At 67.3% G+C, this 226163-nt stretch carries 226 protein-coding genes, 2 tRNA genes and 2 pseudogenes (2 of these 230 running past the window's edge); 131 read left to right on the plus strand and 99 right to left on the minus strand.

Annotated elements, in window-relative coordinates; all coding sequences use genetic code 11:
* A protein-coding gene (rsmA, locus tag G6N34_RS02935) for a 16S rRNA (adenine(1518)-N(6)/adenine(1519)-N(6))-dimethyltransferase RsmA (protein ID WP_085155059.1) crosses the window boundary here: on the plus strand, positions 1-77 show its final stretch. 799 nt of this gene lie to the left of the window's left edge; the window shows 77 of its 876 coding nt (coding positions 800-876); its start codon lies beyond the left edge, outside the window; the stop codon is at positions 75-77.
* On the opposite strand, the gene G6N34_RS02940 is transcribed toward rsmA, so the two are convergent.
* Positions 74-922 (minus strand): serine/threonine-protein kinase, encoded by an 849-nt coding sequence (locus G6N34_RS02940; protein ID WP_085155057.1) that lies wholly within the window; start codon positions 920-922, stop codon positions 74-76. The two genes, rsmA and G6N34_RS02940, sit on opposite strands and share 4 nt — an antisense overlap.
* A 59-nt stretch (positions 923-981) precedes the next feature.
* Between G6N34_RS02940 and G6N34_RS02945 the strand changes: the two genes are divergently transcribed.
* From G6N34_RS02945 to fabG, 4 genes are all read left to right on the plus strand, one after another.
* Positions 982-1926, plus strand: coding sequence for a 4-(cytidine 5'-diphospho)-2-C-methyl-D-erythritol kinase (locus G6N34_RS02945; RefSeq protein ID WP_085155055.1), 945 nt, complete (start codon positions 982-984; stop codon positions 1924-1926).
* A gap of 415 nt (positions 1927-2341) precedes the next feature.
* A complete protein-coding gene (locus tag G6N34_RS02950; RefSeq protein ID WP_085155053.1) occupies positions 2342-3976 on the plus strand; it encodes a fatty acyl-AMP ligase in 1635 nt (544 codons plus the stop codon).
* 273 nt (positions 3977-4249) lie between these two features.
* Entirely contained in the window at positions 4250-5779 is a 1530-nt protein-coding gene (locus tag G6N34_RS02955) for an APC family permease (protein ID WP_085155051.1), read from the plus strand.
* Positions 5780-5879: 100 nt separating this feature from the next.
* A complete protein-coding gene (fabG, locus tag G6N34_RS02960; RefSeq protein ID WP_085155049.1) occupies positions 5880-6647 on the plus strand; it encodes a 3-oxoacyl-ACP reductase FabG in 768 nt (255 codons plus the stop codon).
* Positions 6648-6666: 19 nt separating this feature from the next.
* On the opposite strand, the gene G6N34_RS02965 is transcribed toward fabG, so the two are convergent.
* Positions 6667-7404, minus strand: a complete 738-nt coding sequence (locus G6N34_RS02965; protein WP_085155047.1) for a FadR/GntR family transcriptional regulator — start codon at positions 7402-7404, stop codon at positions 6667-6669.
* Between the two features lie 203 nt (positions 7405-7607).
* Here G6N34_RS02965 and G6N34_RS02970 point away from each other — a divergent pair, with 203 nt between their 5' ends.
* The 12 genes from G6N34_RS02970 (at position 7608) to G6N34_RS03025 (ending at position 19032) form a co-directional block, all read left to right on the plus strand.
* Positions 7608-8339 (plus strand): SDR family NAD(P)-dependent oxidoreductase, encoded by a 732-nt coding sequence (locus tag G6N34_RS02970; RefSeq protein WP_179965719.1) that lies wholly within the window; start codon positions 7608-7610, stop codon positions 8337-8339.
* Positions 8336-9601, plus strand: coding sequence for a YlbE family protein (locus G6N34_RS02975; protein WP_234813057.1), 1266 nt, complete (start codon positions 8336-8338; stop codon positions 9599-9601). Before G6N34_RS02970 ends, G6N34_RS02975 begins: the two co-directional genes overlap by 4 nt.
* Positions 9598-10377 carry an SDR family NAD(P)-dependent oxidoreductase gene (locus G6N34_RS02980; protein ID WP_085155042.1) on the plus strand — a complete coding sequence of 260 codons (780 nt, stop codon included), beginning with the start codon at positions 9598-9600 and terminating at the stop codon, positions 10375-10377. Before G6N34_RS02975 ends, G6N34_RS02980 begins: the two co-directional genes overlap by 4 nt.
* Positions 10374-11438, plus strand: a complete 1065-nt coding sequence (locus G6N34_RS02985) for a hypothetical protein (RefSeq protein WP_085155040.1) — start codon at positions 10374-10376, stop codon at positions 11436-11438. The genes G6N34_RS02980 and G6N34_RS02985 overlap by 4 nt, the downstream gene beginning before the upstream one ends.
* Positions 11431-12732, plus strand: coding sequence for a type I glutamate--ammonia ligase (locus G6N34_RS02990; RefSeq protein ID WP_085155038.1), 1302 nt, complete (start codon positions 11431-11433; stop codon positions 12730-12732). Before G6N34_RS02985 ends, G6N34_RS02990 begins: the two co-directional genes overlap by 8 nt.
* The gene (locus tag G6N34_RS02995; RefSeq protein WP_085155036.1) at positions 12729-14114 is read left to right on the plus strand and encodes a glutamine synthetase family protein; all 1386 of its coding nucleotides are present in this window, start codon (positions 12729-12731) and stop codon (positions 14112-14114) included. Before G6N34_RS02990 ends, G6N34_RS02995 begins: the two co-directional genes overlap by 4 nt.
* A gap of 36 nt (positions 14115-14150) precedes the next feature.
* Positions 14151-15083 carry an alpha/beta hydrolase gene (locus G6N34_RS03000; RefSeq protein ID WP_085155034.1) on the plus strand — a complete coding sequence of 311 codons (933 nt, stop codon included), beginning with the start codon at positions 14151-14153 and terminating at the stop codon, positions 15081-15083.
* Positions 15080-15808, plus strand: a complete 729-nt coding sequence (locus G6N34_RS03005; RefSeq protein ID WP_085155032.1) for an SDR family NAD(P)-dependent oxidoreductase — start codon at positions 15080-15082, stop codon at positions 15806-15808. The genes G6N34_RS03000 and G6N34_RS03005 overlap by 4 nt, the downstream gene beginning before the upstream one ends.
* A 145-nt stretch (positions 15809-15953) precedes the next feature.
* Complete coding sequence (locus tag G6N34_RS03010; protein ID WP_085155030.1) at positions 15954-17426, plus strand: flavin-containing monooxygenase; 1473 nt, start codon at positions 15954-15956, stop codon at positions 17424-17426.
* Between the two features lie 12 nt (positions 17427-17438).
* Positions 17439-18176: a gamma-glutamyl-gamma-aminobutyrate hydrolase family protein gene (locus G6N34_RS03015; RefSeq protein WP_085155028.1), complete on the plus strand. Its 738-nt coding sequence runs from the start codon at positions 17439-17441 to the stop codon at positions 18174-18176.
* Between the two features lie 144 nt (positions 18177-18320).
* On the plus strand, positions 18321-18755 hold the full coding sequence (locus tag G6N34_RS03020; protein WP_085155026.1) for a hypothetical protein: 435 nt from the start codon (positions 18321-18323) through the stop codon (positions 18753-18755).
* Positions 18756-18801: 46 nt separating this feature from the next.
* The gene (locus G6N34_RS03025) at positions 18802-19032 is read left to right on the plus strand and encodes a hypothetical protein (RefSeq protein ID WP_085155025.1); all 231 of its coding nucleotides are present in this window, start codon (positions 18802-18804) and stop codon (positions 19030-19032) included.
* Positions 19033-19200: 168 nt separating this feature from the next.
* On the opposite strand, the gene G6N34_RS03030 is transcribed toward G6N34_RS03025, so the two are convergent.
* The 5 genes from G6N34_RS03030 to G6N34_RS03050 form a co-directional block, all read right to left on the minus strand.
* The gene (locus G6N34_RS03030; RefSeq protein WP_085155021.1) at positions 19201-20799 is read right to left on the minus strand and encodes an AMP-binding protein; all 1599 of its coding nucleotides are present in this window, start codon (positions 20797-20799) and stop codon (positions 19201-19203) included.
* Between the two features lie 83 nt (positions 20800-20882).
* On the minus strand, positions 20883-21119 hold the full coding sequence (locus tag G6N34_RS03035) for a hypothetical protein (protein ID WP_085155019.1): 237 nt from the start codon (positions 21117-21119) through the stop codon (positions 20883-20885).
* Between the two features lie 2 nt (positions 21120-21121).
* Entirely contained in the window at positions 21122-22228 is a 1107-nt protein-coding gene (locus G6N34_RS03040; RefSeq protein WP_085155017.1) for an NDMA-dependent alcohol dehydrogenase, read from the minus strand.
* Positions 22229-22250: 22 nt separating this feature from the next.
* Positions 22251-23525, minus strand: coding sequence for a cytochrome P450 (locus G6N34_RS03045; RefSeq protein ID WP_085155015.1), 1275 nt, complete (start codon positions 23523-23525; stop codon positions 22251-22253).
* Between the two features lie 148 nt (positions 23526-23673).
* On the minus strand, positions 23674-24975 hold the full coding sequence (locus G6N34_RS03050) for a sensor histidine kinase (RefSeq protein WP_109788637.1): 1302 nt from the start codon (positions 24973-24975) through the stop codon (positions 23674-23676).
* Between the two features lie 105 nt (positions 24976-25080).
* On the opposite strand from G6N34_RS03050, the gene G6N34_RS03055 reads away from it, so the two are divergent.
* Positions 25081-25719 (plus strand): response regulator, encoded by a 639-nt coding sequence (locus G6N34_RS03055; protein ID WP_085155415.1) that lies wholly within the window; start codon positions 25081-25083, stop codon positions 25717-25719.
* A gap of 2 nt (positions 25720-25721) precedes the next feature.
* Here the strand turns inward: G6N34_RS03055 and G6N34_RS03060 are convergent, their stop codons facing one another.
* The 9 genes from G6N34_RS03060 to G6N34_RS03100 form a co-directional block, all read right to left on the minus strand.
* Positions 25722-25916, minus strand: a complete 195-nt coding sequence (locus G6N34_RS03060; protein WP_085155013.1) for a ferredoxin — start codon at positions 25914-25916, stop codon at positions 25722-25724.
* Positions 25917-26148: 232 nt separating this feature from the next.
* The gene (gene pth, locus G6N34_RS03065; protein WP_085155413.1) at positions 26149-26727 is read right to left on the minus strand and encodes an aminoacyl-tRNA hydrolase; all 579 of its coding nucleotides are present in this window, start codon (positions 26725-26727) and stop codon (positions 26149-26151) included.
* A 24-nt stretch (positions 26728-26751) separates the two neighbouring features.
* Complete coding sequence (locus tag G6N34_RS03070) at positions 26752-27408, minus strand: 50S ribosomal protein L25/general stress protein Ctc (protein ID WP_085155011.1); 657 nt, start codon at positions 27406-27408, stop codon at positions 26752-26754.
* A 141-nt stretch (positions 27409-27549) separates the two neighbouring features.
* Positions 27550-28419: an oxidoreductase gene (locus G6N34_RS03075; RefSeq protein ID WP_085155009.1), complete on the minus strand. Its 870-nt coding sequence runs from the start codon at positions 28417-28419 to the stop codon at positions 27550-27552.
* Positions 28420-28531: 112 nt separating this feature from the next.
* The gene (locus G6N34_RS03080; protein WP_407663203.1) at positions 28532-29182 is read right to left on the minus strand and encodes an LpqN/LpqT family lipoprotein; all 651 of its coding nucleotides are present in this window, start codon (positions 29180-29182) and stop codon (positions 28532-28534) included.
* A complete protein-coding gene (gene arsC / locus G6N34_RS03085; protein WP_085155008.1) occupies positions 29179-29523 on the minus strand; it encodes an arsenate reductase (glutaredoxin) in 345 nt (114 codons plus the stop codon). The genes G6N34_RS03080 and arsC overlap by 4 nt, the downstream gene beginning before the upstream one ends.
* Before the next feature lie 6 nt (positions 29524-29529).
* Positions 29530-30510, minus strand: a complete 981-nt coding sequence (locus tag G6N34_RS03090) for a ribose-phosphate diphosphokinase (protein WP_085155006.1) — start codon at positions 30508-30510, stop codon at positions 29530-29532.
* 96 nt (positions 30511-30606) lie between these two features.
* Positions 30607-32058 (minus strand): bifunctional UDP-N-acetylglucosamine diphosphorylase/glucosamine-1-phosphate N-acetyltransferase GlmU, encoded by a 1452-nt coding sequence (gene glmU, locus G6N34_RS03095; protein ID WP_085155004.1) that lies wholly within the window; start codon positions 32056-32058, stop codon positions 30607-30609.
* A gap of 143 nt (positions 32059-32201) precedes the next feature.
* Positions 32202-32273 (minus strand) — tRNA-Gln (locus G6N34_RS03100).
* 97 nt (positions 32274-32370) lie between these two features.
* Between G6N34_RS03100 and G6N34_RS03105 the strand changes: the two genes are divergently transcribed.
* The 6 genes from G6N34_RS03105 (at position 32371) to G6N34_RS03130 (ending at position 48134) form a co-directional block, all read left to right on the plus strand.
* Complete coding sequence (locus tag G6N34_RS03105; protein WP_085155409.1) at positions 32371-32964, plus strand: TetR/AcrR family transcriptional regulator; 594 nt, start codon at positions 32371-32373, stop codon at positions 32962-32964.
* Positions 32965-33116: 152 nt separating this feature from the next.
* On the plus strand, positions 33117-36776 hold the full coding sequence (gene mfd / locus G6N34_RS03110; RefSeq protein ID WP_085155407.1) for a transcription-repair coupling factor: 3660 nt from the start codon (positions 33117-33119) through the stop codon (positions 36774-36776).
* A gap of 141 nt (positions 36777-36917) precedes the next feature.
* On the plus strand, positions 36918-41576 hold the full coding sequence (locus G6N34_RS28230; RefSeq protein WP_268948679.1) for a hypothetical protein: 4659 nt from the start codon (positions 36918-36920) through the stop codon (positions 41574-41576).
* A gap of 95 nt (positions 41577-41671) precedes the next feature.
* On the plus strand, positions 41672-44323 hold the full coding sequence (locus G6N34_RS03120; protein WP_085155002.1) for a LuxR family transcriptional regulator: 2652 nt from the start codon (positions 41672-41674) through the stop codon (positions 44321-44323).
* 28 nt (positions 44324-44351) lie between these two features.
* Complete coding sequence (locus G6N34_RS03125) at positions 44352-46985, plus strand: helix-turn-helix transcriptional regulator (RefSeq protein ID WP_133057812.1); 2634 nt, start codon at positions 44352-44354, stop codon at positions 46983-46985.
* Between the two features lie 90 nt (positions 46986-47075).
* Entirely contained in the window at positions 47076-48134 is a 1059-nt protein-coding gene (locus G6N34_RS03130) for a nucleoside triphosphate pyrophosphohydrolase (protein ID WP_085154998.1), read from the plus strand.
* On the opposite strand, the gene efeB is transcribed toward G6N34_RS03130, so the two are convergent.
* From efeB to efeU, 3 genes are read right to left on the minus strand one after another with little or no spacing between them, the layout of a single operon-like run.
* Positions 48107-49414 (minus strand): iron uptake transporter deferrochelatase/peroxidase subunit, encoded by a 1308-nt coding sequence (gene efeB, locus G6N34_RS03135; RefSeq protein ID WP_234813056.1) that lies wholly within the window; start codon positions 49412-49414, stop codon positions 48107-48109. The genes G6N34_RS03130 and efeB overlap by 28 nt on opposite strands.
* Positions 49395-50549, minus strand: a complete 1155-nt coding sequence (efeO, locus tag G6N34_RS03140) for an iron uptake system protein EfeO (protein ID WP_085154996.1) — start codon at positions 50547-50549, stop codon at positions 49395-49397. The genes efeB and efeO overlap by 20 nt, the downstream gene beginning before the upstream one ends.
* A 14-nt stretch (positions 50550-50563) precedes the next feature.
* Positions 50564-51484, minus strand: a complete 921-nt coding sequence (gene efeU / locus G6N34_RS03145; RefSeq protein WP_085154994.1) for an iron uptake transporter permease EfeU — start codon at positions 51482-51484, stop codon at positions 50564-50566.
* A 147-nt stretch (positions 51485-51631) separates the two neighbouring features.
* Between efeU and G6N34_RS03150 the strand changes: the two genes are divergently transcribed.
* Complete coding sequence (locus G6N34_RS03150) at positions 51632-52393, plus strand: lytic transglycosylase domain-containing protein (RefSeq protein ID WP_085154992.1); 762 nt, start codon at positions 51632-51634, stop codon at positions 52391-52393.
* Between the two features lie 3 nt (positions 52394-52396).
* On the opposite strand, the gene G6N34_RS03155 is transcribed toward G6N34_RS03150, so the two are convergent.
* On the minus strand, positions 52397-53716 hold the full coding sequence (locus G6N34_RS03155; protein WP_085154990.1) for an aminotransferase-like domain-containing protein: 1320 nt from the start codon (positions 53714-53716) through the stop codon (positions 52397-52399).
* Positions 53717-53892: 176 nt separating this feature from the next.
* Between G6N34_RS03155 and G6N34_RS03160 the strand changes: the two genes are divergently transcribed.
* The 6 genes from G6N34_RS03160 (at position 53893) to G6N34_RS03185 (ending at position 58366) form a co-directional block, all read left to right on the plus strand.
* Positions 53893-54291, plus strand: coding sequence for a PaaI family thioesterase (locus G6N34_RS03160; RefSeq protein WP_085155403.1), 399 nt, complete (start codon positions 53893-53895; stop codon positions 54289-54291).
* Between the two features lie 100 nt (positions 54292-54391).
* Complete coding sequence (eno, locus tag G6N34_RS03165; RefSeq protein ID WP_085154988.1) at positions 54392-55675, plus strand: phosphopyruvate hydratase; 1284 nt, start codon at positions 54392-54394, stop codon at positions 55673-55675.
* A gap of 19 nt (positions 55676-55694) precedes the next feature.
* Complete coding sequence (locus G6N34_RS03170; protein ID WP_085154986.1) at positions 55695-56417, plus strand: FtsB family cell division protein; 723 nt, start codon at positions 55695-55697, stop codon at positions 56415-56417.
* Positions 56410-56901 (plus strand): DUF501 domain-containing protein, encoded by a 492-nt coding sequence (locus G6N34_RS03175; protein WP_085154984.1) that lies wholly within the window; start codon positions 56410-56412, stop codon positions 56899-56901. Before G6N34_RS03170 ends, G6N34_RS03175 begins: the two co-directional genes overlap by 8 nt.
* The gene (locus tag G6N34_RS03180; RefSeq protein ID WP_085155399.1) at positions 56898-57845 is read left to right on the plus strand and encodes a Ppx/GppA phosphatase family protein; all 948 of its coding nucleotides are present in this window, start codon (positions 56898-56900) and stop codon (positions 57843-57845) included. Before G6N34_RS03175 ends, G6N34_RS03180 begins: the two co-directional genes overlap by 4 nt.
* Positions 57845-58366 carry a YdcF family protein gene (locus tag G6N34_RS03185; RefSeq protein WP_109788636.1) on the plus strand — a complete coding sequence of 174 codons (522 nt, stop codon included), beginning with the start codon at positions 57845-57847 and terminating at the stop codon, positions 58364-58366. Before G6N34_RS03180 ends, G6N34_RS03185 begins: the two co-directional genes overlap by 1 nt.
* A gap of 33 nt (positions 58367-58399) precedes the next feature.
* Here the strand turns inward: G6N34_RS03185 and G6N34_RS03190 are convergent, their stop codons facing one another.
* On the minus strand, positions 58400-59212 hold the full coding sequence (locus tag G6N34_RS03190; protein ID WP_234813055.1) for a DeoR/GlpR family DNA-binding transcription regulator: 813 nt from the start codon (positions 59210-59212) through the stop codon (positions 58400-58402).
* A 99-nt stretch (positions 59213-59311) separates the two neighbouring features.
* Between G6N34_RS03190 and G6N34_RS03195 the strand changes: the two genes are divergently transcribed.
* The 4 genes from G6N34_RS03195 to G6N34_RS03210 are packed head-to-tail and all read left to right on the plus strand — an operon-like array spanning position 59312 to position 63319.
* Positions 59312-60874 carry an FGGY family carbohydrate kinase gene (locus G6N34_RS03195; protein ID WP_085154982.1) on the plus strand — a complete coding sequence of 521 codons (1563 nt, stop codon included), beginning with the start codon at positions 59312-59314 and terminating at the stop codon, positions 60872-60874.
* Positions 60871-62328 carry an NAD(P)/FAD-dependent oxidoreductase gene (locus tag G6N34_RS03200; RefSeq protein ID WP_085154980.1) on the plus strand — a complete coding sequence of 486 codons (1458 nt, stop codon included), beginning with the start codon at positions 60871-60873 and terminating at the stop codon, positions 62326-62328. The genes G6N34_RS03195 and G6N34_RS03200 overlap by 4 nt, the downstream gene beginning before the upstream one ends.
* Entirely contained in the window at positions 62325-63110 is a 786-nt protein-coding gene (locus G6N34_RS03205; RefSeq protein ID WP_085154978.1) for an FAD-dependent oxidoreductase, read from the plus strand. The genes G6N34_RS03200 and G6N34_RS03205 overlap by 4 nt, the downstream gene beginning before the upstream one ends.
* Positions 63107-63319, plus strand: a complete 213-nt coding sequence (locus G6N34_RS03210) for a hypothetical protein (RefSeq protein ID WP_085154976.1) — start codon at positions 63107-63109, stop codon at positions 63317-63319. Before G6N34_RS03205 ends, G6N34_RS03210 begins: the two co-directional genes overlap by 4 nt.
* 17 nt (positions 63320-63336) lie before the next feature.
* On the opposite strand, the gene G6N34_RS03215 is transcribed toward G6N34_RS03210, so the two are convergent.
* The 9 genes from G6N34_RS03215 to G6N34_RS03255 form a co-directional block, all read right to left on the minus strand.
* Positions 63337-63741 carry a DUF4383 domain-containing protein gene (locus G6N34_RS03215; protein ID WP_085154974.1) on the minus strand — a complete coding sequence of 135 codons (405 nt, stop codon included), beginning with the start codon at positions 63739-63741 and terminating at the stop codon, positions 63337-63339.
* 130 nt (positions 63742-63871) lie between these two features.
* Complete coding sequence (locus G6N34_RS03220) at positions 63872-64552, minus strand: response regulator (RefSeq protein WP_085154972.1); 681 nt, start codon at positions 64550-64552, stop codon at positions 63872-63874.
* Positions 64549-67074, minus strand: a complete 2526-nt coding sequence (locus tag G6N34_RS03225) for a DUF4118 domain-containing protein (protein WP_407663204.1) — start codon at positions 67072-67074, stop codon at positions 64549-64551. The genes G6N34_RS03220 and G6N34_RS03225 overlap by 4 nt, the downstream gene beginning before the upstream one ends.
* A gap of 28 nt (positions 67075-67102) precedes the next feature.
* A complete protein-coding gene (locus tag G6N34_RS03230; RefSeq protein ID WP_085154968.1) occupies positions 67103-67933 on the minus strand; it encodes a potassium-transporting ATPase subunit C in 831 nt (276 codons plus the stop codon).
* Between the two features lies 1 nt (position 67934).
* Positions 67935-70064: a potassium-transporting ATPase subunit KdpB gene (gene kdpB, locus G6N34_RS03235; RefSeq protein ID WP_085154966.1), complete on the minus strand. Its 2130-nt coding sequence runs from the start codon at positions 70062-70064 to the stop codon at positions 67935-67937.
* The gene (kdpA, locus tag G6N34_RS03240; protein WP_085154964.1) at positions 70064-71734 is read right to left on the minus strand and encodes a potassium-transporting ATPase subunit KdpA; all 1671 of its coding nucleotides are present in this window, start codon (positions 71732-71734) and stop codon (positions 70064-70066) included. The genes kdpB and kdpA overlap by 1 nt, the downstream gene beginning before the upstream one ends.
* A gap of 1 nt (position 71735) precedes the next feature.
* Positions 71736-71825, minus strand: coding sequence for a potassium-transporting ATPase subunit F (locus tag G6N34_RS27865; protein WP_109788635.1), 90 nt, complete (start codon positions 71823-71825; stop codon positions 71736-71738).
* A gap of 206 nt (positions 71826-72031) precedes the next feature.
* Positions 72032-73417, minus strand: coding sequence for a diaminopimelate decarboxylase (gene lysA / locus G6N34_RS03250; RefSeq protein WP_085154961.1), 1386 nt, complete (start codon positions 73415-73417; stop codon positions 72032-72034).
* 67 nt (positions 73418-73484) lie between these two features.
* The gene (locus tag G6N34_RS03255) at positions 73485-74045 is read right to left on the minus strand and encodes a DUF6611 family protein (RefSeq protein WP_085154959.1); all 561 of its coding nucleotides are present in this window, start codon (positions 74043-74045) and stop codon (positions 73485-73487) included.
* A 153-nt stretch (positions 74046-74198) separates the two neighbouring features.
* On the opposite strand from G6N34_RS03255, the gene G6N34_RS03260 reads away from it, so the two are divergent.
* The 3 genes from G6N34_RS03260 (at position 74199) to G6N34_RS03270 (ending at position 76509) form a co-directional block, all read left to right on the plus strand.
* A tRNA-Leu gene (locus tag G6N34_RS03260) sits at positions 74199-74275 on the plus strand.
* 142 nt (positions 74276-74417) lie between these two features.
* Positions 74418-74819, plus strand: a complete 402-nt coding sequence (locus G6N34_RS03265; protein ID WP_085154957.1) for a hypothetical protein — start codon at positions 74418-74420, stop codon at positions 74817-74819.
* A gap of 148 nt (positions 74820-74967) precedes the next feature.
* On the plus strand, positions 74968-76509 hold the full coding sequence (locus G6N34_RS03270) for a serine/threonine-protein kinase (RefSeq protein WP_085154955.1): 1542 nt from the start codon (positions 74968-74970) through the stop codon (positions 76507-76509).
* Between the two features lie 49 nt (positions 76510-76558).
* Here G6N34_RS03270 and G6N34_RS03275 read toward each other — a convergent pair whose 3' ends face one another.
* Positions 76559-77248, minus strand: a complete 690-nt coding sequence (locus G6N34_RS03275; RefSeq protein ID WP_133057811.1) for an 8-oxoguanine DNA glycosylase OGG fold protein — start codon at positions 77246-77248, stop codon at positions 76559-76561.
* A gap of 84 nt (positions 77249-77332) precedes the next feature.
* Between G6N34_RS03275 and G6N34_RS28235 the strand changes: the two genes are divergently transcribed.
* On the plus strand, positions 77333-77461 hold the full coding sequence (locus tag G6N34_RS28235) for a hypothetical protein (RefSeq protein WP_264016565.1): 129 nt from the start codon (positions 77333-77335) through the stop codon (positions 77459-77461).
* A 39-nt stretch (positions 77462-77500) separates the two neighbouring features.
* Here G6N34_RS28235 and G6N34_RS03280 read toward each other — a convergent pair.
* Positions 77501-78644, minus strand: a pseudogene (locus tag G6N34_RS03280) (IS3 family transposase).
* Between the two features lie 300 nt (positions 78645-78944).
* Between G6N34_RS03280 and G6N34_RS03285 the strand changes: the two are divergent.
* Positions 78945-79151, plus strand: coding sequence for a hypothetical protein (locus G6N34_RS03285; protein WP_133057807.1), 207 nt, complete (start codon positions 78945-78947; stop codon positions 79149-79151).
* Between the two features lie 298 nt (positions 79152-79449).
* Here the strand turns inward: G6N34_RS03285 and G6N34_RS03290 are convergent, their stop codons facing one another.
* From G6N34_RS03290 to G6N34_RS03315, 6 genes are all read right to left on the minus strand, one after another.
* Positions 79450-80139, minus strand: coding sequence for a hypothetical protein (locus G6N34_RS03290; RefSeq protein ID WP_133057808.1), 690 nt, complete (start codon positions 80137-80139; stop codon positions 79450-79452).
* A gap of 85 nt (positions 80140-80224) precedes the next feature.
* Positions 80225-81367, minus strand: coding sequence for an IS3 family transposase (locus G6N34_RS03295; protein WP_163645306.1), 1143 nt, complete (start codon positions 81365-81367; stop codon positions 80225-80227).
* Between the two features lie 477 nt (positions 81368-81844).
* Entirely contained in the window at positions 81845-82987 is a 1143-nt protein-coding gene (locus tag G6N34_RS03300) for an SNIPE associated domain-containing protein (RefSeq protein ID WP_085151490.1), read from the minus strand.
* Positions 82984-84249 carry a hypothetical protein gene (locus G6N34_RS03305; RefSeq protein ID WP_085151489.1) on the minus strand — a complete coding sequence of 422 codons (1266 nt, stop codon included), beginning with the start codon at positions 84247-84249 and terminating at the stop codon, positions 82984-82986. Before G6N34_RS03305 ends, G6N34_RS03300 begins: the two co-directional genes overlap by 4 nt.
* 146 nt (positions 84250-84395) lie before the next feature.
* Positions 84396-84581, minus strand: coding sequence for a hypothetical protein (locus G6N34_RS03310; RefSeq protein ID WP_163645308.1), 186 nt, complete (start codon positions 84579-84581; stop codon positions 84396-84398).
* Between the two features lie 403 nt (positions 84582-84984).
* On the minus strand, positions 84985-85797 hold the full coding sequence (locus G6N34_RS03315) for a M15 family metallopeptidase (RefSeq protein ID WP_085151487.1): 813 nt from the start codon (positions 85795-85797) through the stop codon (positions 84985-84987).
* 562 nt (positions 85798-86359) lie between these two features.
* Between G6N34_RS03315 and G6N34_RS03320 the strand changes: the two genes are divergently transcribed.
* On the plus strand, positions 86360-86755 hold the full coding sequence (locus G6N34_RS03320; protein WP_234812860.1) for a cupin domain-containing protein: 396 nt from the start codon (positions 86360-86362) through the stop codon (positions 86753-86755).
* Positions 86756-86886: 131 nt separating this feature from the next.
* Here the strand turns inward: G6N34_RS03320 and G6N34_RS27870 are convergent, their stop codons facing one another.
* Positions 86887-87039, minus strand: coding sequence for a hypothetical protein (locus G6N34_RS27870; protein WP_234812859.1), 153 nt, complete (start codon positions 87037-87039; stop codon positions 86887-86889).
* Between the two features lie 144 nt (positions 87040-87183).
* On the opposite strand from G6N34_RS27870, the gene G6N34_RS27875 reads away from it, so the two are divergent.
* Positions 87184-87363: a response regulator transcription factor gene (locus G6N34_RS27875; RefSeq protein WP_234812858.1), complete on the plus strand. Its 180-nt coding sequence runs from the start codon at positions 87184-87186 to the stop codon at positions 87361-87363.
* Positions 87364-87438: 75 nt separating this feature from the next.
* Here G6N34_RS27875 and G6N34_RS03330 read toward each other — a convergent pair whose 3' ends face one another.
* The 4 genes from G6N34_RS03330 to G6N34_RS03345 all read right to left on the minus strand — a co-directional run bounded on the left by G6N34_RS03330 (position 87439) and on the right by G6N34_RS03345 (position 92577).
* Positions 87439-88917 carry a glycosyltransferase family 39 protein gene (locus G6N34_RS03330; RefSeq protein ID WP_085151484.1) on the minus strand — a complete coding sequence of 493 codons (1479 nt, stop codon included), beginning with the start codon at positions 88915-88917 and terminating at the stop codon, positions 87439-87441.
* Between the two features lie 248 nt (positions 88918-89165).
* A complete protein-coding gene (locus G6N34_RS03335) occupies positions 89166-89903 on the minus strand; it encodes a carbonic anhydrase (protein ID WP_085151483.1) in 738 nt (245 codons plus the stop codon).
* A 517-nt stretch (positions 89904-90420) separates the two neighbouring features.
* Positions 90421-91215 carry a M15 family metallopeptidase gene (locus tag G6N34_RS03340; protein WP_085151482.1) on the minus strand — a complete coding sequence of 265 codons (795 nt, stop codon included), beginning with the start codon at positions 91213-91215 and terminating at the stop codon, positions 90421-90423.
* 372 nt (positions 91216-91587) lie between these two features.
* Positions 91588-92577, minus strand: a complete 990-nt coding sequence (locus G6N34_RS03345) for a GlxA family transcriptional regulator (protein WP_085151481.1) — start codon at positions 92575-92577, stop codon at positions 91588-91590.
* Positions 92578-92667: 90 nt separating this feature from the next.
* Here G6N34_RS03345 and G6N34_RS03350 point away from each other — a divergent pair, with 90 nt between their 5' ends.
* From G6N34_RS03350 to G6N34_RS03365, 4 genes are all read left to right on the plus strand, one after another.
* Positions 92668-93318: an HD domain-containing protein gene (locus G6N34_RS03350; protein ID WP_085151480.1), complete on the plus strand. Its 651-nt coding sequence runs from the start codon at positions 92668-92670 to the stop codon at positions 93316-93318.
* 11 nt (positions 93319-93329) lie between these two features.
* Positions 93330-94070 (plus strand): nitroreductase family protein, encoded by a 741-nt coding sequence (locus G6N34_RS03355; protein ID WP_085151479.1) that lies wholly within the window; start codon positions 93330-93332, stop codon positions 94068-94070.
* 204 nt (positions 94071-94274) lie between these two features.
* Positions 94275-95363, plus strand: coding sequence for a methyltransferase (locus tag G6N34_RS03360; RefSeq protein ID WP_234812856.1), 1089 nt, complete (start codon positions 94275-94277; stop codon positions 95361-95363).
* Positions 95364-95573: 210 nt separating this feature from the next.
* Positions 95574-96140, plus strand: coding sequence for a dihydrofolate reductase family protein (locus tag G6N34_RS03365; RefSeq protein ID WP_085151478.1), 567 nt, complete (start codon positions 95574-95576; stop codon positions 96138-96140).
* A gap of 7 nt (positions 96141-96147) precedes the next feature.
* Here the strand turns inward: G6N34_RS03365 and G6N34_RS03370 are convergent, their stop codons facing one another.
* Positions 96148-97320 carry an alpha/beta hydrolase family protein gene (locus G6N34_RS03370; protein ID WP_085151477.1) on the minus strand — a complete coding sequence of 391 codons (1173 nt, stop codon included), beginning with the start codon at positions 97318-97320 and terminating at the stop codon, positions 96148-96150.
* Positions 97313-98107: an SDR family NAD(P)-dependent oxidoreductase gene (locus tag G6N34_RS03375; protein ID WP_085151476.1), complete on the minus strand. Its 795-nt coding sequence runs from the start codon at positions 98105-98107 to the stop codon at positions 97313-97315. Before G6N34_RS03375 ends, G6N34_RS03370 begins: the two co-directional genes overlap by 8 nt.
* A gap of 183 nt (positions 98108-98290) precedes the next feature.
* Between G6N34_RS03375 and G6N34_RS03380 the strand changes: the two genes are divergently transcribed.
* From G6N34_RS03380 to G6N34_RS03405, 6 genes are all read left to right on the plus strand, one after another.
* Positions 98291-100114 carry an amino acid permease gene (locus G6N34_RS03380; RefSeq protein WP_163645310.1) on the plus strand — a complete coding sequence of 608 codons (1824 nt, stop codon included), beginning with the start codon at positions 98291-98293 and terminating at the stop codon, positions 100112-100114.
* On the plus strand, positions 100111-100998 hold the full coding sequence (locus G6N34_RS03385; protein ID WP_085150523.1) for a universal stress protein: 888 nt from the start codon (positions 100111-100113) through the stop codon (positions 100996-100998). Before G6N34_RS03380 ends, G6N34_RS03385 begins: the two co-directional genes overlap by 4 nt.
* A gap of 75 nt (positions 100999-101073) precedes the next feature.
* Positions 101074-101274, plus strand: a complete 201-nt coding sequence (locus G6N34_RS03390) for a hypothetical protein (protein WP_133057722.1) — start codon at positions 101074-101076, stop codon at positions 101272-101274.
* A 177-nt stretch (positions 101275-101451) separates the two neighbouring features.
* Complete coding sequence (locus G6N34_RS03395) at positions 101452-103287, plus strand: acyl-CoA dehydrogenase (protein ID WP_085150412.1); 1836 nt, start codon at positions 101452-101454, stop codon at positions 103285-103287.
* Between the two features lie 305 nt (positions 103288-103592).
* Entirely contained in the window at positions 103593-104804 is a 1212-nt protein-coding gene (locus G6N34_RS03400; RefSeq protein ID WP_085150414.1) for an osmoprotectant NAGGN system M42 family peptidase, read from the plus strand.
* A gap of 103 nt (positions 104805-104907) precedes the next feature.
* Entirely contained in the window at positions 104908-105336 is a 429-nt protein-coding gene (locus tag G6N34_RS03405) for a hypothetical protein (RefSeq protein WP_085150416.1), read from the plus strand.
* A gap of 42 nt (positions 105337-105378) precedes the next feature.
* Here the strand turns inward: G6N34_RS03405 and G6N34_RS03410 are convergent, their stop codons facing one another.
* Both G6N34_RS03410 and G6N34_RS03415 read right to left on the minus strand, forming a co-directional pair.
* Entirely contained in the window at positions 105379-106236 is an 858-nt protein-coding gene (locus G6N34_RS03410; protein ID WP_085150418.1) for a class II glutamine amidotransferase, read from the minus strand.
* Positions 106237-106648: 412 nt separating this feature from the next.
* The gene (locus G6N34_RS03415) at positions 106649-108025 is read right to left on the minus strand and encodes an HNH endonuclease signature motif containing protein (RefSeq protein ID WP_085150420.1); all 1377 of its coding nucleotides are present in this window, start codon (positions 108023-108025) and stop codon (positions 106649-106651) included.
* A 143-nt stretch (positions 108026-108168) separates the two neighbouring features.
* On the opposite strand from G6N34_RS03415, the gene G6N34_RS03420 reads away from it, so the two are divergent.
* From G6N34_RS03420 to G6N34_RS28245, 5 genes are all read left to right on the plus strand, one after another.
* Positions 108169-108390, plus strand: coding sequence for a hypothetical protein (locus G6N34_RS03420; RefSeq protein WP_133057723.1), 222 nt, complete (start codon positions 108169-108171; stop codon positions 108388-108390).
* A gap of 270 nt (positions 108391-108660) precedes the next feature.
* Positions 108661-109902: a cytochrome P450 family protein gene (locus tag G6N34_RS03425; RefSeq protein WP_085150422.1), complete on the plus strand. Its 1242-nt coding sequence runs from the start codon at positions 108661-108663 to the stop codon at positions 109900-109902.
* A 181-nt stretch (positions 109903-110083) separates the two neighbouring features.
* On the plus strand, positions 110084-110257 hold the full coding sequence (locus G6N34_RS03430) for a hypothetical protein (protein ID WP_163645262.1): 174 nt from the start codon (positions 110084-110086) through the stop codon (positions 110255-110257).
* The gene (locus G6N34_RS28240; RefSeq protein ID WP_268948685.1) at positions 110190-110369 is read left to right on the plus strand and encodes a methyltransferase; all 180 of its coding nucleotides are present in this window, start codon (positions 110190-110192) and stop codon (positions 110367-110369) included. The genes G6N34_RS03430 and G6N34_RS28240 overlap by 68 nt, the downstream gene beginning before the upstream one ends.
* Entirely contained in the window at positions 110317-110550 is a 234-nt protein-coding gene (locus tag G6N34_RS28245) for a methyltransferase (protein ID WP_268948846.1), read from the plus strand. Before G6N34_RS28240 ends, G6N34_RS28245 begins: the two co-directional genes overlap by 53 nt.
* A gap of 281 nt (positions 110551-110831) precedes the next feature.
* Here the strand turns inward: G6N34_RS28245 and G6N34_RS03440 are convergent, their stop codons facing one another.
* Positions 110832-111173, minus strand: coding sequence for an MmyB family transcriptional regulator (locus G6N34_RS03440; RefSeq protein ID WP_085150426.1), 342 nt, complete (start codon positions 111171-111173; stop codon positions 110832-110834).
* A 25-nt stretch (positions 111174-111198) separates the two neighbouring features.
* On the opposite strand from G6N34_RS03440, the gene G6N34_RS03445 reads away from it, so the two are divergent.
* On the plus strand, positions 111199-111666 hold the full coding sequence (locus G6N34_RS03445; protein WP_234812803.1) for a hypothetical protein: 468 nt from the start codon (positions 111199-111201) through the stop codon (positions 111664-111666).
* 95 nt (positions 111667-111761) lie between these two features.
* The gene (locus G6N34_RS03450) at positions 111762-112046 is read left to right on the plus strand and encodes an excalibur domain-containing protein (protein ID WP_085150527.1); all 285 of its coding nucleotides are present in this window, start codon (positions 111762-111764) and stop codon (positions 112044-112046) included.
* Positions 112047-112082: 36 nt separating this feature from the next.
* Here the strand turns inward: G6N34_RS03450 and G6N34_RS03455 are convergent, their stop codons facing one another.
* Both G6N34_RS03455 and G6N34_RS03460 read right to left on the minus strand, forming a co-directional pair.
* Positions 112083-112457 (minus strand): hypothetical protein, encoded by a 375-nt coding sequence (locus tag G6N34_RS03455; protein ID WP_085150428.1) that lies wholly within the window; start codon positions 112455-112457, stop codon positions 112083-112085.
* Positions 112454-113017, minus strand: coding sequence for a hypothetical protein (locus G6N34_RS03460; RefSeq protein WP_234812804.1), 564 nt, complete (start codon positions 113015-113017; stop codon positions 112454-112456). Before G6N34_RS03460 ends, G6N34_RS03455 begins: the two co-directional genes overlap by 4 nt.
* Positions 113018-113519: 502 nt before the next feature.
* Here G6N34_RS03460 and G6N34_RS03465 point away from each other — a divergent pair.
* Complete coding sequence (locus G6N34_RS03465; protein ID WP_085150433.1) at positions 113520-113717, plus strand: hypothetical protein; 198 nt, start codon at positions 113520-113522, stop codon at positions 113715-113717.
* Between the two features lie 1275 nt (positions 113718-114992).
* Here G6N34_RS03465 and G6N34_RS03470 read toward each other — a convergent pair.
* The gene (locus G6N34_RS03470) at positions 114993-115508 is read right to left on the minus strand and encodes an AMIN-like domain-containing (lipo)protein (protein ID WP_085150435.1); all 516 of its coding nucleotides are present in this window, start codon (positions 115506-115508) and stop codon (positions 114993-114995) included.
* A gap of 80 nt (positions 115509-115588) precedes the next feature.
* On the opposite strand from G6N34_RS03470, the gene G6N34_RS03475 reads away from it, so the two are divergent.
* Genes G6N34_RS03475 through G6N34_RS03485 form a run of 3 tightly spaced genes read left to right on the plus strand, consistent with a single transcriptional unit; the run spans position 115589 to position 118204 of the window.
* Positions 115589-116614, plus strand: coding sequence for an NADP-dependent oxidoreductase (locus G6N34_RS03475; protein ID WP_085150437.1), 1026 nt, complete (start codon positions 115589-115591; stop codon positions 116612-116614).
* A gap of 27 nt (positions 116615-116641) precedes the next feature.
* On the plus strand, positions 116642-117373 hold the full coding sequence (locus G6N34_RS03480) for a potassium channel family protein (protein ID WP_085150439.1): 732 nt from the start codon (positions 116642-116644) through the stop codon (positions 117371-117373).
* A gap of 42 nt (positions 117374-117415) precedes the next feature.
* On the plus strand, positions 117416-118204 hold the full coding sequence (locus tag G6N34_RS03485; protein ID WP_133057726.1) for a hypothetical protein: 789 nt from the start codon (positions 117416-117418) through the stop codon (positions 118202-118204).
* Between the two features lie 9 nt (positions 118205-118213).
* Here G6N34_RS03485 and G6N34_RS03490 read toward each other — a convergent pair whose 3' ends face one another.
* Positions 118214-118498 carry a sigma factor-like helix-turn-helix DNA-binding protein gene (locus G6N34_RS03490; protein ID WP_085150444.1) on the minus strand — a complete coding sequence of 95 codons (285 nt, stop codon included), beginning with the start codon at positions 118496-118498 and terminating at the stop codon, positions 118214-118216.
* Between the two features lie 276 nt (positions 118499-118774).
* Here G6N34_RS03490 and G6N34_RS03495 point away from each other — a divergent pair, with 276 nt between their 5' ends.
* A complete protein-coding gene (locus G6N34_RS03495) occupies positions 118775-119581 on the plus strand; it encodes a GntR family transcriptional regulator (protein WP_085150446.1) in 807 nt (268 codons plus the stop codon).
* A gap of 139 nt (positions 119582-119720) precedes the next feature.
* Here the strand turns inward: G6N34_RS03495 and G6N34_RS03500 are convergent, their stop codons facing one another.
* Positions 119721-120509 carry a DUF427 domain-containing protein gene (locus G6N34_RS03500; protein WP_085150448.1) on the minus strand — a complete coding sequence of 263 codons (789 nt, stop codon included), beginning with the start codon at positions 120507-120509 and terminating at the stop codon, positions 119721-119723.
* 132 nt (positions 120510-120641) lie between these two features.
* Between G6N34_RS03500 and G6N34_RS03505 the strand changes: the two genes are divergently transcribed.
* Positions 120642-120953, plus strand: a complete 312-nt coding sequence (locus G6N34_RS03505; RefSeq protein ID WP_133057727.1) for a hypothetical protein — start codon at positions 120642-120644, stop codon at positions 120951-120953.
* 4 nt (positions 120954-120957) lie between these two features.
* On the opposite strand, the gene G6N34_RS03510 is transcribed toward G6N34_RS03505, so the two are convergent.
* Positions 120958-121311, minus strand: coding sequence for a VOC family protein (locus G6N34_RS03510; RefSeq protein ID WP_085150452.1), 354 nt, complete (start codon positions 121309-121311; stop codon positions 120958-120960).
* A 333-nt stretch (positions 121312-121644) separates the two neighbouring features.
* Here G6N34_RS03510 and G6N34_RS03515 point away from each other — a divergent pair, with 333 nt between their 5' ends.
* The 6 genes from G6N34_RS03515 to G6N34_RS03540 all read left to right on the plus strand — a co-directional run bounded on the left by G6N34_RS03515 (position 121645) and on the right by G6N34_RS03540 (position 128305).
* Complete coding sequence (locus G6N34_RS03515; RefSeq protein ID WP_085150454.1) at positions 121645-122541, plus strand: ABC transporter permease; 897 nt, start codon at positions 121645-121647, stop codon at positions 122539-122541.
* On the plus strand, positions 122538-123251 hold the full coding sequence (locus G6N34_RS03520) for an ABC transporter ATP-binding protein (RefSeq protein ID WP_109788364.1): 714 nt from the start codon (positions 122538-122540) through the stop codon (positions 123249-123251). Before G6N34_RS03515 ends, G6N34_RS03520 begins: the two co-directional genes overlap by 4 nt.
* Positions 123252-123294: 43 nt before the next feature.
* Positions 123295-124266, plus strand: a complete 972-nt coding sequence (locus tag G6N34_RS03525) for an aliphatic sulfonate ABC transporter substrate-binding protein (RefSeq protein WP_085150456.1) — start codon at positions 123295-123297, stop codon at positions 124264-124266.
* Complete coding sequence (locus G6N34_RS03530; protein ID WP_264016867.1) at positions 124263-125600, plus strand: LLM class flavin-dependent oxidoreductase; 1338 nt, start codon at positions 124263-124265, stop codon at positions 125598-125600. Before G6N34_RS03525 ends, G6N34_RS03530 begins: the two co-directional genes overlap by 4 nt.
* Positions 125601-125662: 62 nt before the next feature.
* A complete protein-coding gene (locus G6N34_RS03535) occupies positions 125663-126964 on the plus strand; it encodes an MFS transporter (RefSeq protein ID WP_264016869.1) in 1302 nt (433 codons plus the stop codon).
* A 63-nt stretch (positions 126965-127027) separates the two neighbouring features.
* Positions 127028-128305 carry a cytochrome P450 gene (locus G6N34_RS03540; protein ID WP_085150460.1) on the plus strand — a complete coding sequence of 426 codons (1278 nt, stop codon included), beginning with the start codon at positions 127028-127030 and terminating at the stop codon, positions 128303-128305.
* Between the two features lie 2 nt (positions 128306-128307).
* Here G6N34_RS03540 and G6N34_RS03545 read toward each other — a convergent pair whose 3' ends face one another.
* The 7 genes from G6N34_RS03545 to G6N34_RS03575 all read right to left on the minus strand — a co-directional run bounded on the left by G6N34_RS03545 (position 128308) and on the right by G6N34_RS03575 (position 133818).
* A complete protein-coding gene (locus G6N34_RS03545; protein WP_085150462.1) occupies positions 128308-128715 on the minus strand; it encodes a 4Fe-4S dicluster domain-containing protein in 408 nt (135 codons plus the stop codon).
* Complete coding sequence (locus G6N34_RS03550; RefSeq protein ID WP_085150464.1) at positions 128712-130310, minus strand: FAD-binding protein; 1599 nt, start codon at positions 130308-130310, stop codon at positions 128712-128714. Before G6N34_RS03550 ends, G6N34_RS03545 begins: the two co-directional genes overlap by 4 nt.
* Positions 130294-131031 carry an ABC transporter ATP-binding protein gene (locus tag G6N34_RS03555; protein WP_085150466.1) on the minus strand — a complete coding sequence of 246 codons (738 nt, stop codon included), beginning with the start codon at positions 131029-131031 and terminating at the stop codon, positions 130294-130296. The genes G6N34_RS03550 and G6N34_RS03555 overlap by 17 nt, the downstream gene beginning before the upstream one ends.
* Positions 131028-131903, minus strand: coding sequence for an ABC transporter permease (locus G6N34_RS03560; protein WP_085150533.1), 876 nt, complete (start codon positions 131901-131903; stop codon positions 131028-131030). The genes G6N34_RS03555 and G6N34_RS03560 overlap by 4 nt, the downstream gene beginning before the upstream one ends.
* On the minus strand, positions 131900-132859 hold the full coding sequence (locus G6N34_RS03565) for an ABC transporter substrate-binding protein (RefSeq protein ID WP_085150468.1): 960 nt from the start codon (positions 132857-132859) through the stop codon (positions 131900-131902). Before G6N34_RS03565 ends, G6N34_RS03560 begins: the two co-directional genes overlap by 4 nt.
* Before the next feature lie 128 nt (positions 132860-132987).
* Entirely contained in the window at positions 132988-133284 is a 297-nt protein-coding gene (locus tag G6N34_RS03570; RefSeq protein ID WP_085150535.1) for a DUF4193 domain-containing protein, read from the minus strand.
* A 99-nt stretch (positions 133285-133383) separates the two neighbouring features.
* Complete coding sequence (locus G6N34_RS03575; protein WP_085150470.1) at positions 133384-133818, minus strand: SRPBCC family protein; 435 nt, start codon at positions 133816-133818, stop codon at positions 133384-133386.
* Positions 133819-133946: 128 nt separating this feature from the next.
* Between G6N34_RS03575 and G6N34_RS03580 the strand changes: the two genes are divergently transcribed.
* Together G6N34_RS03580 and G6N34_RS03585 are read left to right on the plus strand one after the other, a co-directional pair.
* Complete coding sequence (locus G6N34_RS03580) at positions 133947-134783, plus strand: GNAT family N-acetyltransferase (protein ID WP_085150472.1); 837 nt, start codon at positions 133947-133949, stop codon at positions 134781-134783.
* A 256-nt stretch (positions 134784-135039) separates the two neighbouring features.
* Positions 135040-135258 (plus strand): hypothetical protein, encoded by a 219-nt coding sequence (locus G6N34_RS03585; RefSeq protein WP_085150474.1) that lies wholly within the window; start codon positions 135040-135042, stop codon positions 135256-135258.
* Positions 135259-135315: 57 nt separating this feature from the next.
* On the opposite strand, the gene G6N34_RS03590 is transcribed toward G6N34_RS03585, so the two are convergent.
* The 4 genes from G6N34_RS03590 to G6N34_RS03605 all read right to left on the minus strand — a co-directional run bounded on the left by G6N34_RS03590 (position 135316) and on the right by G6N34_RS03605 (position 138221).
* Complete coding sequence (locus G6N34_RS03590) at positions 135316-136503, minus strand: sensor histidine kinase (RefSeq protein WP_085150476.1); 1188 nt, start codon at positions 136501-136503, stop codon at positions 135316-135318.
* The gene (locus G6N34_RS03595) at positions 136500-137138 is read right to left on the minus strand and encodes a response regulator (RefSeq protein WP_085150537.1); all 639 of its coding nucleotides are present in this window, start codon (positions 137136-137138) and stop codon (positions 136500-136502) included. The genes G6N34_RS03590 and G6N34_RS03595 overlap by 4 nt, the downstream gene beginning before the upstream one ends.
* 107 nt (positions 137139-137245) lie before the next feature.
* The gene (locus G6N34_RS03600) at positions 137246-137890 is read right to left on the minus strand and encodes a DUF3060 domain-containing protein (RefSeq protein ID WP_179965721.1); all 645 of its coding nucleotides are present in this window, start codon (positions 137888-137890) and stop codon (positions 137246-137248) included.
* Positions 137891-137915: 25 nt separating this feature from the next.
* Complete coding sequence (locus G6N34_RS03605; RefSeq protein WP_085150478.1) at positions 137916-138221, minus strand: hypothetical protein; 306 nt, start codon at positions 138219-138221, stop codon at positions 137916-137918.
* A gap of 161 nt (positions 138222-138382) precedes the next feature.
* Between G6N34_RS03605 and G6N34_RS03610 the strand changes: the two genes are divergently transcribed.
* From G6N34_RS03610 to G6N34_RS03620, 3 genes are all read left to right on the plus strand, one after another.
* A complete protein-coding gene (locus G6N34_RS03610; protein ID WP_085150480.1) occupies positions 138383-139858 on the plus strand; it encodes an amino acid ABC transporter substrate-binding protein/permease in 1476 nt (491 codons plus the stop codon).
* Positions 139855-140628 carry an amino acid ABC transporter ATP-binding protein gene (locus G6N34_RS03615; protein ID WP_085150482.1) on the plus strand — a complete coding sequence of 258 codons (774 nt, stop codon included), beginning with the start codon at positions 139855-139857 and terminating at the stop codon, positions 140626-140628. The genes G6N34_RS03610 and G6N34_RS03615 overlap by 4 nt, the downstream gene beginning before the upstream one ends.
* A gap of 692 nt (positions 140629-141320) precedes the next feature.
* Complete coding sequence (locus tag G6N34_RS03620; RefSeq protein WP_133057728.1) at positions 141321-142466, plus strand: beta-propeller fold lactonase family protein; 1146 nt, start codon at positions 141321-141323, stop codon at positions 142464-142466.
* Positions 142467-142476: 10 nt separating this feature from the next.
* On the opposite strand, the gene G6N34_RS03625 is transcribed toward G6N34_RS03620, so the two are convergent.
* Both G6N34_RS03625 and G6N34_RS03630 read right to left on the minus strand, forming a co-directional pair.
* On the minus strand, positions 142477-142773 hold the full coding sequence (locus G6N34_RS03625; protein WP_085150486.1) for a hypothetical protein: 297 nt from the start codon (positions 142771-142773) through the stop codon (positions 142477-142479).
* A gap of 69 nt (positions 142774-142842) precedes the next feature.
* The gene (locus G6N34_RS03630; RefSeq protein WP_085150488.1) at positions 142843-143178 is read right to left on the minus strand and encodes a YnfA family protein; all 336 of its coding nucleotides are present in this window, start codon (positions 143176-143178) and stop codon (positions 142843-142845) included.
* A 52-nt stretch (positions 143179-143230) separates the two neighbouring features.
* Here G6N34_RS03630 and G6N34_RS03635 point away from each other — a divergent pair, with 52 nt between their 5' ends.
* The 4 genes from G6N34_RS03635 to G6N34_RS03650 all read left to right on the plus strand — a co-directional run bounded on the left by G6N34_RS03635 (position 143231) and on the right by G6N34_RS03650 (position 147326).
* Positions 143231-144859: a long-chain fatty acid--CoA ligase gene (locus tag G6N34_RS03635; RefSeq protein ID WP_085150490.1), complete on the plus strand. Its 1629-nt coding sequence runs from the start codon at positions 143231-143233 to the stop codon at positions 144857-144859.
* A 71-nt stretch (positions 144860-144930) separates the two neighbouring features.
* On the plus strand, positions 144931-145989 hold the full coding sequence (locus G6N34_RS03640) for an NAD(P)H-dependent amine dehydrogenase family protein (protein ID WP_085150492.1): 1059 nt from the start codon (positions 144931-144933) through the stop codon (positions 145987-145989).
* A gap of 9 nt (positions 145990-145998) precedes the next feature.
* Positions 145999-146472 (plus strand): SRPBCC family protein, encoded by a 474-nt coding sequence (locus tag G6N34_RS03645; RefSeq protein ID WP_085150495.1) that lies wholly within the window; start codon positions 145999-146001, stop codon positions 146470-146472.
* Positions 146469-147326 (plus strand): patatin-like phospholipase family protein, encoded by an 858-nt coding sequence (locus G6N34_RS03650; RefSeq protein ID WP_085150497.1) that lies wholly within the window; start codon positions 146469-146471, stop codon positions 147324-147326. Before G6N34_RS03645 ends, G6N34_RS03650 begins: the two co-directional genes overlap by 4 nt.
* Here G6N34_RS03650 and G6N34_RS03655 read toward each other — a convergent pair.
* The gene (locus tag G6N34_RS03655; RefSeq protein WP_085150499.1) at positions 147315-148286 is read right to left on the minus strand and encodes a patatin-like phospholipase family protein; all 972 of its coding nucleotides are present in this window, start codon (positions 148284-148286) and stop codon (positions 147315-147317) included. The genes G6N34_RS03650 and G6N34_RS03655 overlap by 12 nt on opposite strands.
* A 40-nt stretch (positions 148287-148326) precedes the next feature.
* Positions 148327-148764 (minus strand): lipoprotein LpqV, encoded by a 438-nt coding sequence (locus G6N34_RS03660; RefSeq protein ID WP_085150501.1) that lies wholly within the window; start codon positions 148762-148764, stop codon positions 148327-148329.
* 208 nt (positions 148765-148972) lie between these two features.
* Between G6N34_RS03660 and G6N34_RS03665 the strand changes: the two genes are divergently transcribed.
* Both G6N34_RS03665 and G6N34_RS03670 read left to right on the plus strand, forming a co-directional pair.
* A complete protein-coding gene (locus tag G6N34_RS03665; RefSeq protein WP_085150503.1) occupies positions 148973-149539 on the plus strand; it encodes a cysteine dioxygenase in 567 nt (188 codons plus the stop codon).
* Positions 149536-149937, plus strand: coding sequence for a rhodanese-like domain-containing protein (locus G6N34_RS03670; RefSeq protein WP_085150505.1), 402 nt, complete (start codon positions 149536-149538; stop codon positions 149935-149937). Before G6N34_RS03665 ends, G6N34_RS03670 begins: the two co-directional genes overlap by 4 nt.
* On the opposite strand, the gene G6N34_RS03675 is transcribed toward G6N34_RS03670, so the two are convergent.
* The 3 genes from G6N34_RS03675 to G6N34_RS03685 are packed head-to-tail and all read right to left on the minus strand — an operon-like array spanning position 149908 to position 153496.
* Positions 149908-151653: an alpha/beta hydrolase gene (locus tag G6N34_RS03675; protein ID WP_085150541.1), complete on the minus strand. Its 1746-nt coding sequence runs from the start codon at positions 151651-151653 to the stop codon at positions 149908-149910. The genes G6N34_RS03670 and G6N34_RS03675 overlap by 30 nt on opposite strands.
* Before the next feature lie 9 nt (positions 151654-151662).
* Positions 151663-152439, minus strand: coding sequence for an enoyl-CoA hydratase (locus G6N34_RS03680; protein ID WP_085150507.1), 777 nt, complete (start codon positions 152437-152439; stop codon positions 151663-151665).
* A gap of 13 nt (positions 152440-152452) precedes the next feature.
* Positions 152453-153496, minus strand: coding sequence for an enoyl-CoA hydratase/isomerase family protein (locus G6N34_RS03685; RefSeq protein WP_085150509.1), 1044 nt, complete (start codon positions 153494-153496; stop codon positions 152453-152455).
* A 194-nt stretch (positions 153497-153690) separates the two neighbouring features.
* Between G6N34_RS03685 and G6N34_RS03690 the strand changes: the two genes are divergently transcribed.
* Both G6N34_RS03690 and G6N34_RS03695 read left to right on the plus strand, forming a co-directional pair.
* The gene (locus G6N34_RS03690; RefSeq protein ID WP_085150543.1) at positions 153691-154524 is read left to right on the plus strand and encodes a Bax inhibitor-1/YccA family protein; all 834 of its coding nucleotides are present in this window, start codon (positions 153691-153693) and stop codon (positions 154522-154524) included.
* Positions 154525-154674: 150 nt separating this feature from the next.
* Positions 154675-155544 carry an endonuclease domain-containing protein gene (locus G6N34_RS03695; protein WP_085150511.1) on the plus strand — a complete coding sequence of 290 codons (870 nt, stop codon included), beginning with the start codon at positions 154675-154677 and terminating at the stop codon, positions 155542-155544.
* A gap of 35 nt (positions 155545-155579) precedes the next feature.
* On the opposite strand, the gene G6N34_RS03700 is transcribed toward G6N34_RS03695, so the two are convergent.
* Together G6N34_RS03700 and G6N34_RS03705 are read right to left on the minus strand one after the other, a co-directional pair.
* Positions 155580-156797: an acetyl-CoA C-acetyltransferase gene (locus G6N34_RS03700; protein ID WP_085150513.1), complete on the minus strand. Its 1218-nt coding sequence runs from the start codon at positions 156795-156797 to the stop codon at positions 155580-155582.
* A 50-nt stretch (positions 156798-156847) separates the two neighbouring features.
* Positions 156848-157795, minus strand: a complete 948-nt coding sequence (locus tag G6N34_RS03705; RefSeq protein ID WP_085150515.1) for an SGNH/GDSL hydrolase family protein — start codon at positions 157793-157795, stop codon at positions 156848-156850.
* Positions 157796-158020: 225 nt separating this feature from the next.
* Here G6N34_RS03705 and G6N34_RS03710 point away from each other — a divergent pair, with 225 nt between their 5' ends.
* From G6N34_RS03710 to G6N34_RS03730, 5 genes are all read left to right on the plus strand, one after another.
* A complete protein-coding gene (locus G6N34_RS03710) occupies positions 158021-159073 on the plus strand; it encodes an alpha/beta hydrolase (protein ID WP_085150517.1) in 1053 nt (350 codons plus the stop codon).
* 59 nt (positions 159074-159132) lie between these two features.
* The gene (locus G6N34_RS03715; RefSeq protein WP_085150519.1) at positions 159133-160527 is read left to right on the plus strand and encodes a cystathionine beta-synthase; all 1395 of its coding nucleotides are present in this window, start codon (positions 159133-159135) and stop codon (positions 160525-160527) included.
* Positions 160528-160634: 107 nt separating this feature from the next.
* Positions 160635-161666: a DUF2189 domain-containing protein gene (locus G6N34_RS03720; protein ID WP_163645311.1), complete on the plus strand. Its 1032-nt coding sequence runs from the start codon at positions 160635-160637 to the stop codon at positions 161664-161666.
* 233 nt (positions 161667-161899) lie between these two features.
* Positions 161900-162544, plus strand: a complete 645-nt coding sequence (locus G6N34_RS03725; RefSeq protein WP_163645312.1) for an RDD family protein — start codon at positions 161900-161902, stop codon at positions 162542-162544.
* A gap of 10 nt (positions 162545-162554) precedes the next feature.
* A complete protein-coding gene (locus tag G6N34_RS03730; RefSeq protein WP_085154066.1) occupies positions 162555-163730 on the plus strand; it encodes a cystathionine gamma-synthase in 1176 nt (391 codons plus the stop codon).
* Positions 163731-163797: 67 nt separating this feature from the next.
* Here the strand turns inward: G6N34_RS03730 and greA are convergent, their stop codons facing one another.
* Positions 163798-164292, minus strand: coding sequence for a transcription elongation factor GreA (gene greA, locus G6N34_RS03735; protein WP_085153769.1), 495 nt, complete (start codon positions 164290-164292; stop codon positions 163798-163800).
* Positions 164293-164524: 232 nt separating this feature from the next.
* Positions 164525-164977: a DUF4307 domain-containing protein gene (locus tag G6N34_RS03740; RefSeq protein ID WP_085153771.1), complete on the minus strand. Its 453-nt coding sequence runs from the start codon at positions 164975-164977 to the stop codon at positions 164525-164527.
* Between the two features lie 137 nt (positions 164978-165114).
* Here G6N34_RS03740 and mca point away from each other — a divergent pair, with 137 nt between their 5' ends.
* From mca to G6N34_RS03760, 4 genes are read left to right on the plus strand one after another with little or no spacing between them, the layout of a single operon-like run.
* On the plus strand, positions 165115-165981 hold the full coding sequence (gene mca, locus G6N34_RS03745) for a mycothiol conjugate amidase Mca (protein ID WP_085154068.1): 867 nt from the start codon (positions 165115-165117) through the stop codon (positions 165979-165981).
* Positions 165978-166271, plus strand: coding sequence for a hypothetical protein (locus G6N34_RS03750; RefSeq protein WP_085153773.1), 294 nt, complete (start codon positions 165978-165980; stop codon positions 166269-166271). The genes mca and G6N34_RS03750 overlap by 4 nt, the downstream gene beginning before the upstream one ends.
* Positions 166192-168243 (plus strand): thioredoxin domain-containing protein, encoded by a 2052-nt coding sequence (locus G6N34_RS03755; protein ID WP_085153775.1) that lies wholly within the window; start codon positions 166192-166194, stop codon positions 168241-168243. Before G6N34_RS03750 ends, G6N34_RS03755 begins: the two co-directional genes overlap by 80 nt.
* Before the next feature lie 10 nt (positions 168244-168253).
* Complete coding sequence (locus G6N34_RS03760; protein ID WP_085153777.1) at positions 168254-168622, plus strand: nuclear transport factor 2 family protein; 369 nt, start codon at positions 168254-168256, stop codon at positions 168620-168622.
* Between the two features lie 48 nt (positions 168623-168670).
* Here the strand turns inward: G6N34_RS03760 and trhA are convergent, their stop codons facing one another.
* Positions 168671-169402, minus strand: a complete 732-nt coding sequence (gene trhA, locus G6N34_RS03765) for a PAQR family membrane homeostasis protein TrhA (RefSeq protein WP_085153779.1) — start codon at positions 169400-169402, stop codon at positions 168671-168673.
* A 76-nt stretch (positions 169403-169478) separates the two neighbouring features.
* Here trhA and G6N34_RS03770 point away from each other — a divergent pair, with 76 nt between their 5' ends.
* From G6N34_RS03770 to G6N34_RS03780, 3 genes are all read left to right on the plus strand, one after another.
* Positions 169479-170276 carry a (2Z,6E)-farnesyl diphosphate synthase gene (locus G6N34_RS03770; RefSeq protein ID WP_085153781.1) on the plus strand — a complete coding sequence of 266 codons (798 nt, stop codon included), beginning with the start codon at positions 169479-169481 and terminating at the stop codon, positions 170274-170276.
* Between the two features lie 4 nt (positions 170277-170280).
* Positions 170281-171645 carry a hypothetical protein gene (locus G6N34_RS03775; protein WP_085153783.1) on the plus strand — a complete coding sequence of 455 codons (1365 nt, stop codon included), beginning with the start codon at positions 170281-170283 and terminating at the stop codon, positions 171643-171645.
* Positions 171646-171738: 93 nt separating this feature from the next.
* Positions 171739-172146, plus strand: coding sequence for a hypothetical protein (locus G6N34_RS03780; protein ID WP_085153785.1), 408 nt, complete (start codon positions 171739-171741; stop codon positions 172144-172146).
* Between the two features lie 315 nt (positions 172147-172461).
* Here the strand turns inward: G6N34_RS03780 and coaA are convergent, their stop codons facing one another.
* Entirely contained in the window at positions 172462-173400 is a 939-nt protein-coding gene (gene coaA, locus G6N34_RS03785; RefSeq protein ID WP_085153787.1) for a type I pantothenate kinase, read from the minus strand.
* Between the two features lie 57 nt (positions 173401-173457).
* Here coaA and G6N34_RS03790 point away from each other — a divergent pair, with 57 nt between their 5' ends.
* From G6N34_RS03790 to G6N34_RS03805, 4 genes are all read left to right on the plus strand, one after another.
* The gene (locus G6N34_RS03790; protein ID WP_085153789.1) at positions 173458-174672 is read left to right on the plus strand and encodes a DUF885 domain-containing protein; all 1215 of its coding nucleotides are present in this window, start codon (positions 173458-173460) and stop codon (positions 174670-174672) included.
* 54 nt (positions 174673-174726) lie between these two features.
* Entirely contained in the window at positions 174727-176211 is a 1485-nt protein-coding gene (locus G6N34_RS03795) for a glycine hydroxymethyltransferase (RefSeq protein WP_085153791.1), read from the plus strand.
* A gap of 100 nt (positions 176212-176311) precedes the next feature.
* Positions 176312-177142 (plus strand): acyl-ACP desaturase, encoded by an 831-nt coding sequence (locus tag G6N34_RS03800; protein WP_085153793.1) that lies wholly within the window; start codon positions 176312-176314, stop codon positions 177140-177142.
* A gap of 223 nt (positions 177143-177365) precedes the next feature.
* Entirely contained in the window at positions 177366-178688 is a 1323-nt protein-coding gene (locus tag G6N34_RS03805) for an RNA 5'-3' helicase PhoH2 (RefSeq protein WP_407663257.1), read from the plus strand.
* 82 nt (positions 178689-178770) lie between these two features.
* On the opposite strand, the gene G6N34_RS03810 is transcribed toward G6N34_RS03805, so the two are convergent.
* Positions 178771-179004, minus strand: a complete 234-nt coding sequence (locus G6N34_RS03810; protein ID WP_133057796.1) for a hypothetical protein — start codon at positions 179002-179004, stop codon at positions 178771-178773.
* 176 nt (positions 179005-179180) lie between these two features.
* Between G6N34_RS03810 and G6N34_RS03815 the strand changes: the two genes are divergently transcribed.
* From G6N34_RS03815 to G6N34_RS03825, 3 genes are read left to right on the plus strand one after another with little or no spacing between them, the layout of a single operon-like run.
* Positions 179181-180071, plus strand: a complete 891-nt coding sequence (locus G6N34_RS03815) for a polysaccharide deacetylase family protein (RefSeq protein WP_085153799.1) — start codon at positions 179181-179183, stop codon at positions 180069-180071.
* A 3-nt stretch (positions 180072-180074) separates the two neighbouring features.
* The gene (locus tag G6N34_RS03820; protein WP_085153801.1) at positions 180075-181322 is read left to right on the plus strand and encodes a cation:proton antiporter domain-containing protein; all 1248 of its coding nucleotides are present in this window, start codon (positions 180075-180077) and stop codon (positions 181320-181322) included.
* Between the two features lie 16 nt (positions 181323-181338).
* Positions 181339-181692, plus strand: coding sequence for a DUF732 domain-containing protein (locus G6N34_RS03825; RefSeq protein WP_085153803.1), 354 nt, complete (start codon positions 181339-181341; stop codon positions 181690-181692).
* On the opposite strand, the gene G6N34_RS03830 is transcribed toward G6N34_RS03825, so the two are convergent.
* The 3 genes from G6N34_RS03830 to glpX all read right to left on the minus strand — a co-directional run bounded on the left by G6N34_RS03830 (position 181610) and on the right by glpX (position 185735).
* Positions 181610-182935, minus strand: a complete 1326-nt coding sequence (locus G6N34_RS03830) for an MFS transporter (protein ID WP_234812993.1) — start codon at positions 182933-182935, stop codon at positions 181610-181612. The two genes, G6N34_RS03825 and G6N34_RS03830, sit on opposite strands and share 83 nt — an antisense overlap.
* A 303-nt stretch (positions 182936-183238) precedes the next feature.
* Positions 183239-184648 carry a class II fumarate hydratase gene (locus G6N34_RS03835; RefSeq protein ID WP_085153807.1) on the minus strand — a complete coding sequence of 470 codons (1410 nt, stop codon included), beginning with the start codon at positions 184646-184648 and terminating at the stop codon, positions 183239-183241.
* Between the two features lie 34 nt (positions 184649-184682).
* A complete protein-coding gene (gene glpX / locus G6N34_RS03840; RefSeq protein ID WP_085153809.1) occupies positions 184683-185735 on the minus strand; it encodes a class II fructose-bisphosphatase in 1053 nt (350 codons plus the stop codon).
* A 54-nt stretch (positions 185736-185789) separates the two neighbouring features.
* Here glpX and G6N34_RS03845 point away from each other — a divergent pair, with 54 nt between their 5' ends.
* A complete protein-coding gene (locus G6N34_RS03845) occupies positions 185790-186461 on the plus strand; it encodes a DUF4245 domain-containing protein (protein ID WP_234812994.1) in 672 nt (223 codons plus the stop codon).
* Positions 186462-186478: 17 nt separating this feature from the next.
* Positions 186479-187291, plus strand: a complete 813-nt coding sequence (locus G6N34_RS03850) for a dienelactone hydrolase family protein (protein ID WP_085153813.1) — start codon at positions 186479-186481, stop codon at positions 187289-187291.
* On the opposite strand, the gene G6N34_RS03855 is transcribed toward G6N34_RS03850, so the two are convergent.
* From G6N34_RS03855 to G6N34_RS03885, 7 genes are all read right to left on the minus strand, one after another.
* Entirely contained in the window at positions 187266-188459 is a 1194-nt protein-coding gene (locus tag G6N34_RS03855; protein WP_085153815.1) for an AI-2E family transporter, read from the minus strand. The genes G6N34_RS03850 and G6N34_RS03855 overlap by 26 nt on opposite strands.
* Before the next feature lie 22 nt (positions 188460-188481).
* Complete coding sequence (locus tag G6N34_RS03860; protein WP_085153817.1) at positions 188482-189249, minus strand: SDR family NAD(P)-dependent oxidoreductase; 768 nt, start codon at positions 189247-189249, stop codon at positions 188482-188484.
* Positions 189246-190307 carry an NAD-dependent epimerase/dehydratase family protein gene (locus tag G6N34_RS03865; RefSeq protein ID WP_085153819.1) on the minus strand — a complete coding sequence of 354 codons (1062 nt, stop codon included), beginning with the start codon at positions 190305-190307 and terminating at the stop codon, positions 189246-189248. Before G6N34_RS03865 ends, G6N34_RS03860 begins: the two co-directional genes overlap by 4 nt.
* A gap of 412 nt (positions 190308-190719) precedes the next feature.
* On the minus strand, positions 190720-191790 hold the full coding sequence (locus G6N34_RS03870) for a 3-beta-hydroxysteroid dehydrogenase (RefSeq protein ID WP_085153821.1): 1071 nt from the start codon (positions 191788-191790) through the stop codon (positions 190720-190722).
* Between the two features lie 72 nt (positions 191791-191862).
* Positions 191863-192084 (minus strand): exodeoxyribonuclease VII small subunit, encoded by a 222-nt coding sequence (locus tag G6N34_RS03875; RefSeq protein ID WP_085153823.1) that lies wholly within the window; start codon positions 192082-192084, stop codon positions 191863-191865.
* Positions 192077-193312 carry an exodeoxyribonuclease VII large subunit gene (gene xseA / locus G6N34_RS03880; RefSeq protein ID WP_085153825.1) on the minus strand — a complete coding sequence of 412 codons (1236 nt, stop codon included), beginning with the start codon at positions 193310-193312 and terminating at the stop codon, positions 192077-192079. Before xseA ends, G6N34_RS03875 begins: the two co-directional genes overlap by 8 nt.
* Complete coding sequence (locus G6N34_RS03885) at positions 193309-193881, minus strand: lipid droplet-associated protein (RefSeq protein ID WP_085153827.1); 573 nt, start codon at positions 193879-193881, stop codon at positions 193309-193311. The genes xseA and G6N34_RS03885 overlap by 4 nt, the downstream gene beginning before the upstream one ends.
* Positions 193882-193945: 64 nt before the next feature.
* Here G6N34_RS03885 and G6N34_RS03890 point away from each other — a divergent pair, with 64 nt between their 5' ends.
* Together G6N34_RS03890 and G6N34_RS03895 are read left to right on the plus strand one after the other, a co-directional pair.
* Positions 193946-194947, plus strand: a complete 1002-nt coding sequence (locus tag G6N34_RS03890; RefSeq protein WP_085153829.1) for a 4-hydroxy-3-methylbut-2-enyl diphosphate reductase — start codon at positions 193946-193948, stop codon at positions 194945-194947.
* Positions 194948-195072: 125 nt separating this feature from the next.
* The gene (locus tag G6N34_RS03895) at positions 195073-195948 is read left to right on the plus strand and encodes a glycoside hydrolase family 16 protein (RefSeq protein ID WP_179965809.1); all 876 of its coding nucleotides are present in this window, start codon (positions 195073-195075) and stop codon (positions 195946-195948) included.
* A 39-nt stretch (positions 195949-195987) separates the two neighbouring features.
* Here G6N34_RS03895 and G6N34_RS03900 read toward each other — a convergent pair whose 3' ends face one another.
* Positions 195988-197076 (minus strand): DUF6542 domain-containing protein, encoded by a 1089-nt coding sequence (locus G6N34_RS03900; protein ID WP_085153831.1) that lies wholly within the window; start codon positions 197074-197076, stop codon positions 195988-195990.
* A 187-nt stretch (positions 197077-197263) separates the two neighbouring features.
* Between G6N34_RS03900 and ychF the strand changes: the two genes are divergently transcribed.
* The 4 genes from ychF (at position 197264) to G6N34_RS03920 (ending at position 200247) form a co-directional block, all read left to right on the plus strand.
* Positions 197264-198346 (plus strand): redox-regulated ATPase YchF, encoded by a 1083-nt coding sequence (gene ychF, locus G6N34_RS03905; protein WP_085153833.1) that lies wholly within the window; start codon positions 197264-197266, stop codon positions 198344-198346.
* Positions 198339-198695, plus strand: coding sequence for a zinc ribbon domain-containing protein YjdM (locus G6N34_RS03910; protein ID WP_085153835.1), 357 nt, complete (start codon positions 198339-198341; stop codon positions 198693-198695). Before ychF ends, G6N34_RS03910 begins: the two co-directional genes overlap by 8 nt.
* Before the next feature lie 117 nt (positions 198696-198812).
* On the plus strand, positions 198813-199211 hold the full coding sequence (locus tag G6N34_RS03915) for a VOC family protein (protein ID WP_085153837.1): 399 nt from the start codon (positions 198813-198815) through the stop codon (positions 199209-199211).
* A gap of 184 nt (positions 199212-199395) precedes the next feature.
* Positions 199396-200247 carry a GNAT family N-acetyltransferase gene (locus G6N34_RS03920; RefSeq protein ID WP_234812995.1) on the plus strand — a complete coding sequence of 284 codons (852 nt, stop codon included), beginning with the start codon at positions 199396-199398 and terminating at the stop codon, positions 200245-200247.
* Between the two features lie 86 nt (positions 200248-200333).
* Here G6N34_RS03920 and G6N34_RS28250 read toward each other — a convergent pair whose 3' ends face one another.
* The 3 genes from G6N34_RS28250 to G6N34_RS03935 form a co-directional block, all read right to left on the minus strand.
* Positions 200334-200534: a class I SAM-dependent methyltransferase gene (locus G6N34_RS28250; RefSeq protein ID WP_085153839.1), complete on the minus strand. Its 201-nt coding sequence runs from the start codon at positions 200532-200534 to the stop codon at positions 200334-200336.
* A 1-nt stretch (position 200535) separates the two neighbouring features.
* On the minus strand, positions 200536-201450 hold the full coding sequence (locus tag G6N34_RS03930) for a Vgb family protein (RefSeq protein WP_085153841.1): 915 nt from the start codon (positions 201448-201450) through the stop codon (positions 200536-200538).
* Positions 201451-201595: 145 nt separating this feature from the next.
* Positions 201596-202297 (minus strand): guanylate cyclase, encoded by a 702-nt coding sequence (locus G6N34_RS03935; RefSeq protein WP_085153843.1) that lies wholly within the window; start codon positions 202295-202297, stop codon positions 201596-201598.
* A 29-nt stretch (positions 202298-202326) separates the two neighbouring features.
* On the opposite strand from G6N34_RS03935, the gene G6N34_RS27580 reads away from it, so the two are divergent.
* Positions 202327-202494 (plus strand): hypothetical protein, encoded by a 168-nt coding sequence (locus tag G6N34_RS27580; RefSeq protein WP_109788582.1) that lies wholly within the window; start codon positions 202327-202329, stop codon positions 202492-202494.
* An 8-nt stretch (positions 202495-202502) separates the two neighbouring features.
* On the opposite strand, the gene G6N34_RS03940 is transcribed toward G6N34_RS27580, so the two are convergent.
* Both G6N34_RS03940 and G6N34_RS03945 read right to left on the minus strand, forming a co-directional pair.
* A complete protein-coding gene (locus G6N34_RS03940) occupies positions 202503-203123 on the minus strand; it encodes a TetR/AcrR family transcriptional regulator (protein ID WP_085153845.1) in 621 nt (206 codons plus the stop codon).
* Positions 203124-203269: 146 nt separating this feature from the next.
* Positions 203270-204109, minus strand: a complete 840-nt coding sequence (locus G6N34_RS03945) for an alpha/beta fold hydrolase (RefSeq protein WP_085153847.1) — start codon at positions 204107-204109, stop codon at positions 203270-203272.
* Between the two features lie 73 nt (positions 204110-204182).
* Between G6N34_RS03945 and G6N34_RS03950 the strand changes: the two genes are divergently transcribed.
* From G6N34_RS03950 to G6N34_RS04000, 11 genes are all read left to right on the plus strand, one after another.
* Complete coding sequence (locus tag G6N34_RS03950) at positions 204183-204806, plus strand: TetR/AcrR family transcriptional regulator (protein WP_234812996.1); 624 nt, start codon at positions 204183-204185, stop codon at positions 204804-204806.
* 322 nt (positions 204807-205128) lie between these two features.
* Positions 205129-205896, plus strand: coding sequence for an MlaE family ABC transporter permease (locus G6N34_RS03955; protein WP_085154076.1), 768 nt, complete (start codon positions 205129-205131; stop codon positions 205894-205896).
* Positions 205893-206744, plus strand: coding sequence for an ABC transporter permease (locus tag G6N34_RS03960; protein WP_085153849.1), 852 nt, complete (start codon positions 205893-205895; stop codon positions 206742-206744). The genes G6N34_RS03955 and G6N34_RS03960 overlap by 4 nt, the downstream gene beginning before the upstream one ends.
* Positions 206745-206755: 11 nt before the next feature.
* Positions 206756-208228, plus strand: coding sequence for an MCE family protein (locus G6N34_RS03965; protein WP_085153851.1), 1473 nt, complete (start codon positions 206756-206758; stop codon positions 208226-208228).
* Between the two features lie 46 nt (positions 208229-208274).
* A complete protein-coding gene (locus G6N34_RS03970; RefSeq protein ID WP_085153853.1) occupies positions 208275-209303 on the plus strand; it encodes an MCE family protein in 1029 nt (342 codons plus the stop codon).
* Positions 209300-210706, plus strand: a complete 1407-nt coding sequence (locus G6N34_RS03975) for an MCE family protein (RefSeq protein ID WP_085154078.1) — start codon at positions 209300-209302, stop codon at positions 210704-210706. Before G6N34_RS03970 ends, G6N34_RS03975 begins: the two co-directional genes overlap by 4 nt.
* Positions 210703-212043 carry an MCE family protein gene (locus tag G6N34_RS03980; RefSeq protein ID WP_085153855.1) on the plus strand — a complete coding sequence of 447 codons (1341 nt, stop codon included), beginning with the start codon at positions 210703-210705 and terminating at the stop codon, positions 212041-212043. Before G6N34_RS03975 ends, G6N34_RS03980 begins: the two co-directional genes overlap by 4 nt.
* Positions 212044-212051: 8 nt before the next feature.
* On the plus strand, positions 212052-213185 hold the full coding sequence (locus G6N34_RS03985; protein WP_085154080.1) for a virulence factor Mce family protein: 1134 nt from the start codon (positions 212052-212054) through the stop codon (positions 213183-213185).
* Between the two features lie 2 nt (positions 213186-213187).
* Positions 213188-214651 carry an MCE family protein gene (locus G6N34_RS03990; RefSeq protein ID WP_085153857.1) on the plus strand — a complete coding sequence of 488 codons (1464 nt, stop codon included), beginning with the start codon at positions 213188-213190 and terminating at the stop codon, positions 214649-214651.
* Positions 214615-215343: an Rv1363c family protein gene (locus G6N34_RS03995; protein ID WP_085153859.1), complete on the plus strand. Its 729-nt coding sequence runs from the start codon at positions 214615-214617 to the stop codon at positions 215341-215343. Before G6N34_RS03990 ends, G6N34_RS03995 begins: the two co-directional genes overlap by 37 nt.
* Positions 215340-216083 (plus strand): hypothetical protein, encoded by a 744-nt coding sequence (locus tag G6N34_RS04000; protein ID WP_234812997.1) that lies wholly within the window; start codon positions 215340-215342, stop codon positions 216081-216083. The genes G6N34_RS03995 and G6N34_RS04000 overlap by 4 nt, the downstream gene beginning before the upstream one ends.
* Positions 216084-216098: 15 nt before the next feature.
* Here G6N34_RS04000 and G6N34_RS04005 read toward each other — a convergent pair whose 3' ends face one another.
* Positions 216099-216899 (minus strand): SDR family NAD(P)-dependent oxidoreductase, encoded by an 801-nt coding sequence (locus tag G6N34_RS04005; RefSeq protein WP_085153861.1) that lies wholly within the window; start codon positions 216897-216899, stop codon positions 216099-216101.
* 71 nt (positions 216900-216970) lie between these two features.
* On the opposite strand from G6N34_RS04005, the gene G6N34_RS04010 reads away from it, so the two are divergent.
* Genes G6N34_RS04010 through G6N34_RS04020 form a run of 3 tightly spaced genes read left to right on the plus strand, consistent with a single transcriptional unit; the run spans position 216971 to position 220600 of the window.
* Positions 216971-218239 (plus strand): hypothetical protein, encoded by a 1269-nt coding sequence (locus tag G6N34_RS04010; RefSeq protein WP_085153863.1) that lies wholly within the window; start codon positions 216971-216973, stop codon positions 218237-218239.
* A gap of 34 nt (positions 218240-218273) precedes the next feature.
* On the plus strand, positions 218274-218801 hold the full coding sequence (locus G6N34_RS04015) for a DoxX family protein (protein WP_085153865.1): 528 nt from the start codon (positions 218274-218276) through the stop codon (positions 218799-218801).
* A gap of 59 nt (positions 218802-218860) precedes the next feature.
* Positions 218861-220600, plus strand: a complete 1740-nt coding sequence (locus G6N34_RS04020; RefSeq protein WP_085153867.1) for a DUF3556 domain-containing protein — start codon at positions 218861-218863, stop codon at positions 220598-220600.
* A gap of 2 nt (positions 220601-220602) precedes the next feature.
* Here the strand turns inward: G6N34_RS04020 and G6N34_RS04025 are convergent.
* Positions 220603-221294: pseudogene (locus G6N34_RS04025) on the minus strand (alcohol dehydrogenase catalytic domain-containing protein); the annotation flags it as partial.
* On the opposite strand from G6N34_RS04025, the gene G6N34_RS27885 reads away from it, so the two are divergent.
* Positions 221230-221406 carry a hypothetical protein gene (locus G6N34_RS27885; RefSeq protein ID WP_234813005.1) on the plus strand — a complete coding sequence of 59 codons (177 nt, stop codon included), beginning with the start codon at positions 221230-221232 and terminating at the stop codon, positions 221404-221406. The pseudogene G6N34_RS04025 and the gene G6N34_RS27885 sit on opposite strands and share 65 nt — an antisense overlap.
* Here the strand turns inward: G6N34_RS27885 and G6N34_RS04035 are convergent.
* On the minus strand, positions 221403-222050 hold the full coding sequence (locus G6N34_RS04035; protein ID WP_085153869.1) for an NAD(P)H-binding protein: 648 nt from the start codon (positions 222048-222050) through the stop codon (positions 221403-221405). The genes G6N34_RS27885 and G6N34_RS04035 overlap by 4 nt on opposite strands.
* Positions 222051-222181: 131 nt before the next feature.
* Here G6N34_RS04035 and G6N34_RS04040 point away from each other — a divergent pair, with 131 nt between their 5' ends.
* Together G6N34_RS04040 and G6N34_RS04045 are read left to right on the plus strand one after the other, a co-directional pair.
* Positions 222182-223342: a thiolase family protein gene (locus G6N34_RS04040; protein WP_085153871.1), complete on the plus strand. Its 1161-nt coding sequence runs from the start codon at positions 222182-222184 to the stop codon at positions 223340-223342.
* Positions 223339-224142 (plus strand): crotonase/enoyl-CoA hydratase family protein, encoded by an 804-nt coding sequence (locus G6N34_RS04045; RefSeq protein ID WP_085153873.1) that lies wholly within the window; start codon positions 223339-223341, stop codon positions 224140-224142. Before G6N34_RS04040 ends, G6N34_RS04045 begins: the two co-directional genes overlap by 4 nt.
* Positions 224143-224214: 72 nt before the next feature.
* Here the strand turns inward: G6N34_RS04045 and G6N34_RS04050 are convergent, their stop codons facing one another.
* Positions 224215-224985: a fasciclin domain-containing protein gene (locus G6N34_RS04050; protein WP_085153875.1), complete on the minus strand. Its 771-nt coding sequence runs from the start codon at positions 224983-224985 to the stop codon at positions 224215-224217.
* A gap of 387 nt (positions 224986-225372) precedes the next feature.
* Here G6N34_RS04050 and G6N34_RS04055 point away from each other — a divergent pair, with 387 nt between their 5' ends.
* Positions 225373-225897 (plus strand): gamma carbonic anhydrase family protein, encoded by a 525-nt coding sequence (locus G6N34_RS04055; RefSeq protein ID WP_085153877.1) that lies wholly within the window; start codon positions 225373-225375, stop codon positions 225895-225897.
* A 9-nt stretch (positions 225898-225906) separates the two neighbouring features.
* Positions 225907-226163: the 5' portion of an NAD(P)H-binding protein gene (locus tag G6N34_RS04060; RefSeq protein WP_085153879.1), read on the plus strand. Its footprint extends 901 nt past the window's final position; only the first 257 of its 1158 coding nucleotides appear in the window; it begins with the start codon at positions 225907-225909; its stop codon lies off the right edge, out of view.

Genomic DNA, 226163 nt, shown 5'->3' on the forward strand with positions numbered 1-226163 from the left:
TGTCCATCGCGGACTTCGTCCGGCTCTACCAGCGCTCCGGTGAGTCCGACCAGCGCAGCGACGTCCCCGTCCTCTAGCTGCAGCGCAGCGCGCGGACCAGCGCGTCGACGAATTCGAGGCATGTGTCGAAGCGTGCCTCGAGGTCTTTGGCCATCGCCTTCGCGATCACCGAGTCGACTCCACGCCCCAATCCGGTCGGCGGCGGCACCTGTTCCAGATGAGCTTCGATGAGCCCGTTCACGCTGGGGGCCGGGAACGGCGGCGCACCCGTGAGCAGTTCGACGGCCGTGCACGCCAGGGCGTAGAGATCGGTGCTGCCCGCGGGCATTCGCCCCAGCAGCAGTTCGGGCGCCGCGTAGGGCAGCGACGCGTGCACCAGCAGTTCGCGGTGCTCGGGGTGCCGGGTGATGCGGCGGGCAGGATCCAACGACAGCCGCGACATCGCGTCGTGCGACAGCCGAATCGTCATGTCCTGGGCCAATGAATGCGCCACCCCGAAATCGATCAGCACGGCGCCACTGGCCGCGAAGTCACTGTGCACCAGGATGTTGGTCGGTTTGACGTCGCAGTGCACGATCCCCACGCGGTGGGTGCGGTCGAGACCGTCGGCGATCTGGGCCAGCGCCGGCATCCGTGCGGCCGGCTGGAGATCGCTGACGGAGCCGCCGTCGACGTACTGCATGGCCAGCCAGTCCGGGCCGTGCTCGTACATCGTGACGACGTGGGGATGTTCGACCCGTCTGGCGAAGGCGAATTCGCGTTCGAGTCGCAGCCGGGCGTCGGCCTGCTCGGTGTCGAGGACCTTCAACGCCACCGGGGTGGCGTCGCCCTCGCGACGGGCCAGATACACAGTGGCGCTGCCGCCACGGCCCAGCACCTTCTCGGGCACGTAACCACACTGTTCTGGACCGGCGGGCGGCACGTCCTCAGCGTATTGCGGGCTCGGCCTCCTCGGGGCGGTTCCTCGCGTACCCTCGTCCGGTGACCGCGTCAGATGGCAACACCGCCGCCGATTGGGTGCCCACGGGTTCGGTGACAGTGCGCGTGCCCGGCAAGGTCAATCTGTTCCTGGCGGTCGGTGACCTGCGCGACGACGGCTATCACGAGCTCACGACGGTGTTCCATGCCGTGTCGTTGTTCGACGAGGTGACTGTGCGGACTGCGGACGTGATGTCGCTCGACATCCTCGGCGAGGGCGCCGATCACCTGCCGGTCGATGCGCGCAATCTGGCCTGGCGGGCCGCCGAACTCCTGGCCGAGCACGTCGGCCGCACCCCGGACGTCGCGATCACCATCCGCAAGGCCATTCCGGTGGCGGGCGGGATGGCCGGCGGCAGTGCCGACGCCGCTGCCGTCCTGGTGGCCGCCAATGCCCTATGGGAGCAGGGGGTTCCGCGCCGGGATCTGCATGCGCTGGCGGCCCAGTTGGGCAGCGACGTGCCATTCGCGCTGCACGGCGGGACTGCGCTGGGCACTGGCCGGGGCGAAGAGTTGGCGACGGTGCTCGCGCGCAACACCTTCCACTGGGTTCTCGCATTCGGGCGCAACGGGCTCTCGACGCCCAAGGTGTTCGCCGAGATCGACCGACTGCGCGAGGCCGGTTCGCCGCCGCGCCTCGAGGATCCCGAACCCGTGTTGGCGGCCCTGGCCTCCGGTGACGCCAAGGCCCTGGCCCCGTTGTTGGGCAATGATCTGCAGCCTGCCGCCCTGAGCCTGGATCCGGGGTTGCGTCGCACCCTGCGGGCGGGCAAGGAGGCGGGCGCATTGGCCGGCATCGTCTCCGGGTCGGGCCCCACCTGTGCGTTCCTGTGCGCCTCGGAGTCCGCGGCCGTCGACGTCAGCACCGAGTTGGCCGGCGCCGGGGTGTGCCGCACCGTGCGGGTGGCCAGCGGACCGGTGCACGGCGCACGCATCGTGAGCAGTTGACCGGCGCCTATCTTGGCCGTTGGCCTGAGGCCAGAAGGGCTGCTTGAGCCGCCGAATGTGCAGCTTATTGGTGCCGACGGCCACGTTCGTCACCCGTAGGCTGCACACTCGGAGATCCCGATCGCAACAGGTCGCGCCCGTTTCGGGGGGAGGGTGATCAGTGGGATATGTCTCACCGAACTGCAAAGTTTGGCCGGTTACTTAAGAGTTGTTTAAGATGATCGGCGGTGATGGGTACCGCTCGATCTGTAGCCGCTGAGGTTTCGCCTGCCGGGGCCACCGGTGGTGTTCAGCGTGCCCGCCGTACTCCACCGTTTCGAGATTTAACTGCCGCCCAATTGTGTGGGTGTGCCTCCTTCGTGGCGCCCGTCGACGGGCGGACCATGGAATTGCTCCCGCAGCCGAGGAGGTCCTCGTGAGCAGATTCACCGACAAGATGTACTACAACGCCAAGACCAGCACTAAAGGCATGGTCACCGGCGAACCCCACGAGCCGGTTCGGCACACCTGGGGTGAAGTGCACGAGCGCGCCCGCCGTATCGCCGGAGGCCTGGCGGCCGCCGGTGTCGGACACGGCGACGCGGTCGGTGTGCTCGCGGGTGCGCCCGTCGAGATCGCCCCCACTGCGCAGGGCCTGTGGATGCGCGGGGCGAGCCTGACCATGCTTCATCAGCCGACGCCGCGCACCGATCTGGTGATGTGGGCCGAGGACACCATGAACGTCGTCGACATGGTCGAGGCCAAGGCCGTGGTCATCTCCGATCCGTTCATGGCCGCCGCGCCCGTGCTCGAGGAGAAGGGCCTCACGGTCCTCACGGTCGCCGATCTGCTGTCCTCCGACCCCGTCGACCCCGTCGAGACCGACGAGGACGATCTGGCGCTCATGCAGCTGACCTCCGGTTCGACCGGGTCGCCCAAGGCCGTCCACATCACGCACCGCAACCTGCACTCCAACGCCGAGGCGATGTTCATCGGCGCCGAGTACAACGTCGACAACGACGTCATGGTCAGCTGGCTGCCCTGCTTCCACGACATGGGCATGATCGGCTTCCTGACCGTTCCGATGTACTTCGGTGCGGAGCTGGTCAAGGTCACGCCGATGGACTTCCTGCGCGACACCCTGCTGTGGGCCAAGCTGATCGACAAGTACAAGGGCACCATGACGGCGGCCCCGAACTTCGCGTACGCGCTGTTCGCCAAGCGTCTGCGCAAGCAGGCCGAGCCCGGGCAGTTCGACCTCTCGACGCTCCGGTTCGCGCTGTCTGGCGCTGAGCCCGTCGAACCGGCCGACGTCGAGGACCTCATCGACGCCGGCAAGCCGTTCGGACTCAAGCCGTCGGCCATCCTGCCCGCCTACGGCATGGCCGAGGCCACGCTGGCGGTGTCGTTCTCGGAGTGCAACGCGGGCTTGGTGGTCGACGAGGTCGATGCCGACCTGCTGGCCGCCCTGCGTCAGGCCGTTCCGGCCACCAAGGGCAACACCAGGCGTCTGGCCTCGCTGGGCCCGCTGCTCGAGGGCATCGAGGCCCGCATCGTCGACGAGCACGGAAATGTTCGTCCGGCGCGTGCCGTCGGCGTGATCGAACTGCGTGGCGACGCGATGACCCCCGGCCACACCACCATGGGCGGCTTCATCCCGGCCCAGGATGAGCACGGGTGGTACGACACCGGCGACCTGGGCTACACCATGGAGAACGGGCACATCGTGGTGTGCGGTCGCGTCAAGGACGTCATCATCATGGCGGGTCGCAACATCTACCCGACCGACATCGAGCGCGCAGCGGGCCGCGTCGAGGGCGTGCGCCCCGGTTGCGCCGTGGCGGTGCGCCTCGATGCCGGGCATTCGCGCGAGACGTTCGCGGTGGCCGTGGAGTCCAACGCCTACCAGGATCCCGCCGAGGTGCGCCGGATCGAGCATCAGGTTGCCCACGAGGTGGTCGCCGAGGTCGACGTGCGTCCCCGCAACGTGGTTGTGCTGGGCCCCGGCACCATTCCGAAGACGCCGTCGGGCAAGCTGCGCCGGGCCAACTCGGTCGCGCTCGTCACCTAATCCCTTTTTCATCCCTTTTTCCAACGAAGGGCCGTGTCTGTACGGCGACACTCCGTGTCACCCGTACAGACACGGCCCTTCGTTGCATCTTGGGCGCGCAGTTTAGTTCCTTAAGGATCGTTCTATAGGTCTTTTGCGCGAATCGGCTTGGGGTTCTCTGATGTGGCTTGTTAACACCATGTCACACACCAGAAGTAAATGGTCTATAGGTCTTGTTTTTAGTTCTTTGTGGCCCTAGTCTCACTCCAGCTCACGATGAAAGGGAGGCTATGCATGGCCGTTGAACCCATGCCCAAGGTTGACGCGGCGTCCTCGCCGGGCAGCCAGAACGGGCCCACACTGAAGCGCGGCGCGATCGGACTCGTCGGAGTCGTCTTCATGGTCGTCGCGTTCTCCGCGCCCATCACCGCCATGACCGGCAATCTCCCGGTCGCCGTGGGATTCGGCAACGGTCTGGGCGCACCCGCCGGGTTCATCATCGCCACGATCGTGCTCACGGTGTTCTCCGTCGGCTTCGTCGCGCTGGCCCGGCACATCACGGCCGCGGGTGCGTTCTACACCTTCGTCTCGCGGGGCTGGTCCAAGATTCCCGGTCTGCCCTCCGGCGTCCTTCCTGCCTTCACCTATATGACGATGGAAGCCGGTCTGATCGGCATCTTCTCGGCATTTGCCGACCAGGCGTTGAGCTCCCAGTTCGGTGTCGATCTGCCGTGGGAGGTCTACGCGGTGATCGGACTGGTGGCCATCGCCGCGCTGTCACACTTCGACATCTCGGTGGCGGCCAAGGTCCTCGGTGTCGTGCTGGTCGCCGAGATCCTGATGCTGACCCTCACGTCGGTCGCGGGATTGATCAATCACCCAGATGGCATGAGCTTCACCTCGCTCAATCCCGTTACGGCGTTGAGCACCAACGGAGTTGCGGGTGGCGTGGTCGGCCTGGGACTGCTGATGGCCTTCTGGTCCTGGGTGGGATTTGAATCGACCGCGATCTACGGCGAGGAGTCCAAGAACCCCAAGAAGATCGTCCCACTGGCCACCCTGATCGCGGTGATCGGAATCGGCGCCTTCTACACGTTCGTGGCGTGGGGTGTGATCGTGGGTAACGGGCCCGACAGGGCTGTCGAATTAGCTTCGGGTGCAAACCCGTTCGACCTCATCTACGTGCCCACAGCGGAGTACCTCGGCCCCTGGGCGGTTACCGTGTTCGAGTGGCTGGTGCTCGGCGGGTCCTTCGCCTGTGCCCTGGCGATCCACAACTCGGCGGCGCGTTATCTGTTCGCCTTTGGCCGTGACGGCCTGCTGCCCCGGCGCCTCGGTACGGCGCATCCCAAGCACTCCTCGCCGTGGATCGCCTCGCTGGTGCAGACCGGGTTCGCCGCTCTCCTGCTGGTGGTGTGCTCGGTCACGGGCTCGGATCCCTACGCGGATCTGTTCGTGCTCGTCGCAATCCTGGCCACGCTGTGCCTGCTGGTGGTGCAGGTGCTGTGCTCGGTGGCGACCATCGTCTACTTCCACGTGAAGAAGGAGCATCCGGAGACCGCGAGCTGGTGGCGAACGATACTGTGCCCCCTCATCGGCGCCGCGGGCATGCTGTACGTCATCTACCTGATGGCGACCAACATGGAGGCCGCTGCCGGGGCCGCGTCTGACACGCTGTTCTTCAAGATGATTCCGTACCTGTTGGTCGGGCTTCTGCTCGGTTCCATTGCGCTGGCGCTGTATTGGCGCAAGGCCAGGCCGGATCTGTACGAGCGGATCGGCAGCACCGTCTTCGACGATGGACCTGCCGGTTCGGCTGACTAGCCACCTGAATCTGCATGCCCGGCTTGGCTCATCCCCCCCCGCGAGCCAGGCCGGGCATGCCCCGTCAAGACACGAGACGACAAGAACGGGTGTGGGAGAGATGACTGACTGGTCGACGATGAGGGTTCTCGTGACCGGTGGGAGCCAGGGCATTGGCCTGGGCATCGCCGAGACGTTCCTCGAGGCGGGCGCCGCCGTGGCGATCGCGGGACGCAACCGCGCGACACTGGCGGCGGCCGCGGAGACCCTGTCCGCACCGGGCCGGCAGGTGGAGACCATCGTCGCCGATGTCGCGGATCGAGCCGCCTGTGATCGGATGGCGCAGGAGTGTCAGCAGCGTCTTGGCGGGCTGGATGTCCTGTGTGCCAACGCGGGAATCTATCCCGAGGCTCTGATCGACGACCTCACTGCGGACGACGTCACCTCGATCCTCGCCGTCAACGTCGGCGGCACGATCTTCAGTGCGCAGGCCTGCCGGCCCGCGTTGCGGGAGTCCGGGCGGGGACGTGTCGTCGTGACGTCGTCGATCACGGGACCGGTGACCGGTTACCCCGGCCTCAGCCATTACGCGGCGAGCAAGGCTGCGCAGCTGGGGTTCGTCCGAAGCGCCGCACTGGAGTTCGCCCGGGACGGGATCACGATCAACGCGGTGCTGCCCGGCAGCATCCGCACCGAGGGGCTCGACGGCCTGGGTGCGGACGCCATCGCAAGCATGATCGCGTGCATACCGCAGCGCAGGCTGGGATCTCCGGCGGACATCGCCGCCGCCGCAATGTACTTCGCGAGTGAGGAGGCGGGGTTTGTCACCGGCCAGACCCTGATAGTCGACGGCGGCCAGACTCTGCCGGAGTTCCCGGAGTCGCAGTGAACCCCGGGCCCCTGCGGTATCAGCGCTTGAGCCAGGCCTCGATGGTCTGGCGGGTGTCGTTGATGTGCTCCTCCATGCGGGCCGCAGCGAGCTCGGGTTCACGGTTCTCGATGGCCTCGAGGATGGCCTCGTGGTAGTCGTTGGCGTTGGGCTCGAGGCGGCCGAAAATCGCACCCACCGGCAGCCACATTCGCCTGCGCGCATCGGCGACCGCGTCGAGCAGCCTGTCGTTCTGCGCGGCCTGCGCGATTCCGAGATGGAACGCCGAGTCCAGGGTCTGGAAGTCGTTGGTGTGCTGCGCAGACTGCTCGGCCAGCGCGGTGTGCAGTGCGGTGTCCATCCCACGCAGAAGTTTGTGCAGCTCGTTGAGGTCGGCGGCGCGGCGACGGCCCGCGGCCAGTCGCGTGGCTCCGGTCTCGACGATGATCCGATAATCGAACGCATCGCGGATGGCGCGCTTGTTGCGCCGGAACTCCCGGCGCATCTCGGCCGCGTCGTACACCGGGGCCTGCACAGTGAAACCTCCGCCGCGGCCTCGACGCACCGCGATGAGGCCTTCGCGCTCCAGCACTGCAACCGCCGCGCGGACGGTGGTCCTCGACACGTCCAGTATTTCGGCCAGCTCGCGCTCGGTGGGAAGCCTGTCGCCCGGACGGAACTGCCCGAGTTCGAGGGCGAGGCGCATCTGGTCGACCACGAGCTCGTGGGCAGGGATCTGTCGGACGGGACTCAGCGCCGAAGCGTGCACATCCGACATGGAGAAACCCCTTCCGTTTGTCGAAGGGTAACCCACGAGGCGGTCAATGTGAGTATGTCCCGGCCATTGGGCCATAGCGGTGGTACCACGCGGGTGCCCGGATGCGTCAAGTGCTAAAAGACCTAAAAACTTGACCAATAGGTCTTTATGGGTGAGACTGATGTCACTTCACAAGTGAGATATGAACCAGAAGGGGTATGGCGGTGGGAAACAAAGTCATCGTTACCGGCGGTGCGGGCGTCATCGGCCAGGCGATCTGCAGGCGTCTCATGGAGAGCGGCTATGTCGCCATCGCGGCCGACCTCAAGCCGGCGATCGACGCGCTGGACGTCGACGCCGCAGGGTTGACCGGCGCCCTGGCTGTGACGATGGACGTGAGTGACCGTGAAAGTGTTTCGGCGGCAGTTGCATCCGTCGTCGATCCAGGTGAGACGCTCTACGGACTGGTGAACTGCGCAGGCATCCTGCGGGATTCATTCCTGGGCGAGTTGGATGAGGCGAAGCTGGAGCTGATGTTCCAGGTGAACATCGCCGGCATGGCCCGGGTCACCGACGAGGTGGCGCCACTGCTCACCGAGGGCAGCGCGATCGTCAACATCGGCAGCCTGACCGGACACTTCGGCCGGTTCCGGGGCGCCTCGGTCTACGGCGCCACCAAGGCCGGCATTGCCGCCTACACCCGTTATGTCGCAGAGGAACTCGCGCCCCGCGGGATTCGGGTCAACAACGTCGCCCCCGGCGTCATCCGGGCCCCGATGAGCCCTTCGATGGCGCGGGTGTCCGGCGGCGAGGAGGTCAGCGCCAGCTACGCGATGCTCAAGCGCATCGGTGAGCCCGAAGAGGTCGCCGAGGCCGTCGAGTTCCTGATCTCGCCGCGGGCCTCGTTCATCACCGCGCAGACGCTGCTGGTCGACGGAGGGGTGGTCGCCTGGTGACCGCCACCATTGAGAACCCCACGTCCGTCGAGGCGGCGAACGCCACCGCGTTCGCGCGACTCAACGAGGCCGATCCGTGGGTCGTCGACGTCGCGCCGGCCCGCGATGTGCTGCCCGGCTACCGCGACAACCTCGTCCTGACGTCGGGTGCGCCGATGCCGTGGTCGGACTACACCGGTGGGCAGCGCGAAGCGCTCATCGGCGGCGCGCTGTTCGAGGGGCTGGCGCAGACCCGGGAGGAGGCGATCGAAGGCTTCGAGTCGGGACGCATTGAGGTCGGCGCCTGCCACGACTACTCGGCGGTCGGATCCCTGGCCGGAATCTACACGGCGTCAATGCCGGTCTTCGTCGTCGAGAACCGCGCGCACGGCAACCGCGGCTTCTGCAATTTCTACGAGGGCAAGGAACCGCGACGGCTCAACTACGGCTGCTACGACGACGGTGTCCGCGACCGCCTGCTGCATGTGAACAACGTGCTCGCGCCGGTGGTGGGGGAGGCGATCCGCCGTCAGGGCGGCATCGCGCTCAAGCCGCTGATTGCCCGCGCACTCCGGATGGGCGACGAGGTGCACAGCCGCAACGCGGCCGCCTCGATCCTGTTCAACCGCGAGATCATGCCCGCGATCCTGGACATGGTCGACGACAAGGTCCCCGGCGTCCGGGAGACCATCCTGCACCTGGCCGAGAACGACTACTTCTTCCTGCGGCTCTCGATGGCCGCCGCGAAGGCGTCGGCCGACGCAATGGTCGTGCCGGGGTCCACCCTGGTCTCGGCGATGGCCTTCAGCTGCCGCGGCTTCGCGATCAAGCTGGCGGGTCTCGGCGACACCTGGTTCGAGGGGCCGCCACCGATCCACCAGGGCAAGCTGTTCGCCGGCCACACCGAGGATGAGATCACCTGGATGGGCGGTGAGTCCCCGATCACCGAGACCATCGGCCTGGGCGGATTCGCCCAGGCCTGCGCGCTGTCACTGCAGGAGTACCAGGGCGGTTCCCCCGAGGTGATGATCGAGCGGAATCAAGAGATGTATGCCATCACCTACGGTGAGAACAGCACGTACCGCATCCCGCTGTTCGCGTTCCGCGGCACGCCCACCGGCATCGACGCCCGCAAGGTTCTGCAGACCGGCGTCCTGCCCGTGATGGACGTCGGACTCGCGGGCCGCGACGGCGGCCAGATCGGAGCCGGTGTCATTCGTGCACCGCGGGAGTGCTTCGCTGACGCCATGGCTGAGCACGAGCGTAGGTACGGGCCGGCATGACCTCCGCACCACCTGCCAAGACCCTCGCGTTGACGTTCAGCGGGGGCGACGCCGTCGTCACCGGCGCGGCTTCCGGTATCGGCGCGGCCACCGCGCGCACGCTGATGCGTTCGGGTGTGCGCACCATCCGGCTTGACGTCCGCGAACCGGAACCAGACCCGCAGTTCGGCGCGGACACGCAGGTCTGCTGCGCGGCCGATGTTCGCGACACCGACCTGACCGGTCGGCTCGCGGCGGCCGGAATCGCGGTGGACAACGTCGGCTACGTGGTGAACTGCGCCGGGATCATCGAGACCACCGGTTTCGGCGGGGTGACCCGCGAACAGTGGCTGCGGTGCCTGGACATCAACCTGGTCGGCGCGTACAACGTGCTCGACGCGTTGACGCCCTCGCTGCGCCGCTCCCCGGCGGCGGCGGTGGTCAACATCGCTTCGATCGAGGCCACCCGGGTGGTGGCGCTGACCGACCCCGACCCGACTCCGCAGTACGCGGCGTCGAAGGCCGGTCTGCGGATGCTCACCCAGAGTGCGGCACGGGCCCTGTCGGCCGACGGGGTGCGGGTCAACAGCGTCTCACCCGGGTTCGTGGCCACCGCCATGGCCGCGGCTCACGGCGACACCAGCAGCCTGCCGCCCTCCCTGGCGCCGCGAGTGCCCGCCGGGCGGTTCGCCACCGCCGATGAGATCGCGAACGCCGTGGCGTTCCTGCTCAGCGACCAGGCCAGCTACATCACCGGTGCTGACCTGCGGGTCGACGGAGGCTTCCAGCTCTCATGACCGCCTCGGTGCCGCCGGTGGTGGCCTATGAACCGTCGCTGGGGCGCGATGCGCGCCAGGGCAGCTGGGAAGAACTCGCCCGCGGCACGTTCCGGACCGCGATCGACAGGGTGCACGCGGCCGAGTGGGAGGCAGCGGCGCGGCTCGTCGAGGTGTCGGTGCTCGAGGCCGACGAACTGCGCGACGTCTACGACCGCTGGCCCACCGCGACGCTGCAGTGGGTCCGGGACCGCGGCGCGTCCGAGGTGGACGTCGAGGACGCAGTGCGCCGACTCGGCGATCTGATCGGCGCGCCCGCAATGAACGGCATCGTGAGTGAATGGCCGCGGTACACCGCCGCGGTCGCGGTGGCCGCGCGGCTGTGTCGCGAGCAGGATCCGGCGGCGGCGGAGGGCATCGAGGCTGCGCGGCACGTGTGGCAGGGCATTCACGACCGTGCTGTCGACCGAGTCGCCGGGATGATCGACATCGCCGTCAGGCTGGTCGGGGAGTCGGCCCTCGGCGAGCTGTGGGACTTCCTGATGGGGGACTGGTACGACATCCACGAGCGGCGGTACGCGCTGGACAACCAGCCGTGGGAGCAGTCGGCGCATCAGTTGATGATCGCCATTGTCGACGGTTTCCACGCCCATCTGGCCGGGACCGGACGGCAGGGCGACATCGAGTTGGTCGAAGAACCGCACCGGACCGGCTTCCGGTTCGCCCCGTGCGGGTCGGGTGGGCGTTCGGTGGATCCCGCGATCACCGACGGCCGCCCGCGGTCTGGGGCTCCGTTCGGTTTCGCGGTCACCACACAGGCACACGACTGGGCCTGGAACACCGTCGGCATCTGCTCCTACTGCGTGCACTGCTGCCAGCTCAACGAGGTCATGCCGATCGACCGGCTGGGCTACCCGACGCGGGTGATCGACCCACCGACATGGGGGCCCGAAGCCACCACTACGTCGTGCACCTGGTGGGTCTACCACGACCCCGCCGACGTGCCTGATTCCGTCTATCGCCGGGTCGGCCGCGACCCCGCCCGGCGACCGAGTCCACGAAAGGAGCTGGAACATGACTGACACCGTGGCCACGACGCAGCTTGAAGTCGTCGACTACGACTTGGGGCTGCGCGGCAAGCTCGCGCGGGCCGGCAAGACCCGCGGCGGTTCGGCTCTCTCGTTCTGCACCATCCTCTACGGCCTGTCGGTGATCGACGACGTCACCGACACGCCGTTCAGCAACGCCGCCAACGGCTATCCCGATGCACCGCTGGTGCCCGACGAGTCGACCCGCATCGAGCTGCCGTGGCGGCCGGGCACCGATGCGGTGATCGCCGAACTGATCGGCGCCGACGGTCGGCCGCTGGAGCTCTCACCGCGTGCCGTCCTGGGATCGTTGAACCAGGGTTACGCCGAGCTGGGTCTGCAGCCGGTGCTGGGCTTCGAATACGAGATGTGGCTGTTCGTGGAGTCCCCCGGTGCCCCGGGGGTGGGCGGCGCCCTGCCGGGTTACGTTCCCTTCGGCCGCACCGAGAACGCCTACAGCCTCACCCGTGGCAATGAAATCCATTCGCTGGCAACAGAGTTCATCAACCGGATGCAGCAGGTTGGCATTGAGGTGGAGATGTTCCACGGGGAGTTGGGGCCCGGATTCTTCGAGTTCACCCTCGCGCCGGCGCCCGCGATCCGTGCGGCGGACAATGCCGCCCGCGCGCGCCAGTACCTGCGCGACCTGTGCGCCGAGCGGGGAATGCACGCCAGTTTCATGTCGAAACCCTTCGCCGACAAGTCAGGCGCCGGGGGGCACGTGCATTCGAGCCTCACTCGTGACGGGGTCAACGTGTTCGCCGACGAGACCGGCGCCGCTCTCTCGGAGGTGGGCACCCACTACCTGGCCGGCCTCTTGGCGGGTATGCCCGACACGGCGTTGATGATGAATCCGAATGTCAACTCCTACAAGCGCATCGATCCCGAGATGTACACACCGTCGGTCGCGGACTGGGGCTACGACAACCGGAGCGCCGCGGCCCGCGTGCTGCTCGGCGAGCGGAAGTCCGCGCGCGTCGAACATCGTCGCCCCGGCGCGGATGCCAACCCCTACCTCGTCGCGGCTGCGCTGCTGGCCGCCGGCCTGCGCGGCCTCCGGGAGCGGATGGCGCTGCCGGGCGGCGATTCAGATCCGGTCGCACTGCCCGGTGACCTCGGTGCGGCGCTGAGCCGGTTCGAGGGCTCAGTGTGGCTGCCCGAACTGCTCGGCAATCAGTTCTGCGCCTCGTTTGCGGCCACTCGCCGTGCCGAACTGCAGCGTTACGAGACGTGGTTGCAGAAGACGATCACCAGTTGGGAACTCACTCGACATCTGGAGCACCAATGACGACACCTGACGCAAACCTGTTGGACCTCGACCAGTTCGAGGCTCTCGCCCGCACCGGTGAGATCAACACCGTGGTGTGCGCTGCGCCCGATCCGTACGGGCGGCTGGTGGGAAAGCGCCTGAGCATCCCGGCTTTCCGTGAACTGGGTTTGAGCGGCGCCGGTGTCGCCGCCAGCGGTTTCATCTTCGCCGTCGACCTCGAGATGGCGCCGCTGGACCTGCCGGTGTCCAACGCCGCCAACGGCTGGGCCGACATCCGGCTGGTGCCCGATCTGACGACACTGCGCCGGGTGCCCTGGGAACCCCATGTTGCGCTGGTGATCTGCGACACCTACGAGATGGGATCGGACACCCTGCTGCCGGTGGCGCCCAGGTCCATCCTCCGCAGGCAGATCGACCGGGCAGCCCAGCAGGGCCTGGCGTTCAAGTTCGCCTCGGAGCTGGAGTTCTACCTGGCGGCGGTGCCGCCGCGACAGGCCTGGGAGCAGGGCTATCGAGAGCTGAAGATGTTGTCGGACTACCGGTCCGACTATCAGATGATCCAGGCCAGCCGCGACGACTGGTTCATCGAGCAGATCCGCAATCAGATGCCGCGGTTCGGCGTGCCCATCGAGTCCTCCAAACCCGAATGGGGACTGGGACAGCAGGAGGTCACCCTCGACTACTGCTCCACCTTGGCGATGGCCGACCGGCACGTGCTGTTCAAGTACGGCGTCAAACAACTCGCGCACCGCGCTGACCTGACCGCGACCTTCATGGCGAAACCGAAGATCGACGACGTCGGCTCGTCGTGCCATCTGCACGTCAGCATGTGGTCGGCCGATGAGTCGACGCCGTTGTGCTGGTCGGAGTCCGAGCCAGGCCGGATGGCGGCCAAGTTCGGCTCCTTTGTCGCCGGACAGCTCGCCCATGCGGTCGACATCAGTCTGCTGTTCGCACCTACGGTCAACTCCTACAAGCGTTTCCAACCGGATCAGTTCGCCGGAACGGCGATCGCGCTCGGTTACGACAACCGGTCGTGCGCGTTCCGGCTGGTGGGCTCGGGCCCGTCGTTCCGGGTGGAGAATCGGATCCCCGGTGCCGACGTGAACCCGTACTACGCCTATGCGGCCACCATCGCCGCCGGGCTCGACGGCATCGAGCGGCAGCTTGAGGCGCCGGAGGTTCTCAACGGAAACGCTTGGACCACAGAGAACATCACCACGGTGCCCACCTCGCTGCATCGCTCGCTTGACCTGTTCGCCGAGAACAAGATGGTGCGGGCGGCCTTCGGCGACGAGGTGTATGACCATCTGCTGGTGTCGGCGCAGAGCGAACTTGTCGCTTTCGATTCCCACACGGTCACCGACTGGGAGTCGCGCCGCTACTACGAGCGCGTGTAGCGCTGCCTGTCAGATCACAAGAAGGAGAAGCCTCACATGCCCATCGATCCCATCGCCCAGAAGATGCTGGACGACGCGAAGGCGTCGGGCCGGCCCAACGCGCATCTGCTGCCGGTTCCGACCGCCCGGGAGAACTTCGAGAACACCTTCGGCGCGTTGGCCAAACCCGACATCTTCCGGACCGTCGACGTCAGTATCCCGACCCGTGACGGCGTGCAGCTTCCGGGCCGTCTCTACCTGCCGTCCGAAGGTTCGGATCTGCCGTTGACCGTCTACTACCACGGCGGGGGATGGCTGCTGGGCAGCATCGACTCCCACGACGTCGCGACGCGCCTGCTGGCCGTGGCATCTGGCAGCGCCGTGCTGTCCGTCGGTTACCGGCGCGGGCCGGAGGCCAGATTCCCGACCGCGGTCAACGACGCGATCGACGCGCTCGAATGGGCGGTCAGTCCGCAGGCGGGCCTCGGCGTCGACACCACGCGGGTCGCCGTCGCCGGCGACAGTGCTGGTGGAAACCTGGCAGCGGCGGTGGCGCTGCACGTCCGTGACGCGGGTGGTCCGGCACTGCGCCACCAGCTTCTGGTCTACCCGGTGACCACCACGGATCTGACGCGCGGGATGGACGCCGAATACGACGGCGTGATGCTCGAACGCGACGAACTGCAGTGGCACCAGGACAACTACCTGTCCAGCCCGGAGGCCGCCTCCGATCCGCGGGTCAATGTCCTGGCCGCCGACCTGAAGGGGCTGGTCGAGGCGACGGTGATCCTGGCTGAGTGTGATCCGATCCGCCCGCAGGGTGAGCTGTACGCCAAAGCCCTTGCCGAGGCCGGTGTCTCAGTGGAAAGTCATCTCACGCCAGGCCTGGTGCACGGGTTCTTCGGTCTCGACGAGGTGTTCCCGACGGCCAACGAGGCCATGACCTTCGCCGGTAAGCGGCTCGCGCAGGCATTGGCCTCGGCGCGATGACGCGCACCGCGCTGGTCACCGGGGCAGGCGGGGGCATCGGTTCGGCGACGGTGCACCGCCTGGCTCGAGACGGTGTCCACGTCATCGCGACCGATCTCAATGAAGCGGCGCAGGAGTTTCCGTCCGGCGTCGAGTACATCGCATTCGACCTGCGCAATGGTGATCCTGCCCAGCTGCTCGAGCCGCTGGCCGGCGGCGGGTTGGACTACCTGGTGAACGCGGCGGGTGTGGCACTGTTCGACCGCGACGGGTCGACGTTGGACATCGATGAGGCCATCTGGGACATCACGCTCGGGGTCAACCTGCATGGGCTGCGGCGGGTCACCACGGCCGCGGTGCCGCACCTGCGCAAGGGCGCGGGCAAGAGCATCGTCAACGTGGCCAGCACGGCGGGTCTGCGCGGGATGGATTCGCCGTTGGACGCCTACCAGGTGAGCAAGGCGGCGGTCGTGTCGCTGACCCAGGCGTTGGCGCTGCAGCTGGGGCCCGAGGGCATCCGCTGCAACACCGTGTGTCCGGGTGCCATCCTGACCCCGATGATCGACTATCTCTACGTCGAGAAGCCGGAACGCCGGACCAACATGGAGCAGCGAACGCCGTTGCGCCGTCTTGGTTTACCGGAGGACATCGCCAGTGCGATTGCGTTCCTGCTCTCGCCGGAGGCGTCGTTCATCACCGCGACCGATCTCGTGGTCGACGGCGGCTGGAGCAATCAGATCAAGTAGGCACCGAAGTGTCCTGAGCGCGGCGCTTGGGCGGTTGACAACTCCACAATTGGTCTAAATAATGAGCCTATAGTGCTTTAAGCGCATTCACGTTCGGGCGACGGCATCGCGGACCGCCCATTCCCCTCACGAACAGGAGACAAGGATGAACGCACCTGCAGGTGCTGCCACACCCCGAGTTGCGATCATCGGGTCTGGGTTCAGCGGCATTGCCGCCGCGATCGCGCTTCGAAAGAAGGGCATCGAGGACTTCACGATCTTCGAACAGGCCCCGGAACTGGGTGGCACGTGGTTCTACAACCGCTACCCCGGCGCGGAGGTCGACCTGGAGTCGCACATCTACTCGTTCTCCTTCGAACGCTACGACTGGACCCGCACCCACGCCGGATGGCAGGAACTGCTCGGCTATCTCAACCACGTGGCGCGTAAATGGGATCTGCCGCGGCGCATTCTGTTCAACGAGAAGGTCGAGGACGTCACGTGGTCGGACTCCGATCACACCTACACCCTGACCACCTCGACGGGGGCCGACCACGGCAGGTTCACCGCGGTGATCAGCGCCGTCGGCTTCCTCAACACCCCGCTGCTGCCGCCTTTCGCGCGCGAGGAGCACGACTTCGAGGGCGTCGTCTGCCACACCTCACGCTGGCCCGAGGGCGCCGATATGACCGGCAAGTCGGTCGGCGTGGTGGGCACCGGATCGTCGGCGGTGCAGATCGTCACTGAGGCCGAGCGGGTCGGCAAGGACGTGAAGATCTTCCAGATCGAGCCGAACTGGTTGCTGCCCAAAGAGAGTCGGGACTTCACGCCAGCCGAACGTCGCCTCAACCAGTTCTCGCCGGTGTACGCATACCGGCGCCTGCGGCTGTACCTGAACTACGACGTGCGTCAGTACCGCTCCAGTCATGCACGGTCCACCGGTATGACCAACAAGCGGAAGCGAAGGGCATCGGAGGCCTTCCTGCAGCAGGAATTGGGATCACGGCCCGATCTGCTCAAACTGGCCACCCCGTCGTTCCCGTACGAAGGCCGGCGCACGGTGGTCAGCGACACCTACTACCGGTCGCTGCTGAGCCCCAAGGTGACTCTTGTGCCGCAGGCGGTCAAGGGGCTGACCCGCACCGGAGCCATCGACGCCAATGGTGACGAGCACGACCTCGACATGATCGTGCTCGCCACCGGCTTCGACGCGGCCAACTACCTGGGCAACTATCGGGTCCATGGCCGCGGCGGAGTGGACCTGCACTCCGAATGGAAAGGCGAGCCCGAGGCCTTCCTCGGAATGATGGTGCCGGGGTTCCCGAACTTCTTCATCATGTACGGCCCCAACACGAACGCGATTCCGCTGGTGTCCTTCTACGAGGCGCAGGCCGGGTTCGTCGCGAGTCTGATTGGGCGGGCGGCCAAGCAGCGCCGCAGCACCATCGAGGTGCGACGGTCGGCGTTCGTGATCTACAACGACTGGATCCAGGCGCGGTTGGCCAAGACGGTGTGGTCGCGAACCCGCAACTACTTCCAGGCCGGCACCGGCCGCGTGGTTTCACAGTGGCCGTTCGGTGCCACGTCCTACATCCTGGCCACCAAAGTTCTGCGCCGGATTGCCGTGCGCCTGTCTTGAGATAGGAAGACATTGTCTGCGAAGCCGATTATCGCCGTCACGGTCAACACCTCGGAGTTCTCCTGGATGTTGCACTGGCGGCGGATGTTCGACGGCCTTCAGGAGTGCGGTGCCGTCGCGATGGCCGTGGAGTGTGCCACGGCCACAGTCGATCTGGATGTGTTGATGAATCAGGTCGACGGGCTGATCATCAGCGGGGGTGGCGATGTCGATCCGGCACGATACGGCGGCGACCCCCAGGACCCGACGGTAGGCGGGGTGAATCCGACCCGCGACGCCAACGAGGTCGCGGCGTTCGAGGCCGCGTGGCGGCGCGGTCTCCCCACCTTGGCGATCTGCCGTGGTGCACAACTGGTGAACGCACAGCGGGGCGGCACGCTCTACGCCGATCTGGTCCGCGATCAGGGCTCGGCCATCGTGCATCGGCCGGGCGAGGACCATCTCATGGAGATGGCCCACGACGTCGAGGTGACCGCGGGCTCCCGGCTGGCCGAGTGGATGGCCACGGAGGGCGTGGTGGCGGTCAACAGCCAGCACCACCAGGGCATCCGCGATCTCGCTGACGGATTCGTCGTGGCCGCGCGTGCCACCGACGGGCTGATCGAGGCCTACGAGTCCACCGAGCGACCGTTCCTCGCGGTGCAGTGGCACCCCGAGGTGAACTGGAGCGTGGAGAACTCGTCGCGTCGACTGCTTGAGGCATTCGTCGCGTGCTGCTCGGCGGCCGACCTCGCGGGCGTGGGCGGTTGACCAAACCCGTGTGAAGATCAGAGTGGGGCCACGCCATGTACTCGACCTCCTGATACTGTCGCCACAACCCTGTGCCGACAACATCCCCCGCCGCGGGTGGTGTGGGTCTATCCTTCCGCTAATCGGCACCACGTGAGGAGCGGGATGGCACGCATTCGGACATTTTCGGCGGTGCTCGCCGCGGGCGTGCTCGCCTCGGTGGTGTGGGCAGCCTCGGCCTGGGCTGGTGGACCCAGTGGTGTGATCGAGGGGGACGAGAACATCTCTCAGGCGGTCGGTTCGGGACTGCTCGACGGAACCCTGGTCGGGTACACCGCAACCGGCGTCGACAACGCGGCCGCCTCGGCGGCCGTCATCGCGGCGTGCGAGCGGGCGGGGGCCGTGGAATGCAGCCGCGACGAGGTGACCAACGACAATCTCTGCGTGGTTTCCGTCGGCGCCGATGACGGCTCCGGCATTGTGGCCGGCGGGGCTGGGCCCACCGTCGAAGCCGCCCGCGATGACGCCTTCCGGCATGCCGAGATGGCCGGCGTGCCGCTTGACCCGGCAGCCCGGATCCTGGCATCGGCCTGCCCGTGAGCAGACCGGCCCACATGACACAAACGCGAGGCGAGGGCAGAGCCGAATGACATTTCAGCGAACTGGTGCACTGGTGTTCGTCGGTGTGGCCGTGGCGGCGGTGATCTCGGCTCCGGTGGCCGGTGCTCGGCCGACCTGTCAGGACGCAGGCAGTCACGTCCGGTGCGAGACCAACGGCAGCGTGTCGATCAAGGCGGTGCCACAGACCCGGGCCCCCCACGTGGGTCAGGTGATGCCGCAGAACCAGAATCGGCGAGGAGTCGTCTTCAGCTGGTAGCGGTGGCGCCGGCGGCGGCCGGTACCACGCCGGCGCTGTCACGGACCTTCGTAATACTGCGCTGCGGTGCCACGCTTCTCGCGCCACGGGCGAGTGCGCCGGAGGCGGCGCGCCCTGCGTGGTAGAACACGGGGCTGAAGACCAGCAGAACCCAGATGAGTCCGGCGGTCATGACGTCATCACGTCTCTGTGAGCGTCCGCATCGGTACGCGACACGCCGGGATTTTCTGTACCAACACGGGCGCTCGGCGAAGAAAGGTAGCGCTCGCGGAGCTTGCCCTTGACCAGCTTACCGGTCGGTGTGCGCGGTAGGTCATCGACGAAATCGACTGTGCGCGGGGCCTTGTAGTGTGCGATGCGGTCGCGGGTGTACTCGATGAGATCGCGGGCCAGTTCATCGGAGCCGGGCAGACCCGGCATCAACTGCACGACGGCCTTGACCTGCTCACCCATCTCGGGATCGGGTACGCCGATCACCGCGACGTCGAACACCGCGGGGTGCAGCGTCAGGGTGTTCTCGATCTCCTGCGGGTAGATGTTCACCCCGCCGGAGATGATCATGAACGACTTGCGGTCCGCCAGGTACAGGTAACCGGAGTCGTCGACGTAGCCCAGGTCTCCAACCGTGGTCCACGTCGGATGTTCGGGATGCTGTGCGGCAGCGGTCGTCTCGGCGTCGTTGTGGTACCGGAACGGCAGGGCGTCGCGCTCGAAGTACACCGTGCCGACGGTGCCCGCGGGGAGTTCGGCACCGTCGTCGTCACAGATGTGCAGCACTCCAAGAGCGCTGCGCCCCACCGAACCGGGATGTGCGAGCCACTCGGCGGTGTCGATGAACGTCATGCCGTGTGCCTCGGTGGAGGAGTAGTACTCGTAGACGATGGGGCCCAGCCAGTCGATCATCGCCTGCTTGACGTCCACGGGGCACGGGGCGGCCGCATGGATGACCGTGCGCAGGCTGGAAAGATCGTGCGCGGTGCGGACTTCCGGATCGAGTTTGAGCATCCGCACGAACATCGTCGGGACCATCTGTGTGACCGTCACGCGGTAACGCTCGATGTGCCGCAGGGTCGCCTCGGCGTCGAATCGCTCCGCCAACACCACGGTTCCGCCCAGAGCCTGGACCATCGCACACCAGCGCAGTGGCGCGGCGTGATAGATCGGGGCCGACGACAGGTACATGTCGTCTGAGCTGATTCCGTACCGCGCGCTGGCGATCGCGACGATCGGATCGCCCGGTTCCTCGACGCTGCGATCGGGCAGTTCGGGTCGAATACCTTTGGGGAAACCCGTCGTTCCCGACGAGTACAGCATGACCGCCCCGCTCGGTTCTGCGGTGAGTCGCGGCCCCGCTCCGGCCAACGCCTCTTCAAAGGACGCGTACCCGTCGACCGCACCGCCGAACGCCAACCGCAGCGAAGGCCCGAGGACAGAGGGGGCCAGGTCGCGCAGGGACGCTGAGGCGACCAACGCCTTCGCGCCGGAGTCCCGCGCGATGTAGCCCGCCTCATCCGCGGTCAGGTGATGGTTGATCGCGGTGATGTACAACCCCGAGCGCAGCGCGGCCCACAGCGTCACGAGCGCTTCCGGCCGATTGTCGGACAACAGCGCGACGACGTCACCACGACGCAGTCCGGCGTCGTGCAGCACGCGCGCCAAGGCGGCCGAATCCTCGTCGAGTCGAAGGTAATTCATCACCTCGCCCGTCTCGGCGACGATCACTGCGGGGCGGTCGGGGGCCTGTTCGGCGTGAGTGCCCGGATACATGACGTCCTTCTGGTCGGGGAGACGGTCGGGGAGAGGGTGGGGCCGAGATGACGGGGTGGATGGGGGGCACCCACCCCGTCAAGTCATGCCTCGGCGGTGGCGCGCTGGAAGCGGCCGATCCGTGGCGGACCCGGCAGATAGCCTGCGGTCCAGCGAATCCACCCCTTGGCGTGCCTCTCGCGGTCTGCGATTCGGAACTGCCGGACGAACTCGCCACCGTCGGCGGCGGCGATCAGCACCCGGCGGCGAAGCTCACTCGTCGCTTCTGTCGGTGACAGGGTGCTCGGCAGGTAGAACTCGAAGGTCCGCCAGTCGTCCATGGTCAGAACCGAATCAGCCCGCGCAGGTTGCGACCGTTGTGCATGTCCTCATAGCCCTGGTTGATCTCCTCGAGCGTGTACTCGCGGGTGATCAGTTCGTCGAGCTTGATGCGGCCGGAACCGTACAGTTCGAGCATCCGGGGGATGTCCAGGCGCGGGTTCGACGACCCGAAAAGGCAACCCCTGACCTGCTTCTCGTACAGCGTCAGATCGAACAGCGACATGTCGACCACGGTGTCGGTGGGGTGCGGGATCGCGGTCATCACGACACGACCGCGCTTGCCGACCAGGCTCAGGCCCTGGGCCACATAGGCGCCCTCGGCGCTGGAGGTGGTCACCACGCAGACGTCGGCCATGGTGCCCCGGGTGAGGTCGGTGATCAGTGCCTGCGCCTCCTCGACGGTCGCGGCGGCGTGCGTGGCACCGAACTCGAAGGACCGCTCCCGCTTATAGTCGACCGGATCGAGGGCGATCACGTTGCGCGCGCCGGCGAGCTTGGCGCCCTGGACGGCGTTGATGCCGAGGCCGCCGACACCCATCACCACGACCGTGTCGCCGTCGCTGGCCTCACCGGTGCGCACCGCGGCGCCATAGCCGGTGGTGACGCCGCAGCCGACGAGTGCGGCCTTGTCGAGCGGAATGTCCTTGTCCACCTTGACCACCGAGGCGATCGGCACGACGGTGTACTCCGAGAACGTGCCCAGCACGCACATCTGACCGATGTCCTGCCCGCGTCCATGGAAACGGAACGTGCCGTCCAACTGGGGTCCCGCGACGATCGCGGCGCCGTACACGCACAGGTTGCTGCGTCCGCGCGCACATTCGGTGCAGCGCCCGCAGGCTGGGATGAAGCTCAGCACCACATGATCGCCGACCTCGACCTCGGTCACCCCGGGGCCCACTTCGGCGACCACACCGGCACCCTCGTGCCCGCCCACGACGGGCAGGTTCATCGGCATGTCCCCGGTGACCAGGTGGTCGTCGGAATGGCACAGGCCGCTGGCGGTCAGCTTGACCAGGACCTCCTGCGCGCGGGGCGCGTCGAGTTCGAGTTCCTCGACCTCCCACTTCTGGTGCAGACCCCACAGAACTGCGGCTTTGGTCTTCATGATGTGTCTCCTCTCGAAACTCTCAGCGACGCTCAGGCGTCCACGTGGCGGGCAGGCTGTTGATGCCGTTGATGAAGTTGGCCACCTGGAAGTGGGGCTCGGGGGCGTTGATGTCCGGGATCCGGGTGTACACCTCGGTCAGAAGCGAGCGCAGCATCGTGCGCGCGAGTGCCGCACCCAGACAGAAGTGCGGCCCGCCGCCACCGAAGGCCAAGTGCGGGTTGGGGTTACGCAGGATGTTGAACGTGAAGGGGTCGTCGAACACGTCCTCGTCGCGGTTGGCGGAGTTGTACCACAGCACGACCTTGTCGCCGGCCTTGATCTCCTTGCCCCGCAGCGTGAAGTCCTCGATCGCCGTGCGGCGCATGTGCAGCAGCGGCGACCCCCAGCGCAGCGCCTCCTCGACGGCGGAGTCGACTCGGCCGGGGACGTCGGCCACCAGCAGGTCACGCTGATCGGGGAACTTCGAGAACGCGTGGATGGCCTGCGCGGACGCGTGCCGCGTGGTGTCGTTGGCCGCCACCGCCAGAAGCACGAAGAAGGCCTTCAACTCGTCGTCGGACATCTTCTCGCCGTCGAACTCGGCCTGGACCATCCAGGTCAGCAGGTCGTCGCCGGGGTTGGCCCGGCGCTCGGGGATCAGCAGCGCGGCGGTCTCGTGCAGATCAAAGACGGCCCCGGCGAACAGTTCCAGCGCACTCTTATCACCGCAGACCTCGGGGTCGGTCCAGCCCAGCAGGCGCTGCGCGGCGTTAATGGTCTTCTCGTGGACCTCACCCTCGGGCAGGCCGAAGAAGCTGCCGAAGATGCGACCCGGCAGTTTCACCGAGACCAGTTCGACGAAGTCGCCTTCGCCCAGATGTGCCATCTCCGAGATCAGGTCGCGGGCGTGGCCCTGGATCCAGTCCTGCAGTCGGCGCATGTTGCGCGGCTTGAACGCATCGAGCGTGATGCCGCGCAACTGGGTGTGCCGCGGCGCGTCCATGGCGATGAAGGACTGGGCGATCGAGATCATCTCGAGCGGGAAGTCCTCCATTGTGATGCCCTGCGCCGACGAGAACACCTCGGTGTGCCTGCTGGCCATCCGGATGTCCTCATGCTTGGTCAGCGACCAGAACCCCTTGAGGTTCTGCTCCGGCGGCAGCAGATCGGAGTCGGCGGGCCGGCTCCACGCCACGGGGTTCTCGCGCCGCAGCACCGCGAAGGCTGCGTCGCGCGCGTCGGGCGGTTGAGCCCAGAACTCCCGCGCGCTCAGGTCGATGTCGCCGTGGGTGGTGGCGGGGAAGACGGCGGTCAAAGCAACGTCCTTTCGCTGGCTCGTCCCTCGCTGTGTGTTCCAGGTCACGCAGCGGGTCGGGAGCCAGTCTTGGACACCTCGCCCTGATTTAGACCCGACGTACGGGCCAACTCGCGGCCCACGCGGGCCACCCTGCCGAGCCCGCGGGTCAGCCGATCGGGACGGTGAATGTGGCCGCGAGACCACCCTCGTCGCGCGCGGAGAACTGCAGCGTGCCGCCGAGGGCGTCGATGATCTGCTGCACGATCCATAACCCCAGGCCCGCGGTGCCGCGCCGGTCGGACAGGCTGACGAACTTTCCGGTCAACTCCCCGAGGGCGGATTCCGGCACCCCCGGGCCACGGTCGAGGACCGCGACCCGCAGGTGGTGTTCGTCGAGGCGTTCGCAGACGACGTCGATCGGACGATCCCGACCGTGTCGCGCGGCGTTCTCCAGCAGATTGGTCAGCACGCGTCGCAGACCCTGCGCGTCGACCTGGACGTTCGAGACGTCCCCCTGCGTCGACACCTGCAGGCGCGGCGCAGCCAGGTTCACCGCATGCCCGGCTTCGCTCACCAGATCCGCGATGTCGACGCGGCGCACCCGCCCGGTCGAGAACGCGGGCCGCCGGCTCAGATTCACGTCAGAGAGGGCGTCGAGCATGTCGGCCAGGTGCCTGCTGTGCCGCCCCGCGAGTTGGATCGCGGCGTCACGAGCGGTGTCCGTCATTCCCGATCCGTCGGTCAGCGCGTCGACCAGCGCGTCGAGCGAGGCCACGGGCGTGCGGAACTCGTGCAGCAGAACCTGCAGGCCCTCCTGTTGTGCCTCGTAGGACCGCAGCAGCCGGGCGCGCAGATCGCGTTCCTCCTCGGCCGCGGCGTGCTCGGCTTCGGCCTCCACCAGCGCGTCCACCCGGAAGCGGTGTTCACGTTCGATCAGGACCGCCAGGCCGCCGCTGAGCACCGCGACGAACACCGTGAAGATCGCCCACCACAGTCCCTGGGCCAGCGGGGCCAGGGTGGCGGCGTCCGCGGGTTCCCAGATCAGCACCACGCCGAGGTAGCTGACGCCGAGAAGGGCTGCCAGAGTGAGACATTCGACGAAGGTGAGCCGAGCCGCCGAGGCGATCACGACCATGGCCAGCACCGAGACCACCGGACTGGCCGCGCCCCCGGTCAGACCGATCAGCGTCAATGTGAACGTCGCGTCCACCACCGTGACCAGCCAGGCGTAGCGAGTGCGGCGCACCTCGTAGCGCGGATACGTCATGAGCACGGCCGCCCAGGCCAGGGCTCCGCCCAGGACGACGGTCAGGGCCACCGGATGAGCACGCATCCATTCCGGACCGAGCAGTGCCAGCACGACGATCGACAGCACCACCGCCGCGCGCACGGCCACCACAACTCGGGCCATGCCGTAGTTGTCGCCGGTGGGCACCACGAGCGACCGGAGTCGATGCGAGCTCTTCACGGGCCGACCCTAGACCCGCAGTCGGGGATCTCGGCGACGATCCGTGTTGCGCGCACTACGATCCGGCGGGTGACCCCCAAGCCCGGACGCCAGCCTCAGGTCGTCGTGATCATCGATGATCACGAACTCTTCGCCGAGGGGCTGGAACTGCTTCTGACCCGCGACTGGGGTGAACAGTTCGTGATCGGTGGCCGGACGACGTTCGTCGAGGAGGCCGCTGAACTGGCCATCTCGTGCGATGCGGACCTGGCGATCGTCGACCTGTCGATGCCCCCACTGGGCGGTGTCGCGGCGATCCGGCATCTGAAGGCGCGTCATCCGCGCACGCGCATCCTGGCGTTGTCCGGCACTGGCGACATGGAACTGGCCGAGGACGCGCTGCGGGCGGGTGCCGACGGATTCCTGTCGAAGACCGTGCGGCCCGAAGCACTGGTCGGGCCGTTGACGACGATCGCCGCAGGACTGCGCGTGGTGGATCCGGTGCTGCTCGACGCGCTGCTGTCCGGCACGCGTAAGCCGCCGGGCGACGTGCTGACCTCGTTGACGCCGGCCGAGCTCAAACTGTGGTCCCTGCTGTCGACGGGAATGGAGACCGTCGACATCGCGACCCGCATGGTGGTCTCGGAGCGCACCGCCAAACGCATGGTGGCCTCGCTGTTGAACAAGCTGGGGGTCAGCAACCGGATTGCCGCCGCGGCGTTGGCCGGGCGCAGCGGGATTCTGGATGACCTGACCGAAGGCTGACGTCAGATCTCCACGCGCAGGGCCTGCGCCGGGCACATCGCGGCGGCGCGGATGACGGCGTCGTACTCGTCGCGCGGCGGATCCGGGTCCAGCACGACGACGTGTTCTGAGTCGTCGGGCAGGTCGAAGACATCGGGCGCGGCCATCAGGCACTGACCGTGTCCGTCACAGAGGTCGTAATCGACGGTGATCTGCATGGCTGTGAGTATGGAACCGCCCCGCATCGGGCGGTCCGGACTGCGCGCGCCAAAGATGGCCTGTGAGTGCCAAACTCGTGGGAGCCCAAACTCTCCGCGAGCGTCCCACCATGACTCCGCGAGCGTCCCACTTTGTACGCGAAACGCGGCGTGTCGCTGTACAGACGCGCCCGCTCGCGGGAGTTGCGCAGCCCGCTCGCGGGAATTGCCCAGCCCGCTTGCGGGAAGGAGCTCAGCCCCAGGCGTGCACGACGTTCTGCGCGGGCTCGACGCCCTTCTCGATCAACAGCTCGGTCGCGTCGGCGGCCAGCTCGCAGATCGTCGGGACCTCTTTGCGCTCGGCGGCGTTGAACTGCTCGAGCACGAATGCCGCACCGGACTTCTGCCCGGGCGGGCGGCCGATGCCGACCCGGACGCGGGCAAAATCATTGCTGCTCAACGCCGAAGCGACGGAGCGCAGGCCGTTGTGGCCGGCGACGCCGCCGCCGGCCTTGAGTCGGATGCGACCGAAGTCGATGTCCAGCTCGTCATGGATGACGATCACGTCGGCCGGTGCGACGGAGTAGAACTTGGCCAGGGGACCGACCTGACGCCCGGACTCGTTCATGTAGACCCTGGGCTTGGCCAGCACAATGGCCCGGCCGCCGAGGCGGCCGGTGGCCACCTCGGCGCCGGAGCGCTTGTGCACTTTGAACGATTCGCGCATGCGGTCGGCGAGGATGTCGACGACCATGAACCCGATGTTGTGCCGGGTCTTGGCGTAGTTCGGTCCGGGATTGCCCAGGCCGACCACCAACAGGGGCTCGGCCATGTTGTCGGACAACCCTTCGGCGAATTACTCGGACTCGGACTCGGCGGCAGCCTCGGCCGACTCCTGGGCGGGGGCCGCGGAAGTGGCCTCCTCGCCGGAGCCCTCGGCCTCGAGGTCCGCGGCGGTCGGCGACGTCACCACGTTGACCACGAGCAGTTCGGGGTCGGAGATCAGCGTGACGCCCTCGGGCAGCTCGATGTCGGCCGCGGTGAAGTGGGTGCCCGCGGGGACGCCCTCGACGGACAGCGTCAGGTGGTCGGGAATCGACATGGCGTCGGATTCGATCTCGATGGTGCTGGTCTCCTGGTTGACCAGGGTGTCGGGACCGGCCTCACCCTCAACGTTGACGGTGACCTCGACGCTGACCTTCTCGCCACGGCGGACGACCAGCAGGTCGGCGTGCTGGATGTTGCGGCGGATCGGGTGGATCTCAAGCGCCTTGGTCAGAGCCAGCTGCTCGGTGCCCTCGATGTCGAGCACGAGGACGGAGTTGGTGCCGGTGTGGCGCAGGACCGCGGCGAAGTCGCGGGCCGGCAGCAGCAGGTGCTGCGGATCGGTGCCGTGGCCGTACAGCACCGCGGGCACCTGGCCGTCGCGGCGGGCCTGGCGCGAGGCGCCCTTGCCGGTCTTGGTGCGCACAGTGGCGACGAGATTGTTGGTGGTGGCGGCGGCCTTAGCCATGATGTTGCTCCTTGTGAAACCGTGTCGAGGATGTGGAGCACGGCAGGAGCAGACAAAACCGCATCGGATGCGGGTCCCCGTCGATAACGGTGGTCAAGCCACCCTCGCCGTGACGCCCGGCAAGACTAACGCATCGGCGAGTCAGAGCGGAAATTCAGTACCTGTGAGCTGGGCGGACAGCTCCCACAGGCCCTCCGCCTTGGCCGCGCTGCGGGCCAGTGGGCTGCGGAAGGTGGGGCCCGTCGGCCCCTGCTGGCCGAAGCGCGGACCGATGAGCGTGTCGCCGGGGACATCCTGCGAGGCCGCGAACAGCGTCTGCCTGGCCCCGAAGTCGGCGTCGGTCGCGAAGTACCGATTGCCCATCGCCATGAAGCGGGAGCTGAACGCCCCGGTCGAGTGTGTCTGCAGGTTGGTCGCGGAGTAGCCGGGGTGTGCCGCCACGGCCCGCACGCGGGATCCCACGCCGTCGAGGCGACGCTGCAGCGCGCTGGTGAACAGCAGGTTGGCCAGCTTGGACTGGCCGTAGGCGCCCCACGACGAATAGGGCCGCGTCTTCCAGTTCAGGTCCTTGAGGTTGACCCGGCCGAACAGGTGCATCATCGACGACACCGTGACCACGCGGTCGCCGATCTTGGGCAGCAGCAGGTTGGTCAGCGCGAAATGGCCGAGATGATTGGTGCCGATCTGGCTTTCGAAGCCGTCCCTGGTCAAGGCGAACGGCACGGCCATCACGCCGGCGTTGTTGATCAGCACGTCCACGTCCTCGACGCCGTCGGCGAACTCCCGCACCGACGCCAGGTCCTGCAGATCGAGCCTGCGCACCTCGACCTCGCCCGGCATGCCCGCCGCGGCGACCGCGCCCTTGTCGGTGTTGCGCACGGCGAGGATGACCGTTGCCCCGACACGGGCCAACTCGCGCGCGGTGATCTCCCCGAGACCGCTGTTGGCGCCCGTGACGATGGCGGTGCGCCCGGCGAATGACGGCAGGTCAGCAGCAGTCCAGGAGGTCATGGTGCCACCCTAGCCGCGCGGTGACCGCACAACCCCTGCGCCCACAGCCCGCGAGCAGACACAAACTCGCACGATTGGGCCGCGATCCATGCGAGTTTGTGTCTGCTCGCGGTTAAGAGAGGGTCACCTTGAAGCCGCCGATGATCGATTCGATCGCATCGGAGTCGGCGACGGCCTGATCGGCCAGGCTGGTCACGGTCAGCTGCACCAGGTAGCGCTGGAAATCCGGCGCTGGGGTGACGGGGATGACGATGCGGCTGTAGGTGTGCAGCCTGCGGTCGTTCGGGCCGGTGTAGCTGCCCTCGATCATGGCCGACGGGAAACCGTCGAAATCGTTGAAGGACTCGTTGAGCTTCTTGAAGCCCGGCGACAGCATGGCGTCGGCGTTGGCGTGCCGGATCGCGGCGGGGACGTCGAAGCCGCCGTGCAGTCGGAACACCAGCACCTGTGCGGTCGGGTAGGTGTCGTTCTTGGCGATGGCCTGGGTCTGCGGCAGCAGGTTCTCATTGCGGTACGGCTTCCATCCGGGCGGTCGGACCAGCGTGACCTCGATGTCGGTCAGATCGGCGGGGGCGACGGGCACACCCCGCACGCCGCGGCCCTCCAGATACTGAGAGAAGGGCACGACGGGAGGCGGTGTCGTCGGCACGGCCGACGTCGTGGCCGAGGTCGACCAGGTGGACTGATAGTCGGGGGCCGGGGCGCCGCACGAGACAAGCGCCGCCGAGGCGACGGCGAGTGCCAGGGCCGGCCGCCAGATCACAGAATCTCGTGCACCGCGTCGATCGGTCGGGCCAGTCGGGTGCCCTTGTCGGTCACGACGAACGGGCGCTCGATCAGGATGGGGTGCTCGGCCATGGCATCGAGCAGTTCGTCGTCGCTCGCGTCGTCCAGGTTCAACTCCGCATACAGCGACTCGCGCTTGCGCACGGCCTTGCGGACCTCGATCCCGGCGTCGGCGATCATCGCGGCCAACTCGGCGCGTGACGGCGGGGTCTTGAGGTACTGCACGACGGTCGGCTCGATGCCGTTCTCGCGCAGCAGGTCCAGCGTCTTGCGGGACGTGCTGCACTTCGGGTTGTGGAAGATCGTCGCGTCGGTCATCGGCGCTTAGGCGGATCCGTCGAAAAGTCCGGTCACGGAACCGTTTTCGAACACGGCGCGGATGGTGCTGGCCAGCAGCGGCGCGATCGAGAGGACGGTCAGCGACGGGAACTGCTTGTCCTCGGTGATCGGCAGGGTGTTGGTCACGATCACCTCGCGGGCACCGCACTCCGCCAGACGCTGGGCCGCCGGATCGGACAGCACACCGTGAGTGGCGGCGATGATCACGTCGGCCGCGCCGTCCTCCTTGAGCAGCTTGACCGCGCCGGCGATGGTGCCGCCGGTGTCGATCATGTCGTCGGTCAGGATGCAGGTCTTGCCCTTGACCTCACCGACGACGCGGTTGGACTTGACCTGGTTGGGCACCAGCGGATCGCGCGTCTTGTGGATGAAGGCCAGCGGAACGCCACCGAGGGCGTCGGCCCACTTCTCCGCGACGCGGACGCGGCCCGAGTCGGGCGAGACGACCACCATGTCGTGGTCGGCGTAGTTCTCCGCGATGTAGCCGCACAGCAGCGACTGCCCGCGCATGTGATCGACCGGGCCGTCGAAGAAGCCCTGGATCTGATCGGTGTGCAGGTCGACCGACACGATGCGGTCGGCGCCAGCGGTCTTGAGCAGGTCGGCGACCAGGCGGGCCGAAATGGGCTCACGGCCGCGGTGCTTCTTGTCCTGACGCGCATACGGGTAGAACGGCAGGATCGCGGTGATCCGCTTGGCGCTGCCGCGCTTGAGCGCGTCGATCATGATGAGCTGCTCCATGAGCCACTGGTTCAGTGGCGCGGGGTGGCTCTGCAGGACGAAAGCGTCGCAGCCACGCACCGATTCATCGAACCGGACGAAGATCTCACCGTTGGCGAAGTCGCGGGCGGTCTGCGCGGTGACGTGCACGTCGAGCTCTTTGGCCACCTGCTCGGCCAGTTCGGGGTGCGCACGACCCGAGAACAACATCAGATTCTTGCGGTTGTCGGTCCAGTCGTGACTCACTGCTGCGCTGCCCTTGCGGTCGGGGATTGGTACGGGGCAATGGTACGTAGGTTTGCGGGCACAGCGTTAACCGCTCGCCGGATTGGCCAGAACTGCTCAGCCCTGCTCGGCTTCCAGGGCGCGGCGCGCGGCCTCGGCGGCGGCGCTGCCGGGGCGTTTGCGTTCGACCCAGCCCTCGACGGTGCGTTGTGCGTTCTCGGACACAGCCAGCGCTCCGGGCGGCACATCTTCGCGCAGCACCGTGCCGGCGCCGGTGTAGGCACCGTCGCCGACTCGGACCGGCGCCACGAACATCGTGTCCGAGCCCGTGCGCACGTGAGAGCCGATCGTCGTCCGGCGTTTGGTTTCGCCGTCGTAGTTGACGAAGACGCTCGAGGCGCCGATGTTGCTGTGCTCGCCGATGTCGGCGTCCCCGACGTAGGTCAGGTGCGGCACCTTCGTGCCCTCACCGATGGTCGAGTTCTTGACCTCGACGAATGCGCCCAACTTGCCGTCGACGCCCAGCGTGGTGCCGGGACGCAGGTAGGCGAACGGACCCACGGTCGCGCCAGCCCCGATGACTGACTGCCCGCCGTGCGTGCGCACCACCGAGCAGCCGTCACCGACGCTGACGTCGGCCAGCGTGGTGTCGGGGCCGATCACGCAGTGACTGCCGATCGTGGTGGAGCCCAGCAGTTGGGTGCCGGGCATGATCTGGGTGTCGCGGCCGACCGTCACGTCCACGTCAACCCATGTGCTGGCGGGGTCGACGATCGTCACACCCGAGCGCTGCAGGCGCGCGACCAGGCGCCGGTTGAGTTCGGCGCCCAGCGTCGACAACTGCACGCGGTCGTTGACGCCGGCCACCAGCACGTGGTCGTCGATGTGCTTGGCGTGCACGATCTGCCCGGCCGCGCGGACGATCGAGATGACGTCGGTCAGATACAGCTCGTGCTGTGCGTTGTCGGAGGACAGTTGGTCCAGCGCACCGCGCAGCGCGGTGATGTCGAAGGCGTACACACCGGCGTTGACCTCACGGATCGCACGCTGCTGAGGCGTGGCGTCGGCCTCCTCGACGATCGCGATGACTTCGCCGTCCTGCGTGCGCAGGATGCGGCCGTACCCCGTCGAATCGGCCAATGTCGTGGTCAGCACCGTGACCGCGGCCGGCTCGGTGGCGTGCGTGTCGGCCAGCGCGGCCAGCGTCTCGGCGTCCAGCAGCGGAACGTCACCCGAGGTCACCACGACGGTGCCGGTGAAATCGGCGGGCAGGGCCGACAGGCCGCACAGCACCGCGTGGCCCGTACCCAACTGCTGGTCCTGCACGGCGATGTCGATCCGGCGGCCCAGCGTGCCCGCCAGTTCGGTCACGACGGGGGCGATGCGCTCGCGTTCGTTGCCCAGCACCACCACGAAATGTTCCGGTGCGACCTTGGCGACGGCGTGCAGGGCATGCGAGAGCATGCTGCGACCGCCCAGCGTGTGCAGCACCTTTGGAGTGTCTGATTGCATCCGGGTGCCCGCACCCGCCGCCAGCACCACCACTGCGGACCCGCGGTGTGTCGTCATGGCCCCTCTTTCTTCACAGCCTCGGCGCCTGGCGCCGCCCCCAGCGTGTCATTGTGCGCGCCTCGGTCGCAAAACTGGTGCACGTTGGAACGGAGCGCTCAACGGGCTGCGTGAAGGGCCGGAGTGCGGCTGCGATCTGCGCGTTCCGTCGCCAGGACTCGAACCTGAACTATCTGAACCAAAATCAGAGGTGCTGCCGATTACACCACGACGGACTGACGCGCCCACGGAGTCTATCGGGTGTCTATACGCTGGTATCTCGTGGGAGCGCCGGAAAAGCCCGAGAAGGATGTGCGTGCACCGCGGACGCGGATGACCGGCAGCGAGCGTCGTCATCAGCTCATCGACATCGCCCGTTCGCTGTTCGCCGAGCGTGGTTATGACGCCACCTCGATCGAGGAGATCGCGCTGCGCGCCAACGTCTCCAAACCCGTCGTCTACGAGCATTTCGGCGGCAAGGAGGGGTTGTACGCGGTGGTCGTCGACCGCGAGATGTCGGCCCTGCTCGACGGCATCACCTCGTCGCTGACCAACAACCGCTCCCGGGTTCGGATCGAGCGGGTGGCGCTGGCGCTGCTGACCTACGTCGAGGAGCGCACCGACGGATTCCGGATCATGATCCGTGACTCGCCTGCCTCGATCAGTTCGGGCACCTATTCCAGCCTGCTCAACGATGCGGTCAGCCAGGTCAGTTCGATCCTGGCGGGTGACTTCTCCCGGCGCGGATTGGATCCCGACCTGGCTCCGCTGTACGCCCAGGCCCTGGTCGGGTCGGTGTCGATGACCGCGCAGTGGTGGCTCGACACCCGCGAGCCCAAGAAGGAGGTGGTGGCCGCCCACCTGGTCAACCTCATGTGGAACGGGTTGACGCACCTGGAGGCGGACCCGCACCTGCAGGACGAGTGATCGGGGCTTCTCGGCCGCCGACCTCGGCTTCTCAGCCGCCGAGATTGCACGCAGGGCTGTGACGACCGCGCACGAACAGCCCTGACGGCAATTTCGATGCCGGGAACGTGAGCACGGTCACGGCGCGGGCCCGTCTTAGAATGGAATCCATCATGACCGCACCGGGGCACCAGTATGTCCAGACCCCGATAGCGGGGCTCGTCGAGGCGGTGCTGACCGCACCCACTTTCACCGAGCTCATCGAGCGCAGCGCCGACAAGCCCGCCGAGCTCAGCCTGGTCGGACCTGCCGCGGCCCGGGTGTTCGTCGCGGCCGCGCTCGCTCAACGTGAGCCGCTGCTGGTGGTCACCGCGACCGGGCGCGAGGCCGATGACCTGACGGCGGAACTGCGCGGGGTGTTCGGCGAGGCCGCGGCCCTGTTCCCGTCCTGGGAGACCCTGCCGCATGAGCGGCTGTCCCCGGGTGTGGAGACCGTGGGGGCGCGGATGCTGCTGTTGCGCCGGCTGGCACACCCTGATGACGCGCGACTGGGCCCGCCGCTGCGCGTGGTGGTGACCACCGCGCGGTCGCTGCTGCAGCCCATGACCTCCGATCTGTCCACCATCGAGCCGGTGACGCTGTCGGTCGGAGACGAGCCGGGCTTCGACGAGACCATCACCCGCCTGGTCGAACTGGCCTACACCCGCGTCGACATGGTGGGCAAACGCGGCGAGTTCGCGGTGCGTGGCGGCATCCTCGACATCTTTGCTCCCACCGCCGAACATCCCGTCCGCGTGGAGTTCTGGGGTGACGAGGTCACCGAGATGCGGATGTTCGCCGTGGCGGACCAGCGCTCGATCACCGAGATCCCCGTCGACTATGTGGTTGCGGTGCCGTGCCGCGAGCTGCTGCTGACCGAGGACGCCAAACGCCGCGCCGCGCAACTGCTGGACTCCGGCCCGCAGACCGACAAGGCGATCAGCGGCAGCGTCGGCGACATGCTGGCCAAACTTGCCGAGGGCATCCCGGTGGACGGTATGGAGGCCCTGACCCCGGTGCTGCGCCCCGATGACCTGGCCCTGCTGACCGAACAGCTGGCCCCGGGCACCCCGCTGCTGATCTGCGATCCGGAGAAGGTGCGCACTCGGGCCGCCGACCTGATCCAGACCGGTCGGGAGTTCCTCGAGGCGACGTGGTCGGTGGCCGCGGTGGGTGGCGACGCCCCCATCGACGTCGAGCAGCTCGGCGGGTCGGGTTTTCGTGGGTTCAGCGAGGTGCGCGAGGCGGCGGACAAGGGGGGCCATCCCTGGTGGACGCTGAGCCAGCTGCCCGACGAGTCGGCGGTGGAGCTCGACATCCGTCCGGCCCCGTCGGCCCGTGGCCAGCAGAACATCCAAGAGATCTTCGCGATGCTGCGCGCCCACGTCATGACCGGTGGGACCGCGGCTGTGGTGACGCCCGGCACCGGGACGGCGCATCGCGTCGTCGAGCAGCTTGGCGAATCCGATACGCCCGCAACAATGTTGGCCGACGGCGAGGCGCCCCGCCCGGGTGTGGTCGGCGTTCTCAAGGGGCCGCTGCGCGACGGTGTGGTGCTGCCTGGCGCCGGCATGGTGATCATCACCGAAGCTGACCTGACCGGTAACCGGGTGACCGCCACCGAGGGTAAACGCCTGGCGGCCAAGCGGCGCAACACCGTCGACCCATTGGCGCTGGCCGCGGGCGACCTGGTGGTGCACGACCAGCACGGCATCGGCAAGTTCGTCGAAATGACCGAGCGCACCGTCGGCGGCGCGCGCCGCGAATACCTGGTGTTGGAGTATGCCTCCAGCAAGCGCGGCGGCGGAACCGACAAGCTGTACGTCCCGATGGATTCGCTCGATCAGCTGTCCCGCTATGTCGGGGGTCAGACACCCAGCTTGAGCCGGCTCGGGGGCAGTGACTGGACCAACACGAAGACCAAGGCACGCAAGGCGGTTCGCGAGATCGCCACCGAACTGGTGGCGCTCTACGCCAAGCGCCAGGCCGCTCCGGGGCACGCGTTCGGGCCGGACACACCGTGGCAGGCCGAGATGGAGGATGCGTTCGGTTTCACCGAGACCATGGACCAGCTGACGGCGATCACCGAGGTCAAGGCCGATATGGAAAAGCCGGTGCCGATGGACCGGGTGATCTGCGGCGACGTCGGCTACGGCAAGACCGAGATCGCCGTGCGCGCGGCGTTCAAGGCCGTCCAGGACGGCAAACAGGTTGCGGTGCTGGTCCCGACGACGCTGCTCGCCGATCAGCACCTGCAGACGTTCAGCACCCGGATGGCCGGATTCCCGGTGACGGTCAAGGGCCTGTCCCGGTTCACCGACCCGAGCGAGTCGAAGGCCGTCATCGAGGGGATGGCCGACGGTTCGGTGGACATCGTCATCGGCACGCACCGACTGCTGCAGACCGCGGTCCGCTGGAAGGACCTCGGACTGGTGATCGTCGACGAGGAACAGCGGTTCGGCGTCGAGCACAAGGAGCACATCAAGAGCCTGCGCACGCACGTCGACGTGTTGACCATGAGTGCCACCCCGATTCCGCGAACCCTGGAGATGAGCCTGGCCGGCATTCGCGAGATGTCGACCATCCTGACCCCACCCGAGGAGCGCCATCCGGTGCTGACCTATGTCGGTCCGCACGACGACAAACAGGTGGCGGCGGCGCTGCGCCGCGAACTGCTGCGCGACGGGCAGGTCTTCTACATCCACAACCGGGTGAGCTCGATCGACTCCGCGGCGGCGCGGATCCGGGATCTGGTGCCCGAGGCGCGGGTGGTGGTGGCCCACGGTCAGATGCCCGAGGAACTGCTGGAGAAGACCGTCGAGGGCTTCTGGAACCGGGAATTCGACATCCTGGTCTGCACCACGATCGTCGAGACGGGTCTGGACATCTCGAACGCCAACACCCTGATCGTGGAGCGGGCCGACACCTTCGGGCTCTCCCAGTTGCACCAGTTGCGCGGTCGGGTGGGACGCAGCCGGGAACGCGGTTACGCCTATTTCCTGTACCCGGCCGAGATGCCGTTGACCGAGACCGCCTACGACAGGTTGGCCACCATCGCGCAGAACAACGATCTGGGCGCCGGTATGGCGGTGGCGATGAAGGACCTGGAGATCCGCGGGGCGGGCAATGTGCTCGGAGTCGAACAGTCCGGGCATGTCGCGGGCGTGGGTTTCGACCTGTATGTGCGGCTCGTGGGCGAGGCCGTCGAGGCGTACCGTGCCGCGGCTGACGGCGAAACCGTCACGGGGCCAACCGAACCCAAGGAGGTGCGGATCGACCTGCCGGTCGACGCGCATCTGCCGCCGGATTACATCGGCAGCGACCGGCTGCGGCTGGAGGGGTACCGGAGGCTGGCGGCCGCGGCCGACGACACCGCGGTGCTCGGTGTCGTCGAGGAACTCGTCGACCGCTACGGTCCGCTGCCCGAGCCCGCGCAGCGTCTGGTCGCGGTGGCCCGGCTTCGCCTGCTGTGCCGTCAATACGGGATCACCGAACTCTCGGCCACCGGGTCGGCTGGGCAGCCGTCGACCCTGCGGATGTCCCCGCTGACCCTGCCCGACTCGGGACAGTTGAGGCTCGCCCGCATGTACCCGGGCGCGACGTACCGCGCCACCACGGCCACGATTCAGGTTCCGATCCCGCGCGCGGGCAGCGGAATCGGCGCACCGCGCATCCGCGACCTCGATTTGGCTCAGATGGTGGCCGACCTCATCCTGGCGTTGGACGGCAGACCCAAGGGCGAGGTCGATCTGTCCGCCTTGCCTGACCCCGTCGCCGGCACCCAGCCGGGCTAGGCCTTTCCCCGCGTCGGTGGAGTAGTCCCGTCCGGTGGACGTCCGGAAGTGGGGTAGTTGCGCCCTACATCGGTAGGTCGTCGCAGATGTAAGCGTTCATCCAAACGCGTGTGCATCTGGTGACGACTGAGGAGTGGGCTCATGGCTGGTAAGTGCGCAACGTCGGCGCAGCGTCGGGCGCGTAGGTCGCGACGGTCGGCCGGACACCCCGTCATCCGCTGGTTGCAGGCCGGCGCCGTTGCCGCCGGGCTCGGGGTCGTCTTCACCACGGGACAGGGCGTCGCGCACGCGGAGGAGTCTTCGTCGTCGACCTCGTCTGGGGCGTCGTCGTCACCATCGTCGCCGGCCTCGCCGTCGTCATCGTCGGGGTCCGCGTCGTCGTCTGGCGAGGAACGCCGGCGTGGGCCGCGGGTTCGCGCCTCGGATGGGTCGGTCTCGTCGGGGTCCGCGTCGTCGTCAGCGGGTGAGGACGGCCGGCGTGCGGGGCCGCGGGGAAAGAAGCGGGATCTTGTCGACCGGGCCGGTGCGTTCACCCGGGATCGGTCCGACGCACAGCCGACCACCGGTGAGTCGGCATCTGCGGAAGCCGATGGTCGGACGACCGTGGTGAGCACAGTCCCGTCCGCCGAGCCGGGCGAGAAGGTCGTGTCGGAGGCGGCGAAAAGATTGGCCCGCCTGGACTTCCCAGTCTTCGGCATGGTGATGGAGACCGTTCTGGACCGCTCCAACGCTCGTGCGGGTGCCGCTGCGGACCGCCAGGGCGGTCAGAGCCGCGCTGTGGTGCGCTCGGACGTCATCGAAGGTTGGCGTCCACTGGCGACGGTGCCGCAGGCACCGCGACCGAGGCTGGTCGGCCCGGGAAGGACGTTGTCCGCGTTGCGGTCCGGCTCCGTGGCCGATGCGGTCCGGCCGGTCCTGTCGGGTGCGGTGGACACCCAGATCGTGGGGCGGCCATCGGAGCGGCCGAGCGGGACGCGGTCGGTCGACGTGCCGGCACCTGCGGTCCGGTCCGTGGTCGATCGTCTGCTGAGCGCGGTCGGAATCCAGCCCGTCGCGGCGTACGGCAGTGGCGTCTCGACGGACGCTCCGCTGGGATGGATGGTGCTCGCGTTCGCCAGGCGGCAGGTCGGGAACAGGGAAATCTCCGAAGCGGTGGTCATCCGTGAAACCGGAGGCTCTGTTCGTATCGCTGTGACCGACAGCGTCGGCGATCTCTCGAACCGACCGGAAGCGCTGGAGGCCTGGAGCTCGGCGGTGACCAAGCAGGTCCGCCCGATGATTGGGCCCGGCGGCTGGCTGATCGGCAACGGTCTGGACGCGGCCGACGATTGTGAGGGCGCCGCGTGCAACGGCGGCAATGGGGGCTGGTTGATCGGTAACGGCGGCAAGGGCGCCAACGGTGGCAAGGGCGGTAACGCCGGCCTCATCGGTACCGGTGGTGCCGGCGGGGCGGCGTTCCTCGCGGGCCAGAACGGCGGTGCCGGTGGCCGGGGCGGGCTGCTTCTCGGGCGCGGCGGTCAGGGTGGTGCTGCCGGCGCCGGTGGTGTCGGCGGTGCGGGTGGTCGCAGCGGCCTGTTGATGGGCACCGGTGGTGCCGGAGGTGCGGGCGGCGCCGCCCTGGACAGCGGCGGCACGGGTGGCGCAGGCGGTGCCGGTGGCGCAGGTGCGTGGTTGATCGGATGGGGTGGCGCCGGTGGCGTGGGCGGTGCGGGTGCGTTGGGCGCCAACGGCATCGATGGCATCCCCAGCGCCCCGGGTGAGGCCGGCCAGGCTGGAACCGCGGGCGAGGTCGGCGGGATCGGTGGCGCCGGCGGTGCCGGTGGCCGCGGCGGTTGGCTCCTCGGATTCGGTGGGACCGGAGGCGCCGGTGGTGTCGGCGGCGATGGCGGGTTCGGTGGTGTCGGCGCTGCGGGCGGTAAGGGAACCTTCGACAAAAGTGGTAGCGGCACCGGAGGTGCGGGCGGCGCGGGCGGCTCAGGAGGAACCGGCGGGTCCGGTGGCGCCGGTGGTGTCGGCGGTGCCGGGGGCCTGCTCGGCCGCATCGGGACGCTCGGAGTCGGCGGCCACGGCGGAAACGGCGGAGCGGCGGGCATGGCCGGTGACGGTGGCGCCGGTGCCCATGGCCACGAATCCCTCATCATTGGAGTGGGGGTGAACGGTGGTGCCGGTGGTGCCGGTGGCAATCCCGGTGAGGCCGGTCTGGGTGGTGCCGGCGGTGTCGGCTCGGTCGTCGGTCAGCACGGCGTCTCGGGCGCCGCGGTGACCAGCGGCGGCAACGGCGGTCGCGGCGGCGACGGCAGCAACGCCTTCAATCTCTCGATCCTTGGTGGGCCCGGCACTGCCGGTGGTGCCGGCGGCAGAGGCGGCGACGGCGGACTCGTGGGTAACGGTGGTGCCGGCGGCAAGGGCGGCAACGGTTCGAGTGCAACTTCCGGGCTGTTCCCTTCGGATCCGGGAACCGATGCAATGGGCAACGGTGTCGTCGGAGCGGCCGGCTACGAAGGCGGGCGCGGCGGACACGGCGGCGCCGGCGGCAACGGCGGAGCGCTGGCGGGTAACGCGGGTAACGGAGGCGACGGCGGTTTGGGTGGCAATGGCTCCAGTGGTGGCGTCGGTGGTGCCGGAGCAGCCGGCACGGTACTGGCTGGAGGTGCCGGAGGCGCCGGTGGTACGGGCGGCCTCGGCGGCGCGGGTGGTGCCGGGGGCGCCGGTGGCGACGGCGGACTGGGCGGCATCGCCTTGGCCGGCGGCATCTGGCAGGACGGCACCCGGGGCATCGGGGGCAGCGGCGGAAACGGCGGCCGCGCGGGTGCCGGTGGCGATGGCGGCGCAGGTGCCCACGCCCAGGCGGGTTCGGGGGCCGCTGGTGGCGCCGGCGGTCAGGGCGGTGATCACGGCGCCACGGGGCAGGGCGGATCCGGCGGATCCGGGTCCACTCAGGGCGCTGACGGCGCCGACGGTCTGCCCGTGCTCAGTGGCGGCAACGGTGGCAACGGCGGCAACGGTGCTGGCGGGACGACTGCGGGTGCTGCCGGTGGGGACGGCGGCGCCGGCGGAGCGGGCGGCCTGGTCGGCAATGGTGGCAATGGTGGCGCCGGTGGCAACGGCACCAACGGCTCCAATGGTGCCAACGGCGGCAACACTGCTGCCGGCGACGGCCTGAATGGCGGCGCCGGGCAAGCCGGCGGTGCCGGTGGTAATGGCGGTGCGGGTGGCGGTGGTGGCGCGTTGGCCGGCAATGGTGGCAATGGTGGCAACAGCGGCAATGGCGGCAATGGCGGTCACGGTGGTACCGGCGGCGCGGGTGCCTCGGCAACCGTCGCCGGCGGCGACGGACGGAACGGGGGCAACGGGGGCGCCGGTGGAACTGGTGGTGCCGCCGGAGCGGGTGGTCTCGCCGGCGCGGCGCAGGCCGTCGGCTGGGCCAGCGGCAATGACGGCAATCGCGGTAATGGTGGAAACGGCGGCCGCGGCGGCGGAGCCGGGGCTGGCGGACACGGCGCCGACGGGGCCGACGGCACGGACCGGGATTCCGAGAACGACGCGGTTGCAGGAACAAACGGTGGTCACGGCGGCAATGCAGGTGCCATTGGGGCCGGCGGTGCGGGCGGCGCCGGTGCCGTGACCGGTAGCGCCGGCCAAGCGGGCCAGGGTGCCGCAGGTGGTGACGGCGGTGACGGCGGTGATGGCGGCAACGGCGGCAACGGCCAGGGCGGTGAGCCGGGCGCCCAGGGTGGAGCGGGTGGCAACGGCGGTCAGTCGTCCGGCGGGGTCGACGGCGGAAACGGCGGTCACGGCGGAAACGGCGGTGACGGCGGCTCGGTCAACATCGGCGGCGTTGGCGGTGCGGGCGGTAATGGCGGCAACCGGGGCAACGGTGGTGACGGCGGCGCTGGTGGTGTCGGTGGCACCTGGGGCACACCCGGCGGTGACGGTGGCGCCGGTGGAGCCGGCGGCGCCGAATTCGGGGCCGGCGGCGACGGTGGGCGCGGTGGCAACGGTGGCAACGGCGCCACCGGCTTCAGCGCGGTCGGTAGCGGATCCGGAGGTGACGGCTGGTCCGGCGGCGCCGGTGGCAACGGCGGCGCCGGCGGCAGTGCCACCTCTTGGAGCAGCAGCGCCGGCAACGGCGGTGCGGGCGGCAATGGTGGCAACGGCGGGCAAGGCGCCAACGGCGGCAATGCGACCACCAGCGGCGGCAGCGGTGGTGACGGGGGTGATGGCGGCAACGCCGGCGCGGCAGGCGCCGGCGGGGCTGGAGGCGCGGGTCCCTTCTCCTGGGCGAACGGTGTCACCGGCGCCAACGGAGTTCGTGGCAATGGCGGTGACGCCGGGAACGGTGGCAACGGCCGCGCCGGTGACGAAGGTGAAGCTGGCGGCGACGGTGGTAACGGTGGTAACGGCGGCTCGGGCACGCTGGGCGGCGACGGCGGGCGCGGCGGCAACGGCGGTAGGGGCGCCGACTGGGGCGGCCCATTGGGAGAACACTCCACGCAAGGTGGTGCTGGAGGCCGGGGCGGCGACGGTGGTCATGGCACTGATAAGGGCGGTGACGGCGGACTCGGCGGAACCGGCGGCCGAGGCGGTGACGGCGGAATCGGCGGCATCTTCGGCAGCGACGGCGGCGCGCCCGGTGGCGCGGGTGGACGCGGAGGTGACGGAGGAATGTACGGCGATGTCGTGATCGGGCTGGGCGAGAACGGTAAGCCCGGCTCGGCTGGAGGAAACCCGGTCGGCACTACCGGAGGCGGCTCCGGCGGGACAGGCGGCGCTGGCGGGCAGGGCGGCCCGTTGTTCTAACGCGGCCCAATGTAGTTCCCATCTGCTAAACACCTTGACGCAGAGTCTGTTTCAAACCCGAGCACGATCAGCGACCACCTGACACACTGACCCCCATGGTCGGGACGCCGGGCGATGTCGTGCGCCCGACGGTGCCGCGATGGCCGCTCACCGCGCGGGAGAACGAACTCGGCGCCATCACCGAAGTGCTCGACCCGCTGGGCCCACCCGGACTGCTCATCGTCGGGTCGCCCGGCGTGGGCCGGACCAGGCTGCTTGAGGAGGCCCTGGACTCAGCGACCAGGGCCGGGTGGGTGGGCTACGGAGTCCGGGCGGTATCCGCCGGAAAATGTGTTCCGCTCGGTGCGCTGGCCGGTCTCGACACGAATGCGGCCGTCGCCGAAGTCCTCTCGGCATCCGAGCGGATTGACGGGGCCCTGGCGAAACTTGCGGCCGTCACCGCCGGTCAACCCGTGCTGCTCGGCGTCGACGACGCCCACCTGCTCGACGACATGTCGACGTACCTGTTGGCTCAGGTGCTGCACCGAGGGTTGGCGAAGGTGGTGATCACGACCCGCCGCGGCCCTTCACCGTCCAATGCCCTCCTGCGGTTGTGGAAGGACGGGTTGCTGCGCCGGGTCGATGTCGATGCACTGCACCGGCACCGATGCGACGAACTGGTGTGTGCGGTGCTCGACGGCTCGGTGGCGGAGGGATGTCTCTCTGCACTCTGGGATCTCAGCAGGGGCAATCTGGTCTACCTGAGACACCTGCTCGAACAGGAGACGCAGCGCGGCAACCTGGTCGAGGTCGACGACTGCTGGCAGCTTCGGGCCGAACCGAACGTGTCCCCGGCGTTGCGTGAGTTGGTGCTGGTGGAAACAGGTTTCACCGCCGGGCCGGTGTGGGATGTCGTCGACGTCGTGGCTGCGGCGGAGTGGATCGAACACCGTCACCTGGCTCAGTTGGTCGACCGGCAGGCCATCGCCGACGCCGAGCGTGCCGGCCTGGTCACCACGATCGATGACTCCGGCGAGATCATCGTCGTTTCGCATCCGCTGTACGCAAGAGTGTCGCTGGCGCAGCAGGGACCGCTGCGGACCCGTCACCTGCGGGGACGCGTCGCGTCGGTCCTGTCCGTGCCGGACGGGGACCGCCGTGTCGACCCGGTCAGACTCGGATTGCTTTGGCTCGATTCGGATTTGGCGCCGAACCCGGTGGTGTTCTCGGAGGCCGCGGAAGCCGCCCTGGCGCGGATGGACCTGGCACACGCGGAAACCTGCGCGCGGGCCGCGATGGCGGCCGACGGGGACGACAGGTCGCGGGTCCGGTATGCCTACTGTCTGGCGCTGCTGGGCCGCGGAGGTGACGCGGCGGATGTGCTTTCCGAGGTCTCCGCGACGGTGTTGGACGACGACGTCTACCGGCGGTACGTCAATGCCCGGGAGTTGACCGCACTCTCGATGCTCGCCGGTCGGACCGGTCAGGAATCTCCGGAACCAGCCGCGCCCAGGGCATGCCGTCGTCAGGAACAGCAGGCCGACGTCATCCGGGCACTCTCCTCCGCCTACGCCAACGATCCCGCGGGGATACTTGAATCCATCGAGACTGTGGACTATTCGGACCTCGATGCATTGGGGCGGTCGACCTTCCTGGCGACCCGGGCGGTGGCGTGCGTTGAACGCGGGCAGCGGGATTCGGTGCTCGACGACGTCGATCATGACTGGGCACGCCTCGAGAGTGCCGGTGACCCGCTCGGCATCGTCATCGCGGTGGAACTCTATGTGCGGGCGTTGGTTCTGGCTGGCCGGACCGCTCAGGCCGCGGCGGTCACCGAACGAGCCGACGCGGCGTTGACCGGCGCGTCCGAGCCGGCGTGCCGACTGCTTTCGGCGGTGAAGGGCGTCACCGCGTTGGCTGCGGGGGACATCGGCACCGCGGTCAAGCGTCTGCGTCCGGCAGCCGTCGATCTCGGGGAGAGCGTTGTCGCGCAGGCGTTGTCGTACCGTTACCGGCTTCTCTACGCCATTGCGGCGGCACGTGCCGGCCACGCGGACGACGCCGCCGCGGCGCTGGAAGCGGTCCGCGTCAGCGGCAGGGTGAAAGCCGACGGTGACCCCGTTCTCGCCCTCGCTCGCGCCTGGGTCGCGGCGGCCCGAGGGGAGCTCGATGTGGCCTGCGAGGCCGCCAGGACCGGCGTGGAGCAGGCGCGCCACAACGGTCAGCTCGCCAGCGAGGCGATGTGCTTACAGACCTCGGCGCTCCTCGGCGACACCGATGCCGCCCCAAGGCTGACGCACCTGGCCACCGAGGTGGGGAATCGTCGGGCCAACGATGCGGCCCGCTTTGCCCGTGCACTGTCGACGGGCAACGGTGATGGGTTGGCAGAGGCGTCGGTCCACTTCGAAAAGGCGGGTGAGTTGTTGGTCGCCGCGGATGCGGCTGCCCACGCCGCACGGGCATACAGCGCTCAGGGGGCGTCCGGCCGGACGTTGGTGTGCACGGCGCGGGCTCGAAAACTGGCGACCAGGTGTGGCGTGCGTTTTCTGCCGGCACTGGTCGGATGTGCTGTCCCAGAACTGTTCACGCCTCGTCAGTTGGCCATCGCGGAGCTCATTCTGGCGGGGCGTACGAACCGCGACATCGGTGCGGCGCTGTCCTTGTCGGTGCGAACCGTCGAAGGCCACATCTATCGGGCCAGTCAGCGGACGGGCGTGCAGGGTCGGCGTGAACTGGCCAGTCTCATCATCGAATTCGTGGATCGATAGCGACCACCGTCGCAGAGAGGTGGTGGTCGTGTACGACACCTGGCCCCTCGTCGGGCGCGACGCAGAGCTCGAACTCGTCGATGAAGTCTTCGGCGGCGGCACGGGTGGGGGGATCGTTGTCGCGGGCGTCGCCGGTATTGGAAAGACTCGGTTGGCTGACGCCGCGGCCGGTGTCGCGGCCGATCGAGGTTGGCGGGTGCAGCGACTCGTCGGTTTCCCGGTGGGACAGTCGATTCCTTTGGCTGCGTTCACCTTCGGTGTCGACGACGCCCCCGGGGCGAAGGCGGCCACGGCTGAGAACCTGATCGAAGCGCTGCGTGCGCAGGCCGAAGCGGGTGGTCTGCTCCTCGTCGTCGATGACGCCCACCATCTCGACACCCAGTCGCGCGATCTGATCGCCACGCTGCTGCGCAGCACGTCGGCCAAGGTCGTTGCGACGGTGCGGTCCGGGGAGCCGGGCGCCGACGGCGTGATCGAATCGTTCGTCGCACTCGGGCTGACTCGGTTGGAACTGTCGCCGCTGTCGCGGGCCGCCGTGGATCGACTCCTCGCTGATGTGCTCGGCGCACCGCTGAACGGCGAGAGTGCTCAGCGTATGTGGCTCAAGACGCAGGGCAATGTGATGTTTCTGCGACACCTCGTGGATCAGGAGCGACATGCCGGGCGTCTGTGCTTCCAGGGCGATCACTGGGATTGGGCGTCCTCGGCAGAGCTCTCGGAGTCGCTTCGGGATCTGGTTGAGGTGCACATCGATGCGGCGGGCGACGACGTGCGCAAGGTGTTGGATGTCGTCGCCGTCGCGGAGGTGATCCACCCTGACCTGCTGGCGCAGCTTGTGCCTGCGGGCGCGGTGGCGGACGCCGTTGCGCGTGGACTGATCATCGCCGACGGCTCGGGGGAGATCCGGATCGGGCACCCCCTGTACGCCGAGGTCGCGCTGTCGTCCTCTGTCGCGGAGCTGCGGCAGGTGCGCGCCCGAGTGGCCACCGCCTTGGCGGGTGCGCAACCGGTGATCGCGGTGGATCCGGTGCGGTTGGGGGTTCTATGGCACGAGTCGGCGCTGCCGCCCGATCCCGACATCCTGCTGGCTGCCGCGGATGAGTCCGCCCGGCGCCTCGACACCGGCCTGAGCGAACGCCTCGCGCGCGCCGCGGTCTCCGCGGGCGGGGGAACCGCAGCCCGGATGCGCCACGCGCGCGCTCTGCACTACCTCGGGAAGGGGGAAGACGCCGCGGCGGTGTTGGACACCGTCACCGATGCCCACCCCCGAGACGATCAGCTTGATGACGTGATCATGCGTGCCTCGAATCTGTTCTGGGGACTGCGTCGGCCGGACGAGGCTCGCGAGGTTGTGGAGGCGGCGTTGGCGGCCGGGGCCACCGGCTCGCGACATCACACGTTGCTGGTGTTCAAGGCGCTGCAGCGGGCATTGGCGGGGTATCCCGCCGAGGCGATGGACATCGCGCGCACCGTCGACTTCGGTCAGCCGATGCCCCACGACAGCATTGGCGTGCGACAGGTCGAGATGGTGGCGTTCGGTGAACTCGGCATCGAATACTGCGATGCCGAGGCCGCGGAGTACGAACGGCTCGTCGGTGACGGTGCGCTCGCGTCATTCCATATCGTCGTGGCCGCGGATGCCCGAGTGCGCGCACTGACACTTGCCGGGAGCCTCGACAAGGTTGACGCCGTGGTCGGCGGATGCTGGCGGCGGTGCGCGGACCTGCCGGGCACCGCCGCCGCCTCTGCCCGCGGGATAGCCGGGTTGGCGTCGCTGCGCAGCGGCGACATTCGTGCCGCGGTGCGCGATCTGGAAGCCGCGGACCGGGAGTTCGACGAGTACGGGCAGAACATCGGAATGGCCTATCGCTACCGGATCTACTACGCGGAGGCACTGGCGGTGGCGGGGCGTGCCGATGACGCCGCTGGGGCGCTGGCGGCGGCCACGTCCGACCGGCACCCGGGCCACGCCCATCTCGATTGCGCGCTGCTCCACGCCGAGGCGTGGGTGCACGCCGCACATGGTCACGTCAGCCGCGCACGCCAGAGCGCTGTGCGTGCTGCCGACCTCGCACTGTCTCGCGGTCAGCGCGCGCCCGCAGTGCACTGCCTGCAGACAGCGGTGGCTTTCGGGCAGCCCGGCGTCGAGGCGACCCTGGCCGGGCTGGCCGAGTCGGTGTACGGCCCGAGGTGCCCGATCGTCCTGCGCTACGCCCGCGCCGTCACCACGCGGGATGGTAGGGAATTGGAATGCGTGTCAAAGGAATTCGAACACATGGGGGACACCGTCGCAGCCGCCCACGCGGCCGCGGCAGCAACCATGGCCTTCAGGTCGCAGGGCCTGCGGGGGAGTGCTCTGACCGCGGGTGACCGTGCGATGGACCTGGCACGGCGCTGCGGTGCGGCACAGGGCCCTGTGGTCGCGGAACTCACGGTGGCCTCCGCACTGACCGGTCGGCAACGGGAGGTGGCGACGCTGGTCGCCCGGGGGATGACGAACCGCGAGATTGCCGCCGCACTGTCGGTGACGGCGGCGACCGTCGAGCGGCACGTGCGACAGGCGTGCGTCAAGCTCGGTGCGCACGGTCGCGCCGACCTCGCCGTTCGGATTCGTGAGGATGGCCCCACCGCTGCCGACACGGACTCCGCAGACGGGCGGTGATCGTGGCGTCGACACGCTCGTCTGGGTGGTCTGACCTGGTCGGCGGACGATGATTCGGTTGTCGGCAGTTTCCAGAGGGATGATGGGACGGTGACAGTTGTTTTGCTGGACCCTGCGCGACCGACGCTGATCCCGGTCGACGCGGTCGAACTGCTTGTCGGTGAGGTGCAGTACACCGAGGAGATACCGGTCAAGGTGCCGTGGTCGCTGCCCGGCGCACGGCCCGTCGGCACCGGCGAGGACGCCCCGACACTGGTGTCCTCGGATCCCACCCATCCGGCCGTGGCGGCGCGCATCGCCGCGGGGGAGTCGGTGATCGCCGCACCGGAACCTTCACCGGGCGAGCGTCTGCTCGAGGCCGTGGCGATCATGGACAAGCTGCGGACCAACGGCCCGTGGGAGAGCGAGCAGACCCACGACTCGCTGCGCCGCTACCTGCTCGAGGAGACCTACGAGGTCTTCGACGCCGTGCACCGCGGTGACGCCGACGAGTTGCGGGACGAACTCGGGGATGTGCTGCTGCAGGTGCTGTTCCATGCGCGTATCGCCGAAGACGCCCCAGAGAACGCCTTTTCGATCGACGACGTGGCCGACGCTCTGGTGCGCAAGCTCGTGAACCGAGTGCCCGCCGTCTTGGCGGGTGAGGAGATCTCATTGGTCGACCAACTCGCCCAGTGGGAGGAACGCAAGGCGCTCGAGAAGTCGTCACGGGAGTCGGTGCTCGAGGGCATCCCAACGGCCCAGCCCGCTTTGGCGTTGGCGCAGAAGGTGATCAGCCGAGTCCGCCAGGCCGGCCTTCCGGCCGACCTGATCCCGGCGGACCTGACGTCGATCACGGTCTCCGAGGACGTTGATGCCGAGAATGCGCTGCGCTCAGCGGTTCTTCAGTTCATCGACACCGTGCGGACGGCAGAGAAGGCAGTCGGCTTCCAGCGTGGCGACATCGACAGCAATGCACTGGGTGAGGTCAGCGCCGAAGAGTGGCGCGCGGCGTGGCCGGTGCAGTCCACGCCGGCCGACGAGCCGCAGTCCACGCCGGCCGACGAGACTGAGTCCGCGCCGGCCGACGAGACTGAGTCCGCGCCGGCCGACGAGACTGAGTCCGCGCCGGCCGACGAAGATCAGCTGAACAGCGTCGAACCCCAGTAGGCGTCCATGTCGCCCTCGGGAATCCCAGGCGGCACGGCGAAGATCCCCGTACCGGTGTGGGTGATGTACTCGTTGAGCAGGTCACTGCGGGCCAACCGGGACTGCAGCGGAATGAACTGTGTCTCCGGGTTGCGGACGAAGGCGATGAAGAACAGGCCCGCGTCCAGGTGACCGAACCCGTCGGTGCCGTCGGTGAAGTTGTAACCGCGGCGCAGCATTTCGATGCCGTTGTTGTGTTCCGGTGACGCCAGTCGAACGTGTGCAAGCTCGTCGATCAGCGGTTCGTCCTCGTCGTTGACCGCATCCAGGTTCAGCGGTTCGAACTCCTCAGCCAACCCGATCGGCGCGCCGCTGCCCTTGTGCCTGCCGATGACACGCTCCTGCTCGAGCAGAGTGGTGCGGTCCCACGACTCGATCCGCATCCGAATGCGGCGGGCCAACAGATAGGTGCCGCCGGTCATCCAGGCTGGGCCGTCACCGTCGGCCACCCACACCTGCTTGTCCAGCAGGCCGGTGTCCTCGGCCTTGAGGTTGTTGGTTCCGTCCTTGAAGCCGAACAGGTTTCGTGGCGTGGTCTGGTCTCGGGTGGTCGATGACGTGCGGCCGAATCCCAACTGGGAGTAGCGCACCGCGGCCGTCCCGAACGCGACGCGGGCCAGATTGCGGACCGCATGCACGGCGACCTGAGGGTCGTTGGCACACGCCTGGATGCAGATGTCGCCACCCGAGCGCGCCGGGTCCATGGTCTCGTTGGGGAACTTCGGCAGGTCCTTGAGCAACGCGGGACGCTGTGCGGCGATGCCGAACCTGTCCCTGCCGTCCTTGAGGAACAGCGACGGGCCGAACCCGATGGTCAGTGTGAGCTGAGAAGCGGGCAGGCCCAACGCTTCTCCGGTGTCCGACGGCGGGGAGTAGGGGTTGAGCCCGACGGCCCCGTCCTTGAACGTCTCCTCACCGCGCGTCATCCGCTCGGCCATGTGCGTCCATTCGCGCAGCATGTCGACGAGATCCTCGCGACGGTCGCTGGTGACGTCGAACGTGGCGAAGTGCATCCGGTCCTGGGCCTCGGTGATGATGCCCGCCTGCCGCTCGCCGCGGAACGGCACCGGAGACTGCAGCAGCACGTGGCTGCTGTCGGCGGCCGACGCACGGCCGGCGACAACGCCGGCCGTGGCCGTACCCACCAGGGCGGCACCCACTCCGGCCGCGCCGAGAAGCGTTCGCCGCGAGATACCGGACGTGGGCGCTACCTGACCTGTTTCACTGTCCTGCGATGACACCCTGCACCTGACTGACTTCCTTGGACAGGGCGTCGATGGCCCGCGAAAGCTCTTGGCGCTGCGGTTCGGTCACCTTGTCGTACGACACAAAGCCGTCACCGGCGCGCAGCCTCATCAGCAGCGCCTCGACTTCGGCGAATCGTTGGTCGACGCGCTTGCCGAGGTCGGGGTCGCGCTCGTCGAGGATGGGACGCACCGAGGCGACGGCGGTCTGGCTGCCCTGCACGTTGGCGTTGAAGTCCCACAGGTCGGTGTGGCTGAAGATGTCCTCCTCGCCGGTGATCTTGCTGGCGGCGACCTCATCCAGGAGGCCCTGGGCGCCGCCGGCGATCTGGGTGGAGTCGATCTTGAAGTCGGGGGCCTTGACGCCGGCGTCGAGCTCCTTGACGTCGGCCAGCAGCTGGTCGGCGATCGCGTTGGTGTCCGGCTGCAGGCCGCTGACCCACAGGTCCTTCTCCAGCCGGTGGAAGCCGGTCCACTTCTGGCCCTCTTCGAGGTCGGCCTCACGCAGGTCGATGCGCGGGTCCAGGTCGTTGGGGAACGACTCGGCGACGGGCTCGATGCGCTCGTAGTAGGTGCGGGCGATCGGGAACTGTGCCTTGGCGGCCTCGATGTCGCCGCGCTTGATCGCATCGACGAACAGCTGGGTGGCCGGGATCAGCGCGTCGACCTGGCTGTTGATGTAGCGCTTGTAGCTGTCGGCGGCGTCCTTGAATTTGCCCTCGGTGTCGACCTCGACGGCGTCGCCGGTGACCGTGAATTCGCTGCGGATGCCGTCGCCGACCATGCCGGGCTTGCAGGCGAGCTGGTAGGTGCCGGGCTCGGACAGCTGAACGATCAGCTTGCGGTTCAGGCCGGGCGAGATGTTCTCGACCTCACCCATCACCCGCTCGCCCTCGCCGTAGACATAGAACTCGGTGACCTTGTTCCCGTTGTTGGTGACCAGGAAGGTGTTGGCACCCGTCGTGCCCTCGGTCGACGACAGCTCGCATGCGTCGTCGGACGCCGTGACCTTCACCTCGGTGGCCGACTTGGCGCCGTCGGCGCTGTCGGTGGACTCCTTGGCCGTGCAGGCTGCCAGGGAGAGACCGGCCAGGATCGCGGCGGCGGTGGCCGCGGCGGCCTTGGCGGTCATTGGGGAGACAACGTTCACTTGGTTGACCTTTCAGGTTGAGTGCTGGGTTCCGGGTCCGGAGTCGGATCAGGTCTGGCTGCGCTGCTCAGGGGGCGGAGGAACAGTGCGAGCACGACGACGATGTAGGTCAGCCAGCACACCAGCTGAAGCACCGTGGGCGTGGGGTTGATGTTGAAGATGCCCTGAATGGCCTCGCCGTACCAGGAGGACCAGTTGAACCAGGACGTGATGTCGAACGCCTTGCTGGAAAGGCCCGGCAGCCAACCGACGGTCTGCAGGGCGCCGATGCCGTAGGACAGGATGCCCGCGGCGACCACGATCAGGAACGCGCCGGTGTATTTGAAGAACTTCCCGAGATCCAGGCGGACCGCACCCCTGTACATGCCGTAGGCGATCGCCGCGGCGACGAGCACGCCCACGATCAGCCCGAAGAGCGGCCACAGCGTCTCCGCTTCGGCGTAGCCGACCATGAACAGTGCGGTCTCGACGCCTTCGCGGCCCACCGCCAGGAAGGACAGCGTCACCACGGCCAGCGCGCCGGTTTCGAGGGCCTGTGCCATCTCAGACTTCAATTGCCCCGACATGCCCGCCGCGGCCTTCTTCATCCACAGCACCATGGTCGTCACGATCACGACGGCGATCAGGGAGGCGACTCCCGCGATGGCCTCGGCCGCCAGGCCGGTGACGGTGTTCTCGCCGAACTGGATGACCACGAACACGGCAACGGTCATCGCGATTGCTGCGCCGACGCCCAGCCAGACCCATTTGAGTGCGTCGCGGCGATCGGATTTCACCAGGAAAGCCACCAGGATCATGACCACGATCGAGGCTTCCAAGCCTTCGCGAAGGCCGATCAGACCACTGCCGAAGACCTGGGTTGACATGCTCGGACCGGCCATCAGCAGGGTGACCGGAAGATCCCCGAGGGAAGTCATATGGGTCGTCCCTTGAATGTGAAGTTTCACGCCCAGCTTTGGCTTGCCAAAGCTAGGTGTGGCTCACCTTAGCAGTGGGCCCAGAGGCAGGGTACAACTTCGCGCCGCGCCTCCCGAAGGGACGAACTGCTCTGTCGTCGTGGGACGATGGTTGTGATCTACAACGGGGTGAGGGAGGCCGTGTCGGTGCGTTGGCTGCAGACTGCCGCCGTGGTGGGCGCGACGGCCGTGCTGCTGGCGTCGAGCTGTTCCTGGCAGGTCGGCACCCCGATTCCGGAGGGCGTTCCGCCCCCCACTGGCGACCCGGTTCCCGCGGTGGACATCGAGGCCAAGGGCCGTCCCGCAGATCAACTGCACGACTGGGCGGCGGCCCGCGCGCCATCCCTGGAGATGCCGGTGACCGCACTGGAGGCCTACGCCTATGCGGCCCGCGTGGCTGAGGTGGTGAACCCGACGTGCCAGCTTGCGTGGCCCACCCTGGCCGGCATCGGCATGGTGGAGAGCCATCACGGCACCTACCGCGGTTCGACCGTGAAGCCCAACGGCGATGTCCGCCCGCCGATTCGGGGGGTGCGCCTCGACGGCACCGCGGGCAACATGATGATCCCCGACACCGACGGCGGAGAACTCGACGGCGACGGCCACCTGGACCGCGCCATGGGTCCCATGCAGTTCATTCCCGACACTTGGAAGCTCTACGGCGTCGACGCCAACAACGACGGCGAGATCAGCCCCGACAACATCGACGACGCGGCACTGTCCGCCGCGGGGTACCTGTGCTCGCGCGGTAAGGACCTGTCCAAGCCGAAGGGATGGATGGCGGCGCTGCGGGCCTACAACTACTCCGACCAGTACGCCCGCATGGTGCGCGATTGGGCCACGGCCTACGCCACTGGGCACTCGCTCTGAGCGTCACACCAGCTGCCGAATCCGGCGCAGGGCGTCCGCAAGCTCATCCAGCGTCGGGGTGGCCAGCGCCAGTCGCAGCGCGTTCGGGGCGGCGCCGCCGGTGCTGAACGCGTCCGCGGTGGACACCAGCACCCCGACTTCGGCCAGCCGACGGGCGGCGATGTCGGCGCGGCTGTCCTCGGGCAGGGTGAGCCAGCCGCTGTAGGAGCCGGGATGAGCCCGGTAGTCCAGCCCGGCCAGCGTGTCGCGGGCCAGTGTCTGGCGGGCCCGGGCGTCGTCGCGGCGCAGCTTCTCCAGGCGGAGCACGGTGCCGTCGGTCAGCCACCGTCGCATCAGCGCGGCGGTCAGCGGAGCCATTCCCCAACTGCCGGTGCGCAACCGGCGGATCAGCGCGTCACGGTGGTCCGGTGGCGTCACCACGAATCCCACCCGCAGCCCGGTCGCCAGGTTCTTCGACATGCTGCCCACGTACAGCGTCCGCTCCGGCGCCAGCGTCTGCAGCGGTGGCGGTGCCTCTGGTTCCAGGAAGGCGTAGGTGCCGTCCTCGATGATCGCCAGATCGTGCCGGCGGGCCAGGTCGACGACCCGGTGCCGGCTGGATTCGTCCAGCACATAACCGAGCGGGTTGTGCAGCGTCGGGATGAGATAGATCACCCGCACCGGCCGGTGCGCACACCACCAGCGCAGGTGTTCGACGTCCAGCCCGTCAGCAGAGGTGCGCACCGGGGCGAGCTCCAGATGATGCCCGGCCGCGGACATCTTGACCCCCGGATAGGTCAGGGCGTCGGCGGCCACGACGGTGCCCGGCGCGGAGACCGCGCCCAACGCGGCGTCCACACCCTGCTGGGCGCCGGCGGTCAGCGCCACATCCCGGGGTGCGACGTCGATGCCGCGCTCCAGCAGATAGGTGGCGACGGCGGCGCGGTCCCGTTCGCGGCCCTCCGGGGGTGGTTGCAGTAGCAGTGCGCCGAGATCACCCTCGCTCGACAAGTCCCGCAACGCATTTCGCAGCAGGTCGTTCTGTTCGGCGGCCAGCGGCTGATTGAACGACAGATCGGCGACGCGGCTGCCGCGTGGCAGGCGGCGCGGTTCGAGGCCGGAGAACCCGCTCCGGTCGCGGACGAACGTCCCGCGGCCCGGCTCGCCCACCACCAGCCCTGCCGCGGCCAGGTCGCGGTAGACCTTGGTGGCCGTCGCCAGCGCGATTCCGTAGGTGTGGGCCAGCTCGCGATGGGTCGGCAGCCGGGCGCCCGCGGGCAGGGTGCCCTCGCGGATCCGGCGGGCGAGGTCGTCGGCGACGACTGAGGAGCGCTGCGGCCTCATGCGTCCCAATGTATCTATGACAATGTGTTGATTGCATCAGTTTCGGCTTCGTAGGGTCGCCACGCAACGCGATTCGAGGAGGCCTGATGCTCGACACCCGTCACCACCCGGTGCTGGACTTCCTGCGCGACCGGCTCGCCGGGCGCCGACAGCACCCGGGCCGCGACGCCGCCCATATGCGGTACCCGACAGCGATCTCCGAGCTCCTTGGCTTCGAGATCGTCGACGTCGGCCCCGGCACCGCCTCCGTCGCCGTCGAGGTTCGGGCGGCGCGGCACGGCAACCAGCAGGGCACCGTGCACGGTGGATTCCTGGTCGAACTGGCCGACGCGGCGATCGGCACCGCGCATTCCACGCTGATGCTGCCGGGGGAGTCCTTCACCAGCATCGACATCCGTGCGACGTTCCTGCGACCGGTCTGGGACGACACCCTGACCGCACACGCCCGGCCGGTGCACAGCGGTCGCACCATCACCCACTACAGCTGCGAGGTGGTCCGCCGCGACGGCAAAGCGGTGGCCACCGTGACCAGCACGGTGATGACGCTGCGTGGGCAGCGTGCGGCGGGTCGGTGAACCCGGCGCCTCCGGACCCCTCCTCTCTCGGCATCCCGAACAGCCAACATCTAGGCTGAGACTGAAAACCGCTTCAGTCGACGAAACAAGGGAGACGTCAGTGCCCATCATCGAGCAGGTCGCGGCCCGGGAGATCCTCGATTCCCGTGGCAACCCGACGGTCGAGGTCGAGGTCGCGCTGATCGACGGCACGTTCGCGCGCGCCGCGGTGCCCTCCGGGGCGTCGACCGGCGAGCACGAGGCCGTCGAACTCCGTGACGGTGGCGACCGCTACCTCGGCAAGGGCGTGGAGAAGGCCGTCGAGGCCGTGCTCGACGAGATCGCCCCCGCCGTCATCGGCTTGCCCGCCGACGAGCAGCGCGTCATCGACCAGGCCCTGTTGGACCTGGACGGCACTCCCGACAAGTCTCGCCTGGGCGCCAACGCGATCCTCGGTGTCTCGCTGGCCGTCGCCAAGGCCGCCGCCGACAGCGCCGCGCTGCCGCTGTTCCGCTACCTCGGCGGGCCCAACGCCCACATCCTTCCGGTGCCGATGATGAACATCCTCAACGGTGGCGCCCACGCTGACACCGGTGTCGACGTCCAGGAGTTCATGGTCGCCCCGATCGGTGCGCCGTCCTTCAAGGAGTCGCTGCGCTGGGGTGCTGAGGTCTACCACTCGCTGAAGTCGGTGCTCAAGAAGCAGGGCCTGGCCACCGGCTTGGGCGATGAGGGCGGCTTCGCCCCCGACGTCGCGGGTACCCGCGCGGCCCTGGACCTGATCAGCACGGCCATCGAGGCGACGGGCCTCAAGCTGGGCTCGGATGTGACGCTGGCGCTCGACGTCGCGGCCACCGAGTTCTACACCGAGGGCACCGGCTACGCGTTCGAGAAGGAGACCCGCACCGCCGAGCAGATGGCGGAGTTCTACGCCGGGCTCATCGACGCCTACCCGCTGGTGTCGATCGAGGATCCGCTGTCCGAGGACGACTGGGACGGCTGGGTCGCGCTGACCGCCGCGATCGGCGACCGCATCCAGCTCGTCGGCGACGACCTGTTCGTCACCAACCCCGAGCGCCTGGAAGAGGGCATCGTCAAGGGCGCGGCCAACGCGCTGCTGGTCAAGGTGAACCAGATCGGCACGCTCACCGAGACCCTGGACGCCGTCGCGCTGGCCCACAACAGCGGCTACCGCACCATGATGAGCCACCGCTCGGGCGAGACCGAGGACACCACCATCGCCGATCTGGCGGTCGCCGTCGGCAGCGGTCAGATCAAGACCGGTGCGCCGGCCCGCAGCGAGCGCGTCGCCAAGTACAACCAGCTTCTGCGCATCGAAGAGGCCCTCGGCGACGCCGCGCGCTATGCCGGTGACCTGGCCTTTCCTCGGTACGAGGCAAAGTAGGCGGTAGCGTGGGCAACTGATGTCCGACGCGAAGCGGCCCGACCCGAAAAGACGGTCACCGACCTCACGGCCCGGTGCCGCGGGACGGGCGGGAGCATCGGGTCGCGGCACTGCGCGTAAGAAGCCTGCGGCGACGTCGCCGACATCCGCGCGCAGGGAACCCCGCAAAGACCTCCGTAAGGACACGAGTGAGCCCGATGCCAGCACTGAGGCACTCGAGCCGATCCGGCAGTCGATCGCTGGATCGGCCGAGCAGTCCTCCGAGCAGCGCATGGGCTTCACCGCGCGCCGCGCGGCGATCCTCGCGGTGGTGGTCTGCGTGCTGACCCTGACCATTGCCGGGCCCGTGCGGACCTACTTCGCGCAGCGCACCGAGATGCAGCAATTGGCGGCCAGTCGGCAGGCCCTCGAGGCGCAGATCGCGGAGTTGCAGCAGCAGAAGGACAAGCTGGGGGACCCGGCGTACATCGCCGCGCAGGCCCGCGAGAGGTTGGGCTTCGTGATGCCAGGCGACATTCCGTACCAGGTGCAACTGCCGCCTGGTGCGGTGGTGACCGACGGTCCCGGCGAGGCGCCGGAGGCGGTCAGCAACACCGACCCGTGGTACACGTCGCTGTGGAAGACCATCGCCGACGAACCGCACGGCGCGCCACCGCCGCTGATGCCACCGCCGCCTCCCGCGGTCATCCCGGGCGAGGTTCCGCCTCCGCCCCCGGCAGATCCGAGCACCCCCGGTGGTTGATCCAGACGATTTGGCAGCGGTCGAAGCGCAACTCGGGCGCACGCCGCGCGGTGTGCTGGAGATCGCCTACCGCTGTCCCAACGGTGAGCCCGCTGTGGTCAAGACCGCGCCCAAACTTCCTGACGGAACACCGTTTCCGACGCTGTACTACCTGACGCACCCCGCGCTGACGGCGGCTGCGAGCAGGTTGGAGTCCTCGGGGCTGATGAAGGACATGACCGACCGCCTCGAACAGGATGCGGAGTTGGCCGCGGCCTATCGGCGGGCGCATGAGAGCTACCTGGCCGAACGTGATGCCATCGAATCCCTGGGCACGACGTTCACCGGGGGTGGCATGCCCGACCGGGTGAAGTGCCTGCACGTGGTGATAGCGCACTCGTTGGCCAAGGGGCCGGGCGTCAACCCGTTCGGGGATGAGGCGCTGGCGATCCTCGCGCAGGAACCGGGGATGGCAGGGATTCTCGAGAAGGAGCGGTGGGCATGACCCGGTTGGCGGGGATCGACTGTGGCACGAACTCGATCCGACTGCTGATCTCGGACGTGTCCGCCGACGGCAGCATGACCGACGTACACCGCGAGATGCGGATCGTGCGGTTGGGGCAGGGTGTCGACGCGACGGGAAAGTTCGACCCAGAGGCCATCGAGCGGACCCGCGTTGCGCTGGCCGATTACGCGGAGCTGTTGTACGCCAACGACGTCCGGGGCGTGCGCATGGTGGCGACGTCGGCCACCCGCGACGCGGCCAACCGTGACGAATTCTTCGCGATGACGTCTGACGTCCTCGGCGCGGTGCTGCCCGGCGCGATTGCCGAGGTGATCACGGGCGCCGAGGAGGCCGAACTGTCCTTCCTGGGTGCGGTGGGCGAATTAGACGAGGCCGCAGGACCTTTCGTCGTGGTGGACCTCGGTGGCGGCTCCACCGAGGTGGTGTTGGGGTCGCAGGGTGTGCAGGCGTCGTTCTCGGCCGACATCGGCTGCGTGCGGCTCACTGAGCGCTGCCTGCACAGCGACCCGCCGACCCAGGCTGAGGTGACGGCCGCACGTGACGTGGTGCGGGAGCGCCTGTCTGAGGCGTTGGACGCGGTGCCGGTGCAGCACGCCAAGTCCTGGGTGGGCGTCGCGGGCACCTTCACCACAATCGCGGCCTTGGCCCGGCGGATGACGACGTACGACTCCGACGCCATCCATCTGTCGAAGGTCGGCTTCGGCGACCTCCTGCCGGTGTGTGACGAGTTGATCGCCATGACGCGTAAGCAGCGCGCGGCGCTGGGGCCCATGCACGAAGGGCGGGTCGACGTCATCGGCGGCGGTGCGATCGTCGTCGAGGAATTGGCACGTGAGCTGGGAGAACGGGCCGGCATCAACACGCTCACCGTCAGCGAGCACGACATCCTCGACGGAATCGTGCTTTCGATCCTGCCTGGGTGATGCGTCGACTGGTGGCTCTGCTGCTGGCCGCTGTCGTGGTGGTCGGGGTGGCGGGGTACCCGGTCTTCGTCTCCCCGCAGGTGGACGACGTACGGGCGGCCGACGCGATCCTGGTGGTCGGCGGCGACGGACCTGAGGCGCGGGTACGGCACGGCCTGGATCTGGCCCGGCAGGGCTGGGCGCGACACGTCGTGCTGTCCAGCCCGGGTGGTCAGGTCGCGAAGTACTGCTCTCTGGATGATCCGGCGTTCACGGTGGAGTGCTTCGATCCCAAGCCCCGCAGCACGCTCGGTGAAGCCCGCGAACTCGGCCGGCTGGCTAAGGAAAGAGGTTGGCGCACAGTCATTGTGGTCACCTATCCGCCGCACATTTCACGGGCCCGCTTCATCATGGACAAGTGCTTTGATGGCGAGTTGATCATGTCTGCCGCACCGCTGGACCTGTCGGTGCCGTACTGGGCGTGGATGTACGTCTATCAGAGCGCCGGTTACGCCAAGGCGTTCCTGCAGTCCGGTTGTTAGGGCGGCAGCGGTTCACCGCGGGCACTGCCCCGGTTACGGCTGATCGGCCGAATCATTCGCGCCGGCTGGCGGTTTCGCGACTATCACCTCGACCCGTTGGTCACGAAGGCGTTCACGCCACTGCTCGTCACACTCGTTGGTGATCAGAATGTCCACGTCCGACCACCCCAATGTCCCGGCGATCGCCCGCTGCCCGATCTTCGACTTGTCGGCCAGTACGACGACTCGGCGAGCCTGTTTGGCCATCGCCGCCGCGATCTCCGCGTCCTGCAGGCTGTTGGACCGCACTCCGAGATCCAGGTCTGCACCGTCGCAACTGATGAACGTGATGTCCACGCTGAGTTGGGATATGGCCGCGGCGGCCAATGGACCGCTGGTCCCGAACGATGATGCACGAAGTGCGCCGCCGATCACGATCACCTCGAACGACGCGACGCTGGCCAGTCGTTCTCCGATGTTCAGACCGTTTGTGGCGATCCACAGCGAGGGTGCCCGGGCGGCGAGTTCCTCGGCAAGTGCAAGAGTGGTGCTGCCGTCGTTGAGCAGGATCGAGGTGCGGTTCGTGACCAGGGTGGCGGCCGCGAGCGCGATGGCGCCCTTCTCGCGAGCGTTGCGTCGCCGTCGAAGGTCGAAGGCCTCGTCGAGCGTGCTGGACACGGCAACCGGGGATGCCCCGCCGCGCACCCGTTTGAGCAGTCCTTGACGCTCAAGCAGCGTCAGGTCACGACGAATGGTCGGGGGACTGGCGCCCGTGGCACGCTGCATCTCGTCCAACGAGGCGAACTGCTGCCGAGAGAGCAGTTCGAGCAGCAGGGCGTGGCGCTCCTCGGCATGTCTCTCCGGCACGGGTTCACATCCTAATAACGATCACAAGCGATCATGTTGTTGCTTGAATTGATCGATTGTGATTCTATCGTCCGGTCGTCATCCGTTTGGAGGTGGGAAATGACCACGCCGCTGGTCCCGCGCAGGTCCGCGGTCCGCGTGTGGGCGGGTGTCGATCAGGGCACCACGAGCACTCGCACCAACCTGTACGACGACGACGGTCGCTGCGTCGCGACGGCGAGTCGGCCCTCGGTGACCACCCACCCGAACCCGGGCTGGGATGAGCAGGACGGCAATGCCCTGGTGACCGCGATCGAGGAGACGGTGCGCGAAGCCGTCGCCTCGGTTCCCGGTGCCGAACTCGCCGGGATCGGCTTGGCGAACCAGGGCGAGTCGATCATCGCTTTCAACCGGCGCACCGGGGAACCGCTGTCCAAGGCGATCCTCTGGTCTGATCGGCGGGCCGGGACAGTCGTGGACCGCATCGCCGCGACCCCCGCGGCCGCCGGCATCGAGGAGATCACCGGCCTCCGTCTCGACCCCTACTATTCCGCCGCGCGGATCGCATGGATGCTGCTCAATCTGCCGGAGGTGGCCGCCGCGGCCGCGGACGGCACGCTGGCGATCAGCACCCTGGATGCGTTCTACATCCACAGGTTGGCCCACGGCGCCTATGTCACCGACCCGTCGACGGGAAGCCGCACCCAGTTGATGTCGCTGGACGACTTGCAGTTCGACGCGCAGGTCGCGGCGGCGTTCGGCATCGACGTGGAACTGCTGCCGCGCATGGTCGACACCGTGTTCACCGAGCCGCTGCCGACCACACTGGGCGCACCGCTGTACGCGAGTGCGGCCGACCAGTTGGCCGCGCTGGCGGCATTGGGGGCGATCTCGCCGGGCGACACCAAGATGACTTACGGCACGGGCTGTTTCATCGACACCAACGTCGGCCCCGCTCCTCGACGTCCGGGTCACGGGTTGATGTCCACCTATGGCTGGACGGTGCCCGGTGAGCCCAAGGCGTGGGCGATCGAGGGCGGCGTGTTCAGCGCCGCCACCGCCGTCGACTGGCTGGTGCGCCTCGGTCTCGCCGACAGCGCCTCACACGTCGCGGAGCTCGCGGCGTCCAGCGAAGCGGCGACGGACTCGGGTCTGCGCATGCAGCACCCGCTGTTCCTGCCCAGCTTCACCGGCGTGGGTGCGCCGTGGTGGCGTGCCGACGCGGCCGGCGTATTGAACGGCCTGCGGGCTTCCACCGACAGGTTTGACATCGCCTACGCCGTGCTCGACGGCATTGCCCACCGGGTCGCCGATGTGATCGATGCCGTGGATGCCGAACTCGGGGCACCGGCGGCCTTGCGCGCGGACGGCGGCCTGAGCAGAAACCGAGTGCTCATGCAGCGCCAAGCCGACCTGTGCGGGCGCCCAGTCGCCATCGCCGACCACCACGACAACACCGCCGCGGGCGCTGCCGGTCTGGCCGCCATCGGCGCAGGCGAACTGGACTTGGCGGGATTGGCCGCACGGGTGAAGTTCACCCACACCGTCGAACCCACGCTGCCCGAATCGCAGCGTGCCCTGGAGCGGGAGCGCTGGCGTGAATTCGTGGAATCCACCACCAGTTTGGAGCCGTCGGCGTTGATCGATGCCGCTCACCGACGGATCGACGAACGGAAGCAATGAGTTCACGTAGCTACGACATCGCCGTGATCGGTGCAGGTGTCATCGGGGCCGCGATCGCCGCGCAACTGTCGCGGTACGCAGTGCGCGTGGTGTGGTTCGAGGCCGCCCACGACGTCGCGGAAGGTGCCAGCAAGGCGAACTCGGCGATCGCCTGCACCGGGTTCGACATGGCCCCGGGAAGTTTGGAATCCGACCTGATTCTGCAGACCAACCCACAGTGGGAGAACATCTGTCGCGCACTGGACGTGCCGCTCCGGCGGATCGGGGCACTCTCACTGGCCTTCGACGACGGCGACTCGGACTCGCTGCGCAATCTGCTCAACCAGGCACGCGAGGCAGGCATCGAGGCCGAACTGATCGCCGGTGATGCGCTGCGGCGTGAAGCGCGCACCGCCGCCCCCAGCGCGATCGAGGCCCTGCACGTCCCCCGCGAAGGCATCATCGATCCGATCAGGCTTACGGTCGGGCTGGCGAAGCTGGCCGTGCTCAACGGAGTCGAACTTCGCTGCTCGACCCCGGTGACGGGCTTCCGGCACCACCCATCCGGGGCGATCAGCCACGTCGTCACACCCACGGGCGCCACTGCGGTGGGCGCAGTGGTCAACGCCGCTGGTGTGAACGCCGACCTGATCACCGACGCTGCCGTCGCGGAACCGTTCACGATGTGGCCCCGCAAGGGCCAGTTCCTGCTGCTCGACCGCGCGGTGGGTCACCTGGTGCCCAAGATCATGTGCACCGCGCCGACGCCGCACACCCGCGGAATCTACGCGGTGCCGACCACCAACCGGACGGTCCTCGTCGGCCCCACCGCTGTCGACGGTGACGACCGGGGTGACAAGACCACCGACGGTGACACGCTGGACGCGGTATGGGCCCGAGCCGAGCGTCTGCTCCCCGAGGGGGTGGAACGCCGTCACGTCACCAAGACATTCTCAGGGCTGCGTCCCGCCAGCGACCGCACCTACCGCATCGAGGTGTCCGCCAAGGTGCCGAATCTGGTGCACGCGGCAGGCATCCGGTCGACCGGAGTGTCCGCCGCACCCGGGGTGGCCTCGTACGTCGCGGACCTGATCGGTGCGGAGGTCATGGAGTTGCCGGTGAAATCGTCGGTGCGTGAATCCATTCCGGTGATTCCGCGGTTGGCCGAGATCGACACTGACGTGGCCGCGACCGCGTTCACCGCGCGTCCCGGTGCCGCACCGGATGAGCATCCGATCGTGGTGTGTGCGTGTGAGCATGTGACCGCGGCGGAGATTGCGGCGGAATGCCGTGGACCCGTCCCGGCCACGTCGCTCGACGGGGTGCGCAAGCGCACCCGAGCGACGGCAGGCCGCTGCCAGGGGGCCTACTGCTCGGTGGGCGTGAGCTTCATCCTGTCGGCGGCCACCGGTGATCAACCCGGTGAAGTGCGCCACGGCGAACCCGGATCGCACTGGGAGACCCCGGTCCGATGAGCACCCGACCCCACATCGCCATCGCCGGATCCGGACTGGCCGGTCTGCACACCGCGGCGCAGTTGGCCCCGTCGGCCGACGTCACCGTCTACGAACGACTGCCCGTCGCCGGCGGCGAGCATTGGGAGGATCCATCACACGCTCGCCTGATCACCGACGCGCAGCAGCTCGGTGTGCGGTTCGCCCCCGGTACCCAGGTGATCCGCTGGGAGGGCGACCGGCTCCTGGCCGTCGGCACGTTCGGCGGGATCGTCGCCGCGGACGCGTTCGTCGTCGCCACCGGGCACCGGCCCCCGACTCGTGCGGAGCTGCGCATCGACGGGGATCGCTGCGCCGGCGTCGTGCCCGCGACCCTGGCGCTGCATCTGCTGCAGCAGCGCGTCCGGCTCGGGACCGACGTCGTCATCGCCGGCGACGCGCCCTGGGCCAAGGAGTGCATCGAGCTCATGACGGGCGCGTCGGTGCGGTGGCTCGGCGCGCAGGGGCGACCGGCAGCGCGGGTCACCGCCACCCACGGCATGCCGCGGATCACCGGCGTCACCGTGGTCGACGGCCAGGATGTCGAGGAGATCGCCTGTGACTGCCTGATTCTCGCGGGCCCGCCACTGCCGTACCGCAACGTCGACGGCGCGATCCTCGATGACGCCCCCGTGGTCTTCGCGCAGGGGGCCGACGACCATGCCCTGGTCGGGCAGCGTGCAGCACGTGCGGCGCTCGACTTGGCCCAGAACGAATTCCGCACACGCATCGCCGTGGAACCCAGGATTGGACGACCGCTGTGAAAGTCACGTCACCCGTAGGCGAGTTCCCCTTCGAGTTCGAACGCATTCGGTTCAGGGGGACGCGCATCGTCGCCGAGGGCCGGATGGGCACGTGGCCGGCTCGCATCGAGGCGGGGGTGTCGGACATTCCCGCACCGATCCGTGCCACCGGCGCCGCCGCAGCCGGTGTCCTGGCTGTCATCGCCGTTAAGCGGCGCCGTCGCTCCTGAACCCCCGGTGGCCTGACCTACTGGGGCAGCAGCGGCTCACCGCGGGCACCCCGTGGTGTTTTCGTGCCGGCCAGGGTGAGGCCGAAGATCAGCATGGCGACGGCCAGACCGAAGTGCAGCCAGTTGGTGGCGCGGTTGAGCTCCAACACGTCGGCCGAGGTGAAGGTGCCGTAGAGCCACAGGGCCGCGCAGATCAGCCCGCCCCCGAACAGGTACCAGCGCGCGGCGTGGAAGCTGCGCGACAGCACCAGGCCCGCGACGCCCAGGGCCAGGTAGATCAGGGTGAGCCAGAGCGAGGTGGTGAAGACGCCGAGCAGCATGCCGCCGTTGGCAACGGCGTCGGCAATGCCCAGGACCAGGAAGAAGGCGCCCACCACAATGGCGGCGCACTGGTCGGCCAGCAGCCCGACTCTTGGTGACATCGTGGTGCCTCCTCGTGACGCTTCAGGTGGCTGGGGGATACCCGGGTTGCTCCGGCGTCAATCGCTGAGCTGACGGATACTCGCACCCACCGGGCGGGGGTGAAAGCGGCCCCGATGCTGGCCTGAGGTGCTACTCCTGGAAGCGGTAGCCCATGCCCGCCTCGGTGAGCAGGTGCTTGGGGTGCGACGGGTCGACTTCGAGTTTGCGGCGCAGCTGCGCCAGATACACCCGCAGGTAGTGGGTCTCCTTGGCGTACGCCGGCCCCCACACCTCCTTGAGCAGTTCTTCCCGGCCGACGAGCTTGCCGCGGTTGCGCACCAGCATTTCGAGCATGCCCCACTCGGTGGGGGTCAGGTGCACTTCGATGCCGCTCCTGGTGACCTTCTTGGCCGCCAGATCGACGGTGAACGAGGAGGTTTCGATGATCGGCTCGTCAATCTCGGTGGAAGCGGCACCGCGACGGACCGCGGCCCGCAGGCGTGCGAGGAACTCGTCCATGCCGAACGGTTTGGTGACGTAGTCATCCGCGCCGGCGTCGAGCGCCTCGACCTTGTCCGAGGAGTCGGTGCGTGCCGACAGCACGATCACCGGAACCGTCAACCATCCGCGCAGACCGGCCAGCACCTCGATCCCGGACATGTCCGGCAGGCCCAGGTCCAGGATCACCACGTCGGGGCGGTGATCGGCAGCAGCGCGCAACGCCGCGGCACCGGAGGCCGCCGTGATGACGTCGTAGCCGCGCACCGAGAGGTTGATCCGCAGCGCGCGCAGGATCTGGGGTTCGTCGTCGATCACCAACACCCGGGTCATCGCAGGTCCTTCGGTGGGGCCGCAAGGTCGATCTCGACCGTCAGCCCGCCGCCGGGGGTGTCGCCGGCCGAGATGGTCCCGCCCATCGCCTCGACGAAGCCGCGAGCCACCGAGAGCCCCAACCCCACACCGCTGCCGGTGTTCGCGTCGCCGAGTCGCTGGAACGGGGCGAAAAGCTGCTCCTCGGCCCCACGCGGGACGCCCGGTCCCTCGTCGGCGACGGCGATCAGGACGCGGTCCCCGACGCGTCCGGCCGTCACCCGCACCGGCGCGTCGGACGCGTACCGCAGGGCGTTGTCGATCAGGTTGGCCAGCACCCGTTCCAGCAGGCCACTGTCGGCCATCGCGACGGCGTCGTTGACCTCGACCTTCACCCGGTCCAGCTCGCCGCGGCCAAACCCGGTGGTGCCCCGGCTGATTCCCAGCAGCGCGCGCTGCACCACCTCCTCCAGGTACACCCGTTGCAGGGCTGGCCTGATCACGCCTGCGGCCAGCCGGGACGAGTCCAGCAGATTGCCCACCAGCGCGGTCAACTGGTCCACGGACTCCTCGATGGTGGCCAGCAGTTCGGCGGTGTCCTCGGGGGAGAACCCGACGTCGCCGCTGCGCAGGCTGGACACCGCGGCCTTGGCGGCGGCCAGTGGTGTGCGCAGGTCGTGACTGACCGCGGACAGCAGAGAGCGGCGCAGCTCGTCGGCATGCGCGATCGCGGCGGCCTGGCTGGCCTCCTCGGAAAGTTCGCGCTGACGGACCAGGCTGGCGGCCTGCATCGCGACCGCGCCCAGCACCCTGCGGTCCCGTGTGGTCAGTCGGCGGCCGGCCAGCAGCAGCCAGAACTCGTCGTCGCCGACCTCGATCGCGGTGTCGGAGCCGTCGAGGTCGGTGCACGGGTTATCGCCGACACACGCGCTGACCGTCGGTCCGTCGGCTCCGCGGCGCAGCAGGGTGACCGCGCGCTGCGAGTACACCTCTCGCACCCGTTCGAGCAGCGCCGTGAGGTTCGCGCCGCGCAGCACAGAACCCGCGAACAGCGCCAGCAGTTCGGCCTCCTGCGCAGCGCGGCGCGCTTCGCGGGCCCGTTTGGCCGCGCCGTCGACCAGCGCGGCCACGGCCACCGCTACCAGCAGCAGCACCACGATGGTCAGGGCGCTGTCAGGCTCGGAGATGGTGAAGGTGTGCCGCGGCGTGACCAGAAAGTAGTTGAGCAGCATGCCCGACAGCACCGCCGAGAGTGCCGCGGGCACGACACCGCCCAGCAGTGCGACCGCCAGCACGCCGATGAACATCAGTGCGCTCTCGCCACCGATCCCGAGGAATGGGTCCAGCGCCAGCGTGGCGACGGCGCAGATGGCCGACGGCACCACGACCGCGGCGACCCACGATGCGGCGTCGTGCTGCCACAGGCCGGCATTGGCCCACCCTGATCCGCGCCGGGCCTGGTCGTGGGTCACCATGTGCACGTCGATCCTGCCGGAGTCCTGCACGACGGCCGCGCCGATGCCCTCCTCGAAGATGCGCGCCCACCGGGAGCGCCGGGACGTGCCGATGACAAGTTGGGTGGCGTTGACGTCGCGGGCGAAGTCGAGCAGGGCGGCGGGCACGTCCTCGCCGACGACGGTGTGCAGGCTGGCACCGAGGCTGGTGGCCAGGTCGCGGATGCGGCCCATCTCGGGTGCCGACACTCCGGTGAGGCCGTCGCCGCGGACGACGTGCACGACCATCAGTTCGGCGCTCGCCTTCGCGGCGATCCGGGACGCCCGGCGCACAAGGGTTTCCGACTCCGGGCCGCCCGTCACGGCGACGACGACCCGTTCGCGGGCCTCCCAGGTGTCGGTGATGTTGTTGTCGGAGCGGTATTTCGCCAGTGCCGCGTCCACCTGGTCGGCCAACCACAGCAGCGCCAGTTCGCGAAGGGCCGTGAGGTTGCCCCGCCGGAAGTAGTTGCTCAGCGCAGCGTCGATGCGGTCGGGTGCATACACGTTGCCGTGAGAGAGTCTGCGGCGCAGTGCTTCCGGGGTGATGTCGACGAGTTCGATCTGATCCGCGGCGCGGACCACCTCGTCGGGCACCTTCTCCTGCTGCTCGATTCCGGTGATTCCGGTGACGACGTCGTTGAGGCTCTCCAGGTGTTGCACGTTGACGGTCGTGATGACTGTGATGCCTGCGTCGAGCAGTTCCTCGATGTCCTGCCAGCGCTTGGGATTTCTGCTGCCTGGGGTGTTGGTGTGGGCGAGTTCGTCGACCAGTACCACTTCGGGTCGCCGCTTCAGCACGGCTGGGACGTCGAGTTCGGGGAATGTTGCGCCCCGATACTCGATGTAGTGCGGGGGGATGACCTCGATGCCGTCGAGCAGGTCGGCGGTCCTTCTGCGGCCGTGGGTCTCGACCACGGCCGCGACCAGGTCGGTGCCGCGTTCCAGGCGCCGGTGCGCCTCGCCCAGCATGGCGAAGGTCTTGCCGACGCCGGGCGCGGCACCCAGGTAGATGCGCAGTTCGCCGCGTTTGGCCCCAGACGTTCCCATCCCGACCATCATCCTCTCGACATGGCCCTCACGGGAGGTTGTCCAGGGCCAGGTTGAGCTCGAGCACGTTCACCCGCGGCTCACCCAGGAAGCCCAGGTCACGGTCCTGTGTGTGGGCCGCGACCGCGGCGCGGACCTGCTCGACGCTCAGGCCGCGCGTGGCCGCGACCCGCGGCACCTGCAGGTCCGCGTAGGCGGGGGAGATGTGCGGGTCCAGGCCGCTGCCACTGGCGGTGACGGCGTCGGCGGGCACCGCAGGGTCGGCGGGCGCGGCGCCCCGGATCGGGATGATGCGGCCAGCGTGGTAGACCTCACCGGCCCTGGCGCACTCGACCCGCATGCCACGGTAGGTCGCAATGAACGGTGTGGGCGTCGTCGCGCAGGGTTCGTTGATGCTGATCGCCCGGGACCCGAACACTGACAACACCGCGCCCACACCGCCGTTGGTGCAGAACGGGCGGGCGCCGCTGACATTCTCGGTCTGGCCGATCTGCATGCTGCGTGTGCAGACGAGGGTGAGCAGGCTGGGCTTGTCGGGTTGGTCCACAACGCTTTCCGGGCCGAGGTTGCTGGCGCTGGTGGCCATCGGGTCGTAGCCGTCTCCGGCCGCCGACGGCCGGCTCTGGAAGTACTGTGGCAGGGCGTTGCCGTCGGCGTCGGTGAACGACTGCCCGATCAGGCTGCTGCCCAGGACTTTGTCGTCGACGGTGATCAACGATCCGTCGGCCTTGTCACGCAGTCCGGGGACCTGCGCGATCAGCCAGATCAGGACCGGATAGGCCAGTCCCAGGATCACCGTGAGGATGAGCAGCGCGCGCAGGGCGGCCCAGTGCTGGCGGAGCATGGCGGAGGGGTTCATGTCACATTCCCGGGAAGAATTGGAGGATCAGGTCGATGAGCTTGATGCCGACGAACGGCGCGATGATGCCACCGAGTCCGTAGACATACAGGTTGCGGCTCAACAGCTTTGAGGCGCTGCTGGGCCGGTACCGCACGCCGCGCAGCGACAACGGGATCAGCGCGATGATGACGAGCGCGTTGAAGATCACCGCCGAGGCGATCGCCGACTGCGGGCTGTGCAGGCGCATGACGTTGAGCGCCTCGAGGCCCGGGAACACCGCGACGAACAGTGCCGGGATGATGGCGAAGTACTTGGCGATGTCGTTGGCGATCGAGAACGTGGTCAGGGCGCCGCGCGTGATGAGCAGTTGCTTGCCGATCTCGACGATCTCGATCAGCTTGGTGGGGTCCGAGTCGAGATCCACCATGTTGCCGGCCTCTTTGGCCGCCGAGGTTCCGGTGTTCATCGCGACGCCGACATCGGCCTGCGCCAGGGCGGGCGCATCGTTGGTGCCGTCGCCGGTCATCGCGACCAGCCTGCCGCCGGCCTGCTCCTTCTTGATCAACGCCATCTTGTCCTCGGGCGTGGCCTCGGCCAGGAAGTCGTCGACCCCAGCCTCGTCGGCAATGGCCTTGGCCGTCAACGGGTTGTCGCCCGTGATCATCACGGTGCGGATGCCCATGCGGCGCATCTCGTCGAACCGTTCCCGCATGCCCTGCTTGACCACGTCCTTGAGATGGATCACGCCCAGTACACGGGCCCGGCCGTTCTGGACCTCACCGACCACCAGGGGAGTGCCACCGGCGGCCGCGATGCCGTCGACGATCTGCCCCAGTTCGATGGGCACGTCGCCGCCTGCCGCGCGCACCCATTCGGCGACGGCGCTGGCCGCGCCCTTGCGAAGCCGGTGAAGGTCGTCGAGGTCGACGCCCGACATCCGGGTGGTCGCGCTGAACGTGATCCACTGCGCGTTGGTCAACTCGCCGGAGGAGCGGGCCCGCAGGCCGTGGCGTTCCTTGGCGAGCACCACGATCGAGCGGCCCTCGGGGGTCTCGTCGGACAGGCTGGACAACTGCGCGGCGTCGGCCAGTTCCTCGGGGCTGACGCCGGTCAGGGGAGTGAACTCGGCGGCCTGCCGGTTGCCCAGGGTGATGGTGCCCGTCTTGTCCAGCAGCAGCGTGTTGACGTCGCCGGCGGCCTCGACCGCGCGTCCCGACATGGCCAGCACGTTGCGCTGCACCAGGCGGTCCATGCCGGCGATCCCGATGGCCGACAGCAGCGCGCCGATGGTGGTGGGGATCAGGCACACCAGCAGTGCGACCATCACGATGCCGGTCACCCCGTCCCCGGTCAGGGCTGCGCCGTCGGGTACACCCGGGTTGGTCATCTTGGAGTAGATGGCCAGTGGCTGCAGGGTGGCGACCGCGAAGACGAAGATGATGGTCAGCGACGCCAGCAGGATGTTCAGGGCGATCTCGTTGGGCGTCTTCTGCCGGTTGGCGCCCTCGACCAGCGCGATCATCCGGTCGATGAAACTCTCGCCGGGTTTCTGCGTGATGCGCACGACGATGCGGTCCGACAGGACCGTGGTGCCGCCGGTGACGGCCGAGCGGTCGCCGCCGGATTCGCGGATCACAGGGGCGGATTCGCCGGTGATGGCCGATTCGTCGACCGAGGCGATGCCCTCGATGACGTCGCCGTCGCCGGGGATCACCTGGCCCGCCTCGACCACGACGACGTCCCCTTGGGCGAGTTGGGCGGCCGGGATGTACTCCTCACCCGAGTCGGTGATCCTGCGGGCCATGGTGTCGGACTTGGCTTTCCGCAGGGTGTCGGCCTGCGCTTTACCGCGTCCCTCGGCGACGGCCTCGGCCAGGTTGGCGAAGATGACCGTCAACCACAGCCACGCGACGATCAGCCACGCGAACCACGTCGGGTCGACGGCCGCCAGGACGGTGGCCCAGAGAGCACCGACCTCGACGATGAACATCACCGGATTGCGCCACATGGTGCGCGGATTGAGTTTGCGCACCGCGTCGGGCAGCGACTGCAGCAGCATCTTCGGGTCGAGCAGTCCGCCCTGCACGCGGGTGGGCGGTTTTGGTCCGGTGCTGGCCTCGGGGGCGGAATCGATTGTGGGCGTGGTCATCAGTGGATTCCTTCAGCGAGGGGGCCGAGTGCGAGCACCGGCAGGAAGGTCAGGGCGACCAGGATCAGCGTGACGCCGGCGGTCATGCCGACGAACTGTGGCCGGTGGGTGGGCAGCGTGCCGACGGACTCCGGCGTCTTGGCCTGCCGAGCCAGTGCGCCGGCCAGTGCGAGCACCAGGATGATGGGCAGGAACCTGCCGAACACCATGGCCAGTCCGAGCGCGGTGTTGTACCAGTCGGTGTTGACGGTGATGCCCGCGAACGCCGATCCGTTGTTGTTGGCCGCCGAGGTGAACGCGTAGAGAACCTCGGACAGGCCGTGCGGTCCGGTGTTGAGCATCCCGGCCCGTTGTCCGGGCATGGCCATCGCGATCGCGGTGCCGGTCAGCACGATCAGGGGTGTGATCAGGAAATACATTGCCGCGAGCTTGATTTCGCGGGGGGTGATCTTCTTGCCGAGGTACTCCGGCGTGCGCCCCACCATCAGGCCCGCGATGAACACCGTGATGATGGCCAGGATCAGCATGCCGTACAGGCCCGAACCCACACCGCCGGGTGCGACCTCACCCAACTGCATGTTGAACATCGTCAGCAGGCCGCCGAGGCTGGTGTAGGAGTCGTGGAACGAGTCGACCGCGCCGGTGGACGTCAGCGTGGTTGTGCTGGCGAACACCGCGGAGTCGGCGACACCGAAGCGCTGCTCGACCCCCTCCATCGCGGCGCCGACCGCGGTGGGTACGGTGCCGTGGTGCTGCAGTTGCACCAGCATCATCAGGCTGGTGCTCAGCGTCGCGATGGTGGCCATCACCGCGACGATCGCGTAGCCCTGCTTGGGGCTGCTCACCATGCGACCGAATGTGCGCGGCAGCGAGAACGCGATGACCGACAGCAGGAAGATCTCCACCCAGTTGGTCCACGTGGTGGGGTTCTCGAACGGGTGCGCGGAGTTGACGTTGAAGAAGCCGCCGCCGTTGGTGCCGAGTTCCTTGATGACCTCCTGGCTGGCGACCGGACCGCCCGGGATGGCCTGCTGCCCGCCCGTGAGGGTCTGCACGACGGTGGTGTGCAGGTCGAAGTTCTGGATCACCCCGCCGGCCACCAGCACCACCGCCCCGATGACTGCGATGGGCAGCAGGATGCGAATGCTGCCGCGCACCAGGTCAACCCAGAAGTTGCCGAGCTCACCGGTGCTGCGTCGGGCCAGGCCGCGGATGAACGCCATCGCGACGGCCATGCCGACCGCGGCGGAGACGAAGTTCTGCACTGCCAGGCCGGCCATCTGCACCAGGTGCCCCTGCGTGGACTCCCCGGAGTAGGCCTGCCAGTTGGTGTTGGTCACGAAACTGATCGCGGTGTTCCACGCCAGCGCCGGTGTCACCGGGGTGGCTGGATCGTTCAGGTGCAGGGGCAGGCGGCCCTGGACCAGTTGCAGCGTGAACAACAGCAGGACACTGACGGCGGAGAACGCCAGCACGCTGCGGGCGTAGGCACCCCACGTCTGCTCGGCGTCAGGATCCGCACCGATGGCGCGGTAGAGGAGACGTTCACCGCGCGAGTGCTTCTCAGCGGTGTAGACGCGAAACATGTAGTCGCCCAGCGGAACGTGCACCGCCGCCAGGGCGGCGATGAGCAGGACGAGGAAACAGATCCCCGCGGTGGTCGTCGACACGTCAGAACCTCTCAGGGAACAGCAGCGCGGCGAACATGAACAGCGCGATGAGCACGGCGAGGATCAGGCCGATGGTGTTCTGCAGGCTCACTTGCCTTCGACCCACCTCTGCACCAGGCCGAGGACGGCGAAGATCGCCACCGTCAGCACGACGAAGACCAATACCGACATGTCGGCTCCATTTCTTGACAGTGCCCTTCTGCGTGGGGCATCACGTGAGGAAAACTAGGCTCGAAAAACGGCCCTGACCGCGGCCTTGACGGTTTCTTTACGGCGCCGGGGCAGACCTTTACGGGTTCACTCGCCGTGCAGCAGGGCGTCGAAGCTCCGGTGCCGTTTCTGCCATGCGACGTCACGCGCCAGAAGGTCCTCGACGGTCTCGCGGCGGATGATCTCGGTGGCGTTGCCGTGGTGCACGCCGATCACCGGTGGGCGGACCACCATGTTGTAGTTGGACGCCATGCTGTGGTGGTAGGCACCGGTGCAGGCGACCGCCAGCAGGTCGCCGGGATGGGTGTCGGTGGGCAGGTCGACGTCGCGGGCGATCTCGTCACCCGATTCGCAGTGCCGGCCCGCGACGGTCACCGTCTGGGTGGCGCCGATGGGGTGCCGGTTGGCCAGCGCCACGGTGTATTTCGCGCCGTAGAGTTGCGTGCGCGGATGGTCGCTCAGGCCGCCGTCGACGGCGACGAACGTGCGTCCGCCGGGTTGCGTCTTGACCGCGACGACCCGGTACAGCGTCACCCCGGCGTGCCCGCTGATGGCGCGACCGGGTTCGATCACGATGCGCGGCTTGGGGAATCGTTCTGCGATGCAGGCTTGCTCGAGGGTGTCGGTGATGGTGGCCGAGAGTTCGGCGAGGTGCAGGGTCGGGTCGCCGCTGCGGTAGGCGATGGCGTGCCCGCCGCCGAGGTTGAGTTCATTCAGGGTGAGTCCGTGCCGGGATCGGATGTCGGCCATGAACGCGATGAGGCGGCAGATGGCCTCGCCGTACAGTTCTGGGTCGGCGATCTGTGAGCCCAGGTGGCAGTGCACGCCAGCGAGGATCAGCTGGGGTTGTTTCAGGATGCGGACCACGGCCTGCTCGGCCTGGCCGTTCGCCAGGGCGAAGCCGAACTTCTGGTCGGTGACACCGGTGGTGACCGCGGCGTGGCCGTGGATGTCGATGTCGGGTGTCACGCGGATAAGCACGGGTTGCGGGCGCGGGGTTTCACAGGCCAGGAAGGCGATCTCGATGGGGGAGTCGATGACGATGCGGCCGACGCGTGCTGCGGTGGCTTGGCGCAGGAGGCTGGGCGGTTTTGCGTTACCGTGCAGCACGATTCGGGACGGATCGAAGCCGCCTTGTAGGGCCGCGGCGAGTTCCCCTTCCGAGCAGACGTCGATGCCGACCTGCTCCTCTGCGGCCCATGATGCGATCGTCGGAGTCAGCAGTGACTTCCCGGCGTAGACGATCTCGGCGTGGGGCACCAGGGCGCGGTAGTCGCGGATGCGGCGGCGGAAGTCCTTCTCGTCCAGGACGTATGACGGGGTGCCGTACTGATCGGCAAGGTCAGTCAGTGGGACGTCGCCGACGGTGAGGCGGCCCAGGTCGTCGACCCTGGCGGTCAGCGGCCAGACGGTGGGGTCGATGCGGGTGGTGGCCGCGTGTTGCAGGGAGGGGAGGAAGTCGAGCAGTGTCATGACTTCACGGTGCGCTCGTGGCGGACCGGCGGGGCTGGCGTTGACGGTTTCTTGACCTGGTCCGGAGCTATCTTGACGCTCTGTGGGCAATGGCGTCATAGACGCTCCACCAGATCAATTCGTGCTCGGTGGGGGTGATGTCACCGGCGCGCAGGTGACCGTCAGCCTGCAGCATGGTGGCCGCCAGCGTTTCGATCCTGCGGCAGGTCTGCGCGGCCTTCGGGTCGTGGGCGGTCGCGAGCATCAACCCGCCCACGGTTCGCACCCGGGTTCTGGTCTGACCCGCACGGACGAAGACCAGCGCCCCCACGGACAGCGACAGCGCGATGGAGATTCCGACCGCCGTCGGGGTTCCCAGCGATCGGCCCAGTGTTGCGGCCATGACCAGCGCGAGCAGCGTGCCCCACAGCGGCCAACCTCGCCAGATCCGGACCCGGCGCCGTTCGGTGGCCGTGATCCCCGGCGGATACACCACCAGCAGGTAACGCGTGCCAAAGCGGTCGGGGCGCACGTCGAGCGATCCCCAGAGGGCGCGGCTGTCGATGAGCAGAGCCCAGGCCCAGCCCAGGAGTCCGACATGGGGATCGGGCTCGCCGGGTCGGGTGGTGCTGGAGTTGAGCGCACTCACATATCGACGCTAGGCCCGTTCTGGGGTGATCAGGGCGGACCTTGACGGTTTCTTGACGAGTCTGGGGCTGAGCTTGACGGGGTTGGGGCTCGGGTTTGTGGCGAGGTGCGCAGTGGCGCGGTCGGTTGGTGAAATAGGCTTCCACCGCGAGAGGCCCCCATAGCCCAATTGGCAGAGGCAGCGGACTTAAAATCCGCCAAGTGTCGGTTCGAGTCCGACTGGGGGCACCAGGAAACCGCTGTTTACAACGAGTCCCGACGTAGGTGGCCCTGCGGATGCGGGACCTGGCCGCCGCGCACAGCGAGCCGGGCGTGTATCCCAGCAGCCAGGGTCCGTCGCGTTCACCAAGCTCGACCGAAAGGTGGCCGACCGATGATCGGCGAAGGTGGGTACGAAAGACTGTTGCGCTGGCGACGGCGCTGCTGGCTGCACGAGGTCGAGTTGGCCGTGACTGGCCAGTGCCCTGAATGCTCCCGGCTGCGCCCAGGTCGACAGTCCGAAGGCGTGGCAGTGTTCGACAACGTCGACGACGACGGCTATCGGGCCTGGGTCGGCATCCACCGGGTTGGCTACGTCCTCAATATGGAGAAGTCTTACAACCCGAACTACGTGATTCTGCACCAGGCCACGTGCCACACGATCAACGGCGAACCCGCACGGGGCGACGTGTTTGTCGGCGGCTACGTGAAGGTGTGCGCAGTGCGGCGCGGCGAGCTTGAGGACTGGGCGATTAACAAACTGGGGACGCCCTCGGAGTGTGAAATCTGCTTCTGACTCCCCAGCGCGCGCCGGTCAACCCGTTCGTCACGTCAGTGCTCGGAGCCTTCCTAGCGCAGCAGATGTCCGGTGGCACCGGGGCTCAACCGCACCGGTCCTCCTCTCACCCCTCCGCTTGCGCGGTCACAGCAGCTACCATCCGCCTATGCCGCTGAGGATTGGGGAGACCTTCGCTGGGTACCGAGTCCTCCGACTGTTGGGGTCCGGTGGCATGGGTGAGGTGTACTTAGTCCAGCACCCCCGCCTGCCACGTCAGGAAGCACTTAAGGTGCTGCGCGCCGACCTGTCGAGCGACGAGTCGTTCCGGGAGAGGTTCATTCGCGAAGCCGACCTCGCCGCGGGCCTACGCCACCCCAACATCGTCGGAGTCCACGACCGAGGGGAACACGACGGCCGCCTGTGGATCGCGATGGACTACATCAACGGCACCGACGCAGCACACCTGCTGGAGCAAAAGTATCCGGCGGGCATGCCCGCCGACGTTGTCGCTCACATTGTCGGATCAGTCGCCAGCGCCTTGGACTACGCCCACAAGAAGGGCCTACTGCACCGTGACGTCAAACCCGCCAACATCATCATTGCTGACGTTGATGGCGACGAGCCCGACGTCTACCTGGCCGACTTCGGTATTGCACGGCCTCTCGATGACACCAGCGGCATCACCACCACCAACATGACCGTCGGCACGGTTGCCTATGCGGCCCCTGAACAGCTCATGGGCGAGCCGATGGACGGGCGGGCCGACCAGTACGCCCTGGCCGCAACCGCATACCACCTCCTGACCGGGTCGCAGCTGTTCCCCAATTCCAACCCGGCAGTCGTCATCAGCTGCCACCTCAACGCGCCGGTGCCCTCCCTTGCCGACATACGACCCGACCTCGCCTCCCTTGACCCCGTCCTGGCAGCCGGTCTGGCCAAGAACCCCGAGGACCGCTTCGAATGCTGCACCGATTTCGCCCACGCCTTCAGTGAAACGGCTGGCCCGCGGTGGGGGCGAACTGTCACAGCGCCTACAACCCCCGCCCTAGCAACCCGCAGCGTAGTTGGCACGACCGACTCCGGTAGAGCTGTAATCCATGGGGTCTCCACCCGATCCGCTACGCCGATGGCAGTCGTAGTGTCGGTTGCAGCGGTGTTGCTGGTGCTCGGTGTTGTGGCGTTGCTGTGGCGGCCCTGGCAGCACGCGCAGTCGAATACCACCGCCATCTCGTCGAGCAATGCGCCAACCACGCCCGCCTCGACCGGGACGGCAGATGCTCCGTCGTCTACACAGACTTCGGTCGTGCCGACGCCTCCCGCGTCGAGTACTGCAGCGCCTCCCACGGTGACGGTCACGGCATCGCCGACGCGCGCAGAGGTGGGCTTTTCGGCAAGCGAAAAGTTGTTCCTGGACTCCGTCGCTTCACTCAACGGGGCCAACGGATATACCAGCGCCCCCTTGTTCTTCGACGCCATCGGCGGCCGCGCTGCCAGCAAGCAACAACAGGACCGCGCACTGGTGCAGCGCGGCCACCAGTTGTGCGGTGCACTAGACGAGGGTCTGGATTCCGCCTCGGCCCGGCAGCGAGTGCTGGAACCGCTGAACAACCACTCGACGGACATGTTCGACTACTACGGGGCAATCTTCATCGGGTACGCCACTTACGCGCTGTGCCCCGAGCACAGCGACGAGACTGGTCAGATTTAGGACACCTGTCTGGGCTTAGGGGTAACTTCCACGAAACGAGGACGGCGGGTCACAGCGCGTCAAGGTTTCCGTTAATCCGAAAAAGCGTGTATTCGAGGTCCTCGGCGGTGACACCCTGCCCGGCCTCGTCTGCGCATTTATGCATGGCGTCTACGTAGGCGGCATAACGCACACCCCAGTTGCGTTGGCCTCCCGCCGCTTCGAGGCTATTCCAGCCGAGCGCGCCCAGACTGTTCCACACCCGTTTGTCCAGCACCAGGCAACATGTGTTTGGTCGGAGCGACGTCGCAGCCCATAGCCATTTAGTGAAGAACGCAGCTTGAAGTCCTGGCAGTGTCCAAGCGTTGTACGCCTCAGCAGCAGCTCCTTCCCGCGCCAACTGTGCCGTCTTCTGCAGAACATCGTCACAGTTGGAGTGCGTGATCGCGCGCAGCATCGGTTCCCGCATCCGACCGTTGGCGGTGCCACGTCCCCATACGAGCGCGGCGATGAGGAGTGCAAGACGTCCATCAGGTGAGTCGATGTCTTCGGCCAACGTACGGATTTGGTGGCGTGAAACGGTATCCGGACCGATCGCCCCAAATACCTTGTCGACGAACGAAGATTCGATGTCGGCACGGCGGAGCCAGGAACGCCAGGTGGACTCGATGTACCGAACAGACTGTCGATCGGCAGCTCCAGCGATATCGGCGGCGTGGGTAACCAGCGGTCCAAAGGTGTTTGCAAGGTCTGACGTCATTGGTCTCTCTCCGATAGTCCACCAACATCGAATTTCAAAGTCGGCTTATCGACGCGTGCCGGTCGGCCACAATAGCCTTGCATAATGACAGCGATTCCACTCCGATCCATGATCGGTGACGTCGACCCGGCGGAGCGCAAGCTGCACTGGGCGGTCTTCAACGGCACCGACCATCCCATCGACGTTCTGACACTGGCGAGTCCCCGTTTCTGAGTCCACCCGTTTCTAGAGTCGGGTTGGTGTGATCCAGATTCAGTTGATGCTGCAGGCCATCGGGGTGTGGCTACACCTGCAGACCGCAGCGTACTCGGCCGGTGTGCGGTAGCCCAGGGCCGAGTGCCGGTGGCGGTGGTTGTGGTCGGCCTTGAAGTCGCCGATGACCACGCGGGCCTCGAGCAGGGTGTTCCAGTGGTTGCGGTTGAGGCACTCCTTGCGTAGCCGGTTGTTGAACGATTCGATGTGTCCGTTGTTCCACGGCGTGCCCGGTGGGATATACGACATGCCGAATCTCCCGTCGCAGAACTGTTGCAGTGCTTGAGAAATGAACTCCGGACCGTTGTCCATCCGCAGCACCTTCGGTGGCCCGCCCGCCGCGGCGAACACTTTCTTGAGCTCGTCGACGAGCCGCTCGGCAGTGATCGAGCGTTCGACGATGTTGAGCAGCGACACCCTCGTGTGTTCGTCGATCATCGACGCGATCTTGATCGCCTTGCCGTCGATAGTGGAGTCGAACTGGAAGTCGATCGCCCACACCACGTTCGGCGCGTCGGCCACGATCGGCGGTATCGAGGAGATCCCGGCCCGCTTACGCGGACTACGGACCCGCACCTGCAGTCCCTCCTCGCGCCACAGACGGTGGATCTTCTTCTTGTTGACCTCACGGCGCTCGTCGTAGCGCAACGCCGCCCAGGCACGTCGGAACCCATGGCACGGGTGCTTGACCGCGTAGGAGCGCAGCCAGGCCCGCATCTCGGCGTCAGGATCGGCGGGGTCTGCGACAACGGCAGACGTCGGCAGGTGGAACGGGCCAGCCCAACAGCTTTGCACGCCAACCGTTCCGACATGCCCAACGCGGTGGTGAGCATGTCGACGGCGCGGCGCTTGGCAGCTGGGCTCAGAATTTTCCCTTCGCGACCTCCCGCAAAGCGTCCTTGACCAGCTCGGCCTCGGCGAGCAGGCGCTTGAGGCGCGCGTTCTGCTCACGCAACTCCTTGAGCTCTTTGGCGGCGTCAGTGTCCATGCCACCGTAGGAGCGGCGCCAGTTGTACAACGTCGCCGGCGACACCTCCAGCTCCGCGGCGATCTGCTCGCCGGTCTTGCCTTCGGCAGCCAACTCATCGGCGCGGCGCAACTTGCGCACGATGTCCTCCGCGGAATTCCGCTTCCGACCAGCCATACGTTCATCGTCCCTTCTCGCCCTACATCGGGCTACAGGACTCTAAAACTGGTTGGACTCAGTCAGTGGGAACACGCCAACACGGTCATGGGAAGAATGGGTTGACTGGAGCCGGTGGAGCCGGTGGAGGCGCGTGCAACGAGTTCAATCGAAAGTTCATCTTCGCGATGGCGCGTGACCGCAACGACCCATCCCTCTGGCTCTTTGGTGGCGTATTCGAAGTCATGGGGGCGGTGAAGAGCCAAACTCCCACTCGTACAACATCGCCTTGCGCGACGATCTGATGGGGCCTTGCATCCGATGCCTGTAGGTAGGTTCCGTCCGACCGGTCGGGCCATCCGACTCAACATGGAGACCTGCCTCGATGACATCGAGGTGGTGTCCATCTCGAAGCTGCCCTACACCGGTGAGCCCTTCCTCGGTCATGACCGCATTAACCACAGCTTCGGTCTTGGAGACTGCGGTAACCAGGAGTGGAACGACTGGCGCGGTGCCTGCAGTACATGAAAGGCGTCTACGTCATCCACGACGTCGAGACCGGCAATGCATACGTCGGCGCTGCCTACGGTGACACCGGCATCTGGGCCAGGCTGCGCCAGTACGTCGACGGCCTGAACGGTTACAACTCGCAGTCAAAGAACTGGTGGGCCGGAAGGGCGCTGACTACGCCCGGTCGAACCTCCGATTGGTACTCCTGGAGTTCTGGTCAATGCGGAACCCACGGAGCTGCGGCTCACCGAGCAGGTCGCGGCGAAGTGGCTGCGCCAGATTGACACCCAACTTCCCCGGCCGATGGGCGGGCGACTCACGTGACCTTGCCGTAGGTATCGAGGAGCGATCCGCCTGAGCGGTAGAAGCGGAACGTTGAATTCTTGCTCGTGGATCTGTTTGCTCTGCGATGAGATGGAAGTAGCTCGACCCCGTCGAGCAGATGATGTGCTAGCAGGGTTTGCGTGTATTGCGAAGCGGCCGCGCCATGGACCGAGTGATACGGGCCGATGAACTCTTTGCAGATTCCGGTACTACTGAATCCGTTGCCGAATGCTGCCCGGCCAGTGAGACATGACAGGGACAGAAACGACTTCGCAGACTTATCGGGAGCCGCGTCGGTCAACGCCTTACCAAGCTCAAGACCGGTAACAAGACTGTCACGGTCCAAGAATTTAATGCCGGCTGGATCGCCATGTCCGATCAAAACGCAGTGTGTCTGAGCCGCACTGTTTTTCATCCACCACTCCCGAAGCTCTCCTTGAGTTCGGATCGATACCGAGGTCACAAGTTCATCAGGCAGCATCAAGCGGAGAAATTGCATGACACTCTTGGCCAGGGGGTCCAAAAGAGTTCTCTCAGTTTCGAAGTCACCGATCCGAATCAGTGCGAAGCCTAGGTTCCCGGGGGTTACACGTCGGCTGCTGATCTTTATGGTCTCGCCATCTCGGTCGTCGACGATGATTGCGCGGCCTTTATCGGCCTGACGGCGTACTTGCCTGGCCACAAGAGCGTGGGGGGCGTTGGCGCCGTTGGCGAGTCCCCGTTTCTGAGTCCACCCGTTTCTAGAGTCGGGTTGGTGTGATCCAGATTCAGTTGATGCTGCAGGCCATCGGGGTGTGGCTACACCTGCAGACCGCAGCGTACTCGGCCGGTGTGCGGTAGCCCAGGGCCGAGTGCCGGTGGCGGTGGTTGTGGTCGGCCTTGAAGTCGCCGATGACCACGCGGGCCTCGAGCAGGGTGTTCCAGTGGTTGCGGTTGAGGCACTCCTTGCGTAGCCGGTTGTTGAACGATTCGATGTGTCCGTTGTTCCACGGCGTGCCCGGTGGGATATACGACATGCCGAATCTCCCGTCGCAGAACTGTTGCAGTGCTTGAGAAATGAACTCCGGACCGTTGTCCATCCGCAGCACCTTCGGTGGCCCGCCCGCCGCGGCGAACACTTTCTTGAGCTCGTCGACGAGCCGCTCGGCAGTGATCGAGCGTTCGACGATGTTGAGCAGCGACACCCTCGTGTGTTCGTCGATCATCGACGCGATCTTGATCGCCTTGCCGTCGATAGTGGAGTCGAACTGGAAGTCGATCGCCCACACCACGTTCGGCGCGTCGGCCACGATCGGCGGTATCGAGGAGATCCCGGCCCGCTTACGCGGACTACGGACCCGCACCTGCAGTCCCTCCTCGCGCCACAGACGGTGGATCTTCTTCTTGTTGACCTCACGGCGCTCGTCGTAGCGCAACGCCGCCCAGGCACGTCGGAACCCATGGCACGGGTGCTTGACCGCGTAGGAGCGCAGCCAGGCCCGCATCTCGGCGTCAGGATCGGCGGGGGTCTGCGACAACGGCAGACGTCGGCAGGTGGAACGGGCCAGCCCAACAGCTTTGCACGCCAACCGTTCCGACATGCCCAACGCGGTGGTGAGCATGTCGACGGCGCGGCGCTTGGCAGCTGGGCTCAGAATTTTCCTTCGCGACCTCCCGCAAAGCGTCCTGACCAGCTCGGCCTCGGCGAGCAGGCGCTTGAGGCGCGCGTTCTGCTCACGCAACTCCTTGAGCTCTTTGGCGGCGTCAGTGTCCATGCCACCGTAGGAGCGGCGCCAGTTGTACAACGTCGCCGGCGACACCTCCAGCTCCGCGGCGATCTGCTCGCCGGTCTTGCCTTCGGCAGCCAACTCATCGGCGCGGCGCAACTTGCGCACGATGTCCTCCGCGGAATTCCGCTTCCGACCAGCCATACGTTCATCGTCCCTTCTCGCCCTACATCGGGCTACAGGACTCTAAAACTGGTTGGACTCAGTCAGTGGGAACACGCCACCGTCACTCAAGAGAGATGACGGTACGTAAACGCGTTCGTTGGTTTTGAATTTGGTTGCCAAGGTTGTCCGTTCAAGGGATTTTCGTGATCGAAATCGGGCGGTCAGTTCTGGGGCGAGAGTCGGCAAAGGACCTTTCCGTGCCGACCGGGGCATCAGCGACGAGTGGGTTCAACCTGAATCTTTCCCCTTTGTTCAGTTCACCGTGGCGGTGAGTGGGGCCGAGAGGAGCAACGGCACCAGCGGCTTGGTTGGTCCGCCTGGGAACCTAACGGTTTAGCGCCCGGCAGCTAGCCTGTTCACCCGTTCGGCTGAAAGTCTGGACATGCCATAGGTGCCCCGCAGCCGCCTGCCAGCACCATTCGGTGCTGCTGTCACTGGACAGGGCTTCTGTGGCCCTCAATCCCTAGGTGGATGTTCGGCCCTTCGTATCAGTTCGCTTGCGTGGTACTGCTCGGCTTCGACTAGCTCGTTGAATTCGAACAAGTTTCCGGCAATCTCGGTCAGCGCAATCTTGACCTCATCAGGCGTTGTGTAGAAGAACTCACGTCGCAGATTGACTCGGTTCACTCGCTGGTGTGCGAAGCGGCGATGCAACTCAGTTTCAACCCCTACAGCGTCGCCAGAAAAGAACAGCGTGTGCACATCGAAGCCGAATGGCACTGATGCGTCCCCCAACTCGCGAATCCGATCCAGCGGCTCGAGGCGTCTAGTCATACCGATCTTGACGATCCGTGGTCCGAAGGATCCCAGATTACTGATGACGTATACGTACCCCGCACGGATATTGGCGGTCCGATAATCGTTGTCAGCAATGCTTTGATTGATTTCCGCGATCTTCAATGTTAGCTCGCGGCGCTCATCCTCTCGCTCGCTTCCTTCCAACGCCGCCAATACGGAGGAATAGTGGGCACGCTCTTTGTCGAGACGCACACGCTCAGCTCGTAATTCGCGCTCGGCTTGCTGTTCTTCTCGAAGTCGGGCGCGCTCTTCCCGCGCATCTTCGCGCTCTTCCTGAACTTTCATTTGGTAGTCGGCGGTCAGCTCGAGTTCACGGACACGAAGGGCGTGGTACTCGGGGTTGATATGCATCTCCATCATCGAGGCATAACGTGCGATAGCGGTCGCGGCTCCTGTGAGCCGCTTCTCGGCTGCCTTAAGGTTGCCGGCTTTGACGTACCGCACACAGTTCTCAGCCTCGGCGTTGTACGCGCGCAGCATCAGCTTCGCTAGATCGGCAGTCATCTTGCGGCCCTTGGCGAGAGAGTTGTCGAACGTGAAGCGGGTGGAAGCTTGTATGGCACGCCCCTCCGCGACGTGGGCCTTGATTTCGGCGTTGATGGATGCGAGTTCGCTTTGGTAGGCGACGGCAGTCTCGAGCGGATGCCGGTAGGTGTAAATACCGACGTCGTGTAAAGCCTCGACGTCGTGCTCGAGCATCTGTATGCGCTCGAGCGCATCCGCGTATTGCTGGCGCAACCGCTCGTTATCCTGTAGAAGCTGAGCGACTTCCGTCTGCACGCCGTTGGGCGGTTGGGTCATCTGACGCCCCGCGCCGTACTGATGGGTTTCAGTGCAAACGCATTCTTTGACACTTGTGCTCTCATCAAGGCCAACGTCTCGGCTGGGTTCACATGGCGCAGGTCGTACTGCATGAATTCGTCACGATCTGCTGCGGCTGCCACGAAGGGGAACTTCTCTACGAGACCTGATGCCGGATTGATGGTCTCGGTCTGCACGGTCAGCGAGATGGTCTTGATACGTTCATCGCGATCGCTCTCGAACACTTCATGAAACGTTCGGATCGCCACTGCTGCAATGGCCCCGTTGTAGCGGTCACGCTGCTCTTTCTGGGTGCACGGGGTCTCGCGGATCTCGTCAGACGTCGCGACATACTTGTAGGCTTTAACGTTCAACACCGATGTGGGAGGGGGCACTACGGCGGCCACAGTGAGCTCCCCTGAGTCGGCGTCGAATTCATACTCGTGCATGACGTCGAACGTCTCGGGGTAGGCCGAATTGCCCAGCACCACACCAACGTATTCGTTGATGGCTCCTGGGTCGCCGGCGGCGAGTGCGTCCTTGAAACGTTGCAGACGCTCATTCGACTGGGCTGCATCACTTTCGCGTTCTGCGCATTCGCGTTGGTACTGCTCCTCTGCCTCGGCTAGCTGCTGCTGACGTTGCCGCTCGGCGGCCGTCCACTTCTCAAGCGCTTCAGCGTTCAGAGCGGGCAAGACGGTATGAGCGCGATGGACCCACTTCTTGTGCTCCTCTTCCCACCGCGCGTGGGCTCCGGCGACCGCTTCAGCATGCTTCTTCTTGCTGAACACTTTTGACAGCCCTGTTGGCGGCGGCGGTGCAACGAACGCCGGCTCGGGCTTCGGTACGACGCGGGCAGGTTTCTTCAGCGGAATCTTTAGGTCGTCGCGCGGAAACGGTGGGTGTTGGGCCGCGACTTTGAGCGAATCCAGATCCACGAAGTCATCGACGTCCAGTGTGGCAGCCAAGATTGCGTCGATCTGCTCAAATGCGGCGAGCGCATACGCAGTCCGCGACTCAGCTTCTGCCTTCTGCGCACTGATGTGCGCCTCTCTCGCTGCAGCCCGGGCATATGCCTGGTCCAACTCGGCAGACCTCTCGTAGGCTGCCACTGCCCTGATGTAATCGCGTTGAGCCCGCTCGGCCTCCCTGACTGCGCGGTTGTGGGCCTGAACCGCTGCAGCCGTCTGGCGTCGCTGGCGCTGTTCAGCCAGTCGCTGCTGGTGTTGTATCTCCGCAAAAAAGCCCCGTTTTCTCCCCATGATGGCGATGCTACTAATCGATGCACTAAGAGACGGGGTAAACCCCGAACGGCGGTTCGTTCCACAGGATGCGCGTCGTCTGGTGTAGTTCGGGGTCTCGGCGGTTGACGCCGATCTGCGTGGGGCCCGCAACGTGGGCGCGTGACCTAGCCGTCCAATGGCAGCGGGCGGGGCAGGTTGTCGACCAATTCGAGCCATCCACTCGGCGAGTAGTAGCGGCGGACACCCATGCTGTCGATCAATAGGTCCAGTTGAAGCGCGCCGCCGGGAAGAATTCGGTAACGGTCAGTGTCGCCGCGGTATTGGGCAACAGTGCCGTTGGCGAATGTCACTTGGAAATCCATAGGGCGAGTCAATCATGAAGGACGGCTCCGCACGGCGTCCGCTGGCGAACGGACTTACCCGCAACTATCCATTGATGCAATGCTTTGTGCTAAGGAAACCTCCGAATATCACTCAACACCTGCAAAAGGCCGGCGCCAGCTATGACCTGCGGAAACGTGGAACCTGGCAGTTGACCCAAGCGGGTGGTGGCTGCACGGTCGCCACGCTGCGATCTCAGTTGCCCACCGGCACAAGCACACCACGATCGGCTATGACTACGTGCACACCGCGATCGACGACCGCACCCGGCTGGCCTACAGCGAAGTACTGATTCCTGTGCCGGTACAACACGCCACTCCGCCCTCGGCGGACAACCACCCATCACCCGACTCGCCGCCTGACAACAACGTCTCAGGTCACGACACCTACCTGGTCGCTCAGCGACGTCGGCGCGACGGGAAAATCGAAGTAGGTGTCCGGAAATGCCTCGGGCTTGAAGGTGAAGTGCCACCACTCCAGTTCGTAGTTCTGCAGGCCCTGCCGTTCGAGGCCTTCCTTGAGCAGCAGCCGATTCTTCAGCTGCTCGCCCTGCACCCGGGGGTCCAGGGTGTGCGAGAGGGTGTCGAAGCAGTCGTAGCCGGTGCCCATGTCGATGCTGTTGTCAGGGAAGCGTTCGGGCTGCGGTGCCGCACAGTCCACCAGCGGTAGGCCAGGGGTGTCGGGCGCGGTAGGCGCCGCCGGCAGGCGGACCAGGGTGAGGTCCACAGTGTTGCCTCGGCTGTGCCCGGACTTGTCGGCAATGTAGCCGTCGTCGAACAGCCGCGCCTTGTCCACTCGCGGATAGAACTCTGCTTTCATTCGCTGGTCGGCCAGATCAGCTGCCCAGTTGACGAATTCGTTCACGGCGCGCTGCGGGCGATAGCAGTCGTAGATCTTCAAGGAATAGCCCTGTGTCAGGAACTCCTCCTGTGCGCGGTGCAGGGCGTCGGCCGCCGGACGGGTCAGGATGCACATCGGTGCCTCGTACCCGTCGACCGGTTCACCGGTGAAGTTGTGTGGTGTGGCGTAGCGGATGTCCAGCAGGATCGTGGAATCGACATCGCTGAGCGAGACGAACTCCGGTGGTGCGGTCGGGTCCGGCTGGGCCGCGGCGCCCGGCCCAGTCGCAACGGTGGCCATGAACACAGCCGCGGCCACAGCGGCCACCTTCAGGAAAAATCGCATCCGTCTATTTCAACACCGACCCGTCGAAGGCGCGTGGTGGCGTGCTGCGCGTCAAGGCGCTGAACCGATCGCGCAGCGGCGACCGACCGGCGAACGCTCCGTCGCTCGCGCGACAGGCGACGCCGCAGGAATCCTCCGGCCATCGGACCGTGTATGCAGACTTGTGCATATAACCGCGGCTGTCGGAGGCGTATTCCCGAGGCCGTGACGCGCGTGAATGCCGATATCGACTGTGCACCAAGCGATATGCACAAACATCTGACAGGAAGGCGAAGCGAGTCGAGGTGCGCGTGTCGAGCCGCCTCTGGGGGAGCACCGGCAGGGCCCGGCTCCGATGGCGGCCCTGGCGAGACCGGAGTCAGCGGCGGCTGCGGCGCTCCGGGGCCAGTCGGCGCAAGCGCCCCGCCGAATCCCGTTGCCGCACAGCACATTGCGTGTGCGCGGCGCCCCGACCAGATTGCCGTGCATGGGGCGATTCACGTGTGCTGCAATAAGCGTGGTCGTACTGGCTGGGCCGGCGTCCGGTACGGCTCACGCCCATCCGGGTCATCAGTCTGAACCGGTGGACACGATCAACGGTCAGGCGCTGCCCGGTGTCCTCGCACCGCTGCAAGACGTCTCGACCATGTTGGACACCATCGACGCCAGCGGCCATCGAGTGGTCGTGATCCAAGGAGTTCGCAAGGCGGGGACCTGCGCCCCGATCCATGTCCATGAATACGGCGGGGTCACCTGTGTGCTCAGCGGCACGATGACCCCCTACGTCGAAGGTCAGCCGCCGACTCCGTATCCGGCGGGGACGTGCTATTACATGGCGCCTAACACGCCCATGGCCGCCGTCGACCTCGGCACGGAGGACGTCCGTCTCACCGACACGTTCACCCTTCCGGCAGACGCCCCGACCATCACCGTCATCGAACCCGGATGGACGGACCCGAATCCCGACGACGCCGAGTGAACCGCTGGTCGGAGCGCCCGCTCGACCGGAGTCGATGCTGCCAATCAACCGATCCGAAGCACTTCCCAGCCAGGTAGAAGCCCACGCTGTGCACGCCTTGGCCGCCGAGGTTCGTTGAGTTCGCCGGGCTTTCAGGCGTGTTCGAGGTTTCCGTCTGCGTCCTCGGTGTGGGAGTACACGCCGCTGTTGTAGTAATCCGTGTGCAACGCCCCATCGATGTCGCGGTAGGCGCAGGACGAAAGTCGGTTGCCATCCTTGGTGCGCGAGGCGTAGGCGCCATTCACCTCTTGGCATTCCCGGCGGATGGTCCCTTCGGAGGGCGGCCATTTCCTGGACCGCGCCCGGGATATGGGCCCACGCGTCTTCCGCGGTCTCGGCGTCAGTGCCTTCGCCGCGTGGCTTGTTCGTGGGCAACTCGATACCGTGGCTTGCAGCTTCTGGCGATCGGCCTGACGTATGCCGAGATCGCCGGTCGGCTGCATCTGTCGGTCAAGACCGTTGAGAGCCATGTGTCGGCAGTCCTCACCAAACTCGGTGCCCCGAATCGGCGTGAGGCGGTACACCGCGCACGCGACCTGCGCATCCTGCTGGACCGACCCGTCATCTGAGGAGCAGGCGACTCTCACGGTTCTCGAGCTCCCCTCACCGATGCGATTGGACCCGCTAGAAATCCCGGCGGCCTGCTACTGGGAATCCCGTTCGTACAGGATGGCGGACATCTGGTCCTTCTGTTGCCGCCACCGCTCTTTGAACCCATGGGCTGCGAAGACCGCGGCTTCCTCCTCGGAGATCCCGTCGGTGCCCAGATACCAGACCCTTGTGCGGCCCGTCAGCTGGTCGGGGTCCTCGCTGACCGATGTGACGCTGCCCCATGGAGTGTTGTCGGCGTAGTAGGGGACATCGATGTTGATCACTTCCAGTGTGGAGAACTCGTCGGGCAGCACCAGCACCGCGGCCGCATGCATCGGACTTGCCGCAACGATGACGTCGCCCTCCTGTTTGTGCGCTTGGACTGACTGTGCCGCCTCTGCCCATCCCGATTTCGCCCAGATCCGGTGGTAGTGGTGCCAGGCTCCGGTCGACAGCAGCATCACCAGAACCACCGGTACCGTAGCCACAAACCACTGCTTCTCCCGTGGTAGCGGGACGTAGTACAGCGCCAGTGCAACTGCCATGGCCAGCGCAGGGGCGGAGGACGCCAGGTAGCGCTCGGTATAGGCCGGTGTGGCAACAACCGAATAGCCCAGCAGAAACACGGTCGGCAAGATGAGCCAGGAGGCCGTCAGGACTGCTGTCAACCGGGCGTCGGGGTCGCTCTGTGCACGCCGGGCGGCGAGGAGGATGCCGCCCAGTGCCATCGTCCACAGGAGCACGTTGATCTGTGCCCCGAGCGCCACACCGTCTGGTGTGAGGTACTGCGTACTCCAGACCGCCTTCAATGCGTCCTTGAGAGTGAAACTTTCAGCGATCCAGTCGATCGTGTCGAGTTGCTGCGCAGTCCGCAGCAGGAAGGGGACACAGGCCACAGCGGCCAGCGAGGTGGCTATGCAGAACCGGATCACCACACGGCGGGATGGTCGCGCGGCATAGACGACCAGAGGCAGGGCCACGAAGTTCAGGGCGGCGAACTGGAACAACACCACCGATGAAACCAGGAGAACTCCGTACCCGATCCAGACTCCTGCCGAGTCCCGGTGCAATGCCAGCAGAAAGGCGATCATGGCGCCGATCACGACAGCCGTCACGAGCGCCGGCGAACGTGCCTCTGTGGCAGACCAGATCACCCGCGGCAAAGTGGTGAACACCAATGCCGAGTACACGCCAAATCTCAGGCCCAACAACATGTTTCCCAGAACCACCAGGAGGCATGTTGAGACACCCACCGACAGGGCCGACAGTGCCCGGATGCTCACCACGTCGGTGTCGAGAGCGCTGCCCCAGATATGGCCGACGACATAGTAAGCGCCGTGCGCCAGGTCGTGGAACTTCTGGCTCTCCGCCAAACTGGCGAGACTGCGCCGCACTGACAACACCGTGACGGCCTCGTCAGACCACGTGCCCGGTTCCGAACTGGCGGCCAGGTGCAGCAGGAATGCGGCGACCCCTAATCCGAGCGAAACCAGCGCCGTCCTCGACGCGCTTGTCAGTTCCCTCGGCGACATAGCGCAGGTTAACGCCTGTGCCTGCCCGTTTGACGGCATTCGGAGATGCGCGGCCTCAGCCGGAGCCGACAAGGGCGGGAAACGACGCTGCTGACGAGGGATCAGTGACGCACTGGGACGCAGGCGTGCCGTTCCACTCGGGGCCTCGGGTCATGTCCAGCACAGACGTGCGAGCGCCTTCATGATCACCGGTGCGGAGTCGGAGGCATTGGGGCCCAAGGTGTTTCATGGCACACTCGACCGCATCGTCACGTGATGGCCACTGTGCCGTCGACCAGGCTGTAGTAGCCGAGCACCACCTTCAGCCTGCCCGAGTCCAACTCGGACTTCAGCTCCTGCGACGCCATGATCTGGTCACGAGACTGCTCCGCGTTCGCCTTGATGGAGTTGGTCAGCAGATCCCCCGGACGCTCCTCGGCCACCGCCACGGCGGGTGTGATCGCGGTGATGAGTTCGCCGACGTCACCGTGCGGCTCCGAATGCTGCTGGATGGACTCCAGGGTCGCCGACACCGCACCACAATTCTGGTGCCCGAGCACCATGATGAGGTGCGCGCCGAGGTGGCCGACCGCATATTCGATGCTGCCCATCCCCGCAGGATCGACGACATTGCCGGCCACGCGGACGACGAACAAGTCGCCGAGCCCCTGATCGAAGATGACCTCAGGGGGCAGCCGCGAGTCCGAGCAGCTCAGCACGATGGCGAACGGTGCCTGACCCTCCGACACCGACCGCCGGGCGTCCGGCGATTGATCGGGGTGCATCATGCGGCCCTCGACGAACCGCTGATTGCCCTGCTTCAGCTCTGCCAGCGCCATCTCGGCATCCGAGATGTTGGGCCTTGGCGTCTCGGTCGAGATGGCGATGTCCGCGGGCACGGTCACGGTCTCCGTGGCGGTTGTCCCCTGCGGCGCACCGCACGCGCTCAGAGCCGCGGCGGCCGCGGTGGTGCCGGCGACTCCGAACCAAGCGCGTCTGGACAGCATGCCGGTGAGACTAACGCGGCAACGCCGTCGTCAAGTCGGTTTCAACGCGTCGATGGCGGGTGTCGCGGAGCCGACAGGCGAGATCGGTTCACCGCCAGCCCCATCAGTGCGAGTTCGACTGCGCCCGCTGCGGGTTCTTCCTCGAAGAGCGGGCTCACCCAACCGACCCGATCACCGGTGAGGCGGTGCGCTGGTCGCGGCGCAGTCCCAGCCGCTACGAGCACCGCACACCAGGATCCATGGTCCGCGTCGATGTCAAAAGCTCGGCCGCATCCCCGCCGGGTGCGGGTGGCGGCTGCACGGTCGCCACGCCGCGATCTCAGTTGCCCACCGGCACAAGAACACCAAGATCGGCTATGACTACGTGCACACCGCGGACGACCGCACCCGGCTGGCCTACAGCGAAGTCCCGATTCCTGTGCCGGTACAACACTCAACGAGGCCACTCCGCCCTCGGCGGACAACACCCATCACCGACTCGCCGCCTGACAACAACGTCTCAGGTCACGACACCTACCTAGTTGCTCAGCGACGTCGGCGCGATGGGAAAATCGAAGTAGGTGTCCGGAAATGCCTCGGGCTTGAAGGTGAAGTGCCACCACTCCAGTTCGTAGTTCTGCAGGCCCTGCCGTTCGAGGCCTTCCTTGAGCAGCAGCCGATTCTTCAGCTGCTCGCCCTGCACCCGGGGGTCCAGGGTGTGCGAGAGGGTGTCGAAGCAGTCGTAGCCGGTGCCCATGTCGATGCTGTTGTCAGGGAAGCGTTCGGGCTGCGGTGCCGCACAGTCCACCAGCGGTAGGCCAGGGGTGTCGGGCGCGGTAGGCGCCGCCGGCAGGCGGACCAGGGTGAGGTCCACAGTGTTGCCTCGGCTGTGTCCGGACTTGTCGGCAATGTAGCCGTCGTCGAACAGCCGCGCCTTGTCCACTCGCGGATAGAACTCTGCTTTCATTCGCTGGTCGGCCAGATCAGCTGCCCAGTTGACGAATTCGTTCACGGCGCGCTGCGGGCGATAGCAGTCGTAGATCTTCAGGGAATAGCCCTGTGCCAGGAACTCCTCCTGTGCGCGGTGCAGGGCGTCGGCCGCCGGACGGGTCAGAATGCACATCGGTGCCTCGTACCCGTCGACCGGTTCACCGCTGAAGTTGTGTGGTGTGGCGTAGCGGATGTCCAGCAGGATCGTGGAATCGACATCGCTGAGCGAGACGAACTCCGGTGGTGCGGTCGGGTCCGACTGCGCCGCGGCGCCCGGCCCAGTCGCAACGGTGGCCATGAACACAGCCGCGGCCACAGCGGCCACCTTCAGGGGGAGTCGCATCCGTCTATTTCAACACCGACCCGTCGAGGGCGCGTGGTGGTGTGCTGCGCGTCAAGGCGCTGAACCGATCGCGCAGCGGCGACCGACCGGCGAACGCTCCGTCGCTCGCGCGACAGGCGACGCCGCAGGAATCCCCCGGCCATCGGCCCGTGCATGCTCCTTGCCGCATAACCAGGCCGAATCTCAGTCGCTACGGCGGAGTCGCGCCGTACCCATAATCGGGGGGATGGGCACGACTCACGTTCCAGACCCACACCGGACCCGAGACACACACCTATGCCGGATGCCTTCTCGACGCGGGGGATCGCCAAACACGACTGCGCAGGAAGACGCACGAAAGCCATACGCCCGCACGTCACCAAACCAGCGCCTTCACGTCCGAATGGCGCTGCGGAACCTGTCCCGATACACCTTCGGCGGGACCCCGAGATGTTCGACGAATGCCCGCCGCAGGGTTTCGGTGCTGCCGAACCCCGCCAGGTGCGCGGTGTCGGTGACGGTGCGGCCCGCGTCCAGGGCGGCGCGAGCGACGTCGATTCGGACCATCTCGACGTAGTCCGCGGGTGTCATCCCGAGCTCGGCCCGGAACAGCCGGGTCAGCTGCCGCGTGCTCAAAGATGCTCGCGCGGCTAGGCTTCGGACGCTGTGGTTTTCGCCGGGATCGGCGGCGATCGCCTCGGTGACCACTCGCAGGGCGGACTGCGGGGGTGGGTTGGCCTCGATCAGCGCAGAGAACTGTGACTGCCCACCGGCGCGTTTGAGATAGACCACCAACCAGCGGGCCACATCGCGCACGAGGTCGGTGCCGTGATCCTGTTCGACCAGCGCGAGGGCGAGGTCGATACCCGAGGAGATTCCGGCGGAGGTGAAGAGGTCACCGTCGCGAACGAAGATCGCGTCCGGCTCGACCGTGACGTCGGGGAAGGCCCGCGCCAGCGAACGAGTGTTCTGCCAGTGCGTCGTCGCGCGGCGGCCGCTGAGCAGGCCGGCCTGCGCGAGGATGAACGACCCGGTGCAGATGGACCCCAGCCGCCGGGTGCGACCACCCAGCGTCTTCACCGCCTCGACGAGGGCCGGATCAATCGCCCGGGCGGGGAGGGCATCGCTGCCGGCGACCAGCACCGTGTCGGCGGATTCGATGGACCCGATGCTGTCGGTGACCCCCAGCCGGATCCCGATCGACGTCCTCACGTCCTGCCCGTCCACCGACGCGACCTTGATCCGATAGTCGGCGCCGAATCGGTTGGCCTCGGCGAAGACCTCGCCCGCACCGGCGACATCCAGCAGCGTCACGTCGTCGAAGACGATGATCACCACTACCCGCGAGCGTCCCCCCGCTGCCACAGCGCCATTGTGTCGCATTCTGTGGGCCGAACGGCGCAATAGCCGTAGGTGAACCGGGCGCCACCTGCGTTGACTTGATCGTAAGAGTCCAACTCAGGGAGGTTGATCATGAGTATCGAATCGATTCACTCGGTCGCCGGGATAACGATCCCCGACAGCGCGCTGGTGCGTGAGGCGACCGACTTCATCCGCGACGCCGAAGACGACTTACTTTTCGACCATTCGCGCCGCGTGTATCTGTTCGGCGCGCTGCGGGGGCAGCGCTTGGGCGTGGCGCCCGATCTCGAACTGCTCTATGTCGCGGCGATGTTCCACGACCTGGGCCTGACCGAGCGCTACCGCACCTCGCAGCTGCGCTTCGAAGTCGACGGCGCCAACGCGGCACGCGACTTCCTGCTTCAGCACGGCGTCGACGAAGCCGACGCGCGGAAGGTGTGGCTGGGCATCGCACTACACACCACGCCTGGTGTGCCGCAGTTCCTTGAGCCCGAGATCGCCTTGGTCAACGCCGGCGTCGAAACCGACGTGATCGGCCTGGGTCGAGATGAACTCGCACCGGAGGCCATCGCCGCGGTGACCGCCGCCCACCCGCGTCCCGACTTCAAGAACCGCATCCTGGCGGCCTTCAACGACGGCATGAAACACCGGCCCGACAGCACTTTCGGGACGATGAACGACGACGTGCTGGCGCACTTCGACCCCACGTTCCAGCGGCAGGATTTCGTCGCTCTCATCGTGAACAACAGTTGGCCCGAGTAGGGAGCACGACGATGGACATTCATGAAGCCCTTTACACCACCAGGATGATGCGGCGGTTGCGGCCGGATCCGATTCCGCTTGAGACCCAGGCCCGCATCCTCGACGCGGCGGTGCGCGCCCCCACCGGGGGCAACACCCAACGCTGGCACTTTGTGGCCGTGGACGATCCGACCCTCATCCGCGAATTCGCCCATCTGTTCCGGCAGGCCCGCGCCATCGAATACCAGAAGTACGAGAACGGTTCTGGCCCGATGGCCGCGCCGGCGCCCGGCTCAGACCCAACCGCTCACGCCGAGACGATGCGCCGGATGAAGGGCTCGGGGGACTACCTGGCCGACCATTTCGAAGAGCTGCCCCTGTTGATGTTCGTCTTCGCCATCGACGATCTGGGCGGCGCCAACATCTATCCGGCGATCTGGAGCCTGCTGCTCGCCGCCCGGGCCGAAGGTGTCGGCGGCGTGATGACGATGGTGCTCCGCAACGTCGAAGACCGCGTGAACGAGCTGCTGCGTGTCCCGGTCGGGCAGGGCTGGAAGATGTCGGCGATGCTGGCCCTGGGCTATCCGCGAGGAAAGTGGGGCGTCGCCGCCAACCGGCGTCCAGTGCAGGAGGTTTCATCCCGAAACCGCTGGGATGCACCGTTCGGCGTCGAGGTGCCGCAGCCGCTGTGGCCCCCTCAGCCCGAGTCGACGGCAGATCCAGAGACGACGACACATCCACTCGTGGGGTGCGTCAACCGGTTCGCCGGATAACCGAACTCACACTGGCAGCCCTGAGACTAGGAACAGTTCACCCTGGTTGTGCGGGCAGACCGCCGACACCCTGGTTCGGGTACGTTCCGACACTGACCGAGGAAGGCCCGAAGAAATGCTGTCGCTTGGCAACTCATTCATCCAGAACCCGTACGTGCGCTACCAGCGGAGGTGCCGGCAGGGACCGCCCGAACCGGTGTTGATGTGGGGCGCACCGGCCCGCTCACGTCGCGTCCGAGCACGCTGATGCGGGGCATGCAGGCGCTGCCGGCCACGCATCCGGCACCGGTCACCGCCGGAGATCGCGACCAGATGATGACCATGATCACCGGATACTGGGTGACCCAGATCGTTTGTGCCGCCGCGACATTCAACCTGGCGGATCACCTGGCGACCGGAACTGACACGCCCGAGGCGATTGCCGACGCCGAGTCCATCGATCCGGATGCCACCAGGCGTCTGCTCCGCGCCTGCGCGGCGTTGGGTCTGGTGACGTCCACCGACGGCGTGCATTTCGCGGGTACGTCTCTGCTCAACACTCTGCTCGACGGCGATTCGGCATCGCTGCGGGGCTTCGCCGTTGCCCTGTCCGCGCCCGGCCACTGGTTGCCCTGGGGACGGTTTCTCGACGCTGTCCGCGGCGGAGCCAGGCAGATCAACGCTGCGCACGGGACCGAGACGATCTTCGACTACTACGCGACTCAACCTGAGGAGGCGGCCGCCTTCACCGCGGCGATGTCCAACCTCACTGCGCCCGAGGCTGTCGAGATCGCGACGGTGATCGACACCGAGGGCGTCCACCAGGCCCTGGACATCGGCGGCGCGGACGGCGAAGTCATCCGGGCGATGATGCGGGCCAACCCGGTGCTGCGCGGCGGGGTCTTCGACCTGCCCCACGTGGTGCCCGACGCGCGGGAGGCCGCACGCAGGGATGGACTGCAGCACCGCTTCACCGCGATCGGAGGTGACTTCTTCGAATCCGTCCCGACCGCGGACCTGTACGTGCTCAAGTACGTGCTGCACGACTGGGACGACGACAGCTGCCTCCGGATCCTCAAGAACTGTCGTGCCTCGCTGCAGCAGGGTGGCCGCATCGTGATCGTGGACCACCTCGTCGGGGAGCTGGTCGAACCGGGACTGGCGCCGATCATGGACATGAACATGCTGGTCGTCACCGGTGGGCGGGAACGCGACATCGCCGAGTTCGACGCCCTGCTCACCTCGGCCGGGTTTCGCCGCACCAGGGTGGCCCCCAGCGGCCAGTTCGCCGTCATCGAAGCGGTCGCGGCCTGACGTGATGCCGAAATTTCCGCCGCCTCAGCTGGCCTCGGCCAACCTGCTGAGCGCATCCGCCGAGGGGGATCCCGGCTGGGCCCAGTTAGAGCACCATCGTGTTGTGTATTCACAGTCAACCGCCGCGCGTTCGGTGATCGCCACCCCTCGGCCCACCGCAATCGCCCTGTCTTCGCGATGAGTTCCAGCTGCCCATGCAGTCTTATCTGCATGGGCAGACTCATCTATGGCTTCAATGTGTCGGTGGACGGCTACATCGCCGACGCGCAGGGCAGCATCGACTGGTCCGATCCGAGCGAGGAGGTGCACCAGTACTGGAACGACTTCGAGCGGGAGACCGCGTGCGCGTTCTACGGGCGGCGGCTCTACGAACTGATGTCCGCCTACTGGCCGACCGCCGACCAGGACCCGGACGCCACCCCGATGATCCTCGACTTCGCGCAGATCTGGTGCAACATGCCCAAGGTGGTGTTCTCGCGCACCCTGGAGTCCGTCGACTGGAACTCCCGCCTGGAACGCGGCGACCCGGTCGAGGTGGTGCGGAGGCTGAAAGCCGACACCGACGGCAGGCTCGAGGTGGCTGGCGCGACGCTGGCCGCACCGATCGTGCAGGCCGGACTGGTGGACGAGTACCGAATCCTGCTCGCGCCCACCGCGGTGGGCGGCGGCACACCCTTCTTCCCGACCCTGCCGTCGTGGATGTCGCTGCGGCTGTTGGAGAATCGCACCTTCCCCTGCGGCACGGTCCTGCTGCGCTACGAGGCGAAACGCGACTGACCGGAACTCACCCCGGGCAGTTCCCCGGCGATTCCCCAGCCATCGCGGCACCCACGAAGTCCTGCATGTCCTCGTCGGCGGCGGCGATGACACCACGGTGGTCCTGCCCGGGGTACACCCGGTAATCCACCGTGACATCCCTGCCGCACAGCGCTCGGGTCAACATGTCGACCCCGGCCGGGGACACCGCGGTGTCGGCGGTGCCCTGCCCGATCATCACGGGCACCCGTGGGGTGAGCTGAACCGGATCCTGGCGCTGCAGATAGGTGTGCAGTCCGGTGAGGTCGGTATCCGGTGCCAGCACCTGTGACGCCGGCACCGTGGGCACGGCGTTGATCTGGGCGACGCACGCGGTGCGGGCCGCGGTCAGCAGCGGACGGGCCTGGGGGGTGAAGATCGCGTCGGGATCCACCGACGGATCGACGACTGCTGCCCCCAGCACCAGCAGCGGCAGAAACCGTTGACTGGCTTCGACTTCGGGCCGCCCCGCGCGGAGCAGGTCGATGGCCTGGCCGAGGTCCACCCCACCGGGCGCAAGCGCCACCACCCCTTTGAGGTCGAGGTTGGGGTCGCGCTCCGGGGCCTCCTGTGCGGTGAACAGCACCGCCTGCCCGCCCTGGCTGTGTCCGACCGCCAGCCACTGGGCGCCGATTCCGGAGTCGAGATGCCTTGCCGCCCGGACGATGTCGGTGACGGTGTGCGCCTCGCTGATGCCGTCGACGTAGGGATGCCCGCCGGGAGTGCCCAGCCCCTGATAGTCGGTCTGCACGACGGCGAACCCGCGCGCCAGCCAACCGTCGAGCATGGGCCGGACCACGTCGACGTAGTCGTGGACCAGACCGTCGGCGGTGTCGGCCGACGGAGCGCAGGTGTCGGCGTAGCCGGTGGTTCCGTGCGCCCAACTGATCACCGGCCAGCCGCCGTCGGGCGGATCGGTTTTCGGGACGGACACGGTGCCCGACACGACGATGGGTTCGCCGTGTGAGTCGTCGGAGATATAGGTGATCAGCCGGGTTCCTGCGGCGCTGGGCAGCGCCGCGGCCGTGGTCAGCGGACGTGCGGTGAGCAGTTGACCGGCCCGCAGTTCGGGCTCGGGCGCAGGGGTGGAGCACGCGGTCAGCCCGGTCAGCAGGACCAGCGCCACAGCCGCGGCCAACCAGGACCGGGCCCGCTCAGTCATCGAGGAGTTTGCGGCGACTGGCCGCGATCGGGCTCTGCGCGGTGAGTCCGCCGTCGAGCACCAGGGTCTGTCCGGTCATGTAGCGGGATTCATCGGACGCGAGATAGACCATGGCCCAACCGATGTCCTCCGGGGTGCCGATCAGGTCTAGCGCGTTGTCGCTGCGAATGTCGGCAATGACCTCGGCGGCCAGATTGTCCCGCAGCGCGGGAGTCATGACGGCACCTGGCGCGACTGCGTTGCAGCGCACCCCTTTCCGTCCGTACTGCGTCGCGATGTACTGGGTGAGCCGGATGACGGCGGCTTTGGCGGCCCCGTAGGCGCACTGCAGGGTGTCCCCGACCAGGCCGGCAACCGAGACGGTGTTGATGATCGAGCCCCCGCCCGCGTCGAACATGTGCGGCAGCGCCAACCGGGAGGCGACCACGGTGCTGCGCGCGTTGAGTGCCATGGTGCGGTCCCATTCGGCGAGGTCGAGGTGCAGCAGGTCGAGGTCCTTGCGCGGGTTGCTGCCGCCCACGTGATTGCACAACACGTCGAGGCCACCGAAGTCGGCGACGGCGCGACTGATCATGGCCGCCAGCGACGCTTCGTCGAGTACATCCACCGCGATTCCGATCGCCCCGGCGCCGATCTCGGCGGCGGCCTGGGCCGCCGCGTCGGCGTTGAGGTCGGCGATGAGCACCCGTGCGCCCTCACCGGCCATCAGCTCGGCCGCCGCGCGTCCTATCCCGCTGGCCGCGCCGGTGACGACGACTCGCTTGTTCTCCAGACGGTTCCCTGTCATCACGTCCCCCGTCAGTCGCGGGCGGCTTCTGCCACCCCCTGCAGGCTATGTCGCCCGGGCTCCGACCCAGACGGGATCGCGATGCCGGCTCAGTCGAAGTTTCCGACCGCAAACAACCGAATGGGCTGACCCAACTTTGGGTATTCCCGTCGCGCGGGGTTCTCATCGGCGTCGGAGGTTCTCATGAGCGCGGCACCCACTCTCAAGAAGGCCCTCAGCCAACGCCAGCTGACGATGATCGCCATAGGCGGGGTTATCGGCGCCGGCCTGTTCGTGGGATCCGGCGTGGTCATCGGCGACACCGGACCAGGAGCGTTTATCACCTACGGCATGGCCGGCGTGCTGATCATCATGGTCATGCGAATGTTGGCCGAGATGGCCGTGGCCAACCCGTCCACGGGATCGTTCGCGGACTACTCACGCAACGCCCTGGGCGGGTGGGCGGGATTCTCCGTCGGCTGGTTGTACTGGTACTTCTGGGTCATCGTCGTCGGCTTCGAGGCGATCGCCGGGGCCAAGATCATCCAATACTGGATCGACGTCCCGCTGTGGTTGTCCGCGTTGGTCTTCATGGTGCTGATGACGGCCACCAATCTCTTCTCGGTGGCCTCCTACGGCGAGTTCGAGTTCTGGTTCGCGGGCATCAAGGTGGCCGCGATCATCGGATTCATCGGACTGGGTGCGGCATTCGTGTTCGGCCTGTGGCCCGGCAAGTCAGCGGACTTCTCGAACCTGACCAGTCACGGCGGCTTCATGCCACTGGGCTTCGGCGTGATCACCGTCGGCATCGTGACCGTCATCTTCTCCATGGTCGGCGCGGAGATCGCGACCATCGCGGCAGCCGAGTCACAGGATCCCGAACGCGCGGTGGCCAAAGCCGCCAACTCGGTGATCCTGCGAATCCTGCTCTTCTACGTCGGCGCGGTGCTGCTGCTGGTGCTCATCGTTCCCTGGAACGACGACAGTGTGGCGGCCTCACCGTTTGTCGCCGCCTTCACCACCATGGGCATCCCGTATGCCGACCACGTGATGAATGCGGTGGTGCTGACTGCCGTCCTGAGCTGCCTGAATTCGGGCATGTACACCGCATCGCGGATGCTCTTCGTGCTCGCGGCGCGCCGGGAAGCCCCGGGGGCACTGGTGAAGGTGACCAGGCGGGGCGTCCCGGCCAACGCGATCCTGGCGTCCTCGGTGGTCGGATTCCTCTGCGTGATCGCCGCGGCGGCCTCCCCGGACACCATCTTCGCGTTCCTGCTGAACTCCAGCGGCGCCATCATCCTCTTCGTCTACCTGCTGATCGCGGTCTCCGAGATCGTGCTGCGTCGCCGCACGCCGGAGGAGGAACTGCGCGTCAAGATGTGGTTCTTCCCAGTGCTGTCCGCGCTGACCGCGCTGGGGATCCTCGCCATCCTGGTGCAGATGTTCATCGACCCCGCGCTGCGTTCCCAACTGGTGCTCAGCCTGTTTTCCTGGGCGGTGGTGCTGCTGCTCTACGCCGCCAACAAATGGTTCGTCAGGAGGCGCCCGGAGCGCACCGACGACGTGCCGGGCGGCAGGCCACATCGAGTGCTGGTGTTGGCAAACCAGACCGTCGACTCCAACGAACTGCTCGCCGAACTCAACCGGATCGGCGCCGACCAGGACACCCAGTACCTGGTGGTGGTGCCGGCCAACCCCATCGACACCGGGGCCGCGGCCACGCACGGGCCACGAGACGTCTCCGAGGCCACTCAGGAGGCTGCGAGCGCCCGACTCGAGATCACCCTGACCGCGCTGCGCAACGAGAACCGGGACGTGGACGGCGAACTGGGTGATCACCGTCCGCTTCGCGCGCTGGCCGATGCCGTCGAGAGATTCGGGCCAGACCAGATCGTCATCTCGACCCTGCCGCCGGAGTTCTCCGTCTGGCAACGCTCCGACGTCGTGGAACGGGCCCGCCTCCAGTTCGACGTGCCGGTGACGCACGTCGTCGCGAAGTCGGTTGCCGGGAAATGGGTTTCACGATGACGATCATCGCGGCGTTCAGCGCCGCCGGTCACGCACCGGCACCCCTGCATCTGGCGGCCCAATTTGCCAGGTGCACGGGGGAGAGGGTCGTCGCCGCCGCGGTCGTCGAGGGGTACTGGCCCCGCAGCCTGGATCCGCTCGAGGGCGACTACCTGGATTATGTCGGCGTGCAGGCCCTGAGGTCGCTGCGGGCACTGGTCGACACGCTGCCCGAAGACCTCGACGTGTGGGCGATGGTGCATCAGGCCACCTCCGTGCCGGCGGGCCTGAGCGAACTCGTGGCGGAGATGAACGCGGACATGGTGGTCGTCGGCTCGTCATCCTCGGGCTTGGGGGGCAGGATCGCCCTGGGCAGTGTCACCGACCGGCTGGTCCACACCGCCGCCGTCCCCGTGGCCATCGCGCCGCGGGGCTATCCGCCACAGAGCGCCGGGATCGAGCGGTTGACGGTGGCCTACGGCGGGCAGGCGGACGAGGTCGGACTGGTCGCGACGACGGCCGAACTCGCGGAGCGCTGGTCGGTGAGCCTGCGCATCGCGTCCTTCACCGTGCGACCGGTGGCCATGTTGGCCGGATCCATCGAAACGTCGGCCGAAGGCCTCGTCGTCGACCAGTGGGCTCGGCGGACGCAGGAGAACATCGCCGCCCAGTTGCAGACGGTGCGTTCGGGCGTCGGGGTCCTCGCGGCCGAGGTGGTGATCGGGGCCGGGGTGACGTGGCGTGACGCGGTCGAGGACGTGGAGTGGAATGCCGGGGACGTCCTGGTGCTCGGCTCGGGGGCGGCAGGTCCGGCCGCCCAGGTGTTCCTGGGCTCGGCCGCGGCGAGGATCCTCCGTCATGCGCCGGTGCCGACGATGATCGTGCCGCGGCGTACGGCAGGCTGAACCGCTCAGTGACCCAAAAAGGACGGCGCGGCCGTTACGCCCTCCCCGGGGCAGCCATCGTGTCACGCTCGCGGTATGTCATTTCGAGTGAAGTTCGAACGCAGCGAACAGCCGGGGGAGTACGGCAACGACGACACCTACGAGTTCCTCGACAACGGTGTCCTCAGGCTGTCGTTCAGTGAACCGGCGCAGTGGGACGAGTACTACGCACCGCACGCCTGGTATCAGGTCGTCGCCGAGGAGAAACACCGACCGGGTGCCACGGGCGGGTCATGACGTCGTAGTCACCTCCAGTCTCCAGCCGGACTCCCACGCCACATCGTGGGTGGGCGTCCGGGCGGCCCACGCAGCCGGGCGGCCCGCTCGCGGGCCCGTCCATTTCGCGGTTACTGACGGGTACACAGGACTAGGCTTCGGTTCGCAGATGGCGTATCCGCAGGTGAGGCGACGATCATGGGTCACTACAAGAGCAACGTGCGTGATCTCGAGTTCAACCTCTTCGAGGTGCTCGACCTGGAGAAGGTGCTGGCCACCGGGGAGTTTGGGGACCTCGACGGGCCGACGGTCCGCGAGATGCTTGCTGAGGCGGCGCACCTGGCCGAGGGACCGCTGGCCGAGTCGTTCGCCGAAGGCGATCGGCATCCGCCGACGTTCGATCCCGATACTCACATCGTCACGCTCCCCGAGGCGTTCAAGACCTCGTTCCGCGCGTGGCAGCAGGGTGAGTGGTTCCGCATCGGACTGTTGGAAGGGGTCGGCGGCGTCCCAGCGCCGGCCATGGTGGCGTGGGCCATCAACGAGCTTCCCCTGGGCGCACAGCCGGCCGCGTTCATGTACATGGCAGGGCCTGTCCTGGCCAACATTCTCTACCAGATCGGCAACGAGCAGCAGAAGCGTTGGGCCGCAATGGCCGCCGAACGCAACTGGGGCGCCACGATGGTGCTCACCGAACCCGACGCAGGTTCGGACGTGGGCGCCGGGCGCACCAAGGCGGTTGAACAGCCCGACGGCACTTGGCATCTCGACGGTGTGAAGCGCTTCATCACTTCAGGTGACTCTGACGACCTGTTCGAGAACATCATGCACGTGGTGCTGGCCCGTCCCGAGGGCGCTGGGCCCGGCACCAAGGGGCTGAGCCTGTTCTTCGTCCCCAAGTACCTGCCGGATCCCGAGACCGGCGAACCCGGTGAGCGCAACGGTGTGTTCGTCACCGGGCTTGAGCACAAGATGGGGCTCAAGGTGTCCGCGACGTGTGAGTTGACCTTCGGTCAGCACGGCACTCCTGCGGTCGGGTATCTGGTCGGTGACGTGCACAACGGCATCGCGCAGATGTTCAAAGTCATCGAGTACGCGCGAATGATGGTGGGCACCAAGGCCATCGCAACGCTGTCGACCGGCTACCTGAATGCACTCGAGTACGCCAAGACCCGGGTGCAGGGCGCCGACATGACGCAGATGACGGACAAGACGGCGCCGCGGGTCACCATCCTGCACCACCCCGACGTGCGTCGGGCACTGCTGGTGCAGAAGTCCTACGCCGAGGGTCTGCGGGCGCTCTACCTGTACACCGCGGCCCACCAGGACGAGGCGGCCGCTGCCATCGTCTCGGGTGCGGACGCGGACATGGCCCACCGCGTGAACGACCTGCTGCTGCCGATCGTGAAGGGCGTCGGGTCCGAGCGCGCTTACCAGTGCCTCACGGAGTCGCTGCAGACCTTCGGAGGGTCGGGGTTCCTGCAGGACTACCCGATCGAGCAGTACATCCGCGATGCCAAGATCGATTCGCTGTATGAGGGCACCACGGCGATTCAGGCGCAGGACTTCATCTTCCGCAAGATCGCCCGTGACCAGGGGGGAGCGCTGGCTCACGTCTCGGGCCAGATCCAAGGCTTCCTGGATCGCGAATCGGCCCGGCCTGAGCTCGCCAGGGGGCGGGAACTGCTGACTGTCGCGTTCGGCGATCTGCAGGCGATGGTGGCCGCGATGACCGGTTATCTGATGGGTTCCCAACAGGATTCCCGTCAGCTCTACCGGCTGGGGCTTGAGTCGGTGCGCTTCCTGCTGGCCGTCGGCGATGTGCTCATCGGGTGGCTGCTGCTGTACCAGGCGGAGGTTGCCCTCGACGCGCTGGACGCGGGGCCGTCGGAGAAGGATCGCGCGTACTACACCGGCAAGGTCACCACGGCGACGTTCTTCGCGGAGTCGGTGCTCCCACGGCTGAGTTCGGACCGCACGGTCGTCGAGTCGGTCAGCCTCGATGCGATGGACCTGCCCGAGGAGTCGTTCTAGCCGCACGCGCTCCGCCGTGACCCGGCCCTTCAGTCGGCGACGAAGTCACGGTCACCGATCTCGACGGGTGCGTGGACGGTGGACTGACCGGCCGCGAGGTCGAAGCCCGCCGCGGCGGTGTCCGCGACAGAAAGTCTTGCGGCCACATGAAATCGGAACTTCCGAAGGGATCAGCCGAAACGTCACCAGGAACTGCCACGAACCCCGACCCGCCGCCGTTAGGCTCGGACTCGGGGTCCTCGTTCCCCGGCGCAACCGGCGACCCATGGCTGACTCGATGGGCTCCCGGTCGCAGAGGAGACGTCATGCTCGGAGACGCGGACATGTCCGAAGCCGACAGCACCTGGATGGTCGACACCCTGCTCAGACTGCTGCAGACACCGAGCCCGACGGGGCGCACCGACGCGGTGATGAAGCTCATTGGCGAGGTGTTCGAGGGGTTCGGCCTCTCGTTCTCGCTGACCCGGCGCGGCGCGTTGATCGCCGAATACCCCGGGCGATCGGCGACCACCGACCGAGCGCTGGTGGTCCACGCGGACACCACCGGCTGCATGGTCCGAGGGCTCAAGGACAACGGCCGCCTCGAGGTGATTCCCGTCGGCACCTTCTCGGCGCGCTTCGCCGCCGGCGCCCGGGTGCGGATCCTCAGCGAGGACACCGACGCGTTCATCACCGGAACGATCATGCCGCTCAAGGCAAGCGGTCACGCCTTCGGCGACGAGGTCGACACTCAGCCCACCGACTGGGACCACGTCGAAGTCCGTGTCGACCGCAGGGTGTCCTGCCGTGAAGACCTGACCCGACTGGGCATCCGAATCGGTGACTACGCGCCGCTGATGGCCAACCCCGTGCTGACCGAGGACGGATACATCGTCTCGCGCCACCTCGACGACAAGGCGGGCGTCGCCGTCGTCCTCGCGCTGCTCAAGCATCTCACCGACAATGCGGTGGAACTGCCGCACCGCACCGCGATCATGGTCACCATCGCCGAAGAGGTCGGGTACGGCGCGAGCACCGGTCTTCCGCCGGACATCGCCGAGATGATCTCGGTGGACAACGCGGTGTGCGCGCCCACGCAGAACTCCCGGGAGGACGCCGTGACGGTCCCGATGTCGGATCTGCACGGTCCCTACGACTATCACCTGACCCGGAACCTGTGCCGCCTCGCCGACCACCATCACATTCCGTACACCCGGGACGTGTTCCGCTACTACCGCTCCGATGTGGCGGCGGCCATCGAAGCCGGCGCCAACACCCGGGCCGCGCTGGTGGGCTTCGGTGTCGATGGCAGCCATGGCTGGGAGCGGACCCACATCGAGTCGATGCGGGCGACGTACAGCCTGTTGCGCGCGTGGATCCAGTCGCCGCTGACCTTCGCCGAGTGGGATGCGCACCCGTCGGGTGCCGGTGACCTGGAGGAATTCCCGTCGTCGCAGCAACCCGCGCCCCGCGAGATGTGGGTTCCGCTGTCGCGCAACGTGACCCCTGATCACCGCACCGGAGGGCGGCAGGATTGAAACGTCATTGTTTCGTGTGTGGTCCGGGCCCGTTCGACAGTGCCACGCTGGAGCGGTAGCGGCTCCGCTCATCAGAGCCGACAGTCTGAGTCAGGAGCACCGCATGGCCGACAACCGTCTGAGCGAAAAATTCGATGCACTCGCTGAAAGGACAAAGGAATCAGCGAGCAGACTCAAGGCCTCCGCGGGCCATGAGAAGGCAGAACTGAAGGCGGACGCCGCCGCGGCGCGCGAACGTGCCGCGTCGGCCGCGGAGCACGTCAAGGAGAAGGCCGACGACACCGGAGAAAGGATCTCGTCGCAGTGGGTAGAACTCCGCAGCCAATGGAAGGCCCACATCGACAAGGTGCGGTCAAACATCGCGCAGAAGAAGGAGGAACACGACGCGAAGGCCGCCGAACGGCACGCAGAGGACGCTGAGGCGTACGCTCTGGCCGCCATCTGGTTCGCCGACAGTGCCGTCGAGGAGGCCGCGGCGGCCTGCCTCGACGCTGCCACCGCTCGTGCGGAGGCTGACGCGCTCAATTCCTGACGACGGTCTGCCCGGCGATGGGCAATGCTGTCGACGCCTGCGTCAGGCTGGCGGGTGTTGTGACTGCACCATGTTGGGACTGAGGTCGGACATCGTGAGCTGGTGCACCGGTGGGTCGGGCAGGACCGTGCGACGGGTGATCGTCAGATCGGCGGCCACATGGACCAGCTCGCCGGACTCCATCAGCTGCCACCGTCCGTCGTCCATCGGTTCGGTGGCGAAGATTGCCGAGGGTGCGTCGTGCAGGTGCGCACTGCCCGCCGTTATTCGTGTGCTGCGCATGGCGAATTCGCCGTGACCGCCGGCGGTCCGGTCAAGCAGGTAAAGCTCGTGGGTGTCGGGATAGCGCAGCGCCCACAGATCAGTCACGGTGGCCAGCAGCACGTTGACCGCATAGATCGGGACGTTCTCCCGCAGCCAGTGCAGTGCCTCCACCAACCCGGCGCCGACATCGCCGCCGTGCCCCCTGATGGACGCTGTGATCAGCGCGAAGACCCGCTCGGAATCGGTGTCTCCCCGGACGAGGTCGGCGGCACCGAGTTGGGTGAGCCGGGCGTCGAGGATGTCCAGTCCTTCCACGATGCCGTTGTGCGCGAAGATCCGATTGTCCTGAAGGAACGGATGGGTGTTCGCCTCCGCGGTGGCTCCGGTGGTGGCGTAGCGGACGTGGGCGATGAACGTCGTCCCCGTCATCTCACGGGCCTCGGCCGCGAAGGCGAGGTCGCGCCATGCGGCGATCGGCTGCTTGCGAACCACGGGGGTGCCGTCGGCCTCGAACACGCCCAGACCGGTCCCGTCGGGATTGCGCCTACTCTGCGCGGACAGGCTGTCTGGGGCATCGAGCAGCCAGAACGTCGCGGTGACGGGGTGGCCGGCGTGCAACCCGAACAGGCGGCACATCAGGTCACCACCCAGCTTCGCGCGACGCGCGGGCGTGCGGACTGGTCATGGGTCTGTCTTACACCGGCGTACTCGGGGGCGTGGAGATTCGGCTGCAAGGTCATCGGGACCGTTTCCCCGCCGCGGCTGAGGCTGCTCGGCCGCGATCGGGGCGGTTGGTGCTCTGCATATCCGGGTCCGGCCCGCTTCCGGTGTTGCTGCACGGGGGTTCGGCTCATCGGCCCCCGGACTGTTCTGTCGGCGGTGTTGGTTCTCTGTCGGCGGTGTTGGTCCCCCGCCGGCTGGGGTCGCGTCCGCTGTCCTCCCGCAACCGGGGCCGGGGCCGCGTGCGCCGTCCTCCCGCAACCAGCGTCGAGGCCGGCTCCACGGCCACCTGGCAACCGGGGCCGGGGCCGCGTTCGTTCCCCTCCCGTCAGCCGGGGTCGGGTCCGCTGTCCTCGGTGTCGGGTGGTGCGAGGAGGTTTTCCGGGTGGTGGTAGTCATTCACCCGGGGGCCGCCGTTGTCGAGGTGCGGTGGTGGAATCCATTCGCAGCGGCCGTCATCCCGAATCCGCGTGGTCCACTTTTCGGGTTCGGGTCCGACTTTGCGGTTGTCGGTCCCGCAGGCCAGGGTGAGTTCGTTGACGTTGGTTTCGCCACCCTCGATCCAGTCTTGGGCGGCGTGGTGGACTTGGCATTGGTAGAACGAGGCGGTGCATCCGGGGGCGCTGCAGCCGCGTTCTTTGCCGAACAGGACCAGGCGTTGGGCTGGGGTGGCGATCCGTTTGGCCCGCCCCAGATACAGGGCTTGGCCGTCGTCGTCGAACACCGAGAGGTAGTGGAAGGCGTGGCTGGCCATGCGGATCAGGTCTCGCATGGGCAGCAGGGATCCGCCTCCGGTGATCCCGAAGCCCGCGCCTGATTGGAGTTCTTTCAAGGTGGTGGTGACGACGACGGTGACGGGTAGGCCGTTGAGTTTCCCGAGTTTCTTCGAGGCCAGGATCATTCGGCCGCTGGCGACGAGGGCGTCGTGCTGGCGTTGAGCTTTGGTGCGCTGATCGGCTTTGATCTGTTCCTGGGTGGGCCGTCCTGATAGGCAGGGGTTTTCGTCGTCGGGGTTGCACATGCCGGGCGCGGCCTTTGTTGCCATCACCGGTTCCCACACTGCCCATGCCTCCGGGGTGAGGTGTCCACTGACTCGGATGAGCCCGTCAGGTCCCTGTTTGCCGAAGGTGAGGCCGCGGCGGCGTTGGATGTCGGCGTCGTTGAAGGAGCCGTCGGGGTCGAGCCAGAGCAGCATCCGGTTCAACGCCGCGCGGAAGTCGGGCACACCCAGCGTCGAGGCGTGAACAGCGGCCAGGGATTCGGCCGCCACGCGCGCGCTGAGATCGACGTGGTCGGGCAGTGTCTTGAGAAACTCGCGAACACTCTTCACATGCGCGGGCCCCACCCGGCCTTCGGCCACCTGTGCGGCGACGTTGGGCAGCACCGGTTCCAACGGTTCCCCGGTCATGGCGCGGCGGGGACTCAGCACTGCGGCGTCGGCGACGCGTTGGCGGGCCTCTTCGGCTGGGATCCGCAGGCGGTGGGTCAGGACTTTGGTGACCTTGTCGCCGCCGAGTGCCTCCGGGCCGAGTTCCTCCAAGTGGGTGATGAGTTTGTGGTCGACGGCCGCGTCGGCCCAGCTGACTTTCTGTAGGCGTTCCATCACCGTGAGCACCTGCAGTGCGGAGAGGTCATCGACGGTCGCGGTGGCGAGGCGGGCGTGCACGGACTCCAACTCTGAGAGGAGATCCGCCACGGAAGTCATACCCGAACACTAGTTCGAAGCACTGACAAAAATCGCTGGCGCGTTGACTCATCAGGCATGCGCGCGTAGGCCCAAGTGATGGGGTTGACGCTGGCTGTGCGCAGGGCCGTGGTGGAGGCGACCGCACACGCCATGGCGCCAAGGTGTCCAAGAAACACGACACCGCCGCAACCCCATTTCACCGCGCAATCGGCCACCCAACCGTGGCGGTGCAGCACAAAGTGGCCCTGGCCCAGAACTCCTCCCTGATCAATCCCGCAGCCACCCAGCGCCAGGTCCAAGCGCTGGCCGCCCAACTGCTCAAACTGGCCACAAGTAGGGCCGATCCCGTCTCTCAAGCCCAGGTCAACAAGCGTGCATCTTGACGTGTGGCAACAGGGCGGAAACGTGAAAGGTAAAACCCAAGGGGCAGAGAAAAATTCAAGTTTCTGAGTGGCTGAAGTGACATGCGCGCCGACCCCAGTCCCGAAGCATTAAGAAGGCGAACGGGGTCACGATAGTTGACCGGATCGCCTGACAACGAACCTCGCAGTGGCACCCCCGAGGCTAGGAACAGGTCACCCTGGTTATGCGCGCATACGGCCGACACCCTGGTTTGGGTACGTTCCGATCCCGACCGAGGCAGGTCCGAAAACATGCTGACTCTTGACAACTCATTCATCCAGGACCCGCATGTGGTCTACGAGCGGTTGCGCCGGCAGGGCCCTGCTGAGCCGGTGTTGATGTGGGGTGGGGCCCGGGTCTGGATGGTGACGCGATATGAGGAGGCCCGCGCCCTGCTTGCAGACCCGAGGCTCAAGAAGGACGGGCCGACTGCAACCCGGCTGCTCCCGCCCCACTTGGACCGCTCGATCGGGTCGGTTCTGGGCGACAACATGCTGTTCAAGGATCCCCCGGACCATACTCGTCTTCGCCGCTTCGTCTCCGCGGCGTTCACCACCCACTCGGTCAAACGCCTGCGGCCGGCCATCGTGCGGATCGCCGACGACCTGCTCGACGACATCGACCTCCAGGGCGACGTCGACCTCATGCGCGCCTATGCCCAACCACTCCCGGTCCGCGTGATCGGCGAACTGCTCGGCGTGCCTCCCGGCGCGCAGGACGCATTCATGTCGCTCGTCGTTCCGATCTTCACCAGCACCGACCAGGATGAGCTGCGCACTGCGCGTACCGGATTGACCGCACTGCTGCGGACAATCGTCGCGGCAAAACGCAGCGCCCCACACGGCGACGTTCTGAGCAGTTTGGTCCATCAGCGGGATAACGGTGACCGACTGTCGGAGGGGGAACTGCTGGGCACCGCGTTCCTGCTCATCATCGCGGGATACGACACCACGGTGAACCTGATCGGCAACGGCGTCCTGACCCTGTTGCGGAACCCGGACCAGCTGCGGGCTGTGCGCGCCGACCGAACCCTGCTGCCGGTCGCCGTGGAGGAGATTCTGCGCTACGAGAGTCCACTCAACACCGCCACAGTACGTCTCACCTCCGAACCGATACCCCTGGGCGACATCGTAATTCCGGCAAATGAGGTGGTGTTGATCGGTCTGCTCGGCGCCAATCGCGATGAGCTCCGCTTCGCAGACCCCCACCTGTTCGACGTGTCGCGGCCGGACAACCGGCACCTCGCGTTCGGACACGGCATCCACCACTGCCTGGGTGCGCCGCTGGCCAGGATGGAGGGCGAGATCGCGCTCGACCGAATGTTGTCCCGCTACGACGACATCCGGCTGGCGTCCACCAGCTCTCTCACGTACCGTCCGAGCACGTTGATGCGAGGCCTGCAGGAGCTGCCGGTCACCGTGCGGGCCACGAATCCCAGGCCGGTCACTGACGCGGATCGCGGCCAGATGATGGGCATGGTCACCGGACTCTAGGTGGCCCAGATTGTTTGTGCCGCTGCGACGTTCAACCTGGCCGACCGCTTGAATGCAGGCATTGACACCCCCGATGCGGTTGCCGAACTAGAGTCCATCGATCGGGGCGCCACTGGACGTCTGTTCCGTGCCTCTGTGTCACCTGGTTTGATGACGTCCTCCGACGGTGTGAATCGCGAAGGTGGTCAACACCGACGGCGTGCACCAGGCCTTGGACATCGGCGGTGCGGACGGCGAACTGATGCGGGCGAACCATGCCCTGCGCGGTGGCGTCTTCGATCTGCCGCATGTCGTGCCCGACGCGCAGGGGCTGCTCGCCGGGACGGGTTGCAGGACCGCCCATCCCGCCCGCTGACCTGTACGTACTCAAGTACGTTCTGCACGACTGGGACGAGGACACGAGCATACGCATCCCTGAAGAACTGCCGTGCGTCGCTGCGGGACGCTGGACGCATCATCGTCGTTGATCACGCTGTCGGAGAACTGGGTGATCCGGGTCTGGCGCCGATAACGAACATGCTCGTCATGACGGGTGGGCGGGAACGCGACATCGCTGAGTCCGACGCTCTCTTCGAGTCGGCGGGACTTCGCCGTACCGCCGTCGGCCGAGTCGGCGCATTCGCGGTCATCGAGACCGTAGCGATCTGACGGCCGCCGGGGCTGCCCCGAAACTGCCTGCACGGCTGGTCCTCTCGCCAATCCACAGCCTGCACCGCAGTTTCGGGGCTCTCTCATGTCCGTGGGTGGCTGGATTGGTGCTGGTAGTTTTTCGCCCTGGTTGCCTAATCGGCGGGCTGTGACCATGAAGTGGTGCCGAAAAGAATGAACTCTGGCGACGAAATAGTTTGGCGCTCAATCATTTCCATGATTTCCACGACCACGTTGGTGGCGGTGGCGATGACCTTTCTGGCGATGTCGGTGTGACGGACTCAGGCCAGATCCCTCAGCCGGTTGAGCCCGTCCACCGACGGGGTGCCCGGCTGGGCCCAGTAGACCACCATGGTGTTCTGGGTTCCGCGCAGTGTCAGATGCAGGAAGTACAGGTCGAGCGGGCCGGCGATGGGGTGATTGAGCAGCAGCAGTCCGCTGGCGTGGCCCTTGACGTCGTACTCTGCCCACAGGGCGCGGAACCGTTCACTGCTGGTGTTCAGTTGGTCGATCAGGATGGCCCGATTGCACCTAGGAGAAACACTGCCTGCTCCCCGGGGCTCATCGCGCGTTGACTGGTTTCGTGTCAGTCGGCCGCCACCGACACCTGATACATCGTCCAAATCTGTTATTCAAAGGGAGATTCACGTGTCCACTCAATCGCTGGTCGCACCCGACGGCCGCTGGGCCGCCCGCACTGGTGAAAAAGTCTCGTGGCGCGCTCGGCTGATGGTGCGGCTGTTCGCCGGTCGCTTCGACGAGGCCCTGGCGTTCGGATGCACTGTGGCGCCGGGGAACGCACTCGGTCTGCACGCGGCGCGTCTCACCTCGGATCGCGAGCGCTGCGGCGTCGCCCGGACACTGCGCCGGGTGTCTGTACAAGCGCGTCAAACGCGACCCCTCCGGCCGGCGACAGTTGCGGTGCACCGCGCCAATGTCATTGCGGCCGAGGGCGCGATCGACGCGGTGGTGCAGCGACTGCATTCTCCGCTGCCGGTCAGCGCGATGGGTATGGCCCGGCTGCGCCGCCTGCTCACCGACGGGACGGGTCCGATGTACGCCAGTGGCAGGGGCGACCTCGACGGTCGGCTGCACGCGGCGTTGGCTGAGTTGTGAGGCCCGGATGGTCGACGGAGAGACGGAGCTGGTGTCATGAATTCGTTCCATTGATCTTCGGCGCCACGCCCGCCGGCCGCTCTAGTGTCGGCCGCATGGGGGTATTGACAACAGTGTTGATCGGGGTGGCTCTGAGCATCGGCGCTGGACCGATGTCTGCCGCTGATCCAGAGGCGGCGACGTGGACGCGTCCACCGATGTCGCAGCAGGGGGAGTGCGACTCCAACTATTCGGGCTGTGTGCCGGTGGCCAGCGATGTGGAATGCGCAGGCGGCAGCGGCAATGGGCCGGAATATGTCTCGGGTCCCATCAGGGTGCTCGGAGACGACATCTATGAGTTGGACCGGGACGGCGACGGAGTCGCCTGCGACAAACAGTGAGTGTCGGTCAGGACTTCTTCACCTCAGGCCCGGTGGCTATTGTGCGTTGCGCTCCGACGAACGGAACGTCGCGTCGTCGCGCACCAGCGCGACATGATCGCCGACGTTCACGGTCACGACGTTCTCCTCCACAAACGGGATGTTGAGGAGCCCGTGGAAGTCGTCGGTTCTGACGAAGGTGTGTGCGCGGGCGAACAGCGGTTGCACGTCGAACACCCGCACCTGCAGCGTCTCCCGACTCAGCCTGCCGAGTTCCCTTCCGGATTCCGGGTCGGTGATCACCTGCCCGTCATCGGTGTGCACGGCAAAGATCATGCCCGGCCGCACGCCAGCCTCGGCGCCGCGGTTGAGGACCAGCGTGAAATCATCCTCGATGAGTGCGACCTGCCCCGTGATCGTCGGTGCGCTCATGAGGCCACCAGGGAACTGCCCTCTCGCAGCTGCGATTTCGCCCCCATGCGGATGCGCGGGCGCAGGGCGTGGTCGTCGGCGGCCAGCGGCAGGTCGAGGTTGATTGCGGAGTCCTGCTCCGTTCCGAGCGTGAGTTCGACGGCGGTCTTGGCCTGGAAGAGTGCGATCAGGGCCTGCTGGTGCCGTTCGGTGCCGATCGAGGTGAGGGCCAGGGTGAGCTTTCGGTCGACGTATTCGACGGACCGTTGCAGGTCCGAGGTGGTCGGCGCACTGGTCTGACTGTCGATCTGGCGCGCCGACTGACCGCCGAGGCCGGTGTACCAGCGCTGCCCGAGCACGCCCAGCGCGATCGAGGACACCGGAATCACCACGACGGTGCAGATCAACCCGAGGGAGCTCTGCAGGGCGATCGCGCCGGCAATGCCCAGGAGCAAGCCGATGCCCAGGACGAAGAACAGTTGCAGGGCTGCTGGCACCGCTTCGATCACGCGCCACCCCTGCCCGACGATGCGCGCCGCGCCACGGCCGAGGCGGATGAGCAGATGGGCGATCGTTGACACGGCTTTGAGGGCGGCACGGCCCATTTCGTCGGCCTGTTGACGGGTGAGTGGCGCCTTGGGCGCCTTCCACGCCCGAGGCGACGGGGGTGGAACGGAAGCTGAGGTGTCCATCGCCACCGGAGGGGCGGACGTCGCGGTCTCCACCGGAGGGGCGGACGTCGCGGTCTCCACCGGAGGGGCGGACGTCGCGGTATCAACCGGAGGGGCGGACGTCGCGGTATCAACCGGAGGGGCGGACGTCGCGGTATCAACCGGAGGGGCGGACGCGGCCTGCACCGTCGGCTCGGTCGGCTCCGCGGGCGCCCCGGGCGCCGGGTCAACGTTCGTCACAGTCGTAACATCAGCCACATCCGTATCATCACCCGGCCGGGGCCCGATTGGGGTCCTGGCGCGCCGGGTCAGGCAGGGTTATTGCAACCCCTTCGCTGCCGCGCGCCCGCAATAGGCCCGCAGCATTCCGGGTACGACGTCTACGTCCGACGCCGACGGGAGGTCCGCACACATGTCGCAGAAGGTGCTGGTTCTGCTCGCCGTGGCCTTCGCGGTGGTGGCCCTGATCGCTGGGGGCATGCAGCTTGCGGCGTTCATCGCGTCGGAGCGCCCGCGGCACCTGGTGCTCGCCGTCTTCGCGCTGGCCGTCGGGGCGTCAGTGGGTGCGGCCGCGGCTTCAGCGCTGTGGCGCATCCGCCGCCGACGCTGAGCTGACGGCACGCTCGGTCCGTACGCGCAGTCGCGGCGCCGCCGGCCAGCTCGACCGCAACGGGTGGGTTCTAGAGGTCGGTGTCGACGTACCGTCGCAACGAACAGAGCCCCTGAACGCAAAGGGCGGGCTCGGGAGGACGTTGAGCGCGTCTCATTATCTCCAACGCGGCCGGCTTTCATCTCTTTGCCGACTCTTCGGATCAGTCTCTCCCGAACCCGTCGTGAGTTCGATGCTACGCCTGCATCGGGGGCCGCACCAGGAGTATTTGGTGACGCCAGAACCCTTGTCCTGCAGGTCTGAAGGCAGTTTCTGCCGTCGGGAGAATAGGCCATCCCCGCGTTGCCTTGCTGTCGTCGCAACCGCCGCCTTGTGTCGTCCAGATGTGTTGTTCGGAGATGCGGCGCCTGAGGGCGCCGGTGGTCCGCCCGGGGGACGTCCCGCAGCCGCGACGATCGCCCCACGGGAAAGAATCGCAAGGATGTGCACGCGGACATGCAGGTCGAGCGCACATGAGGAGGCGCTGTCCGCACGTCCGAGGTGCACTGCGCACGCAGAGGCATGGGTACGCGGGCGTGGTGATATCGACGGTGCACCCGGGCCACCCGTGGCGGGACAGAAGAATCACCGACCTCCACTTGGGATCTGGGGTTTAGCGGAGCCGCTCCGGAGGTCGTAACCAGGGCATTGCTGGAATGGGCAAAGCAAGTATTGTTTGCGTTGGTAAACAGTTTTCACGAATGATCGTAAAAAGCTTTTATTCGCAGTACAGCGGGCGCAAGATGGTCTCGTCATGAACGTGAGGCGCCCCATTGGGGGAGTGGCGTCCCAATTCAGGCAACGATTGGGTTGATAGCTGTTGTCGCGGGGGTGCCGGCTATGCATCCACGGTCGTGTTCGCTGGGGATGGTGGGGGGAGCGGTCGCCGCCGCACTGCTCGTTTGGGTGGGCGGCGCCGCTGCCATCCCTGGTGGAACTGCTGGCCACCAATGCGCTCATCATAGGCGGACCCGAGCATCCGCTCGTCCGCGGCGATGGTCAGGCGGGGCCAGACGGCAACCACCGCTCGCCGAGGATCCGCAGTGGGTGACGGACTACGGCACCACCATCAAGGAGAACTACCTCCAACCGGCCGAGCTCGATCGACAGGCCGATGGCCAGCCGTACTGCTTGGTCGCCGTCACGCCTGGGAATGAGGATCCTCCCGCCGCCGATCGGGGCGGGGGCGCGTTGCCCGGCGAAAACCTCGCGAACCTGAGATGTCTTCTGGCGCAATCACCCGTGTTGGACGTCCACGACCAGACGAGGCGGTCCGTCGAGCACGTCGACCCGAAACGGAACCTCGGCACGCATGCCGGCCACCCAGGTCAGCATGGCCTCGAAGTCGCCGGCGGACTTGGCCTCGGTGACCACCGCGGTGTCGGCCGTGACCGTGGACGGCCCCGAATAGGTGACGGGACCCTCGGTCCACCCGGTCGCGGTCGCCGGGGTGAGCGTCACCTGCAGCAGTGCGTTGGCGCCCGGCAGTGGAATCTCCTCGCCCGAGGCGTCCGCGTGCGCAGGCAGCGGCCGGTACCCGACCGTATGACCCGGCACTCGGTCGGTGAACTCCAGCACCAACCGGTCATAGCCGTCGTGCCGGGCCAGGCGCACCGCCGCCAGGTGGGCCAAGTCGCCGGGCCGCACCTGGTGCACCTCGGTGGTCGCGGCACCGGGCAGCGCCGGGGCGCCTCCGCAGCCGCTCACCAGCGCCACCGCGGCGATGCACGCGGCGAAGAGTGTGCGCGACATATCCCGAGGGTAGCGTCGGTGCTGTCGGCAATCTTGTCCATTCGCCGCGAAAGCCTCAGGGCCTTGGGTAGTTTCGACCCGTGTCGGAGTTGAAGAACCGCCAGGTCAGGCTGTGTCGACGCCCCAACGGGCTGGTCCAGCCCGAAGACACCGAACTGGTCACCACCGCCGCGCCGGAACCCGAAGAGGGGGAGGCGCTGGTGCGCACCACCTATGTGGGCATCGACGCCGCGGCGCGCACGTGGCTCAACGACCAGCCCGGCTACCTGCCGCCGGTGCAGTTGGGGGAGGTGATCCGCGCGGCAGGCATCGGCGAGGTGGTGGCGTCGAAGTGCCCGGCGTATGCCGTCGGCGACGTGGTCACGACCTTGACGGGCTTCCAGGAGTACGTGATCGTCCGCGATGACGTGTTCTGCACCCCGGTGACGGGGATGGACGACGTCGACCAGACCGCCGTGATGGCCATCTACGGCCCGACGGGCGCGACGGCGTATTTCGGCATGGCCGACATCGGCCGTCCGCAGGCGGGGGACACCGTCGTGGTGTCGGCCGCGGCGGGCGCCACGGGTTCGGTGGCCGGTCAGATCGCCAAGATCGCGGGTGCGCGGGTGGTCGGAATCGCCGGTGGCGCAGAGAAATGTCGTGCGGTGATCGACGACTTCGGCTTCGACGCCTGCATCGACTACCGAACCGAGGACGTGCCCGCAGCGCTCAAGCAGCACTGCCCGCGCGGTGTGAACGTGTACTTCGACAACGTCGGCGGGCCGATCCTGGACGCGGTGCTGGGGAGGTTGGCCCCGAAGGCGCGGGTCGTGCTGTGCGGCGTCATCTCCAGCTATCTGACCGGTGAGCATCCCGGGCCCGCGAACTACGTCAACCTGCTCGCGAAGACCGCCACCATGCAGGGCTTCAACGCCCTCGACGAGTGGGGCCGATTCGATGAGGCGTTCGCGGCGCTGCGGGCGTGGGAGGGGCAGGATCTGCTCCGCCACCGCGTCACGGTCTACGACGGCATCGAATCGTGTGTCGACGCCTTGAACGGACTGTTCGAGGGAGCCAACATCGGCAAGATGCTCGTCAAGATCGCCGAGCCCACTCCGCGCTGATCCAACCGTGGGCGCAGACTGACCGGCATGACTTCACCGGCCCGCCTTGATCGCTGGGAGCACAGAGCGGAGTGGCCACTGGCCGCGATCGCGCTGGTGTTCCTGGCCGCCTACTCACTCGAGGTCCTCGCCGCGCCTTCTGGACGTACCGCGCTGGCGATCGGCCTCGTGACGAGGGTGTGCTGGGCCGTCTTCGTCATCGACTACCTCGCCCGGATATGGCTGGCAGACGACCGGTGGCGCTGGTTCTGGCGACACCTGATGGACCTGTTGATCGTGGTGCTTCCCGTCCTGCGGCCACTTCGGTTGGTGCGCTTGGTCATTCTGGTGACGGTGCTGCAGAAGGCAGTCGGCAACGCCATCCGAGGCAGGGTGGTGGTGTACGCCGTGGCGGGCGCGGTCCTGCTGGTCTACGTCGCGTCCCTGGCGGTGCTGCAGGCCGAACGCGTTGATCCGCACGCCAGCATCACGAGTTTCGGTCAGGCCCTGTGGTGGTCGATCACCACCATCACGACGGTGGGCTACGGCGACGAGTACCCCGTCACCACCACAGGCCGTGTCATCGCGGGCCTGCTGATGATCGGCGGCATCGGACTTCTCGGCACCATCACGGCCACGATCGCGTCGTGGATCGTGCAGCGCGTCGCCGAGGAGGACACCGCGAGCCAGGCGGCCACGGTCGCCCACATCGCCGAACTCCGCGATGAGATCCGTGCGCTGCGCGCGCAGTTACAGGTTCACGACGAGGTGCGCACCTAAGAGAATGTTTGCTCGAGGCCCGGTTCGGGACATTATGGGAGGGTGAACCTTCTGCCCACCCCTGAGGTGACGATCAGCGATTCCGACGTCGAGGACGCGCTGCGGCGCGCTGTCGGGATCATCAACCCACTGCTCGACGTGCTGAGTTCAGACCCGCTGCGGGTGAAGCGCCGGACCCCGGATTTCGCCGACGGACCGCTGGACAAAGTGGCCGACGGGCTGGCCTGGGCCCTGAACGTGGCCGACGTCCCGGGCACGTCGGCCTGGGATCACCTCGACGTCGACGCCCGCATCCATTGGTGGGTGCGTCGGGTCGGCGCGTTGAGCACCGTCGCGGTGGCGTTTCCCGGTGTGCTGGGCGCGGTGGGGCGGACGCTGCCGATCCAGGACCTTCTGGGATTTGCCAACCAGGCCATCGTGCTGTGTGCGGTGGCCCGCGAACTCGGTGTCACCGACCGGGCCAGCCAGGCCCGCCTGCTGGCGGAGGTGCTGTGCGATCGCGACTTCACCGACTCCGACTCCGACTCCGACTCCAACGCCGACTCCGAGGCCGATGCCGACGTCGACGCCGACGTTGACGAACCCGAGGAACCGATCTCCCGCACGCCGCTTGGCATCGCCAAGGCGTTGTGGCGTCTGGTCGGCCTCTTCGATGCGATCGGCGATGAGGTCGCGAAGAGACCCCGCCCACGGGGGCCCTTCCACTATCTCGGGATGCTGCCCGGGGTGGGCGCTTTCGCGTCCTACATCGGGGAGGGGCGCGCGCTGTCGCGCGCGGCCAAGGACGCGCGGAGGTGGGTGGACCGTCACGCGACGGAGGTCACGGCGTAGCTGGCCCGTTCAGGCGGGACGCGGACCACTGGTCAGGTTGGCGACCCAGCGCCGCGGGCACACTGTGCGCAACATCGAAGGCCTCGGAGCCTGAGGGGTTTGGGGCGTCGCGGCGGCCACCATCTCCTGCACGATCGCCCGAAGTTCCCGCAGGGCGAAGTGGAGGCGGGCCCGCACCGCGTCCTCGGCGATGTGGAACTCCGTGGCGATCTGCTCCGTCGTCGAGTGCTCATAGAAGGACCGGCGCAGCAGAGCGCGGTGTTCCGGGGAGAGCCGTTCCACGGCGGCGGTCATCAGTGACTCATCTGAGGTGTGCTGACCTGCGGGAATCTCATGCGGGCCGTGTTGGTCGGCCGCTCCCTGGCGCTCTGAAAGGCTCAAGACATGCCCTCCTCGTTCGGTCCCCGACGGGATGTCCTGTTGTTATAGTAATAGTACAACTAGGGATTTGGGAAGGCTTGGCCATTTTTGGGACAGCTCGGTCAAGAGGGGCGGCGCAGTGATCACCTTCGGAACCACGACCATCGCTCTCGAAACAACGACCATCACTCTCGATACAACGGTGCGCCGATGACCCGCGGGGACGGTCGTCGTCCCGCCCCCACCACCGCCGCGGGGGTGCCGCTGCACAGGCAGCTGTTTCTCGTCCTGCACGACGAGATCGAACGCGGTGCGATCCCGGCCGGCGATCCCCTGCCCACGGAGCAGGAGTTGTGCGAACAGTTCGGCGTATCCCGCATCACCGTCCGGCGGGCACTGTCGGATCTGGCCGACCAGGGCTACATCACGCGCAAGCAGGGGGTCGGGTCATTCGTGCGCGAGTTCGGCCCGCGGGCCGGGCAGGCCTCCACCCGGTCATACATGGACGAGCTGCGCCAGGTGCACTTCGAAACCGATGCGGAGGTCGTCGACTGCACTGTGGGCGATGTCCCGCACCTCGTCGCCGGCAGGCTGGGTGTCACCGGCCAGATGCTGCACACACTTCGGGTGCGGCGGGAGCGCCGAACCGGGGAAGCGCTGATCGTCACCGAGGCCTGGCTGCCTGCCGAGCTCGCCGGAACCATCACCGCCGACAGGCTGGCCCACACGGCGATGTACGAACTTCTGGCCGAAGTGGGACTCGTGGTGCAGCGAGTGCAGCACGAGATCACCGCCGAGATCGCCGGACCGCGTAATGCCGGGCTGCTGGACCTGGCCATCGGCGCGCCCGTCCTGCGGGTCAACCGACTCGCCTTCACCGGGGGCGAACAACCGCACCACTACCTGTCAATCCTGCTGTCGCCGAGCAGAAGTCGCATTGTGCTCAACCACACCTCCGAAGAGTTGATGCGGGCCGACACCATGGCGATGCTGCACGACGTGCGTCCCGAGAACTGATTTCTCAGTCCGCGCCGGGAGGCGCCCAGCACCCGTCGAATGCCCGGGCTTCATTTGCTGAAGCTGCGCGGCCCAATCGGCCCCGTCGTGGGTGCCGTTCGGTGGAAAGTTGAACGCCCTGTTGGCGGCGGGTAGGGGCTCAATTCCCAGAATCGGCAGACGGACTGAACTGGGTCCGCGGCCGCTCCAAGGCCACCCCGTCGACGGTGATGTCGACCTTCTCGTTGTAGAACGCGATCAGGTTGGCGATCGGTGCGACCGCCTGCAGAGGCGTGTTGTACGTCCAGGCGATGTCCTCATACAGGGTGTCTCCCACACGGGCTGACCAGTAGCCGGACGTGACTCCCTTGTAGGGGCACAGGGTCTGGGTGTCCGAGGGCTGGAGATGTTCGAACGACACGTCGGTGCGGCCGATGTAATACCTTGTCGGAAGGCTGGTTTCGAACAGAAGAACCGGGGTGTGGGTGTCGGCCAGCGACACGCCGTCGAGCGACACCGTGACGTGGCGATGCGAACGCAGCGCGTCGATCCGGGCGTAGGGGTTTCGGGGGTGTCCGTAGATGGGCTCATCCTCCTCGAACCACGTCAACGCATCCCACTCGAAGCGCACCAGTCCGGAGAAGGGACTGTCGCCGGCGTCGAACACCCGCGCCGCCCCCTCGACCGTCCCAGCCGCGCCGACCAACGAGAACGTCCGGGACGGACCGAACTGCACACGCTGCGGGTGGTCCTCGTCGCGCAGAACACCGTCTGAGACGTCGGCAAGCGGGATGTAGTACTGCGGGTAGTACGGCATCTCCCAGACGTAGCGTGCCGCAAGGGTGTCGAACACCAGGTCGGAGCCGAAGAAGCCGCGAACCCGTCGCGGCGACGGTTCGATCCGTCCACGGGCCGCTGCGGCCGCAGGGTAGTCGGGCGATGTGCTCATCTGCGTTCTCCCTGTGTGGCGACGGATGGGATGAATCGACGATCCCACTGTTTACGCCTCGCCACGAGGGCTATGGCTTCACTGATGCCAACAGGTGAGGCCCCGGTGGTCGACAACCGACAGGGTTCGCAAATGCCGTTGTCAGTGACACCCGAGGGCGATGATGACCGGATGGTCAGCATGCCGGCCATGACGTGGCAAGGGGGACCGTCAGCCGAGAACGGCATTCGGTGGCGCTGGCTGATCGTGCTGCTGCTGCTCGTGGCGGTCGGCACGACGCTGTGGGACGCGTGGAACGGATCGCTCGGCAACGCCGCCGCCTCGGCGATCTACCTGGTGCTTCTGGTCCTCGAAGTGTTCTGGTGGCCCAAGCGGCAGGCGCACCTGCTGGCCAACGCCGACCGGGCCGCGGCGCTGGCGGCCCAGGTCGACGTCGCCGACTGACGAATCAGCGGGCCAGCGGCTTGTAGAAGACCAGTCCGTTGCCCTTGTTGTCGTAGACCACCGCGCGGCGTTCGTGCGCGTCGTCGTACGGGCCCTTGACGATCCCGCCACCGCTGGCCTCGATGGCCTTCGCGGCCGCGTCGACGTCGTCGGTCTTGATGCCGACGACGACCTGGCCAGGGATCGGGTGGTCCACCGCAGTCGCGAGCGCGAGCGTCACCGAACCACCGTCGAGTGCCGCGAAGTGAGCACCGTCCCGGAACTTCAGCTTCATCCCCAGCGTCTCGCTGTAGAACCGAATGGACTCATCCAGGTCATCGGTCGACAGGATGATCATCCGAACGTCATGGTCACTCATGGGTCCTCCTGTGGGCGAACAGCTTTCATGCCGGTACAGGACTCTACTCCCACACGTTTTCGAGCCCCGGCGTGGTGGGCGTCACCGTCTCAGTTCGGTTCATGCTGAGCGGAAGCCTTTCACGCACGTCAACGACCACAGACACTGATCGCAGTCGCTCATGGGACGCCGGTACGGGCCCCGAGCGCGGGGCGGGCACCTCTCGGGGTCCGCCTTTCTCACTGTTTGCGGCGTCGAGGAAAGGAGTCGTGGCTCATGGCAATCGGATGCTGTCGTTGCTGTCGTATGGACCGCCCGTCGCCCACCTCCGATCTGTAGCCCCATGAGGAAGCCATGACTGTCACCGTCGCCGACACCGGCGCCACCCTCGACGTGGGGCGCGCCCATCCGGCGGTCATCACCCCCGCCGAGTGCGACGTCTTCACACCCGTCAACGGACAGAAATCGGCGCTGCGCAGGTTCGTCGCGCGGTTCAACTGGCCGCTCGGCATCTACACCACTCCGCTGGTCCTGCTGATCCTGTGGCAGATCGCCAGTTCGCTTGGCCTGCTCCCTGAGTCGGTCGCCCCGGCGCCCACCGCGGTGCTCGGCGAAGCGATCTACCAGAACAACGCCGGAACCCTGCTGGTCGACATCGGGGCCTCCCTCGAACGCGCCGGCCTCGGCCTGCTGCTCGGACTCGCGGTGGCCATCCCCGTGGGCATCGTCGCAGGCCTGCTGCGGGCCGGCGAGATGACCTTCAACGGCATCTTCCAGATCCTCAACACAATTCCACTGCTGGCGATCCTGCCGCTGATGGTGGTGTGGTTCGGCATCGACGAGCTCACCAAGGTGCTGTTGATCTCGCTGGGCGCGGCGATCCCGATGTATCTGAATCTCTTCGCGGCGATCCGCGGTGTCGACAAGCAGTTCCTCGAGATGGCCAGGGCGTCGGGTGCTTCGCGACTGACGGTGCTTCGCCGGGTCGTGCTGCCCGGCGCGTTGCCGGGATTCCTGGTGGGCCTGCGGTTCTCGCTGGCTTACAGCGTGCTCGGACTGGTCGCCGCCGAGACGGTCAACGCCGATGAAGGCGTCGGACACATGATCCTGATCGCGCAGACGTACATGCGAAACGAGGGCGTGTTCCTCGGTCTCGTGATCTACGCGATTCTGGGCCTGGCCGCCGATCAGATCGTCCGCATCCTCGAGCGCACCCTGCTGCGCTGGCGCGACGCGGGGGCAGTGGCATGACCGACGTCATGACCAGTTCGGTGCGGGTGCAGAATGCCGTGCGCCGCTTCGGGGATCGGGTGGTGCTCGACCACCTCGACCTGGATATCGCCGAGTCGGAGTTCGTCGTGCTGCTGGGGCCCTCGGGTTGCGGCAAGAGCACCCTGCTTCGCCTGCTCGCCGGCCTCGACCGACCCGACGGCGGTGAAATCCGCGTTCCGAAGGACCGCGCGATCGTCTTCCAGGGAGCCCGACTGCTCCCGTGGGAGAAGGCCTGGCGCAACGTGACCATCGGCCTGACCGGTGGCGACGCCAAGGCCAAGGCGTTGGTGGCACTGGACGAGGTGGGTTTGGCGGAGCGCGCCGACGCCTGGCCCAAGACGTTGTCCGGTGGTGAAGCTCAGCGCGTCGCCCTGGCGCGAGCGCTGGTCTCCAATCCGTCCCTGGTCCTGCTCGACGAACCCTTCGCCGCGCTCGACGCCATCACCAGGCTGCGCATGCATGCCCTGGTCCGGGACCTGCGGGTAAAGCACAACGCCGCAATGCTGCTGGTCACGCATGACGTCGACGAGGCGATCGCGCTCGGCGACCGCATCCTGGTGATGCAGTCCGGTCGCATCGGGCGCGAACTGCGCGTCGCACTGTCGGCGGAGGAGCGCAGCCACGGATTGAAGCGCGACGAACTGCGCGTCGAGATGCTCGACGCACTCGGCGTCGCGAATCTCCATTAGACGAACTCTCGTAGTTCATAAACACATTTCGATAGGAATCCCCATGAAGTACATCGTCAGATCCCTTGCTGCCCTGAGCCTGACGGCCGCCGCCCTCACGGGATGCTCGTCGGGGGACGGCGAGGCGAAGAAGATCACGATCACGATCGCCCACCAGAACGACGGCATCGACGAACTGGTGGAGAAGTCGGGACTCTTCGACGACGCCTCCTACAACGTCAAGTTCGCGGCCTTCGACTACGGCCCACCGCTCGTCCAGGCGATCTCGTCGGGCAAGGTCGACGTCGGGCCCGTGGGAGTGGTTCCCCCGATCACGGCCGCTGCCGATGACCTGAACTTCCGGGTGTCGGCGGCTGGTCCTCTCCGCGACGAGAATGCCTCGTACCACTACCTTCTCGCGCCCACGGGCTCACCCTTGAAGACCACCGCGGACCTCAAGGGCAAGAAGATCGCCGTCCCGGTGGGCAGTTCGGCCCACGGCTTCCTGCTGTCGGCGATTCAGCGGGCGGGGCTCACGCTCGAGGACGTGCAGATCGTCGACCTCGACCCGGCTAAGGGGCAGGCGGCCTTCGCCTCCGGTTCCGTTGACGCCTGGGCGATCTGGATTCCGCAGGCGACAGTCGCCATCAATCATCAGAATCCGGTGATCATCGAGGCGGGCAAGCGACCCCACGACTACGGCGAGACGCTCTGGGTCACCAACACCGACAGCCTCGCGGACGCAGAGCGTCGCGAAGCCGTCGCCGACACGCTGCGCCGACTCAACGAGACCTATGAGTGGGGCTGGGAGAACCGCGACGTCTGGGACGCCGCGATGGCAAAGAAGACGGGTGTGGACGTCGCCGAGGCACATGACCTGGTCGAGACCACCGCGACCACGCTCGCCCCCGTCACGGCCGACGAGGTGGCGTCCACCCAGGAACTGGCGGACCTCTTCTACGAGGCTGGTGCCATCAGGAACCCCGTCGTCTTCAGTGACATCGTCGACAACCTCGTCCCGGAAGGACAGCAGTGAGCGAGAACCGAAAGCTTCACCTCACCGCATTCCTGATGCCGTACGGGCAGCACGAGGCCGCCTGGCGGTTGCCGGGCACGCCACTGAACGCGGAGTTCGATCCGCGCTACTGGATTGACCTCGCGCGCAGGGCCGAAGCGGCGAAGTTCGACTCGATCTTCTTCGCTGATGCGCCCGGTCAGTGGGCGTCCTCGGACTTCCAGCCGCAGGGCGCGTTGGATCCCCTGATCCTCCTGACGGCCATCGCGGGCGCGACCGAGCGGATCGGTCTGATCGGGACCGTCTCCACCACGTACAACTCGCCCTACAACCTGGCGCGGCGATTCGCGTCCCTCGACCACATCAGCGGTGGGCGTGCCGGGTGGAACATCGTCACGACCTCGGATCAGGGCATCGCCCGCAACTTCGGGCGCGAGGGCCGCCCAGACCACCTGGATCGATACCGTCGCGCCGACGAGTTCGTCGACGTCGTCACCAAGCTGTGGGACAGCTGGACCGACGACTACATTGTCGGCAGCCGCGAGAGCGGTCGCTACTCCGACGCCGCGCACATCCGCGAGATCAACCACCGCGGCGAGTTCTACTCCGTGGCGGGGCCACTCACCGTGCCGCGGTCGCCGCAGGGCTGGCCGGTGTTGGTCCAGGCCGGGTCGTCGGAGAACGGAAAGGCGTTCGGCGCCAGGCACGGTGAGGCGATCTTCACCGCGCAGCCGACCCTTGAAGACGGCCAGGAGTTCTACACGGACTTCAAGGCGCGTGTCGCCGCTGCCGGGCGCGACCCAGGGCAGACGAAGGTGCTGCCGGGCCTCATGCCCTACATCGGGAGCACCGAGAAGGAGGCGCAGGCCCAGGCTCAGAAGCTCGACGATCTCCGGGCGCCGGAACGCGGCCTGGCGAACCTGAGCGACATCTTCGAGTACCCGGTCGAGGCATTCGAACTGGACAAGTCACTGCCGGCGGAGCTGTACTCCGAGCGCACGATCGAGGGGGACAGGAGCCGTGCAGACCTGATCCTCAAGTTCGCCGCGGAGGAGAACCTCAATGTGCGCCAGTTGATTTCGTACCTCGGCGGCGCACGCGGGCACTTCACCGTCATCGGGACTCCGGAACAGATCGCCGACACCATCGAGGCCTGGTTCACCCGGGGTGCGGCCGACGGCTTCAACGTCATGCCGCCGGCGTTCCCCGAGAGCCTGGACCTCTTCATCGAACACGTCATCCCGGAACTGCAGAGGCGCGGACTGTTCCGCACCGAGTACGAGGGGCGGACGCTGCGTGACCACTACGGGCTGGCCAAGCCCGCCAACCGTCTCGACCAGGTGACGTCCTCCTGACCACCGACGAACTCCTGACACAGCGGGCCGGTCGACTGACCGGCCCGCTTCGTGTCACCACCCTGGGATTCTTCTGCCTCGGCGCCCTCATCGCGTTCGAGATGATGGCGGTCGCCACGGTGATGCCGGTTGTCGCAGCCGATCTCGGCGGCGTTGAGATGTATGCGCTGGCCTTCGCGGTGCCCATGGCGGTCAGCATCGTTGCGTTGACGATGTCCGGGTCGTGGATGGACCGCCGCGGCCTGCTCACACCCATCGCCGTCGGGGTGGCGATCTTCTCGGCAGGCCTGATCGTGTCGGGCGTCGCCTCGACGATACTGCAGTTCCTGATCGGCCGCGGAATCTTCGGTTTCGGCGCCGGAATCCTCACGGTCGCGATGTTCGTCCTCATCGCTCGGTGCTATCCGCCGGAGCAGCGTCCGACGATGTTCGCCCTCTACACCAGCACGTTCATGGTGGCCGCCCTCGCGGGTCCCGCGGTCGCCGGTGCCGTCGCCGACCACGTGGGGTGGCGGTGGGTGTTCCTGCTGGTGCCAGGCTTGGCCCTGGTGGCGGCGGGCCTTCTGTATCGCGCGGTGGCACCCGTGGGAGGCAACAGCGACGCGCGCAGTGGGTCTCGTCGGTCACTGGTGTGGGCGGTGGTGGCGGGAGCGGGCATCCTCGGTCTCAGCGTGGCGGGCCAGCGTGGACTGCCGGCCTGGCCGGTGCTGTTGGCCGGATCGGTGGTGACTGTGGCGGTCGCCGTCCCAAGACTGCTGCCCGCGGGGACCTGGGCGTTGCGCCCCGGACTGCCCAGCACGATCGCCGCGCGTGGCCTGATCGGTGCTGCGTTCCTCAGCGCCGAGTCGTATCTGCCGTTGGCGTTGACTGAGTTCCGGGGATGTTCGCCGACGCTGGCGGGAGCGATCCTGACGGCCTCCGCGGTGGCCTGGTTCGCTGGCACCTCGATGTGCGCGCGCCTGAAGGTCCTGGGTCACAAACCGCTACGCCTGGCGATCGGCATGACCCTCATCGCAGCCGGTTTGATGGTCGTGATGCTGATCCCCGTCGACGCGGTGCCGTTGGCCGTGGTGATCGCCGGTTGGGGCCTCGGGGCGCTGGGAATGGGCATGACTCTGCCGACCCTGGCGATGGCGGTCCTCGACCGGTCCAAACCAGACGAAGTCGGGGTGAACAGCGCGGCGACCCACCTCAACGACGCCGTGTCGCAAGCGTTCGTGCTCGCGGTCGGCAGCGTGCTGTTCGGTGCACTGCTCACGGCGTCGGCGCCGGCCGCGTTCGTCTCCGTCGTCGGACTGTCCGTGGCACTGCTGATGGCGGGAATCCTCCCGCTCACCCGCATCGGTGCCGGACAGGGCGCCTGACGCGATTCGGTCCGACACCTCGCGGGCGGCAGTAGGCTTCGGTTACTGCGCCGAGGGGGCCACGTGACAGTCGCGACACGAGTGAACGGTGCGGCGCCGCCGGAGGTGCCGTTGTCCGACATAGACCTCGCTTCGGTGAAGTTCTGGCTCGAGGACGACGACGTCCGCGACGGCGCGTTCGCGACACTGCGGCGCGAGGCGCCCATCTCGTTCTGGGCCGAGCCTGAGGTGGAGGGTTTCGAGATCGGACCCGGCCACTGGGCCGTGACCAGAATGGACGACGTCCACTACGCCAGCCGTCATCCCGAGATCTACAGTTCGTACCCGAACATCGGTATGAGCGACATCCCGGCCGAGGTGGCCGAGTTCTTCGGATCGATGATCGCCCTGGACGATCCGCGGCATCAACGACTGCGCGGCATCGTCAGTCGGGCGTTCACTCCGAAGGTGGTGGCCAGGATCGAGGAGTCGGTGCGCACCCGCGCCCATCAACTCGTCGACGCGATGATCGCCGACCATCCCGACGGCCAGGCGGATCTGGTGTCGGCCCTGGCCGGTCCACTGCCGCTGCAGATCATCTGCGACATGATCGGCATTCCCGAGGAGGACCACCAGATGGTCTTCCACTGGACCAACGTCATCCTGGGCGCCAGCGACCCCGATGTCGCCGCGGACGCGGCAGAATTCGCGCAGTCGGCCATGGACTTCGGGGCCTACTCGACTGCCATCGCCGAACAGCGCAGGGTCCACCCTCGCGACGACCTGACCACCAGCCTGGTGGAGGCCGAGATGGACGGGCACCGGTTGACCTCGGCAGATCTCGCGTCGTTCTTCATGCTGCTCGCAATCGCCGGGAATGAGACCACACGCAACGCCATCAGCCACGGAGTGCTGGCGCTGACCCGCTATCCCGAACAGCGGCAACGGTGGTGGGCCGACTTCGAGGACCTGTCGGCGACCGCGGTCGAGGAGATCGTGCGCTGGGCCTCGCCCGTGATCTACATGCGCCGCACCCTGACCCAGGACACCGTGCTGAATGGCACTGCGATGGCCAAGGGCGACAAGGTGACCCTGTGGTACAACTCAGCCAACCGGGACGAATCCAAGTTCGACAACCCGTGGGCCTTCGACCTTGCGCGAAATCCCAACCCACACCAGGGGTTCGGCGGGGGAGGTGCGCACTTCTGCCTCGGCGCCAACCTGGCCCGCCGCGAGATCAAGGTCGTGTTCGACGAACTTCGCCGCCGCCTGCCCGACATCGAGGTGACCGACGAACCGTCACGGTTGGCGTCGGCGTTCATCCACGGCATCAAGGCGATGCCGGTGGCCTGGTCGAACTGAGGTCACTGTGCGCTGTGGTTCCAGGGCGAGTCCACCACGTCGGCCGGAATGGGCAGCCGTGACTCCGGCAGTGGCGGAACCGCTTTGAGCAGCGGGTTGCGATCCAGAAGTGAGCCCGCGGTTCGGCCGCGACCCCAGCCGACCATCTCGCGGTACCCGCCCAGCAGGCCGGCGCGAGCGACGGCGTCCTCGTCGGCGTGCGGACTGTCCGCGCCCACTGGGTCCGACACCGGCGAGACGTACAGCGCATCGACGGGGCAGTAGGCCTCGCACATGAAGCACGTCTGACAATCCGACTGACGGGCGATCACCGGGATGCCGTCCTCGCCGCGGTCGAAGACATCGGTGGGACACACCTTGATGCAGACATCGCAGGCGATGCAGGCTGTGGCGCTGACGATCTCGATCATGCGACCGCCTCGGACGACAGTACCTGCGGGGCAACGGGATCGGCGCGGGTCCAGACCTCATCGAGCCCACCGACCAAGATCCGGTGACCGAATCGGTGATCGGTGTCGGGGTGGTCCTCGCGGCGGTGCAGACCCCGACTCTCGGGCCGGGCCAGTGACGCCGCGGTGATCCACCGGGCCGTCGCGACCATCGCGGTGGCCTGCCTCGACTTGTAGGACTCCCGCGGCGGCAACGGAGCCAACCCGCCCTCGATGTCGAGCCACAACTGCTCGAGCGCCTCGGCGGACTCGGTCAGCCTGTCCTGGGACTTGGTGTGGCTGCGCAACGGCGGCAGCACGTGGGCCTGGGCCGCGCGGACCACCTCGTCGACGGTCGGGGCGTCATGCCGCCCGGGTCGAAGGCCCACTCGGTCGGCCTCGGTGGGGTGACCGATGCTGCGTCTGCGACCGAACTCCGCCGCGCCGCGACCCGCGAACGTGCCCGACGCGATGGCCCACGAACCGTTGTGGCTGCCGCCTCCGCTGATCGAACCCGTGATCAGCTCCCGGGTCGCGGCGTCACCCGCCGCGAAAAGGCCCGGAACCGTGGTCGCACAGTGCGGTCCGGTCAGGCGCAGACCACCTGTGCCGCGGACCGACCCCTCGTAGACCATCCGAACCGGGTAGGCCGTCACGAACGGGTCGATGCCGGCCTTGTCCAAGGGAAGGAAGTAGTTCGGCTGGGCCTCGCGCATCGTCTGGCGGATGTGCGCGGGGGCGCGGTCCAGCCTGGCGAAGACCCGCTGACCGCGCGTGAGCGCCCGTTGCGCATCCCTGCGTCCGCCCAGACCGAGTTCGGTGGGGAGCGGACGGCCCTGCTCGTCATAGAAGCTGGCCCACTGCAGCATGCGTCCCTTGGTGTGGACGCCCCATTCCGGTGCCAGCGCGTAGGCCGTGCAGAACTCCATGCCGGACAGGTCGGCGCCCGCCTCCGCGGCCATCAACAGGCCGTCACCGGTGTTCACGTTGGTGCCGAAGGTGCCGGACAGGAACGCGGCGCCGCCACTGGCCAGGACCACCGCCCCAGCGGTGATCCGCCACGGGCGCCCGTCATCCTGTCGGGCGATGCCGGTCGCGCCGTTGACCACGCCGTCCTCATCGGAGGTGAGCGCGAGTGCCGGGTGGTGATCGAGGATCCGGACCCCGCTGCGATGAGCCTTGCGCCGCATCCGGCGCATGTACTCCGGGCCCTGCAGGCTGCTGCGAAGCTGATTGCCGTCGTCCCCGACCGGGAAAGGGAATCCCCACTGCGCCAGGCGCTCGATACCCTCCCATGACGAGGACAGCACCCGCAGCATCCACTCGGCGTCGGTGAGACCGCCTGCCGCGGCCTCGCGTTCGCGGATGGACTCCTCGCGGCGCGGCCCCGGCGGGATCAGCCACAGGTTGTTACCTCCCGCGGCGGTGGCCCCGCTGGTGCCGCAGTAGCCCTTGTCCACCAGGGTGACTCGGCTGCTGCTCTCCGCGGCGGCGATCGCCGCCCAGGTGGCCGCCGGGCCGCCGCCGATCACCAGGACGTCTGTGCTGTGCACGTCGAGGTCACCGGCTGAGGTCATGCCCGACCTCCTCCTTGACGCCCAGTTCGGCCAGCAGTACCCGGCGCAGATCGTCGAAACCCTCGTCGCCGCGACTGCGCGGGAACGACAGGTCGACACGACGGTCCAGGGACACCCGGCCCTCGGAGAGCACCACGACCCGGTCCGCCAGCAGAATCGCCTCGTCGACGTCGTGCGTCACGTGCAGCACCGCCATGTGCCTGCGCGCCCACAGGTCGTGCAGGAGGCGGTACATCTTGAGTCGGGTCAAGGCGTCCAGGGCGCCGAAGGGCTCGTCGAGCAGCAGCAGGTCGGGTTCGCGCACCAGCGCGCGGGCCAGCGAAACCCGTTGTGCCTCACCGCCGGACAGTGACAGCGGCCAGGCGCGGTCCTTGTCGGCCAGACCGACCTCGTCGAGTGCGGCCCGGCCGCGTGCGGTGCGACTGGGCGAATCGGGGCCGCCGTCGGGCAGCGCGAAGGTGACGTTGGCCAGCGTGCGCCGCCACGGCAACAGGCGCGGACTCTGGAACACCACGGCCCGCGACTTCGGAACCACCACCGATCCCTCGACCTGATTGTCGAGGCCGGCCAGGATGCGCAGCAGCGTGCTCTTGCCCGATCCGGAGCGGCCCAGCATCGCGACGAATTCACCGTCGGCGATGTCGAGGTCCAAGCCGTCGAGCACCTGCTGCTCACCGAACGCGCGTCGCAGCCCCCGGACACTGACCACCGGAGAAGTCATGCCCGGCCCTCGAATCCGTCGAAGCCGTTGCGCCACGACAACAGCAGGCGTTCCAGAACCAGCACCAGCGAGTAGGACAGCAGACCGGCGATTGCGTAGATCACGATCACCAGCAGCGACACGTCGAACTGCAGGTTGGTCTGGGCGCGCGACATCAGGTAGCCGATGCCTTCGGTGGTGTTGATCATCTCCGCGAAGATCAGGCTCAACCACGCACTGGAGAGGCCCAGTCGAAGGCCGATCAGGAAGTTCGGCATTGCGCCCGGCAGGATCACCTGAGTGATCAGGGTCGACCGGCGGGCCTCGAGGGTCTGGGCCATTTCGACGAGTTGCTGGTCGACACCACGGATTCCGGAGTAGGTGTTGATGTAGATCGCGATCGCGACACCCATCGTGATGAGCACGATCTTGGGGCCCTCACCGATGCCCATCCAGATGATCAGCAGCGGCGTGAGTGCGAAATTCGGTACGGCCTTGAGGATCTGCATGGTCCAGTCGAGCAGATCCTCGCCGGTACGGGTCAGGCCCGCGAGCACCGCCAGCAGGACACCGATCAGGATGCCCAGCACCGAACCGGTGATGACCCGGGTTGCCGACGCGCCGACGTGGACGGCGAGTTGGCCGTCATTCAGCAGGCGCCACGCAGTGCCCGCGACGTGCGCGGGTGACGGAAACAGGTCGGGGTTGAGCAGTTCGGTGCTGGAACCGATGGCCCACACCGCCAGAATCAGCACTGGGCTGACCATTCGGCGGACAGGGCGCGGAATGCGGGCCCACAGGCTTCGCCGGCGGCGGTGCCCGGCGACGACGTCGATCAGTTCCGGCGTCGGTGCGGGGGTGTCGAGGCGGACTGCCGCATCGACGGCGGTCATGACTTCGCCCCGGCCCACTCCTGTACCGAGTACTCGTTCTCGAGCGAACCGTCGGCGTTGAGGAAGTTGTAGGCGGCCTCAAGCTGTTCGACACCCTGCTTGGGGAACGGTTCGGTGTTGAACTCGTCGATGCTGGTCGACTTCCGCACGCTGTCGACGCTGGTGTCGTCGGTCTTGGCGATCCACGCCGTGTAGTCGTCGAAGTTCTCGGTGATGTTGCGGTTGACCGCGGTGATTGCCTTCTGCCAGGCCTGTTCGAAACCGGGGTGCTGATCGGTGAACGACGTCAGCGCGATGTTGGTCCCGGTGCTGCCGAAGCCGTGCTTGGAGAGGCTGTCGATGATCGGGAAGCCCTTCTCCTGCAGTTCGATCGCGCTGGCGCCGGTCACCACGGTCGCGTCGATCTGTCCGGAACTGAGCCCCGCGATGGATTCGGGGGTCGGCACGTCGCGCACCTGGATCTTGTCGCTGAGGCCGGCCGCCTCGATCAGCTGCTTGGCGGCGCGATCCCGGATGGTGCCCTGCGGGGCTGTCACGTTCTTGCCGACCAGGCCCGCAATGTCGGTCGGGCCGCCCTTGGCGCCCACCAGCCAGGCGTCGCCGTTGATCGAATCAAGGGCCAGCAGAACCACTTTGGGATCCCGGCTGCGGGCCCGCAGGGCGGGGTTGTCGCCGATGGCGGCGACGTCGACCGCGCCGGCGATCAGCGCCGACGCCGCATCACTGCCGGACTGGAAGAACGAGTACTCGATCTTGTCGACGCCGGCGGCTTTGAGCTCCTCGGTGAGGATGCCCTCCTTGTCGCCCCAGCCGAGCGAGCCCGCGGGCGTGCCCGTCGGGGAGGTCGCGCCGATGCGCAGGGTGTACCCCTCACCGCCCGTGTCGTCGCTGCTGCAGGCGACTGCCGAGGCGAGGACGGCAATCGTCAGGGCGGTGCGCGCAAGAGGACGAAACATGGGTGGGGCCTCCGGAATCGGTGAATCTGCGGGAGAGCATGAATTGCTTCCAGTAGATGTCGAGTCCGTGGGCCCCGGCGACCGTTTGGATCAGCGTGACGGGAACGCCGGTTGTCAGATGTAGGTCGTCAGACGCAGTCGATGCAGATCTGCTCGCTGCCCTTCTGCAGTGCGATCCGGTTGCGGTGCTGAACCAGGAAGCAGCTTGAGCAGGTGAACTCGTCGGCCTGCTTGGGGACCACCCGGACGGTCAGCTCCTCGCCGGTGAGGTCCGCGTCGGGCAGATCGAACGAATCGACCACCTCGTCCTCGTCGATCACCGCGGTGTCGACCGCGGCGCGGCGCTGAATGGTCAGCGCCTCCAAAGACTCGTCCTTCGACTCGTCGGTCTCCTTGACGCGGGGGGCGTCGTAATCAGTGGCCATCGTGATCCTCCCTGCCAGTACCAACGTCTCCCCAACGTCACGGGAACGAAGGTTGTTCCCGGTCTCGGCGACGATCAAACGCCGAATTCTCGAGAAATTTCAGCTGAGCCTGTTCAGCACCGCCGTCATCTGCTTCTCGGTGTCGTTGGCCAGCTTCTCGAAGGCCACGCGCATCACCGGATTCAGCAGCTTGGCCCACCCCTTCATCTCCACATCGGACTGGTAGGCGAGCTTGGAACCGGCACCATCGGGGGCGACCGTGATGGTGTCAGTCGACGTCGAGGACTTGTTGGTGCCCACGAACACCAGCGTGTCCGGCGTGAGCTTGTGCAGCACATACGTCAGTTCGGCCGTCACGCCGAAGATGTTGGACACGTTGTGCCAGGTCGTGCCCCTGGTGATCGGGCCGTCGTCAGACCGTGTGCAGGTCTGAGTGCCGGGATCCCACTCCTCGGCGTGCGAGAAGTCCTTGAGGTAGTCGATGACGGCTGACGGCGGTGGCGTGACCGAGAAGGTGCGCGAAACGGTGGGCATGCGCCCGGAGTACCCAACTTCCCCGTTGACACCGCACTGACGGCGGGAAAGTTCGAGTGCAGCCCGCCCGAGTGCGGTCTCAACGGCCTCGGCGGAAAATCGCTTGCCCCGGGCCGCAGAATATTGCGGTGAGCACCCCACCCCTGTTCTGCGGCATCGATCTCGCGCGCCGGATCGAGGCCGCCGAGGCCGACCTGATCGTCGCGGCCACCGAAGCGGCGGCGGTGCGCGGCGCGCGAGGCCTGGTGCTTCCCCTGGCCGGCGGCTACGCGGTCTCGGCGGAAGACGGCTCACCCATGAACAAGGTCGTCGGACTCGGTTTCGACGGCGTGCCCGACGACAAGGCGCTCACGGACGTCGAAGCAGCCTTCGCCGCATTCGGGGCTCCGGTGCAGGTCGAGTTGTCCAACCTGGCCGACCCTGACGTCGGCGCGGCGCTGACAGCGAGGGGTTATCGACTCGTGGGCTTCGAGGATGTGCTGGGCCGCGACCTGACCGCTCCGACCCCTGCCCCGGCTTCGGGGATCACGGTGCGCAAGGCCGACGCCGACGAACTCGACGCGTGGGTGGACGCCATCGTGGACGGCTTCGCGCACCCCGACGGCGAGGGCGTCCTAAGCCACGAGGAGTTTCCTCACGACGTCCTTGAGCGCGCCGAACGCGACTTCGAGGCGGCGGGTGCGGTGGCCTACATCGCGGAGTGCAGCGGCGCCGTCGTCGGGGCAGGCAGCGTCCGGTTCACCAGTGGCGTCGCTCAATTGACCGGTGCGGCGACGCGGCCCTCACACCGGCGCCGTGGGGTGCAGGCCGCGATGCTGGCGACCCGACTGGCCGACGCCGCAGCGACTGGCTGCGACCTCGCCGTCGTCACCACAGCGCCCGGATCGACCTCGCAGAAGAATGTGCAGCGCAGCGGCTTTCACCTGCTCTACACCCGAGCGGTCCTGGTGCGGGAACCGCGCTAGCCGCGGGCGGGCATCCGATCGGCCGCCCCAGGACCCTGCGCTGGGGCCGCACTCAGGGCGGGAAAGTGCGAGTGGAGCCCGCCGTGAGTGCGGTGTCAACGATGGAGTCTGTCCACCGATCGGGGGACAACGAGTTCATCCTGTCGATCAACCGGCCGGATGACAGACGTCCGCCTCGACGCAGGGCATTCTTATCTCATCGCCGGAACACACCGGTCGGAGAATTGAAAAGCCAAGCAATAGAGGGGAACTCATCATGAACGTCATCACCCGCCGCATCGCCGCCTCCGCCGCCCTGCTGGCCGCCCCGGTCCTGATCGGGCTGGGCGTCGCCTCCAGCGCCAACGCCGACACCGGCAGCACCAACCCGTCTATCACCTCGCCGGAGAATCGCGGCCCGCACTTCTACAGCCCGTCCACCAAGGCCACGCCCTGGCAGCCGATCTACAGCCGCGGCTTCATCTTCGTCGGCTGAGCCACCCACCGCCGAGCCATGAGTTGAGGACAACTCATGGCTCGGCAATGTGGCGTGTCAGCCCACGGTGGCCGGCGCGACCAGCCTGGCCCGCGCGCCGTGGCCCTGCGACGAGATGATGTCGAGTGTTCCGCCCATCGCCTCAACCCGCGCCTTGAGCGACGCCAGACCGATGTGACCCTCGGCGATGCGCGTGTCGAGCGCACTCGGGTCGAACCCCGCACCGTCGTCGGTCACGATCAGTTCGATGGTCTCGTCGTCGCGCAGCTTGAGCGTGACCCAGACGTTGGACGCCTGCGCATGTTTGGACACATTGCCCAGCAGTTCGCGGGCCCCGCGATACAGCAGATCCTGGGCCGGCGGTTTACCGACGTCGTCGAGTTCGGCCTCCACCGCGAACGTGGCGCGGTCGCGATACTGGCGCAGCAGTTCGGCGACAGCGGGCGTCAACCCCAGTTCGGACAGCACCGCGGGATGCAGCGTCCGCAGGGTGGACCGAAGCTGGGCGGCCGTGCCCGTCAGGGTGTCGCGAATGGCGGTCACCGCCGAGTCATCGACACGTTCGGACAGTTCGTCGAGCGCCATCCGCGCGGCCAGCAGTTCCTGCAGGGGTCCGTCATGCAGCGTCTCGGCGAGTTCACGGCTGTTGCGCTCGTCGGCCCGCAGCGACTCCGACACCAACTGTCGCTGTGCCTCCAGCAGTGCACCCACGCGTTGGTTGCGCCGCTCGATCACCAGGCTCAGGCCCGTGGTCGCGAGCGCAAACCACACCAGGAACGCGAAGTGCATATAGACGATGTTCGGCATGCCGACCGTGTCATCGCGTTTGGAGTAGGCGATCCACACCCCGAGATAGGCGAAGGCGGTGGTCGCCCCCAGCAGCGCGGTCAACCACGGCCGGTCCTGGAACGCCACGAAGATCGGCAGCAGGAAGAACACCGGCAACAGCCACGCCGTCGCACCGCCAGAGCTCAGGCACAATGTGACGACGATGAGCACGTCGACCAGCGTGGTCACCCAACCGGCCCACTTCGGCGTCGGGCCGCGGAACACCACGACGAGCCAGATCAGCGACGCGACAAAGTAACTGATGATCGCGGTATGCCACACCGTGGGCAGCCAATGGTCGACGTCGCCGACGTCGACGATCATGATGATGAGCCCGATCATCGGCAGGCGCAGCAGTGCGGCCACCCGAACCGGTTCCGCGGTCACATAATCGGGCAGTTGCAGGCGCGAACTCATTCCAGCAGCCTGCGCCGCATCGCCTCGGCCACCGCGGCCGCGCGATCGCTGACACCGAGCTTCTCGTACAACCTCTGCACGTGGGTCTTGACCGTCGACGGCGCCAGGAACAGTTCGGAGGCGATCGCGGGAATGGTCTTACCGCCCGCGATCAGATCGAGCACCTCCCGCTCGCGGGGACTCAGCACGGGTCCGGAAGGCTCTGCGCGCCGCCGGATCTCACCGGCCAGCCCCGCCGCCAGGCCAGGGGAGAGGACGTCGCGGCCACGCGCGCAGTTGAGCACCGCGGAGACGATCTCGGCCCGCGTCGACTCCTTGGGGAGGAATCCCGCCGCACCCTCCTGAATGGCGTGGTAGACGATCGCGGAGTCGTCGTGCGCCGACACCAGCAGCACGCGGGTGGGCAGCTCGTCGCGCACCACGGCCGCCGCGACCTGCGCACCGTCCAGACCGGGCATGCGGTAATCGAGCAGCGCCACGGCCGGTTGGTGTTCCTTGATGGCGGCCAGCGCCGACGTGCCGTCGTCGGCCTCGGCGACGACATCGATCTCACCGCTGGACACCAGCGCACGCACCACACCGTCACGGAACAGTGGATGGTCGTCCCCGACGACGACCCGCACCTTGTCAACCACGGTGTAACTGTCCCACAGGGATCGGGTGTCGTGGGGTTGAAGTTCGACGCGGAATGTCACGGATCCGGCCGAATTCCCGCCCGATTCAGCGCATGTGCGGCGAGCGCTCAGCCCTGCCCGACCACGTTGTCGAACCCGGACTGTTCGATCTCGGGTGCGCCCGAACGGAAGGTGACCCGGTTCTTCAGGCCGGAGACGCCGATGCGGTCGACGGAGTCGACGACGATCACGTTCTCCACGCCCGAGACCGTGAGCATGGCGCAGTGCCCGGTGATGGTCACGGTGTTGTTGACACCGCTGATGCTGACGACGTTGTCATCGCAGGCCAGTGTCTTGTTGCCGTCCACGCCCGCGACCGTCACCACACCGCCGGGTGGCAGCGTCTCGACGACCGGCCCATCCGGCAGACCGGTGGGCACTGGGGGCACGGTGGGTCGGGACGGCCGCACTGTGGGACTCGGGAATCCGCCGCCCCCACCGGAGAACGTCGGTCGTCCTGAGGTGGTGTTCTCCGCGCCACCGCTGGACAGCACGTAGACCACAGCGCCCGCCGCGACTCCCAGCGCGAGAATGGCGGCGACGATGACGAACACCTTGATTCCGCTGCGCCCCTGGGGAGGCGGCGGGGGATAGCCGCCGTATGACCACGGCTGTGTCTGCGGGGGGCCATGTACGCCGAGTTCTGTCGCACCCTCGGCGATCGGGCGCTCCAAGTCCCGGATTCGAGCCTCCGGGTCGTCCTGCGGCGTCACCCGCAGATCGTCGCATATCCAGGGGTTAACCGGTGCAGTCAAGCGAAACCACGACGGACCGGCGCACGATCACCGGAACGAACACGTCGTTGTCGTTGCGGCCGTCCACACGCACGAACTCTCGCTGCGATCCGGTGTTGCGCACATTGGTGACGACGCAGTCCTCCAACGGTGTGTTGCCGATCCGGTCGACGCTGACGTCGAACCCCTCGGCCTCGAGTTGGCCGATCACCACCGCGGCCGAGTCTGCCGCGCTCACCGCCGCGGGCGCGAACAGCATGCCCGCCGATGCCGCCGCGGCCGCGAATGAAACCGACAACGCGGTGTACATGGCGGTGTCCCTTCTGCTCTCGGGTCACCCGTTCAGGCCCTGCCGGAGACACGAGGTGCGGGCCCACTCGGTTCGACAGGTCACCGGCGTGGCCGGAAAGCCCGACGCGACGCAGACCGTCCCGTTAGCGTGAGAAACCCAGCAACCTCGGGAGGTTAAGGATGCGAGTCGGTTCCAGACCGTGCGGTGACACCGGATCGAGGCGACCACGGTTCCGGCACCTCGCCGGCCTCCTCATCGTTCTGCTGCTCGGCGGCCTCGGCGCCGGGGTGTTGGCGCCCACCGCCGGCGCCGCGGGCGAGACCTACGTGATCGCCACGGACACGACCTTTGCGCCGTTCGAGTTCCAGGACGCGCAGGGCAACTTCGTCGGCATCGACATGGATCTGCTCCGCGAGATCGCCAAGGACCAGGACTTCGTCGTCGACATCAAACCGCTGGGCTTCGACGCCGCACTGCAGGCAGTGCAGGCCAATCAGGCCGCCGGGGTGATCGCGGGCATGTCGATCACCGATGCCCGCAAGAAGGTCTTCGACTTCTCCGATCCGTACTTCGAGTCGGGCGTGCAGATGGCGGTGCTGCAGGACGACGACGAGATCAAGTCCTACTCCGATCTCAAGGGCAAGCGGGTCGCGGTCAAGAACGGCACCGAGGGTGCGGAGTTCGCCGAATCCATAAGGGAAAAGTACGGGTTCGAGGTGGTGTCGTTCGCGGACTCGGCGTCGATGTTCGAGGAGGTCAAGACCGGTAACTCGGTGGCGATCTTCGAGGACTACCCAGTGCTCAACTATGGCATTCAGCAGGGCAACGGGTTCAAGACCGTCACGCCCAAGGAGAAGGGATCCAGCTACGGGTTCGCGGTCAACAAGGGCCAGAACGCCGAACTGCTGTCGAAGTTCAACCAGGGCCTGAAGAACCTCAAGGAGTCCGGTCGTTACGACGAGATCCTGGAAACCTATCTGGGCGAGGGCGCCTCGGACGCCGACAACTCATTCTTCGGTCTGCTCAAGAGCACCTTCCCGGTGCTGATGGCGGGCCTGAAGATGACGATCATCCTCACCGTGGTGTCGATCGCGATAGCCCTGGTGCTCGGCGTCGTCTTCGGATTGTTCCGAGTGTCACGGTCGATCTGGCTGCGTGCCATCGGCACGACCTACGTCGACATCTTCCGCGGCACACCACTGTTGGTGCAGGCGTTCTTCATCTACTTCGGCATCCCGTCGGCGCTCGGGTTGCAGATGACGGCACTGACGGCGGGCATCATCACGTTGTCGCTCAACGCCGGTGCGTACATGACCGAGATCGTGCGCGGTGGCATCCAGTCGGTGGACAAGGGGCAGATGGAGGCCGCGCGCAGCCTGGGCATCGGCTATCTGCCGGCGATGCGCAGAGTGATTCTGCCGCAGGCGGTTCGAACGATGATCCCGTCGTACGTCAACCAGTTCGTCATCACCCTCAAGGACACCTCGATCCTGTCGGTGATCGGCATCGCCGAACTGACCCAGACGGGGCGGTTGATCATCGCCCGCAACTACCAGTCGTTCACCATGTGGCTGATCATCGGCATCATCTACTTCATCGTCATCATGGCGTTGACCAAACTCTCGGACCGACTCGAGAAGAGGCTCGTGAAATGAACCAGTTGGTGCCCGAAGAGGTGGCGGCCGAACCCGAAGGCGCCGTGAAGATCCGAATCGAGGGGCTCAAGAAGTCCTTCGGTGATCTGGTGGTGCTCGACGGCATTGACACCACGGTCAGCAAGGGGGAGGTGGTGTGCGTCATCGGCCCGTCGGGTTCGGGCAAGTCAACCTTCCTGCGGTGCCTCAACAAACTCGAGGACATCACGGGCGGCAAGGTCACCGTCGACGGCTTCGACCTCACCGACAAGAAGGTCGACCTGGACAAGGTGCGCCAACACATCGGCATGGTTTTCCAGCACTTCAACCTGTTCCCGCATATGACGGTGATCGAAAACGTCACGCTGGCACCGCTGTTGACCAAGAAGATGGACAAGGCCGCCGCACGCAAGCGGGCGATGGACCTGCTGGGTCAGGTGGGACTGGCGGAGAAGGCGGACGTCAAGCCCGCGACGCTGTCGGGCGGGCAGAAGCAGCGTGTGGCGATCGCCAGGGCGCTCGCGATGAACCCGTCGATCATGTTGTTCGACGAGGCCACCAGCGCACTCGATCCCGAGATGGTCGGCGATGTGCTGGAGGTGCTGCGGGCGTTGGCGGCCGAGGGCATGACCATGGTCGTGGTGACTCACGAGATGGGCTTCGCGCGTGAGGTGGCCTCGCGGGTGATCTTCATGGCCGACGGCAACATCGTCGAGGACGCGCCGCCCGCTGAGTTGTTCGACAACCCGAAACACCCGCGGTTGCAGGAGTTTCTGTCGAAGGTGCTCTAACCGCGGCTGGCCTTCCGGACGGATTCGCAGAGGTTCTCGTCTGTTGCTGAGGGCTGGCCAACCCGGGTCCACCTCGCCTTAGGCCCCGAGGGGAGGGAGGCGCGCGCGCTCAAGATCGGCGCCGACCTCGCCCGTCGGGTCCGTCTCACGCGTCCGGGTCAGTGTCACCCCCGATCCGCGCCAGGGTTCATGCCAGGTCAGCGTGAGGCTGCAGGCCGGATAGGCATTCCCGCGTCACCACAGCGAATCAGTCCCGAACATCACCGAAGTTATGCCACGCCGCGGTTCGTTGGGGCTTCACCCGCCCGCCACGGAATCCTCACCAACCGCGTCCGACGGCCGAACACGCCTCGAAACCGGCTGTGATTTAGCCCTCATTTCGGGCCTGGAGCGGTAAGAAATACTTATTAAGGAAGCTCGAAGAATTTGATCAAGCCAATTAGCTGACCGATGCGTCGTTGCTGGCTGGACCAGTGTGCCATGGTTGCCTCCAGCAAACAACACGATTTGATAACGGTGCGTCCTGTGTAATGCCTTAGACATTTACGCGTCATGAGTCGCCACCGCTGCGATGAATGGATTTCGTGTCTGTGCCGATGACTACACTCGATCAGGATCGGCGCTGAGCATGGCGCTCGAATACGCGGCCAGAGGCGCCGCGACCGGGTTCGCCCGAGGGAGGATCAACGACTATGGCAAACAAAGTGGCACCTGTGGACCGAGTGGCTGGAGATGACGCTGAGGCGGCACGAGCTCTTCCTGTGCTGTCGCCGCGCCTCGACCGCCGGCCTGTCTCTGCCACGTCGCGCGCCGTCGAGGCCGTGATCGCGGCCGACGCTGCTGTCGCCTCTGACGACGTGCGCGCCTTCGCGCCGGTCAGCGCGGCGACGATCGCCTCCGGGCCCATCACCGCGATGGCCGAACTCGGCGGCAACCTGCTGACCGCCAACTACGCCGACGACACCCTGTCGCTGGTGGCGCGGCGTGGTCCGCGCCGCGCGGCCACCGTCGCCGACGTCTACGAACCCTTCGCGATCGCCGTCGCCGGCCAGCGTGCCTACGTCACCTCCGTCGAACCGGCCTACGACACCATCACGGTGCTCGAACGCGGCGAGGTCTTCGCGCGCATCCCGGTCGCGGGCGCACTGCGTGATGTCGCCGTCAGTCCCGACGGACGCCGGGTGTACGCCCTGCAGGCCGCCGATTCGGCCGTTCTCCTCGGAGTGATCGATGCCGAGACGCACGAGGTCAGCGACGTCGAACTGGTCGTAGGCCCGCATACCGTGCCCACCGCGCTCGCGGTCAACCCCACCAACGGACTCGTCTACGTCGCGGCCGTCGACCACACCAGCGGCGTCGTCATGGCGGTCAAGGACGGTCGGGTCGCCGGCGCCGCGCCCATCCCGTCGATGGTCCGCGACATCGCGGTCAGCCGCGACGGTGCCGTGCTCGTCGCCGTCAGCGATGACGATGAGTTCGGCGGCGTCATCGACTTCCTGGACGCCAAGACCCTGCAGATCACCGGCACCATCGAACTCGACGGGGCGGCCGCGCAGGTGTCGCTGAGCGCCGACGGCGAGCGGGCCTATGTCGTCAGCGGTGACCACGTCACCGTCATCTGCACCGCGACGCGCCACATCATCGACCGCATCGATGCCGGCGTCGAACTGTCGGCCGCGCTGGAGAGCAGCGACGGCGTGCATCTGTTCGTCTCCGACAACTCCGGGCGGGTGACCACCTACGAGGTCAACGTCACCACCAACCAGGCGATCGCGCAGATCTTCGACGCTGCCGTCATCGACGTGCCGATGCGGGAGCTGCAGGCTGCAGGCTTCTGAGCCGAGCGGGTCAGCCGCTGCAGTTCAGTGAGACGGTGATCGTCTGCCGCAGCGTGACCGTGCCCGTCAGGTCCATGTCGTCGCGTTCGTCACCCAACGGCATCCGCGAGATGGACTGCGGATTGCGCACCCCGGTGACCACACAGCTGTCGAGGTTCCCCGAACCGACGCGGTCGATGATCACGCTGTAGCCCTGCGCGCGCAGGTCATTGATCACGTCGCGGGCCGACTCGTCGGCCCAGGCCGTGGCGGCGGAGGCCAGCATTCCCACCGCGGCGACCGCAACGGCGACGGCTGCTGATCGCATGTTTCCTCCAAGGGGTCCCACGGTGACAGTCTTCTCTATATATCGTGCAGAGCCGCCGATTCGTTCCCGTCAGGCGCCCCGCGGCGCGTACATGATCACCGAAACGCCGACCAGGCAGATCAGTGCACCGATGACGTCCCACCGGTCCGGCCGGAAGCCGTCCAACACCATCGCCCAGGCCAGCGAGCCCGCGACGAACACCCCGCCGTAAGCGGCCAGGATCCGGCCGAAGTTGGCATCGGGCTGGAGGGTGGCCACGAACCCGTAGGCGCCCAACGCCACCACGCCCAGGCCGGCCCATGCCCATCCGCGCTGCTCACGCACGCCCTGCCAGACCAGCCAGGCGCCGCCGATCTCGAACAGGGCGGCGACGACGAAGAGCAATACGGACTTCGTTATGGTCACCGGCGATAGCGTAGGCCAACAGCGTGCGCGTGCTGAGAGTTCGGAGGCAGCCATGGACAGCACCATGCAGGAGTTCCCGTTGACCGTCGCGGCGATCCTGCGATACGCCAACACAGTGCATGGAGACCGGGTCGTCACCACGGCCACGGGGGACGGCGGCTACCGGCACGCGACGTATCGGGAGGTGGCGCGTGACGCCGCCCGCCTGGCCAACGGACTGCGCAAGCTCGGCATCACCGGCGACCAGCGCGTCGCGACGTTCATGTGGAACAACCAGGAGCACCTGGTGGCCTATCTCGCGGTGCCGTCGATGGGTGCGGTGCTGCACACCCTGAACATCCGCCTCTTCCCGGAGCAGATCGAGTTCATCGCCTACGAGGCCGAAGACCAGGTGGTCATCGCCGACGTGTCGCTGGGCAAGCTGCTGGGTCCGGTGCTGCGGTCCATGGAGACCGTGCACACCGTGATCGCGGTCGGCGACGGTGACCTGACGCCGTTCACGGACTCCGGCAAGACCGTGCTGCGCTACAGCGACGTCCTGGCTGAAGCATCCGACGAGTTCGACTGGCCCGATCTCGACGAGACATCCGCTGCCGCAATGTGTTACACGAGCGGCACCACGGGCCATCCCAAGGGTGTGGTCTACAGCCATCGGTCCAGCTACCTGCATTCGATGTCGGCATGCACCGGCAACGGGATGGGTCTGAGCTTCTCCGACAAGGCCCTGCCGATCGTGCCGATGTTCCACGCCAACGCCTGGGGTCTGCCCTATGCGGCGCTGATGGCCGGCGCCGATCTGGTGATGCCCGATCGCTTCATGGACGCCCCCTCGCTGGTCAACCTCATCGAGACCCAGCGGCCCACGGTGGCCGGCGCAGTTCCGACCATCTGGAACGACGTCATGCACCATCTGGACAGCAACGGGGGCGACATCTCGTCCCTGCGGCTGGTCGCCTGCGGTGGTTCGGCGGTGCCGGTCTCGCTGATGAAAAGCTTTGAGGCGCAGTACAACGTCCGGATCCGGCAGGCGTGGGGTATGACTGAGACCTCGCCCATCGCGACCCTGGCCTGGCCGCCGCCCGGCGTCGACGAGGACAAGCACTGGGAACTGCGCGGCACCCAGGGGCGTCCTCTGTGTGGCGTGGAGGCCCGCATCGTCGACGACGAGGGCAAGCCGCTGCCCCAGGACGGCGAGGCCGTCGGAGAACTCGAGGTGCGTGGGCCGTGGATCACCGGGTCGTATTACCGCAACACCGACCCGTCGAAGTTCCAGAACGGCTGGCTGCGCACCGGTGACGTCGGCCGCATCGACGCGCAGGGCTATGTCACGCTGACCGACCGCGCCAAGGACGTCATCAAGTCCGGCGGCGAGTGGATCTCCTCGGTGGACCTGGAGAACAACCTCATCGCGCACCCGTCGGTGTTGGAGGCCGCGGTGGTCGGGGTGCCCGACGACCGCTGGCAGGAGCGCCCGTTGGCCACCGTCGTGCTCATCGAGGGCGGCGAGGCCAGCGCCGCCGAACTGCGGGAGTACTTGAGCGACAAGGTCGCAAAGTGGTGGCTGCCCGAGCGATGGACCTTCGTGGCCGAGATCCCGCGGACCAGCGTCGGCAAGTACGACAAGAAGACCATCCGCGCCCGGTACGCCGACGGCGGCTACCAGGTGGAGACGCTCGGCTGAGGCCATGTACATCGCGGGCGCTTCACGCTATGAATGACTGGAACGTGTTCTAGTTGCGGCGAGGAGGCCTGATGGCGTTGAAGGTCGTGCAGTGGGCCACCGGTGGCGTGGGCGTGGCGGCGATCAAGGGAGTCCTCGACCACCCCGACCTCGAACTCGTCGGCGCTTGGGTGCATTCGGCGGCGAAGAAGGGGCGCGACGTCGGCGATATCGTCGGTGTCGGACCTCTGGGCGTGACCGCCACCGACAGCATCGACGAGATCCTGGCGTTGGACGCCGACGCCGTGATCTACGCGCCCCTGATGGCCAACCCCGACGAGGTGGCCGCCCTGCTGCGCTCCGGCAAGAACGTGGTCACCCCCGTCGGATGGCTCTACCCCAGCGCCAAGCAGGCCGCGCCGATGCGCGAGGCCGCGGTCGCGGGCAACGCCACCCTGCACGGCACGGGCATCGCCCCCGGGGGCATCAGCGAGAAGTTCCCGCTGCTGCTGTCGGCGATGTCCACCGGCGTGACATTCGTTCGCGCAGAGGAGTTCTCCGATCTGCGCACCTATGAGGCCCCCGACGTCGTGCGGCACGTGATGGGGTTCGGTGACACCCCCGACAAGGCGCTCAGCGGGCCCATGCAGAAGATGCTCGACGGCGGCTTCATCCAGGCGGTCAAGATGGTCACCGACCAGATCGGGTTCGACGCCGACCCCAGGATCCGCGCGACTCAGGAGATCGCGGTCGCCACCGCGCCCATCGAGTCGCCGATCGGCGTCATCGAAGCCGGTCAGGTCGCTGGGCGAAAGTTCCACTGGGAGGCCCTCGTCGGCGACGAACCCGTCGTCCGCGTGACGGTCAACTGGCTCATGGGTGAGGAGAACCTCGATCCGCCTTGGACTTTCGGTCCGGCCGGACAGCGGTACGAGATGGAGGTGCGCGGCGAACCGGACTTCACCGTGACCGTCAAGGGCTTCCAGGGGGAGATCGGCGATGACGTGGAGTCGGGGGTCGTGGCGACCGCGGCGCACTGCGTGAACGCGGTGCCCGCGGTGTGCGCCGCGCCGCCGGGGGTGGCGACATACCTCGACCTGCCGCTGTACTCGGGCCGGTCGGCACCCAGACTCGCTCGGGCGCGAGGCTAGCATCGGGTCATGGCCACCCCCCACGTCATGGAACAGTCGCGCGCGGTTCCAGTGGATGTCGACACCGCGTTCACACGCACCCTGCCGATGCCCCTGCCCACCCTCTTCCGCAGGTGGTACGGGCCGATCACGCCGGTGAAGGCCGTGCTGGATCAGACCGGCGAATGGGACAGCGCGGGGTTGACCCGCACCGTGGTCCAGGTGGGCGGCGGCACCATGCGGGAGAAGCTGACCGTCGTCGACCCGCCGAACGTGTTCGGATACACCCTGTCTGACGTCACCGGCCCGCTGTCGCCGCTGGTGGACCACATCGACGGGGAGTGGCGCTTCACCCCCGTCGGCACCGGAACCCTGGTGACGTGGCGCTGGACGGTGCACCCGAAATCCACGGCGGCCGGCCTCGCGCTGCCGGTGTTCGCCAGGATCTGGCGGGGATTCGCGCGGCAGAGCCTGGAGCAGCTGTCCGACGAGCTGCTGCGGTGACGCGGCGCCGCGCCCTGGTGCTCGCCGGCGGCGGCATCGCGGGAATCGCTTGGGAGACAGGTGTTCTTGCCGGAATCGCCGACGAACATCCCGACGCCGCGGCGGCACTGCTGGCCGCCGATGTCCTGGTCGGCACCTCGGCTGGGTCCACGGTGTCGGCCCAATTGGGCAGCGGGTTGAGCCTGCAGGACCTGTTCGAGCGTCAGGTGTCCGGCGAGTCCCGTGAGATCGCTTCGGGTGTCGCGGTGGACGACATCGCCGGACTGTTCCTGTCGGCGATGACGACGCCGGGCGCGACCAGAGCGCAGAAGCTGCAGAAGATCGGTGCCGTCGCAGCAGGTGCCGCGACCGTGGCCGAACCGGTGCGCCGCGCGGTGATCGCCCATCGCCTGCCGTCGCATCGGTGGCCCGATCATGACCTGCGGATCACCGCGGTCGACATCGACACTGGTGAGTTGGTGGTCTTCACCCGGGAATCGGGCGTCGAGTTGGTGGATGCCGTCGCCGCAAGCTGCGCGGTGCCGGGTGCGTGGCCGCCCGTGACGATCGGCGATCGGCGGTACATGGACGGCGGGGTGGCCAGTTCGGTCAACATGGCCGTCGCCCAGGACTGCGAGTCCGCTGTGGCGCTGGTGCCGTCGGGTATCGACGCGCCGTCGGTGTGGGAGCAGGGCACCGCCGAGGAGATCGACGCCTTCCCGGGCGCGACGCTCGCGGTGTTCGCCGACGCAGAATCGCTCGCGGCCTTCGGACGCAACCCCCTGGACCCCGCGTGCCGCACACCGTCGGCGCAGGCCGGTCGGGCCCAGGGCCGCCGGGAGGCCGCCCGCGTCGCCGCGTTCCTAGGACTCTGACCCGCGGCCTTCCAGGTTGTCGAGCGCCGTTTCGGCCAGTTCGCGGCCGATCTCGATGACCTCGCTCGCGCGGTGGAAGTCCAGGCTCCGGCACACCGTGCGGGGCACCTCGATCAGCAGATCGGGCGGATAAGCGGCCAGGGTGTGCCGTGCCAACGCGGCCTGCGCGATGTCGATCGTCCGGTTCATCACCTCGAAACCACCGAGTTTGGGCACCAGGGGAGCCGCCTGCTCATTGAAGGACTCCTCGCTGTCCTCCTCGCTGGAGACGAACCGGCCCAACACATTTCGACCGGTCTGCGTGTCCAGCACCGACCGTGCGGCCTTGGTGTCCAGCAACGACGACGTGCTGCGCCACATGCGGCTCAACCGCTCGGCACTGGGCCGCGGTTCCCGCTCACCACGACGGACCTCCGGATCGGCACCAGCCAGGCTGATTGCGATCGTGACATCGGCGTTGACGGACGCGATCGGCGCCATCGGGATGGGATCCAGAATTCCGCCGTCGGCGAGCAGTCGCCCGTCCACCACATGGGGTGCGATGAGGCCGGGGATCGCGATCGAGGCCCGGATGGCGTCGTCGACCGGCCCTCGCTGAATCCACACCGACTTGCCGGTGATCAGGTCGGTGGCCACCGAGGTGTACGGGATCGGCAGATCCTCGACGCAGACATCGCCGAGGATCTCCCGCACAGCGTCCAGGATCTTGCCCGCCCGGAGCACCCCCGCGGCCGTGATCGAGGGGTCCAGCAGTCGCAGCACCGCGCGCTGCGTCAGCGAACTGGCCCAAGTGGTGTACTCGTCGAGTCTGCCCGCTGCCTGCAGGCCGCCGACCAGGGCGCCCATCGACGACCCCGCGATGCCGACGATCTCATGCCCGCGTTCGTGAAGCTCCTCGATGACCCCGATGTGGGCATAGCCGCGCGCCCCGCCACTGCCCAGGGCCAACGCCACCCGCATCAGTCCATTGTTACGGGTTGTCGGCCCCCGGCGGGACCGCTCAGCCGCACTGACCCTCGGCGGCGCCGTTGACTGCGAGGATGACCCCGGCCTGTTGGGCCGGGGTCAACTCGGCCCACGGGGTGTTGAAGTTGCCCGGATCCTGGAAGCCGGGCTGCTGCAGAACCTGCAGATACGGCTCGACGAGGACCGTCGGGTCGCCGCCCTGGGCATCCATCCACGTCTTGGCGGCCAGGCACGCCTGCCCGTATTGAGACTCCTCGGCGTCCGAGGGCACATCGACGCGTGTGGTGACGCCGCCGGGGGACACGCCGACGGCGTCGGGCGGCGTCGGTTCCGGGGGCAGCGGTGTCCACTCGGCGGTGGTCGTCGTCGTGCTGGTCGCCGCGGTGTGGTCCTGATCAGACGCACAGCCCGCGCTCATCAGCGCCGACGTGGCCGCGACACCGAAGACGAGCAAGGTGGAGTTCCTGCGCATGCCATCCAATCTAGGCAACCGGTGCCGTACCCCGGCACGCGACCTGCAAGTTGTCAGGTTCACCGTGAGGTTAATTCGCGCAGCTTTCCGGCCCTCGGTTCGCTGTGCCACACTGGCCGCATGACGCAGTACGAAGAGACCCGGGAGTGTTGTCCGGCCCGTTGATCGCCGGCCCTTCCGATTCCCCGTCTCTCCAGGAGTACTTGTCATGACCGCCCCTGCGGTGTCCCACCCTGTTGTTTCCTCCGGCGTCGTGCCCGCCGTTTCCAATCCGACCCGGTTGCGCCTGCCCGACCTGCTGCACGCGACCGACCGCGCCGCCGCCGACTTCCTCGACGGCGTCTACGACCATCTGCTGCCGCCCGGTGGCGTCCCCGTCGATGACCGTTGGTACGTCCGCCTCCGCGGCGACGACGATCTCGACGTCTGGCTGATCAGCTGGGCGCCCGGGCATCCGACCGAACTCCACGACCACGCCGGCTCGCTGGGTGCGCTCACCGTGCTCTCCGGCGCGCTCAACGAATTCCGTTGGGATGGTGATGAACTGCGTCGCCGTCGGCTGGATGCCGGCGACCAGGCCGCGTTCCCGCTGGGCTGGGTGCACGACGTCGTGTGGGCGCCCACCGCCGTGCAGTCCGCGCCGCGCCAGTCGACGCTGAGCGTGCACGCGTACTCGCCGCCGCTGACCGCGATGTCCTACTACGAGGTCACGGGCAAGGGTCGGCTCAAGCGCGTGCGCACGGAGCTCACCGACCAGCCCGAAGGCAACGCGTGAGCCGGATCGACACCGTCCTCGAGGCGGCGCGGGCGCGTCTGACCCGGTTGCCTGCGGCCGAGGTGCCCGCCGCCGTCGAGCGCGGCGCGATCCTGGTCGACATCCGACCGGCCGCCCAACGGGCCGCCGAGGGCTCGGTGCCCGCCGCGCTGGTGATTGAGCGCAACGTCCTGGAGTGGCGCTGCGACCCCACCAGCGATGCCCGGATCGCCGACGCCGTCGACGACGACGTCGAGTGGGTCGTGTTGTGCTCGGAGGGCTACACCTCGAGCCTCGCCGCCGCCGCGCTGCAGGACCTGGGACTGCACCGCGCCACCGACGTCGCCGGCGGCTACCACGCGCTGGTGGCCGCCGGCGTGCTCGACCAGCTAGCCGTCGGCGTGCATCAGCGGGCGTAGCCGCTCGGTCTTCTCCGCGGTCCACCCCGGCGGTTCCAGCACCTGCGCCCAACCGTTGACCACGTCGCGCACGTACCGATGTCCGTGGCCGTCGGGCACATCGACCGCGACCGCCATATCGGCCGACACCTGCAGGAACGTCACCACCGGGATCCAGTCCATCTGCGGCGAGACGTCGTAGCCGCGCGGCTCCCGCAGCCAATCCGGTTCCCGGAACAGCAGATCCGGTGTCCACCACGCGATCGGGTCGGAGGCGTGCTGGAGGTAGACGACGCGCGGCTGACTCCACGGCTTGTCGGGACGCTTCAGGTCCTCGGGGCGCGCCACGAACCGCACGCTCTCGCCGTTCTCGTAGATGGGCAGCCACATCGGCGACCCCTCATCACGGTTGATGGTGAGGTCGGTCCAGACGGTGTTGTTGAACGTCGGCCCGGAGAACAGCGCGCCGTCGGTGCGCGCGACCAGGTTGTTCAGACTCAGGAACGGCGCCTCACCGCCGAACGAGCCCAGGCTCTCACCGAAGACCACGAGCTTGGGTCGCTCGTTTTCGGGCAGGGTGCGGATCATCTCGTCGACGGCCTCGAAGAGCGCCTGTCCGGCCTGGCGGGCGTTCTCCTTGTCGACCAGGAACGACAGCCAACTGGGCAGGAACGAGTACTGCATCGACACGATCGCGGTGTCGCCGTTGTACATGTACTCCAGCGCCGAGGCCTCGGCCTCGTTGATCCAGCCGGTGCCGGTGGTCGTGGCGACTGCGACGACCTGGCGGGACAACCCGTTGGTGCGCAACAGTTCACGCGCGGCCATCTCGGCCGTCTCGCGGATGTTGTCGGCCGAACCCATGCCCGCGTAGGCGCGGATCGGTTCGGTGGCCGGTGCCCCGTTGAACTCGGTGAGTTCTTCGACACTGGGTCCGCCGGAGACGAAGATGCGGCCCTGGTGACCCAGTGAACTCCAGTCCACCAGTGACTCCGGTCCACCTGAGCGCAGTGTCGTCGTGGGGGCGGTGATGTCGGGGGAATCCTCGTCATTGACCGCGGCGAAGGTCTTGTTCAGGAAGTCCATGCCGACCCGCACCACGACGCCGTTGAGCAGCGCGATGGCCAGCGCGAGCACCAGGCCGACCGCAACGACGCCCGACACCCGCGGCGGCGCAACACGTTCGAGTTGCCGGACCAGGAACAACACCAGTCTGCGGACCAGTTGGCCGATCTCGACGAAGATGAACAACACGATGACCGCGATGATCGCGGCCTGCGGGTAGTTGAACCACTGCAGACGCGGCACGCCCATGAGGTCGCGGACGTCGTCCTGCCAGCTGTGGAAGTAGAACTGCATCCCGACCATGCCGATGATGCCGACCACCAGAAGGGTCACCCAAGCCCAGCCGGGAGCGGTTGGGCTGGAGTCTTTTCCGCGCAGGTAGCGCACCAGCCAGACCGCGAAGACACCGATCAGGTATCCGATGGCGCCCGCGGCACCACTGACCAGACCCTGGAACAGCGGCCCGCGGGGGAGCAGCGACGGTGTGAGCGACAGGAAGACGAAGACCAATCCGACGGCGGTGCCGAAGAACGTGTAGTGCTTGGCCCACCAGGGTCCGTCGGCCCGTGTGTCGGGTTGTGCTTCGGCCGGCGCTTCGGCCGAAGCCGGCGCCGGTTCGTCCTGTGGCGCCGGTTCTTCAGGCTTCTCCGCCGTCGGGGAGGTGTCAGTCACCACCGCACTTTAGCGGTGCGTGAAGTTCGGTGGGCGCTTCTCGGTGAAGGCCCGCATCCCCTCGGTCTGGTCTTCGGTGGCGAATGCCGAATGGAACAGGCGCCGTTCGTAGAGCAGCCCTTCGGTCAGCGTCGTCTCGAAGGCGCGGTCGACGGCCTCCTTGGCCATCCGTGCGGCCGACAGCGACATCTGGGAGATGGTGGTCGCCACGGCCTTGGCCTCGGTGAGCAGATCGGCGGCGGGGACGATCCGGCTGACGAGTCCGGCGCGCTCGGCCTCCTCGGCGTCCATGTTGCGGCCGGTGAGGATCAGGTCCATGGCCTTGGCCTTGCCGATCGCGCGGGTCAGGCGCTGGCTTCCGCCCATGCCCGGCAGCACACCGAGTTTGATCTCGGGCTGACCGAACTTCGCGGTGTCGGCGGCAATCAGGATGTCGCACATCATCGCCAGTTCGCACCCGCCGCCCAGGGCGTATCCGGAGACCGCGGCGATCGTCGGGGTGCGCACGGCCGCGAACTCGCCCCACTTGGCGAAGAAGTCGCTGCTGAACACGTCGGCGAAGGACAGGTCGGCCATCTCTTTGATGTCGGCGCCCGCGGCGAAGGCCTTCTCGCTGCCGGTGAGGACGATCGCGCCGATGCCCGGGTCGTTGTCGAATTCCGCTGCCGCGGCGGTGACTTCGTTCATCACCTGGCTGTTGAGGGCGTTGAGCGCCTTGGGACGGTTCAACATGATGAGGCCGACGCGCTCTTCGCGTTCGACGATGATGGTCTCCCAGTTGGCCATGGGGCTTCTCCTTCTAGAAGGTGAGGTCGGGATCGGCGGGGGTGAAGTAGGCGTCGACGTCTTCTGCGGTGACCTGCGCCAGCGACGACGGGTTCCACTTGGGGTTGCGGTCTTTGTCGACAAGTTGGGCGCGGATGCCCTCGACGAAGTCATGGCTGCGCAGGCTCGCGCAGCTCACCCGGTACTCCTGGACCAGGATCTCTTCGAGGGAGCTCAAATCCGCTGCGCGACGAACCGATTCCAGCGTCACCGCCAGCGCGATGGGGGACCGCCCGGCAATCACGTCGGCGGCGTCGTTGGCCGCTGCGTCGTCATGTCCGCGGAGGGCGGCGACGATGTCGGTGACCGTGGGGGCCTGGTAGCACTCGTCGATCCAATGCCGTTGGGCCGCCAGTTGACTCGCGGGCGGCTCCTGGGCGTACTTGGCCAGCGCGGTGTCGACGTCGGACGCGATAATCTCGGCCGTGAATTCGGCAAGCTTGTCGTGTGCGACGAAGTGGTCGGCGAAGCCCAGCGCGATCGCGTCGGCCCCGGAGAACGGCGCACCGGTCAGTGCGGCATGCAGGCCCAGTGCACCCGCGCGGGCCAGCAGATCCGTGCCGCCGACGTCGGGGATGAAGCCGATGCCGACCTCGGGCATCGCCATCTTCGTGGTGTCGGTGACGACGCGGACGCTGCCGTGTGAGCCGATGCCGACGCCGCCGCCCATCACGATGCCGTCCATCAGCGCGACGTACGGCTTGGGGTAGCTGCCGATGAGGGCGTTGACCTGGTACTCGTCGAACCAGAACTTCCTCGCAGCACTGCCGTCGGCGCGTGCACTGTGATACAACGCCACCACGTCGCCGCCAGCGCACAGGCCGCGTTCGCCCGCTCCGTCGACGACGACGGTGCGGATGGCGTCGTCGTCGGCCCATTCGCGCAGGCGTTCGGCGAGCACGTCGATCATCGTCTGGTTGAGCGAGTTGATGGCCTTGGGCCGGTTCAGCGTCAGGATGCCGACGCCGTTGTCGACGCGGGTCAGGATCTCGTCGGAGTCAGCGGTCACGCGTGTCATTCCTGTCAGCTCAGAGGATGCCCGATATTAGTTGGACATCCTAGTATCGGGAGCGCCTCCGACGACAGTGCCCCCAAAAGCGCCCCTCAAAAGCCGTCGAAAATTCTCCCAGGAATGGGAACTGGCCAGGGAAGCTGTTCGTTGACCCTGTGTTCATGCAAGACTTTCAGGTACCTCACAGGAAGGAACCGACGGTGCGGGAAACCAGCAATCCGGTATTCCGCTCGCTGCCAAAGCAGCAGGGCGGATACGCGACATTCGGCTCCGGTGCCGCCGGCGCCGCAGCGGCGCAGGTACACCAGGGCTATGAGCCCTACGTCGAGGAGCAGCGCGGGGTCTCCCGGCCGCTGACCATCGATGACGTCGTCACCAAGACGGGCATCACGCTCGCCGTGCTGACGGCGATGGCAGTCGTCTCCTACTACATCGCCTCGGTGAACCTGGGCCTGGCCATGCCGCTGGCAATGGTCGGCGCCATCGGTGGCCTGGTGCTGGTGCTGGTGGCGACGTTCGGCCGCAAGCAGGACAACCCGGCGATCGTCCTGAGCTACGCGGCCCTCGAGGGTCTGTTCCTCGGCGCGATCTCCTACCTCTTCGCCAATGTCATCTCCAACGGTGGCTACTCGATGATCACCCAGGCGGTCGTCGGCACGCTCGGCGTGTTCTTCGGCATGCTCGTGGTCTACAAGACCGGCGCAATCCGTGTGACGCCGAAGTTCACCCGGATGATCGTTGCGGGCATGTTCGGCGTGCTGGCACTGATGCTGGTCAACCTGCTGGCGGCGTGGATCGGCGGCGGCGACGGCCTCGGCCTGCGCAGCGGTGGCGCGCTGGCGATCGGCTTCTCGCTGCTGTGCATCGGCCTGGCGGCGTTCAGCTTCCTGATCGACTTCGATGCCGCTGACCAGATGATCCGCGCGGGTGCGCCGGAGAAGGCGGGCTGGGGCGTCGCCCTGGGCCTGACCGTCACCCTGGTCTGGCTGTACGTCGAGATCCTGCGACTGCTCAGCTACTTCCAGAGCGACTAGCAGTCTCCGTCAGAAGGCCCGGTGCGAGCACGCACCGGGCCTTCTGCTTTTGGCGCCGAGACTGCTGACAGTGCGAACTCTGTCCCCAGATTCCGCACTCCCAGCAGTCTCGGGACGTCGGGCACTGGGAGGTTCATCGATCCTGCGGGCATGAACCCCGAAATGCGCCCTTTCATCGGCAGCGAGGCACTGGTCAATGGCCGGCTCACCGCCTATGAGCTGCGAGCCCGCTTCCGCGCGCTGTATCCGGACGTCTATCTCCCGAAAGAAGTGGTGCCCAGTCTCAGGCAGCGGACCATCGCCGCCTGGCTGTGGTCGCACCGTCAAGGCGTGATCGCCGGTCGGGCCGCGGCGGCACTGCACGGCAGCAAATGGGTGGACGACAACGCCGAGATCGACCTGGTCTGGCCGAATTCGCGATCGGCACGCGGAATTCGAACGTGCGATGCCCGCCTTCGGCGAAGCGAGTATCAGTCTGTCGAAGGAATGCTCATCACGAGTCCGGCGCGGACGGCGTTCGATATGGGGAGGCAGCTGTCCGTCGATGAGGGCGTTGCACAGCTGGATGCCCTCGGAAACGTCACACGGTTGCCGCGGGCTGCGGTGGAGGCTGTTGCCGCGAATCACCCTGGTTCACGGAGGATTCGCCGGTTACGGGAGGCGCTTGACCTGTATGACCCAGGAGCCCAATCTCCGAAGGAGACCTGGCTGCGCCTGCTCGCGATCAGGGCTGGATATCCGCGACCGCGCACCCAGATACCGGTCGACTGCGGATATCGGCGCTTCTACCTCGATATGGGCTGGGACAAGCCGAAGATCGCGCTCGAGTACGACGGCGCACATCATCGTCAGAGCGTCAGGGAAGTTCGGTACGACATTGAGCGCATGGAGTTGCTCACCGCGCGCGGCTGGATCGTCATCCGGGTGATCGCCGGGACGCGCCCGGACGATGTGTTGGAGCGTCTACGTCGTGCCTGGCGACAGCGAGACTGCGGTGACTGCGAAAGCGAAGCCGGATAATCGCACTCACCGCAGTCTCGGCCGGAATCGGCGACTTAGGAGAGGCGCTCCAGCACCATCGCCATACCCTGCCCGCCGCCGACGCACATGGACTCGATGCCCAGCGACTTGTCGTGAGTGGTCAGGTTGTTCAGCAGCGTGGCCGTGATGCGCGCGCCCGTCATACCGAACGGATGACCCAGCGCGATCGCACCACCGGAGACGTTGAGACGGTCCTCGTCCATGCCCAGCGCGCGGGCCGAACCCACGACCTGCACCGCGAACGCCTCGTTGATCTCGTAGAGGTCGACGTCCGAGAGTTCCATCTTGGCGTTGCCCAGGGCCTTCTTGATGGCCTCGATCGGGCCCAGGCCCATGATCTCCGGCGACAGACCCGACACACCTGTGGACACGATGCGGGCCAGCGGGGTCAGACCGAGTTCCTTGGCCTTGGTGTCGCTCATGATCACCACGGCCGCGGCGCCGTCGTTGAGCGGGCAGGCGTTGCCCGCCGTCACGGTGCCGTTGGGCCGGAACACCGGCTTGAGGCTCGAGATGCCTTCGTAGGTCGTGCCCGCGCGCGGGCCGTCGTCGGTGGTGACGACCGTGCCGTCGGGCAGCGTGACGGGCGAGATCTCACGCGCGAAGAACCCGCTCTTGATGGCCTCCTCGGCGCGGTTCTGGCTGCGCACAGCCCAGCGGTCCTGATCCTCGCGGGTGATCCCGGTGTGCAGGGCGACGTTCTCGGCGGTCTGGCCCATCGCGATGTAGACGTCGGGCAGCTTTCCGGCCTCGCGCGGGTCGGTCCAGGAGTCGGCGCCCTCGGCCTGACTCGCGGTGCGGGCCTGCGCTTCGGCGAAGATGGGGTTCTTGCTGTTGGGTGCGCCGTCGGCGGCTCCCACGCCGAAGCGCGACACCGCCTCGACGCCGGCCGAGATGAACACGTCGCCCTCGCCGGCCTTGATGGCGTGGAACGCCATGCGGGTGGTCTGCAGCGACGACGAACAGTAGCGGTTCACAGTGGTGCCGGGCAGGTAGTCGTAGCCCAACTGCACCGCGACCGAACGGGCGATGTTGTAGCCCGCCTCGCCTGCGGGCTGGGCGCAGCCCATCATCAGGTCGTCGATCTCGCGCGGGTCGAGGGCGGGCACCTTGTCGAGTGCGGCCCGGACCATCTGGACGGCCAGATCGTCGGGGCGCATGGTCGCGAGCGAGCCCTTCACGGCGCGGCCGATCGGGGAGCGGGCAGTGGCGACGATGACGGCTTCAGGCATGGTGGCCTCCTCTAAAAGGACAACTGAACAAGTGCTTGGTTGGGTTCACGCTAGCCCGACGACACCACCAGGGGCGCGGGCACCCCGGTGGTCCGGCGTGGCCAAATCCGGGCCAGCATCCGCAGGCGGGTGCCCAGCGACCGGTTCTCGGCGCCCCGGGACTCCCACGGCAGCTCACCGGCGGCCTCACCCAGCCCGTACCGCAGCGCCGGGAGCAGCTGCTGGGCCGCGATCTGGTAGCCGGCCGCGGACGGGTGGTACTGATCGGCAGAGAACAGCAGTTCGGGTTGCTTCTGGAATTCGGGCGCCAGAAGATCGGCGAACGGCACCGGCACGCCGCCTGCCGCGCGAACGGCGGACGCCTGGGCCCGCGCCAGGCGCAGTCCGAGACTGCGGGCCACGAAGCGCAGCGGTTGCGGGATCGCGGTGATGACGCCGAAGTCCGGACAGGTCCCGACCACGACGACGGCCCCGCTGGCGCGCAGGCGTTTGACGGCATCCCCGAGCCGACGGGCCGAGGCCGCGGTGCCGTTGAGTGCGGTCAGGTCGTTGGCGCCGATCATGATCACCGCGGCGTCCGGAGGTGGTCCCGCGACGAACATCGCGTCGACCTGTCCGGACAGCCCTTTCGACGTCGCACCCACGATCGCCTTGGTACTCAACCGAATCCGCTTCCCGGACGCCTCGGCGAGGCCCCGCGCCAGGAGCACGCCCGGCACTTCGTCGGCTTCTCGGCAGCCGTAACCGGTGGCCGTCGAATCGCCGAAGATCATCAGGTGGAGGTCGACGGGGACATCACGTTGCCAACGTTCCACCGCGCCGCCGTCGGGCGCGTACACGCCGTCGGCGCGCGGTGGCACGTCCCACGCCTTCGGGATCACCTCCCGGGCCTGAGCGGCCTGACCGCTGAGGAGATTGCGCGCGCTGAGCACACCGACCCCCACGCCGGTGGAGGCCAGGACTGCGGCGAGTGTCAGACGCGAAGCGCGTGAGCCCACGCGTCCCAGTCTAAGCACGCGGCACCGGGATCTCCGGTTGCTGACGGCCCTGCGTCGTTCGCTGGGATCACGGAGTTGTCTCGGATGGGGCATCAATCTGAGCAAAAAGATTGTTAATACTTTGGGAAGTGTCAAGCTAAGTTATCCGAGTTGGCTGAACGGGGGATACAACGTTCACAGTGCTCGGTGAGACAGGCCGCTACACCGACGTAGGGGAGTGTTGACATGACGGCACCAAGCAGGGTCTCTGGCGCTCCTCGCGCGCACGTTCGTGCAGGTGGGGTTCGCAGACCGAGGAAATTTCCCGTCAGCGACGGCGCGCCCCTCGAGATTGTCGAGACGTCGATCAGCATGATGGCCAGGCTGGCCACACTGACGTGTCGAGCGACAATCCGGCCTGCTCTGGCCATTGGCAGCTACGTTCCGCACCTGCCGTGGCCGTTCGGCGTCGTCGATCAACTGGCGCGGACGCTGGCGCCGACGCCGGGTACCGTCCGTGCCACCATCGGGTTGCCGAACGCCTCCGCGATGCTGGTTCGGGCGCCGGGTGTGCTGCCTGCCGACGGCAACCGGCGGGTCGTGCTCTATCTGCACGGCGGAGCCTTCCTGACGTGCGGCGTGAACTCGCACGGTCGGATCGCCAACACGCTGTCGCAGTACGCCGACACGCCGGTACTGGTGGTCAACTACCGAATGATCCCCAAGCACACGGTTGGCGAGGCGGTCGACGACTGTCACGACGCCTACCGCTGGCTGAGGCTGCGCGGCTACGACCCGAGTCAGATTGTGCTCGCCGGTGATTCGGCCGGCGGCTACCTGGCCATGACGCTCGCGCAGCGGTTGCAGGTCGAGGGTGAGGCGCCTGCCGCGCTGGTGGCGATCTCGCCGCTGCTGCAGTTGGCCAAGGAGCCGAAACAGGCCCACCCCAATATCAAGACCGACGCGATGTTCCCGCCCCGCGCGTTCGACGCACTGGTGGATCTGGTGGCCCGCGCCGCGGCCAAGCGCATCGTGGACGGCGAGCCCGAGCAGGTCTACGAGCCTCTCGACCACATCGAACCAGGCCTTCCCCGCACCCTGATCCACGTGTCCGGTTCGGAGGTCCTGCTGCACGACGCGCGGCTCGCCGCTCGCCGGCTCGCCGCGGCCGGCGTGCCGACCGAGGTGCGGGTCTGGCGGGGGCAGATCCACGACTTCCAGATGGCGGCGCCGCTGATCCCCGAGGCCAAACGGTCGCTGCGTCAGATCGGCGATTACATCCGCGAGGCGACGGGCTGACCGACCGCTGCTGACCGACCGCTGCTGACCTTCCGCGCCGACTGAGCGAAGATAGAGGGATGCGGATCGCCCGGCACATCAGTGACCTCATCGGCAACACTCCTCTGGTTCGACTCAACTCGGTCGTGCCCGAAGGGGTCGGCACCGTGGTGGCCAAGATCGAATACCTCAATCCCGGCGGCAGCTCGAAGGACCGCATCGCGGTCAAGATGATCGACGCCGCCGAAGCCAGCGGAGAGCTCAAGCCCGGAGGCACGATCGTCGAGCCGACGTCGGGCAACACCGGCGTGGGGCTCGCGCTCGTCGCGCAGCAGCGCGGCTACCACTGCATCTTCGTCTGCCCCGACAAGGTCAGCGAGGACAAGCGCAACGTGCTGCGCGCGTATGGCGCTGAGGTGGTCGTCTGCCCGACGGCGGTGCCGCCGGACCATCCCGACAGCTACTACAGCGTGTCCAACCGGCTGGTCACCGAGATCGAGGGGGCCTGGAAGCCGGACCAGTACTCCAATCCGAACGGTCCGGAAAGCCATTACGAGACCACGGGTCCCGAGATCTGGGCGGACACCGACGGCAAGGTCACGCACTTCGTCGCCGGCGTCGGCACGGGCGGCACCATCACCGGTGCGGGCCGCTACCTCAAGGAGGTCTCTGACGGTGCGGTCAAGGTGATCGGCGCCGACCCGGAGGGCTCGGTGTACTCCGGTGGGACCGGCCGGCCCTACCTGGTCGAGGGCGTCGGCGAGGACTTCTGGCCCAGCGCCTATGACCCGAGCATCCCCGACGAGATCATCGCGGTGTCCGACGCGGACTCGTTCGAGATGACTCGCCGCCTGGCCCGCGAGGAGGGCCTGCTGGTCGGCGGGTCGTGCGGGATGGCTGTGGTGGCGGCGATCGAGGTGGCGGCCAAGGCCGGACCGGATGCGCTGGTCGTGGTGCTGTTGCCGGACGGCGGGCGCGGTTACCTGTCGAAGATCTTCAACGACTCGTGGATGTCGTCCTATGGCTTCCTCCGGAGCCGACTCGACGGGTCCACCAGCGAACCGATGGTCGGAGATGTGTTGCGCGGAAAGTCCGGTTCACTGCCTGACCTGGTTCACACCCATCCGTCCGAGACGATCCGTGACGCGATCGGCATCCTGCAGGAGTACGGCGTCTCGCAGATGCCCGTCGTCGGTGCCGAACCGCCGATCATGGCCGGTGAGGTCGCGGGCAGCGTGTCCGAACGGGAACTGCTCTCGGCCGTGTTCGAGGGGCGCGCGCACCTCGCGGACGCGGTATCTCAGCACATGAGTCCTGCGATGCCGTTGATCGGTGCAGGGGAGCCCGCGAGTTCGGCGGCCAAGGCTCTGCGCGAATGCGATGCCGTGATGGTGGTCGAGGACGGAAAACCGGTCGGAGTCATCACGCGCAGCGACCTGCTGGGATTTCTGTCGGAAGGTAATGCTCACCGCTGATCTTGGAGAAATCCACGGAGCAATCTCCGTGGTGGAGTTTCACCGTTCCGTCATACATCTCGGGTAGTGTTCGCCGCTGAATCAGCATTCCACCGTAGAAGGCGAATATGACCGAGACCCCGCCACCTCCGCCCGGCAGTACTCCGCCTCCCGGGGACTACCCGCCGCCTCCGCCCGGTGGCCCCGGAGCGGTTCCGCCGCCTCCGCAGGGCGGCTACCCGCCGCCTCCGCAGGGCGGCTACCCGCCGCCTCCGCAGGGCGGCTACCCGCCGCCCCCGCAGGGCGGCTACCCGCCGCCCCCGCAGGGCGGCTACCCGCCGCCCCCGCAGGGCGGCTACCCGCCGCCTGCGCCGCCCGCAGGTGGATATCCGCCGCCCCCGCCCGCGCAGGGTGGGTACGCCCCGCCGCCGGTCGGCTACGGCGCGCCGGCCCCCGCGTTCAGCGTCGGCGATGGGTTCAGTTGGGCGTGGAACAAGTTCAGCAAGAACGCCGGCCCGCTGATCGTCGCAACGCTGGTGCTCGGGCTTGTCGTGAGCATCATCTCGAGCATCTTCCAGGCCATCGCCACTGCTGTGTCACCGGACCAGGTGACCACCTATGACACCGACGATTTCGACTTCCTGTTCTCCACTGAGGTCAACTACAGCGTGGCGGGACTGTTCGTCCTGTTCCTCGGCTACCTGGTGGTTCTCGTGGTGGCAGCCGCCATTGGATCGGCCTACATCGGCGGCGCCCTGGACATCGCCAACGGCGTACCGGTGACCTTCGGGTCGTTCTTCAAGCCGCGCAATGTCGGCGCCTATATCGTGCTGGGCTTGATCGCCGGCGTCATCACGGGCATCGGCTTCGCACTGTGCTTCCTGCCGGGCCTGATCGCGACGCTGTTCCTGTTCTTCTCGACGGTCGCTCTGCTGGACCGCAATCTGTCACCGATCGACGCCATCAAGACCAGTTTCAACTTGGTGAAGAACAACTTCGGTCAGGTGTTCCTGGTGTGGCTGCTGACTCTGGTGATCACCGCGGTCGGCGTGCTGCTGTGCGGTGTGGGTCTGCTGGTGGCCGCTCCGCTGGCCCTGCTGTTCCAGATCTACGCCTTCCGCAAGCTCAGTGGCGCCGACGTCGCGCCGGCAACACCCTGAGTCGACAGGAGTAGCGATTGGGGCGGCACTCCGGTGCCGCCCCAATCGTCTTTACCGACCATTCAGGGCGCGCCGATATTTGAGATCGGCGCCATTCGATTGACGATCTTCGCGTTATTCGAAATGGCGTCGGACGAACAAGTCAATTGCGGATGAATTCACATTGAGAAGGAGATCGGGGCGCGACCGCGGGTACCGTCGGCGTCTCGGTCTTCGTGAGAGAGGACGTTGTCGTGACGCAGCCCCCGCCGTGGCCCTATAACCCGTCGCCATCGCCGGAGTACGGAGCGGCGGCAGCCTACGGATATCCGACCTACGGTCAGCAGCCCTACGGCTACCCGCCCCCACCGCGCGGCGTGGTGTTCTTTCCGGGGGTGGGCGCCGTCGAGGTCGCGTCGTTCGGCCAGCGGTTCGTTGCCAGGCTCATCGACGGCGTCATCAACGTGCTTGGCATCGGCGTGATAGTCGGAGCCGGCGTGGCGGCGCTGATCGCCACCACGCATGACACCGTCGACGCCTGGGGCACCACGTCCCGGGAACCGTCGGCGGGCGGCGTCGCCATCCTGTTGCTCTCGATCGCCTTCGCGTTCGTCCTCGGAGTCCTCTACGAGTGGCTGTTCATCGCGTTCCGTGGCGCCACGCCCGGCAAGATGGCGCTGGGTGTCGTCGTCGTCGACGAGGCCACCGCGCAACCGATCGGACTGGGAAGATCGCTGCTGCGCGTGCTGTTCCCGGCGGTCGCGAACTGGGTGCTGCCGATCGCGGCGCTGGTCATCTATCTGTCTCCGCTGTTCGACGGCACCGGCCGGCTCAAGGGCTGGCATGACCAGTTGGCCAAGGACTTCGTGGTGAAGAAGGCGGGTCTGCCCGCCCGATAAGCTCATGCGAATGAGCGAGCAACGAAGCCGTGCCGACGCGCACTCCTGGCAGGGTCTGGCCACCCGCGCGATTCACGCCGGTTACCGACCCGATCCCGCGACCGGCGCCGTCAACGCCCCGATCTACGCCAGTTCGACCTTCGCCCAGGACGGCGTGGGCGGACTGCGTGGCGGATTCGAGTACGCCAGGACCGGAAACCCCACCCGCGCCGCCCTGGAGGCGTCGTTGGCCGCCGTCGAAGGGGGAACCTTCGGGCGCGCGTTCGCGTCGGGCATGGCCGCTACGGACTGCGCGCTGCGCGCGCTGCTGCGCCCCGGCGACCACGTCGTGATCCCGGACGACGCCTACGGTGGCACCTTCCGCCTGATCGACAAGGTGTTCAGCCAGTGGGGCGTCACCCACACCCCGGTGGCACTGTCGGACACCGATGCGGTGCGGGCCGCGTTGACGGAGAAGACCAGGCTGATCTGGGTCGAGACGCCGACCAACCCGCTGCTGTCCATCGCGGACATCGAGGCGATTTCGGCGATCGGCACCGAGCGCGGCGTCAAGGTGTTGGTGGACAACACCTTTGCCTCACCCGCGCTGCAGCAGCCGTTGTCGCTGGGTGCGGACATCGTGCTGCACTCGACCACGAAGTACATCGGTGGGCACTCCGATGTGGTGGGCGGCGCGCTGGTGACCGATGACGAGGAACTCGACACCGCGTTCGCGTTCCTGCAGAACGGCGCCGGTGCAGTGCCCGGACCGTTCGACGCGTATCTGACCATGCGCGGGCTCAAGACCCTGGTGATCCGGATGCAGCGGCATTCGGAGAACGCCGCCGCCGTCGCTGAGTTCCTGGACGGCCACTCCGCCGTGAGTCAGGTGCTGTACCCAGGCCTGCCGCAGCACCCGGGCCACGACGTCGCCGCGCGGCAGATGAGCGGATTCGGCGGCATGATCTCGGTCCGGATGCGGGGCGGAATCGAAGCTGCGCGCCAATTGTGCTCGAAGACTGAGATTTTCATTCTTGCTGAATCTTTGGGTGGAGTGGAGTCATTGATCGAACATCCCGGCGCCATGACGCACGCGTCGACCGCGGGCTCGCAGTTGGAGGTCCCCGAGGATCTGGTCCGGCTTTCGGTCGGCATCGAGGACGTCAGCGACCTCATCGGCGACCTGCAGCAGGCTCTGGAGTCCTGACGCAGAAACGACTGAGCGGATCTGTCTGGAATTCAGACAGATCCGCTCAGTCGTTTACGGGAAGAACTCAGCCCTGGTAGGGCTCGGCCGAAACCAGGGTCACCTCAACGGTGCTGCCGTTGGGGACCGTGTAGCTGCGGGTGTCGCCCACCTTGGCGTCGAGCAGCGCACCGCCCAGCGGAGAGTTGGGGGAGTAGACCTCGAGGTCGCCGCCGTTGACGCCCTGCTCGCGGGTGCCGATGAGGAACGTCTCGGTGTCCGACTTGTCGCCGTCGTAGTAGACCGTCACCACTGAACCGGGCAGTGCCACACCGGACTGCTTGGGGGCCTCGCCCACCTTGGCGTTGTTCAGCAGTTCCTGGAGTTGGCGGATGCGGGCCTCCTGCTGGCCCTGCTCCTCACGGGCGGCGTGGTAGCCGCCGTTCTCCCGCAGGTCGCCCTCTTCGCGTCGGTCGTTGATCTCCGCGGCAATGACGGGGCGGTTGGCGATCAGTTGGTCCAGTTCGGCCTTGAGTCGGTCGTAGGACTCCTGGGTCAGCCAGGTCACCTGGGTGTCAGTCATGTTGTTCGCGCTCCCTCGTTGGTCGGCTTGCGCTGTGGTCTGCGCTCGGCAGTCTGGGCCTATGGGGGCGCCTGCCGGGGCATGCGGATTCCGCGCCGTATTGCATCTCTGTGCCGCGGTGTTCGCGCTAAGAAGCAATACACGGCCCCAGCAGGAACCGTGTATGTGTGAATCATACCACTGGGCCGTCAACCAGCCTTCACGATTGTGCACCCCGGGGTTGGTCTGACGGTCACCCGCGGGGTTCCTCCACGAGGTATCCGGGCACGTCGGTACCGCACCCGTAGACGTCGCCGATCACGGGCGGCCTCGAGGTCTTGACCAGGGCCGTGACCTGCACAGTCGACTCCGTGGCCGGCGGAACCAGAAGCTCGCGCCTGCCCGTTTCGCTGCCGTCCTTGGACCGCCCCCGCAGGATGCACACGACGGGCTGGGAAGGGTCGGCACGAGTCACGCTGACCGTCACCTCCACGGTCCGGTCGTCGATCAGCCGATAGCTCGCGAGTTCCCCCTTGACGTCCCCGCTGCCCCAGCGCTGATAGGCGACGGTCGCGACCACGATCCCGATCGCGACCACCAGGACCGTCAGCGCGGCGATGGCCATGCGATTGGGCCCGCGCAGCGGTTTCCCGTAGCGGGACTCGGGGCGCGCGGGCGTGGCGTCGGTGTCTGAGGCGTCGGTCATTGTGTGTGGTACGCGTCTCTGGTGGGGGATCGGGTGTGTGGCCACATTCGTCGGGATGAAAAGATTGCGGCGGGTACTTGAGAATAAGGCCTGCCCCTCACGGGGCCACGACGACTATGAGCGAACGAAGGCGCACGGTGACCCAACTGCGGCTGATGGCGGTGCACGCCCACCCGGACGATGAGTCCAGCAAGGGTGCGGCGACGACTGCCCGTTATGTCGACGAGGGGCACCGCGTGATGGTCGTGTCGCTGACCGGCGGGGAGCGCGGCAGCATTCTCAATCCAGCCATGGACCTGCCCGACGTGCACGGTCGCATCGCCGAGATCCGCCGCGACGAGATGGCCAAGGCCGCCGAGATCCTCGGTGTCGAGCACACCTGGCTGGGGTTCGTGGACTCCGGCCTTCCCGAGGGTGACCCCGCGCCGCCGCTGCCCGAGGGATGCTTCGCCCTGGTCCCACTCGAAGAACCGGTCGAACGTCTGGTGCGTGTCATCAGGGAGTTCCGTCCGCACGTGATGACGACCTACGACGAGAACGGCGGCTACCCGCATCCCGATCACATTCGATGCCACCAGGTGTCCGTCGCGGCCTATGAGGCGGCCGCCGACTACCGGCGCTTCCCGGACGCGGGGCGCCCGTGGGCCGTGTCGAAGCTGTACTACAACCACGGCTTCCTGCGGCAGCGGATGCAGATGCTCCAGGACGAGTTCGCCAAACACGGTCGCACCGGCCCCTTCGAGAAATGGCTGCAGAGTTGGGATCCCGACCATGACCAGTTTGCGGACCGCGTGACCACCCGGGTCGAGTGCTCGGCGTACTTCGAACGTCGCGACGACGCGCTGCGGGCCCACGCCACGCAGATCGACCCCACGGGTGACTTCTTCACCGCGCCGATCGAGTGGCAGCAGCGGTTGTGGCCCACGGAGGAATTCGAACTGGCACGCTCCCGCGTGCCGGTGACGTTGCCCGAGACAGACCTCTTCGCCGGGATCGAACGATGAACCAACTGCTTCTTGTCGGATTGACCGTGCTCGCCGAGGAGGGACCGCGCAACACCGGCCCGGACTTCGGCAAGGCCAGCCCCGTCGGCCTGCTGATCGTGGTGCTCCTGCTCGTCGGCACCTTCGGCCTGGTGTGGTCGATGAACCGACACCTGAAGAACCTGCCCGAATCGTTCGACCCGGAGCATCCCGAACCCGACCAGGCGGTCGATGAGGGCACCACCGCCGGACCCGACGATTCGAACCCTTCTGCGACGTCACGGGAGACCGGTGGCCAACCGCCTGGGTGAGGCCACAAGCCCCTACCTCCGCCAGCACGCCGACAACCCCGTGCACTGGTGGGAATGGACGCCGGAGGCGTTGGCTGAGGCCGCGCACCGCGACGTCCCGATCCTGTTGTCGATCGGATACGCGGCCTGCCACTGGTGTCATGTGATGGCCCACGAGTCGTTCGAGGACGACGAGGTCGCGGCGGTCATGAACGCCGGATTCGTGTGCATCAAGGTCGACCGTGAGGAACGCCCCGATCTGGACGCGGTCTACATGAACGCGACGGTCGCGCTGACCGGCCAGGGCGGTTGGCCGATGACGTGCTTCCTGACGCCGGACGGGCGTCCGTTCTTCTGCGGGACGTACTACCCCAAGCCGCAGTTCCTGCAACTCCTTTCGGCGGTCGAGGACACCTGGCAGGGCCGTCGCGACGAAGTCGAGCAGGCATCAGACCACATCACCGGCGAGTTGCGCAGGATGGCCGGAGGGCTGCCCGACGGTGGGGTGGAAGTCTCGGCCGAGTTGTGCGAACACGCCGTTGCCATGGTGCTGCGCGAGGAGGACACCGCGCGCGGCGGCTTCGGCGGCGCCCCCAAGTTCCCGCCGTCGGCACTGCTGGAGGGACTGCTGCGCAACTATGAGCGCACCGGGTCCGACGAGGTGTTGGCGGCGGTGGCGCGCACGGGTTCGGCCATGGCGCGCGGCGGCATCTACGACCAGTTGGCCGGCGGATTCGCCCGCTACAGCGTCGACAACGACTGGGTGGTGCCGCATTTCGAGAAGATGCTGTACGACAACGCGCTGCTGCTGAGGGCGTACGCGCATTGGGCACGGCGCACCGGTGATCCGTTGGCGGTGCGTGTAGCGGGTCAGACAGCTGACTTCCTGCTGCGCGATCTGTCGGCGGGCGACATGTTCATCTCGTCGCTGGACGCCGACGCCGACGGCGTCGAGGGCTCCACCTACGTGTGGACCCCGGATCGGTTGCGCGACGTCCTCGGTGATGACGACGGACGTTGGGCTGCAGAGGTGTTCGAAGTCACCGCGGGCGGCACGTTCGAACACGGCAGCTCGGTGCTGCAACTGCTGTCTGATCCGGGTGACCCTGAGCGATTGCGCCGGGTCAGCGCGGCGTTGCTGACGGCGCGCGCGGAGCGGATTCAGCCCGGCCGTGACGACAAGGTGATCGCGGCATGGAACGGCCTGGCGATCACCGCGCTCGGCGAGGCCAGCGTGGCGCTGGACCGTCCTGATCTTCTTGAGGCCGCAATCCGTTGTGCGCGTGCGCTGTTGGATGTCCATCTGGTCAACGGCAGGCTGCGGCGCGCAAGCCTCGGCGGACGGGTCGGCGACAGTGTCGCGATCCTCGAGGACCACGCCACCCTGGCCACCGGCCTGCTCACACTGCATCAACTCACCGGTGCGGCGGAGTGGGTCACCGCGGCCACCGCGCTTCTGGACACCGCGTTGGCGCACTTCACCGATCCGGACCGCCCCGGTCGGTGGTTCGACACGGCCGATGACGCCGAGCAGTTGATGGTCCGGCCGGCCGACCCGATCGACGGCGCCACCCCGTCTGGAGCCTCCACGATCGCCGAAGCCCTCTTGACCGCAGCGCATCTCGTCGACGTCGACCGTGCGTCGACCTATGCGGCCGCCGCCGCGGAGACCCTGCTCGCGCACACTCCGGTGCTGGCGCGCGCGGCCCGGTCGGCTGGGCACTGGCTGGCGGTGGCCGAGACCGCGGTGCGTGGGCCTCTGCAGATCGCGGTGGCGTGCGAGGGCTCTGACTCCGCGCTGCTCGCGCAGGCCCGCAGGTTGGCACCCGGCGGCGCCGTCGTCGTCGGGGGAGAGGTTGACTCGTCGCCGCTGCTGCTGCGCCGGGATCGCGTCGACGGCGCGGATGCGGCCTACGTGTGCCGCGGCACGGTGTGCGATCTGCCCGTCACGGACGTCGGGGATCTGGCCGCCGCGCTGAACACGTCCGTGTAGCGTGCGGCACATGAGTTTTGAGCCGGATGCCCTGAAAGCCTTCGTAAACCGCTACCTCGACACTGTCGTCAACGGCTCGGCCGACGACGTCGCGGCGCTCTACGCCGAGGACGCCACGCTTGAGGACCCGGTGGGCTGCGGCGAAGTGCACATCGGCCGGCAGGCCATCGCGGGTTTCTACAAGAATCTGGGCGGCGCCGAGCTCACGACCGAACTGCTGAGCTTCCGCCCGGGCGGCAACGAGGCCGCCTTCATCTTCGCGATCACCGTCGGCGGTGCCATGCGCATCGAGCCCATCGAGGTGATGACGTTCAACAGCGACGGCCTGATCACGGCGATGAAGGCGTACTGGAGTCCGGCAGACGTCACCCAGCTGTGACGGTCTAGGCGACGTGCCGGTCCAGGCGGGTCCAGAAGATCTGACGGTCTAGAAGACCGCGAACCACATCGCGATGTAGTGGCAGACCGCCGCGACCGCGGTGCAGGCGTGGAAGAACTCGTGGTGGCCGAACGTGGTGGGCCACGGGTTGGGCCATTTGAGCGCGTAGAGCACACCGCCGATGCTGTACAGCGCGCCGCCGACGATCAGCAGCACGACCGCGGCCACGCCGGCGCCGTTCATGATCGGGCCGATGAACCAGGCCGCGACCCAGCCCAACAGGATGTACAGCGGCACCCCGAGCCAGCGGGGTGCGGTCGGCCAGAGCATCTTCAGCAGCACGCCCGCGATGGCACCGCCCCACACGATCCAGAACAGCACCATGCCCTTGGCGGACGGCAGGGCCAGCAGCGCGAACGGCGTGTAACTGCCGGCGATGAAGATGAAGATCATCGAGTGGTCGAGGCGCTTCATCCATTTGCGCGCTGTGGCTGAGCGCCAGTTCACCCGGTGGTAGGTGCCGCTGACGGCGAACATCGCCACGATCGTGAAGGTGTAGAGCAGCGTCGCCAGACCGGCGCGCGTCGATTCGAGCGACCACGACACCGAAACCAGTGCGGCGCCTGCGATGAACGCCACAATGGCGGAGTAGACGTGAATCCAGCCGCGGGCGCGTGGCTTGCCGAGGAATTCGGCCACCCCGTCGACGACGGCCTGTGGGAAGTCTTCTGCGAGGTCGATCTGCGTGATCTCTCGCTTACCGCTCGTGGGGGCACTCATTGGCTGATCTCCGTGGTCCGCTGGTACTGCCCGGATCGTTCGAGGTTCACCCCGCATGACAGTAGTCTCAATTGTTGTGGACATCATTCCCCCGCGTCTCAAAGAGCCCGTTTATCGGCTCTATGAAATGCGGCTGCGCCACGACCTGAAGCGATCTCGCTCACAACTGCCTCGCCACATCGCCGTGCTGTGCGACGGAAACCGGCGCTGGGCACGGGATGCGGGGTACGACGACGTCAGCGTCGGCTACCGGATGGGCGCGGCGAAGATCGCCGAGATGCTGCGTTGGTGTCAGGCCGCGGGCATCGAGATGACCACCGTGTACCTGCTGTCGACCGAGAATCTGCGCCGCGATCCCGAGGAGTTGGCGGCGCTGATCGAGATCATCACCGAGGTGGTCGAGGAGATCTGCGCGCCGGCCAACCATTGGAGCGTGCGCACCGTCGGAGACCTCGAACTGCTGGGCGACGAGACGGCCCGCAGGCTGCGGCACGCGGTCGAGTCCACACCGTCGGAGGATTCCGCCGGGGCCTTCCACGTCAACGTCGCGGTCGGCTACGGCGGCCGCCAGGAGATCGTCGACGCCGTGCGCGCGCTGCTGTCCAAGGAGCTGGCCAACGGCGCGACGGCCGAGCAGTTGATCGACGCGGTCTCGGTCGAGGGGATCTCGGAGAACCTCTACACGTCGGGCCAACCCGATCCCGATCTGGTGATCCGGACGTCGGGCGAGCAGCGGCTCTCGGGGTTCCTGCTGTGGCAGAGCGCGTACTCGGAGATGTGGTTCACCGAGGCGCACTGGCCCGAGTTCCGGCGGGTGGACTTCCTGCGCGCCCTGCGCGACTACAGCGCACGACATCGACGGTTCGGGATCTGAGCCCATGGCTGCGCTCTCGGCGGTGGTGTTCACGCTGAGCTGGTGGCTCGGCCTCTACCTCCTGGCGCGCAATCCGCGGAAACCCGTGCTGGTGCTCGCCGCGGCGGGGTTGTGCAGCTTCGCGCTCGTCGTTGCCCTCGACGCGATCCGGTTGACCTCGGACCACCACGCCGAACTCCTGGGCCGCATCGAGATCCACCTTGTGGCGCTGCCGGGAATCGCGTGGTCCGCGGTGCTTCTCGAACTGGCGCGCTCCGGTGAGCGCTGGCGCAGCCGGATCGGGCAGGGCGCGGCGCTCGCGGTGATCGCGGTGGCGGCGCTGGTCGGTGCGACCTGGGCCGGCGGGGTCGAGGGGCCGCTGCGGTCCGGGCACTGGTTGATGTTCATTTCGATCTCGACCGCCGCGCTGGCGGCCATGGTCGTCGCGGTTCGGAACAGGCCGCGCCCGGGTTCGGTGGTGGGCGTCGTCGTCGTCGCGACGCTGTTCTTCGCTTTGGCGAACGCGATCCTGGTGATTCCGCTGGGCCTTGTGCCCAGTTGGCTCGCGCTGGCGTCCACCGGGTTCGACGTGCTGCTGCTCGGCGTCGCGGTGGCCGTCTGGGACGCCTTCGACGAGGGGCAGGCGCTGCGCGCTGACATGCTGCGCTCGTTCGTGGGCACGATCCTGGTGGCCGCACTCTTCGGCGGTCAGGCCCTGCTGGGCGTTGCGGTGATCCCGGAGGACGGGCGCACCGTGGTGACCGCGCTGCTGTTCACGAGCCTGGCGGTCGCGATCGCCATCAACGTGCTGGCCGATCCGCTGGCCGGGGTGCTGGACCGGTTGGCGTTCTCCCGGTCGCCCGCGCTGCGTGCCGACCGGGCGGCGTTGCGCAGCACCGAGGCCGCGCTGCCCCTGCGGTCCGAGAGCTCCCTCGACGGCGTCGACGACGAGACATTCGCGCGCCTGACCCGGCGGGCATTGGGCCACTACGCGGACCTGAGCAAGCTGGTGGCCAGTCCCTTGACCGCGCTGCCGGTGATCGGTGAGCGCCTGGCCGCCCGCGGCGCACCCGACCAACCGCTCGAGCGCGCCAATGAACTCAAGGCCGTGCTCGCCGACCGCATCGCCGCACTCAAACCCCGCGACGGCCGCGAGTTCGGAACCACCGAGGAGTGGAGGTACTACAACTCGCTGTACTTCCCGTACGTCGTCGGGGTGCGCGCGTACGCCCAGAATGCGACCGCCGCCGGTTTGGATCCCGTCGCGCGGCAGGCGTGGCAGTGGATGGTCACCGACGTGCCGCAGCGCTCTCTGCACAACTGGCAGAACGCCGCCGCGAGGGTGATCGCGGCGGACCTGCGGGCACCCGCCACAGTGTCCAGCGAGTGATCTGGCAGTGGTTGGCAGTGCGGGTGGTCGATCTGGCAGTGGCCGCTGAGCAGCATTTCTCCTGTAAGCAACCCACGATCACAGGAGATCGCAATGACTGCCACCACCACCAGGACCACCCCGGACCAGACCGACTCCCTGCTGCGTCTGGCCCTCCGATTGGACGCCACCCTGACCGGCATCTGCGGTCTGGCCGTGGCGGCATTCGCCGGTCCGCTGGCTGAGTTGACCGGGCTGACGTCGACCATCACCTACGTCCTCGGCGCCGCGCTGGTGCTCTACGGCGTGGTGGTCTACGGCTTGGCTGGTCTGCGTCTGCTGCGCCGCGCGGGCATCGGCGTGATGATCGCGAACCTCGTCTGCACCGTGGGCGCGGTGTTGGTCGTGGTGGAGGGCCTGGCGCCGCTGACCGGAGTGGGTGTCGCGGTGGCGCTGGCCTCGGCGGTCTACACGACCTTCTTCGCCGCGTGGCAGTACCTCGGAGTGCGCCGTCTGGCGTGACTCCCTCCGCCCGGTGCGGGGTGTGCCGTCGCAAGAGGTTACGGCGCTGCACCCCCGCACCGGTTTCTGCGGTGTGTGGCGTCTGGCGCCGGTCAGACTCCACACATCGCTTCAGAGTTTGCGCAGGCACCGTTCCGGCCCGGAGATTTTCCCATCGCCCACCTCTGGGCGAATTTCGTCGGGGATCCGCCGAGCACGCATCCACGTACAGAATTCGGCCTCGGAACCGTACGCCAGTGCACGCTGGGCGCAGATCCGACACCTGCCCGCCTGCGATGTGTGGAGTCTGGCGCCGGTCAGGCGCCACCGGGCCACTTAGAGTTTGCGCAGGCGCAGGCGGTTGATCGAGTGGTCGGAGTCCTTGCGCAGCACCAGCGTCGCGCGCGGGCGTGTCGGCAGGATGTTCTCGATCAGGTTGGGCCGGTTGATCGAATGCCAGATGTCGCGCGCAGCGAACTCGGCCTGCTCGTCGGTCAGCGTGGCGTAACTGTGGAAGTGCGACTGCGGGTCGGCGAACGCGCCGGCACGCATCGACAGGAACCGCGAGATGTACCAATGCTCGATGTCCTCGATGCGGGCGTCGACGTAGACCGAGAAGTCGAACAGGTCCGAGACCATCAGCGTGGGACCGGTCTGCAGGACGTTGAGACCCTCGAGAATGAGGATGTCAGGGTGGCGCACGGTGTGCTTCTCGTCGGGCACGATGTCGTAGATCAGGTGCGAGTACACCGGTGCGCAGGCCAACTCCGCGCCGGACTTCACCGTCGTGACGAAGCGCATCAGGGCTCGTCGGTCGTAGCTTTCCGGAAAGCCCTTGCGGTGCATGATGTTCCGCCGGGACAGCTCGGCGTTCGGGTAGAGGAACCCGTCGGTGGTGACCAGGTCCACCCGCCGGTGCGGTTCCCAGCGGGCCAGCAGGGCCTGCAGCACACGCGCGGTGGTCGACTTTCCCACCGCGACGCTTCCGGCCACACCGATGATGAACGGCACCGGACGGTCCGGATTCTGCTGCGGTTCGCCGAGGAACTCCGCGGTGGCCGCGAACAGTCGCTGACGCGCTGCGACCTGGAGATGGATCAGCCGCGCGAGCGGCAGATAGACCTCTTCGACCTCGAGCAGATCCAACTGCTCACCGAGGCCGCGCAGTCCGAAGAGCTCTTCTTCGGTCAGCTTCAGCGGCGTGGACATACGGAGGGAGCGCCATTGCGTTCGGTCGAACTCCACATAAGGGCTCGGCTCGCTCAGCCGCGACATGGCGTTCAGTCTTACAGCACGCGCTGAGCGGTCGCCGTGTGGGTAGCGTTGAGCGTCATGGAACCCGCCACCCTGATCCGCGAGTACCTGTTGCTCGGCCTGCGCTTCGATCGCATCGAAGAGGGCTACGTCGACTCGTTCACCGGCGATGCGGCGCTGCGCCGCATCGTGGCCGACGAGGCCGCACCCGCCCCCGCCGACCTCACCAGGCAGGCGCAGCGCCTCCTCGACGCGCTGCCAGGAGTCCCCCGCCAAGACGGATTCGACGAGACCCGCGCGGCGTATGTGGGCGCACATCTGCGTGCATTGGAGTGCGCGGGACGCAAGTTCGCGGGGGAGGAAGTCGGGTTCGTCGACGAGGTCCGCGACTACTTCGACGTCGAGATCAGCAAGGGTGACGAGGACCGCTACCGCGAGGCGCACGCGCGCCTCGACGACGTGCTCGGCGGCGCGGGGCCGCTGGCCGAGCGCATGGAGGCGGACCGGCGCAACGACGAGATCCCGCCCGAACGTCTCGGTGAGTGCATCGAGGCGTTCTCCAGCGCGCTGCGGGACCGCGTCCGCGCCGAGTTCCCTCTGCCCGACCGCGAGACCGTGGTCTACGAGATCGTGACCGACAAGCCCTGGTCGGGGTTCAACTACTACCAGGGCGACTACCGCTCAACCGTCGCCGTCAACGCCGACCTGCGGCAGCAGATGTCGAACCTGCCGTCGCTGGTGGCCCACGAGTCCTACCCGGGTCATCACACCGAGCACTGCCGCAAGGAGGCCGGCCTGGTCGAGGGGCTCGGTCAGCAGGAACAGACGATCTTCCTGGTCAACACCCCGCAGTGCCTCATGGCCGAGGGCCTGGCCGACCTCGCGCTGTACGCCGCGATCGGCCCGGAGTGGGGCAGCTGGGCAGCCGAGATCTACGCGGACCTCGGCCTGCGGTTCGACGGCGAGCGCGCCCAGGCGATCTCCGCGGCGCGGGCGACGCTGGCCGACGTGCGGCAGGACGCCGCGCTGATGCTGCACGACGAGCACCGCGACATCGACGACGTCGTGGCGTTCGTGCGCCGCTGGCTGCTGGTGGACGACACCAGGGCCCGGCAGATGATGCGATTCCTGTCGTCGCCGCTGTGGCGCGCCTACACCAGCACCTACGTCGAGGGCTACCGCCTGCTGCGGCCGTGGCTGGACAACCGGCCGGCCGGACAGAGCCTGACGCAGCGGTTCGGTCGGCTGCTCGATGAACCGCTGATCCCGTCGGCGCTGCGGGCCGCGGCCTGACGCACTCCGAACGCGGAGTTTGGCCTACCAGGCTCGCGGATTAGGCTGACGGGCATGACTGCAGACTCCACCGCGACAGCCTCCTCCGCAGCCCCCGGCGCCGAGTACGCCGCGACGGCGAGTGTGGCCTACCGAGCCGCGCTGGAGGTCATCGAGTCGGTGGAACCGCGCGTTGCCGCGGCGACCCGCAAGGAGCTGGCCGACCAGCGCGATTCGCTCAAGCTGATCGCCAGCGAGAACTACGCCTCGCCAGCGGTGCTGCTGACGATGGGCACCTGGTTCTCCGACAAGTACGCCGAGGGCACCGTCGGCCACCGGTTCTACGCCGCCTGCCAGAACGTCGACACCGTCGAGGCGCTGGCCGCCGAGCACGCGCGCGAACTGTTCGGCGCGCCGTACGCCTACGCGCAGCCGCACTCGGGCATCGACGCCAACCTGGTCGCCTACTGGGCGATCCTGGCCACCCGCGTCGAGGCGCCGGGCCTGGCCGAACTGGGCGCTAAGCACGTCAACGACCTGTCCGAGGCGGACTGGGAGAAGCTGCGCGCCAAGCTCGGCAACCAGCGCCTGCTGGGCATGTCGCTGGACACCGGCGGCCATCTCACGCACGGCTTCCGGCCCAACATCTCCGGCAAGATGTTCCACCAGCGTCAGTACGGCACGGACCCGAAGACCGGCCTGATCGACTACGACGTCGTCGCGGCGGCGGCCCGGGAGTTCAAGCCGCTGGTGCTCGTCGCGGGCTACTCGGCCTACCCGCGCCGGATCAACTTCGCCAAGATGCGTGAGATCGCCGACGAAGTTGGCGCGACGCTGATGGTCGACATGGCGCACTTCGCGGGTTTGGTCGCCGGCAAGGTGTTCACGGGCGACGAGAACCCGGTGCCGCACGCCCACGTCACGACCACGACCACGCACAAGTCGCTGCGCGGTCCGCGCGGTGGTCTGGTGCTGGCCACTGAGGAGTACGCACCGGCGGTCGACAAGGGCTGCCCGATGGTGCTCGGTGGCCCGCTGTCGCACGTCATGGCGGCCAAGGCCGTCGCGTTGGCCGAGGCCCGTCAGCCCGCGTTCCAGAGCTATGCGCAGGCCGTCGCCGACAACGCGAAGGCCCTGGCCGACGGCTTCCTCAAGCGCGGTGGTCAGCTGGTCACCGGCGGCACCGACAACCATCTGGTGCTGCTGGATGTGACGTCGTTCGGCCTGACGGGCCGGCAGGCCGAGTCCGCGCTGCTGGACGCCGGCATCGTCACCAACCGCAACGCCATCCCGGCCGACCCGAACGGCGCCTGGTACACCAGCGGCATCCGGTTCGGCACCCCGGCGCTGACCACGCGGGGCTTCGGCGCCGACGACTTCGACCGCGTCGCGGAACTCGTCGTCGAGGTGCTGTCCAACACGCAGCCCACGAAGGTCGACGGTCCCGCTGGGCATTCCAAGGCGAAGTACACCCTGGCCGACGGCACTGCCGACCGCGTGCACGCCGCGAGCGCGGAACTGCTGGCCGCCAACCCGCTGTACCCGGGCTTGACGCTCTGACCTGATCGCGAAGCCGGGCGTGGGGACTTTCGTCACCAATGTGGCGACACCCCCTGCCCCGATTTCAAGGAACATGTGAACCCGGGTTACAGTTAGTTTCATGGCTGAATTTCCCATTGCCAACGCGCTGACGCTGGAACTCGAGCCGGTGGTCGCCGAGAACCTGCAGCGTCACCTTGACACTGCCGAAGAGTGGTTCGCGCACGACTACGTGCCGTTCGAGCAGGGTGAGAACTTCGCCTTCCTCGGTGGGCGGGACTGGGATCCGTCGCAGCAGACCCTGCCGCAGCCCGTGGTCGACGCCCTGGAGATCCTGCAGATCACCAAGGACAACCTCGCCGGCTACCACCGCGAGATCGTCGAGCACTTCATCCTGGACTGGAAATGGGGCCGCTTCATCGGCCGCTGGACCGCTGAGGAGCACCTGCACGCGATCGTGCTGCGCAACTACCTCGTGGTCACCCGCAACTTCGACCCGACGGCCAACGAGGACGTCCGCGTCGACCACGTCATGAACAAGGGCTACCTGGCCAGGGACTTCACCCAGATCGAGACACTGGTGTTCATGTCGTTCTTCGAGAAGAGCTTCGCGGTGTTCTGCCGCCGCCTCGCCGAGCAGATCGAGGAGCCGGTGCTGCGCTCGCTGATCGAGCGCATCGCGCTCGACGAGGAGCGCCACGAGCTGTTCTTCCGCAACCTGGTCCGCTGGTGCGTCGATTACGACGAGGCCGAGACCGTCGTCGCCGTCGCGCGGCGCGCCGCTGGACTGCAGGTTCCCGGCGCCGACATCGACGCCTATCCGCAGAAGGTGGCCAACGTCGCCGAGTCGGGCATCTTCGGGCCCGAGCAGCTGAAGGCCGTGATCTCAGAGGAGATCGCCGCGTTCGGTCTGGCCGAGCGGCCAGAGTTGCGCGAGTTCATCTCCGCGTAACTCGCGCCGCGGCGCGCCTGCGCAGCACGAATGATGTTGCGGGAGTAGCGTCACACTCGATGGCTAGCGACATGCTCTGCTGTCCGGGCGGTATCTCCCGTAGCGACTACGGCAGGACCGGGCCCGGTCCTGATGCCGCTGCGCCCGCTGACATTCCTCCGCGGGGCCGCGCGGGGTCGAGGAGCGCCACGTGAACGATTCGCCATCGGCTTTCTCAAACCAGGTGCCGGGCCAAGTCGAGACCGGAAAGCGGACATATGTGCTGGACACATCGGTTCTGCTGTCCGATCCGTGGGCATGCACCAGGTTCGCCGAACACGAGGTCGTCGTCCCGCTTGTGGTGATCAGCGAGTTGGAGGCCAAACGCCACCACCATGAACTCGGCTGGTTCGCGCGGCAGGCGTTGCGCATGTTCGATGACCTCCGACTGGAGCACGGGCGCCTCGATCAACCCATTCCCGTTGGGACAGAAGGCGGTACGCTGCAGGTCGAGCTCAACCACAGCGATCCGTCGGTGCTGCCCGCCGGGTTCCGCACCGAGACCAACGATGCTCGGATCCTGACCTGTGCCGCCAATCTCGCGGCCGAGGGCAAGCGAGTCACGTTGGTGAGCAAGGACATTCCGCTGCGCGTGAAGGCGGGTGCGGTCGGCCTGCCCGCCGACGAGTACCGCGCCCAGGATGTCGTGACATCGGGTTGGACCGGTATGACCGAACTCGACGTGGCCGCCGATGACGTCGACATGCTCTTCAACGAGGGTGAAATCGACCTGCAAGCGGCGCGAGACCTGCCCTGCCACACCGGTGTTCGGCTGCTGGGCGGCAGCTCGCATGCGCTTGGCCGGGTGAACGCCGAGAAGCGCGTGCAACTGGTCCGTGGTGACCGCGAAGTGTTCGGCCTCCGGGGAAGGTCCGCCGAACAGCGCGTCGCACTGGATCTGCTGCTCGACGAGTCGGTCGGCATCGTGTCGCTGGGCGGAAAGGCCGGCACCGGCAAGTCGGCGCTCGCGCTGTGCGCGGGCCTGGAGGCGGTGCTGGAACGGCGCACGCAGCGTAAGGTCGTGGTCTTCCGACCGCTGTACGCGGTCGGCGGCCAGGATCTCGGCTACCTGCCAGGCAGTGAGAGCGACAAGATGGGGCCGTGGGCCCAGGCCGTGTTCGACACCCTGGAGGGGCTGGCCAGTCCGGCCGTGCTCGAGGAGGTGTTGTCCCGCGGGATGCTCGAGGTGCTGCCGCTGACCCACATCCGAGGCAGGTCGCTGCACGACTCCTTCGTGATCGTCGACGAGGCCCAGTCGTTGGAGCGCAACGTCCTGCTCACGGTGCTGTCGCGGTTGGGCACGGGATCGCGGGTGGTGCTGACCCATGACGTGGCACAGCGGGACAACCTGCGGGTCGGCCGGCATGACGGTGTCGCGGCAGTGATCGAGAAGCTCAAGGGCCATCCGCTGTTCGCGCACATCACGCTGCTGCGCAGCGAGCGGTCGCCGATTGCGGCGCTCGTGACCGAGATGCTCGAGGAGATCAGCCCCGGCGCGCTGCCCTGACCATCGCCTGAAACGACAAGACTGCGGTGACTGCGAATGTTTCGCAGTCACCGCAGCCTGGGTCGGGTGAGCCGGGCCGGGATCACTTGGCGGAGTTGATCGAGTTCTGGTGGATCGGCCGGTTGTCGCGGTGGTGGATGTTCTGGTGGGCGCTGCGCTCGGGCATGGGGCCGAAGTGCTGGGCGGAGGCGCTGATCGAGGGGCCGCCGGTGACGGGGGCCTGGGCGCTTGCGGAGCTGGCCACACCGAGGGCGATCAGGGCGGGAGCGACGGCCAGGGTGGCGGCGGCGGCGATGCGGCGGGTCATAGCGTTCATTTCGAGTTCCTTTGTTTTGCAGTGGTTTTGAATTCTGTTGGCGGGTTGTTTCGCCGGTGTTTCAAGAATGCGGCCTCAGGAGCGAGATGTCTGTCGGCCGTGCGGTGGAACGTAGGGATGAATCGGCTGTCCACCGAATGGGGGACAGCCGCCGGTAGGCTGCCAGCGTGCCTGGCATGCGCCACCCCGACACCGTCCGCTGGTCCTACTGGCGCACGGTCGTCGGCGCCTGTGCTGCGGCCCTGGTCGTGGTCGTCGGCGCCTGTACGGGGGACGTGAAGATCGACACGCCCGCGGAGTCCGCGGCCGACGTCGACTGCAGCGTCGTCAAGTGCGTCGCGTTGACGTTCGACGACGGGCCCAGCCCCTACACCGACCGTCTGCTCCAGATCCTCAAGGACAACGATGCAGGTGCGACGTTCTTCCTGATCGGCAACAAGGTCGCGGCCAACCCCGACGGCGCCAAGCGCATCGCCGAGGCCGGCATGGAGGTCGGGAGCCACACTTGGGAGCACCCGAACATGACCACGATCCCCGTCGAGGAGATTCCGGCGCAGTTCAGCCGGGCCAACGACGCGATCGAGCAGGCCACCGGGCGGCGTCCCACGCTGGTGCGCACCGCGGGCGGCCTGATCAACGACGCTGTGTTGGCCGAGGCCAAGAGGCAGGGCCTGGCCGACATCAACTGGGATGTCATTCCGTTCGACTGGGCCAATGACTCCGACACCGCGGCCACGCGCTACATGCTGATGACTCAGATCAAGCCGAACTCGGTGGTGCTGTTCCATGACACCTATTCGTCCACCGTCGATCTGGTCCAGCAGTTCATCCCGGTGCTCAAGGCCAACGACTATCACCTCGTGACGGTCAGTCAGATGCTCGGACCGCGTGAACCGGGCAGTGCCTACGGCAGCCGTGAGAACGGCCCGCCGGTCAACGAACTGCGGGACATCCCGGCCAGCGAGATCCCGACGCTGCCCGACACACCGTCGCCGACGCCCATGCCGAACTTCCCGATCACCGACATCCCCGGCGCCAACTCCGGCGGACCCACCAACGGGGCCTAACGCATGCACTCCACGACCGCGCTGGTGCTCACGGCGATGGTGCTGGGCTATGCCGTGGTCTCCGGTGTGGTCAAACGCTGGTACGTCGCACCTGCACTGATCTTCATCCTCCTGGGAATGGCCCTGGGCCCTTTCGGTGTTGGGCTCCTGCACGTCACCGAGGACACCGAGTCCTTCACGGTCCTGGCGCAGTTGGCGTTGACGGTGATCCTGTTCAACCAGGCCTCGGAGCTCGACGTCACCCGCGCGCTGCGCCGAGGGCACGAGTCGTTCCGGCTGCTCGTCGTCGGCTTCCCGCTGACCCTGGCGCTCGGGACGGTCACGGCCGTGGTGCTGCTGCCGGTGTTGCCGCTGTGGGAGGCCGTGTGCCTGGCCGCAATCGTCGCGCCGACGGAGGTCGCCCTGATCGGGGCGCTGCTCGACGACGCGCGCATCCCGGAGCGGGTCAGGCACGCGTTGTCGGTTGAGTCTGGGTTCTACGACGGGTTCGCGCTGGCGGCCATGCTGGCGGCGCTGGCCGTGGCGTCGGAGCGCGCCGATGACCGCGCTGTGAACTGGATCTGGTTCGCAGTGCGCACCGAGTTGTTGTCGGTCGCGGTCGGGCTGGTCGTGGGCGTCGCCGGCTGCCTGGCCATCGTGTGGTCGATGCGGCGCGGAAGGATGAGTGACACCTGGGCGCAGTTGGCGACGCTCGCGGTGGCGCTGCTGTGCTTCCAGATCGGCGAGGTCGTGCACGCCAGCGGTTTCGTGGCCGCGTTCGTCGGCGGACTCATGTTCTCGGTGGTGGCCCACCGCACCCAAACCGCGATGGCCTCACAGGTCACCCACGCCGCCGCGGAACTGCTGGAACTGGCGGTGTTCGCACTGCTGGGTGCGTCCGCGGTGGTGCTGGCATGGCAGGACGCCGGGTGGCGGGTGATCGTGTTCGCGGTGCTCGCGCTCGTGGCGGTGCGGATGGTGGCGGTCTCCGTCGCACTGCTGCGCACCGACGTGCCTGCCCGCAGCAGGCTGTTCATGGGCGGGTTCGGCGTGCGTGGCATCGGAACACTGGTGCTCGGTCTGATCGTGCTGGGGCGGGGGACGATCGAGCACGCTGACGTCATCGTGCAGGTGGTCGTGGTCACCGTGACCACGAGCCTGGTCCTGCACAGCCTGGCCGCGCCGTTCGGCATCCGCTGGGTGTCTCGAGACCGAGTCGGCGCCCAGTACTCCAGTGAGGTGGGATTCGGGCGATCGTCTCGGCCGAACTGATCTATGCTCACCGGTTATGCGATCACGTAAAGCGGTTCTCGGTGGTGTGCTCGCGGCTGCGGCGGCGGCCGGGGCGGTGGGTCTGGCGCCGGCGGCTCAGGCCGACCAGTTGGGCTACATCATCAACGTGACGACGGGCCCGCACTTCAACTTCCCGAACGCCCAGGCCGCCCTCGACTACGGCTACGCGCTGTGCGGACGAATCGAGAACGGCGACAGCTACGCGGCGATGGCCGAGCAGATCAAGCAGGACTTCGGCCCCGACGAGTACAAGGTGTCATATCTGCTCAGCCAATCGGCCCAAGAGCTGTGCCCGGCGCAGACGTGGCAGCTTCGGCAGTCCGTGGGCGACGGGTACCGCCCCAGCTGAGCGGACCGGGCAGGAACGCCACCGACAGCGCCGAGATGATCGACACGACGATCAGGTAGGCCGCGATCGAGTCGCTGGTCTTGGTTGAGTTGTACAGCGCCACTGCGATCGTCGGTGCGAAGGCCGAGCCCAGCACCTGAGACAGCGTGTAGCCGACCGACACCGCGGTGTAGCGGACATCGGTGTCGAACACCAACGCGAACAGTGACCCGGTGACACCCGCGGCCGGCGCCATGGCCAACCCGAACACCAGGACCAGGGCCACCAGGAACCAGACGGCGTCACCCGTGTTGATGAGGGCGAAGGTCGGCAGGGCGGTCGCCCCCATCGCCAGCACGCCCATGAGGAACACCGGTTTGCGTCCGACCCTGTCGGCCAGTGACCCGAACAGCGGGTAGGTGAGCACCGCGACGACCGCCGCCACGAAGACGCCGAACAACGCGTCGGTGCGGTCGATCCCGGCGACGCTGGTGGCGTACGACACCAGGTAGGCCACGCAGATGTAGGCGAACACCCCCTGCGACAGGTATGCGCCGGCGACCAGCAGGATCTGCCGCCAGTGTCTGCGGAAGGCCTCGGTCAACGGGACCCGCACCACCGTCGAATGCTGCTGCACCGCAGCGAATTCGGGGCTTTCGGTCAGGGAGAGCCGAATCACCAGGCCGATGGCGATGAGCACGGCGCTGGCCAGGAACGGGATGCGCCAACCCCAGCTGAGGAACGCCGCATCGTCGAGCAGGGACACCGCGTAGAACGCGAGCGTCGCCAGCGCAGTTCCGGCGGGTGCGCCCATCTGGGGGAAGGCGCCGTAGAACCCTTTGCGATCCGACGGCGCGTGCTCGACCGCCATCAGGGTGGCACCGCCCCATTCACCGCCCACCGCGAAACCCTGGATGAGGCGCAGTCCGGTCAGCAGAAGCGGTGCCGCGAGGCCGATCTGGGCGTAGGTGGGCAGCAGTCCCATCGCGACCGTGGAGCCACCCATCAGCAGCAGCGAGTACACCAACATGCGCTTGCGGCCGACGCGGTCCCCGAAGTGCCCGAACACAATCCCGCCCAAGGGGCGGGCGACGAAGCCGACGCCGAAGGTCGCGAACGACAGCAGCATTCCCGTGGTGGGGGAAGTCCCGGGGAAGAACAGCTTCGGGAAGACCAGTGCCGCGGCGGTGCCATAGATGAGGAAGTCGTAGAACTCGACCGTCGTGCCGACGAAGCTCGCGACCGCGGCGCGGCGCGGTGTCACATGCGTGGCGATGCCTGCCTCCTCACGAGATGGTCACCCGTTCTGGCAGAGCTTAGCGGTGCGCGGACCGCTGAATGTGCTTGCTCGCGAACAACTGCGGCCCTCCTGCCGAGGACAGGAGGGCCGAGGTCGCGGAGTCCCTCTTATGAACCACTTCGGCGCGGTTCCCGGCGTCTGCCGCCGGAAACCGCGCCGAAATCTCAAGAACTACTCGCCGCGCTGTCCGTTACGCTCCGGACTCGTTCGCGCAAGCGCTCACTCGCCGCGCTGTCCGTTATGCTCCGGACTCGTTCGCGCAAGCGCTCACTCGCCGTCGCGCACCTTGGCCATCGCGAGCACGTCGAGGCGCTTGTCCAACTCGGCCTCCGACAGCTTGTCGCCGATCAGGCCACGGTCGATGACCGTCTGCCGGATGGTCTTCTTCTCGGCCAGCGCCTGTTTGGCCACCTTGGCGGCCTCCTCGTAACCGATCGCCGAGTTCAGCGGCGTCACGATCGAAGGTGAGGACTCGGCCAGCTCGCGCAGGTGCTCCTCGTTGGCCACCAGGCCGTCGATGCACTTGGCCGCGAACAGCTTCGACACGTTGGCCAGCAGGGTGAACGACTCCAGCACATTGCGGGCCATCATCGGGATGTACACGTTGAGCTCGAAGGCACCGGACAGGCCGCCGACGGTGACTGCGGCGTCGTTGCCGATCACCTGTGCGGCGACCTGCGTGACGGCCTCCGGGATCACGGGATTGACCTTGCCGGGCATGATCGAGCTGCCGGGCTGCAGGTCGGGCAGCTGGATCTCGCCCAGGCCGGTCAGCGGGCCCGAACCCATCCAGCGGATGTCGTTGGCGATCTTGGTCAGCGAGGCCGCGATGGTCTTGAGCGCACCGGAGGCCTCGACCAGACCGTCACGGGCCGCCTGGGCCTCGAACGAGTCGACGGCGGTCCGCAGTTCGGCCACGCCGGTCTGCGTCTTGAGCACCTCGACGACCTTGGGGCCGAACCCGTCGGGCGCATTGAGGCCCGTACCGACGGCCGTGCCGCCGATCGCGAGCTCACCCAGCCGGGGCAGGGTCGCCTTGACCCTTTCTATGCCGGCCTCGATCTGACGGGCATAGCCGCCGAACTCCTGGCCCAGCGTCACCGGCACGGCGTCCATCAGGTGCGTGCGGCCCGACTTGACCACGGTCTTCCACTGGCGGGCCTTGCTGGCCAGCGACTCGTGCAGCACCTCGAGCGCCGGGATCAGCTGCCGCACCGCGGCTTCGGTGGCGGCGATGTGAGTCGCCGTCGGGAACGTGTCGTTCGACGACTGCGACATGTTCACGTCGTCGTTGGGGTGCACCGTCACACCGTTGGCCGCCGCGATCGATGCGATGACCTCGTTGGTGTTCATGTTCGAGCTGGTGCCCGAACCGGTCTGGAAGACGTCGATCGGGAACTGGTCGTCGTGCTTGCCGTCGGCGATCTCGGCGGCCGCGGCGATGATCGCGTCGGCCTTCTCCGCGGCCAGCAGGCCGAGGTCCTTGTTGACCTGCGCGCAGGCGCCCTTCAGCAGGCCGAGGGCCCGGATCTGGGTGCGCTCCAACCCGCGTCCCGAGATCGGGAAGTTCTCCACGGCGCGCTGGGTCTGTGCCCGCCACAGCGCGTCCTTCGGCACCCGGACCTCGCCCATGGTGTCGTGCTCGATGCGGTATTCGACATCATTGTCGGCAGTCATTTGCTCCCTATTCGTCTCGGTGGGGAATGTCAGGTCAGGGCAGGGGATAGGCGGCGGTCTTGTCGCCCGTGAAGTCCACCGCGGAGTACTCGTTGAGCTTGGAGAGCCGGTGGTAGGCCTCGACCATCCGGACGGTGCCGGACTTGGACCGCATCACGATCGACTGCGTGGTGCACCCGCCGCCGAAGTAGCGCACACCCTTGAGCAGGTCGCCGTCGGTCACGCCGGTGGCGCAGAAGAAGACGTTCTCACCTGCGACCAGATCCTTGGTGGTGAGCACGCGGTCCAGGTCGTAGCCGCGGTCGATCGCGCGCTGACGTTCGTCGTCGTCGGTGGGGGCCAGGGTGGCCTGGATCTCTCCGCCCATGCAGCGGATCGCGGCGGCGGCGATGATGCCCTCGGGGGTGCCGCCGATGCCGACCAGCAGGTCGGTGCCGGACTCGGGCCGGCACGCCGAGATGGCGCCCGCGACGTCACCGTCGGAGATCAGCCGGATACGGGCGCCGGCCGAACGCACCTCTTCCATCAGCTTCGTGTGCCGCGGGCGATCCAGGATGCAGACCGTCACGTCCGAGACCGAGGCCTTGCGAACCTTGGCGATGCGCTGGATGTTCGCCGCGATCGGCGAGGTGATGTCGATGAAGTCCGCGACGTCGGGTCCGCCGGCGATCTTGTTCATGTAGAACACCGCCGAGGGATCGAACATGGCGCCGCGCTCGGCGACGGCCAGCACCGAGATGGCGTTCGGCATGCCCTTGCTCATCAGCGTGGTGCCGTCCACCGGGTCGACGGCGAAGTCGCAGTCCGGTCCGTCGCCGTTGCCGACCTCTTCACCGTTGTAGAGCATGGGCGCGTTGTCCTTCTCGCCCTCGCCGATGACGACGACGCCGCGCATGGACACGGAGTTCACCAGTTCGCGCATGGCGTCGACGGCGGCGCCGTCGCCGCCCTCCTTGTCTCCGCGACCGACCCAGCGGCCGGCGGCCATGGCGCCGGCCTCGGTGACTCGAACTAGTTCGAGAGCCAGGTTGCGGTCGGGGGCCTCGCGGCGCTTGGTGGGGGCAGGGTCGGCGACACCGTCACTCATGTGCAGGATTGTCCCAGAAGCGGGTCGGTCATCGGCAGCTGGGATACTGGTCTGGTGAGTACGCAGTCGCAGGAGCCGTCCGACCGCCCGCCCGTCGCGGCTTCCAGCGAAGGACCGGCGCCGAAGCCGGCCAAGCCCCGAGTGCTGCAGGACGGCCGGGACATGGTCTGGTCCATGGCCCCGCTGATCGCGGCGTGCATCGTGCTCGCCGGGTTGGTCGGCATGTGCTCCTTCCAGCCCAACGGACCCAAGGCCGGGCAGGTGCCCAGCTACGACGTCGTCGGTGCGCTGGGCTCCGACGCCGAGACGCTCGGCTTCCCGATCCGCCTTCCCGCCGTCCCCGACGACTGGCAGGCCAACTCCGGCCGCCGCGACGGTCTTGACGGCGCCCGCACCGATCCCGCGACGGGCCAGGCGACGCGTGCCTTGGTCTCGACGGTCGGCTACATCACCGGCGGCGGGATGTATCTGAGCCTGACTCAGAGCAACGCCGACGAGGACAAGCTCGTCCGGTCCATCCACGATGACGTCGCACCGACCGGCGTCGAGGACGTCGACGGAGTCCGATGGATCGTCTACAGCGGTGGCGAGCGCGACGAACCGGTCTGGACCACGCGGTTGGGCGACACGCAGTTGGCCATCACAGGCGCCGGAAACACCGACGAGTTCCGTACGCTGGCCAGATCGACACAGACCCAGGAGCCGCTCCCGGCCAAGCGGTCGTGACCTGACGAGGGGGAGTCGTGGGCGAAGCCCCGGAGGCGGACCTGACCGGGTGGACGCGTGAATCGTTCACCGGCGGCGGTTACACGCACGACGTCTACCGGAAAGGCCCCGAGGTTCCAGGCCCCGGCGTCGTACTGATCCCCGAGATGCCCGGCATCCATCCCGGTGTCCTGGCGCTCGGCAATCATCTGGTCGACAACGGCTTCACGGTGGTCTCGCCGTCGCTGTACGGGACGCCGGGCGCGCCGGTGGGTCCTTCCACCGTCGTCACCCTGGCGCGCGGCTGTGTGGCCAAGGAGTTCGCGGCCTTCGCGACCAATAAGAAGCGCCCGGTGTCGGACTTCCTGCGGGCCTTGGCGCGCGACCTCAACGAGAAGACGCCCGGCAAGGGCGTGGGAGTGATCGGGCAGTGCTTCTCCGGCGGGTTCGCGCTGGCCGCCGCGGTCGACGACGCCGTGCTCGCGCCGGTGCTCAGCCAACCGTCGCTGCCGCTGCCCCTCACGCCGGCCCAGCGCCGGGATCCCGGGGTCTCCGAGGAGGAGCTTCGGATTGTGGAGAAGCGTGCGGCCGAGGAGGGACTGTGCGCCCTGGGTCTGCGCTTCAGCGAGGACCCGATGTCTCCCGGCGCGCGCTTCACCACGCTTAAACAGCGCCTCGGCGACGCGTTCGAGGTCATCGAGATCAACTCTGGGTCCGGCAACACCGACGGCTTCAACCGGATGGCGCATTCGGTGCTCACCGATCAGGTGCGTGAGGTCGACGGGCACCCCGCCTACGAGGCACGCAAGCGCGTCGTGGAGTTCCTCAGGTCTGCGCTGGCTGGTCAGTAGGGTCCGGACTGGTCGGCGTGGTCGCCGACTGTTTGACCCGCTGCCAGGGCCAGCGCCACTTCGGTTTCTTGGGCTCGTCGGACGGGTCCGGTCCGAGCAGAGTGTCCAGTGGGGCGTCCTTGTAGACCGCCAGATAGACGCTGATGGTCGTCACGATGATGATCATCAGCACCGGGCCCAGCACGATGCCCCAGAAGCCGAACATGCCCAATCCGGCGAACACCGCCAGCAGCATCAGCGCGGGGTTCAGGTGCGCGCTCTTGGGGACCAGGAACGGCCGCAGCACGTTGTCGATGCTGGTGACCACGACGATGTGGAACACCACCACGAAGACGCCGCCGATCACGTTGCCGAACAACGCCATTCCGATGCCCAGCGGGATCGTCACGATGCCGCTGCCCAGTGGGATGAACGACAGCGCGGTCAGGAAGATGACGAACATGAAGAACGCGTCGTGGACGCCGGCGATGTAGATCGAGACCGCTCCGGCCATGCCCTGGCACACCGCGATGATGAACTGACCGCGCACCGTCGCACCCACCATGGCGCCGACCTTGGCGAGGTAGATGTCGGACACCTCGTGCCCCAACGGATTCAGATCCCGAAACAGTTCCAGGACCTTGGGGCCGTTGACGATCAGTGCCAGGAACACGTACAGGAAGATGATGGCCGAGGTGACGATCGTCGCGAGGCTGCCGACTGAGTCGCGTGCAACGTGCAACGCGAGCTCGCCGACATTCTGGCCGACCCTGGCGATGGTCTCGCGCACCGACTGCGCCGTCAGCGTCGTGTCGACGAACGGAACACGCGACAGCACGTCGTTGACCGACGCCAGCAGGCGATGGCCGAGTGCGGTCAGGTCGGTGTTCTGCACCCAGTGGCTGATCCCGGTGACCATCTGACTGATCTGCAGCACCGCGAGAAAAACCACGCCGGACAACGGAATTGCGACGGTGGCGATCGCCGCCAGCAGCGTCACGGTGGCCGACAGACCGACGTTCAACTTGGTGTGCACACGGTTGTACAGCGGGGTGAACAGGTAGGCCAGCACCGCGGCGACCGCGATCAGGATCAGGTAGGTGCGCAGAAAATACGCACCGAACGCCAGCGCGATGATCGTCAGGACGGCCAGCGCGCGCTTCTGGGTCGGCGAGAATTCTGCGAGCATTGCGGCCAATCCTAGGGGTTGGTCATGTCCCGGCGAGCTTCATGATGTGGGTCTGGATGTCGGGATAGCGCTTGAGATGTGCGCCGCCGTTGATGTCGAGCACCTCACCGGTCATCCAGGACGACTTCGGTGAACACAGGAAGGACACCGCGTCGGCGATGTCCTGCGGAGTTCCCGTGCGACCCAAGGCGGTGTTCTCGACGTACTCTTCGATGACACCGGGCACCAGGGCGGCGCCCTCGGTCAGCGGCGTGTGCACGAACCCTGGGGAGACGGCGTTGACCCGGATGCCGCGTGGCCCCAATTCCAGTGCCGCGACCTCGGTCAGCATCGCGAGGCCGGCCTTGGCCGCGCAGTAGGCGCTCATTCCGATCGCGGGTTGGCGGGCGTTGAGCGACGCGAGCGACACCAGGGTGCTGCCCTCGCTCAGATACGGCGCGGCATGCTTGATGACGACGAAACCGCCGGTCAGGCAGACATCGATGACACTGCGGAAATCTGCGACCGCGAGATCGGCGATCACGCCGTACCCGCTGAACCCTGCGCAGTTCACCACGGCGGCCAGGCCGTCGCTGCCCGCGGCTTCGGCGAAAAGCCGCTGCACCGAATCCTCGTCGGTCACTTCGACCGTGGCCGCGGTGTGCGGGCCGCCCAGCTTTATGGCGTTGGCCTCTGCGCCGTCGAGATTGCGGTCGGCCAGCACCACCTCGAAGTCGTCCTCGGCGAGCGTGGTCGCGATGGCCGCACCCAAGCCCGAGGCGGCGCCGATGACCACCGCGCGGCGGGTCACAGGTCTTCCGCCTCTGGCCGCGGGTCTGCCCACTTCTCGGCGATCGCCCCCCACGGATCGGCGTAGATCTTCCCGGTGCCGTAGTAGGGTGCGCGGCGCTTGAGCAGTTGATGCGCCAGGGGTGCGGTGGCCCGCAGCAGGTACCGCTTCCAGCCGATCTTCTCGGCGGTCTCGGTCAGCATGTCGGGCCACGAATAGTGCTGGTGGCCAAGGACTTCCTGGGCACGGCTGGAATCCATCCAGTCGGTGTTGAACCAGTCGCCGTCGCTTTTCGGGTCGCCCTTCAAGCCGGCGGGCACTCCACCGACGAGGCCCATCGCAGCGGCCATCGCCGAGGCGACGTCGCCCTGCACGTGTCGATGCGTGTCGTCGCCGCCGATCAGCAGGGTCTCACCGATCACCGGGGCCGTCGTCGCCGCACCGAACGCCCACGCGACATCGCGGACGTCGACGGTCTGCAGTCGACCGTCGGTGGGCAGCAGGCCCTCGAAGTAGGCGTTGTCGAGCTTGGTGTAGGCGCCGAGATCAACAGTCAGGACACCGCCGAGGCGCAGGATGGTCCAGTCCAGGTTGGCTTCTCGGACCAGCTTCTCGGCCTTGACCTTGTTGGCGCCGTAGATGTCGGCGGGATTGGTCGGTGTGTCCGGGGTCAGGACCCCTTCGACGGTGTGGGGATTGCGTGACCCGTACACCGCGATGCTTGAGGCCAGCACGAACCGAGGCGGGGTGGCCTGCTTCTCGGCGGCGCGCAGAAGGTTGGCCGTGCCGTCCACATTGACTCTGCGGGCCAGCGGTTTGTTCATGTAGATGAAGGGCGGGATGACGGCCGCCAGGTGCACGATGGCTTCGGGTTCGACCGCGCTGACGAGGTTGGCGACGGCGGCCGCGTCGGTCAGGTCGGCGTACCGCGCCTCGACGCCCGCGGGCAGTGCTGCCGCGGCCTTGCGATTGGCCGGGACGTCCAGGTCGGTCGCCACCACTCTGCGCCCGTCGGCGGCCAGGCGTTTCACCGTCGCCGACCCGACCAGGCCGAAAGCCCCCGTGACCAATACCGTCATGCGTCTCCCTGTGGGTGGAAGTGGAACGTGTTCTAGGCATCTTGGCGTACCGGGCGCGCAGACACCAGCACTCCGTGTGCGCGGAGTGCGCCGGGCTGCCCGGGTGCGCGGCGACCCCCACCCGCTGCGCCGAGATCGACGTCATGGCGGGAGTCACTCGCACTTCCTCGCTCAAACGTTGTTATGGGCGAGGCGGCGGAGGGCCTACCAGTGCTGCGCGCGGCAGCCGGCTGCCAGGTTGTGGCAGTGCTGTCCGTTCTTGCAGCGACTGCAGTTGCACCGGCACTGGTGATCGGACTGCCCGCGTGGTTGTGATCGCATGGGTTCATCCTGCGCCGAGATCGACGGGATGGTGGCGGCAACTCGGCACTTTCTCACCCACACGTTGATGGGGGCGAGAACCTGGACGGAGTCAGGCAGGGGCGGACTTCATCTTGTCGAACAGTGCCGTGTAATACGGCAGGCTCTCGTGCAGGGCCTGTTCGGTGGTGAACAGCGGTTGGTAGCCGAGTTCGCGGCGAGCTTTGTCGATCGAGAAGAAGTTGTTGCGGGTGATCCGTTCCACGCCCAGCGGTTCGAGCAGCGGCTTAGGCAGGCCGAACTTGAAGTGCAGCCACTGCCACACCGTCATCGTGAACCACACCAGACGACCGGGCACCCGGAACTTGGGCCACGGCTGACCGCACGCCTGGATCACGGGTCGGGCGAACTCGAACATGTTGATCGGTTCGCCGTCGTTGATGAAGTAGGCCTGACCGGGCGCCGTTCCGCCCGGCACCAGATGCTCGGCGGCCAGGATGAAACCGTGAATCAGGTTGTGTACGTAGGAGTTGTCGAGCTTGACGTTGCTGCTGCCCACCAGCACCTTGAGGTGGCCTGCGTGCACGCTCTCAAAGACCTTGCGGAACATCGTCTGATCGCCGTGCCCCCAGATGCCCGACGGCCGGATCGAACACGTCAGCACGCCGTGCTCTCCGTTCTGGCTGAGCACGAACTTCTCGGCGATCACCTTGGTTTCGGTGTAGAGGTCGTTGAATCGCTCTGTGTAGGGCAGGGTTTCATCACCACCCACGATCTGCTGACCACCCATCACGACGCTGTTGGATGCGGTGTAGACGAAGCGGGCCACACTGGCGGCCTGTGCGGCGTGCAGGAGGTTCTTGGTGCCGTCGACGTTGACGGCGTAGCTGCGCTGCCGGTACTCGTCGGTGACCGATCCGCCGCCCATGAGGTCGATGATCGCTGCGGTGTGGAAGATCGTGTCGATGCCGTCGACCACGCTGGCCAACTGGTCGGTGTCGGTGATGTCGCCGACGACCGTCTCCAGCAGGGGATGGTCGGGCAGTGGCGAGGGGGCGCGGTCGAAGGAGCGCACCCGATGGCCCCGGTCGAGCAGTTCGGTCACCAGGTTGGCGCCGACGAAGCCGGAACCGCCCGTGACCAGCACGTGGCCCAGTTCAGTGGTCAGCGTTGAGTCGCCCATGCTGGCCCACGGTACCTGAAACGTGTTCTAGTTTGAACCGTCAGACCGAAATTCGGTGGTCGGCGGCCCTTGTCAGTCCTCGTCGGAGGCCAGCGCATCCTCGACGCGCTTGCGGGCGCCAGCTAAGTGCTCCTCGCAGCGTTTCGCCAGCTTCTCGCCGTACTCCCAGAGGTTCAGCGATGCATCGAGATCCAGCCCGCCCTGCTCGAGAAGCTGCACGACGGCGATCAGTTCGTCCCGGCAGTCCTCGTAGCCCACGTCACTAACATCTCTAGTTGGATCGACTTCAGTCACTCGAACCTCCTTGGCTCACAGCAGTCACAGCGCCGTCGGCGACCCGGATCCGCAGTTCGGTGCCCTCCGGGGCGTCGGCCACGGTCCGCAGCACTCGGGACCCCGCCTGGACCACGGCATACCCGCGCGCCAACGTCGCGGCCGGGCCGAGCGTCGAAAGCCGGGCGCGCAGATGGCCGATCCGGTCGGTCTCGCCGGTGAGGAACCGGGTCACATCGCGGCGGATCGCCGCGAGCGCGCGCGTCACCTCGTCGGTCCGCGCGGTCAGCATCCGCATCGGTTCGGCGAGCGCCGGGCGGCTGCGCAACTGCGTCAGGTGACGCTCCTCGCGGGACACCCAGTTACGCAGCGCGCGGGCGCTGCGCTGCCGCAGGTCGTCGACGAGGGCCTGTTCGGCCACGGTGTCGGGCACGATGCGCTTGGCGGCGTCGGTGGGGGTGGCGGCGCGCAGGTCGGCGACCAGGTCGCACAGCGGATTGTCCGGTTCGTGGCCGACCGCGCTGACCACGGGCGTCGTGCACGCCGCGATCGCGCGGCACAGCGTCTCGTCGGAGAACGGCAGCAGGTCCTCGACGCTGCCGCCGCCGCGGGCCAGCACGATGACGTCGACCTCGGGGTCGGCGTCGAGTCCGCGCAGCGCCTCGACGATCTGCGCGACGGCGTTCGGCCCCTGCACCGCGGTGTTGCGCACCGCGAACCGCACGGCGGGCCAGCGCGCGGCGGCCACCGACGTGACGTCGTGTTCGGCCGCGCTTGCGCGTCCCGTGATCAGACCCACGGTGTTGGGCAGGAAGGGCAGTGGGCGCTTGAGCCGTGGATGGAACAGGCCCTCGGCCTCCAGCAGTCGGCGCAGGCGTTCGATGCGGGCCAGCAGTTCGCCAACGCCAACCGCGCGAATCTCGTTGACCCGCAACGAGAACGTGCCGCGACCGGTGTAGAAGTTCGGCTTGCCGAGCACCACCACCTGGGTGCCCTCGGTGAGCTTCACCGGGGCCGAGGCCACCAGGTCACGAGGACACGTCAGGCTCAGCGACATGTCGGCGGCCGGGTCCCGCAGCACCATGAACACCGTCGAGGAGCCCGAGCGGATGTTCATCTGCGCGATCTGACCCTCGACCCACACCATGCCGAGCTTGTCGATCCACCCCGCCACCCGGATGGCAACGGCGCGCACCGGGTAGGGGTTCTCCGGCGACTGGCCCTGCGCTGCCTGCGCCGGTTCGCTCACTTGGCGCTGGCGCGGGTGATTCTGTTGGCCAGCAGGGTCTGGAACGGTGCCCGTGCCTTTGTGGCCTCTTCGTAGGCCAACAGCTCGTTGAGCTCGTCGACGGACAGCGACTGCAGCCGGGCCCGCAGCTGGGCCAGCGTCAGCGAGCCGTAGTCGATGCGATCCGCGACAGCGGGTGCGCTCTGGTCGGCGCCGTTGTGAGCTTCGTCGCCACCTTCGGGCGCCGAGGTGGCCTCGATGTCGTCGCTGTCCACCGAGTACAGCGCGAAGCGACCCTCGGTCATCCGCTCACCACTGCCCGAGTCGGCCCCCGCCGCGTCGGACTCGTCCTCGTCGAACGTCGCCCATTCGGGCTGTTCGTCCTTCGGGGGGAACAGCGTCTCCAACGTCGCGTCACCCTTGATGACGAGGTCGGCGACGTCCTGCTGCATCTTCATCACCAGGTGCGCGACCTGGCTGGCCACGGTCATCGGGTACATCATGATCGTCTGGGGCAGCTTTCGGGTCTCCTCGACCGCCGCGGCGGCCACCCCCACCAGCAACCGGACACCGTACGGAGCACTAGACATGGCTGCCAGACTACTTCCGGCTCGCTCATTCGCCGCCGGTTGCCCGAGAAAGTAACCTGTTGTCATGCCGTCAACTGTCAACATGGGCATTCCCGGAACCACCAGCGCGGTGGCCGCGCCCGAGACGGGCAGGCGGGTGCTGCTGGCTGAGCCACGTGGATACTGCGCGGGCGTCGATCGTGCGGTGGAGACCGTGGAACGCGCGCTCGAGAAGCACGGCGCCCCGGTCTACGTGCGGCACGAGATCGTGCACAACCGCCACGTGGTCGAGACGTTGGCCAAGGCCGGTGCCATCTTCGTCGACGAGACCGACCAGGTGCCCGAGGGCGCGATCGTGGTGTTCTCCGCGCACGGCGTCGCGCCGACGGTGCACCAGTCCGCCGCCGAACGCGACCTTAAGGTCATCGACGCGACGTGCCCGCTGGTCACCAAGGTGCACAACGAGGCCAAGCGATTCGCACGCGACGACTACGACATCCTGCTCATCGGTCACGAGGGCCACGAAGAGGTGGTCGGCACCGCAGGCGAGGCGCCCGATCACGTGCAGTTGGTCGACGGCCCCGACGCCGTGGACGCCGTCGTGGTGCGTGATCTGGACAAGGTGATCTGGCTGTCGCAGACCACGCTGAGCGTCGACGAGACCATGGAGACGGTCCGCCGCCTGCGTGAGCGCTTCCCGACGCTGCAGGATCCGCCGAGCGACGACATCTGCTACGCGACCCAGAACCGTCAGGTCGCGGTCAAGGCCATGGCGCCGGAGTGCGAACTTGTCATCGTGGTGGGCTCGCGCAACTCGTCGAACTCGGTGCGCCTGGTCGAGGTGGCGCTGAACGCGGGTTCGGATGCGTCGTACCTGGTGGACTACGCCGAGGACATCGACCCCGAGTGGCTCGACGGTGTCACCACCGTGGGCGTCACCTCAGGTGCCTCGGTGCCCGAGATCTTGGTGCGCGGGGTGCTGGAGCGGCTCGCCGACTTCGGGTTCGACACCGTTCAGCCCGTGACCACCGCCAACGAGACGTTGGTGTTCTCGCTGCCGCGCGAGATCCGGCCCGCGCGGCGCTGACTGGAGCCGCGCGGGCGGCTGAACGGGGAGCGACCGTCGCCTCGGTGATCCCACCCGCGTTGTTCGGGCACACTGAAATCGCGCGTATCGTGCGCCACTCCCCTTACTGTGTGGATGTGCCTGAGATCAATCGCCGCAGTGTGATGTTCATGATGGGCCTGGGGGTGGCAGCGACAACGCTGCCTGCCGGGATGGCCAGTGCCGAACCAGAAATCCCGCCCGGGCCGCCCGGGTCGGCGTCCGGAGGGCCGACACCGCCGTCGGCCGCCACCACGCCAGCGTTCATCTTCCAAGACGAGTTCAACGGCCCGGCGGGCACGCCGCCGGACCCGGCGTGGTGGCACATCGTGCCCGAACGTGAGCAGATCAGGAATCCGAATGAGTGGGACAAGCCGTTCAACATGGGGCGGTACGTCACCGATCAGGAACACGTCTTCCAGGACGGCAACGGCAACCTGGTCATCCGGGCCACCCGCGGGCCGGGCACCACCATCCAGGAGAAGTACGCCAGCGGCAAGGTAGTCGGCCTGTGGCGGGGCGGGATCGGCACCACCTGGGAAGCCCGCGTCAAGCTCAACTGCCTGACCGACGGGGCGTGGCCGGCGTTCTGGCTGCTCAACGACGACCCGGTCCGCGGTGGCGAGATCGACCTGGTGGAGTGGTACGGCAACCGAGACTGGCCGTCGGGCACGACGGTGCACGCCCGGCTCGACGGGGAGTCGTTCGCCACCAACCCGCACCCGATCGACAGTGCTTGGCACCGGTGGCGGATGTCGTGGACCCCGGCGGGGATGTACTTCTGGAAGGACTACCAGCCCGGCATGGAGCCGTTCTTTGAGGTTCCGGCGAACTCGCTGCAGGACTGGCCGTTCAACGATCCGGGTTACACCCTGGTGCCGGTGTTCAACATCGCAATTGGCGGTTCCGGTGGCCGTGAGCCGGCCGGGGGCAGTTACCCGGCGGAGATGTTGATCGACTGGATCCGGGTCTTCCAGGGCTGAGATCGCCCCGGCCCGGGTTGGTGTCCTGGAAGAGGGCGCCTAGTCCTGGGCGTGCCGCCGCGGCGGGCGCCGGTACTGCCGGTGCGTGTCGCCGTCCTCGGCCGACGAGCCGCGGTAGCGCACGTTCGAGTACGGCAGATGGGTGCTGCCGCCGGTCGCCGGTGGCCGGCGGCGCGGCGCCGAGCCGTAGTCGTAGGAGTCGCGTGAATACGGCTCGTCCAAGGGCGGATACCGGTCGGGCCGCGGACGGGGACGGTCATACCGGTCATACGAATCTCGGGGCTCATACGGCGGCCGCGGCTGACGCGGTTCGCGACGGCTCTCCGGCGGCGGGGGAGTGCGCCGTCCCGGCTCGCGGGGTACGCGCCGGCGCGGGGGAGGGCTGTCGGCGATGTCGTCGAGATCGCGCGCGTGAGTGGGCCGCCGGCGCGACGGGCGCACGGGTTCGGCGCCGTCCGGGGCGGGCGGACGCACATGGCGGGATTTCGACGGCGCGGTGCGCCTCGGGTTGGGCCGCCTGCGGGGTTCGGCCGTGGTGTCGCGGTCGATGGCGTGCTTGCGTGGTTCGGCGTCCGCGGGACGCGGCGTGGTGAGTGCCGCGACGCGCGCCTTGAGCGCGGCAAGGACACCCGCGCCTGCGGCCACCGTCGCGGCTTTCTTCGCCCTCGCCGACGTGCCCTCGGCGGGTGTCCGTGCAGCCGAACCGAAGTACCACCGGGCCATTCCGATCAACAGCACGATCACCGATGTGGTGAACATCAGCAGGAACCGCTCGATGAGCGGATAGCCACAGTTGATCAGGATGTCTTTGAGGCCGTCGATATTCGCGTGATGGAACAGGTAGTACGTGGTGGGGACCGCCGCGAACAGGATCAGCGGCGGCTGCACCACCGCCGTGAAGAGGCCGTCCTGACGTACGGCCAGCACCGCGGCCACACACCCGAGCAGATACATGGCGGCGAAGACACCGCCGAGTTCGCGGTTGCCGGAACCGGCGTCAAATGCGAAGCCGATCGCCGTGCCGACCAGCGCGATGACAACCGCGCCCCACCACGGCACACCGGCGATGTTCGGGTGAGCCGAGCGATGTTCGGCGGGTACCGACGACCTCGCAGACTGCGCTGACACACGTAGACCGTACCGGCTGAGGCTGAGGTAGGGCTGATGGCGGGCGGCGTACGAATGTGGTGCCGATCACTGTGCGGGTGTTTCTGCGTGAGCGGCCACTGCGGTACGGGTTCGATCGGCGTGTCGCGTACCGGATTGGCCGCTCGTGGCAGGTTCGGTGCTCGCGGCGCTCTAGACTTGTCATCCCGTGAGCCTCAACCTGGGAATCGTCGGTCTGCCCAACGTCGGAAAGTCCACGCTGTTCAATGCGTTGACGCACAATGACGTGCTCGCGGCCAACTACCCGTTCGCGACCATCGAGCCCAACGAGGGCGTCGTCCCGCTGCCCGATCCCCGGCTCGACAAGCTGGCTGACATCTTCGGCTCGGAGAAGACCGTGCCCGCGCCTGTGACGTTCGTCGACATCGCAGGCATCGTGAAGGGCGCCTCCGAAGGCGCCGGGCTGGGCAACAAGTTTCTGGCCAACATCCGCGAGTGCGATGCCATCTGTCAGGTGGTCCGGGCCTTCGCCGACGACGACGTCGTGCACGTCGACGGTCGGGTCGACCCTCGCTCGGACATCGAGGTCATCGAGACCGAGCTGATCCTGGCGGACATGCAGACCCTGGAGAAGGCGCTGCCGCGGCTGGAGAAAGAGGCGCGCAACAACAAGGAGCGCAAGCCGGTTCTGGATGCCGCGGTGGCGGCTCAGGCCGTGCTCGACAGCGGTAAGACGCTGTTCGCTGCCGGCTCTGCAGTGCCCGATGCGGCGCTGCTCAAAGAGCTCAACCTGATGACCACCAAGCCGTTCCTGTACGTCTTCAACGCCGACGAGTCGGTGCTGACCGACGAAGCGAAGAAGGCCGAGCTGCGTGAGCTGGTGGCGCCGGCCGACGCGGTGTTCCTGGACGCCAAGATCGAGGCCGAACTGCAGGAGCTCGACGACGAGTCGGCGGCCGAACTGCTCGAGTCCATCGGCCAGACCGAGCGCGGCCTGGATGCGTTGGCGCGCGCCGGTTTCCACACGCTGAAGCTGCAGACCTATCTCACCGCTGGGCCCAAGGAGGCGCGGGCGTGGACCATCCACCAGGGTGACACAGCGCCCAAGGCCGCCGGGGTGATCCACACCGACTTCGAGAAGGGCTTCATCAAGGCCGAGGTCGTCTCGTTCGACGATCTGGTCGAGGCCGGGTCGATGGCTGCGGCCAAGGCCGCGGGCAAGGTTCGGATAGAGGGCAAGGACTACGTCATGGTCGACGGCGACGTGGTCGAGTTCAGGTTCAATGTCTGACGTTCTGCCGCCGTGTCCGGCGTGTGCGAGTGAGTTCACCTACGAGTCGGGTGCGCTGCTGGTCTGCCCGATGTGTGCCCACGAGTGGGCGCCGGGTGTTGACGAGGCCAGCGAGTCCGGTGGTGTCGTCGCAGATTCGGTGGGCAACCCACTGGCCGATGGCGACACCGTGACCATCGTCAAGAGTCTGAAGGTCAAGGGCGCCGGCGGTGGGGTCGTGAAGATCGGCACCAAGGTGCGCGGCATCCGCCTGATCTCCGATGGCGTGGGTGACCACGACATCGAGGCGAAGGTGCCGGGGTTTGGGCAGATGCAGTTGAAGTCGAGCGTGGTGAAGAAGGTTCTCTGAGACGAACGGTGACGTTGTTCGACAACGACAGCCAGCGGAGTTCCGCTTCATCGCGTAGTCGGGGGAAGAACAGCGCCACTGCGCAACGTGTCGGTGGTCGCGCCTAGCGTGCGTGGCGTGAAGCTTGTTTCCATCCGAATCATCACCGCCGACGTCAAGCTCCTCGTCTCGTTCTACGAGTTGGTCACTGGAGCCGAGGCGGTCTGGGCCAACGAACTGTTCGCCGAGATTCCCACAGCGGCGGGCACGCTGGCGATCGGCAGCGACAAGACCGTACCGATTGTCGGCGTAGGGTCCGCCGAACCCGCGGCCAACCGGAGCATGATCGTCGAGTTCATCGTCGACGACGTAGACGCCGAATATGAGCGCCTCCGCGGTCATGTGGAAGAGGTCGTCACCGAGCCGACAACGATGCCATGGGGTAACCGGGCACTGCTGTTCCGCGATCCCGACGGGAACCTCGTCAATCTGTTCACTCCCGTCACTGATCAGGCCCGGGCCAAGTTTGGGATCTAGACCGCGCCGAGGTGACGCGGTACGGCGATGCTCGCAGTCGAGGACGGTGTGCTCGGTGGGCCACGCCCGCTGACGCCGAGGCTTAACCCGCTGCGAGCCCGACCGGCGTGTCGCCGCAGACGTTTAAGTGTCGCGGTGGAGCACGGGGGGAGTGGCGCGTCGCCGAACAGGTGGGTCGGGTGACGTGTTGCCGAAGATCGTCGGCGGTGGTCCGCGTGCGCTGCCCGACGACGTGCGCCTCGATCTGATGCTCGTTGAGCACCGAATCTCGACGATGGCACCGCCTTACTGCGCTATCAGCCCCGTCGGTGAGACGGCCGCGATCGTCAGTCATGAGATGACCCGGAGGCTGTCCGGGCGGCGTCCCTCCGCCGGTCGGAGCGCGGCTGACACAATGTGGAACAGCGCCGCGTCAGTGGCGCGGCCCGCTCACCGTGAGAGCGGGAGACGAAAGGATCCGCAGCAGTTGGCTTTCCGTATCAGGCGCGCGTCCGGCGCCGACCTGGACGCTGCGGCCAGCACGCTCGTCGCGGCGTTCGACTCCTACGCCTGGACGCGGTGGTCGATCCCGCAGGATGACTACGAGAATCGGCTGGCCCAGCTGCAGCGGATGTATCTGGGTTACGCCCTCGATGAGGGCATCGTGCTGGTCGACGACGAAGACCGCGGAGTGATCGCCCTTCTGCCGCCAGACGTCTCCGCGCCGTCGGCGGACTTCCAGGAACGGGTGGCAGAACTGCACGGTGAACGGCTGGAAGCGGTCGCGGCGGTGGACATTCCGCCCCACCCGGCCGGCGCCTGGAATCTGGCCACCGTCGGGGTTCATCCCAGGAGCCAGGGTGTCGGTCTCGGTGCCGCGCTGGTCCACGCTGGCGTAAGCGCTGCGCGCGAGGTGGATCCGGGCGCTGGCGTCGCACTCGAGACGTCCGATCTGCGCAACGTCGGACTCTATGAGCGTGCGGGATTCACCGTCACGGCGACGACGGTCATTGTTGACGGACCAGTGGTCTACTCCATGCAGTCCGTCGCGCCGTAGTCGTAAACCGGCGTTGCATCCCTGGCCCGGCACGTCTCGGCGGGCATGTACGGGCACCCGCTTCCAGCCGAAGACATTGGGCATCTTCACCCGCTCCAGTTGGTCGGCGTCGACCTCATAGTCGGGGATGAGGTCCAACAGCACGTCAAGGGCGATGCGCCGTCGCCGCAACCGATGTCGAGGACGTCCTCGGAGCCCGACGGGGTCAGCAGGGACAGTGCTTCGGCGGCCATCTGCGGCTGCAACCCACTGACCGCGGAGTATCCGGCACCGTCCCAGTCGGCCATGTCAGAACTCGATTCGTCCGATCGAGTTGCCGCCCTTGTTGGTGAACCACAGGTCGGTGCCGTCCGGGCCCGACTTGATGTCGAACGGGCCCTCGACGTCCGGTGGCGCCCCGAAGAACTGCCAGGCTTCCGGCGCGCCGGGTTGGTGACGGACGATCGTGTTGGCCGCGGTGTCGGCGAACCACACCGCGCCGTCGGGGCCCACCCACACGCCGTCGGGTTCACGAAGTCGCTCGTCGGTGACGTGCACCGCGGAGTCGACGGGGTAGGCGGGGTCGAAGGACAACAGCCCCGCGGGTTCTCGCGTGGTGACCCACAGCCGACCGTCGGCGGTCTGGGCCCAGGCTCGGGGACTGCCCGCCAGCGGAGCGACCGTGCCGACCACGCCCGTGGCCGGGTCCAGCACGCCCAGCGTGTTCGACGTCGAGTTCACCCACCAGACCTGTCCCTCGGGTGTCACGAACAGCGCGGCGGGCCCGGAGATGGATTCGGCGTGGAAAAGCTGCAGCGACGCGACGGGGTCGGCGGCGGTCGGGTCCAGTGCGCCGATCGCCTCGGCGCCCCGCAGCGAGAACCACAGGCGGCCATCGGGTCCCGACTTGAGTGCGACGGGACGGCTGCCCGCGGGCAGGGGATGGGTGCTCATGCTCGCGGCCGGATCGGGCGCGCCGGGGTCGATGGCGACCAGGGCGTCGGAGCCCAGGCTGGTGAACCACACCCGCCCGTCGGCGGCGGGAAAGATGTTGGCGGGGAACTTGACCGCCCCCGCCGGATCGGCGAACGTCTCGACGACGTCACCGCGGACGCGCCCGACCGTGCTGTCGCCGATGTTGGTGAACCACACGTCGCCTGCGCCCGCGATGAGTCCCGACGGCGCATTCAGGGCGGGACTGCGCACGACGCTGATCTTGTTCACGCCGTCAGCGTAGGACCGCAGCCCTTCGCACCCGCCGAAACCGAGATCTGGGCGCGAACATCACTGATCGTGGCATCCATATGTCGGTTCGGGCGAGTGATGAGGTGGGCGCAAGGGGTGGGCAAAAGGGAACCGGGTGTGGCCCTCAGACGGTGATCTCGATCTCGCGGCCCAACGCGTACCCCGCCGTCAACGGCAGCACGTCACCACTCCAGAACGACCCCGGGTCGAAGTAGTTCTCGCGCTTCTCGGTGACCAGCAGTCCCATCTCCTCGTAGGTGATCGCGACCGTCTCCGCGCAGTAGGCCGTCTCGAGGCCCGTGGCTCGGCGCTGGCTCTTGTCCTGCTCCGCGGACTGCTGAACCTTCCTGTGCAGCAACGGGATTCCGCGCGTCCAATCGGCCCTGGTCGGCAGCCGTCCGCGCATCCAGCGGCCCGTGAGGCGGGCGGTGCTGGGGAACGGGGTCCCGTCCATCCGGGCGATCACCTTCAGCAGCAGATCCTCCTGCTCGCGACTGGCGTACGGGCTCAGTTGGCGCAGCCAGCAGCGCTGCTGGTACTTGCCCGTCCACTGCTCGACGGCCGCGCGAAGGTCGTTCAACTGCACGCCGCGGTGATTGGTGCCGGTCCAGTAGTCCAACAGCTTGTCGCCCAGTTCGGCATGCCAGATCAACGGTGGCAGATCGTCGATCGCGACGGTCATCCCGACGTGGTTGACGGGGCTGTTGGTCAGGGTCTGGATCGCGCGGTCGGGCCCGGACCCGCCGCGGAACAGCCAGATGTCGCCGGTGCGGCTGGATTCGAGCGCCTGCTCGAGGGTGGCGCGTCCTGCGCTTGTGCTCGCCATCACCTGCGCAGCTTAGGCACACTGTCGGGATGCGCAACGTGTGGAAGTGGATCGGCCTCGCCGGTGTCGTGGGTGTGACTGCGGGTGGCGTGCTGGTCGCCCGTGACCAACGGCGGCGTGCCGCCTACACGCCCAACGACATTCGGGCCCGCCTACATCAACGGCTCGCCGATGCCGAGCGCACCGAGCGCGACTGAGACGGTCCTCAGGTGTTCTCCAGGGCGCGCTTCCACATCTGGGTGAGCACATCGGTGAGCACCTTGGGATCGGCGGCCTTGTCGCCGTGCAGCGTCGCGTCGATGATCGCCCGGTGCACCTGAGCCTCCACGCCGGAGACCAGGAGTTCGGCCACCAGGCCGCGGTGTTCGTTCGCGACGCCGACGCGCTCCAGATGCCAGGCGACCTCCTCGGCGATCAACCCGTCGATCCGGTACTGCTGCTCCTCGAGTTCCTCTGACCGCGGCGCACTGTCGTAGAGAAGATGATGCAGATGGAATTGCTCGACATGCATGCGCACGATCACGTCGATCACCATCCGCAGCGACTCCTCCAGATCGGGCCTGGTGTCGCGCATCCGTTTGAAGGTGACCGTGATCAGGGTGGAGCCGCCGGCCAGGTGCTGTTCGGCCAGGGCGTAGAGCAGCGCGTCCTTGTCCGGAAAGTAGTGGTACAGCGTGCCGATCGAGATGCCCGCGGCGTCGGCCACCTTGTTGGTGGTGGTTCCGGCATAGCCCAGTTCCGAGAAGATCTCCTCGGCGATCGTCAAAATCTTGTCGTAGGTATCACGCGACCTCTGCTGGCGCGGTTCAACCCGTGGTTTTGCCATGCTGCGGCTCCACAACCAAAAAAGTGAATTCTGCTCGAATACACACTATCGCGACGTCGCGACGAATGCGGCAGTTCAGGACATGCGCCGGGCAGATCGGGACATGTGCGGAGCCTGCAGGCTGAAACTCCGCGTCACCCGGGAAGTTACCGCGTGACGAATTCGACGACAACTTCGCTGAACGCGTCGTTGTCGTCCCCCGCCGCGGTGTGACCGGCATCGGCCAGTTCGACGAACTCCGCCCGGGGCACCTTGGCGAGGAAGTCGTTGACACCCTCGGCGCTGACGACGTCGGAGAGCTTGCCTCGAATCAACAGGATGGGGATCTGCAGTCCGGCCGCGGCGGACTCGAGGCGATCTGAACGCTCGAAGGGGTTGTCGTCCGGCTTGGTCAGGAACGCCGGATCCCAGTGCCAGTACCACCGGCCGTCGCGCAGGCGCAGATTCTTCTTCAGTCCCTCGGGGCTGCGAGGTCTGGTTCGGTGCGGCAGGTACTCGGCCACGGCGTCGGCCGCCTCGTCGAGCGATTCGAAGCCGTGCACGTGGTTGAACATGAAATCGCGGATCCGCGCGCTGCCCGACTTCTCGAACTTGGGCACGACGTCGACGAGCACCAGTTTGGCGACCCGGCCGGGGCCGCCCTCGCTGGCGACCAGGATTCCGGTGAGGCCGCCCATGCTCGCGCCGATCAGCGTCACAGGCCCGCCGATGGCGTCGATGATGCTCAGCACGTCACCGCTGAGCTTGTCCAAGGAGTAGTCCGCGCCGGGCGCGCGGTCGCTGTCGCCGTGGCCGCGCGTGTCCAACGCGACCACGTGAAAGCCCTGATCGGCGAGCACCTGGCCGGTGTTCTTCCAGGAGTGGCGATTCTGGCCGCCGCCGTGCAGCATCAGAATCGAGGGGCGTTCACCGGGGGCATTCCACTCGTCGCCGACCAGCGTGACTTCGTCGACACCGGTGTATTCGACGGTCTGTGGGGTGCTCACTCGCCTGACGTTACTTCGGCTACCTGCTCAGTCCGCACGCGGAGGGCGTCGCGCGTCGTTAAGATCCTGAGCCGTGCAGCCCTTTGACGGTGCCGACGGCACTCCCGAAGAGCGCAGCCTCATCATCGACGCCGCGTACGCGTGCCTGTCGGGGCCGCGGACCGGGCCGGTGCCCGTCGCGGCGATCCTCGAGCGTGCCGGCGTCTCCACCCGTGCGTTCTACCGGCACTTCGAATCGAAGGACGCACTGTTCATCGCGATGTTGGAGCGCGAAAGCGACGAACTCGTGCGGCGCCTCGAACACATCCCCGAGACGGTTCCCGGTGGGCCCGTAGAGGAGCTGCGCGCGTGGGTGGAGCAGATGTTCGACCTCGTCAACGATCCACGCCGGGCCACCAAGATGGACGTCATCGACTCCGATGAGGTCCGGGTGGCAAAGGGCTACTGCGCGGTGCGGGACCGGATCCGCGCGGAGCGCGAGCGCTCGCTGATCGCGATCCTCGACCGTGGCCTGTGCGCAGGTGTGTTCCCCGACGCCGAGCCGTCCGCCGATGCGGCCGCGATCAGCGGTGCGGTCAGCCGCGTGCTGGCGGGGATGGCCGACCCCGCTGCGCCGTCGAGTGAGGAGGCGATCGCGGGCATCCTGAGTTTCGCGCACCGCGCCCTCGGTGTGCACCGGACCGCGGGCACTGCGTGACCACTACGGGTATCCGCACATGCTGACCTGGTTTGTGCGTTGATTGTCGCGCCGATGAGACCTACGTCGCACACGGGTGCTCTGCGTGTGCAAAGATTCAGTCGCCTACTCGCCGGTAGGTACCCGCACTGTGTGCGGAAATCGGCGCTGGACGGCAAAGCGGTGGTGTACGTTTTGCGTCAGTCCTGTGTCATGAGTCACAGTTGTCACGCAGGAAGCAGGTGTCGCATGTCGGGAGGATTCAGCCGCTGATGCAGTTGACGAACAACCTCTTGGACTTGCGCTCAGACCAGTGCGCGGCCCGGAAGCGCGGGGTCCTCTGATGGTCACCACTACGGCGCTGTCCAAGCCGGTCCGGTCCGTCGGCGGCTTCTTTGCGATGGCGCTGGACACCTTTGTCGCGATGTTCAAGCCCCCGTTCGCGTGGCGCGAGTTCATCCTGCAGACCTGGTTCGTCGCCCGGGTTTCGATCGTTCCGACGCTGATGCTGTCGATTCCCTTCACGGTGCTGCTGGTCTTCACCTTCAACATCCTGTTGGTCGAGTTCGGCGCCGCCGACTTCTCCGGAACGGGCGCGGCGATCGGCACCGTCACGCAGATTGGCCCGATCGTGACTGTGCTGGTGGTCGCCGGCGCCGGCGCCACCGCGATGTGCGCCGATTTGGGCGCCCGCACGATCCGAGAAGAACTCGACGCGCTGCGCGTGATGGGTATCGACCCGATCCAGGCGCTCGTCGTGCCCCGCGTGCTCGCGGCCACGGTCGTCGCGCTGATGCTGTCCTCGACCGTGGTGGTGGTCGGCATCGCGGGCGGCTTCTTCTTCTCCGTCTACCTGCAGCACGTCACCCCGGGTGCGTTCATCGCCGGTCTGACGCTGCTGACCGGCCCGGCCGACGTCGTCGTCGCGCTCGTGAAGGCCACCCTGTTCGGCCTCTCGGCGGGCCTGATCGCCTGCTACAAGGGCATCTCGGTCGGCGGCGGGCCCGCGGGTGTGGGCAACGCCGTGAACGAGACCGTGGTGTTCACCTTCATCGCCCTGTTCGTGATCAACGTGCTGGCAACGGCCGTGGGAGTGCAGGCCACAACATGACCGCAGTGCATGATGGCCGCTTCGTCACGTTCCGGCGCACCGTCCGCGAGTGGGGACAGGGCTGGAACCGGATCGGTCGGCAGACCAAGTTCTACGGATACACCGTCAAGGGTGTCTGGGACGCGATCGTCTATTACAAGGGCGAGGTCATTCGCCTCATCGCGCAGATGGGTCTCGGCGCAGGCGCGTTGGCCGTCATCGGCGGCACCATCGCGATCGTCGGATTCCTGACCCTGTCGACCGGTGCCCTGGTGGCTGTGCAGGGCTACAACCAGTTCGAGTCCATCGGTGTCGAGGCCCTGACCGGCTTCGCGTCGGCGTTCTTCAACGTGCGCCTCATCGCACCGCTGACCGCGGGCGTCGGCATGGCCGCGACCATCGGCGCCGGCGCGACCGCACAGTTGGGCGCCATGCGCATCAACGAAGAGATCGACGCACTCGAGGTCATCGGCATCCGCACGATCGCCTACCTGGCGTCCTCCCGTGTGATCGCCGGCGTGATCGTCGTGATCCCGCTGTACTGCGTCGCGGTGCTGATGTCGTTCCTGGCCGCCCGGGTGGGCACGACGGTCATCTACGGACAGTCCACCGGTGTCTATGACCACTACTTCCGGACGTTCCTGAACCCGGTCGACCTGATCTGGTCGTTCCTGCAGGCCGTCGCGATGGCGTTGGTGATCATGCTCGTGCACACCTACTACGGCTTCACCGCGTCGGGCGGCCCGGCCGGGGTCGGCGAGGCCGTCGGCCGCGCCGTGCGCACCTCGCTGATCGTGGCTTCGCTTGTGACTGTGATGATCTCACTGGCCGTTTACGGTCAGTCCGGCAACTTCAACCTCTCCGGATAGCGGGAAACAGGATGGAAGAGGACGACAAAGGCCTGCATCCCGCCTGGTGGACGGCGATCTTGATCGCGTTCCTGGCGGGGCTCGTGTGGTTGACCTCGGCGCTTTTCACCGGGTCGCTCAAGCACTACGTCAATGTCACCGTGACGTCGGACCGGTCCGGTCTCGTGATGGAATCCGGCGCCAAGGTCAAGATGCGCGGCGTGCAGGTCGGTCGCGTGACGACGATCAAGGGTGGCCAGGACCCCGTTCGGCTGAACCTGGAGATCTACCCCGACCAGGTCAAGTACATCCCGGCCAACGTCGGCGCGCAGATCCGTGCGACGACGGTGTTCGGCGCGAAGTTCGTCGACCTCATCTACCCGGACGACCCCGAGAGCGGTCGGTTGGCCGACGGTCAGGTGCTGATGTCGCAGAACGTCAGCACCGAAGTCAACACGGTCTTCCAGAACCTGGTCGGCGTGCTCGACCAGGTGGACAGCTCCAAGCTGAACGCGACGCTGGCCGCATTGGCCGAGGGCGTCCGCGGGCAGGGGGAGCGGATCGGTGAGGCCACCACGGCCGCCAATCAGGTGCTGCTGGAACTCAACCCGCGCGCCGACACCATCCGGGCGGACTGGCAGGCGTTGGACGGGTTCAACCAGACCTACAGCGCGGCGGCTCAGAACATCGTCGGCGTCCTCGACGCACTCAGCACCACGAGCACGACGATCACCGAGAACGCCAAGCCGTTGGATGCCCTGCTGCTCAACGTGATCGGCCTGTCCAACAGCGGTATTGCGCTGCTGGCGCCCAATCAGGAGAACCTGATCAAGGCGATCAACGTGCTCGAGCCCACGACCAACCTGTTGATGAAGTACAACCCCGGGTACACCTGCATGCTCACCGGCGCGCACTGGCTGCTGGAGAACGGCGCCTATGAAGCCACCGGTGGCAACGGCAAGTCGTTCATCGTGGATGGCGGCGCGCTGCTCGGCGACGACCAGTACCGGTACCCGGAGAACCTGCCGATCATCGGGGCCAAGGGCGGCCCGGGCGGACAGCCCGGCTGTGGTTCGCTGCCGAACGTCGACGAGAACTGGCCCGTGCGGGCTCTGGTGACCAACACCGGTTGGGGCACCGGCGTCGACATCCGACCGAACCCGGGCATCGCATTCCCGATGTGGGCCAACTACTTCCCGACCACGCGCGGCATTCCGCAGCCGCCCAGCATCCGGAACCTCTTCGGTGGTCCGGCGCCGGGTCCGAACGCGGGCAACCCGCCGAAGGTCATCCCGGAACCGGGCGACTACCCCTACGGGGCGCCGATGTACGGCCCCGACGGCACGCCGCTGTGGAACAACCTTCCGCCCGCGCCGCCGCCAGGTGCACCGAAGGATCCCGGCCCGCGCCCGGGTACGGAGCCCTTCGTGGTGCCGAACCCCGGCCAGGTGCCCACGCCCTATCCGCCGAACGGGATCCCTGTCCCGGCGGCACCGTCGCCGTAAACGTCAGGCCCGAGTCCGCAATGTCAGCAATTGAGAGGCAGTCGCAGTGAGAGACAACCTGGGAGGCGCCATCTGGCGTCTGGCCGTGTTCCTCACGGTCTGCCTGCTGGGTATGTTCGCGCTGTTCGCGGTGTTCGGACAGTTGCGGTTCGAGAAGGCGAATGAGTACCGCGCGCACTTCGCGAACGTGACCGGCCTGGAGGCCGACGACTTCGTTCGCATCGCCGGCGTGGAGGTCGGCAAGGTCAAGAACATCGGCTTCAACGACGACGGCACGTTGACGGTCGACTTCACCGCCGACGATTCGGTGGTGCTCACCGAGGGCAGTCGCGCGGTGATCCGGTTCGACGACCTGATCGGCGGCCGGTACCTGTCGCTGGTCGAGGGCGCGGGCGGCACCAAGCGTTTGGGCCCCGGCGACACCATCCCGCTGGCCCAGACCGAACCGGCGCTCGATCTCGACGCGCTGATCGGCGGCTTCCGCCCACTGTTCCGTGCGCTGGAACCCGAGCAGATCAACGCGCTGTCCGGTCAGCTGATCAGCGCGCTGCAGGGGCAGGGCGCGACCATCAACTCGTTCCTGTCGCAGACCGCCGCGCTGACCAACACGCTGGCCGACCGCGACCAACTCATCGGAGAGGTCATCGTCAACCTGAACACGGTGCTGGGCTCGCTTGCCGGGCAGAGCGATCAGTTCGCCAAGGGCGTCGACGCCCTGTCGGACCTGGTGACCACCCTGTCGGACCGCCGCCAGGACATCGCCAACGGGCTGGCTTACAGCAGTGAGGCCGCGGGCACCATTTCCGATCTGCTGTCGCAGGCTCGCCCGCCGCTGCAGAAGGTGATCACCGAGACCGACCGCAGCGCCGGCGTCGTGCTCGCCGACCACGACTACTTCGACAACGTCCTCAACACGCTGCCCGACGCCTACCAGGTGCTCAACCGGCAGGGTCTGTACGGCGACTTCTTCAGCTTCTACCTCTGCGACATCTCGCTGAAGCTCAACGGCAAGGGTGGTCAGCCCGTCTACGTCAAGGTGGCCGGCCAGGACACCGGGAGGTGCACGCCGCGATGAAGCCCTTCGCTGAACGCAACCCTCTCGTCATCGGCACGATCGGCATCGTCGGTCTGCTGGCGATCATCCTGACGGCGCTGAACTACCAGAAGCTGCCGTTCTTCAGCCCGGGTAAGACCTACTCGGCGTACTTCGACGATGCCGGCGGCCTCGTCGACGGTGCCGCCGTGCAGGTGTCGGGTTTCCAGGCCGGCCAGGTCAGCAGCATCTCGCTGGAGAACCACCAGGTGCTGGTGAAGTTCAAGGTCGACAAGAATGTCCGACTCGGCGACCGCGCCGAGGCTGCGATCAAGACCAAGAGCCTCCTCGGCACCAAGATCCTCGAGGTGACCCCGCGCGGCGACGGACAGTTGCGCGACACCATCCCGCGGGAGCGCACCACCTCGCCATACCAACTGCCCGACGCTTTGGGCGACCTGACCACGACCATCAGCGGTCTGAACACCGACCAGCTGTCGGACTCGCTGCGGGTGCTGTCCGAGACGTTCTCGCAGACCCCGCCCGACCTTCGGGTCGCCGTCGAGGGCGTGGCCCGGTTCTCCGACGTCCTCAACGAGAAGGACGCTCAGCTGCGCGAACTGCTGGGCAACGCCAACGAGGCCACCACGGTGCTGTCCGAGCGCAGCGAGCAGGTCGTCGGCCTGGTCAGGAACACCAACGCGCTGATGGCAGAACTCATGAACCAGAGCGCCGCGCTGGACACGATCTCGGGCAACATCTCGACCCTGAGCCGCCAGTTGCAGGGGTTCATCTCCGAGAACCGCGCCACCATGAAGCCCGCACTGGAGAAGCTCAACGGCGTGCTGGCCACCATCGACAACCGCAAGGACCGCGTGCGCAAGTCCATCAACATGCTCAGCACCTACTCCATGGCGCTGGGCGAGTCGGTGGGTTCAGGACCGTTCTTCAAGTCCTACATCTCCAACCTGCTGCCCGGTCAGTTCGTGCAGCCGTTCATCGACGCCGCGTTCTCGGATCTGGGTCTGGACCCGACGGTGCTGCTGCCATCGCAGCTGACCGACCCGCAGGTCGGACAGCCCGGCACCCCGGCGCTGCCGGTGCCGTTCCCGCGCACCGGGCAGGGCGGCGAGCCGCACCTGAACCTGCCCGACGCGATCACCGGCAACCCGGGCAACCAGCCCTGCGGTCCTCCCGGCATCCCGCTGTCCGGAACGAACTGCTACCCGCATCGCGCGCCGCTGCCAGTGCCCGAGCCAGGCGGTCCGCCGCCCGGTCCGCCCGGGGTGGCACCGCCCGGTGTGGCCTCGACCCCGCAGCCGTCGTCGCCTCCGATCGCGATTCCGGCCCCCGGGCAGGAACCTGCGGTGACACAGGCTGTCGTGCCGGCGCCGGTCGGCCCGGCGCCCGGACCCGCTGAAGGCAACGGGGAGGCCGGCGAATGACCATCTCACGCAACTCTCGTGTGGGCCTGGCCGTGGTCCTCGTGCTGACGCTGCTGGCCGCAGGCGCGGTGCTGCTGCGCTCGGGCGGACCCATGAACCGCACCAACGTCGTGGCGTACTTCGACAACAGCAACGGCATCTTCGTCGGTGACGACGTCCGCATCCTGGGGGTCAACGTCGGCAAGATCGACAAGATCGAGCCCGAGTTCGACCGGGTGAAGATCTCGTTCTGGTACGACGGCACGCAGAAGGTGCCCGCCGACGCCAAGGCCGCCATCCTGTCTCCCGCGCTGGTCACGGGACGCGCCATCCAGTTGACCCCGGTCTACTCGGAAGGCCCGGTGCTGGAGAACGACGCCGTGATTCCCCTCAATCGCACCGCGGTTCCGGTCGAATGGGCGGAGTTCCGTGCCCAGCTCGAGCGGCTGACCGAGAACCTGCAACCCACCGAACCCGGTGGCGTGAGCACGCTCGGCGCCCTGGTCAACACCACCGCGGACAACCTGCGGGGGCAGGGCGCGAGCATCCGCGAGACCGTGATCAAGCTGTCGCAGGCGTTCTCGGCGCTCGGGGACCACAGCACCGACATCTTCAGCACGGTCAAGAACCTGTCGATCCTGGTCGACGCGCTGCAGGGCAGCACCGACGTGATGCGTCAGCTGAACCAGAACCTGGCCAACGTCACGGGCCTGCTCGCCGACGATCCGGGTGAGGTGGCCGCGGCCGTCAGCGACCTGAACTCGGCGGTCGGCGAGGTGCAGACCTTCGTCGCGGAGAACCGCGAGACACTGGGCACGACCTCGGACAAGCTGGCCGCCGTCAGCCAGACGCTGAACGACAGCCTGGAAGACATCAAGCAGGTGCTGCACGTGGCGCCCAACACGCTGCAGAACTACATCAACATCTATCAACCCGCCCAGGGTGCGGCGACCAGCGTTCTGGCCCTGGCGAACTTCCAGAACCCGGTGTCGTTCCTGTGCGGCGCGGTCCAGGCCGCCTCGCGACTGGGTGCCGAGCAGTCGGCGAAGCTGTGCACGCAGTACTTGGCACCGATCGTCAAGAACCGGCAGTACAACTTCCTGCCCCTCGGCCTGAACCAGGCTGTGGGCGCGCAGGCGCGGCCCAACGAGATCACCTGGAGTGAGGACTGGCTGCGGCCGGATTACGTTCCCCCGGCCGGCGCTGCGCCGGCTCCCTCGGCGCCCGCGCCGAGTGGCCCGCCGATGCCCGCGGAGTCCGGCGTACCGCTGGCAGCCGAGTCAGTCCCGACGGTCGCGACGAACCCGGCGGACGGACTGACCGGGATGATGGTTCCCGCTCCGGGAGAGGGACAGTGAGGCCGGCCATGCGTGCGAGACGATCGATTGCCGTCGCGGTGCTGGGTGTGTCGGCGACCGCGCTGACGGCGTGCGGCGACTGGCAGGGGCTGAACTCGTGGCCGATGCCGGGCACCGAGGGGCACGGGCCTGGAGCGTTCACGATTCAGGCGCAGATGCCCGACGTCGACAACATCGAGCAGAACTCGCGCGTGCGGGTCGGTGACGTCACCGTCGGCAACGTCACCAAGATCGAGCGGCAGGGCTGGCACGCGCTGGTCACGATGCGGCTCAACGGCGACGTCGAACTGCCCGCCAACGCCACGGCGACCGTCGGCCAGACCAGCCTGCTGGGCTCGCTGCACATGGAGTTGGCCCCGCCCGTGGACGTCGAACCCGAGGGCCGGCTCAAGGACGGTGACCTGATCCCGCTGGAGCGCAGCGGGGCCTACCCGACCACGGAGCAGACCCTGGCGGCAGTGTCGCTGCTGCTCAACGGTGGCGGCGTGGGCCGGATCCAGGACATCACCAAGGCCTTCTCGACCGCCTTCACGGGTCGCGAGGCCGATCTGCGCAGCCTGATCGAGCAGCTGGACAAGTTCATTGCGTACAACAATGAGCAGAAGGACGACATCATCGAGGCCACCGAGAGCCTCAACAGCCTCGTCGGTCAGTTCGCGGACCAGAAGCCGGTGATCGACAAGGCTGTCAAGACCATTCCGGATGCGCTCGCGGTGCTCAAGGACCAGCGGACCCAGTTGGCGGACGCACTGACCCAGCTCGGACAGTTCAGCGCGTTGGCGGCCGATTCGGTGAACCAGACCAAGGAGGCCCTGGTTCAGGAACTGCGTGACATCGGCCCGGTGCTGCAGTCACTGGCCGATGCCGGTCCGGCGCTGACCCGTTCGCTGAGTTTCTTCCCCACCTTCCCGTGGCCCAAAGAGACGCTCGACAACTGGATGCGCGGTGACTACGGCAACCTGAGCCTGGTCTTCGACCTGACCCTGAGCCGGATCGACGCCGCGTTCTTCACCGGCACTCGTTGGGAGGGTGATCTGACCCTGCTCGAGCTGCAGTGGGGTCGCACCATCGGGCAGCTTCCCAGCCCGTACACCGCGGGTAACCCGCTGATTCAGCCCTACCACTGGGATCAGGGGCGCTAACGATGCATCTGACACGCAAGACCCTCATCCAGATGGCGGTGCTGACGCTCGTCGCGCTGGTCGCAGGCGCCGTCATGGTCTTCAATTTCATGGGCCTGCCCGCGCTGCTGTTCGGCGTCGGCCAGTACAAGGTCTCGGTGCAGCTGCCCGAGGCGGGCGGCCTGTACCCGCGGGGCAACGTCACCTTCCGCGGCACCGAGGTGGGACGGGTCAAGGACGTCCGGCTCACCGAGAACGGTGTGGTGGCCGACCTCGCGATGGACTCCAAGTTCAAGATCCCGGCCGATCTCGACGCGGCCGTGGGCAGCGTCTCGGCCGTCGGTGAGCAGTACGTCGAACTGAAGCCGCGGACGCCCAACCCGCCGTTCCTCGAAGATGGCAGCGTCATCCCGGTGGACCGCACGTTCGTCCCGCCGGACGTCAACTCGCTGCTGGACGCGACAAACCGTGGGCTGCAGGCGATTCCGCACGACAACCTCAAGACCGTCGTCGACGAGTCCTACACCGCCTTCGGTGGCCTGGGGCCCGAGCTGTCGAGGTTCGTCAAGGGTTCGACGCAACTCGCGATCGACGCGCGGGCCAATCTCGATGAGCTGACCACGCTGATCGACAAGTCCAAGCCCGTCCTCGATTCGCAGACAGACACCTCCAGCGCCATCCAGCGCTGGGCCGCGAACCTCGACACCGTCACCGGCCAGCTCAAGGAGCAGGATCAGGCGGTTGCAGGCGTACTCCAGAAGGGCGCTCCCGCAGCCGACGAGGTGCGTGCGCTGTTCGACCGGCTGCAGCCGTCTCTGCCGATCCTGCTGGCGAACCTGGTCAGCGTCGGTGAGGTCGCGGTCACCTATCAGCCCCACATCGAGCAGTTGCTCGTGCTGCTTCCGCAGGGCACGGCGGTCAGCTCGGCCACCGGTACGGCCAACCGGCACACCCGGCAGGACTACCGGGGTGCGTACCTGAGCTTCAACCTGAACCTGAACCTGCCGCCACCATGCGTCACGGGATTCCTGCCGGCGCAGCAGAAGCGGGTGCCCGCGGACGTCGACCATCCGGACCGCCCGGCCGGTGACATCTACTGCCGCATCCCGCAGGACTCGGCGTTCAACGTGCGCGGCGCGCGCAACATCCCGTGCGTGACGCGTCCTGGCAAACGTGCGCCGACCGTGCGCATGTGTGAGAGCGACGAGTACTACCTGCCGCTCAACGACGGCTTCGCGTGGAAGGGCGACCCGAACGCGACGTTGTCGGGGCAGCCCGTCCCTGCGGTCGGCCCGGGTGCTTCACCTGCGCCACCGGAGTTGCCGGCGCCGCCCGCGGTGCCCGCGATCGCAGCCGCCGAATACGACCCCAGCACGGGCACGTACGTTGGACCTGACGGGCAGACCTATACGCAAGCCAATCTGGCCCGCAGTGCCACAGAGGAGCAAACATGGCAGACGATGCTGCTGCCCCCGAAGGGGAACTGACCGAGTCGACCGGAAACGAGTTGACCGAGTCCCCCGCGGAGGCATCGGAATCGCCTCAGGACACCACGCCGAAGACGGAGACCACCACCGACACCGCAGACGCTGACGCGGATGCGGACACCGAGGTGGCCGACTTCGACGCGGAGGCCGGTGAGTCCGCTGAGGACACTGAGTCGGGTGAGGTGGCTCCGGCTCCGAAGAGGACGATCTCGCCTGTCACCTTGGCGACGATCGTGGGCCTCGTGCTGGTGGTCGCCCTCGGAGGAGTGGTGGGCTGGCTGGGCTGGCGCGCCAACGAGTCACGCCAGGCCGATCAGCAGCGCGACCTGTTCCTGCAGGTGGGCCGGCAGGCCGCGATCAACCTGACGACAATCGACTTCAACGACGCCGACTCGGCGGTGCAGCGCATCCTCGACTCGGCGACCGACACCTTCTACGACGACTTCTCCAAGCGGTCCGCACCGTTCACCGAAGTGGTCAAGCAGGCGCAGTCGAAGTCGATCGGCGAAGTCACCGCGGCAGGCATCGAGTCCACCGACGACGAGTCGGCGCAGGTGCTGGTGGCGGTCACGGTGAAGACGTCCAACGCCGGTGCGCCCGAGCAGGCGCCCCGGATGTGGCGGATGCGCCTCACGGTCAAGAACACCGGTCCCGATGAGGCCAAGGTGTCCAACGTCGAGTTCGTGCCGTGACCGACAAGCCAGACAACAAGGAACAGGAAGCCGCCGAAGTGCCTGTCGACGCTGACGAGTCCACCACGGACGAGACCACCACGGACGAGACCGCCACGGCGGAGGCCGCCACGGACGAGACCGCCACGGTGGAGACGACAGCCGACGACACCGTCGAGGAGACCACGGAGTCCGACTCCACTGAGGACGACACCACCGAGGACGACGCCGACAGCGTCGAGGGGACTGCGGTCGCCGAATCATCGGCGTCGGGTTCCTCGACCTTCGGCAAGCTCGTGGCGTTCGCTCTGCTGCCCGCGGTCGCGCTTCTGCTCGCCGCGGCCGCCGGTTTCCTGAAGTGGCAGGACGATTCGGTGCGCACGGCCGAGGTGGCCGCGATCGAGTCGACCCAGGTGGCCAAGGACTCCACCGTCAAGATGCTGTCCTACAAGCCCGACACCGTCGAGCAGGATCTCGGTGCGGCGCAGGACCTGCTGACCGGCGGGTTCAAGGAGTCCTACGCGGCGCTGATCAACGACACCGTCATCCCGGGTGCCAAGGAACAGAAGATCTCCGCGGTGGCCAGCGTGCCCGCCGTCGCCTCGATTTCGGCCGAAGCCGACCGCGCGGAAGCCCTGGTGTTCGTGAACCAGACCGTGATCATCGGTGACGGTGCCCCGACCGCGACGGCCTCGAGCGTCAAGGTGACGCTGGAGAAGGTCGGCGACCGCTGGCTGGTCTCCGGCTTCGACCCGGTCTAAACCGCCGCTGTCCTATCACTGACGTGCTCCGGGATGCGAGCGCGCCAGCATGCGCACCAGAAGTTGGCGTGGCATCAGGTGATTCAGCGTGGCCGCGAACCGATTCGCGGCGCCCGGGATGATCACCGCGCGGTCCGCGCGCAGTCCGTCGAGCGCGGCCGCGGCCACGTCCTCGGCGGACACCCACAGGAATCTGGGCAACATCTTCTCGGCTTCGGCGTCCGGAAAGCCCGCCCGCTCACCGAATCCGGTGCGTACGGGGCCCGGGCACAGTGCCGCGGCGGTGACCCCGGTGCCGCGCAGTTCCCCGCGCAGCGCGTGCGTGTACGACAGTACGAACGCCTTCGCTGCCCCGTAGCCCGCCTGCCCCGGCACCGGGCCGAAAGCGCCGACCGACGCCACGTTGAGTACAGCGCCGGTGCCGCGCTCGACCATGCCGGGCACGAAGCGGCAGCACAGGTCCACGACGGCCGCGACGTCGAGTTCGACCAGCGCCAGTTCGGCGGCCGGATCGGCCTTCGCGATCGGTCCGATCGTGGCCGCGCCCGCGTTGTTCACCAGAAGGTCTGGTGTCAGCCCCAAGGCCGCGATACGCGAGGGTAGGACGGCACGTTCGGCGGGTTGCGTCAGATCGGCGGCCACGACATATGCGTTGGCGCCGAGGGATTGGGCCACGGCGGCCAGCGGTTCGGGCCGCCGCGCCACCAGCACCACCTGATGTCCGCGGTCGACGAGAGCGGCGGCCAGGGCCGCACCGATGCCCGACGAGGCGCCAGTGATCACCGCGGCGTGACCGGGCCGGCCAGTGGGTAGCATCAATCGATCCTAGGGGCGGAGCGCTGGCCGGCGGCCAGTTCGCCGTCGCGTCCACCCGGTGAGGAGGCCCCGTGCCACGCCTGGCCGCCGTCGACGCTCAGTGGTTCTGGATGTCGGCGAAGATCCCCAACGACCAGTTCCTGATTTATGCGTTCGACGGTGACTCACCGATCGGACCCGACCTCCTGGCCGGGTTGCGGACCCGGGCGGCGGCCTGTGAGGACCTGACCCTGCGCGTGGTCGACGATTGCGCGCTGCGGTACCCGCGGTGGGAATCCGGGCCGGTGCTGCCCGAACAGATCGTGGTGCACCCCGACGGTGGCTCCTGGCCGGAGTGCCTCGATGCCGTCGCCGGGCTCGCGGACCATCAACTGGACCCGCGGGCAGCGGCCTGGCGGCTGCATCTCTTCGGCCCGATCACCGGTGCACCGACCGGGCACGTCACGGTCACGGTCGCGGTGCTGCAGATGCTGCATTCTCTGGCCGACGGCACGCGATCGGCGAAATTGGGCGGGTGGCTGTTTGGCAGGGAGGAGCCCATCGAGCCTCTGCCGGCGCCCAGCCGGGGCAGCCGAGTGCTCCGCGGCATCCGGGCCGCGAGGGCCCAGCGAGAATTGAAAGCTGACATCGATGCTGGGCGCGTGACGGCCCCGCCCCAACCGCGGCCGCCGCTGCTGACCAACACCGCACCATCGGGACCGCGCCGGCTGCGGTTCCTGGTCACCGACCGGGCGGCGCTGTCGGGTGTGTCCACGGTGACGGTGGGTGCACTCCTTGCGATCGGCGCGGCGCTGGCCGAGCACCTGCGTCAGCGCGGTGTCGACCCAGCGGGCCTGGCCGCCGAGGCGCCCATGGCCAATCCATGGATTCGGGAGTCGCGCAATCACTTTCGCAGCGTCGGCATCGACCTGTATCCGGACGAGCCGATTGCGCTGCGGGCCGAGCGGATCCTCGCGCAGTTCCGGGCCGCTGGGATCCGGGGCGAACACCCGGCGGCGGAAGCGTCGGCGGCAGCGTCGGCCACGGTTCCCGCGGCGCTGCTGCGGTGGGGGGTGGGGAAGTTCGACGCCGGTGCGCGGTCCCCAGCCGTCACGGGCAACACCGTGGTGTCGAGTGTCAATCGCGGGCCCGCGGACCTTCGCCTCGGTACGGCGCCGGTGGTGCTCACCGCCGGTTTCCCGGCACTGTCACCGATGATGGGACTCACCCACGGCGTGTACGGCATCGGCGACACGATCGTCGTCGCTGTGCACGCCTCCGACGCGGTGATGACCGAGGCGCAACTCGACGACTACGTCGCGGCACTGCAGCGGGCCATCGGAACCCGAGGGGCCCACTAGGCAAGCGCTTAACAGATGACTTAAGTTCTGTTACATGAACTACGACACCGCCGTGGACTTCGGACTGCTGCTCCTGCGTGTGACGCTCGGCCTGACGATGGCCGCGCACGGGTACAACAAGTTCTTCGGCGGAGGCCGCATCCCCGGCACCGCAGGATGGTTCGACAGCATCGGCATGAAGCCGGGCCTGTTCCACGCCCGGGTCGCGGCCAGCACCGAGATCGCCGCGGGCCTCGGTCTGGCGGTCGGCCTGTTGACGCCGATCCCGGCGGCGGGATTCGTGGCGCTCATGCTCGTGGCGGCCTGGACCGTGCACCGCGCCAACGGCTTCTTCATCGTCAAGGAGGGTTGGGAGTACAACCTGATCCTCGCGGTCGCCGCGGTCTCCATCGCCGCGCCCGGCGCGGGCCGCTACAGCCTCGACCATCTGCTGTTCTCAGGGGCCAGCTTCGAACACCTGCTGCACGGGTGGTGCGGCCTCCTCATCGCCATCGGCCTGGGCCTGGTCGGTGGGATCGGCCAACTCGCGATCTTCTACCGGCCGCCGGCCAAGACGGGATAGTGCGGCGCAGTCGCCGAAGGCGCTCCCGTTGATCTAGAACACGTTCTAGTCTGACGGGCATGGGATTCCTCAAGCCCGAACTTCCCGTGGTCGACTTCGAGACCTGGAGCAAGGGAACCTGGTCGGAGAAGATTCGCCCGATGGCCCGACACTGGGCTGAGGTCGGATTCGGCACTCCCGTCGTGCTGCACCTGTTCTACGTGCTCAAGATCGCGCTCTACATCCTGGGCGCGTGGCTCGTGGTGCTCAGCACGCGCGGCATCGACGGTTTCACGGCGGTCGCGGACTGGTGGACCGAGCCGATCGTGTTCGAGAAGGTCGTGCTCTACACGATGCTCTTCGAGGTCGTCGGCCTCGGATGCGGCTTCGGCCCGCTGAACAACCGGTTCCTGCCTCCGATGGGCTCGATTCTGTACTGGCTGCGGCCCAACACCATTCGGCTGCCCCCATGGCCCGACCGGGTGCCGTTCACCCGCGGCGACAACCGGACCCCGGTGGACGTGGCGCTCTACGGGGCGCTGCTGGCGGTGCTCGTCGTCGCGCTGTTCTCCGACGGCACCGGACCGGTGCGAGGCCTGGGCACCGAGGTTGGGGTGCTGCCGATGTGGCAGATCTGGGCCGTGCTCGGTCTGCTCGCGGTGGCGGGCCTGCGAGACAAGGTCATCTTCCTGGCGGCCCGTGGCGAGGTCTACGCCTCCTTCACGGTGGCGTTCCTGCTCGCCGGGTATGGCGTGGACATGATCATCGCGGCGAAGCTGGTGTGCGTGGTCATCTGGATGGGCGCGGCCACCTCGAAGCTCAACAAGCACTTCCCCTTCGTGATCTCGACGATGATGTCCAACAGTCCGATTGTGCGTCCGCGGGCGCTCAAACAGAAGTTCTTCGAACGTTTCCCCGATGACCTGCGGCCCGGCCGGATCTCGCGCATCGTCGCGCATTTCAGCACCGCGGTCGAGATGCTGGTGCCGCTCGCGCTGCTGCTGTCCCACGGCGGGTGGCCGACCGCCATCGCGGCGTTCGTCATGGTCGTGTTCCATCTCGGCATCCTGACCTCCATCCCGATGGGGGTGCCGCTGGAGTGGAACGTCTTCATGATCTTCTGCGTGCTGACCCTGTTCGTCGGGCATGCCGAGGTCGGACTCGGTGACCTGAGCACAGTGTGGCCGCTGCTGCTTTTCCTGGTGCTGGTCGGCACCGTGGTGACCGGAAACCTGTTCCCGCGCAAGGTGTCCTTCCTGCCCGGCATGCGCTACTACGCCGGCAACTGGGACAGCTCGCTGTGGTGCGTGAAACCGTCTGCGGCGGAGAAGATCACTGCGGGTCTGGTCGCGATCGCGAGCATGCCGCAGGCCCAGTTGGAGCGGGTCTACGGCAGTCCCGAGGCCGCGCAGATCCCGCTCTACCTCGGCTACGCGTTCCGCTCGTTCAACACCCACGGTCGGATGATGTTCACGCTCGTGCACCGCGCTCTTGCGGACAAGGACGAGGCCGACTACGTCCTGACCGACGGTGAGCGCATCTGCTCGACCGCCATCGGCTGGAACTTCGGTGACGGGCACATGCACAACGAGCAGTTGATTGCCGCGATGCAGAAGCGCTGCGGATTCGAACCGGGCGAGGTCCGCGTCATCCTGATCGACGCCCAACCGATCCACCGGCAGCGTCAGGAGTACCGCCTGGTCGACGCTGCCACAGGCGAATTCGAACGGGGCTGGATCGACGTCGCCGACGCGGTCACGCGCCAACCCTGGGACGACGCGGTGCCCGTACACGTGCAGGCGAGCGCGCGGACTCGGTAGGACTAGCGCAGCGACGGGTCGATCAGCACCTTGGCCTGCTTCTCGGGATTGCCCAGCGCCTCGAACGCCGCGGCCACGTCCTGCAGGCCCACGGTGTCGGTGACCATGGGGGGCGTCGACCCTGCCGTCGGCCAGCAGATGCAGCGTGTCGCGGAACTCCAGCGGTGTGTAGGCGAAGACGAACCGCAGGTCGATCTCCTTGCTGTTGGCCAGTGTCGGCCGCAACCGGTCGGCGCGCATGCAGACCCCCGGTGGGGTCGACGGCCAGCGTGGCGCCGCACTGCCGGGCCAACCCCCGTCGTCCCGGCGAGAGGTCGCTGGCGACGATGTTCTCGACGCCCTGCGCCTTGAGGTGGCAGATGATCGCCAGACCCACAGGGCCGCAGCCGATCACGACGGCGGTGTCGCGCCGTGTGATGTCGCTGCGCCGCACGGCGTGCAGGGCGACGGCCATGGGTTCGGTCAGTGCCGCGATGTCGGGTGACAGGCCGTTGGGCACCACGAAGCTCAGGGCGGCCTCGGCCAGCACCTGCTCGGCATAGCCACCCGGTGCGGCGGGCGACAGCCCTGTCAGGTGCACGCCGCCCCTGGCGCGAAGCAGCGGGAACGACACGACGTGAGCGCCGGCCTTGAACCGCCTGTCTGCGCCGGGGCCACGCTCGGCGACCTCACCGCAGAACTCGTGCCCGAAGACGTTCACGGTCCTGGCGGGGTGCGTCGCGCACTGGTTCGACACCCCCGAGATCGACCTGCGCGCCGCGGCGGGCCAGACGGTGGAATTGCTGCTGACCGGGCTGCAGGACTAGGACTTGAGCGCCTGCGCGATGGGCGTCGACCCGTTGTTGAACTCGATGGTGCGCCCGATGGTCTCGCGGTCCTCGAGCACGGCGGCGGCGACGTGCGCCACGTCTTCGCGTGACACCTCGCCCTGGGCTGCGGCGTCGCCGACGTCGATGAGGCCGGTCCCGGGGTCCAGCGTCAGCCGACCGGGGCCCAGGATGGTCCAGTCCAGTGTCGAGGCCCGCAGCCGTGCGTCCGCGGCGGCCTTGGCCTCGGCGTAGGCGTGGAATGAATCCCCTTCGGGGACACCGTGGTCGGGGCCCGCGCCGAAATAGGACACCATCACGAATCGCCGGGTGCCGGCCTGCGCGGTCGCATCGATGACCCGGATCGCGGCGTCCCGGTCGACGGCGTAGGTGCGGGCCGGGTTGCCGCCACCCGCGCCCGCGGCGAACACCACCGCGGCGTTGCCGGAGATCAGGCTGCTCAGTTCACTCACGCCGAGGTTCTCGATGTCGCCGACGACGGGGCGCGCTCCGGTCGCGGCGACATCGTCGGTGTGGTCGGAATTGCGGAACACCGAGGTGACGCGATACCCCCGACCGCTGAGAATTCTGGCCAGATGCAGCGCGACCTTGCCGTGGCCCCCGAAGATGATGACGTCGGACATGAGAACTCCAGCCTAGTGAAGACGTCCCCGACAAGGTGTCAGCGTACGGGCGTAATCGCGCCCCGGCGACGTGGCGGCGTGCCGCTGGTGCTATGAACAGATATCAACCAACTAGTTGAGAGGAGAGGTCCATGGCGGAAGCTGTGATCGTCGAGGCCGTCCGGGCGCCGGTCGGTAAGAGAAATGGCGCGTTGTCGGGGGTGCACCCCAGTGAGCTGTCGGCGCAGGTGCTCAATGGCCTGGTCGAGCGCGCGGGAGTCGATCCCGCACTCGTCGACGACGTCATCTGGGGCTGCGTCATGCAGGCCGGTGAGCAGGCGCTGGACATCGCGCGCACCGCGGTGCTGACGGCGGGCTGGCCGGAGACCGTTCCGGGCGTCACTGTGGACCGCCAGTGCGGTTCGAGCCAGCAGTCGTTGCACTTCGCCGTCGCGGGTGTGGTGGCCGGCCACTACGACGTCGTCGTCGCCGGTGGCGTCGAGTCGATGTCGCGGACCCCGATGGGCTCCTCTCTGGCCAACGGCGGGCATCCCTACCCGGAGGCGTTCCGCGAGCGCTACAACGGTCAGACCCCGAACCAGGGCGTCGGCGCCGAGATGATCGCCGAGCAGTGGGGCTTCAGCCGCACCCAGCTCGACGAGTTCTCGCTGCGATCGCATGAGAAGGCCGCCGCCGCACAGGATTCCGGTGCCTTCAAGGACCAGATCGTCGGCATCAAGACCAAGGACGCGGACGGCAACGACACCGTCGTGCTCGAGGACGGCGGCATCCGCCGCGGCGGCACGGTGGAGTCGATGGGCAAGATCAAGCCCGCCTTCAAGGAGGACGGTGTGATCCACGCCGGCAACTCCAGCCAGATCTCCGACGGCTCGGCGGCGCTGCTGATCATGTCGGCCGAGAAGGCCAAGGACCTGGGCCTCAAGCCGCTGGCCAAGGTGCACACCGCGGTGCTGGCCGGTGCCGATCCGGTCATCATGCTGACCGCCCCGATCCCGGCCACGCAGAAGGCGCTGAAGAAGTCGGGCCTGAGCGTCGACCAGATCGGTGTGTTCGAGGTCAACGAAGCCTTCGCGCCCGTGCCGATGGCATGGCTGAAGGACATCGGCGCCGACGAGTCCAAGCTCAACCCCAACGGTGGCGCCATCGCGCTGGGACACCCGCTGGGCGGGTCCGGTGCACGCATCCTGACCACGCTGCTCTACCACATGCGGGACAACAACATTCAGTACGGCCTGCAGACCATGTGTGAGGGCGGCGGCCAGGCCAACGCCACCATCCTCGAGCTGCTGTGACGGAGACGGCACAGGAGGCCCCCGGCGCTCTCACCGAGCGTCGGGGCAACGTCCTGATCATCACCCTCAACCGTCCCGAGGCCCGCAACGCGATCAACGCCGCGGTCAGCACCGCGGTCGGTGACGCTCTGGCGGAGGCGCAGGCCGATCCCGAGGTGCGGGCCGTGGTCATCACCGGCGCGGGCGACAAGTCGTTCTGCGCGGGCGCCGACCTCAAGGCGATCTCCCGCGGTGAGAACCTGTTCCACCCGGACCACCCGGAGTACGGATTCGCCGGCTACGTCAGTCATTTCATCGACAAGCCGACGATCGCCGCGGTCAACGGGACGGCGCTGGGTGGTGGCACCGAACTGGCGCTGGCCAGTGATCTCGTGGTCGCCGAGGAGCGGGCGCAGTTCGGCCTGCCCGAGGTCAAGCGGGGGCTCATCGCTGCCGCGGGCGGCGTGTTCCGCATCGTCGACCAGTTGCCCCGCAAGGTGGGTCTGCAGCTGATCCTGACCGGTGAACCGCTCAGCGCCGCCGAGGCGCTGAAGTGGGGTCTGATCAACGACGTGGTGCCCGACGGCACGGTGGTCGACGCCGCCGTGGCGCTGGCCGAACGCATCGCGGCCAATGCGCCGTTGGCCGTGCAGGCCAGCAAGCGCGTGGCGTACGGCGTGGACGACGGTGTGATCACCGGCGACAAGGGCGGCTGGGACCGCACCATGCGGGAGATGAAGGTGGTGTTCCGCTCCGAGGACGCCATGGAGGGTCCGCTGGCGTTCGCTCAGAAGCGCGCGCCGGTCTGGAAGGCCCGCTGAAGCTCCGCAACCCCAAACAGAAAGCGCCCCGGAATCTTTCGATTCCGGGGCGCTTTTCTGTGTCTGCTACTGCTACTGCGACTCAGCCTCGGCCGAGGTGGTCGTCGTCTCCGCGGTGGTCTCGGTGGTCGCCGGGGCCTCCGACGTGGTGGTCGTCGCCTCGGTGGTGCTGGTCGGCGACGTCGTCGTGGTCGCGGTGCCCGGCAGCGCGCCCGCCGGCGACAGCACGGTGTCGATCATGTAGATCTTGGCGTTCTGCGCGGTGATGCCGCCGCACACCACCTTGGCGGTGTCGTCGAACTTCAGATCGCCACCCTTACCCGTGATGGTGATCTGCGTGCCCTCCTGCGTGGTGAGCTTGCCGTAGATGTCGTCGGGTCCCAGCAGGCCCAGCGCGATGTGGTAGTAGACCAGCGCGGTGAGCGCGGCGGGATCGGCCTTGAGCGCCTCGACCTCGGCGGGGTCCAGCTTGGCGAACGCCTCGTTGGTGGGCGCGAAGATGTTGTACGGGCCGTTGTCGATCACGCTGACGATGTTGACGTCCGGGTTCCAGCCGCCCGAGATCACCGAGTTGAAGGTGCTGAGGTCCGGGATGCTCGCGATGGCCGCGGTGCCGGACTTGCCATACAGGCCAGCCAACCCCGTGGTTCCCAGCGACTTTTTGAAGTCGTCGCACTTGGGGCCGTGCACATCGGGCACCGGGGCGGAGAAGGTGGGAGTCGCGGTGGCGCTCGGGGTGGGCTCCGGGGTGGGCTCGGCATAGGCGGTCAACGCGGTCGGGATGGAGATGGCAATCGCCGCTGCGGCCGCGACCACGCCAAGGGTCTTCAATCGAGTCGTCATATCGCTCCTCTCGTCGCCTTGTTACGTCGTCGGGCCGTGTTCGGCCGTTACAGGTATGTGACGTGCATCTCATCATGTGAGACGCGGGATGGCGTCTGGTCCGGCAGAAATCGTAAGCACACCGGTTCTGGGGCGCCGACCGGGGCTGCCCCCGGTGACCGGCAGGGTGCGTCGCGAGATGCTGCCGCACAGCCCGGCGGCCACCACACCCAGGCCTGCTGCCAGGAAGAACGCGACGTCGTAGGAGCCGTTCGGGTCGCGCAGCCAGCCCACCCCCGCAGAGGTGACGGCGGCACCATGTCGGCGGGGCCGCGAACACCCAGACGACCACGATGGGAGCGTCGCCGCCGCGTCAGCGCGCCTGGGGCACGTCATACGATGACGCCCATGCCTGAGCCGCTCATTCTCTCCCTCAAGGGCCGGACGCCCCGCCTGCACGCCGACAGCTGGGTCGCGCCCAACGCGAGCGTGATCGGCGACGTGATCCTGGCCGCGAGGTCCAGCGTCTGGTACTCGGCCACGCTGCGCGCCGAGATCGAACCGATCGAGGTCGGCTACGGGTCCAACATCCAGGACGGTGTCACCGTGCACACCGACCCGGAGTTCCCCGTGACGATCGGCGCCGGCGTCAGCGTCGGCCACAACGCCGTCCTGCACGGCTGCACGATCGAGGACGACGTGCTCGTTGGGATGGGTGCGGTCGTGCTGAACGGCGCGGTGATCGGTAAGGGTTCGCTGATCGCGGCCAGCGCCCTGGTGCCGCAGGGCATGGTGATCCCGCCGAAGTCGCTGGTTGCGGGAGTCCCCGGCAAGATCAGGCGCGAGCTTTCGGACGCCGAGGTGGCGGCCAACCACTACAACTCAGAGGTCTATCAACATTTGATTGAGGTGCATCGCGGCGCCAGTGGGTAACCGCTGGGGGTGAAATCGATGCGAATCCTGGTCACCGGAGCCTCGGGCTATGTCGGCTCGCGCCTTGTCACGGCCCTGCTCGACGCGGGCCATGAGGTCACGGTGGCGGGCCGGAACCCGGCGAAGTTCGGTGGCTACGGCTGGATCGACCGGGTCGCCGCCGTCCAGCTCGATGCGGCCGACGCCGACGCCACGGCCGCCGCGGTGGCTGCGGCCGGTCCGATCGACGTCCTCTACTACCTGGTGCACGGCATCGGCGAACCCGG

This window comes from Mycolicibacterium confluentis, from assembly GCF_010729895.1.
GTDB classification, from domain to species: Bacteria; Actinomycetota; Actinomycetes; order Mycobacteriales; family Mycobacteriaceae; genus Mycobacterium; species Mycobacterium confluentis.

Excerpts from the sequence above, each read along its gene's own strand:
- G6N34_RS02955 (WP_085155051.1), top strand. The coding sequence starts at position 4,250 with ATGGCCGTTGAACCCATGCCCAAGGTTGACGCGGCGTCCTCGCCGGGC.
- fabG (WP_085155049.1), top strand. The coding sequence starts at position 5,880 with ATGACTGACTGGTCGACGATGAGGGTTCTCGTGACCGGTGGGAGCCAG.
- G6N34_RS02965 (WP_085155047.1), bottom strand. The coding sequence starts at position 7,404 with ATGTCGGATGTGCACGCTTCGGCGCTGAGTCCCGTCCGACAGATCCCT.
- G6N34_RS02980 (WP_085155042.1), top strand. The coding sequence starts at position 9,598 with ATGACCTCCGCACCACCTGCCAAGACCCTCGCGTTGACGTTCAGCGGG.
- G6N34_RS02985 (WP_085155040.1), top strand. The coding sequence starts at position 10,374 with ATGACCGCCTCGGTGCCGCCGGTGGTGGCCTATGAACCGTCGCTGGGG.
- G6N34_RS02990 (WP_085155038.1), top strand. The coding sequence starts at position 11,431 with ATGACTGACACCGTGGCCACGACGCAGCTTGAAGTCGTCGACTACGAC.
- G6N34_RS02995 (WP_085155036.1), top strand. The coding sequence starts at position 12,729 with ATGACGACACCTGACGCAAACCTGTTGGACCTCGACCAGTTCGAGGCT.
- G6N34_RS03000 (WP_085155034.1), top strand. The coding sequence starts at position 14,151 with ATGCCCATCGATCCCATCGCCCAGAAGATGCTGGACGACGCGAAGGCG.
- G6N34_RS03005 (WP_085155032.1), top strand. The coding sequence starts at position 15,080 with ATGACGCGCACCGCGCTGGTCACCGGGGCAGGCGGGGGCATCGGTTCG.
- G6N34_RS03010 (WP_085155030.1), top strand. The coding sequence starts at position 15,954 with ATGAACGCACCTGCAGGTGCTGCCACACCCCGAGTTGCGATCATCGGG.
- G6N34_RS03020 (WP_085155026.1), top strand. The coding sequence starts at position 18,321 with ATGGCACGCATTCGGACATTTTCGGCGGTGCTCGCCGCGGGCGTGCTC.
- G6N34_RS03025 (WP_085155025.1), top strand. The coding sequence starts at position 18,802 with ATGACATTTCAGCGAACTGGTGCACTGGTGTTCGTCGGTGTGGCCGTG.
- G6N34_RS03030 (WP_085155021.1), bottom strand. The coding sequence starts at position 20,799 with ATGTATCCGGGCACTCACGCCGAACAGGCCCCCGACCGCCCCGCAGTG.
- G6N34_RS03035 (WP_085155019.1), bottom strand. The coding sequence starts at position 21,119 with ATGGACGACTGGCGGACCTTCGAGTTCTACCTGCCGAGCACCCTGTCA.
- G6N34_RS03040 (WP_085155017.1), bottom strand. The coding sequence starts at position 22,228 with ATGAAGACCAAAGCCGCAGTTCTGTGGGGTCTGCACCAGAAGTGGGAG.
- G6N34_RS03060 (WP_085155013.1), bottom strand. The coding sequence starts at position 25,916 with ATGCAGATCACCGTCGATTACGACCTCTGTGACGGACACGGTCAGTGC.
- pth (WP_085155413.1), bottom strand. The coding sequence starts at position 26,727 with ATGGCCGAGCCCCTGTTGGTGGTCGGCCTGGGCAATCCCGGACCGAAC.
- G6N34_RS03070 (WP_085155011.1), bottom strand. The coding sequence starts at position 27,408 with ATGGCTAAGGCCGCCGCCACCACCAACAATCTCGTCGCCACTGTGCGC.
- G6N34_RS03075 (WP_085155009.1), bottom strand. The coding sequence starts at position 28,419 with ATGACCTCCTGGACTGCTGCTGACCTGCCGTCATTCGCCGGGCGCACC.
- arsC (WP_085155008.1), bottom strand. The coding sequence starts at position 29,523 with ATGACCGACGCGACGATCTTCCACAACCCGAAGTGCAGCACGTCCCGC.
- glmU (WP_085155004.1), bottom strand. The coding sequence starts at position 32,058 with ATGACGACACACCGCGGGTCCGCAGTGGTGGTGCTGGCGGCGGGTGCG.
- G6N34_RS03105 (WP_085155409.1), top strand. The coding sequence starts at position 32,371 with ATGACCGGCAGCGAGCGTCGTCATCAGCTCATCGACATCGCCCGTTCG.
- mfd (WP_085155407.1), top strand. The coding sequence starts at position 33,117 with ATGACCGCACCGGGGCACCAGTATGTCCAGACCCCGATAGCGGGGCTC.
- G6N34_RS28230 (WP_268948679.1), top strand. The coding sequence starts at position 36,918 with ATGGCTGGTAAGTGCGCAACGTCGGCGCAGCGTCGGGCGCGTAGGTCG.
- G6N34_RS03120 (WP_085155002.1), top strand. The coding sequence starts at position 41,672 with ATGGTCGGGACGCCGGGCGATGTCGTGCGCCCGACGGTGCCGCGATGG.
- efeO (WP_085154996.1), bottom strand. The coding sequence starts at position 50,549 with ATGACCGCCAAGGCCGCCGCGGCCACCGCCGCCGCGATCCTGGCCGGT.
- efeU (WP_085154994.1), bottom strand. The coding sequence starts at position 51,484 with ATGACTTCCCTCGGGGATCTTCCGGTCACCCTGCTGATGGCCGGTCCG.
- G6N34_RS03150 (WP_085154992.1), top strand. The coding sequence starts at position 51,632 with ATGGTTGTGATCTACAACGGGGTGAGGGAGGCCGTGTCGGTGCGTTGG.
- G6N34_RS03155 (WP_085154990.1), bottom strand. The coding sequence starts at position 53,716 with ATGAGGCCGCAGCGCTCCTCAGTCGTCGCCGACGACCTCGCCCGCCGG.
- G6N34_RS03160 (WP_085155403.1), top strand. The coding sequence starts at position 53,893 with ATGCGGTACCCGACAGCGATCTCCGAGCTCCTTGGCTTCGAGATCGTC.
- G6N34_RS03170 (WP_085154986.1), top strand. The coding sequence starts at position 55,695 with ATGTCCGACGCGAAGCGGCCCGACCCGAAAAGACGGTCACCGACCTCA.
- G6N34_RS03180 (WP_085155399.1), top strand. The coding sequence starts at position 56,898 with ATGACCCGGTTGGCGGGGATCGACTGTGGCACGAACTCGATCCGACTG.
- G6N34_RS03185 (WP_109788636.1), top strand. The coding sequence starts at position 57,845 with ATGCGTCGACTGGTGGCTCTGCTGCTGGCCGCTGTCGTGGTGGTCGGG.
- G6N34_RS03195 (WP_085154982.1), top strand. The coding sequence starts at position 59,312 with ATGACCACGCCGCTGGTCCCGCGCAGGTCCGCGGTCCGCGTGTGGGCG.
- G6N34_RS03200 (WP_085154980.1), top strand. The coding sequence starts at position 60,871 with ATGAGTTCACGTAGCTACGACATCGCCGTGATCGGTGCAGGTGTCATC.
- G6N34_RS03205 (WP_085154978.1), top strand. The coding sequence starts at position 62,325 with ATGAGCACCCGACCCCACATCGCCATCGCCGGATCCGGACTGGCCGGT.
- G6N34_RS03215 (WP_085154974.1), bottom strand. The coding sequence starts at position 63,741 with ATGTCACCAAGAGTCGGGCTGCTGGCCGACCAGTGCGCCGCCATTGTG.
- G6N34_RS03220 (WP_085154972.1), bottom strand. The coding sequence starts at position 64,552 with ATGACCCGGGTGTTGGTGATCGACGACGAACCCCAGATCCTGCGCGCG.
- G6N34_RS03225 (WP_407663204.1), bottom strand. The coding sequence starts at position 67,074 with ATGGGAACGTCTGGGGCCAAACGCGGCGAACTGCGCATCTACCTGGGT.
- G6N34_RS03230 (WP_085154968.1), bottom strand. The coding sequence starts at position 67,933 with ATGAACCCCTCCGCCATGCTCCGCCAGCACTGGGCCGCCCTGCGCGCG.
- kdpB (WP_085154966.1), bottom strand. The coding sequence starts at position 70,064 with ATGACCACGCCCACAATCGATTCCGCCCCCGAGGCCAGCACCGGACCA.
- lysA (WP_085154961.1), bottom strand. The coding sequence starts at position 73,417 with ATGACACTGCTCGACTTCCTCCCCTCCCTGCAACACGCGGCCACCACC.
- G6N34_RS03265 (WP_085154957.1), top strand. The coding sequence starts at position 74,418 with ATGATCGGCGAAGGTGGGTACGAAAGACTGTTGCGCTGGCGACGGCGC.
- G6N34_RS03270 (WP_085154955.1), top strand. The coding sequence starts at position 74,968 with ATGCCGCTGAGGATTGGGGAGACCTTCGCTGGGTACCGAGTCCTCCGA.
- G6N34_RS03275 (WP_133057811.1), bottom strand. The coding sequence starts at position 77,248 with ATGACGTCAGACCTTGCAAACACCTTTGGACCGCTGGTTACCCACGCC.
- G6N34_RS28235 (WP_264016565.1), top strand. The coding sequence starts at position 77,333 with ATGACAGCGATTCCACTCCGATCCATGATCGGTGACGTCGACCCGGCG.
- G6N34_RS03285 (WP_133057807.1), top strand. The coding sequence starts at position 78,945 with ATGCCTGTAGGTAGGTTCCGTCCGACCGGTCGGGCCATCCGACTCAAC.
- G6N34_RS03295 (WP_163645306.1), bottom strand. The coding sequence starts at position 81,367 with ATGGCTGGTCGGAAGCGGAATTCCGCGGAGGACATCGTGCGCAAGTTG.
- G6N34_RS03300 (WP_085151490.1), bottom strand. The coding sequence starts at position 82,987 with ATGACCCAACCGCCCAACGGCGTGCAGACGGAAGTCGCTCAGCTTCTA.
- G6N34_RS03305 (WP_085151489.1), bottom strand. The coding sequence starts at position 84,249 with ATGGGGAGAAAACGGGGCTTTTTTGCGGAGATACAACACCAGCAGCGA.
- G6N34_RS03315 (WP_085151487.1), bottom strand. The coding sequence starts at position 85,797 with ATGCGATTTTTCCTGAAGGTGGCCGCTGTGGCCGCGGCTGTGTTCATG.
- G6N34_RS03330 (WP_085151484.1), bottom strand. The coding sequence starts at position 88,917 with ATGTCGCCGAGGGAACTGACAAGCGCGTCGAGGACGGCGCTGGTTTCG.
- G6N34_RS03335 (WP_085151483.1), bottom strand. The coding sequence starts at position 89,903 with ATGCTGTCCAGACGCGCTTGGTTCGGAGTCGCCGGCACCACCGCGGCC.
- G6N34_RS03340 (WP_085151482.1), bottom strand. The coding sequence starts at position 91,215 with ATGCGACTCCCCCTGAAGGTGGCCGCTGTGGCCGCGGCTGTGTTCATG.
- G6N34_RS03345 (WP_085151481.1), bottom strand. The coding sequence starts at position 92,577 with ATGCGACACAATGGCGCTGTGGCAGCGGGGGGACGCTCGCGGGTAGTG.
- G6N34_RS03350 (WP_085151480.1), top strand. The coding sequence starts at position 92,668 with ATGAGTATCGAATCGATTCACTCGGTCGCCGGGATAACGATCCCCGAC.
- G6N34_RS03355 (WP_085151479.1), top strand. The coding sequence starts at position 93,330 with ATGGACATTCATGAAGCCCTTTACACCACCAGGATGATGCGGCGGTTG.
- G6N34_RS03365 (WP_085151478.1), top strand. The coding sequence starts at position 95,574 with ATGGGCAGACTCATCTATGGCTTCAATGTGTCGGTGGACGGCTACATC.
- G6N34_RS03370 (WP_085151477.1), bottom strand. The coding sequence starts at position 97,320 with ATGACTGAGCGGGCCCGGTCCTGGTTGGCCGCGGCTGTGGCGCTGGTC.
- G6N34_RS03375 (WP_085151476.1), bottom strand. The coding sequence starts at position 98,107 with ATGACAGGGAACCGTCTGGAGAACAAGCGAGTCGTCGTCACCGGCGCG.
- G6N34_RS03380 (WP_163645310.1), top strand. The coding sequence starts at position 98,291 with ATGAGCGCGGCACCCACTCTCAAGAAGGCCCTCAGCCAACGCCAGCTG.
- G6N34_RS03385 (WP_085150523.1), top strand. The coding sequence starts at position 100,111 with ATGACGATCATCGCGGCGTTCAGCGCCGCCGGTCACGCACCGGCACCC.
- G6N34_RS03390 (WP_133057722.1), top strand. The coding sequence starts at position 101,074 with ATGTCATTTCGAGTGAAGTTCGAACGCAGCGAACAGCCGGGGGAGTAC.
- G6N34_RS03395 (WP_085150412.1), top strand. The coding sequence starts at position 101,452 with ATGGGTCACTACAAGAGCAACGTGCGTGATCTCGAGTTCAACCTCTTC.
- G6N34_RS03400 (WP_085150414.1), top strand. The coding sequence starts at position 103,593 with ATGCTCGGAGACGCGGACATGTCCGAAGCCGACAGCACCTGGATGGTC.
- G6N34_RS03405 (WP_085150416.1), top strand. The coding sequence starts at position 104,908 with ATGGCCGACAACCGTCTGAGCGAAAAATTCGATGCACTCGCTGAAAGG.
- G6N34_RS03410 (WP_085150418.1), bottom strand. The coding sequence starts at position 106,236 with ATGTGCCGCCTGTTCGGGTTGCACGCCGGCCACCCCGTCACCGCGACG.
- G6N34_RS03415 (WP_085150420.1), bottom strand. The coding sequence starts at position 108,025 with ATGACTTCCGTGGCGGATCTCCTCTCAGAGTTGGAGTCCGTGCACGCC.
- G6N34_RS03425 (WP_085150422.1), top strand. The coding sequence starts at position 108,661 with ATGCTGACTCTTGACAACTCATTCATCCAGGACCCGCATGTGGTCTAC.
- G6N34_RS28240 (WP_268948685.1), top strand. The coding sequence starts at position 110,190 with ATGTCGTGCCCGACGCGCAGGGGCTGCTCGCCGGGACGGGTTGCAGGA.
- G6N34_RS03450 (WP_085150527.1), top strand. The coding sequence starts at position 111,762 with ATGGGGGTATTGACAACAGTGTTGATCGGGGTGGCTCTGAGCATCGGC.
- G6N34_RS03455 (WP_085150428.1), bottom strand. The coding sequence starts at position 112,457 with ATGAGCGCACCGACGATCACGGGGCAGGTCGCACTCATCGAGGATGAT.
- G6N34_RS03465 (WP_085150433.1), top strand. The coding sequence starts at position 113,520 with ATGTCGCAGAAGGTGCTGGTTCTGCTCGCCGTGGCCTTCGCGGTGGTG.
- G6N34_RS03470 (WP_085150435.1), bottom strand. The coding sequence starts at position 115,508 with ATGTCGCGCACACTCTTCGCCGCGTGCATCGCCGCGGTGGCGCTGGTG.
- G6N34_RS03480 (WP_085150439.1), top strand. The coding sequence starts at position 116,642 with ATGACTTCACCGGCCCGCCTTGATCGCTGGGAGCACAGAGCGGAGTGG.
- G6N34_RS03490 (WP_085150444.1), bottom strand. The coding sequence starts at position 118,498 with ATGACCGCCGCCGTGGAACGGCTCTCCCCGGAACACCGCGCTCTGCTG.
- G6N34_RS03495 (WP_085150446.1), top strand. The coding sequence starts at position 118,775 with ATGACCCGCGGGGACGGTCGTCGTCCCGCCCCCACCACCGCCGCGGGG.
- G6N34_RS03500 (WP_085150448.1), bottom strand. The coding sequence starts at position 120,509 with ATGAGCACATCGCCCGACTACCCTGCGGCCGCAGCGGCCCGTGGACGG.
- G6N34_RS03505 (WP_133057727.1), top strand. The coding sequence starts at position 120,642 with ATGCCGTTGTCAGTGACACCCGAGGGCGATGATGACCGGATGGTCAGC.
- G6N34_RS03510 (WP_085150452.1), bottom strand. The coding sequence starts at position 121,311 with ATGAGTGACCATGACGTTCGGATGATCATCCTGTCGACCGATGACCTG.
- G6N34_RS03515 (WP_085150454.1), top strand. The coding sequence starts at position 121,645 with ATGACTGTCACCGTCGCCGACACCGGCGCCACCCTCGACGTGGGGCGC.
- G6N34_RS03520 (WP_109788364.1), top strand. The coding sequence starts at position 122,538 with ATGACCGACGTCATGACCAGTTCGGTGCGGGTGCAGAATGCCGTGCGC.
- G6N34_RS03525 (WP_085150456.1), top strand. The coding sequence starts at position 123,295 with ATGAAGTACATCGTCAGATCCCTTGCTGCCCTGAGCCTGACGGCCGCC.
- G6N34_RS03545 (WP_085150462.1), bottom strand. The coding sequence starts at position 128,715 with ATGATCGAGATCGTCAGCGCCACAGCCTGCATCGCCTGCGATGTCTGC.
- G6N34_RS03550 (WP_085150464.1), bottom strand. The coding sequence starts at position 130,310 with ATGACCTCAGCCGGTGACCTCGACGTGCACAGCACAGACGTCCTGGTG.
- G6N34_RS03555 (WP_085150466.1), bottom strand. The coding sequence starts at position 131,031 with ATGACTTCTCCGGTGGTCAGTGTCCGGGGGCTGCGACGCGCGTTCGGT.
- G6N34_RS03560 (WP_085150533.1), bottom strand. The coding sequence starts at position 131,903 with ATGACCGCCGTCGATGCGGCAGTCCGCCTCGACACCCCCGCACCGACG.
- G6N34_RS03565 (WP_085150468.1), bottom strand. The coding sequence starts at position 132,859 with ATGTTTCGTCCTCTTGCGCGCACCGCCCTGACGATTGCCGTCCTCGCC.
- G6N34_RS03570 (WP_085150535.1), bottom strand. The coding sequence starts at position 133,284 with ATGGCCACTGATTACGACGCCCCCCGCGTCAAGGAGACCGACGAGTCG.
- G6N34_RS03575 (WP_085150470.1), bottom strand. The coding sequence starts at position 133,818 with ATGCCCACCGTTTCGCGCACCTTCTCGGTCACGCCACCGCCGTCAGCC.
- G6N34_RS03585 (WP_085150474.1), top strand. The coding sequence starts at position 135,040 with ATGAACGTCATCACCCGCCGCATCGCCGCCTCCGCCGCCCTGCTGGCC.
- G6N34_RS03590 (WP_085150476.1), bottom strand. The coding sequence starts at position 136,503 with ATGAGTTCGCGCCTGCAACTGCCCGATTATGTGACCGCGGAACCGGTT.
- G6N34_RS03605 (WP_085150478.1), bottom strand. The coding sequence starts at position 138,221 with ATGTACACCGCGTTGTCGGTTTCATTCGCGGCCGCGGCGGCATCGGCG.
- G6N34_RS03610 (WP_085150480.1), top strand. The coding sequence starts at position 138,383 with ATGCGAGTCGGTTCCAGACCGTGCGGTGACACCGGATCGAGGCGACCA.
- G6N34_RS03615 (WP_085150482.1), top strand. The coding sequence starts at position 139,855 with ATGAACCAGTTGGTGCCCGAAGAGGTGGCGGCCGAACCCGAAGGCGCC.
- G6N34_RS03620 (WP_133057728.1), top strand. The coding sequence starts at position 141,321 with ATGGCAAACAAAGTGGCACCTGTGGACCGAGTGGCTGGAGATGACGCT.
- G6N34_RS03625 (WP_085150486.1), bottom strand. The coding sequence starts at position 142,773 with ATGCGATCAGCAGCCGTCGCCGTTGCGGTCGCCGCGGTGGGAATGCTG.
- G6N34_RS03635 (WP_085150490.1), top strand. The coding sequence starts at position 143,231 with ATGGACAGCACCATGCAGGAGTTCCCGTTGACCGTCGCGGCGATCCTG.
- G6N34_RS03640 (WP_085150492.1), top strand. The coding sequence starts at position 144,931 with ATGGCGTTGAAGGTCGTGCAGTGGGCCACCGGTGGCGTGGGCGTGGCG.
- G6N34_RS03645 (WP_085150495.1), top strand. The coding sequence starts at position 145,999 with ATGGCCACCCCCCACGTCATGGAACAGTCGCGCGCGGTTCCAGTGGAT.
- G6N34_RS03655 (WP_085150499.1), bottom strand. The coding sequence starts at position 148,286 with ATGCGGGTGGCGTTGGCCCTGGGCAGTGGCGGGGCGCGCGGCTATGCC.
- G6N34_RS03660 (WP_085150501.1), bottom strand. The coding sequence starts at position 148,764 with ATGCGCAGGAACTCCACCTTGCTCGTCTTCGGTGTCGCGGCCACGTCG.
- G6N34_RS03665 (WP_085150503.1), top strand. The coding sequence starts at position 148,973 with ATGACCGCCCCTGCGGTGTCCCACCCTGTTGTTTCCTCCGGCGTCGTG.
- G6N34_RS03680 (WP_085150507.1), bottom strand. The coding sequence starts at position 152,439 with ATGGCCAACTGGGAGACCATCATCGTCGAACGCGAAGAGCGCGTCGGC.
- G6N34_RS03685 (WP_085150509.1), bottom strand. The coding sequence starts at position 153,496 with ATGACACGCGTGACCGCTGACTCCGACGAGATCCTGACCCGCGTCGAC.
- G6N34_RS03695 (WP_085150511.1), top strand. The coding sequence starts at position 154,675 with ATGAACCCCGAAATGCGCCCTTTCATCGGCAGCGAGGCACTGGTCAAT.
- G6N34_RS03700 (WP_085150513.1), bottom strand. The coding sequence starts at position 156,797 with ATGCCTGAAGCCGTCATCGTCGCCACTGCCCGCTCCCCGATCGGCCGC.
- G6N34_RS03710 (WP_085150517.1), top strand. The coding sequence starts at position 158,021 with ATGACGGCACCAAGCAGGGTCTCTGGCGCTCCTCGCGCGCACGTTCGT.
- G6N34_RS03715 (WP_085150519.1), top strand. The coding sequence starts at position 159,133 with ATGCGGATCGCCCGGCACATCAGTGACCTCATCGGCAACACTCCTCTG.
- G6N34_RS03720 (WP_163645311.1), top strand. The coding sequence starts at position 160,635 with ATGACCGAGACCCCGCCACCTCCGCCCGGCAGTACTCCGCCTCCCGGG.
- G6N34_RS03730 (WP_085154066.1), top strand. The coding sequence starts at position 162,555 with ATGAGCGAGCAACGAAGCCGTGCCGACGCGCACTCCTGGCAGGGTCTG.
- greA (WP_085153769.1), bottom strand. The coding sequence starts at position 164,292 with ATGACTGACACCCAGGTGACCTGGCTGACCCAGGAGTCCTACGACCGA.
- G6N34_RS03740 (WP_085153771.1), bottom strand. The coding sequence starts at position 164,977 with ATGACCGACGCCTCAGACACCGACGCCACGCCCGCGCGCCCCGAGTCC.
- G6N34_RS03750 (WP_085153773.1), top strand. The coding sequence starts at position 165,978 with ATGAACCAACTGCTTCTTGTCGGATTGACCGTGCTCGCCGAGGAGGGA.
- G6N34_RS03755 (WP_085153775.1), top strand. The coding sequence starts at position 166,192 with ATGAGGGCACCACCGCCGGACCCGACGATTCGAACCCTTCTGCGACGT.
- G6N34_RS03760 (WP_085153777.1), top strand. The coding sequence starts at position 168,254 with ATGAGTTTTGAGCCGGATGCCCTGAAAGCCTTCGTAAACCGCTACCTC.
- trhA (WP_085153779.1), bottom strand. The coding sequence starts at position 169,402 with ATGAGTGCCCCCACGAGCGGTAAGCGAGAGATCACGCAGATCGACCTC.
- G6N34_RS03775 (WP_085153783.1), top strand. The coding sequence starts at position 170,281 with ATGGCTGCGCTCTCGGCGGTGGTGTTCACGCTGAGCTGGTGGCTCGGC.
- G6N34_RS03780 (WP_085153785.1), top strand. The coding sequence starts at position 171,739 with ATGACTGCCACCACCACCAGGACCACCCCGGACCAGACCGACTCCCTG.
- coaA (WP_085153787.1), bottom strand. The coding sequence starts at position 173,400 with ATGTCGCGGCTGAGCGAGCCGAGCCCTTATGTGGAGTTCGACCGAACG.
- G6N34_RS03790 (WP_085153789.1), top strand. The coding sequence starts at position 173,458 with ATGGAACCCGCCACCCTGATCCGCGAGTACCTGTTGCTCGGCCTGCGC.
- G6N34_RS03795 (WP_085153791.1), top strand. The coding sequence starts at position 174,727 with ATGACTGCAGACTCCACCGCGACAGCCTCCTCCGCAGCCCCCGGCGCC.
- G6N34_RS03800 (WP_085153793.1), top strand. The coding sequence starts at position 176,312 with ATGGCTGAATTTCCCATTGCCAACGCGCTGACGCTGGAACTCGAGCCG.
- G6N34_RS03810 (WP_133057796.1), bottom strand. The coding sequence starts at position 179,004 with ATGAACGCTATGACCCGCCGCATCGCCGCCGCCGCCACCCTGGCCGTC.
- G6N34_RS03815 (WP_085153799.1), top strand. The coding sequence starts at position 179,181 with ATGCGCCACCCCGACACCGTCCGCTGGTCCTACTGGCGCACGGTCGTC.
- G6N34_RS03820 (WP_085153801.1), top strand. The coding sequence starts at position 180,075 with ATGCACTCCACGACCGCGCTGGTGCTCACGGCGATGGTGCTGGGCTAT.
- G6N34_RS03825 (WP_085153803.1), top strand. The coding sequence starts at position 181,339 with ATGCGATCACGTAAAGCGGTTCTCGGTGGTGTGCTCGCGGCTGCGGCG.
- G6N34_RS03835 (WP_085153807.1), bottom strand. The coding sequence starts at position 184,648 with ATGACTGCCGACAATGATGTCGAATACCGCATCGAGCACGACACCATG.
- glpX (WP_085153809.1), bottom strand. The coding sequence starts at position 185,735 with ATGAGTGACGGTGTCGCCGACCCTGCCCCCACCAAGCGCCGCGAGGCC.
- G6N34_RS03855 (WP_085153815.1), bottom strand. The coding sequence starts at position 188,459 with ATGCTCGCAGAATTCTCGCCGACCCAGAAGCGCGCGCTGGCCGTCCTG.
- G6N34_RS03865 (WP_085153819.1), bottom strand. The coding sequence starts at position 190,307 with ATGACGGTATTGGTCACGGGGGCTTTCGGCCTGGTCGGGTCGGCGACG.
- G6N34_RS03870 (WP_085153821.1), bottom strand. The coding sequence starts at position 191,790 with ATGGGCGACTCAACGCTGACCACTGAACTGGGCCACGTGCTGGTCACG.
- G6N34_RS03885 (WP_085153827.1), bottom strand. The coding sequence starts at position 193,881 with ATGTCTAGTGCTCCGTACGGTGTCCGGTTGCTGGTGGGGGTGGCCGCC.
- G6N34_RS03890 (WP_085153829.1), top strand. The coding sequence starts at position 193,946 with ATGCCGTCAACTGTCAACATGGGCATTCCCGGAACCACCAGCGCGGTG.
- G6N34_RS03910 (WP_085153835.1), top strand. The coding sequence starts at position 198,339 with ATGTCTGACGTTCTGCCGCCGTGTCCGGCGTGTGCGAGTGAGTTCACC.
- G6N34_RS28250 (WP_085153839.1), bottom strand. The coding sequence starts at position 200,534 with ATGGCCGACTGGGACGGTGCCGGATACTCCGCGGTCAGTGGGTTGCAG.
- G6N34_RS03935 (WP_085153843.1), bottom strand. The coding sequence starts at position 202,297 with ATGGCGAGCACAAGCGCAGGACGCGCCACCCTCGAGCAGGCGCTCGAA.
- G6N34_RS27580 (WP_109788582.1), top strand. The coding sequence starts at position 202,327 with ATGCGCAACGTGTGGAAGTGGATCGGCCTCGCCGGTGTCGTGGGTGTG.
- G6N34_RS03940 (WP_085153845.1), bottom strand. The coding sequence starts at position 203,123 with ATGGCAAAACCACGGGTTGAACCGCGCCAGCAGAGGTCGCGTGATACC.
- G6N34_RS03955 (WP_085154076.1), top strand. The coding sequence starts at position 205,129 with ATGGTCACCACTACGGCGCTGTCCAAGCCGGTCCGGTCCGTCGGCGGC.
- G6N34_RS03960 (WP_085153849.1), top strand. The coding sequence starts at position 205,893 with ATGACCGCAGTGCATGATGGCCGCTTCGTCACGTTCCGGCGCACCGTC.
- G6N34_RS03965 (WP_085153851.1), top strand. The coding sequence starts at position 206,756 with ATGGAAGAGGACGACAAAGGCCTGCATCCCGCCTGGTGGACGGCGATC.
- G6N34_RS03975 (WP_085154078.1), top strand. The coding sequence starts at position 209,300 with ATGAAGCCCTTCGCTGAACGCAACCCTCTCGTCATCGGCACGATCGGC.
- G6N34_RS03980 (WP_085153855.1), top strand. The coding sequence starts at position 210,703 with ATGACCATCTCACGCAACTCTCGTGTGGGCCTGGCCGTGGTCCTCGTG.
- G6N34_RS03985 (WP_085154080.1), top strand. The coding sequence starts at position 212,052 with ATGCGTGCGAGACGATCGATTGCCGTCGCGGTGCTGGGTGTGTCGGCG.
- G6N34_RS03990 (WP_085153857.1), top strand. The coding sequence starts at position 213,188 with ATGCATCTGACACGCAAGACCCTCATCCAGATGGCGGTGCTGACGCTC.
- G6N34_RS03995 (WP_085153859.1), top strand. The coding sequence starts at position 214,615 with ATGGCAGACGATGCTGCTGCCCCCGAAGGGGAACTGACCGAGTCGACC.
- G6N34_RS04005 (WP_085153861.1), bottom strand. The coding sequence starts at position 216,899 with ATGCTACCCACTGGCCGGCCCGGTCACGCCGCGGTGATCACTGGCGCC.
- G6N34_RS04015 (WP_085153865.1), top strand. The coding sequence starts at position 218,274 with ATGAACTACGACACCGCCGTGGACTTCGGACTGCTGCTCCTGCGTGTG.
- G6N34_RS04020 (WP_085153867.1), top strand. The coding sequence starts at position 218,861 with ATGGGATTCCTCAAGCCCGAACTTCCCGTGGTCGACTTCGAGACCTGG.
- G6N34_RS04035 (WP_085153869.1), bottom strand. The coding sequence starts at position 222,050 with ATGTCCGACGTCATCATCTTCGGGGGCCACGGCAAGGTCGCGCTGCAT.
- G6N34_RS04040 (WP_085153871.1), top strand. The coding sequence starts at position 222,182 with ATGGCGGAAGCTGTGATCGTCGAGGCCGTCCGGGCGCCGGTCGGTAAG.
- G6N34_RS04050 (WP_085153875.1), bottom strand. The coding sequence starts at position 224,985 with ATGACGACTCGATTGAAGACCCTTGGCGTGGTCGCGGCCGCAGCGGCG.
- G6N34_RS04055 (WP_085153877.1), top strand. The coding sequence starts at position 225,373 with ATGCCTGAGCCGCTCATTCTCTCCCTCAAGGGCCGGACGCCCCGCCTG.